Source organism: Phytohabitans sp. LZ39, from assembly GCF_059359075.1.
The window spans coordinates 1-179,927 of the sequence record NZ_JCADBM010000024.1; the positions used below are offsets into that span (position 1 = coordinate 1).

172 protein-coding genes, 2 pseudogenes and 3 riboswitches are annotated in these 179,927 nt (G+C 72.2%); of the genes and pseudogenes, 66 read left to right on the forward strand and 108 right to left on the reverse strand.

Going from position 1 to position 179,927, the window contains the following annotated elements; genetic code table 11:
* Nucleotides 1-201: 201 nt before the first annotated feature.
* From AC5L36_RS35385 to efp, 4 genes are all read right to left on the reverse strand, one after another.
* Complete coding sequence (locus tag AC5L36_RS35385; RefSeq protein WP_441223149.1) at nt 202-1,014, reverse strand: hypothetical protein; 813 nt, start codon at nt 1,012-1,014, stop codon at nt 202-204.
* A 2-nt stretch (nt 1,015-1,016) separates the two neighbouring features.
* Entirely contained in the window at nt 1,017-1,337 is a 321-nt protein-coding gene (locus AC5L36_RS35390; RefSeq protein ID WP_441223150.1) for a hypothetical protein, read from the reverse strand.
* 61 nt (nt 1,338-1,398) lie between these two features.
* Nucleotides 1,399-1,809: a transcription antitermination factor NusB gene (gene nusB, locus AC5L36_RS35395; RefSeq protein WP_441223304.1), complete on the reverse strand. Its 411-nt coding sequence runs from the start codon at nt 1,807-1,809 to the stop codon at nt 1,399-1,401.
* A gap of 54 nt (nt 1,810-1,863) precedes the next feature.
* A complete protein-coding gene (gene efp, locus AC5L36_RS35400) occupies nt 1,864-2,421 on the reverse strand; it encodes an elongation factor P (RefSeq protein ID WP_377250163.1) in 558 nt (185 codons plus the stop codon).
* 149 nt (nt 2,422-2,570) lie between these two features.
* Between efp and mptB the strand changes: the two genes are divergently transcribed.
* Both mptB and AC5L36_RS35410 read left to right on the forward strand, forming a co-directional pair.
* Nucleotides 2,571-3,947 (forward strand): polyprenol phosphomannose-dependent alpha 1,6 mannosyltransferase MptB, encoded by a 1,377-nt coding sequence (gene mptB, locus AC5L36_RS35405; protein ID WP_441223151.1) that lies wholly within the window; start codon nt 2,571-2,573, stop codon nt 3,945-3,947.
* Nucleotides 3,944-5,080 (forward strand): annotated as a pseudogene (locus AC5L36_RS35410) (glycosyltransferase 87 family protein); the annotation flags it as partial. The gene mptB and the pseudogene AC5L36_RS35410, both read left to right, overlap by 4 nt.
* Here AC5L36_RS35410 and aroQ read toward each other — a convergent pair.
* The 3 genes from aroQ to AC5L36_RS35425 form a co-directional block, all read right to left on the reverse strand.
* Nucleotides 5,006-5,443, reverse strand: a complete 438-nt coding sequence (gene aroQ / locus AC5L36_RS35415; RefSeq protein WP_441223152.1) for a type II 3-dehydroquinate dehydratase — start codon at nt 5,441-5,443, stop codon at nt 5,006-5,008. The pseudogene AC5L36_RS35410 and the gene aroQ overlap by 75 nt on opposite strands.
* Complete coding sequence (gene aroB / locus AC5L36_RS35420; RefSeq protein ID WP_441223153.1) at nt 5,440-6,501, reverse strand: 3-dehydroquinate synthase; 1,062 nt, start codon at nt 6,499-6,501, stop codon at nt 5,440-5,442. The genes aroQ and aroB overlap by 4 nt, the downstream gene beginning before the upstream one ends.
* Before the next feature lie 214 nt (nt 6,502-6,715).
* Nucleotides 6,716-7,696: a helix-turn-helix transcriptional regulator gene (locus AC5L36_RS35425; RefSeq protein WP_441223154.1), complete on the reverse strand. Its 981-nt coding sequence runs from the start codon at nt 7,694-7,696 to the stop codon at nt 6,716-6,718.
* 57 nt (nt 7,697-7,753) lie between these two features.
* Here AC5L36_RS35425 and AC5L36_RS35430 point away from each other — a divergent pair, with 57 nt between their 5' ends.
* Complete coding sequence (locus tag AC5L36_RS35430; RefSeq protein ID WP_441223155.1) at nt 7,754-8,479, forward strand: alpha/beta fold hydrolase; 726 nt, start codon at nt 7,754-7,756, stop codon at nt 8,477-8,479.
* Here AC5L36_RS35430 and AC5L36_RS35435 read toward each other — a convergent pair.
* The 12 genes from AC5L36_RS35435 to AC5L36_RS35490 all read right to left on the reverse strand — a co-directional run bounded on the left by AC5L36_RS35435 (nt 8,476) and on the right by AC5L36_RS35490 (nt 23,261).
* Nucleotides 8,476-8,952: a shikimate kinase gene (locus AC5L36_RS35435; protein WP_441223305.1), complete on the reverse strand. Its 477-nt coding sequence runs from the start codon at nt 8,950-8,952 to the stop codon at nt 8,476-8,478. The genes AC5L36_RS35430 and AC5L36_RS35435 overlap by 4 nt on opposite strands.
* Before the next feature lie 29 nt (nt 8,953-8,981).
* Complete coding sequence (aroC, locus tag AC5L36_RS35440) at nt 8,982-10,160, reverse strand: chorismate synthase (protein ID WP_441223156.1); 1,179 nt, start codon at nt 10,158-10,160, stop codon at nt 8,982-8,984.
* A 51-nt stretch (nt 10,161-10,211) separates the two neighbouring features.
* Nucleotides 10,212-11,033 (reverse strand): shikimate dehydrogenase, encoded by an 822-nt coding sequence (locus AC5L36_RS35445; protein ID WP_441223157.1) that lies wholly within the window; start codon nt 11,031-11,033, stop codon nt 10,212-10,214.
* The gene (mltG, locus tag AC5L36_RS35450; protein ID WP_441223306.1) at nt 11,030-12,217 is read right to left on the reverse strand and encodes an endolytic transglycosylase MltG; all 1,188 of its coding nucleotides are present in this window, start codon (nt 12,215-12,217) and stop codon (nt 11,030-11,032) included. Before mltG ends, AC5L36_RS35445 begins: the two co-directional genes overlap by 4 nt.
* Entirely contained in the window at nt 12,217-12,675 is a 459-nt protein-coding gene (gene ruvX, locus AC5L36_RS35455; RefSeq protein WP_441223307.1) for a Holliday junction resolvase RuvX, read from the reverse strand. The genes mltG and ruvX overlap by 1 nt, the downstream gene beginning before the upstream one ends.
* A gap of 309 nt (nt 12,676-12,984) precedes the next feature.
* Nucleotides 12,985-15,672 carry an alanine--tRNA ligase gene (gene alaS, locus AC5L36_RS35460; RefSeq protein WP_441223158.1) on the reverse strand — a complete coding sequence of 896 codons (2,688 nt, stop codon included), beginning with the start codon at nt 15,670-15,672 and terminating at the stop codon, nt 12,985-12,987.
* Entirely contained in the window at nt 15,669-15,950 is a 282-nt protein-coding gene (locus tag AC5L36_RS35465) for a hypothetical protein (RefSeq protein WP_441223159.1), read from the reverse strand. Before AC5L36_RS35465 ends, alaS begins: the two co-directional genes overlap by 4 nt.
* An 87-nt stretch (nt 15,951-16,037) precedes the next feature.
* Complete coding sequence (locus AC5L36_RS35470; protein WP_441223160.1) at nt 16,038-16,517, reverse strand: DUF948 domain-containing protein; 480 nt, start codon at nt 16,515-16,517, stop codon at nt 16,038-16,040.
* 75 nt (nt 16,518-16,592) lie between these two features.
* Nucleotides 16,593-17,243: a hypothetical protein gene (locus AC5L36_RS35475; RefSeq protein WP_441223308.1), complete on the reverse strand. Its 651-nt coding sequence runs from the start codon at nt 17,241-17,243 to the stop codon at nt 16,593-16,595.
* Nucleotides 17,244-20,098: 2,855 nt separating this feature from the next.
* Nucleotides 20,099-20,452: a hypothetical protein gene (locus tag AC5L36_RS35480; RefSeq protein ID WP_494909504.1), complete on the reverse strand. Its 354-nt coding sequence runs from the start codon at nt 20,450-20,452 to the stop codon at nt 20,099-20,101.
* Nucleotides 20,453-21,639: 1,187 nt separating this feature from the next.
* Nucleotides 21,640-23,019 (reverse strand): replication-associated recombination protein A, encoded by a 1,380-nt coding sequence (locus AC5L36_RS35485; protein WP_441223309.1) that lies wholly within the window; start codon nt 23,017-23,019, stop codon nt 21,640-21,642.
* A gap of 26 nt (nt 23,020-23,045) precedes the next feature.
* Complete coding sequence (locus tag AC5L36_RS35490; protein ID WP_441223162.1) at nt 23,046-23,261, reverse strand: hypothetical protein; 216 nt, start codon at nt 23,259-23,261, stop codon at nt 23,046-23,048.
* A gap of 102 nt (nt 23,262-23,363) precedes the next feature.
* Here AC5L36_RS35490 and AC5L36_RS35495 point away from each other — a divergent pair, with 102 nt between their 5' ends.
* Nucleotides 23,364-23,636 carry a hypothetical protein gene (locus AC5L36_RS35495; RefSeq protein ID WP_441223163.1) on the forward strand — a complete coding sequence of 91 codons (273 nt, stop codon included), beginning with the start codon at nt 23,364-23,366 and terminating at the stop codon, nt 23,634-23,636.
* A gap of 274 nt (nt 23,637-23,910) precedes the next feature.
* On the opposite strand, the gene aspS is transcribed toward AC5L36_RS35495, so the two are convergent.
* Entirely contained in the window at nt 23,911-25,719 is a 1,809-nt protein-coding gene (gene aspS, locus AC5L36_RS35500) for an aspartate--tRNA ligase (protein ID WP_441223164.1), read from the reverse strand.
* A 168-nt stretch (nt 25,720-25,887) separates the two neighbouring features.
* Between aspS and AC5L36_RS35505 the strand changes: the two genes are divergently transcribed.
* The 12 genes from AC5L36_RS35505 (at nt 25,888) to AC5L36_RS35560 (ending at nt 36,701) form a co-directional block, all read left to right on the forward strand.
* Nucleotides 25,888-26,190, forward strand: coding sequence for an urease subunit gamma (locus tag AC5L36_RS35505; protein WP_441223165.1), 303 nt, complete (start codon nt 25,888-25,890; stop codon nt 26,188-26,190).
* Nucleotides 26,187-26,489, forward strand: a complete 303-nt coding sequence (locus AC5L36_RS35510) for an urease subunit beta (RefSeq protein WP_441223166.1) — start codon at nt 26,187-26,189, stop codon at nt 26,487-26,489. The genes AC5L36_RS35505 and AC5L36_RS35510 overlap by 4 nt, the downstream gene beginning before the upstream one ends.
* A complete protein-coding gene (locus AC5L36_RS35515) occupies nt 26,482-28,182 on the forward strand; it encodes an urease subunit alpha (RefSeq protein ID WP_441223167.1) in 1,701 nt (566 codons plus the stop codon). Before AC5L36_RS35510 ends, AC5L36_RS35515 begins: the two co-directional genes overlap by 8 nt.
* On the forward strand, nt 28,182-28,808 hold the full coding sequence (locus AC5L36_RS35520) for an urease accessory protein UreF (protein ID WP_441223168.1): 627 nt from the start codon (nt 28,182-28,184) through the stop codon (nt 28,806-28,808). Before AC5L36_RS35515 ends, AC5L36_RS35520 begins: the two co-directional genes overlap by 1 nt.
* Nucleotides 28,798-29,454 (forward strand): urease accessory protein UreG, encoded by a 657-nt coding sequence (ureG, locus tag AC5L36_RS35525; RefSeq protein WP_441223169.1) that lies wholly within the window; start codon nt 28,798-28,800, stop codon nt 29,452-29,454. Before AC5L36_RS35520 ends, ureG begins: the two co-directional genes overlap by 11 nt.
* The gene (locus AC5L36_RS35530; protein ID WP_441223170.1) at nt 29,451-30,188 is read left to right on the forward strand and encodes an urease accessory protein UreD; all 738 of its coding nucleotides are present in this window, start codon (nt 29,451-29,453) and stop codon (nt 30,186-30,188) included. The genes ureG and AC5L36_RS35530 overlap by 4 nt, the downstream gene beginning before the upstream one ends.
* A 33-nt stretch (nt 30,189-30,221) precedes the next feature.
* Entirely contained in the window at nt 30,222-30,617 is a 396-nt protein-coding gene (locus tag AC5L36_RS35535) for an SSI family serine proteinase inhibitor (protein ID WP_441223171.1), read from the forward strand.
* Nucleotides 30,618-30,768: 151 nt separating this feature from the next.
* Nucleotides 30,769-30,890, forward strand: a riboswitch (guanidine-I (ykkC/yxkD leader).
* A gap of 50 nt (nt 30,891-30,940) precedes the next feature.
* Nucleotides 30,941-32,056, forward strand: a complete 1,116-nt coding sequence (locus AC5L36_RS35540; protein WP_441223172.1) for an agmatinase family protein — start codon at nt 30,941-30,943, stop codon at nt 32,054-32,056.
* Nucleotides 32,053-33,036 (forward strand): ABC transporter substrate-binding protein, encoded by a 984-nt coding sequence (locus AC5L36_RS35545; protein WP_441223173.1) that lies wholly within the window; start codon nt 32,053-32,055, stop codon nt 33,034-33,036. The genes AC5L36_RS35540 and AC5L36_RS35545 overlap by 4 nt, the downstream gene beginning before the upstream one ends.
* 151 nt (nt 33,037-33,187) lie before the next feature.
* Nucleotides 33,188-34,021 (forward strand): ABC transporter permease, encoded by an 834-nt coding sequence (locus tag AC5L36_RS35550; RefSeq protein ID WP_441223310.1) that lies wholly within the window; start codon nt 33,188-33,190, stop codon nt 34,019-34,021.
* Entirely contained in the window at nt 34,021-34,806 is a 786-nt protein-coding gene (locus AC5L36_RS35555) for an ABC transporter ATP-binding protein (protein ID WP_441223174.1), read from the forward strand. Before AC5L36_RS35550 ends, AC5L36_RS35555 begins: the two co-directional genes overlap by 1 nt.
* Nucleotides 34,807-34,916: 110 nt before the next feature.
* On the forward strand, nt 34,917-36,701 hold the full coding sequence (locus AC5L36_RS35560) for a serine/threonine-protein kinase (protein ID WP_441223175.1): 1,785 nt from the start codon (nt 34,917-34,919) through the stop codon (nt 36,699-36,701).
* 394 nt (nt 36,702-37,095) lie between these two features.
* On the opposite strand, the gene AC5L36_RS35565 is transcribed toward AC5L36_RS35560, so the two are convergent.
* Nucleotides 37,096-37,917 (reverse strand): peptidylprolyl isomerase, encoded by an 822-nt coding sequence (locus AC5L36_RS35565; protein ID WP_441223176.1) that lies wholly within the window; start codon nt 37,915-37,917, stop codon nt 37,096-37,098.
* Between the two features lie 39 nt (nt 37,918-37,956).
* Entirely contained in the window at nt 37,957-38,862 is a 906-nt protein-coding gene (locus AC5L36_RS35570) for a peptidylprolyl isomerase (protein WP_441223177.1), read from the reverse strand.
* A gap of 182 nt (nt 38,863-39,044) precedes the next feature.
* Between AC5L36_RS35570 and AC5L36_RS35575 the strand changes: the two genes are divergently transcribed.
* Both AC5L36_RS35575 and hisS read left to right on the forward strand, forming a co-directional pair.
* Entirely contained in the window at nt 39,045-39,728 is a 684-nt protein-coding gene (locus tag AC5L36_RS35575; protein ID WP_441223178.1) for an MBL fold metallo-hydrolase, read from the forward strand.
* Complete coding sequence (hisS, locus tag AC5L36_RS35580) at nt 39,725-41,047, forward strand: histidine--tRNA ligase (protein ID WP_441223179.1); 1,323 nt, start codon at nt 39,725-39,727, stop codon at nt 41,045-41,047. Before AC5L36_RS35575 ends, hisS begins: the two co-directional genes overlap by 4 nt.
* Nucleotides 41,048-41,145: 98 nt before the next feature.
* Here hisS and AC5L36_RS35585 read toward each other — a convergent pair whose 3' ends face one another.
* The gene (locus tag AC5L36_RS35585) at nt 41,146-41,670 is read right to left on the reverse strand and encodes a PaaI family thioesterase (protein WP_441223180.1); all 525 of its coding nucleotides are present in this window, start codon (nt 41,668-41,670) and stop codon (nt 41,146-41,148) included.
* 56 nt (nt 41,671-41,726) lie between these two features.
* On the opposite strand from AC5L36_RS35585, the gene AC5L36_RS35590 reads away from it, so the two are divergent.
* Complete coding sequence (locus tag AC5L36_RS35590; protein WP_441223181.1) at nt 41,727-42,197, forward strand: winged helix-turn-helix transcriptional regulator; 471 nt, start codon at nt 41,727-41,729, stop codon at nt 42,195-42,197.
* A 62-nt stretch (nt 42,198-42,259) separates the two neighbouring features.
* Here AC5L36_RS35590 and AC5L36_RS35595 read toward each other — a convergent pair whose 3' ends face one another.
* The 11 genes from AC5L36_RS35595 to AC5L36_RS35645 form a co-directional block, all read right to left on the reverse strand.
* Nucleotides 42,260-44,716 carry a RelA/SpoT family protein gene (locus AC5L36_RS35595; RefSeq protein ID WP_441223311.1) on the reverse strand — a complete coding sequence of 819 codons (2,457 nt, stop codon included), beginning with the start codon at nt 44,714-44,716 and terminating at the stop codon, nt 42,260-42,262.
* A gap of 159 nt (nt 44,717-44,875) precedes the next feature.
* A complete protein-coding gene (locus AC5L36_RS35600; protein WP_441223182.1) occupies nt 44,876-45,403 on the reverse strand; it encodes an adenine phosphoribosyltransferase in 528 nt (175 codons plus the stop codon).
* 70 nt (nt 45,404-45,473) lie between these two features.
* Complete coding sequence (gene secF / locus AC5L36_RS35605) at nt 45,474-46,661, reverse strand: protein translocase subunit SecF (protein WP_441223183.1); 1,188 nt, start codon at nt 46,659-46,661, stop codon at nt 45,474-45,476.
* Between the two features lie 4 nt (nt 46,662-46,665).
* Complete coding sequence (gene secD / locus AC5L36_RS35610) at nt 46,666-48,543, reverse strand: protein translocase subunit SecD (RefSeq protein WP_441223184.1); 1,878 nt, start codon at nt 48,541-48,543, stop codon at nt 46,666-46,668.
* A 101-nt stretch (nt 48,544-48,644) separates the two neighbouring features.
* Nucleotides 48,645-48,956, reverse strand: coding sequence for a preprotein translocase subunit YajC (gene yajC / locus AC5L36_RS35615; RefSeq protein ID WP_441223312.1), 312 nt, complete (start codon nt 48,954-48,956; stop codon nt 48,645-48,647).
* A 200-nt stretch (nt 48,957-49,156) separates the two neighbouring features.
* Nucleotides 49,157-50,212 (reverse strand): Holliday junction branch migration DNA helicase RuvB, encoded by a 1,056-nt coding sequence (gene ruvB / locus AC5L36_RS35620; protein WP_441223185.1) that lies wholly within the window; start codon nt 50,210-50,212, stop codon nt 49,157-49,159.
* Complete coding sequence (ruvA, locus tag AC5L36_RS35625) at nt 50,209-50,811, reverse strand: Holliday junction branch migration protein RuvA (protein WP_441223186.1); 603 nt, start codon at nt 50,809-50,811, stop codon at nt 50,209-50,211. Before ruvA ends, ruvB begins: the two co-directional genes overlap by 4 nt.
* Nucleotides 50,812-50,849: 38 nt before the next feature.
* On the reverse strand, nt 50,850-51,398 hold the full coding sequence (gene ruvC / locus AC5L36_RS35630) for a crossover junction endodeoxyribonuclease RuvC (protein ID WP_441223187.1): 549 nt from the start codon (nt 51,396-51,398) through the stop codon (nt 50,850-50,852).
* A 61-nt stretch (nt 51,399-51,459) separates the two neighbouring features.
* Nucleotides 51,460-52,080 (reverse strand): TetR/AcrR family transcriptional regulator, encoded by a 621-nt coding sequence (locus AC5L36_RS35635; RefSeq protein WP_441223188.1) that lies wholly within the window; start codon nt 52,078-52,080, stop codon nt 51,460-51,462.
* 11 nt (nt 52,081-52,091) lie between these two features.
* Nucleotides 52,092-53,663, reverse strand: a complete 1,572-nt coding sequence (locus AC5L36_RS35640; protein WP_441223189.1) for an MFS transporter — start codon at nt 53,661-53,663, stop codon at nt 52,092-52,094.
* A 105-nt stretch (nt 53,664-53,768) separates the two neighbouring features.
* Nucleotides 53,769-54,803 (reverse strand): aminotransferase class V-fold PLP-dependent enzyme, encoded by a 1,035-nt coding sequence (locus AC5L36_RS35645; RefSeq protein ID WP_441223190.1) that lies wholly within the window; start codon nt 54,801-54,803, stop codon nt 53,769-53,771.
* A gap of 148 nt (nt 54,804-54,951) precedes the next feature.
* Between AC5L36_RS35645 and AC5L36_RS35650 the strand changes: the two genes are divergently transcribed.
* On the forward strand, nt 54,952-55,635 hold the full coding sequence (locus tag AC5L36_RS35650; protein WP_441223191.1) for a GH12 family glycosyl hydrolase domain-containing protein: 684 nt from the start codon (nt 54,952-54,954) through the stop codon (nt 55,633-55,635).
* Between the two features lie 5 nt (nt 55,636-55,640).
* Here the strand turns inward: AC5L36_RS35650 and AC5L36_RS35655 are convergent, their stop codons facing one another.
* Together AC5L36_RS35655 and AC5L36_RS35660 are read right to left on the reverse strand one after the other, a co-directional pair.
* The gene (locus AC5L36_RS35655; protein ID WP_441223192.1) at nt 55,641-56,843 is read right to left on the reverse strand and encodes an esterase-like activity of phytase family protein; all 1,203 of its coding nucleotides are present in this window, start codon (nt 56,841-56,843) and stop codon (nt 55,641-55,643) included.
* Between the two features lie 142 nt (nt 56,844-56,985).
* Nucleotides 56,986-58,359, reverse strand: a complete 1,374-nt coding sequence (locus tag AC5L36_RS35660) for a cation:dicarboxylate symporter family transporter (RefSeq protein WP_441223193.1) — start codon at nt 58,357-58,359, stop codon at nt 56,986-56,988.
* Nucleotides 58,360-58,444: 85 nt separating this feature from the next.
* On the opposite strand from AC5L36_RS35660, the gene AC5L36_RS35665 reads away from it, so the two are divergent.
* Together AC5L36_RS35665 and AC5L36_RS35670 are read left to right on the forward strand one after the other, a co-directional pair.
* Nucleotides 58,445-60,001 carry a sensor histidine kinase gene (locus AC5L36_RS35665; RefSeq protein ID WP_441223194.1) on the forward strand — a complete coding sequence of 519 codons (1,557 nt, stop codon included), beginning with the start codon at nt 58,445-58,447 and terminating at the stop codon, nt 59,999-60,001.
* Entirely contained in the window at nt 59,998-60,672 is a 675-nt protein-coding gene (locus AC5L36_RS35670; RefSeq protein WP_441223195.1) for a response regulator, read from the forward strand. Before AC5L36_RS35665 ends, AC5L36_RS35670 begins: the two co-directional genes overlap by 4 nt.
* A gap of 36 nt (nt 60,673-60,708) precedes the next feature.
* On the opposite strand, the gene AC5L36_RS35675 is transcribed toward AC5L36_RS35670, so the two are convergent.
* The 10 genes from AC5L36_RS35675 to pgsA form a co-directional block, all read right to left on the reverse strand.
* Nucleotides 60,709-61,866, reverse strand: coding sequence for a YncE family protein (locus AC5L36_RS35675; protein WP_441223196.1), 1,158 nt, complete (start codon nt 61,864-61,866; stop codon nt 60,709-60,711).
* A gap of 57 nt (nt 61,867-61,923) precedes the next feature.
* Nucleotides 61,924-62,607, reverse strand: coding sequence for a fibronectin type III domain-containing protein (locus tag AC5L36_RS35680; RefSeq protein WP_441223197.1), 684 nt, complete (start codon nt 62,605-62,607; stop codon nt 61,924-61,926).
* Between the two features lie 59 nt (nt 62,608-62,666).
* Nucleotides 62,667-64,565, reverse strand: a complete 1,899-nt coding sequence (locus AC5L36_RS35685) for a hypothetical protein (protein WP_441223198.1) — start codon at nt 64,563-64,565, stop codon at nt 62,667-62,669.
* Between the two features lie 101 nt (nt 64,566-64,666).
* Nucleotides 64,667-65,422: a YebC/PmpR family DNA-binding transcriptional regulator gene (locus tag AC5L36_RS35690; RefSeq protein WP_441223199.1), complete on the reverse strand. Its 756-nt coding sequence runs from the start codon at nt 65,420-65,422 to the stop codon at nt 64,667-64,669.
* Nucleotides 65,422-66,054, reverse strand: coding sequence for a pyridoxal 5'-phosphate synthase glutaminase subunit PdxT (gene pdxT / locus AC5L36_RS35695; RefSeq protein WP_441223200.1), 633 nt, complete (start codon nt 66,052-66,054; stop codon nt 65,422-65,424). The genes AC5L36_RS35690 and pdxT overlap by 1 nt, the downstream gene beginning before the upstream one ends.
* Complete coding sequence (gene pdxS / locus AC5L36_RS35700; protein ID WP_441223201.1) at nt 66,051-66,962, reverse strand: pyridoxal 5'-phosphate synthase lyase subunit PdxS; 912 nt, start codon at nt 66,960-66,962, stop codon at nt 66,051-66,053. The genes pdxT and pdxS overlap by 4 nt, the downstream gene beginning before the upstream one ends.
* Before the next feature lie 170 nt (nt 66,963-67,132).
* A complete protein-coding gene (locus AC5L36_RS35705) occupies nt 67,133-67,621 on the reverse strand; it encodes a hypothetical protein (protein ID WP_441223202.1) in 489 nt (162 codons plus the stop codon).
* A gap of 18 nt (nt 67,622-67,639) precedes the next feature.
* The gene (locus AC5L36_RS35710; RefSeq protein ID WP_441223203.1) at nt 67,640-68,776 is read right to left on the reverse strand and encodes a glycosyltransferase family 4 protein; all 1,137 of its coding nucleotides are present in this window, start codon (nt 68,774-68,776) and stop codon (nt 67,640-67,642) included.
* A 16-nt stretch (nt 68,777-68,792) separates the two neighbouring features.
* On the reverse strand, nt 68,793-69,680 hold the full coding sequence (locus AC5L36_RS35715; RefSeq protein ID WP_441223204.1) for a phosphatidylinositol mannoside acyltransferase: 888 nt from the start codon (nt 69,678-69,680) through the stop codon (nt 68,793-68,795).
* The gene (pgsA, locus tag AC5L36_RS35720) at nt 69,677-70,297 is read right to left on the reverse strand and encodes a phosphatidylinositol phosphate synthase (RefSeq protein ID WP_441223205.1); all 621 of its coding nucleotides are present in this window, start codon (nt 70,295-70,297) and stop codon (nt 69,677-69,679) included. Before pgsA ends, AC5L36_RS35715 begins: the two co-directional genes overlap by 4 nt.
* A gap of 148 nt (nt 70,298-70,445) precedes the next feature.
* Here pgsA and AC5L36_RS35725 point away from each other — a divergent pair, with 148 nt between their 5' ends.
* The gene (locus AC5L36_RS35725; protein WP_441223206.1) at nt 70,446-72,605 is read left to right on the forward strand and encodes an elongation factor G-like protein EF-G2; all 2,160 of its coding nucleotides are present in this window, start codon (nt 70,446-70,448) and stop codon (nt 72,603-72,605) included.
* A 107-nt stretch (nt 72,606-72,712) separates the two neighbouring features.
* On the opposite strand, the gene AC5L36_RS35730 is transcribed toward AC5L36_RS35725, so the two are convergent.
* From AC5L36_RS35730 to thrS, 3 genes are read right to left on the reverse strand one after another with little or no spacing between them, the layout of a single operon-like run.
* Nucleotides 72,713-73,690 carry an aldo/keto reductase gene (locus AC5L36_RS35730; RefSeq protein ID WP_441223207.1) on the reverse strand — a complete coding sequence of 326 codons (978 nt, stop codon included), beginning with the start codon at nt 73,688-73,690 and terminating at the stop codon, nt 72,713-72,715.
* Nucleotides 73,691-73,717: 27 nt separating this feature from the next.
* Entirely contained in the window at nt 73,718-74,170 is a 453-nt protein-coding gene (locus tag AC5L36_RS35735; RefSeq protein WP_441223313.1) for an HIT family protein, read from the reverse strand.
* 49 nt (nt 74,171-74,219) lie between these two features.
* Complete coding sequence (gene thrS, locus AC5L36_RS35740; RefSeq protein ID WP_441223208.1) at nt 74,220-76,217, reverse strand: threonine--tRNA ligase; 1,998 nt, start codon at nt 76,215-76,217, stop codon at nt 74,220-74,222.
* Between the two features lie 87 nt (nt 76,218-76,304).
* Between thrS and AC5L36_RS35745 the strand changes: the two genes are divergently transcribed.
* A complete protein-coding gene (locus AC5L36_RS35745) occupies nt 76,305-77,462 on the forward strand; it encodes a class I SAM-dependent methyltransferase (protein ID WP_441223209.1) in 1,158 nt (385 codons plus the stop codon).
* A 206-nt stretch (nt 77,463-77,668) separates the two neighbouring features.
* On the opposite strand, the gene AC5L36_RS35750 is transcribed toward AC5L36_RS35745, so the two are convergent.
* Nucleotides 77,669-79,024, reverse strand: coding sequence for an MGH1-like glycoside hydrolase domain-containing protein (locus AC5L36_RS35750; RefSeq protein WP_441223210.1), 1,356 nt, complete (start codon nt 79,022-79,024; stop codon nt 77,669-77,671).
* A 127-nt stretch (nt 79,025-79,151) separates the two neighbouring features.
* On the opposite strand from AC5L36_RS35750, the gene AC5L36_RS35755 reads away from it, so the two are divergent.
* The 3 genes from AC5L36_RS35755 to AC5L36_RS35765 all read left to right on the forward strand — a co-directional run bounded on the left by AC5L36_RS35755 (nt 79,152) and on the right by AC5L36_RS35765 (nt 81,677).
* Nucleotides 79,152-79,841, forward strand: a complete 690-nt coding sequence (locus AC5L36_RS35755) for a response regulator transcription factor (RefSeq protein ID WP_345512377.1) — start codon at nt 79,152-79,154, stop codon at nt 79,839-79,841.
* 56 nt (nt 79,842-79,897) lie between these two features.
* Nucleotides 79,898-81,250 (forward strand): sensor histidine kinase, encoded by a 1,353-nt coding sequence (locus AC5L36_RS35760; protein ID WP_441223211.1) that lies wholly within the window; start codon nt 79,898-79,900, stop codon nt 81,248-81,250.
* A gap of 304 nt (nt 81,251-81,554) precedes the next feature.
* Complete coding sequence (locus AC5L36_RS35765; RefSeq protein ID WP_494909505.1) at nt 81,555-81,677, forward strand: hypothetical protein; 123 nt, start codon at nt 81,555-81,557, stop codon at nt 81,675-81,677.
* Between the two features lie 127 nt (nt 81,678-81,804).
* Here AC5L36_RS35765 and AC5L36_RS35770 read toward each other — a convergent pair whose 3' ends face one another.
* Both AC5L36_RS35770 and AC5L36_RS35775 read right to left on the reverse strand, forming a co-directional pair.
* Complete coding sequence (locus AC5L36_RS35770) at nt 81,805-82,827, reverse strand: adenosine deaminase (RefSeq protein ID WP_441223213.1); 1,023 nt, start codon at nt 82,825-82,827, stop codon at nt 81,805-81,807.
* Complete coding sequence (locus AC5L36_RS35775; RefSeq protein ID WP_441223214.1) at nt 82,827-83,594, reverse strand: trans-aconitate 2-methyltransferase; 768 nt, start codon at nt 83,592-83,594, stop codon at nt 82,827-82,829. The genes AC5L36_RS35770 and AC5L36_RS35775 overlap by 1 nt, the downstream gene beginning before the upstream one ends.
* A 55-nt stretch (nt 83,595-83,649) precedes the next feature.
* On the opposite strand from AC5L36_RS35775, the gene AC5L36_RS35780 reads away from it, so the two are divergent.
* Both AC5L36_RS35780 and AC5L36_RS35785 read left to right on the forward strand, forming a co-directional pair.
* Entirely contained in the window at nt 83,650-84,738 is a 1,089-nt protein-coding gene (locus AC5L36_RS35780) for an aldo/keto reductase (RefSeq protein WP_441223215.1), read from the forward strand.
* A 43-nt stretch (nt 84,739-84,781) separates the two neighbouring features.
* A complete protein-coding gene (locus AC5L36_RS35785) occupies nt 84,782-84,964 on the forward strand; it encodes a hypothetical protein (protein WP_441223314.1) in 183 nt (60 codons plus the stop codon).
* Between the two features lie 54 nt (nt 84,965-85,018).
* On the opposite strand, the gene AC5L36_RS35790 is transcribed toward AC5L36_RS35785, so the two are convergent.
* The 8 genes from AC5L36_RS35790 to AC5L36_RS35825 all read right to left on the reverse strand — a co-directional run bounded on the left by AC5L36_RS35790 (nt 85,019) and on the right by AC5L36_RS35825 (nt 90,628).
* Entirely contained in the window at nt 85,019-85,222 is a 204-nt protein-coding gene (locus tag AC5L36_RS35790) for a cold-shock protein (RefSeq protein WP_173033499.1), read from the reverse strand.
* A 219-nt stretch (nt 85,223-85,441) separates the two neighbouring features.
* Complete coding sequence (locus tag AC5L36_RS35795; RefSeq protein ID WP_441223315.1) at nt 85,442-85,702, reverse strand: DUF4235 domain-containing protein; 261 nt, start codon at nt 85,700-85,702, stop codon at nt 85,442-85,444.
* Nucleotides 85,703-85,745: 43 nt separating this feature from the next.
* Nucleotides 85,746-86,018: a DUF3618 domain-containing protein gene (locus tag AC5L36_RS35800; RefSeq protein ID WP_441223316.1), complete on the reverse strand. Its 273-nt coding sequence runs from the start codon at nt 86,016-86,018 to the stop codon at nt 85,746-85,748.
* Complete coding sequence (locus AC5L36_RS35805) at nt 86,018-86,467, reverse strand: phage holin family protein (protein WP_441223216.1); 450 nt, start codon at nt 86,465-86,467, stop codon at nt 86,018-86,020. Before AC5L36_RS35805 ends, AC5L36_RS35800 begins: the two co-directional genes overlap by 1 nt.
* A gap of 137 nt (nt 86,468-86,604) precedes the next feature.
* On the reverse strand, nt 86,605-87,918 hold the full coding sequence (locus tag AC5L36_RS35810; RefSeq protein ID WP_441223217.1) for a mechanosensitive ion channel family protein: 1,314 nt from the start codon (nt 87,916-87,918) through the stop codon (nt 86,605-86,607).
* Between the two features lie 63 nt (nt 87,919-87,981).
* A complete protein-coding gene (locus AC5L36_RS35815; protein ID WP_441223218.1) occupies nt 87,982-88,308 on the reverse strand; it encodes a hypothetical protein in 327 nt (108 codons plus the stop codon).
* 21 nt (nt 88,309-88,329) lie between these two features.
* Complete coding sequence (locus AC5L36_RS35820; RefSeq protein ID WP_441223219.1) at nt 88,330-89,094, reverse strand: DUF6042 family protein; 765 nt, start codon at nt 89,092-89,094, stop codon at nt 88,330-88,332.
* A 40-nt stretch (nt 89,095-89,134) separates the two neighbouring features.
* Complete coding sequence (locus AC5L36_RS35825; protein ID WP_441223220.1) at nt 89,135-90,628, reverse strand: glycoside hydrolase family 3 protein; 1,494 nt, start codon at nt 90,626-90,628, stop codon at nt 89,135-89,137.
* 166 nt (nt 90,629-90,794) lie between these two features.
* Here AC5L36_RS35825 and AC5L36_RS35830 point away from each other — a divergent pair, with 166 nt between their 5' ends.
* From AC5L36_RS35830 to AC5L36_RS35870, 9 genes are all read left to right on the forward strand, one after another.
* Nucleotides 90,795-90,938 carry a hypothetical protein gene (locus tag AC5L36_RS35830; protein ID WP_441223221.1) on the forward strand — a complete coding sequence of 48 codons (144 nt, stop codon included), beginning with the start codon at nt 90,795-90,797 and terminating at the stop codon, nt 90,936-90,938.
* A gap of 137 nt (nt 90,939-91,075) precedes the next feature.
* Nucleotides 91,076-91,690 (forward strand): MarR family winged helix-turn-helix transcriptional regulator, encoded by a 615-nt coding sequence (locus AC5L36_RS35835; protein ID WP_441223222.1) that lies wholly within the window; start codon nt 91,076-91,078, stop codon nt 91,688-91,690.
* 346 nt (nt 91,691-92,036) lie between these two features.
* Nucleotides 92,037-93,665 carry a RecQ family ATP-dependent DNA helicase gene (locus AC5L36_RS35840; protein ID WP_441223223.1) on the forward strand — a complete coding sequence of 543 codons (1,629 nt, stop codon included), beginning with the start codon at nt 92,037-92,039 and terminating at the stop codon, nt 93,663-93,665.
* Nucleotides 93,666-93,676: 11 nt separating this feature from the next.
* Nucleotides 93,677-94,180 carry a hypothetical protein gene (locus AC5L36_RS35845; RefSeq protein WP_441223224.1) on the forward strand — a complete coding sequence of 168 codons (504 nt, stop codon included), beginning with the start codon at nt 93,677-93,679 and terminating at the stop codon, nt 94,178-94,180.
* Between the two features lie 206 nt (nt 94,181-94,386).
* Nucleotides 94,387-94,761 carry a PPOX class F420-dependent oxidoreductase gene (locus tag AC5L36_RS35850; RefSeq protein WP_441223225.1) on the forward strand — a complete coding sequence of 125 codons (375 nt, stop codon included), beginning with the start codon at nt 94,387-94,389 and terminating at the stop codon, nt 94,759-94,761.
* A complete protein-coding gene (gene cbiE / locus AC5L36_RS35855; protein ID WP_441223226.1) occupies nt 94,754-95,938 on the forward strand; it encodes a precorrin-6y C5,15-methyltransferase (decarboxylating) subunit CbiE in 1,185 nt (394 codons plus the stop codon). The genes AC5L36_RS35850 and cbiE overlap by 8 nt, the downstream gene beginning before the upstream one ends.
* Nucleotides 95,938-96,678: a precorrin-4 C(11)-methyltransferase gene (gene cobM / locus AC5L36_RS35860; RefSeq protein ID WP_441223227.1), complete on the forward strand. Its 741-nt coding sequence runs from the start codon at nt 95,938-95,940 to the stop codon at nt 96,676-96,678. The genes cbiE and cobM overlap by 1 nt, the downstream gene beginning before the upstream one ends.
* Nucleotides 96,679-96,905: 227 nt before the next feature.
* The gene (locus tag AC5L36_RS35865; protein ID WP_441223228.1) at nt 96,906-97,502 is read left to right on the forward strand and encodes a G5 domain-containing protein; all 597 of its coding nucleotides are present in this window, start codon (nt 96,906-96,908) and stop codon (nt 97,500-97,502) included.
* Nucleotides 97,503-97,543: 41 nt separating this feature from the next.
* The gene (locus tag AC5L36_RS35870; protein WP_441223229.1) at nt 97,544-97,909 is read left to right on the forward strand and encodes a VOC family protein; all 366 of its coding nucleotides are present in this window, start codon (nt 97,544-97,546) and stop codon (nt 97,907-97,909) included.
* Between the two features lie 51 nt (nt 97,910-97,960).
* Here AC5L36_RS35870 and AC5L36_RS35875 read toward each other — a convergent pair whose 3' ends face one another.
* The gene (locus AC5L36_RS35875) at nt 97,961-99,028 is read right to left on the reverse strand and encodes a cobalt-precorrin-5B (C(1))-methyltransferase (protein ID WP_441223230.1); all 1,068 of its coding nucleotides are present in this window, start codon (nt 99,026-99,028) and stop codon (nt 97,961-97,963) included.
* 25 nt (nt 99,029-99,053) lie between these two features.
* Here AC5L36_RS35875 and AC5L36_RS35880 point away from each other — a divergent pair, with 25 nt between their 5' ends.
* Nucleotides 99,054-99,788: a cobalt-precorrin-6A reductase gene (locus AC5L36_RS35880; RefSeq protein WP_441223231.1), complete on the forward strand. Its 735-nt coding sequence runs from the start codon at nt 99,054-99,056 to the stop codon at nt 99,786-99,788.
* Here the strand turns inward: AC5L36_RS35880 and AC5L36_RS35885 are convergent.
* The 3 genes from AC5L36_RS35885 to cobG are packed head-to-tail and all read right to left on the reverse strand — an operon-like array spanning nt 99,766 to nt 102,994.
* Complete coding sequence (locus tag AC5L36_RS35885; RefSeq protein WP_441223232.1) at nt 99,766-101,256, reverse strand: precorrin-2 C(20)-methyltransferase; 1,491 nt, start codon at nt 101,254-101,256, stop codon at nt 99,766-99,768. The genes AC5L36_RS35880 and AC5L36_RS35885 overlap by 23 nt on opposite strands.
* The gene (locus AC5L36_RS35890) at nt 101,256-101,876 is read right to left on the reverse strand and encodes a precorrin-8X methylmutase (protein ID WP_441223233.1); all 621 of its coding nucleotides are present in this window, start codon (nt 101,874-101,876) and stop codon (nt 101,256-101,258) included. The genes AC5L36_RS35885 and AC5L36_RS35890 overlap by 1 nt, the downstream gene beginning before the upstream one ends.
* Nucleotides 101,873-102,994: a precorrin-3B synthase gene (gene cobG, locus AC5L36_RS35895; protein WP_441223234.1), complete on the reverse strand. Its 1,122-nt coding sequence runs from the start codon at nt 102,992-102,994 to the stop codon at nt 101,873-101,875. Before cobG ends, AC5L36_RS35890 begins: the two co-directional genes overlap by 4 nt.
* 54 nt (nt 102,995-103,048) lie before the next feature.
* Nucleotides 103,049-103,132: riboswitch (cobalamin riboswitch) on the forward strand.
* 46 nt (nt 103,133-103,178) lie between these two features.
* Between cobG and AC5L36_RS35900 the strand changes: the two genes are divergently transcribed.
* On the forward strand, nt 103,179-106,697 hold the full coding sequence (locus AC5L36_RS35900; RefSeq protein ID WP_441223235.1) for a cobaltochelatase subunit CobN: 3,519 nt from the start codon (nt 103,179-103,181) through the stop codon (nt 106,695-106,697).
* Here the strand turns inward: AC5L36_RS35900 and AC5L36_RS35905 are convergent.
* Together AC5L36_RS35905 and AC5L36_RS35910 are read right to left on the reverse strand one after the other, a co-directional pair.
* Nucleotides 106,694-106,864 (reverse strand): hypothetical protein, encoded by a 171-nt coding sequence (locus tag AC5L36_RS35905; protein WP_441223236.1) that lies wholly within the window; start codon nt 106,862-106,864, stop codon nt 106,694-106,696. The genes AC5L36_RS35900 and AC5L36_RS35905 overlap by 4 nt on opposite strands.
* A 78-nt stretch (nt 106,865-106,942) precedes the next feature.
* Nucleotides 106,943-107,401, reverse strand: coding sequence for a phosphoribosyltransferase (locus AC5L36_RS35910; protein ID WP_441223237.1), 459 nt, complete (start codon nt 107,399-107,401; stop codon nt 106,943-106,945).
* Nucleotides 107,402-107,444: 43 nt separating this feature from the next.
* Here AC5L36_RS35910 and AC5L36_RS35915 point away from each other — a divergent pair, with 43 nt between their 5' ends.
* The gene (locus AC5L36_RS35915; protein WP_441223238.1) at nt 107,445-108,269 is read left to right on the forward strand and encodes an NAD(P)H-binding protein; all 825 of its coding nucleotides are present in this window, start codon (nt 107,445-107,447) and stop codon (nt 108,267-108,269) included.
* Nucleotides 108,270-108,898: 629 nt separating this feature from the next.
* Here the strand turns inward: AC5L36_RS35915 and AC5L36_RS35920 are convergent.
* The 3 genes from AC5L36_RS35920 to AC5L36_RS35930 are packed head-to-tail and all read right to left on the reverse strand — an operon-like array spanning nt 108,899 to nt 112,666.
* Nucleotides 108,899-110,233, reverse strand: coding sequence for a cobyrinic acid a,c-diamide synthase CobB (locus AC5L36_RS35920; protein WP_441223239.1), 1,335 nt, complete (start codon nt 110,231-110,233; stop codon nt 108,899-108,901).
* Nucleotides 110,234-110,243: 10 nt separating this feature from the next.
* Nucleotides 110,244-110,846, reverse strand: coding sequence for a cob(I)yrinic acid a,c-diamide adenosyltransferase (gene cobO, locus AC5L36_RS35925; RefSeq protein ID WP_441223240.1), 603 nt, complete (start codon nt 110,844-110,846; stop codon nt 110,244-110,246).
* Nucleotides 110,846-112,666 (reverse strand): magnesium chelatase subunit D family protein, encoded by a 1,821-nt coding sequence (locus tag AC5L36_RS35930; RefSeq protein ID WP_441223241.1) that lies wholly within the window; start codon nt 112,664-112,666, stop codon nt 110,846-110,848. Before AC5L36_RS35930 ends, cobO begins: the two co-directional genes overlap by 1 nt.
* 51 nt (nt 112,667-112,717) lie before the next feature.
* Nucleotides 112,718-112,890: riboswitch (cobalamin riboswitch) on the forward strand.
* 34 nt (nt 112,891-112,924) lie between these two features.
* On the opposite strand from AC5L36_RS35930, the gene AC5L36_RS35935 reads away from it, so the two are divergent.
* The 4 genes from AC5L36_RS35935 to AC5L36_RS35950 are packed head-to-tail and all read left to right on the forward strand — an operon-like array spanning nt 112,925 to nt 114,584.
* Nucleotides 112,925-113,095, forward strand: a complete 171-nt coding sequence (locus tag AC5L36_RS35935) for a CbtB domain-containing protein (RefSeq protein WP_441223242.1) — start codon at nt 112,925-112,927, stop codon at nt 113,093-113,095.
* A 4-nt stretch (nt 113,096-113,099) separates the two neighbouring features.
* Complete coding sequence (locus tag AC5L36_RS35940) at nt 113,100-113,825, forward strand: CbtA family protein (RefSeq protein WP_441223243.1); 726 nt, start codon at nt 113,100-113,102, stop codon at nt 113,823-113,825.
* Complete coding sequence (locus AC5L36_RS35945; protein ID WP_441223244.1) at nt 113,822-114,178, forward strand: hypothetical protein; 357 nt, start codon at nt 113,822-113,824, stop codon at nt 114,176-114,178. The genes AC5L36_RS35940 and AC5L36_RS35945 overlap by 4 nt, the downstream gene beginning before the upstream one ends.
* Nucleotides 114,179-114,182: 4 nt before the next feature.
* Nucleotides 114,183-114,584 (forward strand): VOC family protein, encoded by a 402-nt coding sequence (locus AC5L36_RS35950; RefSeq protein WP_441223245.1) that lies wholly within the window; start codon nt 114,183-114,185, stop codon nt 114,582-114,584.
* On the opposite strand, the gene AC5L36_RS35955 is transcribed toward AC5L36_RS35950, so the two are convergent.
* Nucleotides 114,573-114,920: an MmcQ/YjbR family DNA-binding protein gene (locus AC5L36_RS35955; protein ID WP_441223246.1), complete on the reverse strand. Its 348-nt coding sequence runs from the start codon at nt 114,918-114,920 to the stop codon at nt 114,573-114,575. The genes AC5L36_RS35950 and AC5L36_RS35955 overlap by 12 nt on opposite strands.
* Nucleotides 114,921-114,980: 60 nt before the next feature.
* On the opposite strand from AC5L36_RS35955, the gene AC5L36_RS35960 reads away from it, so the two are divergent.
* Genes AC5L36_RS35960 through AC5L36_RS35970 form a run of 3 tightly spaced genes read left to right on the forward strand, consistent with a single transcriptional unit; the run spans nt 114,981 to nt 116,187 of the window.
* The gene (locus AC5L36_RS35960; RefSeq protein WP_441223247.1) at nt 114,981-115,403 is read left to right on the forward strand and encodes a hypothetical protein; all 423 of its coding nucleotides are present in this window, start codon (nt 114,981-114,983) and stop codon (nt 115,401-115,403) included.
* Between the two features lie 5 nt (nt 115,404-115,408).
* Nucleotides 115,409-115,753: an MmcQ/YjbR family DNA-binding protein gene (locus AC5L36_RS35965; RefSeq protein WP_441223248.1), complete on the forward strand. Its 345-nt coding sequence runs from the start codon at nt 115,409-115,411 to the stop codon at nt 115,751-115,753.
* 35 nt (nt 115,754-115,788) lie between these two features.
* Complete coding sequence (locus AC5L36_RS35970) at nt 115,789-116,187, forward strand: DUF3224 domain-containing protein (RefSeq protein ID WP_441223249.1); 399 nt, start codon at nt 115,789-115,791, stop codon at nt 116,185-116,187.
* Nucleotides 116,188-116,891: 704 nt separating this feature from the next.
* Here the strand turns inward: AC5L36_RS35970 and AC5L36_RS35975 are convergent.
* From AC5L36_RS35975 to AC5L36_RS36000, 6 genes are all read right to left on the reverse strand, one after another.
* On the reverse strand, nt 116,892-117,512 hold the full coding sequence (locus AC5L36_RS35975) for an SRPBCC family protein (protein WP_441223250.1): 621 nt from the start codon (nt 117,510-117,512) through the stop codon (nt 116,892-116,894).
* Nucleotides 117,509-118,366, reverse strand: coding sequence for an FAD binding domain-containing protein (locus tag AC5L36_RS35980; protein WP_441223251.1), 858 nt, complete (start codon nt 118,364-118,366; stop codon nt 117,509-117,511). Before AC5L36_RS35980 ends, AC5L36_RS35975 begins: the two co-directional genes overlap by 4 nt.
* Nucleotides 118,363-120,750, reverse strand: coding sequence for a xanthine dehydrogenase family protein molybdopterin-binding subunit (locus AC5L36_RS35985; RefSeq protein WP_441223252.1), 2,388 nt, complete (start codon nt 120,748-120,750; stop codon nt 118,363-118,365). Before AC5L36_RS35985 ends, AC5L36_RS35980 begins: the two co-directional genes overlap by 4 nt.
* An 11-nt stretch (nt 120,751-120,761) precedes the next feature.
* On the reverse strand, nt 120,762-121,355 hold the full coding sequence (locus AC5L36_RS35990; RefSeq protein ID WP_441223253.1) for a (2Fe-2S)-binding protein: 594 nt from the start codon (nt 121,353-121,355) through the stop codon (nt 120,762-120,764).
* A 91-nt stretch (nt 121,356-121,446) separates the two neighbouring features.
* Nucleotides 121,447-122,625: a vWA domain-containing protein gene (locus tag AC5L36_RS35995; RefSeq protein WP_441223254.1), complete on the reverse strand. Its 1,179-nt coding sequence runs from the start codon at nt 122,623-122,625 to the stop codon at nt 121,447-121,449.
* A 28-nt stretch (nt 122,626-122,653) separates the two neighbouring features.
* On the reverse strand, nt 122,654-123,532 hold the full coding sequence (locus AC5L36_RS36000) for an AAA family ATPase (protein WP_441223255.1): 879 nt from the start codon (nt 123,530-123,532) through the stop codon (nt 122,654-122,656).
* A 96-nt stretch (nt 123,533-123,628) separates the two neighbouring features.
* Between AC5L36_RS36000 and AC5L36_RS36005 the strand changes: the two genes are divergently transcribed.
* Nucleotides 123,629-123,814 (forward strand): hypothetical protein, encoded by a 186-nt coding sequence (locus AC5L36_RS36005; protein ID WP_441223256.1) that lies wholly within the window; start codon nt 123,629-123,631, stop codon nt 123,812-123,814.
* 45 nt (nt 123,815-123,859) lie between these two features.
* Here AC5L36_RS36005 and AC5L36_RS36010 read toward each other — a convergent pair whose 3' ends face one another.
* Complete coding sequence (locus tag AC5L36_RS36010; protein WP_441223257.1) at nt 123,860-125,404, reverse strand: LPXTG cell wall anchor domain-containing protein; 1,545 nt, start codon at nt 125,402-125,404, stop codon at nt 123,860-123,862.
* Nucleotides 125,405-125,569: 165 nt separating this feature from the next.
* Nucleotides 125,570-125,722: a hypothetical protein gene (locus AC5L36_RS36015; protein ID WP_441223258.1), complete on the reverse strand. Its 153-nt coding sequence runs from the start codon at nt 125,720-125,722 to the stop codon at nt 125,570-125,572.
* A 148-nt stretch (nt 125,723-125,870) separates the two neighbouring features.
* Here AC5L36_RS36015 and AC5L36_RS36020 point away from each other — a divergent pair, with 148 nt between their 5' ends.
* Both AC5L36_RS36020 and AC5L36_RS36025 read left to right on the forward strand, forming a co-directional pair.
* Nucleotides 125,871-129,293: an ATP-binding protein gene (locus tag AC5L36_RS36020; protein WP_441223259.1), complete on the forward strand. Its 3,423-nt coding sequence runs from the start codon at nt 125,871-125,873 to the stop codon at nt 129,291-129,293.
* 73 nt (nt 129,294-129,366) lie between these two features.
* On the forward strand, nt 129,367-129,723 hold the full coding sequence (locus AC5L36_RS36025; RefSeq protein WP_441223260.1) for a hypothetical protein: 357 nt from the start codon (nt 129,367-129,369) through the stop codon (nt 129,721-129,723).
* 425 nt (nt 129,724-130,148) lie between these two features.
* Here the strand turns inward: AC5L36_RS36025 and AC5L36_RS36030 are convergent, their stop codons facing one another.
* Genes AC5L36_RS36030 through AC5L36_RS36080 form a run of 11 tightly spaced genes read right to left on the reverse strand, consistent with a single transcriptional unit; the run spans nt 130,149 to nt 140,951 of the window.
* Nucleotides 130,149-130,892, reverse strand: coding sequence for a GntR family transcriptional regulator (locus AC5L36_RS36030; protein WP_441223261.1), 744 nt, complete (start codon nt 130,890-130,892; stop codon nt 130,149-130,151).
* Nucleotides 130,889-131,896, reverse strand: coding sequence for a Gfo/Idh/MocA family oxidoreductase (locus tag AC5L36_RS36035; RefSeq protein ID WP_441223262.1), 1,008 nt, complete (start codon nt 131,894-131,896; stop codon nt 130,889-130,891). The genes AC5L36_RS36030 and AC5L36_RS36035 overlap by 4 nt, the downstream gene beginning before the upstream one ends.
* 11 nt (nt 131,897-131,907) lie before the next feature.
* Complete coding sequence (locus tag AC5L36_RS36040) at nt 131,908-132,678, reverse strand: ATP-binding cassette domain-containing protein (protein ID WP_441223263.1); 771 nt, start codon at nt 132,676-132,678, stop codon at nt 131,908-131,910.
* A 2-nt stretch (nt 132,679-132,680) separates the two neighbouring features.
* Nucleotides 132,681-133,697, reverse strand: coding sequence for an ABC transporter permease (locus tag AC5L36_RS36045; RefSeq protein ID WP_441223264.1), 1,017 nt, complete (start codon nt 133,695-133,697; stop codon nt 132,681-132,683).
* On the reverse strand, nt 133,694-134,698 hold the full coding sequence (locus AC5L36_RS36050) for a sugar ABC transporter substrate-binding protein (RefSeq protein WP_441223265.1): 1,005 nt from the start codon (nt 134,696-134,698) through the stop codon (nt 133,694-133,696). The genes AC5L36_RS36045 and AC5L36_RS36050 overlap by 4 nt, the downstream gene beginning before the upstream one ends.
* Nucleotides 134,699-134,710: 12 nt before the next feature.
* Nucleotides 134,711-136,591: a 3D-(3,5/4)-trihydroxycyclohexane-1,2-dione acylhydrolase (decyclizing) gene (gene iolD / locus AC5L36_RS36055; protein ID WP_441223266.1), complete on the reverse strand. Its 1,881-nt coding sequence runs from the start codon at nt 136,589-136,591 to the stop codon at nt 134,711-134,713.
* 4 nt (nt 136,592-136,595) lie between these two features.
* Entirely contained in the window at nt 136,596-137,366 is a 771-nt protein-coding gene (gene iolB / locus AC5L36_RS36060; RefSeq protein WP_441223267.1) for a 5-deoxy-glucuronate isomerase, read from the reverse strand.
* A gap of 59 nt (nt 137,367-137,425) precedes the next feature.
* Nucleotides 137,426-138,289: a Cgl0159 family (beta/alpha)8-fold protein gene (locus tag AC5L36_RS36065; protein ID WP_441223268.1), complete on the reverse strand. Its 864-nt coding sequence runs from the start codon at nt 138,287-138,289 to the stop codon at nt 137,426-137,428.
* The gene (iolC, locus tag AC5L36_RS36070; RefSeq protein ID WP_441223269.1) at nt 138,279-139,274 is read right to left on the reverse strand and encodes a 5-dehydro-2-deoxygluconokinase; all 996 of its coding nucleotides are present in this window, start codon (nt 139,272-139,274) and stop codon (nt 138,279-138,281) included. The genes AC5L36_RS36065 and iolC overlap by 11 nt, the downstream gene beginning before the upstream one ends.
* On the reverse strand, nt 139,274-140,119 hold the full coding sequence (locus tag AC5L36_RS36075; protein ID WP_441223270.1) for a TIM barrel protein: 846 nt from the start codon (nt 140,117-140,119) through the stop codon (nt 139,274-139,276). The genes iolC and AC5L36_RS36075 overlap by 1 nt, the downstream gene beginning before the upstream one ends.
* Before the next feature lie 58 nt (nt 140,120-140,177).
* Nucleotides 140,178-140,951 (reverse strand): phosphatase PAP2 family protein, encoded by a 774-nt coding sequence (locus tag AC5L36_RS36080; RefSeq protein ID WP_441223271.1) that lies wholly within the window; start codon nt 140,949-140,951, stop codon nt 140,178-140,180.
* A 120-nt stretch (nt 140,952-141,071) separates the two neighbouring features.
* Here AC5L36_RS36080 and AC5L36_RS36085 point away from each other — a divergent pair, with 120 nt between their 5' ends.
* Nucleotides 141,072-142,259: a GNAT family N-acetyltransferase gene (locus tag AC5L36_RS36085; protein WP_441223272.1), complete on the forward strand. Its 1,188-nt coding sequence runs from the start codon at nt 141,072-141,074 to the stop codon at nt 142,257-142,259.
* Here AC5L36_RS36085 and AC5L36_RS36090 read toward each other — a convergent pair.
* Both AC5L36_RS36090 and AC5L36_RS36095 read right to left on the reverse strand, forming a co-directional pair.
* Nucleotides 142,167-143,087: a cytochrome c biogenesis CcdA family protein gene (locus tag AC5L36_RS36090; RefSeq protein WP_441223273.1), complete on the reverse strand. Its 921-nt coding sequence runs from the start codon at nt 143,085-143,087 to the stop codon at nt 142,167-142,169. The genes AC5L36_RS36085 and AC5L36_RS36090 overlap by 93 nt on opposite strands.
* 3 nt (nt 143,088-143,090) lie before the next feature.
* Entirely contained in the window at nt 143,091-143,648 is a 558-nt protein-coding gene (locus AC5L36_RS36095; protein WP_441223274.1) for a redoxin family protein, read from the reverse strand.
* An 85-nt stretch (nt 143,649-143,733) separates the two neighbouring features.
* Here AC5L36_RS36095 and AC5L36_RS36100 point away from each other — a divergent pair, with 85 nt between their 5' ends.
* Both AC5L36_RS36100 and AC5L36_RS36105 read left to right on the forward strand, forming a co-directional pair.
* A complete protein-coding gene (locus tag AC5L36_RS36100; protein ID WP_441223275.1) occupies nt 143,734-144,642 on the forward strand; it encodes an aminoglycoside phosphotransferase family protein in 909 nt (302 codons plus the stop codon).
* Nucleotides 144,643-144,669: 27 nt separating this feature from the next.
* The gene (locus tag AC5L36_RS36105) at nt 144,670-145,473 is read left to right on the forward strand and encodes a class I SAM-dependent methyltransferase (RefSeq protein ID WP_441223276.1); all 804 of its coding nucleotides are present in this window, start codon (nt 144,670-144,672) and stop codon (nt 145,471-145,473) included.
* Between the two features lie 1,096 nt (nt 145,474-146,569).
* On the opposite strand, the gene gsmA is transcribed toward AC5L36_RS36105, so the two are convergent.
* The 3 genes from gsmA to AC5L36_RS36120 form a co-directional block, all read right to left on the reverse strand.
* Nucleotides 146,570-147,640 (reverse strand): sporangiospore maturation cell wall hydrolase GsmA, encoded by a 1,071-nt coding sequence (gsmA, locus tag AC5L36_RS36110; RefSeq protein WP_441223277.1) that lies wholly within the window; start codon nt 147,638-147,640, stop codon nt 146,570-146,572.
* A gap of 56 nt (nt 147,641-147,696) precedes the next feature.
* Complete coding sequence (locus tag AC5L36_RS36115; protein ID WP_441223278.1) at nt 147,697-148,479, reverse strand: lytic transglycosylase domain-containing protein; 783 nt, start codon at nt 148,477-148,479, stop codon at nt 147,697-147,699.
* A gap of 153 nt (nt 148,480-148,632) precedes the next feature.
* On the reverse strand, nt 148,633-150,000 hold the full coding sequence (locus AC5L36_RS36120) for a DedA family protein (RefSeq protein ID WP_441223279.1): 1,368 nt from the start codon (nt 149,998-150,000) through the stop codon (nt 148,633-148,635).
* Nucleotides 150,001-150,144: 144 nt separating this feature from the next.
* Here AC5L36_RS36120 and typA point away from each other — a divergent pair, with 144 nt between their 5' ends.
* From typA to AC5L36_RS36140, 4 genes are read left to right on the forward strand one after another with little or no spacing between them, the layout of a single operon-like run.
* A complete protein-coding gene (gene typA / locus AC5L36_RS36125) occupies nt 150,145-152,004 on the forward strand; it encodes a translational GTPase TypA (protein WP_441223280.1) in 1,860 nt (619 codons plus the stop codon).
* Complete coding sequence (locus AC5L36_RS36130; RefSeq protein WP_441223281.1) at nt 151,994-152,752, forward strand: serine hydrolase; 759 nt, start codon at nt 151,994-151,996, stop codon at nt 152,750-152,752. The genes typA and AC5L36_RS36130 overlap by 11 nt, the downstream gene beginning before the upstream one ends.
* Nucleotides 152,749-153,831: a mandelate racemase/muconate lactonizing enzyme family protein gene (locus tag AC5L36_RS36135; protein ID WP_441223282.1), complete on the forward strand. Its 1,083-nt coding sequence runs from the start codon at nt 152,749-152,751 to the stop codon at nt 153,829-153,831. Before AC5L36_RS36130 ends, AC5L36_RS36135 begins: the two co-directional genes overlap by 4 nt.
* On the forward strand, nt 153,821-154,723 hold the full coding sequence (locus AC5L36_RS36140; protein WP_441223283.1) for a C40 family peptidase: 903 nt from the start codon (nt 153,821-153,823) through the stop codon (nt 154,721-154,723). Before AC5L36_RS36135 ends, AC5L36_RS36140 begins: the two co-directional genes overlap by 11 nt.
* Here the strand turns inward: AC5L36_RS36140 and AC5L36_RS36145 are convergent.
* Nucleotides 154,707-155,708 carry a TerC family protein gene (locus AC5L36_RS36145; RefSeq protein ID WP_441223284.1) on the reverse strand — a complete coding sequence of 334 codons (1,002 nt, stop codon included), beginning with the start codon at nt 155,706-155,708 and terminating at the stop codon, nt 154,707-154,709. The two genes, AC5L36_RS36140 and AC5L36_RS36145, sit on opposite strands and share 17 nt — an antisense overlap.
* A 304-nt stretch (nt 155,709-156,012) precedes the next feature.
* Here AC5L36_RS36145 and AC5L36_RS36150 point away from each other — a divergent pair, with 304 nt between their 5' ends.
* The gene (locus AC5L36_RS36150) at nt 156,013-156,306 is read left to right on the forward strand and encodes an antibiotic biosynthesis monooxygenase family protein (protein ID WP_441223285.1); all 294 of its coding nucleotides are present in this window, start codon (nt 156,013-156,015) and stop codon (nt 156,304-156,306) included.
* An 83-nt stretch (nt 156,307-156,389) separates the two neighbouring features.
* Here the strand turns inward: AC5L36_RS36150 and AC5L36_RS36155 are convergent, their stop codons facing one another.
* Nucleotides 156,390-156,836 carry an SRPBCC family protein gene (locus tag AC5L36_RS36155; protein ID WP_441223286.1) on the reverse strand — a complete coding sequence of 149 codons (447 nt, stop codon included), beginning with the start codon at nt 156,834-156,836 and terminating at the stop codon, nt 156,390-156,392.
* A gap of 14 nt (nt 156,837-156,850) precedes the next feature.
* Here AC5L36_RS36155 and AC5L36_RS36160 point away from each other — a divergent pair, with 14 nt between their 5' ends.
* On the forward strand, nt 156,851-157,570 hold the full coding sequence (locus tag AC5L36_RS36160) for a TetR/AcrR family transcriptional regulator (protein ID WP_441223287.1): 720 nt from the start codon (nt 156,851-156,853) through the stop codon (nt 157,568-157,570).
* On the opposite strand, the gene AC5L36_RS36165 is transcribed toward AC5L36_RS36160, so the two are convergent.
* The gene (locus AC5L36_RS36165) at nt 157,533-158,402 is read right to left on the reverse strand and encodes a GNAT family N-acetyltransferase (protein WP_441223288.1); all 870 of its coding nucleotides are present in this window, start codon (nt 158,400-158,402) and stop codon (nt 157,533-157,535) included. The two genes, AC5L36_RS36160 and AC5L36_RS36165, sit on opposite strands and share 38 nt — an antisense overlap.
* Nucleotides 158,403-158,468: 66 nt before the next feature.
* Nucleotides 158,469-160,598 carry an excinuclease ABC subunit UvrB gene (uvrB, locus tag AC5L36_RS36170; protein ID WP_441223289.1) on the reverse strand — a complete coding sequence of 710 codons (2,130 nt, stop codon included), beginning with the start codon at nt 160,596-160,598 and terminating at the stop codon, nt 158,469-158,471.
* Between the two features lie 206 nt (nt 160,599-160,804).
* Between uvrB and AC5L36_RS36175 the strand changes: the two genes are divergently transcribed.
* Nucleotides 160,805-162,415 (forward strand): hypothetical protein, encoded by a 1,611-nt coding sequence (locus tag AC5L36_RS36175; protein ID WP_441223290.1) that lies wholly within the window; start codon nt 160,805-160,807, stop codon nt 162,413-162,415.
* Nucleotides 162,416-162,422: 7 nt separating this feature from the next.
* Here AC5L36_RS36175 and coaE read toward each other — a convergent pair.
* Together coaE and rpsA are read right to left on the reverse strand one after the other, a co-directional pair.
* A pseudogene (gene coaE / locus AC5L36_RS36180) lies at nt 162,423-163,241 on the reverse strand (dephospho-CoA kinase); the annotation flags it as partial.
* A gap of 467 nt (nt 163,242-163,708) precedes the next feature.
* Complete coding sequence (gene rpsA / locus AC5L36_RS36185; RefSeq protein WP_441223291.1) at nt 163,709-165,286, reverse strand: 30S ribosomal protein S1; 1,578 nt, start codon at nt 165,284-165,286, stop codon at nt 163,709-163,711.
* A 264-nt stretch (nt 165,287-165,550) separates the two neighbouring features.
* Between rpsA and AC5L36_RS36190 the strand changes: the two genes are divergently transcribed.
* The 3 genes from AC5L36_RS36190 (at nt 165,551) to AC5L36_RS36200 (ending at nt 167,577) form a co-directional block, all read left to right on the forward strand.
* Complete coding sequence (locus tag AC5L36_RS36190) at nt 165,551-166,639, forward strand: sigma-70 family RNA polymerase sigma factor (RefSeq protein WP_441223292.1); 1,089 nt, start codon at nt 165,551-165,553, stop codon at nt 166,637-166,639.
* 64 nt (nt 166,640-166,703) lie between these two features.
* Complete coding sequence (locus AC5L36_RS36195; protein WP_441223293.1) at nt 166,704-167,393, forward strand: methyltransferase; 690 nt, start codon at nt 166,704-166,706, stop codon at nt 167,391-167,393.
* Nucleotides 167,377-167,577 carry a CDGSH iron-sulfur domain-containing protein gene (locus AC5L36_RS36200; RefSeq protein WP_441223294.1) on the forward strand — a complete coding sequence of 67 codons (201 nt, stop codon included), beginning with the start codon at nt 167,377-167,379 and terminating at the stop codon, nt 167,575-167,577. The genes AC5L36_RS36195 and AC5L36_RS36200 overlap by 17 nt, the downstream gene beginning before the upstream one ends.
* Here AC5L36_RS36200 and AC5L36_RS36205 read toward each other — a convergent pair.
* Together AC5L36_RS36205 and AC5L36_RS36210 are read right to left on the reverse strand one after the other, a co-directional pair.
* Nucleotides 167,569-168,393, reverse strand: coding sequence for an iron-containing redox enzyme family protein (locus AC5L36_RS36205; RefSeq protein WP_441223295.1), 825 nt, complete (start codon nt 168,391-168,393; stop codon nt 167,569-167,571). The genes AC5L36_RS36200 and AC5L36_RS36205 overlap by 9 nt on opposite strands.
* A gap of 227 nt (nt 168,394-168,620) precedes the next feature.
* Nucleotides 168,621-169,712: a carboxylate-amine ligase gene (locus tag AC5L36_RS36210; RefSeq protein ID WP_441223296.1), complete on the reverse strand. Its 1,092-nt coding sequence runs from the start codon at nt 169,710-169,712 to the stop codon at nt 168,621-168,623.
* An 87-nt stretch (nt 169,713-169,799) separates the two neighbouring features.
* Here AC5L36_RS36210 and AC5L36_RS36215 point away from each other — a divergent pair, with 87 nt between their 5' ends.
* The gene (locus AC5L36_RS36215; protein WP_441223297.1) at nt 169,800-170,579 is read left to right on the forward strand and encodes a class I SAM-dependent methyltransferase; all 780 of its coding nucleotides are present in this window, start codon (nt 169,800-169,802) and stop codon (nt 170,577-170,579) included.
* Nucleotides 170,580-170,789: 210 nt separating this feature from the next.
* On the opposite strand, the gene AC5L36_RS36220 is transcribed toward AC5L36_RS36215, so the two are convergent.
* Both AC5L36_RS36220 and polA read right to left on the reverse strand, forming a co-directional pair.
* Nucleotides 170,790-171,374, reverse strand: coding sequence for a DUF7144 family membrane protein (locus AC5L36_RS36220; protein ID WP_441223298.1), 585 nt, complete (start codon nt 171,372-171,374; stop codon nt 170,790-170,792).
* A 534-nt stretch (nt 171,375-171,908) separates the two neighbouring features.
* Nucleotides 171,909-174,596 (reverse strand): DNA polymerase I, encoded by a 2,688-nt coding sequence (polA, locus tag AC5L36_RS36225; RefSeq protein WP_441223299.1) that lies wholly within the window; start codon nt 174,594-174,596, stop codon nt 171,909-171,911.
* A 111-nt stretch (nt 174,597-174,707) separates the two neighbouring features.
* Between polA and AC5L36_RS36230 the strand changes: the two genes are divergently transcribed.
* Complete coding sequence (locus AC5L36_RS36230; protein WP_441223300.1) at nt 174,708-175,499, forward strand: SAM-dependent methyltransferase; 792 nt, start codon at nt 174,708-174,710, stop codon at nt 175,497-175,499.
* 592 nt (nt 175,500-176,091) lie between these two features.
* On the opposite strand, the gene AC5L36_RS36235 is transcribed toward AC5L36_RS36230, so the two are convergent.
* From AC5L36_RS36235 to AC5L36_RS36250, 4 genes are read right to left on the reverse strand one after another with little or no spacing between them, the layout of a single operon-like run.
* A complete protein-coding gene (locus AC5L36_RS36235) occupies nt 176,092-176,802 on the reverse strand; it encodes an ABC transporter ATP-binding protein (RefSeq protein WP_441223301.1) in 711 nt (236 codons plus the stop codon).
* Nucleotides 176,792-177,607 carry an ABC transporter ATP-binding protein gene (locus AC5L36_RS36240; protein WP_441223302.1) on the reverse strand — a complete coding sequence of 272 codons (816 nt, stop codon included), beginning with the start codon at nt 177,605-177,607 and terminating at the stop codon, nt 176,792-176,794. Before AC5L36_RS36240 ends, AC5L36_RS36235 begins: the two co-directional genes overlap by 11 nt.
* Nucleotides 177,604-178,698 (reverse strand): branched-chain amino acid ABC transporter permease, encoded by a 1,095-nt coding sequence (locus AC5L36_RS36245; RefSeq protein ID WP_441223317.1) that lies wholly within the window; start codon nt 178,696-178,698, stop codon nt 177,604-177,606. The genes AC5L36_RS36240 and AC5L36_RS36245 overlap by 4 nt, the downstream gene beginning before the upstream one ends.
* Before the next feature lie 38 nt (nt 178,699-178,736).
* Complete coding sequence (locus tag AC5L36_RS36250; RefSeq protein WP_441223303.1) at nt 178,737-179,708, reverse strand: branched-chain amino acid ABC transporter permease; 972 nt, start codon at nt 179,706-179,708, stop codon at nt 178,737-178,739.
* Nucleotides 179,709-179,927: the final 219 nt, after the last annotated feature.

The window sequence follows — 179,927 nt, forward strand, 5'->3', positions numbered from 1 at the left end:
AAGACCCGAAGTCAGTCCGTCGTAGGGTCAGACCCCCGACGGGAGGTGCTCACAAACATCATCTCTGTCCGTCGTGGTCCAGACCGCCGCTCCCGCGGCCTCACCCATCCGCTGTTGGTCGCGCCCACCCCGCCGGCTGCGCCGGCCCGGCCCGCGCCCCCATCCGGGCGGACGGGGGCAAATATGCCTGAAGATCTTTGGCTAGCGCTCCAGCGTCCAGCCGGACGGGGTGCCGTCGGTCAGTGAGCCGTCGTTGAAGCGTCGCGTCGCCGGCGCGGGCCAGGCGCGGTCCGGGAAGGCCTCGTGGTCGAGCAGGCGGTGGCGGATGGTGGTGATGGCGTCGCTGACCCACTCGACCAGGGCGGCCAGCGCGGCCGCCCCGCCCGCCACCGCGGCGCAGGCCGTCGCCACGCTCGTCGTGGCCAGGACGAGGCCGGCGGGGGTGCCGACGCCGGTGGCGGTGGCGATCGCGGCGCCGACGAGCTGGATCACGGCGGAGCAGAGGGCGGCCGCGATCGCCGCCCACAGGCCGCAGATGCCGATCGCCAGGCGGGCCAGGGCGGTGTCCACCTCGGTGCCGATGGCCTGGAGCGCGCTGAGCGCGCCGCGCTGGCGGGCGGCGGCGTCGAGGTAGGCGTCGGCGGCGCGGCCCTCCCACTCGTAGCCGGCGGCGAGGTGGTCGGGGTCGACCTTGCCGACCTTTTCGCTGAGCGGGCCGCCGAAGTCGTGCACCCAGCGGCGGCCGGTCTCCCACACGCGGACCGGGTTGCCATACGGCGCGAGCAGGTCGCCGACCAGGTCGAGCAGCCGGCGGACGATCGCCACGAACTCGTCGAGCAGCCGGACCACCTGCCCGGCGAGAAACGAGGGCAGCCCGCGCGCGACGCGCAGCGCGCCCTCGATGATGCGGTCGGCGGTGTCGCCGACCCGGTCGAGCAGGCGGAGCACGCGCGCGATCAGGGCATCGAAGCCGGCGGCGTCGATCGGCAGGGGCAGGGGCAGCGGGGCCGTCACGGCTACCACACCCCGCGCAGGCGGTGGACCGCGTCGCGCTCGTCGCGCTCGTAGCCGTCGGCGGCCTCGGCCAGCGCGTCGGCCACCTCGGCGAAGCGCAGCGAGCCCTGCACGGCCAGCATGTGGGCGTGGTGCCGGAGCGTGGCATACGCCTCCGGGAGGCCGACCACCGCGCTCAGCGCGCACATGTCGCTGACCGAGAGGCCCAGCTCGTCGACCACAGTGGAGGCTCGGGCCAGCGTGCCGGCCCACTCGCGCCAGTCGTCGGCGTCGGAACGGAGAGCCGCTATCGCGACCCGGATCTCCTCATCGGTAGGCGGCACGCGACGACGCTACAAACCAACCCCGAACCCGGCAACCCCATCGACGCCGATCAAGGAATGGTCAGTGTGTCGTGAACTCCGCGATCCGCGCCAGCATGCCGTTGAGGAAGCGGGGCGAGTCGTCCGTGGACATCTGCCGGGCCAGCTCGACCGCCTCCGTGATGGCCACCGCGTCGTCGATCTCGTCGACGTAGAGCAGCTCGTAGACGGCGATGCGGGCCAGGTTGCGGTCGACCACCGGCATGCGGTCGAGGGTCCAGCCCTCGGCGTAGCTGGCGATCAGCTCGTCGATCCGGTCGAGGTGGGCGTTTACCCCCTCGATCAGGCCGATCGCGTAACCGAGGTGCTCGGGGCGCGGCTGCTCGAGCCGCTTGATGTACGCCTGGAGCACCTCGTCGACCGGCAGGTCGCGCAGGTCGGCCTCGAAGAGCACGTCGAGCGCCCGCTTACGCGCCTTGCGGCGCGCGGGCATCTGCGACTTGGGCGCCTCAGCCATGCCCGTGCGCCCCACAAGCGGAAAGGGACATCACGCGCGGCCGAGGTAACGGCCGTCGCGCGTGTCGACCTTGATCTTTTCGCCGGTGGTGATGAAGAGCGGCACCTGCACCGTCGCGCCGGTCTCCACCGTCGCCGGCTTGTTGCCGCCCGTGGAGCGGTCGCCCTGAAGGCCCGGCTCCGTGTAGGTCACCTCGAGCACCACGCTGGTCGGCAGCTCGATGTACAGCGGGACACCCTCGTGCGTCGCCACCGTCGCCTCGGCCTCGGGGAGCAGGTAGTTGGCCGCTTCGCCCACCGTGCCGCCGGCGACGTGGATCTGGTCGTAGGTGTCCAGATCCATGAAGACGTAGTCTTCGCCATCCGCGTAGAGGTATTGCATCGTGCGCTTGTCGACGGTCGCGGTGTCGACCTTGGTGCCCGCGTTGAACGTCTTGTCGACCACCTTGCCGGAGAGCACGTTCTTCAGCGTGGTGCGCACGAACGCGCCGCCCTTGCCGGGCTTGACGTGCTGGAACTCCACGACGGACCACAGCTCGCCGTCGAGGTTGAGCACCAGTCCGTTCTTCAGGTCGTTCGTGGTGGCCATGTCCTGCCTTGATCTTCATCCGAATGATTGACCCACCAAGTCTACTGGTACGCCCGGCGCGCGGCAGAGCACGCCCTGGGGCTGGAGACGTAACGAAGACGTCAACCGATGTCTGTTTCCAGGACACCAATCGCTGACACCCTGCACCCGTGTTGACCAACTGCCGCGCACTGGGACTGGGGGGCTCGGTTCTCCTCGCGGCGGGCGGCCTGGCCGCCGGCGCGCTGCCGGCGCAGGACCCGTTCGGGCTGGCGATCCTGCGACGCCACCCGGGGTGGGGAGTCGTCGTCGCGTACGCCGGACTGGTCCTGCTCATCGCGGCCTGGTGGCGCCTCGGGCACGTGGTGCGCGCCGCCGACGACAAGCCGAGCCCGCGGCAGCTCATGATCACGCTCGCCATCTGGTCGGCCCCGCTGCTCCTCGCTCCCCCGCTCTTCAGCCGCGACGTGTACAGCTACCTCGCGCAGGGCGCGATGGTCGGCTCCGGCCTCGACGTCTACGAGCACGGGCCGGCCTACTACGGTGGGCCGGTGGCCGCGGAGGTGCCGGCGATCTGGCAGCACACCCCTACGCCGTACGGGCCGTTCTTCCTGCTGGTCGCCACCGGCGTGACCGCGGCCGCGGGGGCGCACCTGGCCGCCGGGGTGCTCGGCATGCGGCTCGTCGCGGTGCTCGGCGTGGTGCTGCTGACCGCCGCCCTGCCCGGACTCGCGCGCAGCTGCGGCGTCGACCCGGCCGCCGCCCTGTGGCTCGGCGCGCTCAACCCGCTGGTCCTCGCCCACCTCGTCGCCGGCGCGCACAACGACGCGATCATGGTGGGCCTGCTGGTCGCCGGCCTGGCCGCCTCGGTCGCCCGCCACCCGGCCGCGGGCGCCGCGCTCGTCGCGCTCGCCGCGCTGGTCAAGGCGCCGGCGGCGGTCGCGCTCCTCTTCGTGGCGTCCATCTGGGCGGAACAGTCCACCGGGCGCTGGCGCCGCGCCCGCACCATGCTCTACGCGGCCGCCGTCGCCGCGGCCACCACCGTCGTGGTCACGGCCGTCGCCGGCACCGGGTACGGGTGGGTGCGCGCCCTCGACACCCCCGTCTCCACCGGCAACTGGTCACCGATGAGCGTGCTCGGCCGCCTCACGGGCGCGATCCTGGGCACCGCGCACGCTGTTCCGATGTGGCGGTGGATCGGCCTCGCGGCGGCCATGGCCGTCGGGGTGGTGCTGTGGCTGCGCCGCACGCACATCGGCCCGGTGTACGCGGTCGGCCTCGGCCTCAGCGCGATCGTCCTCTTCGGACCGGCGCTGCGCCCGTGGTACCTGCTGTGGGGCCTGGTCCCCCTCGCCGCCGCGGCGACCGACGGGCGGGTGCGGCGCGTGGCGGCCGTGTCCTGCGCGGCGCTCGCGGTGGTGGTGCTGCCGAGCGGCTTCGCCTTCGGCGCCGAGCAGGTGGCGCAGGCGGTCTTCGGGTGCGTGCTCGCCGCCGGCCTCGCCGCCGCGCTCCTCACGCCCAGCCAGGCGCCGGTGGTCGCACGGTGAAGGACCTGGACCGCCGGTGGTACATCATCGCCGGGCTGGCCGTCGCCACGGCCGTCTTCCTCGCGTACGTGCCGGCCCACCGCGGCTTCTTCGACGTCGGTGTCTACCACGGTGCCGTGCACTACTGGCTGCGCGACGGCGGCCAGCTGTACGACTTCCTGCGCCCGCCGACGAACTACGGCTTCACCTACCCGCCGTTCGCCGCGCTGGTGCTCAGCCCGCTCGCGCTGCTGCCGTGGCACCCCGCGATCGCGCTCAGCCTCGTGATCAACACGGCCGCCGGCGCCGCGCTGCTCGGCCTGCTGATCGACCCGATCGCGAAGCGGCAGGGCTGGCACCGCGGCCTCACATTCGGGCTGGCGGCGTGCGCGGTGGCGGTGTTCGAGCCGGTGCGCGACACGTTCAGCTTCGGGCAGGTCAACCTCGTGCTGCTCCTGCTCGTCGTGGCCGACACCCGGCTGCTGCGGCAGACCCGGTGGTCCGGCGTGGGCATCGGGCTGGCCACCGCGATCAAGCTGACGCCGGGCATCTTCATCGTGTACCTGCTGGTCACCGGCCAGCGCCGGGCCGCCGCGGTGGCGGGCGGCACGGCCGGCGCGGCGACGCTGGTGGGGCTGGCGATCGCGCCGGACGCCTCGCGCACGTTCTGGACCGAGGCGCTGTGGGACACCAACCGGATCGGCAACCTCGCCTACGTGTCCAACCAGTCGCTCCAGGGCGTCGTCGCCCGCCTCGACCCGACCGAGCCGAGCAAGCTGGGGTGGCTGCTGCTGGTAGTCGCCGCGCTGGCCGTGTGGGTCTACCGGATCCGCCGCGTCGACCCGCTCACCGGCGCCGCGCTCACCGGCGTGGTCGGCTGCCTGGTCAGCCCGATCACCTGGGTGCACCACCTCGTGTGGGTGCTGCCCGCGCTGGTGCTGCTCGCCGACTCGCGCCACCGCCGCTACGCGGCCGCCGCCTACGTGGTGCTGTGCAGCAGCTTCGTGTGGCTGTGGTGGGACGGGCGGGCACCGGGCGAGTTCGTCGGCGCCAACGCCTACGTGTGGATCTGCGTCGCGCTATTGGTCGGCCTGCCGGCGCGCCAGATGGTGGAGGGCGAGCCGGTAGCCGTCGACGCCGAGGCCGCAGATGACTCCGGTCGCTACGGCGGACACGACCGAGTGGTGACGAAACTCCTCGCGCGCGTGGATATTCGAGATGTGGACCTCGACCAGCGGCGCGCGGAGGAGCGCGCAGGCGTCGCGCACCGCGTACGAGTAATGTGACCACCCCGCGGGGTTGAGCACCACGGCCGCCTGCTCGTCGGCGGCCGCGTGGATCCAGCCCAGCATCTCGTGCTCGGCGTCGGTCTGCCGCACCTCGACGTCGAGGCCGAGCTCCTTGCCGGTCGCCTCGCAGAGCTCGACAAGCCCCGCGTACGACGTCAGCCCGTAGACGTCGACCTGGCGGGTGCCGAGCCGGCCGAGGTTGGGTCCATTGAGGACGTACACCTTCATGCCTCGACCTCCTCGTAGGCGGCGCGCAACAGCTCGTCACTCGGGCCGTCCAGGATGGACGGTTTGGCGAGCCCGTCGAGCACCACGAAGCGCAGCCGCGAGCCGCGCGCCTTCTTGTCGACCCGCATCGTGGCGAGAAGATCCGGCCAGGCCTTCCTGGCGTATGCGGTGGGCAACCCGAGCGCGTCGAGCACGTCGCGGTGCCGCTTCGCCGTCGCCTCGTCGAGCCGCCCGGCGAGCCGCCCGAGCGCCGCCGCGTAGACCAGGCCGACGGAGACCGCGTGGCCGTGGCGCCACGTGTATCCCTCGACCTTTTCGATCGCGTGGGCGAGCGTGTGCCCGTAGTTGAGCACCTCGCGCACCCCACCCTCGCGCAGGTCGGCGCCGACGACGTCGGCCTTGACCCGCACCGCCCGCTCGACGAGCTCGCGCAGGCTGCCCTCGTCGGCGCCCTTGGCCTCGATGAGGTCGAGGATCGCGGGGTCGGCGATGAACCCGCACTTGACCACCTCGGCCAGCCCGGCCACGAGGTCGACGGGCGGCAGCGTGTCGAGCAGCGCCAGGTCGCAGAGCACGCCGGCCGGCGGGTGGAACGCGCCGACAAGGTTCTTACCCGCGGCCGTGTTGACGCCGGTCTTGCCGCCCACGGCCGCGTCGACCATGCCGAGCAGGCTCGTCGACACCGGCACCCACCGCACACCGCGCAGCCAGCACGCCGCGACGAAGCCGGCCAGGTCGGTCACCGCACCACCGCCGACCCCGACCACCGCGTCGGTACGCGTGAAGCCCGCCGCCCCCAACTGGTCCCAGCAGTGCGCGGCCACGTCGATGCTCTTGCCCGCCTCCGCGTCCGGCACGTCGACGGCGAGCGGCTCGACGCCCACGTCCGCGAGGGCGGCGGCGATCGCGTCGGCGTGCGGCTTGAGCGGTGGCGCGTAGAGGACCGCGGCACGCGCGGCCCCGTCGATCAGGCGCGGGAGGTGGCCGAGAAGGTCTCGCCCCACGAGCACGTCGTAGGGACGCTCACCCCCGACCGCAATGGTGGTCACATCGTCCATCGCCGAGCAGCCTAGCCCCGCACCCCACCCGCCCTGCCGCGCCCCTCGCCCGCATCCCACGCCGATTTGGCGTCCGTGGCGAAATGTTGCCCCCATAGGGGCGCGTTCTCGCCACGGACACTCGTGCCCGGTACGGCAGCGCGGTGACCGCGACAAGCAGCGGGCCACGCGGCCTCGGCGGCGAGGCGTCGGGTCCAGCGTGCCCGCCGGTGGGTCAGGCGGAGGTGTGGGCCGGGTGGCGGGTGGCCATCTCGGCGAGGTGCTTCGCGTAGTCGCCGACCGCGTCGCGGAGGTCGTCGGGGCGGAGGACGGTGAAGGGCCAGCCCAGGCCGGCCAGCATGTGGGCCATGCCGTCGAGGCGGTTGGCGCGGCAGCGCAGCAGCACCCCGTCGGCGGTCTCGGTCAGCTCGGCCACGCTCGGGGGGATGCGGCGGCGGGCCTGGTCGAGGTCGGTCTCGAGGAGGACCTCGACCTCCCAGGTGTACGGCACGCCGGCCAGCGAGCGGGTCACGTGGCCGACCGCGTCGAAGCCCTCCGGCACCGCGAAGGTCTCCGTGCCGGCCTCCACCGCGCTGATCCGGTCGAGCCGGAAGGTCCGCACCTCGCCGCGGCGGTGGTCGTGGCCGGTCAGGTACCAGCGGCCGGCGTGGAAGACCAGGCCGTACGGGTCGACCTGGCGCAGCGATACACCGCCCCGCCACGAGCGGTAGGTGAGGCTGACCCGGCGGCGGGAACGGGTGGCGGCGCCGAGCGCCAGCAGCGTGGCGGTGGCGGGGCGGGCGGTGCCCTCCTGGCGGGGGCGGAGCGTGAAGCCGAGCGACTCGCGCACCGCGCCCAGCCGCTCGGCCAGCGCGCGTGGGAGTACCCGCTCGATCTTCGCCAGCGCGACGCCGGTGGCCGGCGCCTCGGTGGTGAGGCCGAGCTGCTCGGCGGCGAGGAGGCCGAGCACGACGGCGGCCGCCTCGTCGTCGGTGAGCATGAGCGGGGGCAGCTTGTAGCCGGGGCTCAGCCGGTAGCCGCCGTACCGCCCGCGGTTGGCGGTGACCGGGATGCCCAGGTCGGCGAGGGTGCCCGCGTACCGCCGCACGGTGCGCTCGTCCACGCCCAGCCGCGCGCCGAGGTCGGCGCCGGTGAGGCGGTGGTGGGTCTGGAGAAGCTCCAGCATGCCCAGTACGCGTGAGGCAGGATGTGACACAGGTCACGCTCCTTAATCGGGCGGTATGCGTCCGGATTCGATCCTAACGTTGCTCGCATGACGACATTTGTGCTGGTACCCGGGTTTTGGATCGGTGGCTGGGCGTGGGACGGGGTGGCCGCCCCGCTGCGCGCCGCCGGACACCAGGTCCACTCGATCACTTTGACCGGTGTTGCGGAGAAGGCGCACCTCGCCACGCCCGAGACCAACCTCGACACCCACACGGACGACATCGTGCGGCTGATCGAAGACGAGGACCTGCGCGACGTGGTGCTGGTCGGCCACTCCGGTGGCGGCATGCCGGTCACCCAGGCGGCCGACCGCGTGCCGGAGCGGATCAAGCGCGTCGTGTACGTCGAGAGCGGCCCGCTACCCGAGGGCGTCTCGCAGTTCGACACCAACGAGCCGGCGGAGCAGGAGCGACTGCGCGCGGAGATCGGCGACGGCCACCTGCTGCCCGCCCGCGACTGGGACGCGGCCGCCGACCCGGTGCTGCTCGCCGGCCTCGACGAGGCGACGCTGGCGATGCTGCGCGAGCGTTCGACGCCGCACCCGCTGGGCGCGGCCACCCAGCCGGTCCGGCGCACCGGTGCCGGTGACGCGCTGCCGGTCGCGCTCGTCGCGTGCGTGTTTCCGCTCGATCAGGTGAAGGCGATGGTGGCCGAGGGCCACCCGTTCTTCGCGGCCTTCCAGGGCGGCGAGATCCGCGGCCTGCCGACCGGCCACTGGCCGATGCTGAGCGAGCCCAAGCGCCTGGCCGAGATCCTCGCCGAGCTGGGCTAGGCCGGCTTCAACAACCCGGCGATCTCCTCGACGATCTGCTCGGGCTCGCGGCCGTCGGTCGCGACGGTGAAGGTCGCGACCTCCTCGTACAGCGGGCGGCGCTGGTCCATCAGGTGCTTCAGCGTCGCCCGCGGGTTTATCGCCAGCAGCGGCCGGCCGGCGCCGAGCCCCACCCGGCTCACCGCGTCGGCCAGGCCGACCGACAGGAAGACCACCGCGTGCCCGGCCAACTCCGCGCGGGTGCGCTCGGAGAGGATCGCGCCGCCGCCGAGGGCGAGCACCCCGTCGAAGGCAGCCAGCGCCGCTTTCACCGCCGCCTCCTCCAGGGAACGGAAGTGCGGCTCGCCCTCGTCGATGAAGATCTCGGAGATGGGCTTGCCCGCGGCGGCCTCGATGTCGGCGTCGGTGTCCCGGAACGTGACGCCCAGCCGCGCGGCGAGCAGCTCGCCCACGGTCGTCTTGCCGGCGCCCATCACGCCCACGAGGACGCAGGCCGGGCGGGTCACCTGATGACCAGGTGTTCGAGGTAGCCGGCGAGGTTGCGGCGGATCTCCGCCACCGAGTCGCCGCCGAACTTCTCGGTCGCCGCCTCCGCCAGTACCAGCGCGACCATGGCCTCGGCCACGACGGCGGCCGCGGGGACCGCGCAGACGTCGGAACGCTGGTTGATCGCGGTGGCCGCCTCGCCGGTGCTCACGTCGACGGTGGAGAGCGCGCGGTTGAGCGAGGAGATGGGCTTCATCGCGGCCTTGACCCGCAGCGGCTCGCCGGTGGTGATGCCGCCCTCCAGGCCGCCGGCGCGGTCGGTCACCCGCCGCACGCCGCTCGCGGTGGGGATGATCTCGTCGTGGGCCACCGAGCCGCGCGAACGGGCCTGTAGCCACGCGTCGCCCATCTCCACGCCCTTGATGGCCTGGATCGACATGAGCGCGGTGGCGAGGCGGGCGTCGAGCTTGCGGTCCCACTGCACGTGGCTGCCGAGGCCCGGCGGCACACCGTAGGCGAGCACCTCGACGATGCCGCCGAGCGTGTCGGCGTCCTTCTTGGCGGCGTCGACCTCGGCGACCATGCGCGCGCTCGCCTCCGGATCGAGGCAGCGCAGCGGGTCGGCGTCGACCCGCTCGGCGTCTTCGGGCCGGGGAGCGAGGCCGGGCTTGGCGGCCACCGAGCCGAGCTCCACCACGTGCGAGACGATCTCGATGCCGAGCGCCTGCTTGACCAGCGCCTTGGCGACCGTGCCGACGGCCACCCGGGCGGCGGTCTCCCGCGCGCTGGCCCGCTCGAGGATCGGGCGGGCGTCGGTGTGCCCGTACTTCTGCATGCCGGCGAGATCCGCGTGGCCGGGCCGCGGGCGGGTCAGCGGCGCGTTGCGGGCCTGCGCGGCGAGCAACTCGGGATCGACCGGGTCGGCGGCCATGACCGTCTCCCACTTGGGCCACTCGGAGTTGCCCACGCGGATGGCCACCGGACTGCCGAGCGTGACGCCGTGGCGGATGCCGCCGATCACCTCGATGACGTCCTGCTCGAACGCCATCCGGGCGCCCCGCCCGTAGCCGAGCCGCCGCCGGGCCAGCTCCCGCCCGATTTCGGCACTCGTCACCTCTACCCCGGCGGGCACGCCCTCCAGGAGAGCGACGAGCGCGGGGCCATGCGACTCACCGGCAGTCAACCAACGCAACACGCTGGAAAGTCTGCCACGAGCCCCGCGGCGGGCTTGCCGCCAGGTCCCTGGTCAACCGCGGGCGGCGGCCAGGGCGGCGCGCATCGCCTCCCGTGGGGCAGGCGCGACGCCCGTGAACTGCTCCCACTGGCCGATCGCCTGGGCGAGCAGGAGGTCGAGGCCGGAGACCACGTGGCAGCCGGCCGCGCTGGCCGACGCCGCGAGCGGGGTGGGCCACGGGTCGTAGAGCGCGTCGAAGAGCACAGTGGACGGTCGCCACGCCACCTCGGCGGCCAGCGGGTCGGCCACGCCCTTCGGCACGGTCGAGATCACCACGTCGGCGGCCGCCACCCACGCCGCCGCGTCGGCCCAACCCGCTCCCTCGAAGGGCACGCCGACCGCCTCGGCGACCGGGCGCAGCTCGGCCACCGCCTCCGGGCGCCGCGCCACCACCGTCACCGCCGCGCCGCCCGCCTGGGCCGCCGCCGCGATCGCCGCGCGCGCCGTGCCGCCCGCACCCAGCACCGTGAACGTCGCGCCGGTGGGCACGCCGCCCAGCGCGTCGACCATCCCCGGGATATCGGTGTTGTCCGCGTGCCAGCCGCCCGCAGCCCGTACCAAAGTGTTGGCGGCACCCACCGCGGCCGCGACCGGGGAGACGTGGGTGGCCACCGACAAGGCCACTTCTTTCAAGGGCATCGTGAGCGACAGGCCGGCCCACTCCGGACCGAGGCCGGCCACGATGCCGGCGAGCTCGGACTCGGCGCACTCGATGGCGGTGTAGGACCACCCGGTCAGGCCGGCCGCGGCGTAGCCGGCGTTGTGGATGACCGGGGAGAGCGAGTGGGCGACCGGCTTACCCAGCACGGCCGCCCGGTGAATCGTGTCGGTCAAAGGACGCCGTTTTCGCGTGCGGTCTGCTGGTTTTTCTGATGCTGGCTGAAATCGTTGGTGAAAGCCGACTTGCCCGACTTGTCGATCGCCACGAAATAGAGCCAGTTGCCCTGCGGCGGCGCCATCGCGCCCTCGAGCGCCTGCTTTCCCGGGTTGTTGATCGGCGTGGGGATGATGCCCTTGAGCTTGCGGTTGTACGGGTTTTTCGGGTCGTCCAGCTCCGACACCGTCATGTCCTTGGACGGCTTGATGGGCAGGCCCTTCAGCTCGCGCCAGTAGTTGACGGTCACGTCCATCTCGAGGCAGCCGCACGGGAAGTCGCCGTAGAGCCGGTTGTAGGCGACCCGGGACACCTTGCCCAGATCCTCCTTGATGCCCGCCTCCGCCTGGGAGAGCGAGGCGACGATCAGGACGTCGTACGGCGCGAGGTTGAGCGCCTGCGCCTTCTCGTCGAACTTCAGCTCGCCGGTCACCGTCAGGAAGCGGTCGACCATCGTGCGCACGATTTCCTTCGCCGTCCACTTAGGATCGATCTCGTACGTGTCCGGGAAAAGGAAGCCCTCGATCGTCGGCGTCTTGACCTGCTTGCCGTCGCTCCGCTTGAACCACCAGTCGGGGATGCCCAGCTCGATCGGGTCCTTGGCCGCCGCTTCGAAGTCCTTCACCGGGATCTTCGTCTTCTCCGACAGGAGCTTGAACGTCGCCTTCGCCGACAGCCCCTCGCGGACCAGCACGCCGTTGACGACCTTGTTCTTCAGGTCGAGCAACGCGGTGAGCGCCGCGGCGCCGCTCATCTGGAGCCGCAGCTTGTACGTGCCCGGCTGGATGTTCTGGCTGCGCGAGTTTTCCTTCGCCGCCTCGGTGAACGCCTTGGCGCTCTTCACCACGTCGGCCGTCACCAGCGCGTTCGCGATGTCTGTCGCGGTGTCGCCCTGCTTGATCTGGATGTTTACCGTGCCCTGGCCGGCGCCCTCGTAGTCGGGGGTGGTGAAGAAGCCCTGCACGCGGTCGTAGCCGTACCACACGCCGGCGCCGAGGCCGCCGAGCAACAGCACCACCACCAGCAACGCGACGACGCTCTTACCAGCGCCGCCACGCTTCTTCTGGCCCCGCTTACGCCCCCGACGATGTCGCCACCGTTCGACGGGTTCGTCGTCGAACGCAAGCTCCAGCTCGTCGATCATCACGCTCGCCTCCGCTGCGCGTCTAGCCAGCCCTGTAGGATCTCCACCGCGGCCGCCTGGTCGACCACCGCACGTTGGCGCTTTCCCCGCACGCCACGTTCGGCCAGCCTACGGGTTGCCGCGACGGTGGACATCCTCTCGTCGGCCAGCCGCACCGGCACCGGTGCGATCGCCCTGCTCAGGCGCTCGGCATATGCCCTGGCCTGCACTGCCGCGGGTCCTTCTTTCCCGGCGAGTGTCACCGGCAACCCGACCACAACCTCTACGGTTTGATACGCATCTACGAGTCGCGCAAGTTCAAAGATATCGGAAGGAATAGCATCAACTTCCGCATTCAGGTCGCGACTCAGGGTGGCCAATGGGGTCGCGAGAATGCCATCGGGGTCGCTCAACGCGACACCCACACGCACCTGCCCCACATCGACACCGAGGCGGGTGCCGCGTACAAACTCGCCCATATGCTCCCTTTGCTCGCGCACGCCTGATCTACTCATCGTCGCGTATGAAGAGGGTGCTCGTGGGGCGGGGGCATGCGTATTTTTCGAGCTACCGCGATGTTCGTCGTGGTTGCTCTCCGTTGCTCCCGCGGCCTTACCCGTCCGCTGTGGGTTGCGGTTACTTCGGCGCCTCCGGCGGGGCCTCGGGCTCCGGCCGGGCCGTCCCCGGCTAGTGCGCTGTTGGTGGGGTGGTTGCGGTGGGAGCGCAGCGTCACCAGCCCCGGGGTAGAGCTTTGAGATCTAGGAGGTTTAGGGCTGAAGCCGAAAGCCCTACGACTCCGTCGCCAATGCCTGCTCCACCGACGCCAGCAGGCGAGGGGCCTCCGTCGCCGGCAGGCCGCCGCCCTGGGCGAGATCGGGACTGCCGCCGCCGCGGCCGGAGAGGGCGCCCTTCACCAGGTCGGAGGCGGACACACCGCGGCCGCGCGCGGCCTGGTTGACCGCGACCACAAGGGACGCCTTGCCGCCGGCGCGGGCGGCTACCGCGACCACCGCGGGGCGGGCCGGGTCGATTTTGCCGCGGATTTCCTGGGCCAGGGTGCGCACGTCGTTGCCGCCGGCGCCCTCCGGGGCCTCGGTGCCCACGTAGGCGATGCCGCCCACCTCGCGGGCCGACGACGCCAGCGACGCCGCGCCGCCGAGCACGAGCTGGGCGCGGAGCTTCTCCAGCTCCTTCTCCGCGTCGCGTAGCTGGGTCACGGTCTGCTCGACGCGCTCGGCGACCTGGTCGTTGGGGACGCGGTAGAGCTCGGCCAGGCGGGACACGAGCAGGTGCTCGCGCGCCAGGTAGCCGAACGCGTCGATGCCGACCAGCGCCTCGACCCGGCGTACGCCCGAGCCGATCGACGCCTCGGACAGGATCTTGACCAGGCCCAGCTGGCCGGAGCGGGACACGTGGGTGCCGCCGCACAGCTCGCGGGCGTAGTCGCCGACCTCGACGACGCGTACCTCGTCGCCATACTTTTCGCCGAACAGTGCCATCGCGCCCAGGCGCCGCGCCTCCTCCTGGGAGGTGATGAACGCGTGCACCTCCAGGTCGCCGAGCAGCACCTCGTTGACCTGTTGCTCGACGTCGTGCAGCACGCTGGGCGGCACCGCGCCGGGCGTGTTGAAGTCGAAGCGGAGCCGGCCCGGCGCGTTGAGCGAGCCCGCCTGGGTCGCCGACTCGCCGAGGAAGTTGCGCATCGTCTGGTGTACCAGGTGGGTCGCGGTGTGTGACCGGGAGATGGCCTTGCGGCGGGTGACGTCGATCTCCGCGTACCCGGTGTCGCCCGGACGGACCTCGCCGCGCACGACGCGGGCCTTGTGGACGATCAGGCCGGGCAGCGGCTGCTGGACGTCGAGCACCTCGACCTGGCCGCCCCCGACGGTGATCAGGCCCTGGTCGGCCTGCTGGCCGCCGCCTTCGGCGTAGAACGGGGTGGCGTCGAGCACCAGCTCGATCGTCTCGCCCTCGCCCGCCGCGGGCAGCGCCACGCCGCCCGAGCTGAGCACGGAGCGCACCCGCGACTCGCGCGTCACCTCGTGGTACCCGGTGAACTCGACCGGGCCGCCGGAGTCGAACGCCGCGCGGTACGACGAGAGGTCGGCGTGGCCGGTCTTGCGCGCCTGCGCGTCCGCCTTCGCCCGCGCCCGCTGGTCGGCCATCAGCCGGCGGAAGCCCTCCTGGTCGACCGAGAGGCCCTGCTCCGCCGCGATCTCGAGAGTGAGGTCGATCGGGAAGCCGTACGTGTCGTGGAGCTGGAAAGCCTTGTCTCCGGAGAGGGACGCCTGACCGGCGCCGCGCGCGTCCGAGATGGCCGTGTCCAGGATCGTCGTGCCCGCCCGCAACGTCGACAGGAACGCGTCCTCCTCCGCGTACGCGTACTGCGAGATGCGGTCGAAGTCGGTCGCCAGCTCGGGGTAGGACGGCGCCATGCAGTCGCGCGCCACCGGCAGCAGCAGCGGCAGCGCCGGCTCCTGCCACCCGAGCAGCCGCATCGCCCGGATCGCGCGGCGCATGATGCGACGCAGCACGTAGCCACGGCCCTCGTTGGAGGGGGTCACGCCGTCGCCGATCAGCATCAGCGCGGTGCGCACGTGGTCGGCGATCACGCGCAGCCGCACGTCGTCGGGGTGCGACTCGCCCGCCACGTGGCCGGACTTCGCGCCGTACTGCCGGCCGGTCAGCTCCGCCGCGAGCGAGAGGATCGGGCGTACCTCGTCGATCTCGTAGAGGTTGTCGACGCCCTGGAGGATCGACGCGATCCGCTCCAGGCCCATGCCGGTGTCGATGTTTTTGCTCGGCAGCTCGCGGACCACCCGGAAGTCTTCCTTGCTGCGTACGTCCGCGATCTCGTACTGCATGAAGACGAGGTTCCAGAACTCGAGGAACCGGTCTTCGTCGACGTCCGGGCCGCCCTCGGGGCCGTAGTCGGAACCGCGGTCGTAGTAGAGCTCCGAGCACGGGCCCGCCGGCCCGGGGATCCCCATCGACCAGTAGTTGTCCTTCTTGCCGCGGCGCACGATGCGGTCGAGCGGGAGGCCGACCGTCTTATGCCAGATCTCGATCGCCTCGTCGTCGTCGAGGTAGACGGTCGCCCAGATCTTGTCGCCGTCGAGGCCGAAGCCGCCCTCGGACACCGGCTTGGTCGACAGCTCCCACGCCAGCGGGATGGCCCCCGCCTTGAAGTAGTCGCCGAACGAGAAGTTGCCGTTCATCTGGAAGAACGTGCCGTGCCTGCTGGTTTTCCCGACCTCGTCGATGTCGGGCGTGCGGATGCACTTCTGCACGCTGGCCGCGCGGTCGTAGGGTGGGGTGCGCTGGCCGAGGAAGTACGGCACGAACTGCACCATGCCCGCGTTGATGAACAGCAGGTTGGGGTCTTCGATGGCGGGCAGCGGAGCGGAGGGCACGACCGTGTGCCCGTTGGCCGCGAAATGGGCCAGGAACCGCCGCTTGATCTCCGCCGTCTTCATCGATTGCCTTCCCGTGTCATGAACTCGTCGCCGGTGAGCTCGTCGTCCTCGAAGTGGACGCCCGCCTCGATCGCCTCGTGGATCTGCTGCTCGCGCTCGGCCATGCCTTCACGGACGTCGTCCACGAAGCTACGCACGGACTCCACGAGCCCGCCAGCGGATTCCGAGAGCGAGGCGGCGATGCCGCCCGGTGTGTACGACTGGGCTTTCTGCGAGACCTTGCGCACGACGAGCGCGCCGACCGCCAGTCCGATACCCAACCAGAGCAACCGCCTCATGGCCTTCATCCTTCCCGTTCCGCCAACCGCGCCCGCGCCCGGGGTCTGTGCCGGCTGGCTCGCTCCGCTCGCCTCGAACCCGGGGGGTCAACCGGTGGCCTGTCCTGCCTTGCGGGCCGCGCGGGCCGCCTTGCGCCGCTGCTTGAGGGTGGTGCGCACCTCGCGCTCCTCGTCCGCGTGGCGGCGGGCGGAGGCGGCGCGACGCACCCCGTATCCGAACGCGGCCACCTTGACGAGCGGGTTGGCCGCGGCGGCGGCCACGACCGTGGCGAGGTTGGCCACGTTGGCCGTGACGCTCTGCGCGTGGCCGGTGATGGTGTCCACCTTGGCCAGTTGGAGGTTTACACCGTCCAACGTGGTGTGCACCTGCCCCAGCGCCGTGTTGACTTCCTCGATCGTGGTGTTGACGTTGCCCAGCAGGGGCGCGGTGCGGTCGTTGATGTCGTTGATGGCGCGGGTCGCCGCGTCCACTGTGTGCCGCAGGCGCAGGATCGGCACCGCCAGCACCAGCACGAGCATCAGAAACGCACCGGCCGCCACCAGCGCCGCGATCTCTCCACCCGACACGCCGTCCTCCTCCGCCCGGAGTCACCCAATCCGCCAACGTGCAGACCCTACCGTCAGTGACGGGTGGCCGCCGGGTCAGGAGGGTGTCGGCGTCGGTTCGTCCAGGAGCGGATCGTCGGTGTACACCGGATCGGGGTCCTCACCGGTCAGCGACGGGTCGGTGCTCGGCCCGGACCGGACCCGGTCGTCGTCGATGGCGTTGCGCACCTTCACCGACACCACCGAGCCTTCACACGTCCCACCCGGCGCGGCCGGCGGCGGCGTGGCACCCTCGGTCTGCTGCTGGTTGGCGCACGAGGGCGGCCGCACCCACAGGTCGAGCGTGAGCTCGTCGCGCGTCCAGCACGTGTAGTGGCCGGCCACCGGCTGCTCGGGGCACAGCTTCGCGGCCTCCCACCGCCGCCAGCCCGCCTCGACGAGCGCCGCCTCGTACACCGACGTGGTCTGCTCGGGCCCCTGCCGCGACTGCGCGGTCCGCTCCCGGAAACGGCAGTCCACAAGGCACCACCGGCTGCCGCTGACCGCGTCCTGGGCGTTCTCCTGGGCCCAGCCCGGGACGTTGAGGGCGTTCAGCGAGTTGAGGACCGGGTCGCGGGTGGCGGTGCGGATGCCGAAGTACAGCGGCAGCGCCCCCAACACGATCAAGCTCGCGACCACAAGAGCGACAAGCCGCCACGTCCGCTGCTCCCGAGCCTCCGCCGGCCCGGCACCACCGTCGTGGTCCAGCTTCTCCTCTGGTACGGAATCAGGTCCGTCCCCGGCCTGGCTGAGCGGCGCCGCCGGCCGCGTCGCCCGCACACCCGGCTCGGGCGGGGGCGCCACCGAGGCGCGCGCGACAGCGACCGGCTCGGGGTCGCCCGCCACCGGACTTCCGGTCGGCGCGACGGGACTGCCAGGCGGCACGACCCGCCCACCGGGTGGCGCGGCACGACCGGCGCGCGCTCCCGCGCCAGGCACAGCCGGCCCCCCGCCCGGCAGCGGAACACCAGCCCGCCCCGGCACGGCGGCGGCTCCAGCCACGCCGGCGGCCCCCGCCGCCACTCCGGGCGGAACGACAGGTGCGGCCGCGGCGGCCCGCACCGGCTGCGCGGCTCCGCGCGCACCGTCGGTGGCTTGGCTCGACCCCGGTGGGCCCCCGGCGGTACCCCGCGCACGTGGCCCTCCGGACCCGCGCGGGCCCGGTCCGTCGAGCCCGCGCCCGTTGACGCCGGGTCCGCCACGCCCGTCAGGCCCTGGTCCCCCGCGGACGTCCTGCCCTGGCGCGCCGCGGACGTCCTGTCCTGGCCCGCCGCGCACATCCGGCCCTGGACCGCGCACGTCCGGGCCTGGACCGCGCACGTCCGGGCCTGGACCGCGCACGTCCGGGCCTGGTCCGCGCATGTCCGGGCCTGGTCCGCTGTGGGGGTCTAGGCCTGGTCCGCCGGGGCCGCCTCTTCCGTCTGGGCCTGGTACGCCGGGGCGGCCGCGTCCGTCCGGCCCGGGGCCTGTCGGGCCGCGTCCGCCGGGGCCGCGTCCCGGTCCACCGGGGCCGGGGACGCTCGCCATCCCGGCGCCGTCCGGTCCAGGGCGATCCGCTGCCGGCCCACGCGGGCCGGCCGGCCGGTTGGCGCCGCCGCCGGGCACCCGCGCCCCGCCCGCGACGCCGGGTCCGCTCGCGACGCCCGGTCCGCCAGGGACGCCGGGTCCGCCGGGAACGGCTGGGCTACCGGGCATTCCGGGCCCGCCGGGCACTCCCGCCGCGCCTGCCACCGCACGGCCGCCGGGCCTACCATCTGCTGGGCCGCCCGATCCGGCCGGAGCTTCACCACCCGATCGGGGCCCGCCCGGCCGTCCCGGTCCGCCCATCGGCGGGCCGTCGGGCATGCCCGGCCGGCCTTGCGGGGCGTCGGATCCGAGCGGTCCCCGGGGCCCTGGCGGGACATCCGGCCCGAAAGGCGGGCGCGACCCGGACTGCCCCTCCGGCCCGAAGCGGGCTCCGGGGCCGGCCTGGTCCATCGGCGGGCGTCCACCACCCGGACGGCCGCCGCCACGGCCGCGTGCGCCACCCGGCGGTGTCGCTCCCTGCCGGCCCGGGACCACGGGTGGCGCGACGGGCGCGGCGCGACCCGCCGGTGCGCCCGGCCCGCCGTCCGAAACGGGGGCGACGCCCGGCCCGCGAGCACCACGCGGGCCAGGTCCGAGATCTGGCCCCGCCTGGCCCATGGGCGCACGGGGCCGGCCTACCCCACGGCTGCCGCGCGGGCGGCCGCCAGGTCCGGCGAAGCCTTCCAGGTCGTCGTCATCCGCCGGCGCCCGCTGGCCACCCCGCCTGCGCCCACCGTCGGGGTCGGCGATGTCGCCGGTGTCGTGGCCACGTGTCCTGCGGCGGCCACCGTCGGGGCCCGCTACATCGCCGGTGTCGTAGCCGGCCGCGCCCCGACGCCCGGCGCCCGGGTCGGCGACGTCGCCCGTGTCGTAGCCCGCGGCACCGCGACGCGGGGCGGCCGGGTCGGCGATGTCGCCGGTGTCGTGGCCGCGCGTCCGGCGGTGACCGCTGTCGTGGCCGGCCACGTCGCCGGTGTCGTAGCCGGCGGGTCCGCCCTGGGCACGGCGGCGGCCGCCTTCCGGGCCGTCGACGAACGCTGGTGGCGGCGAGTCGGGCATCGGCGGGCGCGCGACCGGTGGGCCCGACTGCGCCGCGCGTGCCGGGCCGCGGGTGTCTGGCTCGGCCCAGCCGTTCGTGTCGGCTGGCTGGTCGGGCAGGCGCTGGCCGCCGGTGGCTTCCTGGTCGACCCAGCGCGAGCGGGCGCCTCCGCCCGCTCGGTCGCCGCGCGGGACCGTGCGCTGCCCGCCGCCGCGGGTACGGCCGCGCGGCGGCATGACCGGCTCGGTGGGGGCGTCCTGGACCGGGCCGGCCGGGGGCGCGGCCTGGTTGTCGGCGTGGCGGGACGCGCGGGTGCCCGGCAGCGGCACCTGGGGGCCGTCGATGCGGCCGCCGCCGTCGCGCGGTGGCTCGGTGATGCCGTCGCGGCGGCCGGGTGTGCCGCCACGCGGGAGGTCGGTGGTCTCGCGGGCGGACGGTGGAACGTCGGGCGCGTTGCCGGACTCAGGGACCAGAGTCTCCGCCGGCCGCCCGTGGTCGGAGGCAGCCGGCCGGGCCGCCGCCGCGGCGCCCATCGCCTGGAAGCCGCCGGTGTTGGGCTCACCGTGTGGCGACGGGCCGGAACCCTGCCGGACCGGGACCGGCTCGCCGTGCCGCGGCCCGTCCGCAAAGCGCCCCGGTGCCACCTCGTCGAAGCGACCCGGTGGCACCGGCTCGCCACGGCGGCCCGGCACGGCGGCGGTGCCGTGACGGGGTGGTGCCGCGTCACCGTAAAGCGGCGGGGAGCCGTCGCCGTGGCGTGCTGGGGGCGCTTCGCCAGGGTGGGCGCCACGAGGTGGGGGTGCTTCGCCCGGCCGGGTGGCTTCGTCGTAGCGGGGCGGGACGCTGTCGCCGTGGCGGCCGGGGCCATCGAAGCGGCCGCGCGCGCCGTCGGGGCGTCGCGTCTCGGGCTCGCCCGGGCGGGCGACGGGCGGGACGGCCGCGAAGCCGCCGGTGTCGCTCAGCCGCCCCGGACCGGGACCGCCGCCGTGACGACCGCCGCCCGCGATGTCGCCAGTGGCGCCATGACGACCGCCACCGGTGATGTCACCCGTGCCGCCGTGACGACCACCGCCCATGACGTCACCCGTGCCACCGTGACGACCACCGCCCATGACGTCACCCGTGCCACCGTGACGACCACCGCCCATGACGTCACCCGTGCCACCGTGACGACCACCGCCCATGACGTCACCCGTGCCACCGTGACGACCACCGCCCATGACGTCACCCGTGCCACCGTGACGACCACCGCCCATGACGTCACCCGTGCCACCGTGACGACCACCGCCCATGACGTCACCCGTGCCGCCATGACGGCCACCGCCTGTGACGTCACCGGTGCCGCCGTGACGGGCGCCGCCCATGACGTCACCGGTGCCGCCATGACGGCCGCCGCCGGTGATGTCGCCCGTGTCGCCGTGACGGCCAGGGCCGCCGCGGCTGCCGGAGCTGGTGATGTCGCCTGTGTCGCCACGCCGGCCGGCGGCGGCTACGTCACCCGTGTCGCCGTGGCGGCCTGGGCCGCCGGCGCCGTCGGGGCCGGGCGCGGGCAGGACCTGATGGAAGCCGCCGGAGTCGCCGTGTCGGGGTGGGCCGGCGGTGCGGGCGCCGGTGGCGGGTTCGTCGAAGCGGCCGCGGGCGCCGCCCTCGCCCCGGCGGCCTACCGGCTCGTCGTAGCGGGCCGGATCGCCGTGACGGGCGGGCGGGGGCGGATCACCGTATCCGCCGGGCGGCATCGGGTCGGCGTGACGGGAGCGGGGCGGCTCACCGCCGGGCATCGGGCCGGCCACGACCGGAGGGCCGGCCGGCGGCGGAACCTCGCGGCCACCCGGACCGCTCCCCCGCCGCACGGTGGACCGGTCGGCGGCACGCGGTGGGACGCCCGCGCCCGGCACGCCAGGACCGGGACCCCCATGACCCCGGCCGCCCGGACCGCCCTGGCCGGGACCCGGACCGCCCTGGCCGGGACCCGGACCGCCCTGGCCGGGACCCGGACCACCTTGGCCGGGCATGCCGGGGCCTGCACCGCCTGGGCCGGGCATGCCAGGACCGGAGCCACCTCGGCCGGGAACGCCAGGGCCCGAGCCACCGTGGCCGGGCGTGCCGGGACCCGGACGGCCGGGACCGGCCATGCCAGGACCTGGGCCGCCTGGGCCACCCGGGCCGGGTGTGCCAGGACCGGAGCTGCCGGGACCAGGACCCGGACCAGGTCCCCCGGGGCCAGCGGGGCCGAAGGGGGCACGTTGGGCGCTGGGCAGCGGCACCGCGGGGCCGGCCGGCTCGTCGGGGCGGCGGGGTGGGTGCGGAGGCCAGCCGTCCTCGTCGGCTTCGTCTTCGTCGCCGGTCGGGAGCTTCGCGTACGCCGACGCGCCGGCCGCGCCTGGGCCGATCGCGGCGCCCTCCTGCTTGGCCGTGCGCAGGTCGTCGAGCCAGCCGGTCTCCTCGCCGCTGACCGGCTCGTCGACGGGCTCCTCGCCCTTTCCGCGGCCCCAGCGCCCCCTAGGCATCCTCACCTCGCACGATCCGGCGCAGCGCGGGCAGGCGGGCCGCCACCGCACGCTCCGAGCCGTGGTCGCTCGGTCGGTAGTAGTCGGTGCCCGCCAGGTCGTCCGGGGCGTACTGCTGGGTGGCCACGCCGCGCGGGTCGTCGTGCGGGTACTTGTAGCCGATGCCGTGGCCCAGCCCCCGCGAGCCCTGGTAGTGGGCGTCGCGCAGGTGCTTGGGGACGGCGCCGCCGCGCCCGGCGCGTACGTCGGCCATCGCCTTGCCGATCGCGACCGTGGCGGAGTTGGACTTTGGGGCGGTGGCCAGGTGGATGACGGCGTGGGCGAGGTTGAGCTGCACCTCGGGAAGCCCCACGTACTCGACCGCGTGGGCGGCCGCCGTCGCCACCGACAGCGCGGTCGGGTCGGCCATGCCCACGTCTTCGCTGGCGAAGATGACCATGCGGCGGGCGATGAAGCGCGCGTCTTCCCCGGCGACCAGCATGCGGGCCAGCCAGTGCAGGGCGGCGTCGACGTCGGAGCCGCGCATGCTCTTGATGAACGCGCTGGTCACGTCGTAGTGCGCGTCGCCGTCGCGGTCGTAGCGGACCGCGGCCACGTCGACCGCCTGCTCGGCCGTGGCCAGGTCGATCGTCGCCGAGCCACGGGCCGACGCGGACGACGCGGCCGCCTCCAGGGCGGTCAGGGCCTTGCGCACGTCGCCGCCCGCGAGCCGTACCAGATGGTCCTCGGCCTCTTGATCAAGGGTGACGGCCCCGCCCAGCCCGCGCTCGTCGGTGGTCGCGCGGCGGATGAGCCCGCGCACCGCGTCGTCGTCGAGGGGCTGGAGGGTGAGCAGCACACACCGGGACAGGAGCGGGGAGATCACGGAAAAATACGGGTTTTCCGTCGTGGCGGCGAGAAGCGTGACAGTGCGGTCTTCGACGGCCGCGAGCAGCGAATCCTGCTGAGTCTTGCTGAAGCGGTGCACCTCGTCGATGAAGAGCACGGTGGGCGGCCCGCCGGCGCGCCGCTCGCGCCGGGCCGTGTCGATCACCGCGCGCACGTCCTTGACGCCGGCCGAGAGAGCCGACATCGCCACGAACCGCCGATCGGTGGCCGCCGCCACCAGGTGCGCGATCGTGGTCTTGCCGCTGCCCGGCGGCCCCCACAGGATCACCGACATCGGCGTCGAGCCGCCGACCAGCTGCCGCAGGGGCGCGCCGGGCGCCAGCAGGTGATCCTGACCGACCAGCTCGTCGAGCGACGCGGGGCGCATCCGCACGGGCAGCGGGGAGTCGGCCCCGGGCGGGGTGAACCCACCCGTGGCGCCACTCCCGGCGGGCGGCGTGCGCACGCCGGTGGCCGCGAGGGGGAACAGGCCGTCGGTCTCCATCACCCACAGACAGTACCGGCCGATCGTCAACCGCGGCCCGGACGCCGACCGCGGTACCACCGTCCGCCGCCGCCGCCACCGGCCGGGCCGCGGCCGATACCGGCGAAGTACAAGGCCAGCAGGAACAGGCCGATGAGGACAAGGGTGTTCCAGTTGAAGAGATCCGGTGCACCCAGATCGGAGTCGAGCAGGTCGAGAAGCAGGGCGAAGCCGAACACCGCGGCAGCAGCGATGGCGAACATGAATCCTCCTTGAGGGGGGTTTTGTGCACGCCTCATGTACCCCGCGCCACAACCGGCCAAGCGTCCACCGTGGACATTTCTCGGCCCGCCTAGGCTGCGCGCATGGAGATGATCACGGGCCGTGAGGCGGTGCTGGCCGCGACCGGTGACTCGCCGTACGCGCGTCTGAACACCCACGGTCAGGTGACCGGGTACCTCCTGCCCGGTACCACGGCATGGGTGGATCGTGGATCGACGGTCCTGATGGCCTGCGCGATGGGTGACCCCGCGCGGGCGGTGGAGATCTTGGCCGGCGCCGGTGCGGAGTGGCTGCACCTTCCCCGCGCCACCGCCGCCGACCTGGGCCCGCTGAGGGTCGCCCACCAGGACGACTAGGAGTTTCTGTGGACCGCCGCCGCCCCGCCGCCGCAGCCCGGCGAGGAGAGCGTGACGCACCTCACGCCCGCCGACTCACCCTGATCGGTTGGTCGCGGTAGCACAACGGGTCGCGGCCCAGCATCTGGGCCGACCATGATCGTTAGCCCTACAGCCGTGTGACACGCCGGGAAGAATGCGGATTTCGGGCTAACGATCATCGCGGCACAGTGCGCGCCCGGCGCCCGCCGAAAGGCGGGGGTCGGGGTTTGGTCGTGAAGCGCGGCGGGCGAGGCTAGTTGCCGTGCTCGACCGGAGCGGCGACGCCGGCGGTGCCGGGCTTGTCTCCAGGGGCCTTGGGCTTGGCGTCGACGCCGGCCTCGGTGCGCTGCTGGGGCGTGATCGGGGTGGGCGCGCCGGTCAGCGGGTCGTAGCCGCCCCGCGTCTTCGGGAAGGCGATCACCTCGCGGATCGAGTCGGCGCCGGCCAGCAGCATGCAGACCCGGTCCCAGCCGAACGCGATCCCGGCGTGCGGCGGCGGGCCGTACTTGAACGCCTCCAGCAGGAAGCCGAACTTGTCGTTGGCCTCCTCCGGCGTGATGCCGAGCAGGTCGAAGACGCGGCGCTGCACGTCGGCCCGGTGGATACGGACGGAGCCGCCGCCGATCTCGTTGCCGTTGCACACGATGTCGTACGCGTACGCCAGCGCGCGGTCGGGCGCCTCCTCGAAACGGTCCATCCAGGTGGAGTTGGGCGAGGTGAAGGGGTGGTGCACGGCCGTCCACCCGCCTTCCTCGGTCGGCTCGAACATCGGGGCGTCGACCACCCAGCAGAACGCCCACGCGTCCTCGTCGACGAGCCCGGAGCGGCGGGCGATCTCGATGCGCGCGGCGCCGAGCAGCTCCTGCGCCTCGCGGCGGTCGGCGGCGGCCGCGAAGAAGATCGCGTCGCCGGGCTTGGCGCCCACGGCGTCGGCCAGGCCGGCCAGGTGGGCCTCGCTCAGGTTCTTCGCGACCGGGCCGCGGGGCTCGCCGGTCTCCGCGTCGAGCACCACGTACGCCAGGCCGCGGGCGCCGCGCGCCTTGGCCCAGTCCTGCCAGCCGTCGAGCTCCTTGCGGGTCTGCGCGGCGCCACCCGGCATGACGACCGCGCCCACGTACCCGCCCGCGTCGATCGCGCCGGCGAACACCCGGAACTCGGTGCCGCGCAGGTAGTCGGTCAGCTCGGTCAGCTCGACGCCGTAGCGCAGGTCGGGCTTGTCCGAGCCGTACCGCGCCATCGCGTCGTGCCAGGTGATCCGCGGGATCGGCGCGGTGATCTCGTGGCCGGCCAGCTCACGCCAGAGCGCGCCGACGATCGTCTCGCCCAGGTCGATCACGTCGTCCTGCGTCACGAAGGACATCTCGATGTCGAGCTGCGTGAACTCCGGCTGCCGGTCGGCCCGGAAGTCTTCGTCGCGGTAGCAGCGGGCGATCTGGTAGTAGCGCTCCATCCCGCCGACCATCAGCAGCTGCTTGAAGAGCTGGGGCGACTGCGGCAACGCGTACCAGGTGCCGGGCTGAAGGCGCACCGGCACCAGGAAGTCGCGCGCGCCCTCGGGCGTGGAACGGGTCAGCGTCGGCGTCTCGATCTCCACGAACTCGCGGTCGTGCAGCACCGTGCGGGCGATCTGGTTGGCCCGCGAACGCAGCCGGATCGCCCGCGCCGGCCCGCCGCGGCGCAGGTCGATGTAGCGGTACTTGAGCCGGATGTCGTCGCCCGCGTCCACGTTGTCGTCGACCGGCAGCGGCAGCGGTGCCGCCTCGGAGAGGATCTCCAGCGCCGAGACGTTGACCTCGATCTCACCGGTGGGCAGCTCCGGGTTGTCGTTGCCCTCGGGGCGGCGCTCGACCGCGCCGGTCACCTTCACGCAGAACTCGTTGCGCAGCGCGTGCGCGAGCTCCATCTCCTCCCGGAACACCACCTGCACCACGCCCGACGCGTCGCGCAGGTCGACGAAGATGACACCCCCGTGGTCGCGCCGGCGGGCCACCCAGCCAGCGAGCGTCACCGTCGTGCCGGCGTCCGCGGCGCGCAGGCTGCCGGCGTCATGGGTACGGATCACGGGTGCATCTCCTTCGCAATGGGTATCCGCGGACATTCTGTCAGGGATACCCGGAGTGACCCGGAGGCACCCGCCCGTCAGCGCGGCTTATCCCAGGCGGCCGCCTTGATCGTCACCGCCCCGCACAACTGAAACGTGCTGGAAACGTTGAGGTGTCAGTGTGACGCTGTGTTTCTGACCCGGCACGAGCAGGACCGGCTGCTGATCCACGTGGCGGCCGACGTGGCCTGGCGGCGGCGCGAGCGCGGCCTCCGGCTCAACCACCCGGAGGCGACCGCGATCATCACCGCTTTCCTGCTGGAGGCGGCCCGGGACGGCCGCACCGTCGGCGAGCTGATGGAGGCGGGCCGACAGGTGCTCACCCGGGAAGACGTGCTCGACGGCGTGCCGGAGATGCTGCCGGAGGTGCAGGTCGAGGCGACGTTCCCGGACGGCACGAAGCTCGTCACCGTCCACGAACCGATCCCATGATCCCCGGGGAGGTCATTCCCGGCGACGGGGATGTGGAGATCAATGTCGGGCGGCCCGTGCTGTCGCTCGCGGTGACCAACACCGGCGATCGCCCGATCCAGGTGGGCTCGCACTACCACTTCGCCGACGCCAACCCGGCACTCGACTTCGACCGCGCGGCCGCACGGGGTCACCGGCTCGCGGTGCCGGCGGGCACGAGCGTCCGCTTCGAGCCCGGCGTGCCGCGCGACGTCGACCTCGTGCCACTCGCCGGCCGCCGGATCGTGCCCGGCCTCCGCGGCGGAGGCCCGCATGAATAGGCAGCGCTACATCTCCCTCTACGGGCCCACCACCGGCGACCGCATCCGGCTCGCCGACACCAACCTGCTGATCGAGGTCGAAGAGGACCGCTGCGCCGGCGGCGACGAGGTGGTCTTCGGCGGCGGCAAGGTGATCCGCGAGTCGATGGGCCAGTCCCGGGCGACCCGCGCCGAGGGCACCCCGGACACCGTGATCACCGGCGCGGTCGTGCTCGACCACTGGGGCGTGGTGAAGGCCGACGTCGGCATCCGCGACGGGCGGATCGTCGCGCTGGGCAAGGCCGGCAACCCGGACACCATGGACGGCGTCCACCCCGACCTGGTGATCGGGCCGGGCACCGAGGTGATCTCCGGCAACGGCAAGATCCTCACGGCCGGCGCGATCGACTCGCACGTCCACTTCATCTGCCCGCAGATCCTCGAAGAGGCCCTCGCCAGCGGCATCACCACGGTGATCGGCGGCGGCACCGGGCCGGCCGAGGGCACCAAGGCCACCACCGTCACGCCGAACTCCTGGCACCTGGCCCGCATGTTCGAGGCGATCGACCCGTGGCCGGTCAACGTGCTGCTGCTCGGCAAGGGCAACACGGTCAGCGCCGAGTCGATGTGGGAGCAGCTGCGCGGCGGGGCGGGCGGCTTCAAGCTGCACGAAGACTGGGGCACCACGCCGGCCGCGATCGACGCCTGCCTCACCGTCGCCGACGCGGCCGGGGTGCAGGTCAACATCCACACCGACACGCTGAACGAGGCCGGCTTCGTCGAGGACACGCTGCGGGCGATCGGCGGGCGCGCCATCCACGCGTACCACACGGAGGGTGCCGGCGGCGGCCACGCGCCCGACATCATCACGGTCGCGTCGCACCCCAACGTGCTGCCGTCCTCGACCAACCCGACCCGGCCGTACACGCGCAACACGCTCGACGAGCACCTCGACATGCTGATGGTCTGCCACCACCTCAACCCGTCGGTGCCGGAAGACCTGGCGTTCGCGGAAAGTCGCATCCGGCCGAGCACGATGGCGGCCGAAGACGTGTTGCACGACCTCGGCGCGATCTCGATGATCGGCTCCGACTCGCAGGCGATGGGTCGGGTCGGCGAGGTCGTGCTGCGCACCTGGCAGACCGCGCACGTGATGAAGGACCGCCGGGGCGCGCTGCCCGGCGACGGCGCGGCCGACAACCACCGCGCCCGCCGCTACGTCGCCAAGTACACGATCTGCCCCGCCGTCGCGCACGGCATCGAGGGCGAGGTGGGCAGCGTCGAGGCGGGCAAGCTGGCCGACCTCGTGCTGTGGGACCCGGTGTTCTTCGGCGTGCGGCCCCACCTGGTGATCAAGGGCGGCATGATCGCGTGGGCGCAGATGGGTGACGCGAACGCCTCGATACCCACGCCCCAGCCGGTGCTCCCCCGCCCGATGTTCGGCGCGTACGGCCGCGTGCCGGCCGCGACGAGCCTCGCGTTCGTGGCGCCGGCCGCGGTCGAAGACGGCCTGGCGTCCCGGCTCGCCGTGGCGCGCGAGCTCAAACCGGTCGCGGACGTGCGCGCCCGCGGCAAGGCCGACCTCCCGCTCAACGACGCCACCCCGCGCATCGAGGTGGAGGCGGACACGTTCACGGTGCGGATCGACGGCGAGGTGGTCGAGCCCCAGCCGGTGACCGAGCTGCCGATGGCCCAGCGCTACTTCCTGTTCTGATGAGCGGCGCGACCCTGCTCCTGCTCGCCGACGGGCGCTTCCCCGCCGGCGGTCACGCCCACTCGGGCGGCCTGGAGGCGGCGGTCACGGCGGGCCGGGTGCGCGACCTGGAGACGCTGGCCGCCTTCCTGAGGGGGCGCCTCGCGACCGCGGGAGTGGTGAGCGCGGCGTTCGCCACGGCCGCCTGCCGCGGCGACGGCCTGCACACGCTCGAAGAGGAGCTCGACGCCCGCACCCCGTCTCCCGCGCTGCGCAAGGCGTCGCGGGCGCAGGGGCGGGCGCTGCTGCGCGCCGGCCGTACACTGTGGACTCTCTCCACAGTGGAGCGCGAGCTGCACCACCCGGTCGCGCTCGGCGTGGTGGCCGCCGCCGCGGGGCTCACGCCCGCCGAGGCCGCGCTCACCGCCGCGTACGGCACGGTCACCGGCCCGGCCGGCGCGGCCGTGCGCCTGCTGGGGCTCGACCCGTACGCGACACACGCGCTCGTCGCCCGGCTCGCGCCCGCGTGCGACGCCGTCGCCGCGCGAGCCACCACAGTGGACGACCTGCCCGCGTGTTCGGCACCGCTGCTGGACATCGGGGCAGAGGCACACGCCACCTGGGAGGTGCGTCTCTTTGCATCCTGAAGCCCACACCCATCCCGATCCGCACGCACCGCGAAACGCCGGCGGCGGGCGGGCGCTGCGGATCGGCATCGGCGGCCCGGTCGGCTCGGGCAAGACCGCGCTGGTCGCCGCGCTGTGCCGTACGCTCGCCGCCGACCTGCGGCTCGCCGTCGTCACCAACGACATCTACACCACCGAGGACGCCGACTTCCTGCTCCGCAACGGGGTGCTGCCGGCCGACCGCATCCGCGCCGTGGAGACCGGCTGCTGCCCGCACACGGCGATCCGCGACGACATCTCCGCCAACCTCGACGCCTGCGAAGACCTGGAGGCCGACCTCGGCCCGCTCGACCTGGTGCTCCTGGAGAGCGGCGGCGACAACCTGACCGCCACGTTCAGCAAAGGGCTCGTCGACCGGCAGATCTTCGTGGTCGACGTGGCCGGCGGCGACAAGGTGCCGCGCAAGGGTGGCCCCGGCGTCACCACCGCCGACCTGCTGGTCGTCAACAAGACCGACCTTGCCCCGCTGGTCGGCGCCGACCTGTCCGTCATGGCCCGCGACGCCGGCGCCCGCCGCGGCGACCTGCCGACCGTCTTCCTCTCGCTGGTGGAGGACCCCGCCGCGACACCGGTGGCCGACTGGGTGCGCGGCCTCGTCAAGGGATGAAGGCCACCGCCCGCATCACCGCGGTCGCGGACGGCCGGCGCACGCGCCTGGTCGCCCTCCGCTCGGAGCCACCGATTCTGGTACGGAGGACAAGTCCACGCCACGCGGACGGTGAGGTCGAGGTGCACCTGGTCGGCGGGGCCGCCGGCCCGCTCGGCGGCGACCGGCTGCGCATCGAGGTGGCTGTCGGGCCCGGCGCCCAGCTGTGCGTGCGCGCGGTCGCGGCCTCGCTCGCCCTGCCCGGCCCGGACGGCGCGCGGTCCACGCTGGACATCCACGCGTCCGTGGCGGCCGGCGGCTCGCTGCGCTGGCTGCCCGAGCCGCTCATCGCCGCCGGGAGCTGCGACCACCTTTCACGATCCCTTGTGGACCTGGAGCCGGACGCCGCCCTCACCTGGCGGGAGGAGCTGGTCTGCGGGCGCCACGCCGAAGAGCCCGGAGACGCCTCGCTGGAGTGCACCGTGCGCCTCGCCGGCCGTACCCTCCTGCGCCAGGACCTGGCGGTCGGACCGCGCGCGGCGGGATGGGCCGGCTCCGCGGTGCTGGGTGGCGGCCGGGCGACCGGCACGCTGCTCGTCGTGGATCCTCTGTGGACGGAAAAGCCGCCGGAGGCGGCGGTGCTCGGGCCGGGCGCGGCGCGGATGCCGCTCGCCGGCGGGCCGGCCGCGCTCGCCCAGGCGGTGGGCCGCGACCTGCGCGAGGTGCGGGAGGCACTCGACCGCGCCTTTGCATAGATGAACATGGATGAGCAGGGCTACACTCTCCGCATGAATCCCGCACGCATGCCCGCGAGGGCCCGGCGCGCTCTCGGCGCGCTGACGCTGGCCGGCGCGCTCCTGCTCGTCGGCACACCGGCCGCGACGGCGAGCGCCGCCGGCGACACCGAGTTCGAGATCTACAGCGTGTCCGGCACGGTGACGATCACCTGTGACCCGGTCGGCGGCACCCACCCGCACGCCAAGGAGGCCTGCGCCGAGATCGACGCGGCCGGCGGCGACATCGCGGCCGTGCCCCGGTACCCCGGCGTCGGCTGCGTCGACGAGTGGGACCCGGTGCTGATCGGCGTGACCGGCACGTGGCGCGGCAAGGAGGTGCTGTACAGCTCCTTCGAGTCCAACCGCTGCTACGGCGCGATCCGCCACGGCCACATCTTCTGGTACTGACACTGCCTGAAACCATTTCGAGTCCGGTTGGGATCGCGGGGTCGGCGGCGACTTATACTGATGCCCGACGATCTATGAAGACACACGTTCGCAACAACCGGGCAAAACGCGGGCAACGGTCGGCGGTTCTACTGCCTCTGACTCACCACCGGTGAGGCGCGCCTAGGGTTCCGCCGCCCGTTCGCGTGGGCGGGGCTGGTCCGAGAGACGCAGGCGCGTGCGTCGCGACACCGCGGCGCGCGCGTTCCACGGCGGGACAAAAGCCCGGGAGACAGCCGGTCCTGGCTGTGCTCCAGCCAGGCCTCCCTCGCCTGGAGGTGCCCGTGGCCCACATCCATGACAACTACGGTCCCGAAGCGCGCTACGCCGTGGAACGCGAGGCGGAGCTGCCCACGACCAAGTGGGACGAGGAGGTCGCGCGCGGCCTCGAGCTCGGCCTGCCCGGCGCGGACTCCATCGTGGACCGTCGCATCCCCACGTTCAGCCGCGGCGAGCTGCCGCACTTCGCCGGCATCAACACGTTCCTGAAGGCGCCCTACCTGGAAGACGTGCGCCGCTGCGGGGAGTACGACGTGGCGGTGCTCGGCGCGCCCTTCGACGGCGGCACGACGTACCGCTCGGGCACCCGCTTCGGGCCGCAGGGCATCCGCAAGATCTCGGCGCTCTACGGGCCGTACTCGTTCGAGCTCGGCGTCGACCTGCGCGAGTCGATCACGATCGCCGACCTCGGCGACGTCTTCACGATCCCGGCCAACATCGAGAAGACGTTCGACCAGATCTCCAAGGCGGTCGGCCACGTCTACGCCTCGGGCGCCTTCCCGGTCGTGCTCGGCGGCGACCACTCGATCGGCTACCCCACGGTGCGGGGCGTGGCCGAGCACCTCGACGGCAACCTCGGCATCATCCACTTCGACCGCCACGTCGACACCCAGGAGACCGACCTCGACGAGCGGATGCACACCACGCCCTGGTTTCACGCCACCGACATCCCCAACGTGCCGCCGAAAAACCTCGTGCAGATCGGCATCGGCGGCTGGCAGGCGCCCCGCCCCGGCGTCAAGGTGGGTCGGGAGCGGGGCACCACCATCATGACGGTCACCGACTGCGTCGAGATGGGCATCGAGGCGGCCGCCGCGAAGGCGCTGGAAGTGGCCTGGGACGGCGCCGACGCGGTGTGGCTGTCGTTCGACGTCGACTGCCTGGACGCCGCGTTCGTACCGGGCACCGGCTGGCCCGAGCCGGGCGGCTTCCTCCCCCGCGAGGTGCTCAAGTTCATCCAGCTCGTCGCCGAGCGGCCGCTCGCCGGCATCGAGGTCGTGGAGTGCTCCCCGCCGTACGACAACGCCGAGATCACCTCCCTCATCGCCACCCGGGTCATCTGCGACACGCTCGGCTGCCTCGTGCGGGCCGGTCACCTTCCCCAGAGGAGCAAGCCATGAGAAGGGCCATCGCCGCGCTCGCCGCACTCATCCTGCTCGCCGCGTGTGGATCCACGGAGGAGGACCCGGCGGCACCCACCACCGTCCGCATCGGCTTCAGCGCGTGGCCGGGCTGGTTTCCCTGGCAGGTCGCGCAGGAGCAGGGCCTCTTCGCCAAAAACGGCGTGACCGTCGAGCTCACCTACTTCGACAGCTACACCGACAGCCTCACCGCGCTCTCCACCGGCAACCTCGACGCCAACAGCCAGACGCTCAACGACACGCTCTCCTCGGTCAGCGGCGGGGCGCGGCAGACGATCGTGCTGGTCAACGACAACTCCACCGGCAACGACCAGATCATCGCCCGCCCCGGCATCGCGAGCGTGGCCGACCTCAAGGGCAAGACGGTGGCGGTCGAGCAGGGCACGGTCGACCACTACCTGCTGCTGCTCGCGCTCCGGAAGGCCGGACTGTCCGAAGGGGACATCACGGTCAAGCCGCTGCTGACCGACGCCGCCGCGGCGGCGTTCGTGGCCGGGCAGGTCGACGCGGTGGGCGCGTTCGCCCCGTTCACCACGACCGCGCTGGGGCTCGCCGGCAGCAAGGCGATCGCCACCTCGGCCGACTTTCCCGGCGCGATCCCCGACCACCTGGTCTTCGAAGCCGACTTCGTGAAGGAACACCCGAAGGAGGTGCAGGCGATGGTGGACACCTGGTTCGACACGCTCGCGTGGATCGAAGACAACAAGGACGCGGCCATCGCCATCATGGCCAAGAAGGGCGGCGTCAGCGACGCCGACTACAAGACCTACGACGCGGGTACCACGATCTTCTCCCACGAGCAGAACATCGCCGCCTTCACGCCCGGCGAGACGCCCGCAAACCTCGACTTCCAGGCCCGGTCGATCGCCGCGTTCCTGGTCGAGGCGAAGCTCGTCGACGAGGCGCCTCCGCTCGACGGGCTCTTCGACCCGACGTTCGTCAAAGCGGTGACACCGTGAGCGAGCGAGTTGGCGCGGCGGGGGGTCTGGACGGACCCGCCCACCTCCCCAAGCCGCAGGCGACCGCCGACGAAGTCGGGGTTTCGGGGCGGCGGAGGAAGACGTCGCCTTTGGCGCCGCACGAGCGAGCGAACCAGGAGACACCGTGACGATGGTGGCTGACCCGGCTCCGCCCCGCTCGCTCCCCCGCCGCCGGCCGGCGCGGGCGGGCGGCCTGTGGGGCATCCGCACGCCGCTGCCCCGCGGCGCGCGGTGGACGTTGATGGCGCTGTCGGTGCTCGTCCCGCTGGTCGCGTGGCAGGCGTTCAGCATGGTCGTCGACGGGCGGCCCGACTACCTGCCGGGGCCCTACGAGGCGGTCGGCGCGGGCGTCGAGATGGCGCGGTCCGGGATGCTCTTCACCGACGCGTGGGCGACGGTCGCGCGGGTGCTCCAGGGTTTCGGGCTGGCGGTGCTGGTGTCGGTGCCGCTGGGCATCGTGATGGGCAGCTTCCCGGCCGGGCAGGCGCTGCTGGAGCCGCTCGTCGGCCTGCTGCGCTACCTGCCGGCGAGCGCGTTCATCCCGCTGCTGATCATCTGGCTCGGGCTGGGCGAGCCGTCCAAAGTGGCGCTGCTCTTCCTGGCCGCGTTCTTCTTCAACACGCTGATGACCGCCGACGCCGTACGGCAGGTGCCGCTCAGCCTCATCGACGTGTCGTACACGCTCGGCGCCCGCCGGGGCGAGGTGCTGCGCAAGGTGATCGTCCCCTACGCGCTGCCGGGCATGCTCGACTCGATCCGGGTAAACGCGGCCGCCTCCTGGAGCTTCGTCGTGGTCGCCGAGCTGATCGCCTCCGAGTCGGGGCTGGGCTACCGCATCGTGCGGGCCCAGCGCTTCAACCAGATCGACCGCATCTTCGCGGCCCTCGTGGTGATCGCTCTCATCGGCCTGGCGATCGACCTGCTGCTGCGGCTGGCACGCGACCGGGTGGGGAGGTGGGTCTGATGTCTCTCCTCGTCCTCTCGGGCGTCGGCAAGTCCTTCCCCCGGCGGGGTGGCGCTGTCCGGGCGCTCGACGGCGTCGACCTGTCGGTGCCGCGTGGCCAGTTCTTGTGCGTGGTCGGCGCGAGCGGCTCGGGCAAGTCGACGCTGCTGTCGCTGATCGCCGGCCTGGTCCGCCCCACCGCCGGCGAGGTGCGCCTCGACGGGCACCCGGTCACCGGCCCCGGGCCCGACCGGGGGCTCGTCTTCCAGCAGGGCGCGATCTACCCGTGGCGCACCGTCGAGCGCAACGTCGCGTTCGGACTGGAGCTGCTCCCCCTGGGGCGGGCCGAGCGGGACCGGCGGGTCGCCTGGTACCTCGCCGAGACCGGCCTCACCGCCCTCCGCCACGTGCTGCCCAAACAGCTGTCCGGCGGGCAGCGCCAGCGGGTGGCCATCGCCCGCGCCCTGGCCTGCGAGCCGGAGGTGCTGCTGCTGGACGAGCCGTTCGGTGCGCTCGACGTGCAGACCAAGGAGGACATGCAGCTGTTCATCCGGCGGGTGTGGCAGGACACCGGCACCACCGTCGTGATGGTCACCCACGACGTGGAGGAGGCCGTCTTCCTGGGCCAGCGGGTGGTGGTGCTCGCCAGTGACCCCGGCCGGGTCGCCGCCGACCTGCCCGTCAACCTCCCGGCCGAACGTGAACTGTCGGCAAAACGACTCCCCGAATTCCTCTCAATACGTGCGCGGGTGGAGGACCTCGTCCGCGCGTACCACCGCCGTCACCAGGAAAAACAAGCCGTCTGAACCGCGGTAATCGGAGCATCGGCCGATGCCAGGCCGTACGGATCTGCGATGGCTCGCCTCCCTAACTAGTGCTGGAGTATCCATGCTGCGGTAGCACGGGAGGATCAGGCGTGGCGTCGTCGGGGCACGTCGTTGGGGGACGGTACCGGCTAGATTCGGTGCTGGGTTCTGGCGGGATGGGTGTGGTGTGGCGCGCGTTCGATGAGCGCCTCGCCCGCTGGGTGGCGGTCAAAGAGATCCGCTTCACCCAGCCCATGTCGCCGGAAGAACGTGAAGAGGTCAAGTATCGGGCGATGGTGGAGGCGCTGAGCGCCGGCCGCCTCGTCCATCCGAACGTCGTCGCGATCTACGACGCGGTGGACGACGCCGACCAGCCATGGGTGATCATGCGGCTGGTCGAGGGTCGTTCGCTGCGCGAGATGGTGGCGCAAGAAGGGCCGCTCGACAGCGTCAAAGCCGCCCAGCTGGGGCTGGGGCTGCTCGACGCGCTGGACGCGGCGCACGGTGCCGGGGTGGTGCACCGCGACGTCAAGCCGTCCAACGTGCTGATCGCCAACGGCCGCCCGCTGCTCACCGACTTCTCCATCGCCACGGTGGCCGGTGCGCCGGTGCCGCTGCGCGGCGCGGCGGTGATGGGCAGCCCCGGATACGTGGCGCCGGAGCGGCTGCACGGCGAAGAGGGCGGGATGCCGGCCGACCTGTTCGGCCTCGGCGCGACGCTCTTCTACGCCGCGGAGGGTTACGGCCCGTTCGCCCGCGAGGACGCGATGGCCTGCCTCATCGCCACCGTCTGCGACCCACACCCCCGCCCGGTGCGGGGCATGGCGCTCGCCGCGGTGATCGACGGCCTGCTGGCCAAGGACGTGGCCGACCGCATGGACTCGGCCGCCGCCCGCACCGCCCTGCTCGCCGCCGCCCGCCCGCGCACCCGCTCGGTGTACCGGGTGCCGCTGACCTCGCGGCGGGCGTACACCGGGCACCACAGCGTGGCGGTCCTGCCCAGCAGCCCGCCGCCCGCTTCTTCGGCCGCGCCCGTCCCGGCGGCCAAGCGGGCCCGCCCGCCACGCCGGCGGCGGGTCACCATCCTCACCGCGGGCGCCGCGCTGCTCGTGCCGGTGGTGGCCACCCTGGCCAGCGCCGCCGGCGGCCCCAACACCCCCGGCCTGGCCGGCCGCGCCGACGCGGCGGTGCGGCCGGCACCTCCCGGCGTCGACCCCTCGGCCGCCCCAGCGGGCGACGCGCGGGCGCTCGGCATGCCCAGGGTGCTGTTCTCGCCCTCGGCGGGCGGCCCGCTCTCCACGGGCGGCCCCGTCCAGCCACCCATCGGCGGCGGCCTGGCCACCGACCCGGTCTCCGGCACCACCGACCCCGGCAACGGCCCGGCGACCGAGCCCAGCGGCGGTGGCGGCGGCGAGACCGGCGGCTCCACCACGCCACCACCCCCGCCGGCCACGGTCACCGGCCTGACGGTCGCCGTCACGGTCGACCCGAACGCGTGCACCTACTCGGCGTCCGCGCTGGTCACGGTCTCCGCACCGACCACGGTCACCTACCGCGTGACCTGGTCGGACGGCGCAAACGGCACGGCGAGCGCCGACTTCGCGGCGGCCGGCGGCGGCACGCTGCACGCGCCGTCCGGCGTGTCGCACGGCGCCGGGCCGGTGTGGGTGCAGGTCGAGGTGCTCACGCCGACGGCGGTCACCCAGCGCGGCGAGGGTGAGCTGCCGGCGTCCTGCACGCCGACGACCACCCCGCCCCCGGAGCCGGACCCCTCGCCGATGACGTCGCCGTCGTCCCCCAACCCGGCGGCGCCCGCCGACAACGGGTCGCCGGCCGGCAACACCGAGCCGACACTCAGCCAGCCCGCCGTCGAGCCGGCCTCGGCCGCGCCGTAGATCGCTCACCCTTCGTCGCGGGTCGCGCTTTCGCCCGCCTGGTGCCGCCAATGTCGCTCGCTGGCGTCGTCGGCCCGGGGCCTTCGTCGCCCTGAGTAACCGCTGCCGCCGCCGCGCGGCGCGAGATTCGAGATCTAGGACGGTTTGGGCGCCATATCAACCCTAACCGTCCTAGATCTCGAAGTTCTCAGCTGATCCGCTGACGCCGCGTCACAGACGGTGGCCGGCGAGGCCCGCGCCACAGGCACCCGGACCGTGACCAACGGCGGACGGGTGAGGCCGCGGGAGCAACGGCATAGACCACGACGGACATCGCGGTAGCCCAAGAATTGGAGATCTTCAAAAGGTCGTGGCGGGTGCCGGTCGGCACCCGCCACGCTATGCCGAGCTGGCGTCAGGCGACGGTCAGCGTCTTGATGTCGATGTCGTTCTTGGGGTGGCCGCCACCCGGCTGGGGGTCGAAGGCGCCGTCGTGGCCCTTCGCGGTGGCCTTCTTGATGACCTCGAGGCCGGCCTCGTCGACCTTGCCGATGATGGTGTAGTCGGGCTGGAGCTCGACGTCCTGGTAGATGAAGAAGAACTGGCTGCCGTTGGAGTCGGGGCCGCTGTTGGCCAGCGCGACCACGCCCGCCGGATAGGCCGGGCGCTCGTTGGCCGGCAGGTACTCGTTGGCGTAGCGGTACGAGGGGCCGCCGGTGCCGTCGGACTCGCGGTAGCCCTTGCCCTTGGCGCTCGGGTCGCCGCACTGGAGCATGCCGGGGAACATGCGGTGGCACTTGGTGCCGTCGAAGAACTTCTTGCTGGCCAGGAACGAGAAGCTCTCGGCCGCGCAGGGGGACTTCGACAGGTCCATGTTGATGTTGACCTTGCCGAAGTTGGTGTCGACGGTCATCGTCTTGTTGCCGGTGTTGGGCGGTGTGGTGGTCGGCGGGAGGCCCACGTCCTTGGTGGTCTTGGTGCGCTCCGCCTTGGGCACCTCATTCCACACGCAGCTCGCCGGGCCGGCCGAGGCGTCGGCGGCGGTGCCGGTGGAGTCGTCGTCGCCGGCGATGTTGACGAGCAGCACCACGCCGACGGCGAGCACGAGCACCGCGACCCCCGCGCCGATGCTCACCTGCCACTGGCGGCGCTTTCTGGCCGTCGCGGCGCGCTCGGCCATCTCCCTTTCGAGCCGGGCCCGCGCCGCGGCGCGCTGCCGCTCCCTTGTGGACGTCACGCTCTTCCTCCTGGGGTGTGGTGCTCCTACCTAAGCTTCTCAGGACTGGCTGGGCGTCGCCGCGGGGGTCGGCGACTGGGTGGCGGACGGTGCGCCGGTGGTCGGGGTGGACGGCTCGGGTGACACCGGGTCCATCTCGCCGACCGTGAGGCTCTGGATCGTGATGTCCTTATCCGGCTTGACGTTGGCGCCCGAGCCGTTGTCGACCGTCTTGATCTTGCCGATCTTCTCCACCACGTCGAGGCCGCTGGTCACGCGCCCGACGATCGGGTACGCCGGGGCGTCGGTCGGGCTGAAGTCCTTGAAGAAGATCAGGAACTGGCTGCCATTGCTGCCCGGCGGGTTGCCGACCAACGCCACGGTGCCCTTCGGGTATAGCGCCGGCTGGCCGGCGGCGGGGCTCGGCGACGGGGAGGGGGCCGAGGGCACGTTTTCGTTGTAGAACGTATACGTGGGGCCGCCCGTGCCGGTGCCGCCCGGGTCGCCGCAGCGCAGCGCGCCGTCCGCGGTGATCTCGGTGCACTTGGTGTTGTCGTAGAAGCCGTTGGACGCCAGGTGGGCGAGGCTCGCGCTCGCGCACGGCGCGCTGGCCACGTCGAGCGAGACCGTGATCGGGGCACCCTGGTCGGTGGTGATGGTCATCGGCCGCGTGCCGGTGGTCGGCAGGTCTTTGGTGGCCGGCTTGCCGACGTCTTTGAGGTTGGGGTTGTTGGCGGCGTCCGCGGCGGTCCAGGCGCAGATGTCGGCCGCGGCCTCGTCCTTCGGGTCGGAGTCGAAGCCGCCCAGCACCCACACGGTGCCGACCACGATCAGCGCGAGTGCGACGGCCGCGCCGACGCCGGCCTGGACGCGCCGCTTGCGGCGGGTCTGCGCCGCCTTGCGCGCCATCTGCCGGTCGTACTTGGCCCGGGCCAGCTTGCGCTGCCGAGTCCTGCTGGAAGCCACCCGCGCTCCCCTTCCTCAATCCGCCGACGCCACGAAACCGCAGCGCACGGTGCGCGACACCCGAAACTGTGTAGCGCACGCCACACAACGCCCGCCAGAGTGTACGGGTATCACCTGGGAAAGTGTTGCGTGAGGTCGCCCGTTCTCAATCGGCCGACATCAACACCGATAGGCTTGTGCGCATGTTGGTGAAGGGGTTCCCGGCTGACGTGTTCGGCACCAACTGTTACGTGGTGGCGACCGGGCCGGGCGAGCAGTGTGTCGTCGTCGATCCCGGCATCGGGGTGATCGACCGGCTCAACGCGTTGATCGAGGAGCACCGGCTGCATCCGGCGGCCGTGCTGCTGACCCACGGCCACCTCGACCACACGTTCTCGGTGACGCCGGTGTGCGGCGCGCGGGGTGTGACGGCGTACATCCATCCCGACGACCGTGAGCTGCTCAAGGACCCGAGCAAGGCGATCAACTCGATCGACCCGCGCACGCTGCTGGGCGGCCTGGAGTGGAGCGAGCCCGACGACGTCGCGGAGCTCACCGACGGCGCGGTGGTGAGCCTCGCGGGGCTGGAGTTCACGATCGACCACGCGCCGGGCCACACGCGCGGCTCCGTGCTCATCCGGGTGCCCGGGCCCGACTCGGTCGAGGTCTGCCTCTCCGGCGACGTGCTATTCGCCGGCTCGGTCGGCCGCGTCGACCTGCCCGGCGGCAGCATGGACGCCATGGTCGCGAGCCTGCGCGACAAGATCCTGCCGCTCGCCGACGAGACCGTCGTGCTGCCCGGCCACGGACCGGCGACGACGATCGGGCGCGAGCGCGCCACCAACCCGTACCTTCTACAAGTCGCCGAGGCTGGAACAGTTTTATGAGCAAGCCGACGCCGATCTCCGGCTTTCCCGAGTGGCTCCCGCCGCAGCGGATGATCGAGCAGTACGTCATCGACCACATCCGCCGCACCTTCGAGCTTTACGGCTTCGCACCACTGGAGACCCGTGCCGTCGAGCCGCTCGACCAGCTGCTGCGCAAGGGCGAGACCTCGAAAGAGGTGTACGTGCTGCGCCGGCTCCAGGCCGCCGAGGGCGAACGCGACGACGAGCTGGGGCTGCACTTCGACCTGACCGTCCCGTTCGCCCGATTTATCCTTGAAAACGCCGGCAAGCTCACCTTCCCCTTCCGGCGTTACCAGATCCAGAAGGTGTGGCGGGGCGAGCGGCCGCAGGAGGGGCGCTACCGCGAGTTTCTCCAGGCCGACATCGACATCGTCGACCGCGACACGCTGCCGCCGCACTACGAGGCCGAGATCCCGCTGGTGATCGGCGACGCGCTCGGCTCGCTGCCGATTCCCAAGATCCGCATCCAGGTCAACAACCGCAAGGTGTGCGAGGGCTTCTACCGCGGCCTCGGGCTGACCGACCCGGACGCGGCGCTGCGCGCGATCGACAGGCTCGACCGGATCGGCCCGGACAAGGTGGCCGACCTGCTGATCGAGACCGCCGGCGCCGACGAAAAGCAGGCCGCCGCCTGCCTGAGCCTCGCCGAGATCTCCGCGCCGGACGGGTCGTTCGCCGACCGGGTCCGTGCCCTCGGCGTCACCCACCCGCAGCTCGACGAGGGCCTCGACGAGCTGCTGCGCGTGGTCGAGGCGGCCGCCGAGCACGCGCCCGGCCTCTGCGTCGCCGACCTGCGGATCGCCCGCGGCCTCGACTACTACACCGGCACCGTCTACGAGACCCAGATGATCGGGTACGAGAAGTTCGGCTCGATCTGCTCCGGCGGCCGATACGACAACCTCGCCACCGCGGGCAACGACCGCTTCCCCGGCGTGGGCATCTCGATCGGGGTGTCCCGCCTGCTCGGCCTCCTCTTCGGGGCGGACGCGCTCACGGTCAGCCGCGCGGTGCCGACGGCGGTGCTTGTCGCGCTGCCGACCGAAGAGCGGCGCGGCGAGTGCGACCGGATCGCCGCCACGCTGCGCCGGCGCGGCATCGCCACGGAGGTGGCGCCGAGCGCCGCCAAGTACGGCAAGCAGATCCGCTTCGCCGAGCGGCGCGGCATCCCGTTCGTGTGGTTTCCGGGCGCCGAGGGCGAGGCCGACACGGTCAAGGACATCCGCTCCGGCGAGCAGGTCGAAGCCGACGCCGCGGCCTGGACCCCACCGGATGCCGACCTGCGGCCGAGCGTGCGCTAATGCGGCGGCCACAAGCCTTCACCGGGTGAGCCGGCCAACGTTTGGGCGGGCACGGCGGCGCGGCGGCCCCTAACTGCTACGCCGCCGTGCCCGCGGCTTCACTGGATCTCGAATAGCAGGCAGGACGACGTGGCGTGCGCGACGAGCCGGCCGGACCCGTCGGTGAGCCGTGCCTCGGCCAGGGCGGTCCGCCGGCCCTGGGAGATCACCGTGCCCTCGCACCGCAGCAGGCCGGAGGCGATGGTCACCGGCCGGAGAAACTTCACGTTGAGGTCGAGCGTGGTGTAGCCGACCCCGGCCGGGAGCGTCGAGTGCACCGCGCAGCCGGCCGCCGTGTCCAGCAGCGTCGAGAGCACACCGCCGTGCACCGAGCCCAGCGGGTTGTAGTGGAACTCCTGGGGCTCCATCTCGACGATCACGCGCCCCTCGTCGGGCACGAAGCGGGACATCCCGAGCAGGTGCATCACCGGCGGGGCGGGCAGCTCGCCCGCGGCCATCGCCCGCAGCAGATCCAGCCCGGAACGCCGCCCGACCAGCGCCGCGTTGCCAGCGGGGTCGGACCACTCGAACGTCCGGCTCCGCACGCCGGTGTCCTCGCCGGGCGCTGCCTGAGTCTGCGTCATGGACGCAGCCTGTCACTCATTTGCTGGGTCTGTCAATGAGACTTAGGCTCGGCGTTGTGAGACCTCAGGCACTCGACTGGTCGGTGGAAAACTGCACGATCGCCCGCGCGATGACCATCTTGGGCGAAAAGTGGACGTTCGTCGTGCTCCGCGACATCTTCGCCGGCATCCGCCGCTTCGACGACATGCGCCACCGCACCGGCATCCCCCGCCAGGTGCTGACCAACCGCCTGGCCATGCTCGTCGACAACGGCGTGCTGCGCCGCGTGCCCTACCGCGAGCCGGGTGCCCGCCCCCGCCACGAGTACCGCCTGACGGAGAAGGGCTTCGACCTCTATCCGGTGCTGGTCGCCATCGCCGAGTGGGGCAACCGCTACCTCGCCGACCCGGAAGGCCCACCGGTGGCCATCGTCCACCGCGACTGCGGCGAGGAGGTCCACTCGGTGATGCGCTGCGCCGGCGGCCACGAGGCACTCAAGCCCCGCGAGGTGGTCACCGCCCCGGGCAAGGGCGCCCACCGTCGCTGACCCGCGCTTTTTAGCGCGATTTCCAGACGCCCGCGGTAGCTCAAATGACGAAGCCGGTCGGCTTACGCTCCCGACGTGACGCGGTATGCGTCGAAGACGCCGTCGACCTTGCGGACCGCGGCCAGCAGATGACCAAGGTGCTTCGGGTCGGCCATCTCGAAGGAGAAGCGGCTTACCGCCACGCGGTCGCGGGTCGTGGTGACCGTGGCGGACAGGATGTTGACGCGCTCGTCGGACAGGACGCGGGTGACGTCGGCCAGCAGCTTGTGCCGATCCAACGCCTCGACCTGGATCGCCACCAGGAACGTGGACGCCGAGGTCGGCTTCCAGGTCACCTCGACGATGCGGTCGGTCTGTGCCTTGAGGTCTTCGGCGTTGGCGCAGTCGTCGCGGTGGACGCTGATGCCGCCCGAGCGGGTGACGAAGCCGAACACCGCGTCGCCCGGCACCGGCGTGCAGCAGCGCGCCAGCTTGATCCAGACGTCGCTCACGCCGCGGACGACCACGCCCGGGTCCTGCACCGACTGGCGGGCCCTCGGCGGGCGGGTGGCGACGGCGGTCTCGGCGATGTCTTCGACCGCGCCCTCCTCGCCGCCGTAGCCCTGGACGAGCCGCTGGACCACCGACTGGGCGGAGACCTGGTTTTCGCCGACCGCCGCGTACAGGGACGCCACGTCGGCCAGGTGCAGGTCGCGGGCGATCGCCATCAGCGCTTCGGTGGTGAGCATGCGGGTCAGCGGCAGGCCCTGGCGGCGCATCGCCTTGACGATCGACTCCTTGCCGGCCTCGATCGCCTCCTCGCGGCGCTCCTTGTTGAAGTACTGCCGGATCTTCGTGCGGGCGCGGGGGCTCTTGACGAAGCCGAGCCAGTCTTGCGAGGGGCCGGCCGTCTCCGACTTGGACGTGAAGATCTCGATCACGTCGCCGTTGGACAGCGTCGACTCCAGCGGCACGAGCTTGCCGTTGACCCGCGCGCCGATGCACTTGTGTCCGACCTCGGTGTGCACCGCGTACGCGAAGTCGACCGGCGTGGAGCCCGTCGGCAGCGGGATCACGTCGCCCTTGGGCGTGAAGACGTAGACCTCCTGGCTGGAGAGGTCGAACCGGAGCGCGTCGAGGAACTCGCTCGGGTCGCTCGCCTCCCGCTGCCAGTCGAGCAGCTGCCGCAGCCACGTCATCTCGTCGATGTGGGCCGGCGGCCCGACGATCGTGGCGCCCTTCTGCTCTTTGTACTTCCAGTGGGCGGCGATGCCGAACTCCGCCGTGCGGTGCATGCCCAGCGTGCGGATCTGCATCTCCACTGGCTTGCCGGTCGGGCCGATCACGGTGGTGTGCAGCGACTGGTACATGTTGAACTTCGGCATCGCGATGTAGTCCTTGAACCGGCCCGGCACCGGCTGCCAGTTGGCGTGGATGACACCCAACGCCGCGTAGCAGTCGCGCACCGTGTCGACAAGGATCCGGACGCCGATCAGGTCGTAGATGTCGTTGAAGTCGCGGCCCCGCACGATCATCTTCTGGTAGATCGAATACAGGTGCTTGGGGCGGCCGGTCGTCTCCGCCTTGATCTTGGCGGCCTTGAGATCCATCTGGACCTTCTGCGTCACCTGGCGCAGCAGCGTGTCACGCTGCGGCTGGTGCTCGCCGATCAGCCTGTTGATCTCCTCGAACCGCTTGGGAAACAGCGTGCCGAACGCGAGGTCTTCGAGCTCCCACTTGATGGTGTTCATGCCCAGGCGATGGGCCAGCGGGGCGAGGATCTCCAGCGTCTCCTTGGCCTTCTGCTCCTGCTTGGGGCGCGGGAGGAAGGTCAGCGTGCGCATGTTGTGCAGGCGGTCGGCGAGCTTGATGACGAGCACGCGCGGGTCTTTGGCCATCGCGACGACCATCTTGCGGATGGTCTCGGCCTTGGCCGCGTCGCCCAGCTTGACCTTGTCGAGCTTGGTCACGCCGTCGACCAGCAGGGCCACCTCGCCGCCGAACTCGGTGCGCATCTCGTCGAGCCCGTACTCGGTGTCTTCGATCGTGTCGTGCAGCAGCGCCGCCACCAGCGTGGTGGTGTCCATGCCCAGGTTGGCCAGGATGGTGGCCACGGCCAGCGGATGCGTGATGTACGGATCGCCGGACTTGCGGTATTGCCCCGAGTGCCACTGGGCGGCGACGTCGAAGGCACGCTGCAACAGCCGCGCGTCGGCCTTGGGATGGCACGCGCGGTGGGTAGCGATCAGCGGCTCGAGCACCTCGCTGACCTGCGGGGTCTGCCAGGGCGCGTTGAACCGGGCCAGCCGCGCCCGCACCCGGCGCCCGGTCGGCGCGACGGCCCAACCGGACGCGGTGGCCGCCTCGGCCGACTCGTCGTCGTGGTCGTCATGGTTGGCAGACTCAGCCGGGAACGGCACGACCACACCGGCGCCCTCCGCGCCGCTGTCGACGGCCTCGGCGGGTGCGTTGCTAGCGGCGGTCGCCACCTCTTGCTGACCGGGCTGCGCCTCGCCAGTCGGATGCACGCTGCCCTCCACTGAATGGGCGACGTCCTGCTGAGACACCGGCCTCCTCACCCTCGCCGGGGAATGACACCGACCGTATCCGGCCAGCACCACCCTCCGCTACCCACGCCCGTACCGATCCTGGCCGGCCGCGGAACGCAATCCTACCCGTCGGCCCAGGCCAGAGCCGCTTTAGACGGTCAGGAGGGCATGAACCTCACGGGGTGCCAGCCTCTCCCGCCCGGGCAGGAACGACAACTCCAGCAACACGGTGAACCCGACGACTGTTCCCCCGGCGCGCTCCACCAGCTCCAGTGTGGTGGCGGCGGTGCCGCCGGTGGCCAGCACGTCGTCGACCACCAGCACCCGCTCGCCCGGCCGGAAGGCGTCCTGGTGTACCTCCAGCGTGGCCTCGCCGTACTCCAGCTCGTACGACCCGCGGTGGGTGGCGCGGGGCAGCTTGCCGGCCTTGCGCACCGGCACCACACCGACCCCGGTGGCGTACGCGATGCCGGCGGCGATCAGGAAGCCACGCGCCTCGATGCCGGCCACCACGTCGAACGAGCCGGCCCCGTAGTGCGCCGCGATCCCGTCGACGACCTCGCGAAAGACCGGCCCGTTCGCGAACAGCGGGGTCAGGTCCTTGAAGAGGATGCCCGGCTTGGGAAAGTCGGGCACGTCCACGGTGTTGCTCGCCACGATCTCCGCGAGGTCAGCCACGCGAAACTCCTTCGCTCATGGTCAGGGCGCCCCTCGACCTACTCGAAGGACGCCCTGATCGCGGATGAACTCAGTGTCGCTTGCCGCCCCGCGGCCGGCTGCCGGAGCGGCCGCCCCGGTTGCCGGACGGGCGCTTGGCGGTCGGCCGGGCGCCCACCTTCGGCGCGGCGCCGGCCAGCGCCGCCACCTCGGCGTCGTCGTGCTGCTCGGCCGGCTTCGACTGCTTCGGCGAGCGGCTCGTCTTCGGCGCCACCTCGCCACGGGCGATCGCCGAGCGGCGGGCCAGCACGCGCTGGGTGTGCGCCTGGTACTTCGGCTCGAAGCTCTTGAGCGTGGTCAGCACCGGAGTCGCGAAGAAGATCGACGAGTACACCGCGATGCCCATACCCACGAAGAGCACGAGGCCGAGGTCGCGGAGGGTACCCGCGCCAAGGAGGCCGGCCCCGATGAACAGGAGGCCACCGACGGGCAGCAGCGCGACGAGGCCGGTGTTGATCGACCGCATCAGCGTCTGGTTGACCGCGAGGTTGGCCGCCTCGGCGTACGTCTGTGTGCTGCTCGCCGTGATGCCGCGGGTATTTTCCTGCACCTTGTCGAACACCACCACGACGTCGTACAGCGCGAAGCCGAGGATGGTGAGGAAACCGATGATCGTCGACGGGGTGATCTCGAAGCCGACGATCGAGTAGATGCCGGCGGTGAGCACAAGGTTGAACAGCAGCGAGGAGACCGCGGCGACGGACATCCGCCACTCGAACCGGACGATCAGGTAGAGCATCACGACCGCGATGAAGATGACCAGGCCGAGCAGCGCCCGCTCGGTCACCTGGGCGCCCCACGCGCCGCTCACCCGGCTGTTGCTGATCTCGCCCGCCGGGATGCCGAACGCCTGGACGAGGTGCTCCTTGACCGCCTCGGACTGCTCCGGCTCCATCTCCGAGGTGCGGATCAGGTAGGTGCCGTCGCCGCCGCCGACCTGCTGGGTGGAGGCCACACGCAGCGGGTCGCCGTCGGGGTTGGGCACGCTGGCGAGCGCCTCCTCGACCGTGCTCTCCGCGTGCTGAAGCGTGCCCACCGAGGCCGGCACCTGGAACTCGTTGCCACCGGAGAACTCGATACCCAGCGTGAAGCCGCGCGCGAAGAAGCTGATCACGGCGATCAGCACGGCCACCGCGGCGACGGTGAACCAGATCCTGCGCTTGCCGACGATGTTGAGGTCGGCGTCGCCCTTGTAGAGCCTGGTAGCGAGACCACTCATGGGGTCACGCCTCCTTCACGCGCGTGCGGGGTTTCGCCGGCTGGTCGGCGGGTTCCTTTTCGAGGACCCGGCCGAGGCCGCTGACCCGCGGCGAGAGGAACGCGCGGGTCCGCGCGAACATCGCCATGATCGGATGACGGAAGAGGAACACGACCACCAGGTCGAGCACGGTGGCGAGGCCGAGGGCGAACGCGAAGCCCTTCACCGTGCCGACGGACACGATGTAGAGGACCACGGCCGCCATGATCGTGATCGCGTTGGCCGAGATGATCGTGCGGCGGGCCCGGGCCCACGCGCGCGGGACGGCGCTGCGCGGACTTCGACCCTCGCGTATCTCGTCTTTGAGTCGCTCGAAGTAGATGACGAACGAGTCCGCCGCCACACCTAGCGACACGATGAAGCCCGCGATGCCGGCGAGGTTGAGCGTGTAGCCGATCTGCCGGCCGAGCACGATCAGCGCGCCGAAGACCAGCAGGCCGGACAGGATCAGGCTCAGGAAGATCACGGTGCCGAGCAGGCGGTAGTAGAAGAACGAGTAGATGATGACCAGCAGCATGCCGATGCCCGCGGCCAGCAGACCGGCCTTCAGGTGCTCGGTGCCGAGCGTCGCGGAGACGTTCTGCACCTCCTGCTGGGTGAAGGTCAGCGGCAGCGCGCCGTAGCGGAGCTTGCCGGCGAGCTCGTTGGCCGACTTGGAGCTGAAGCTGCCGGTGATCTGCGAGTCGCCGGTCAGCACGCCCTGGATCTCCGGCGAAGAGATCACCTGGTTGTCGAGCACCACCGCGACGCGGCACTTGCCCTGGTCGCCGAGCGCGGACGCGTCGCAGCCGCCGCCGGTGTTTTCGAACGCCTCGCGGGTCAGCGCGGTCCACTTCTTCTGGCCGTCGCCGGTGAAGTCGAGCGAGACGACCCAGTCGCCGCCCTGCTGGTCGAGCACGCCGCTGGCGTCGGAGACGTCGGTGCCGAGCACCTTCGCCACGTCGAGGAACATCTTCTGCGACGCCTCGCACGAGACCGCCTGCTTGGCCGGGTCCTGGATCGAACCCGGCGGGCGGCTGTCGAGCTGGGCGCAGCCGATGGTCGGCACGTTGAACTGCATCTTGGGGTCGAGGACCGACACCTCCGGCCCGTCGAGCTTGGTGAACGCCTCGAACGACTTCGCCGCCGTCGGGTCGGTGCTCAGGTCCGGCGGGGCCTCCAGCGCGCTGGCCGCGGCCCACGCGGCGTCGCCGACCTTGCGCTTGGCGTCGGCCAGCAGCTGCTCGGGCGTCCGGGTGCCGCTCTGGTCCTCCTCGGTCGCGGCGGTGCCGGTCGCGCTCGGCGTGGGCGTCGGCGTCGCCGACGGAGACCCGGACGGTGCCGGTGCGCCGCCACCCTGGCCGCCGCTCGCCGACGCGCTCGGCGTCGGCGTCGCGCCGGTGGCCGAGGGCGTGGGCGTCGCGGTGCCGGACGGGGTCGCGCTCGGCGCCACCGCCGCCGCGGACGCGTCACCCGTGACCTTGAGGACCTTGCGGAACCGCAGCTCCGCCGCCTGGCCGAGGTTGGCCAGCGCGTCATCGCTCTCGCCGGCCAGCGAGACCACGATGTTTCGGTCGCCCTCGGTCACCACCTCGGCCTCGGAGACGCCGTACGCGTTTGCCCGGCTCTCGATGATCTGGCGGGCCTCTTCGAGCTGGTCTGCCTGGGGCGCCTGGCCGTTCGACGTGGTGGCCGTGTAGGTCACCCGGCTGCCGCCGATGAGGTCGAGGCCGAGCTTGGGCTCCAGCCGATCCGTGATGCTGCCGCTACCGCCGAGGAAGACCAGCAGGTAGAGGACGACGAAGATCAGGCCGAGCACGGCCAGCTGCCGCCCTGGGCGCATCTGTCCCTGAGGTGGTGCCACGGCTGTCGGGTCTCCTGTGCGGTATAGATGTGGGCCGGCCGGCGAGCCGGCGGCTGGGCAGGGTCGAACGGGTGGTGTGGGGACGCCGCCCGCTCAGCGGATCAGTCTTTGTTGGCGTCGGCCTCGTCGACGACCTTTTCGGCCGCGGGGGCCTCCTGCGGCGTCGCGCCGCTGACGACGCGGGCGATGGCGGGGCGGGCGTAGCGGTTTTGCACGCCGGGCGCGACCTCGAGCGTGACGGTGTCGTCGTCGACGCTCACCACGTGACCGTAGAGGCCGCCGATCGTCACCACCTCGGCGCCGGGGCCGAGCGTCGCCTGCATCTGCTCCGCCTCGCGACGGCGCTTCTGCTGCGGGCGGATCATCATGAAGTACATGACGCCGAACAGCAGGACGATCATGAGAATCGGCATGAAGCTACCGGCGCCGCCGGAGTTTGCTGCCAAAGGCACGATAGATGACCTTCCAATTTTGACCCACACCCGGCGCGGGGGCACCGGAGCGCAGGCGTGATCTCACGTCCTGTACGGACCGCGGCGAAGTCTAATCCCTGTCGCTGTGAACACCGAACTTGGCACAGATCACGTTCAGATCACGGGATATCCAGGGACGACTATGGCTCGGCCGAAAACAGGTCGGGCGCCGGGCCGGCACCCGTGCCGAACGTACCATTTGGTGGGGTTCGTCCAAGATGGTGCCAGGCCGCTTCGGTGGCGACCCGGCCCCGCGGGGTGCGTGCCAGCAGCCCCGCACGCACCAGGAACGGCTCGCACACCTCCTCCACCGTGTCGGGCTGCTCCCCCACCGCGACCGCCAGCGTCGAGAGCCCCACCGGCCCGCCTCGAAACGAGTCGACCAGCGCGACGAGCACCGCCCGGTCGAGCCGGTCCAGGCCGAGGCCGTCCACGTCGTACACCTGGAGGGCGGCCCGAGCCGTCTCCAGGCTGACGATGCCGTCGGCCCGCACCTCCGCGAAGTCGCGCACCCGGCGCAGCAGCCGGTTGGCGATGCGCGGCGTGCCCCGCGACCGCCCGGCGATCTCCACGGCGCCCTCTTCGGTGATCGGCACGCCGAGGATGCGCGCCGACCGGTGCAGCAGCGTGCGCAGGTCGTCCGCGGAGTAGAAGTCGAGGTGCGCGACGAACCCGAACCTGTCGCGCATCGGCCCGGTCAGCAGCCCCGACCGCGTGGTGGCGCCGACCAGCGTGAACGGCTCCACGTCGAGCGGGATCGCGGTCGCGCCCGGCCCCTTGCCGACCACCACGTCGACCCGGAAGTCTTCCATCGCGCTGTACAGCAGCTCCTCCGCCGGCTTCGCGATGCGGTGGATCTCGTCGATGAAGAGCACGTCTCCCTCGGCGAGGCTGGTCACGATCGCGGCCAGGTCGCCGGAGCGCTCGATCGCCGGCCCGCTCGTCACCCGGATGCCGACGCCGAGCTCCGCCGCCACGATGTTCGCCAGCGTGGTCTTCCCCAACCCGGGCGGGCCGGACAAAAGGATGTGGTCGGGTGGGGTGCCGCGGCCCATCGCGCCGCGCAGGAGCAGGTCGAGCTGGTCGCGTACCCGATGCTGGGCGATGAAGTCGGCCAGGCGCTTCGGGCGGACGCTGACCTCGGCGTCGCGCTCCGCTTCGGAGGCCAGCGCGGAGACGATCCCCGGATCGGTCATCGGGTCTTACCGAGCAGGCGGATCGCCTGCTTGAGCAGGACCGGCACCGGCGGCGTGGTGCCGTCGACGGTCTCGGCCACCGCGGCGACCGCCTGATCGGCCTGCGACGCGGTCCAGCCGAGCCCGACCAGGCCCTGCCGCACCTGCTCCTGCCACGCGCCGACCAGCACGCCGGCGCTCTCGTCGGTGCCCACCGCGACCGGACCGATGCGGTCGCGCAGCTCCAGGACCAGCCGCTCGGCGCCCTTCTTGCCGATGCCCGGCACCCGGGTCAGCGTCGCGGTGTCGCCGGTGGCGATCGCCTTGCGCACCGTGTCGGGCGAGTGCACGGCCAGCACCGCCTGGGCCAGCCGCGGGCCGACGCCGCTCGCGGTCTGGAGCAGCTCGAAGAGCATCTTCTCCTCGTCGTCGGCGAAGCCGTACAGCGTCAGCGAGTCTTCCCGCACGACGAGGCTCGTGGCGAGCCGGGCCTCGGCGCCCTGCCGCAGCCCGGCGAGGGTGCCGGGTGCGCAGTGCACGGCGAGGCCCACCCCGCCCACCTCGATGACGGCGCCGTCGGGCGACACCGCCGCGACCCTCCCCCGCACGCTGGCGATCATCTACTACCCCTCCGTCTCATGGCTCGCCCCCGCGGTCGCTAGCGCGCCCGGCGATGCTCACTCGCTGTCGCCGAGCGTTGGTGCCTCGACGCGGCGGCCGCCAGCTTGGAGCGTGTGCCGCCGCGCCAGATGTGACAGATGGCCAGGGCGAGGGCGTCGGCGGCGTCCGCCGGCTTGGGTGGCGCGTCAAGCTTGAGCAGGCGGGTCACCATCGACGTGACCTGCGCCTTGTCCGCCTGGCCCGACCCGGTGATGGCCGCTTTGACCTCGCTCGGCGTGTACGTGCTGACCGGCAGCCCGGCCCGGGCACCGGCGAGCACCGCGACGGCGCTGGCCTGGGCGGTGCCCATCACGGTGCGCACGTTGTGCTGGCTGAACACCCGCTCGACCGCCACGCTGCGTGGCTGGTGCTCGGCGACGAGGTCGGTGAGCGAGCGGTCGAGGTGAAGCAGGCGGAGCGAGAGGTCGTCGGCCGGGTCGGTGTAGACCACGTAGTAGGCCACCAGCGTGCACGGCCGGCCGGGCACGCCCTCCACGACGCCGACCCCGCACCGGGTCAGCCCCGGGTCGACGCCGAGCACGCGCATGCGACGACCCCTCCCGCTACACACCACGTACGTGTGTTCGACACACTAGCGGGTGGCCGCCTCAGCGCCGCGCAATGCCCGCCAGCAGCGTGTCGACCACCCGCTCGGGCAGGTTGTCACTGTCGAGGTCGGGGTCCCAGGTGAAGACCTTCTGCATCACCACCGGACCGGTGAGCATGACCATGGCCAGCTCGACGTCGAGGTCGGCGCGGAGCTCCCCGGTCGCTATGCCGCGGCGCAGCACCTCGCGGGTCAGCTCCCGCCGGGGCTGCACGATCTCCTGATATATCGCGTACTGCTCCGGGCTGCGGTGCAGCTCCGGCACGAGACACGGCATGATCTTGGCGGCGCGGGGGTCGGCGTTGCGCCCGACGCCGCTCATCAGCAGCACCAGGTCTTCGCGGACCGAGTCGCCCTTGGGCTTGGCCGGCTGCCCCTTGAGCGTGCGGAGAGCGTCGACGAGCAGCGCCTGCTTGCCCGACCAGCGCCGGTAGATGGTGGCCTTGCCGACGCCGGCCCTGGCCGCGATCGCCTCGATGGACAGCGACTCGATCGTGCTGCCCTCGGCGAGCAGGTCGAGCACCGCCTCGATGATCGCCTCATCCACGCGGGCGCTCCGCGGTCGCCCAGGCGACCGCGGAGCACTCTCGACACCCTCACTCACCGTAGTCACGGTATGCATTGTCGCCGATCCTAAGAGGCCGCTGCCAGTTCCGGCCGCTCCGCTGGCGCGTCGACCGGCTGCGGCTCCGGCGCCGGCTTGCCCGGCATCCAGCGCAGCACCATGAGCACGCCCAGCGCCGCGAGGATCGCACCGATCGCCGCGGTCCAGTGCATGGCCGTGACGAACGCGTGGTTCGCCGCGTCGATCACCGCGCCGCCGGCCGGGCCGAGCCGGTCGGCCACGCCGTAGGCACCCGAGATCGACTCCTCCGCCGCCTCCCGTGCCGGGCCGGGCAGCGCCTGGGCGGCGCCGTCGACCTGGCCGCGGTACACGCTGGCCAGCACCGAGCCGAGCACGGCCACGCCGAGCGCGCCGCCGACCTGGCGGACGGTGTTGGCCACCGCCGAGCCCACGCCGGCCCGCTCACGCGGCAGCGCGGACATGATCGACTCCATCGCCGGCGGCATGAGGTTGGCCATCCCGACGCCCTGGATGAAGAAGAGCACCCCGACCACCCAGATCGGCGTGTCCACACCGAGGAAGGCGAAGCCGGCGATGCCGACCGTGGCCAGCGTCAGGCCGACCGCGGAGACGGCCTTCGCGCCGTACCGCTTGACCATGACCGCACTGCGCGGCGCGAACGCCATCTGCGCCGCCGCGAACGGCAGGAGCAGCAGGCCGGTCTCCAGCGGGCTGTAGCCGCGCACCAGCTGGAGGTAGAAGGAGCTGAAGAAGAACACGCCGAGCGCCGCGAAGAAGAGCAGGCCGATCAACGCCACCGGAACCGCGAACCGCGGCACCTTGAACAGGCGCACGTCCAGCGACGGGAACTCGACGCGCCGCTCGTACGCGACGAAGGCCACGAGGACCGCGAGGCCGCCGACGATCGACGCCCAGACGACCGGCCGGCCGAAGCCGTGCTCACCGCCGTCGATGATGCCGTACGAGAGGGCGACGAGGCCCACGACGGACAGCAGCACGCCGACGATGTCGATCTTGCCGGGGCGCGGGTCGCGCGACTCGGGCACCATGATCGCCACCGCGACGAGGCCAGCCAGGATCACCGGCACGTTGATCAGGAAGACCGAGCCCCACCAGAAGGTCTCCAGCAGCGCGCCGCCGAGGATCGGGCCGATCGCGATGCCGAGACCGACCGAGCCGGACCAGATCGCGATGGCGCGGGCGCGCTCGCGCGGGTCGAAGACGTTCGAGATGATCGACAGCGTCACCGGCATGATGAACGCGCCGCCGAGACCCATCAACGCGCGGGCCCAGATCAGCTGGGTGGGCGTCTGGGCGTAGGCGGACAGCAGCGACGCCAGCCCGAAGAGCACCAGGCCGATGGTGAGGAAGCGCTTTCGGCCGTAGCGGTCGCCGAGGATGCCGGCCGTGAAGAGCAGGCCGGCGAAGACCAGCGTGTACGAGTTGATGGACCACTCCAGCTCACCCTGGCTGGCCCCCAGACCGTGCTGCGGGTCTGCGAGCGTACGCAGTGCCACGTTGAGCACGGTGTTGTCGAGGACCACCACGAGGAGGCTGACGACGAGGACGCCCAGGATGGCCCAGCGCCTTGGGTGTCCGGTGTTGACTTGCGGTTGCACTAGACGTGCTCCCCCCGATACGGAACGGTCTCGTATTACTCCGCGAGCGACGCTACGCCGACAGGAAGCGATACGGAACCGTCTCGTATCTAAAAGTGGGGGCCGTCACACCAGCGCGTTCAGCGCCATGTCGACGTCGGCTTCCGTGGAGTACACGTGGAAGGACGCCCGCACGCGACCGGCCCGCACGGCCGCGCGGACGCCGGCCTTCGCCAGGCGCTCCTCGGCACCCGGCACGTCGACGGCGACGATGGCGCTGTCGCTCGGCGGGCGGCCGAGCCCGGCGAGAAAGCGGTTGGCCATCGCCACGTTGTGCGCGCCGATCTCCGCCAGGCCGATGCGCTCGATCAGCTCCAGCGAGGGCACCGCGCCCACGCAGCTGAACCACGCCGGCGAGAGGTCGAACCGCCGCGCGTCCGGGGCGAGCCGCAGCGGCGGGCCGTAGTAGGAGTCGTGCACGTCCTCCCCCGCGAACCACCCGGCCGCCGAGGGTGTGAGCCGCTCCCGCAACCCCGGCGCCAGGTAGGCGAAGGCGAGCCCGCGCGGCCCCATCAGCCACTTGTAGGTGGTGACGGCCACCGCGTCCGCGAGCCCCGCGTCGAAGGGCAGCCACCCGCACGCCTGCGACGCGTCCACCACGACAAGGGCACCGTGCGCGCGGGCGGCGGCCACGATCTCCCGGTACGCGGCGACCGCGCCGTCCGCGGACTGCACGAGGCTGAACGCCACGAGGTCGGTGCCCGCGTCGATCGCCTCGACCAGCTTGCCGGCGGGCACGGTGCGGACGCGCACGCCGCGCGCCTCCTGGGCCAGCCAGGGGAAGAGGTTGGAGGTGAACTCGACCTCCGGCACCACCACCCGCGCCCCGGCCGGCAGCGCGGCGGCGACGGGCGCGAGCATCTGCGACACCGTCGCGCCCGTGGCCACGTCGGCGGCGGGCACGGCCATGATGCGGGCGGCGGCTTCGCGGGCCAGGCCGGTCGCCGCGCCCCAGCCCTCCCACGAGGTACGCCCGACGCGCCAGTCCGCGAGCGCCCCTTGCAACGCCTCCCACGCGGGCCGGGGCGGGAGTCCGTAGCTCGCCGTGTTGAGCCAGCCGGGCTCCGCGTCCCAGAGCCCTTGCGCCTCCGCAAGATCCATACCGTCCAGGCTAGGCCGCTCCAGAGCTGTTGCATTCATGATTTTCGACTTCTACCCTGTCCGTACCGCGCGCATTTCTACCCATAGATGTCGAAACCGTCGATCGAAGCGCTTCGAAGCCGTTTTCGACAGTGAGGAGGGCACCCTCATGCGCAGAGCCTCGTTCACCGCACTACTCGTCGCGATCGTCCTCGGCCTCTCGGCGGCGCCCGCACAGGCGGCCGCCTGGTCCTCGAGCGACCGCTGGGGCACGTGGAACAACGGCGGCTACACCCTCTACAACAACATCTGGGGCAGCGGCTACGGGCCACAGACGATCTGGGCGAACTCGTACAGCAACTGGGGCGTCTGGGCCAACCACCCCAACACCGGCGGGATCAAGTCCTACCCCAACTCCACCCGCGCCGTGAACCGCCGGCTCAGCTCGCTGGGCAGCGCGACGAGCAGCTTCAACGTGACCGTGCCGAACGCGGGCGCCTACACCAGCGCGTACGACATCTGGGCCGACGGCCACACCTACGAGATCATGCTGTGGATGAACAAGGTCGGCCCGGTGGGTCCGCTCGGCTCGTTCCAGACCAACGTGTCGGTCGGCGGCCACAGCTGGGCGGTGTACCGCGGGTCGAACGGCTCCAACCAGGTCTTCTCGTTCATCCGCTCGTCGAACACGAACTCGGGCTCGGTCGACATCCGCGCCATCATGAACTGGATCCGCGGCCGAGGCTGGTTCGGCGACGTCACGCTGAGCACCGTCCAGTTCGGCTACGAGATCACCAGCTCGAGCGGCGGCATGGACTTCCGCACGAACAGCTTCTCGGTGGCCTACAGCTGAGGCCGTCAGCGCAACGCGCGCGGGTCGGGGTGGAGGGACTCGGGCAGGCGTACACGGATGAACTCGTTGTCGTCGGCGAGGCCCGGCCTGCGCGTCGCGTTCGAGGGGTAGTTGTTGTCGTTGAGCACGCCGATCGTCCGGGCGTCCAGCAGGATCAGGCCCTCGATCGTGAAGAACGGAAACCGGAACACCGGGCCGAACCCGCCCAGCCCGTCCGGGTTGGCGATGTCGAGCAGGTCCGCGACCAGCGTCTTGTCCAGCTTGCCGTCGCCGTTCCGGTCGCGGCGGTCGGCCAGGTACACCTTCTTGAACACCGCGGCGTCACCGGACGTGCCGTCCCGCTCGAGGACCAGGAAGCGGTTTGCGTCCACGGTCACGACGTCCGCGGCCGCGTGGGTCGGCGACTCCAGCGCGTAGGTCCACCGCTTGTCCGTGTACGCCCCCGCCTTCAGGTCGAACTCGTACATCCGCAGCTCGCCCGCCGGGTCGCCGGTCACCGTGCCCTCGAGCACCGGGTAGAGGTAACGGCCGTCCGGCGAGATCGCGAGGCTCTCGTATCCGCGGCTACCGCCGAGGTTCGGGGTGCCACCGCCGAGGTCGGGGTTCTCCGGTGCGAAGACGCCGGGCGTCGGGATCGGCGCGGAGAGCAGGCGGCCGGTGCGGTCGACGTGGAGCAGGAAGGGCCCGAACTCGTCGCCCAGCCAGTACGTGCCGTCCACCGCCCGCACGATCGACTCCACGTCGAAGTCGGCACCGGTGAGCACCCGGTCCGGGCGGGTCAGGGCGAAGGGCACCTTGCCGTCCGGGTCGGTGAGGTGGAAGCCGCCCAGCACGTCGATCGCGCCGGTGCCGAAGACCGGGGCGATCCGCTGTACCCGCAGCGCGAAGTCGGCGCTGTTCGCCTTGGTGCCGTACCCGTTGTCGGAAAGCACCTCGAAGGTCCCGCCACCGCCGCGGACGATGCCGGAGAAGCCCTGCACCGGCTGGTCCGCGAACGGCGGCCGCACCCCGTTGACGGGTGCGGTGCCGAGCGCCGCGCCGGAGGGTTCGCTGGCCGGCACGTACGTCTGGGCCGGCAGGGCCGCGAAACCCGTGAGCGTGGGCACGTCGACGTCGCCGTCGTGTGCTCGGGTGGGGGCGGAGACGAGGCCGAGGACGAGTGCGGCGGCCCCCGCGGCGGCCGCCGTCCGGCGGGCATTCGATCGCATGGCCGCTCACGATAGCGCTGACCTCTTTCACAAACCTTTCACCGATGCGGCCGGGCCAACCAACCCGCACACCGACGCCGCTTCCGAGGTTGGGTCCCGGGGCCGGCCGCGGCGCAGAGCGGCGGCCCCGGGGGTCGGTGGGTCAGGCCCGCGACGCGGCTGGCACCGCCGGGGCGGGCGAGACCGGTGCCGGGGTGGCGGGCTCGTCGTCGTCGAGCATCGTTGTCTCGTCGAAGGGGTCGTCGCCGGCCAGGACCGCGCGGGCGCGGTCGCGGTCGAACTCGCCGGTCCAGGTTCCGATGAGGACGGTCGCGACGGCGTTGCCGGCGAAGTTGGTCAGGGCTCGCGCCTCGGACATGAAGCGGTCGATGCCGACGATCAGGCCGACGCCGTCGACCAGGTCGGGGCGGTGGCTCTGTAGGCCGCCGGCCAGCGTGGCCAGGCCCGCTCCGGTGATGCCGGCCGCGCCTTTGGACGCGATGATCATGAACAGCAGCAGGGAGATCTGCTCGCCGACCGACAGCGGGTCGCCCATGGCCTCCGCGACGAACAGTGACGCCATCGTCAGGTAGATGGCCGTGCCGTCGAGGTTGAAGGAGTAGCCGGTCGGCACCGTGATGCCGACGACCGGCTTGCTGACGCCGAAGTGCTCCATCTTCGCGATCAAGCGCGGCAGCGCCGACTCGGACGAGGACGTGGAGAGGATCAGCAGGAACTCGCGGCCCAGGTAGCGCAGCAGCGCGAAGATGTTGATCCGCGCGACCACCCACAGCAGGGTCGAAAGGATCACGAAGACGAAGATGGCGCAGGTGGCGTAGAAGCCGAACATGATCTGGGCGAGGCTCTTGAGCGCGTCCACGCCGGTGGCGCCGACCACGGCGGCCATCGCACCGAAGGCGCCGATCGGTGCCAGCCACATGATCATGGTGAGGATGCGAAACACCAGCCGCTGGATCACGCCGACGGCGCGCAGCACCGGCTCGCCGCGGGTACCCATCGCCTGCACGGCGAAGCCGACCAGCAGGGCCACGAGCAGCGTCTGGAGCACCTCGCCCTCGGTCAGCGCGGAGACGAGCGAGGTCGGGATGATGCCGAGTACGAAGTCGGCCAGGCCTTCGTCGGGCGCGTTGCCGGCCTGCTCCCGCCCGGCCTCGGCGGCGGTGCCGGTCAGGTCCAGGCCCGAGCCGGGGTGGATGAGGTTGCCGACGACCAGGCCGATCGCCAGCGCCACGGTGGACATGGCCAGGAAGTAGCCGAGCGCGAGCCCGCCGACGCGGCCGACCTTGGCCGCCTGGCGCACCGAGCCGACGCCGAGCACGATCGTGCAGAAGATGACCGGGCTGATCATCATCTTGATCAGCGCGACGAAGCCAGTGCCGAGCGGCTTGAGCTCCTTGGCCACGTCCGGCACCAGCAGGCCGAGGGTCACGCCGGCGACGACGGCGACGACCACGGCTATGTAGAGGAAGTGCGTGCGGTCCCGCCGGACCCGGGGGACGGGGGTCTGGGTGTCCATGCCGCAGACTGTGGTCTGGGTCTCACCGGAAAGCACCGTTACGTTCATTCTGTTCACCGGCGGTACCCGGATCGGAAACAGCTCGATGACACGCAGATGGAGCATCGCGGGGCAGCTCTTCGCCCTCCAGGTGCTGGTCGTGACGCTCCTCGTGGCGGGCGGCACGGCCGCCGCCGTGCTGCTCGCGCGCGACGACGCCCGCGACGCCGCGGCCGACGAGGTGACCGCTGTGGCGGAGACGGTGGCACACGCGCCCTTCGTCGCCGAGGCGCTCGCCTCCCCCGACCCGACGCGCCGCCTCCAGCCGTACGCGGAGGCCACCCGGCTCGCGACCGAGACCGACTTCGTCGTGGTGATGGCGCCCGACCGCACCCGCTACACGCATCCCAACCGCGACCTGATCGGCAAGCCGTTCATCGGCACGATCGACGCGGCGCTGGCCGGCGACCAGATCGTCGAGGAGTACACCGGCACGCTGGGCCCGTCGGTACGCGCCGTCGTCCCGGTGCGCGGCGACGGCGGCGCCGTCGTGGGGCTCGTCTCCGTCGGCATCACCACCGAGGCGATCAACCGCGAGCTGCTGCGCCAGGCGCCCGCGGTCGGCACGGCCACCGCGGCCGCGCTCGCCCTCGCCGGGGTCGGGGCGTGGCTGCTCAGCCGCCGCCTCCGCCGCCAGACGCACGGGCTCGGACCGGCCGAGATGACGAGGATGTACGAGTACTACGACGCCGTACTCCACTCCGTGCGCGAAGGCCTCGTGGTCGTGGACCGGGGCGGGCGGGTGGCCCTGGTCAACGACGAGGGGCGGCGCCTGCTCGGCCTGCCCGAGGCGGTGGCCGACCGCCGCGTCGAGGAGCTCGACCTGCCGCCCGCGGTCGGCGACCTGCTCGCCTCCGGCCGGCCCGCCGCCGACGAGCCGCTGCTGGCCGGCCACCGGGTGCTTGTCGCCAACCAGCAGGTGACCCGATTCGAGGGGCGGCCGCTCGGCACGGTCCTCACGCTGCGCGACCATACCGAGCTGCGCGCGCTGACCGGCGAGCTCGACTCGGTACGCGGGCTGACCGAGGCGCTGCGCGCCCAGGCGCACGAGGCGGCCAACCGGCTGCACACCGTGCTCACGCTGGTCGAGCTGGGACGCACGGACGACGCGGTGCGGCTGGCGACCGAGGAGCTGGCCCTCGCCCAGCAGCTCACCGACCGGGTGGTGGGCGCGGTGACCGAGCCGGCGCTGGCCGCGCTGCTGCTCGGCAAGTCGTCGCAGGCCAGCGAACGCGGCGTGGAGCTGGTCGTCGACGAGGAGTCGCGGCTGGACGGCGAGCCGCTACCCACCCGCGACCTGCTGACCGTCGTCGGCAACCTCGTCGACAACGCCCTGGAGGCGGTGACCGGCACCGACCCGCCGCGCCGCGTCACCGTGCTCGTGCGGGGCACCGCCGAGCAGGTGCTCGTGCGGGTCACCGACACCGGGCCGGGGGTGCCGGCGGACCAGGTGGCGGACGCGTTCCGGCGGGGTTGGTCGACCAAACGCGAGGGCCGCGGCCTCGGGCTCGCACTGGTGGGGCAGGTGATCCAGCGGTACGGCGGCACCTACGAGGTGTCGGCCGCGCCGACGGTCTTCACGGTGCGGCTTCCGGTGCCATGACGATTCGGGTTCTCGTCGTGGAGGACGAGCCGCTGATCGCGGACGCGCATCGGGAGTACACCGAGCGGGTCGCCGGGTTCGCGGTCGTGGGCGTCGCGCACTCGGCCCGCGACGCGCTCGCCGTGCTGCGGGCCGAGCCCGTCGACCTCGTACTCCTGGATCTCAACCTGCCGGACCGGCACGGCCTGGAGGTGTGCCGGGCGCTGCGGGCGGCCGGGAGCGCCACCGACGTGCTGGCGGTGACGTCCGCACGCGACATCGCGATGGTGCGGGCGGCGGTGGCACTGGGGGTGACGCACTACCTGCTCAAGCCGTTCACGTTCGCGGCGTTCCACGACAAGCTGCTGGCGTACGCGCGCTACCGCGCCCAGGTGCAGGCGGCCGGTGAGGTGGCGGCGCAGCACGAGGTGGACCGGGTCTTCGCCGCGTTGCGTGGCGGCGCGGCGGCGTCGCTGCCGAAAGGGCTCGACGCGGGCACGCTCGACCGGGTGCTGGCCGCGCTGCGGGCGTCGGTGACGCCGCTGTCCGCGGCCGAGGTGGCGGCGCTCACCGGCACGTCGCGGGTCACCGCGCGCCGATACCTGGAGCACCTCGCGGAGACCGGCCGGGTGGAACGCTCCTCGCGGTACGGCGGCCCGGGGCGGCCCGAGGTGGAGTACGTGATCGCGTAGCGCTTCAGCCGGTGGCCGCGCTCGCGGCCAGCGGCTTCAGCGGATGTTGCCCGTGTGCCCCAGCGAGTAGCGGCCCGGCTGCGGCCAGATCGTGAGGCCGTGCGGGCCGGCGCCGACCGGGATGCGCGCGAGGAGCCGACCGTCCTTTGTGCTCATCGCGTAGACCTCGCCGTCGTACCGCCCGGAAAGCCACAACACCGTGCCATCGGCGGAGACGCCACCCATATCCGGACTGCCTCCGCCCGGAATCCGCCACTTGGTGACCGGCTTGAGCGTGGCCGTGTCGAGCACCGTGACCGAGCCCTCGCCCCGGTTCGAGACGAACGCCCGACCGCCGTCCCGGCTGAAGTAGATGCCGTGCGTCCCCTTGCCGGTGCGGATGAAGCCGGTGCGCCTGGTGGCGGCGCCGTCGAAGACGTACACCCCGTCGGCGTGCATGTCGGCGACCAGAAAGTGCCGCCCGTCCGGCGTGAGCCGGGTGTCCTGCGGCATCCCGTGCGCCGCCACGTCGAGGTCGAACTGGCGCAACTTCTTGTGCGACACCCCGTCGAGCACGATCATGCGGTTGGCGAACTCGCAGCTCACCAGCATCGTCGTGAGGTCGGCCGAGTAGTCGAGGTGGTTGATGCCGGCACACTCCGGAAAGCTCAGCGACTTGGTGCGCCGCCATGTGGCGGGGTCGTAGAAGTCCAGCCGCTTGTACGCCTCGGCGACCACGATCGCCCGCTTGCCGTCGGGTGTGAAGTACAGGTTGTACACGTCCTGCACGTTGATCAGCTTGCCGGAGCGCCCGGTCTTCGGGTCGATCGGCACCAGCCCACCGGTCGGCACCCGGCTGGAGGCGACGTAGAGCGTGCCCATGTCGTAGGCCGGCACCACGTGCTGCGGCTCGGGACCGCCGTAGAAGCGATCCACCACCTTGTACGTCTTGGGGTCGATCACGGTCACGTCGTCGCTGTTGGTGTTGGGCACGTAGACGAGCTCGCGGTGACCGCGCACGGCCTCGCTGAGCATGCCGGGCCCGGCGGCGGCGTAGACGTTGGTGCCGGTCGCGGCGGCGGCCGTGGCGGTGGCGCTCGGGCTGGCCGCGACGGTCGGGGCGGGAGCGGCCGCGCCCCGGTCGCCGTTCTCGCCGCAGCCGGCGAGAACGGCGAGCACGAGACATCCGGCCACCGCCGGCCTGATCGTCGACACGACCCGACCCTAACTAAAATGCCGGGTTTGTCCCTGGGGAACGGGAAACGTCGCGGGTCAGCGGATGGGGATGGTGACGGTCAGGGGTGCGCTGCGGTCCGAGAAGTCGCCGTCGGCGCTCAACGCCCGCACGGTCAGGGTGTACGTGCCACCCGGCTCGACCGCGCAGTCGACGTGCACGAGCTGGAAAACGCTGACGCTGGTGGTGGAGACGCTCGACAGCACCGTCTCGCCGGACAGCAGCAGGTACGAGACGGGCGTGCCGTGCGGGGACGCGTCCCACGCGATCCGGTCGAGCACGCCGCCCACGTGCACGCCGCGCAGGTTGGTGGGCGTCGTCGGTGGCGGCAGCGTGCGGGCCGGCGTGCTGGCCTGGACGGAGACCGCCGCGGAGGCGTTGCCGGCCAGGTCGACCGCCCGCACCGACGCGGTGTACGTGGTGCCCGGGGTGAGCCCGCCGAAGCCCTGAGTCGGGGTGAACGCGCGCTGCTGGAGCGGGCCGCCCGCCGCCTGGAGGGTCGCGTCGTAGAGCACGGTCCCGGAGTTGTCGGTGGACGGGTTCCACGCCAGCGACACCCAGGTGAATCCCACGCTGTGCACGCGCAGGTCAGTCGGCACGGTGGGCGGCACGCGGTCCGGCGGCCCGGCCACGGCGGCTGTGGCGGGCATGACCAGGACGGCGCAGGCGGCGAGCGCCAGCCCGATCACGGTCGAGCGGGTACGTCGGTGCGGGATGGACATGCGGACCCCTTTCGTGACGGCCGTACACCCGGTAGTCGTTCCAATCCGTTCCACGGGTGTCAGCCGGCCGGCCGGTACCAGCACCGCATTCCACTGTGTACACCCGCGCGCAGGTGCGCGCCGATGACCGGGTCGGCACGGTCGATCCGGGCCACCGCGCGCCGGATGGCCCGGCCGACCGCGAGCCGCGCGCGCTCGCCGTCGTCGGCGAAGGAGCGGCGCCGTCCGGCCAGGCCCGTACCGGCGCCGAGCTGTGCCTGTACCCAGTCCCGCTCCCGCTCCATCGCGGTGACCGCCGCGGCGTCGCCGCGGCGCCCAGCCGCCTCGATGGCCTCGGCAAGCTCGGCCGCCCGCTGCCGGTAGCTGCGCGCGGCCGCCTCGTCGAGCAGCGCCTGGGCGGATCTGGCGTCGGTGGCGGCGGCCCGGCCGAGCGCCTCCACACCCGCCACCAGCTCGATCGACGGGATCTCGACGCCGGGGTTGGCGGTGAGCACGGCCAGGTGCAGCATGCCGACCATGTGGGCGACGACCACCGATCGCGTCCCCAGCTCGACCCGCCACCCGCGGCCCTGACGCACGCAGACCACCATCGCGGCGGATGTCCGCCGCGGCGCGAACCGCCCTGCGACGGCGCGCTGTGCCGCGGCCGCCGCGCCGTCACCTGGGCCCCCACGGCGTTCCAGGGCCTCGGCGAACCGGAGACGCGAGGCCCGCACCGCCGGCCAGTGCCCGAGCGCCAGGTTGCGATGCACCGCCTCACGCAGATGCCCGACCGCCCGCCCGGCATCACCCATCGTCAGGGCGGCCACACCAAGGGCGTGCTCGACGGAACCGAAACACGACATGCCGAGACTGGCCACCATCGGCAGATGCGCGAACGGCAGCAGCAGCTCGTGGACCCGTGCCGCCGCCGCCCGGTTGTCCAGCAGGTACGCCGCCTCGACGATGCCGTACATCGTCACCAGCCAGCTGGAGGACCGCGGCAGGCGGTCGAGGCCGGCCCCGCGCAGCGACGCCAGCGCGTTTTCCGCCGTCCGGCGGTCGCCGGCCAGGGCCGCGGCGACCGCGACGGCGCTGAGCAGCGAGTTGTCGACCGCACTCAGCGTGGGCGCGTGAGCCGCCGCGCCGAGCGTCGGCAGCAGCTCCGGCAGCCGGCCCTGGTACCAGCGGATCGTCACGAGCTGGGCCGCGTACCAGCCATCGGCGTCCGCGTCGCCGGCCTTGGTGCCCAGCTCGTAGCAGTGCTGTGCCCGCTGCTCCGCCGCCTCCAGCCGGCCGGCGCGGACGGCGAGCATGACCTCGACGGCGCTGACCACGAAGTCGACGGCCAGGTACGGCCCATCGGCGAGCGCCGCACGCAGCTCCGCCAGCCGCCGCCCGGCGTGCGGGTCGCCGGCGAGCAGCAGGTCGACGACCTGCCAGAGCAGGCTCATCAGGATGGGGCCGCGCCGACCCGCGCGGGCCGCCTCCCGCCTCAGCTCGTCGGCCAGGCGGCGACGCACGGGCCCGTGCTCCGGGCCGAGGACGCACTGGTGGGCGATGCTTAGCGCCTCGATGCGGGCGACCGGATCCGTACCGGCTCGCGCCTCGTCGAGCAATGCCAGGATCGTCTCCGACCGGCCCGCGCGGTAGTCGGCCTCACCGGCGGCCCGCACCCGCAGGCGAACCGCTAGGTCGCGATACCTGTCCGGCTCGGCGGCGACCAGCGCCCGCACGTGCGCGAGCCGGGCCTCGAAGAGTCCCGCGGCGACGGCGGTGCGGTGCTCGTGCACCCACAGCCCCCCGTACCCGACCAAGGCACGCGCCATGACCGCCACGTCGCCCGCGCGCTCGGCCTCCACGTAGGCGGCCTCGAACCAGCGCCGCGCACCCCCCAGGTCACCCTCGTGCTCCAGAGCGTGGTCACCGCACTCGCACAACGACCCGGCGGACTCGCACCGTGGCGAATCCCCTCTCACCGACACATCCAGTCCCCCATACCGGTCACACGGATCGATCCGTTCCCCGGCTTATTGAGGGCGCAACCACCCCGCGTCGTACACGGCGGGCGCCGAAAGTGTCAGCCGACGGCGGCCATCACCTCGTCGGAGACGTCGAAGTTGGCGTACACGTTTTGCACGTCGTCGCAGTCTTCGAGCACGTCGATCAGCTTGAAGACCTTGCGGGCGCCGTCTTCGTCCAGCGGCACGTTGACCGACGGCACGAAGGACGACTCGGCCGACTCGTACTCGATGCCGGCGTCCTGCAAGGCCGTGCGGACCGCGAGCAGGTCGGTCGGCTCGCTGACCACCTCGAAGGCCTCGCCCAGGTCGTTGACCTCCTCGGCGCCCGCGTCGAGCACCGCGGTCAGCACGTCGTCCTCGCTCGGGCCGCCCGTGGCCTTCGGGACGATGACCACGCCCTTGCGGCTGAACATGTACGCCACCGAGCCGGCGTCGGCCAGCGAGCCGCCGTTGCGGGTCAGGGCGGTGCGCACCTCGGTCGCGGCGCGGTTGCGGTTGTCCGTCAGGCACTCGATGAGGATGGCGACGCCGTTCGGGCCGTACCCCTCGTACATGACCGTCTGCCAGTCGGCGCCGCCGGCCTCGAGGCCGGAGCCGCGTTTGACGGCGCGGTCGATGTTGTCGTTGGGGACGGAGTTCTTCTTCGCCTTCTGGATGGCGTCGAAAAGCGTCGGGTTTCCGGCCGGGTCGCCGCCGCCGGTGCGGGCCGCCACCTCGACGTTTTTGATGAGGCGGGCGAAGAGCTTGCCGCGCTTGGCGTCGATGACAGCTTTCTTGTGCTTGGTCGTCGCCCACTTTGAGTGGCCGGACATTACCCCTCCGTCACGTTAAGCCCCGCGCGCACCATTTCCACGAAGTGGCGGTGGACCCTGAGGTCGCCGGTCAGCTCCGGGTGGAAGGCGGTGGCGAGCAGACTGCCCTGCCGAACCGCGACAATCCTACCGGCGGCACGCCCCAGCACCTCCACCCCCTCGCCGACGCTCTCGACCCAGGGTGCGCGGATGAAGACCGCGTGGAAGGGCTCCTCGAACGGGCTGAGCGTGACCGGCCCCTCGAACGAGTCGACCTGCCGCCCGAAGGCGTTGCGCCGCACGGTCATGTCGATGCCGCCGAACTGCTCCTGGTCGGGGCGGCCGTCGAGCACGCGCTCGGCCAGCATGATCATGCCGGCGCAGGAGCCGTAGACGGGCATGCCGCCGGCGATGCGCTTGCGGATCGGCTCGAGCAGGCCGAACTCGATCGACAGCTTGCTCATCGTCGTCGACTCGCCGCCCGGGACCACCAGGCCGTCGACGGAGTCCAGCTCGGAGGGGCGGCGCACGGCAACACCGGAGGCGCCACACGAATCGAGCGCACGGAGATGCTCGCGCACGTCGCCCTGGAGGGCGAAGACGCCGATCCGCGCCGGACCCGCCCCGACCGCGGGAGAGCCGGACGCGCTCACCAACCGCGCTCCGCCAACCGGTGCGGCTGCGGGATGTCGTCGACGTTGATGCCCACCATCGCCTCGCCGAGCCCGCGCGAGACCTTCGCGATCACGTCGGGGTCGTCGTGGAACGTGGTGGCCTTGACGATCGCGGCCGCGCGCCGTGCCGGGTTGCCGGACTTGAAGATGCCCGACCCGACGAAGACGCCCTCGGCGCCGAGCTGCATCATCATCGCCGCGTCGGCCGGGGTGGCGATGCCGCCCGCGGTGAAGAGCACGACCGGCAGCTTGCCGGCCTGGGCGACCTCGCGGACCAGCTCGTACGGCGCCTGGAGCTCCTTGGCCGCCACGTACAGCTCGTCTTCGGGCAGCGACGTGAGCCGCTTGATCTCGCCCCGGATCTGGCGCATGTGCGTGGTCGCGTTGGAGACGTCGCCGGTGCCCGCCTCGCCCTTGGAGCGGATCATCGCGGCGCCCTCGGTGATCCGGCGCAGCGCCTCGCCAAGGTTGGTGGCGCCGCACACGAACGGCACCGTGAACGCCCACTTGTCGATGTGGTTGGCGTAGTCGGCGGGCGTGAGCACCTCGGACTCGTCGACGTAGTCGACGCCGAGCGCCTGGAGCACCCGCGCCTCGACGAAGTGCCCGATGCGGGCCTTGGCCATCACCGGGATGGAGACGGCGCTGATGATGCCGTCGATCATGTCGGGGTCGCTCATCCGCGAGACGCCACCCTGGGCACGGATGTCGGCGGGCACCCGCTCCAACGCCATGACCGCGACCGCGCCGGCGTCCTCCGCGATCTTGGCCTGCTCGGGGGTGACCACGTCCATGATGACGCCGCCCTTGAGCATCTCGGCCATGCCCCGCTTGACGCGGGCGGTGCCGGTGGCGGGCGCGCTTGACTCAGCAGTGATCTCGGCCATGACCTGGAGTTTAGTGGCGATTGGACCGGGCTCCCACGGCCAATCGACCCCCAGGTGGCCTGCTTACCCCACCCATGATCAAGGGATTTTGAGCTACCGCGACGTCCGCGGTGGTCCGGGCCGTCGCTCCCGCGGCCTCACCCGTCCGCCGCTGGTCGCGCTCACCCCTTTTACGGGAGCGGCGTCGGCACGGGCGCGGGCGCGAGGACCGGGTCGTCGATGTCGAAGTACGCGGGCGGGGGGTGCCGGCGCGTCATCCGCAACACCCGCACCACCGGTCGCCGCCGGGCCGACAGCGCGTCGCGTACCAGGTCGGTGTGCACCTGGCGGGCGACCGCGAGCCGCCGGCTCGCCGCGACCAGCGACTCGGCGTCCGCGTCCAGTGGCACGGCCCGCAGCTGGCGGGTGAGGTCGTTTTCCGCGGCCTCGCGCTCCTCCGGGGCGGCGTCCAGCGCGATCCGGGCCGCCGCGTACAGCTCCATTGCCCCGCGCTCCTCGGCGAGCACCGCCGCCGCGGCCGCCCGGCGCAGCAAATGCGCGTCGAGCCCCTTGGCCGCGGCCGCCGCGCGGGCGTGCAGGCGGTCGACCCGGCTGGCGGTCCAGGTCAGGTATGTCGACACGAGCACCACCACGGTGACGACGCCGACCACCCACCACATGACCGCATGGTAGAGGGGCTACACCGGCTCGTCGTCGATCACCCTTCCGTCGGTGGCCTCGATCGCTGTCGCGTACACCTCCAGGACACGCTCCGCGACCACCGGCCAGTCGAACTCGATGACCACCTGCCGGGCCGCCTCGGCCAGCGCGGACCGCCGCGCCGGGTTGTCGAGCAGCTCGCCCGCGCAGGCCGCCAGCGCGGCGACGTCGCCGACGGGGAAGAGGGCACCGGCCCGACCGCCGTCCAGCACGCGGCGGAACGCGTCGAGGTCGCTGGCCAGGATCGCGGTGCCGGCGGCCATCGCCTCGGTCAGGATCATGCCGAACGACTCGCCGCCGGTGTTCGGCGCCACGTACACGTCGACGCTGCGCAGCATCCGCGCCTTGTCCTCTTCGGACACCTTGCCGAGGTACGTGACCCGCTCGTGCAGGTCGGCCGGCAGCCCCTCCAGCAGCTCGTCACGCTCTCCCGGCCCGGCCACCAGCAGGCGCAGCCCGGGGCGGGCGGCGGCCAGGTCGGCGAACGCGGCGCGCAGCAGCCCGAAACCCTTGCGCGGCTCGGTGAACCGCCCCAGGAACCCGATCGCCCCGCCCTCGCCGGGCCACCCGGGCAGCGGCTCAGCCGTCTCGAACCGCGCCACCGCCACCCCGTTCGGGATCTCCACCGCGCCGCCGCCGACGTGCTCGACCTGCACCTTGCGGGCCAGCGCGCTGACCGCGATGCGGGCGGTGATGCGTTCCAGGACGAGCTGGAGCAGGCCCTGCGCGGCGGCCATCGCCCGCGACCGGGTCATGGCCGTGTGGAAGGTGGCCACCACGGGCCCGCGCGCCGACAGCACCGCGAGCATCGACAGGCTGAGCGAGAACGGCTCGTGCACGTGCAGCACGTCGAAGTCGCCCCGGGCCAGCCACCGCCGTACCCGCGCGGTCGACACCGGGCCGAAGCTGATCCGGGCCACCGAGCCGTTGTACGGGAACGGGACCGAGCGGCCGGCCGGCACCACGTACGGCGGGAGCGGCACGTCGTCGTCGGCCGGTGCCAGCACGCTCACCTCGTGTCCGAGGGCGATCAGCGCCTCGGCGAGGTCCATGACGTGGTTTTGCACGCCGCCGGGTACGTCGAAGGAGTACGGGCTCACGATGCCGACGCGCATGCGGCCCCTTCCCCGGTCACACCCGTTGCGCGGTCGCCGGGCTGTCCAGCCACAGGCGCTGAAGCATGTGCCAGTCTTCCGGATGCTTGGCGATACCCGCGGCGAGGCCGTCGGCGACTTTCTGGGTGAGCTCGCGTACCCGCTGGTCGAGCGGCCCCTCGGTGGGCACCTCCAGCGGCTGGGAGAGCGCGCAGCGGGCTCGCTCCGGCTCGTACCACATGGTGACCGTGTAGAGCGGCGCGCCGGTGCGGAGGGCGAGCAGCGCGGGGCCGGCGGGCATCCGCGCGCGGCCGCCGAAAAACGTCACCTCGATGCCGCGCGGGGAGAGGTCGCGGTCGGCGAGCAGCGGGACCAGGTAACCCCGCTGGAGGCGGTCGACGAGCTGGTCGAAGGGAGCCTCGTCGGTGGGGATGATCTCCATGCCCAATCCCCGCCGGTACGCGAGGAAGCGCTGGTAGACGGCCTCCGGCTTGAGCCGCTCGGCGACGGTGGCGATCGGCCAGCCCATGGCCGCGACCCACGCGCCGGCCGCGTCCCAGTTGCCGGCGTGCGGCAGCGCGACGACCGCGCCCCGCCCGGAGGCCACGTCGGCGCGGAGCCGGTCTTCGCCGTCGAGGGCGAAGTCGGTCAGCAGCTGCCGCTTCGAGCGGGACGGCAGCCGGAACGCCTCCATCCAGTACCGCGCGTACGAGCGCAGCCCCCGGCGTACCAGGTCGTCGAGATCGGCCGGCGACATGTCGGGGCCGACGACGCGGCGCAAGTTGTCGGCCAGGCGGGTGGCGCCCTTTCCCCGCTTGCGTGCCGCCCAGTCGGCGCCGGCCCGGAAGGCCGCCGCCGCGACCGGCCGGGGCGTCGCCCGGACCAGCCGCCAGCCGGCCGCGTATCCGAGGTCGGCCGCGTTCATACGTTGGTCGGCGCTTGCGCTTGCTTGTATACGTGTGCGATGCGCTGGCCCACGGTGATCACCGAGAGGCCGGCCAGGATCCACAGCGCGGCCGGCAGCGCCCACTCCAGCCCGATGATCGTGAGCAGCCCGCCCACGCCGATGCTGAGCAGCCGCTCGGGCCGCTCGGCGATGCCGACGTTGCAGGTCATGCCGAGCCCTTCGGCGCGCGCCTTCACGTACGACACGATCTGCCCCACGCCCAGGCACAGCAGCGCGGCGACCATGCCCCACCGGTCGTCTTGCGTGGCCAGGTAGTACGCGACCGAGCCGAAGATGCCGGCGTCGGCGACCCGGTCCATCGACGAGTCGAGGAACGCGCCGAAGCGGGTCGACCCGCCCTTCATGCGCGCCATCGTGCCGTCGAGGAAGTCGGTGAGCGCGAAGACCACCACCAGCACGAGTGCGATCAGCAGATGGCCGCGCGCGGCGAAGCCGACGGCGCCGACGAGCACGCCGACGGTGCCGGCGACCGTCACGGTGTTCGGCGAGATGCCCATCCGGAGAAGGGCGCGGGCGATGGGCTCGACGACGGAACCGAGGGCCGTCCGAGCGGATACACGGAAGATCTTCGCCATGGCGGCTCTCACGATACGGCGTTCTCGGTCCATGCCGGCTTCGGGCCGCGCCGGGTTACTTCGCGCGTCGGGGTTGTGTACGGCGTGTTGCGGGTGTGGGATCGAAGGGCGAACGTGACATGGCTCACGGGTTTAGGGAGGTCTCGCCATGGCGCAGAAGGGTCAGGAGAAGGGAGTCACCGGCCCCGCGCCGGTGGTGGACGCACCCGGCAGGGTACGCAACGTGGTGCTGGTCGGTCATTCCGGCGCCGGGAAGACGACTCTGGTCGAGGCGTTGCTCGCCGCGACCGGCACGATCCCCCGGGCGGGTGTGGTGACCGAGGGCACCACGGTCTGCGACCACGACCCGGCCGCGGTCAAACAGCAGCGGTCGGTGAGCCTGGCCTGCGCGCCGCTGATGCACGAGGGCATCAAGGTCAACCTGCTCGACTCCCCCGGCTACGCGGACTTCGTGGGCGAGCTGCGCGCCGGGCTCCGCGCGGCCGACGCCGCCCTCTTCGTGGTCTCCTCGGTCGACGGCATGGACGCCGCCACCGCCACCCTGTGGGAGGAGTGCGCCTCCGTCGGCATGCCCCGCGCGGTGGCCGTGACCCGCCTCGACCACCAGCGGGCCGACTTCGACGAGACGGTGGCGCTGTGCCAGCGGGTGTTCGGCGACAACGTGCTGCCGCTCTACCTGCCGATGCTCGGCGACGACGGCGAGTCGACCGTGGGCCTGATGGGCCTGATCACCAAGCGGGTCTTCGACTACACGGACGGCTACCCGCCGGCGGTGCGCGACCCCGACCCCGAGCACCTGCCCGCCATCGAGGAGGCGCGCAACGAGCTGATCGAGGGCATCATCGCCGAGAGCGAAGACGAGACGCTGATGGACCGCTACCTCGGTGGCGAGGACATCGAGGTCGAGGTGCTGATCGCCGACCTGGAGAAGGCGGTCGCGCGCGGCCACTTCTACCCCGTCGTGCCGGTCTGCGCGGAGACCAAGGTCGGCCTCGACGCGCTGCTGGAGCTGCTCACCGCCGCGTTCCCGACGCCCGAGGAGCACGACCTGCCCGCGGTCACCCACATCGACGGCTCGCCGCAGCCGCCCCTGACCTGCGACCCCAACGGCCCGCTGGTCGCCGAGGTGGTCAAGACCACCATCGACCGCCACGTCGGGCGCGTCTCCCTGGTACGCGTCTTCTCCGGCACCCTCCGCCCGGAAGCGGTGGTACACGTGTCGGGCCACGGCATGGAGGAGCGCGGCCACCCCGACCACGACGCCGACGAGCGGATCGCGCACATCTACTCGCCGCTCGGCGCCACCCTGCGCGAGGTGCCCGCCGCGATCGCCGGCGACATCTGCGCGATCACCAAGTCGGGCAGCGCGGAGACCGGCGACACGATCTCCGCCAAGGAGCAGCCGCTGCTGGTCGAGCCCTGGGAGATGCCCGAGCCGCTGCTGCCGGTGGCGATCGTGGCGAAGAGCCGCGCCGACGAGGACGCCATGGCCAAAAACCTCGCCCGGCTCGTCGCCGGCGACCCCACCATGCGCCTCGAACGCAACCCCGAAACACACCAGCTCGTGCTCTGGTGCATGGGCGAGGCGCACGCCGACGTGGTGCTCGACCGGCTGCGGGCCGGCGGCGTCGAGCTGGAGACCGAGCCGGTGCGGGTGGCGCTGCGCGAGACGTTCGGCACCGAGTCGTCCGGGCACGGGCGGCACGTCAAGCAGTCCGGCGGCCACGGCCAGTACGCGGTCTGCGACATCAAGGTCGAGCCACTGCCCCGCGGCAGCGGCTTCGAGTTCGTCGACAAGATCGTGGGCGGCGTCGTCCCGCACAACTACATCCCGTCCGTGGAAAAGGGCGTACGAGCCCAGATGGAACGCGGCATCGTGGCCGGCTACCCCGTGGTCGACCTGCGGATCACCCTCTTCGACGGCAAGGCACACAGCGTCGACTCCTCCGACGCGGCGTTCCAGACGGCGGGCTCGATGGCGCTCAAGGACGCCGCCGAAAAGGGCCAGCTGACTCTCCTGGAGCCGGTCGACGAGATCGTGATCCGCGTGCCCGACTCCTTCGTCGGCGCGGTCATGAGCGACATGTCCGGCCGCCGCGGCCGCGTGCTCGGCACCGAGCCCGACCAGAGCGGCGGCGAACGCACCCTGGTCCGCGCCGAGGTCCCAGCGACCGAGCTGGTCCGCTACGCGGTCGAGCTGCGCTCCATGACCAGCGGCTCCGGCACCTTCACCCGCACCTTCGCACGGCACGAGCCCATGCCCAGCCACCTCGCCGAGCAGGTCAAGAAAGAGCACGCCTCCAGCTAGCCCGCGGTTGACCAGGGAGTTCGTCGCGCGTCGCGCTACGAACTCCCTGATCCATTTCCTAGATCTCGAAGTTCTCACCTGAGCCCGCCTTATGACGGGCGAACGTCTCACCTCGTCAGGAGGGCCGTGACCAGCGCGGCGGCGTCCGCCGGCAGCGGGCCCTTGGCGAGCGCGCCCGCGTTCTCCTCGACCTGGGCGACCGTGCGGCAGCCGGGGATCGGGATCGTGCGGTCGCTGCGGGCCCACAGCCAGCCGAGCGCGCCCTGCGCCAGCGTGCGGCCGTCCGAGGTGAGCGCGTCGCGGACGGCGGCCACCCGGTCGAGCCACTCCGGCGCCGGCCGGCCGTCCTGGAAGAACGCGAGCCACTCCGGTGAGATGCCGCGCACGTCGTCCGCGCCGAGAGTCGACGAGCGGGTGTACTTGCCGGTCAGCAGGCCCATCGCGAGCGGGCCGCGGTTGATGCTCGCCAGCTCGTGCTTCTCGACCACCGCGAGCACCTCCGGCGAGTCCTCCAGCACCGACATCGCGTGCTGGATGGCCGCCACGTGCGAGCCGACGCTCGCGATCGCCGAAGCACGCTCGGCGAAGTCGGTGCTCCAGCCGTACGAGCGGATCTTCCCGGCGGCGACAAGGTCCTCCAGCGTCTCGACGAGACCGAGCGCGTCCTCGATCGGCAGGTCGTTGAGGTGCAGCTGGTACAGGTCGATGCGGTCCGTGCCCAGCCGCCGCAGCGAGCCCTCGACCGCCGCGCGGAGGTACTCCGGGGTCGCGTCGCGGCCGGTGAGCTGGCGGGTGGCCTCGTCGAACGTGTTGCCCCACTTGGTGGCGATCACGACCTCGTCGCGGTGCCCGGCGAACGCCCGCCCCAGGATCCGCTCGCTGTGGCCGGCGCCGTACACGTCGGCGGTGTCGAAGAACGTCACGCCCAGCTCCAGCGCGCGGCGCAGCGCCCGGATCGACTCGTCGTCGTCGACCTCACCCCACCCGAGGGGCTGCGCGCCCTGCCAGAGCAGCCCGCCGATCGCCCAGCAGCCCACGCCCAGGGCGGAGACTTCGATGCCGCTGTTTCCCAGAGTTCGTCTCATGGGGCCAACGGTGCCAATTAGAGCGCGCTATAAGTCAACCCACGCCGACGCGAGCAGCTCACGCGTGTCGGTGAGCAGCTGCGGCAGCACCTTGGTCTGCCCGACCACCGGCATGAAGTTGCTGTCGCCGCCCCACCGCGGCACCACGTGCTGGTGCAGGTGGGCGGCGATGCCGGCGCCGGCGATCGCGCCCTGGTTCATCCCGATGTTGAACCCGTGCGCGCCGCTCACCTGCCGCACCACCCGCATCGCCGTCTGCGTGAAGGCGGCCAGCTCGGCGGTCTCGTCCGCGTCGATCTCGGTGTAGTCGGCCACGTGCCGGTAGGGGCAGACGAGCAGGTGTCCCGGGTTGTACGGGTACAGGTTGAGCACCGCGTACACGAGCTTGCCCCGCGCGACGACGAGGCTCCCCTCCTCCATGCCGGGAGCCACGCAGAATGGGCAACCGGGCGGCTGGTCCTTGCCTGCGATGTACGTCATCCGGTGCGGCGTCCACAGCCGCTCCAAGCCGTCGGTCACGTAAGCAATCCTAGGCGGCCGAGGGACCCGCATTGGTGCGCGATTTGACCACCTCGACCACGTGCGCGACCGCCTCGGCGAGCGGCACGCCGTTGCGCTGCGACCCGTCCCGGTACCGGAAGGAGACCGTGCCCGCCTCGACGTCCGCGTCGCCGGCGATGGCCATGAACGGGATCTTCTGCTGCTGCGCCGTACGGATCTTCTTCTGCATGCGGTCGTCGGAGGTGTCGACCTCGGCCCGGATCCCCTGCTCACGCAGCAGCGCCACGAAGGAGTCGAGGTACGCGGCGTGGTCGTCGCGGATCGGGATGCCGACCACCTGCACCGGCGCCAGCCAGGCCGGGAACGCGCCCGCGTAGTGCTCGGTCAGGATGCCGAAGAACCGCTCGATCGACCCGAAGAGCGCCCGATGGATCATGATCGGCTGCTGGCGGGTGCCGTCGGCGGCCTGGTACTCCAGCTCGAAGCGCTTCGGCTGGTTGAAGTCGAGCTGGATCGTCGACATCTGCCAGGTGCGGCCGATCGCGTCGCGCGCCTGCACCGAGATCTTCGGACCGTAGAAGGCCGCCCCGCCCGGATCCGGCACGAGCTCCAGCCCGGAGTCTTCGGCCGCCCGGCGCAGGATCTCGGTCGCCTCGGCCCACTCCTCGTCGGAGCCGATGAACTTCTCCGAGTCGCCCCGCGTCGACAGCTCCAGGTAGAAGTCGTCGAGCCCGTAGTCGCCGAGCAGGTCGAGCACGAACTTCAGCAGCGCGGCCAGCTCGCCCGGCATCTGCTCGCGGGTGCAGTAGATGTGCGAGTCGTCCATGGTCAGGCCGCGCACCCGGGTGAGCCCGTGCACCACGCCCGACTTCTCGTACCGGTACACCGAGCCGAACTCGAACAGCCGCAGCGGCAGCTCCCGGTAGGACCGCCCGCGCGCCCGGAAGATCAGGTTGTGCATCGGGCAGTTCATGGCCTTCAGGTAGTACTGCGCGCCTTCCAGCTCCATGGGCGGAAACATGGTCTCCGCGTAGTACGGCAGGTGGCCCGAGGTCTCGAAGAGGTGCGCCTTGGTGATGTGCGGCGTGTTGACGAACTCGTAGCCCGACTCCTCGTGCCGCCGCCGCGAGTAGGCCTCCATCTCGCGGCGGATGATCCCGCCCTTCGGGTGGAAGACCGGAAGACCCGAGCCGATCTCGTCGGGGAACGAGAAGAGGTCGAGCTCCGCGCCGAGCTTGCGGTGGTCGCGGCGTGCGGCCTCTTCCAACAGCCGCAGGTACGCCTTGAGCGCGTCGCGGGTCGGCCACGCGGTGCCGTAGACGCGCTGGAGCTGGGGGTTCTTCTCCGAGCCGCGCCAGTACGCCGCGGCGCTGCGCATCAGCTTGAACGCGCCGATCAGCCGGGTGTTGGGCAGGTGCGGCCCGCGGCACAGGTCGGACCAGCACACCTTTTCGGACGCGGCGTCCACGTTGTCGTAGATGGTCAGCTCGCCGCCGCCGACCTCCATGACCTCGTCGGTGTCGACGTCGCTTTTGAGATCGACGAGCTCCAGCTTGAACGGCTCGTCGGCCAGCTCCGCGCGCGCCTCGTCGAGGCTGTCGAAGCGCCGCCGGCGGAAGCGCTGCCCCGACTTGACGATCTCCTGCATGCGCTTTTCGAGCTTGTCCAGGTCGTCCGGCTGAAACGGCTTCGGCACCGCGAAGTCGTAGTAGAAGCCGTTGTCGATCGGCGGCCCGATGCCGAGCTTCGCCTCCGGGTAGAGGTCCTGCACCGCCTGGGCGAGCACGTGCGCGGTGGAGTGGCGCAGCACGTTGAGCCCGTCCGGCTCGTCGAGCGCCACCGGCGTCACCGTCTCGTCCGCCTCCGGCACCCAGTCGAGGTCGCGGAGGCGGCCCGCGCCGTCGCGTACCACGACGATGGCCTTGGGCCCCGCGGCCGGAAGGCCGGCGGCGGAGACCGCGTCGGCCGCCGTCGTCCCGGCCGGGACGACGAGGTCGGCCACAGCGGGGGTACGGGGTGCGGACACGGCGATCTCCTCAAGGTGGGCTAGGCGGTAACCGGTGCCATGCTATAGAGCCGAGCCGTCGGCGCCGCGCAGCGGTAGATTGCCGGTGTGGCAGTCTCGGATCTGATCAACGCGCTCCAGCGCAGGTACCAGGAGTTTTTCGCATCGCGGACGCCCGTGCCGTTCGCGGTGGCGGCCGCCGGCGGGCCCGCCCACCGGTTCGGCGCGGGTGACCCCGTTTTCACCATCACCGTGAAGGACGAGCGCGGTGCCAAGGCACTCGCCGGCCTCGACCAGTTCGGCGTCGCCGTCGCCTATCTCAAGGGCTGGCTCGACGTCGACGGCGACCTCGCCGAGGCGCTCAAGATGCGCGCCTTCTTCAAGGACTTCCACCCGATCGCGTTCCTCTCCCGCTTCACCCCGGCCGCCATCTGGCGGGGCCGCAAGGAGGACGACCGGCGGGCGATCTCGCACCACTACGACGAAGACCCCGAGTTCTTCCTCAGCTTCCTCGACGGGCGGCACCGCTGCTACACCGAGGGCGTCTTCGCGGCCGACGACGAGCCGCTCGAAGACGCGATGACCCGCAAGATGGACCTCGCGATCGACGCGCTCGGTGTCAAACCCGGCGACCGCGTGCTGGAGGTCGGCGGCGGCTGGGGCGCGTTCTCCGAGCACGCCGCCCGCCGCGGCATCGACGTCACCACCACCACGCTCTCCAAGGAGTCCGAGCGCTACCTGCTCGAGCTCTTCGAGCGCGAAAAGCTCCCGGTCACGGTCGTCCGCCAGCACATCTTCGGCTACAAAAACCCCGACCGCTTCGACGCGATCGTCAACATGGGCGTCACCGAGCACCTGCCTGACTACCGCACCACGCTGGCCAAGTACGCCGAGCTGCTCCGCCCCGGCGGCCGCGTCTACCTCGACGCGCTGGCCATGCGCCGCAAGCACATGGTCTCTACGTTCATGAAGCGGTACGTCTACCCCGGCAACTCCGCGCCGCTGCTGCTCCACCAGTACCTGCGGCACGTGGCCAAGTCACCGTTCGAGCTGCTCAGCGTCACCGACGACCGCCACAACTACTTCCTCACCTGCCGCGAGTGGGCCAAGCGCCTGGACGCCGCCCGCGAGGAGGTGGTGGCCCGCTGGGGCGAGCCGCTGTACCGCCGCTTCCGCCTCTTCCTGTGGGGCTCGGCGGCCGGCTTCGACACCGGCCTGGTCCAGGCGTACCGCTGGGTGCTCCAACTCCCCGCCCGCCCCGCCTGACGCCCTCGGAGCGTTGGTCAGGGACTTCGCACCCTGATCAACGCTCCGGCACGGGCCCTGGCCGATTCATCAAACAAATTTTGAGCTACCGCGACGCCCGTCGTGGTCCCGACCGTCGCTCCCGCGGCGAGCCCCAGGTTCGGTCCGAAATATCCCGTGATGGGTTGGCGCAAGCCTGGTGACGCTGCGTGTCGGCCGCGCGGGGTCTACGGCGTGGCGGCCATCAGGTCCAGGGCGAGCGCCGCCGTCCAGCTGAAGGCCGCCGCCCCGATGCCCGCGCCGTTGATCGGGTCGAAGTACTCGTAGCATCCACTCCGCCGGATCACCCCGAGCATCGCCGCGCGCAGGCCGGCGGCCTCCCGGTCGTGGCCGTACGCCCGCAGGCCCTGCCACAGCATCCAGTTCACGTTGATCCAGATGGGGCCGCGCCAGTAGCGGAGCCGGTCGAAGTCGGCGGCCGTGCGGTCGTACGACGGGAGCGGGAGCTCACCGCCCAGGCCGAACGCCTCCGACCCGGCGACCGCCAGCAGCGACGAGCGGTGTGCCTCGGGCAGGCCGGGCAGGATCAGCGGGATCAGGCCGCTCACGCAACGGGCCGGGCTCAGCTCGCCGGTGCGGACGTCGCGGACGTGGAACATCCCCGTCGACGGGTTGAACAGGCGGTCCACCAGCACCTTCGTGATGTGCTCGGCCCGGTCGCGGTGGGGTGCGGGGTCGGCGCCGACCGCCTCGGCGATGTCCGCCAGGGCGAGCTCGGCCGCGGCCAGGATGGAGTTGAAAGACGGGCACTCCACCAGAAAAGGGTGCCGCTCCAGCAGGCCCTGGTCGAGGTAGCCGCCGTCGCGGTAGGCGGCCGCGATCGCGATGTACCGCGCGTAGTCGGTGTCGGTGGGGCGATGCGAGTGGACCGCCACCTGCGTGTCCTGGCGGCGGTGGCTGCGCAGCAGCGAAAGGTCGACCGGCACGGCGGCGAGCGCGTCGTCCCAGGCCGGGCTGTTGTCGAGGCCGGACTCCCAGGGGTGGACGATGCTGGCCAGCCCGTCGCCGCCGGCGTCGCGCCCCTCGAAAAGGTAGGTCTGCTGCTTGACCAGCCGCGGGTAGAGCCACTCCAGCTCGCGCCGGGCGGCGTCGCGGTCGGGGCAGCGCAGGTAGATGTCGCGGGCGGCGACCGCGTGCACCGGCGGCTGCACGATGCCGGTGGTGAGCCCGCCGAGGCGGCCCGGCGAGGCGGGCGCGTCCCAAAAAGCGGGACCTGGGAAGTAGTCGCGCTCGGACACGTCCGGGTCGAAGACGATGTGCGGCACGCGCCCGTCGTACCACTGGGCGGCGAACAGGCTGCGCAGGTCGCGCCACGCCCGCTCCGGCCGGTGGTGGGCGAGGCCGACCGCGATGAACGCGGCGTCCCAACTCCACTGGTGCGGGTACAGCGCCCGTGATGGCACCGTGTGGTCCCGTTCCCAGTTGGCGTCCAGGACCTCGACGGCCTGCTGGCGCAACGCTTCCTCGGTCATGACGGCGCCGGCCTCGTGGGCCGGCGCGAGGTGGGTGTCCGTGGCGCTCACGAAGCCCATTTTTGCAGCTCACTGCTCGTGTCGCAGGGCGTCGCGGATTGTGTCCCGATTATCGGAACGAACCGAGATCACATATCCGGGATCGTCCACTGCTTGCCAGGGGCAGTACCGTCTTCGCATGGCCACCGTGCTCCTGGTCGAAGACGACCACGTCGTGCGCAGCGCGATGCTGCGTTCGCTGGCGGATCGGGGTCACGCCGTCCACGCTGTCGGCACCGCGCTCGACGCGCTGCGCCGGGTCGCCTCCGAGACCCCCGATCTTGTGGTCCTCGACCTCGGCCTGCCCGACCTCGACGGTGCCGACGCGCTGCGCATGCTGCGCGGCATCACCGACATCCCGATCATCATCGCGACGGCCCGCGACGACGAGCAGGCGATCGTGCGGCTGCTCCGGGCGGGCGCCGACGACTACATGGTCAAGCCTTTCACGGGTGCCCACCTCGACGCGCGCATCACCAGCGTGCTGCGCCGCGCCGGGCGGGCGAGCCGCACCGTGCAGCCGGCCGTGCACGAGGTCGGCGGCCTCAAGGTCGACGTCGGCGAGCGGAGCGCCCATCTCGACGGGGTGCCGCTGGCACTGACCCGCAAGGAGTTCGACCTGCTGGCATACCTGGCGGCGCGTCCCGGCCGCGTGGTGTCCCGCCGGGAGCTGTTGGAGGAGGTATGGCGGCAACCGTCGGTCGGCGAGGACCAGACCATCGACGTTCATCTGTATTGGCTACGCCGCAAGCTGGGCGAGTCCGCGGCGAAGCCCCGCTACCTGCGCACCGTGCGGGGGGTCGGATTCCGGTTGGTGGCACCGGACTGAGGCGGGCGTTCGCCTACGTCACCGCAGCACTCACCACCATCGCCGCCCTGGCCTTCATGATCCCGCTCGGCCTCGAGCAGCGGGCCGACGCCCACGACTCGGCGGTGGCGGAAGCGCAGCGGCGCACGGCCGCCGTGGCCGGCGCGCTCACCGTCGCCGCCAACGACGACCAGGTGCGGCGCGCCACGCTCGCCGCCGGCGAGGGTGAACCCGCGGTGGTACACGGCCTCAAAACACCCGCCGAGGGCGCCCGTGCCAAGCCCGAGGACGTCACCCGCGCCACCCGCGGCACCCAGCCGATCCTGGCGGACGCCGAGGGCGGCAAGGTCTACCTCCAGCCGGTACCCATGGAAGGTGCCACCGCCGTCGTGGAGGTATTCGTGCCCGACGGCGCGTTGGGCGGCGCCAACTGGTGGCTTTTGATCGGTCTCACCTTCGGCCTGGTCGCGGCCTCGGTCGTGGTGGTCGACCGCCTCGCCACCGTCGCGGTCGGCTCGGCGCGTTCGCTGGTCGAGGCCGCGAAGGCGGTCGGCGCCGGCGACCTGGCCGTCCGTGTCCAGCCCAGCGGCCCGCGCGAGCTGGCCGAGGCGGGCTACGCGTTCAACCTCATGGCCGACAAGCTCGTCGCCTCCCGCAGCAACGAACGCGAGCTGGTCGCCGACCTGTCCCACCGCCTGCGTACGCCACTCACGGTGCTGCGCCTGGACGCGGACGCGCTCGACTCCGACGACACGAGCGTGGGCCAGTTCAGCGCGGCGGAGCTCGACCGCCGGCGCACGATCCGCCGCATCCGCCAGGCGATCGTGACACTGGAGGGCGAAGTCGATGTGCTCATCAAGACCAGCCGCAAGGTGGTCGAGCAGGCCGAGGTGCCCGAGGAGAGCATCTGCGACGCCGCCGAGGTGGTCCGCGACCGCATGGTCTTCTGGTCCGCGCTCGCCAGCGACCAGCAGCGCGCCAACCAGGTCATCGGCGCGCACACCCGCATCCCGGTGCCACTGCCCCGCGCCGAGCTCGCGGCAGCGCTGGACGCGGTGCTGGGCAACGTCTTCCGGTACACCCCCCAGGGCACCGCCTTCGAGGTCGCCATCTCCCGCCGGGACGGCTACGTGGCGGTACGCGTCGACGACGCCGGCCCCGGCATCGCCAACCCCGACCGCGCCCTGCGCCGCGGCGCCAGCGACCGTGGCTCGACCGGCCTCGGCCTCGACATCGCCCGGCGTGCCGCCCAGCAGGCCCGCGGCTCGGTGAGCATCGACCGCGCCCGCCTCGGCGGCGCCAGCGTGGTCATGCTGCTGGCCGACGCGGAGGCGGTTCCCAAGCAGGTGAGCCGCTTCGGCCTAGTCGGCCGCCTGGCCCGCGAGCCCGGCGCCCGCCGCTGGCCCCGCCAACGCTCCAATGGCGAATGAGGCCCAGCGCTAGTTCTCCTTACGTCTGGGTTAATCGGACGGTCCACACCGGAGCCGGATGGCAGCATCGATCGCGATCCCATCCTGGTTCCACCGGACCACCACCCGCAGTTTGTCCACCCACCCGGTCCGGTGGGACCACTTTGCGCGCGCGGCGGGAAATGGTCCCCCAACCCTGATCCCGCCGCGCGCCCACCTACGAGGAGGGCACGTGACGGAACGCAGCCGCGCGGCAACGCCCTCACCCTGGCGCCGGCCGGGCCCCTCGGTCCAGCTCCCACCACCGCCGCCCCCGGCAGCCACGATGGATATCGAGCCCGAAGAGCGGCGGCGCGGCTCCCGCCGGCTCATCCGCTGGTTCGCGGTCGTGGTCGGCATCATCCTGGCCGTCCTGGCCTGCTGGCAGGACCCCCTCTACGCCCTTTAGAAGATCTATTTGCCCACGTCCGCGTCAGCTGTGGACCGCATGCTCCCGCGGGCCGCCGGGTCCGCGGTGCAAGCCCAAGACGGCAAAGGACAATGTGGACGCGGAGGCCGCCCCGACCGCGGAGGCGTTACGGCGCGCGGTGAGCGGCCAAGTAGGCGTCGATCTCGGCGGAGATTCGGGCTTTGTCGGCCGCGGGCATGAAGGACGCGGCGACCGCGTCGCGCGCCAGGTCCGCTACCCCGGCCTCGTCCAGGTCGAGCAGGCGGGCCGCGACCGCGTACTCGTCGTTGAGCGTCGTGCCGAACATCGGGGGGTCGTCGGAGTTGACCGTGACCGGCACGCCGGCCGCGCGCAGGACAGGCAGCGGGTGCTCGTCCAGGGAGGCGACCGCCCGGGTGCGCACATTGGACGTCGGGCAGACCTCCAGCGGGATGCGGTGCTCGGCCAGGTAGGCCATCAGCCGCTCGTCCTTGGCCGCCGCGATGCCGTGGCCGATCCGCTCGGCGCCCAGCTCGCGCACCGCGTCCCAGATCGTCTCCGGGCCGGTGGTCTCGCCCGCGTGTGGCACCGAGCGCAGGCCTGCCGCGCGGGCCTTGTCGAAGTAGGGCTTGAACTGGGGGCGCGGCACGCCGACCTCGGGCCCGCCCAGCCCGAAGCTGACGAGCCCGTCCGGCCGGTGGTCGAGCGCGATGGCCAGCGTCTCCTCGGCCGAGGGCAGGCCGGCCTCGCCGGGGATGTCGAAGCACCAGCGCAGCACGATGCCCAGCTCGGCCTCGGCCCGCACCCGCGCGTCTTCGATCGCCGCGCAGAACTCGGCCGCGGGGATGCCGCGCGAGACGTGCGAGTAAGGCGTGACGGTCAGCTCGGCGTAGCGCACCTGCTGGCGGGCGAGCTCACGGCCCACCTCGTAGGTCAGGATGCGCACGTCCTCGGGCTCGCGGATGAGGTCGACGACGCTCAGGTAGATCTCGATGAAGTGGGCGAAGTCGCGGAACTCGAAATAGCGAGCCACCGCCTGCGGGTCGGCCGGCACCGGCGTGCGGCCCTCGTGGCGGGCGGCGAGCTCGGCCACGATCCGGGGCGCCGCCGAGCCGACGTGGTGGACGTGCAGCTCCACCTTGGGCAACCCGGCGATGAACGACTCCAGCATCAGTCCCCCTGCGTACGTGCCACGAAGAAGATCCGTCGGAACGGGAAGGAGACGACGTTACCGCGCGCCGGGTAGGCCGACGCGAGGCGTCTGGCGAGCGTGTCGCGGAACACTGCCCAGCCGTCCGGGCTGAGCGCCGCGCGTACCGGTCGCAGCGCGGTGCCCTCCATCCAGGTCAGCACCGGGTGGTCGGCGCCGGGCACGACGGGCAGCCGGTGCAGGTAGGTGGTCTCCCACGCGTCGACCGCGCACCCGGCGCCGGCAAGCACGTCGGCGTAGCCGGCCGGGTCGAGCACGGGGGCGTCGCGCGCGAGGTCGCCCAGGCCGGCCTCGACGGTCAGCGCGCGCAGCGCGACGTGGGAGGGGGCGTCGAAGTTGCCGGGCACCTGCACGGCCAGCCACGCCCCGGCCGGCAGCGCCGCCACCCAGCGGGGCAGCAGCTCCTCGTGGCCGGGCACCCACTGGAGCGCGGCGTTGGAGACGACCACGTCGTGGTCGGCCTCCGGGGTCCACTCGCGCAGGTCGCCCACCTCGAAATCCACCGGGTACCGCTCGGCGCGCGCCTTTTCGATCATCTCGGCCGACGAGTCGACGCCGCGCAGGCGGGCGCCTGGCCAGCGTGCGGCGAGCGTGGCCGTGAGGTTGCCCGGGCCGCAGCCGAGGTCGACGACCGCGCGCGGCTCGGCGGCGCCGACGCGGGCCATCAGGTCGAAGAACGGCCGTGAGCGCTCGTCACCGAACCGCAGGTAGGTAGCCGGATCCCACACGTCAAACCCCCAAACCGTACGTACGTCTTGCTTAGACTACCGCTACTGTGTCCGCGTGGAGAAGCGCAACTTCGGGCGGCTCGGCCGCGACGCGGGAGTGATCGGACTCGGTGCCTGGCAGCTCGGGGCGGACTGGGGCGAGGTGAGCGAGGAGGCCGCCTTCGCCACCCTGGCGGCCGCGGTCGACGCCGGCGTCACGTTCCTGGACACCGCCGACGTCTACGGCGACGGGCGCAGCGAGCAGATCATCGGCCGTTTCCTGCGCCAGCACAAGGCCGCGGGGTCGGCAACGTCCGACCCGAGGAGCGCAGCGACGAGGGCGGACGGCGCCGGCCGCCCGGGGCCGTCAGCGAGCGAAGCGAGCGCCAACCAACAGCGCGGGCCGGGCCTGACCGTGGCCACCAAGATGGGCCGGCGCGTGCCGCAGGAGCTGTCCGCGTACAACCTCGACGCCTTCCGGGCCTGGAACGACCGCTCCCGCGCCAACCTCGGCGTCGACACCCTCGACCTGGTGCAGCTGCACTGCCCGCCCACGCCGGTGTACTCGACGGACGCCGTCTTCGACGCGCTCGACACGCTGGTGCAGGAGAAGCGGATCGCGGCGTACGGGGTGAGCGTCGAGCGGGTCGACGAGGCGCTCACCGCCATCGCCCGCCCCGGTGTGGCGAGCGTCCAGATCATCCTCAACGCCCTGCGCCACAAGCCCCTCGAGGCGGTGCTGCCCGCCGCGGCCGCCGCCGGCGTGGGCATCATCGCCCGGGTGCCGCTCGCCAGCGGGCTGCTCTCCGGGCGGTACGACGAGCACACCACGTTCGGCGCCGACGACCACCGCAACTACAACCGGCACGGCGAGTCGTTCGACGTGGGTGAGACGTTCTCCGGCGTGCCGTACGAGGTGGGCCTGGAAGCCGTGCGCCGGCTGAAGCCGCTGGTCCCGCCGGGTGCCACGATGGCCCAGTGGGCGCTGCGGTGGATCGTCGACCAGCCGGGCGTGACCGTGGTGATCCCCGGTGCCCGCGGCCCGGAGCAGGCAAGGGCCAACGCGGCGGCCGCCGACCTGGCACCCTTGACCCCTGAGGCGCACGCCGCCGTCGCCGAGGTGTACGACAGTCTGATCCGCCCCCTAATCCACGACCGCTGGTAAGGGAGGCAAGGCCGTGAAGGCGTGGTTGCCACTCGCGCTCGGCATGCTCGCCATCGTGGTGGGCGCCGTCTGGACGTTGCAGGGGCTGGGCTACCTGTCCGGCAGCGTGATGACCGACGATCGCACCTGGGCGGTCATCGGCCCGATCGTGGCCCTGGCCGGGCTGACGCTGGTCGGGATCGGCCTGCGCATCCGGCGGCGCCAGATCCCGCCGGAGAGTCGATAGCATCGAGCCCCCACGACCGGCTGGCCGTGGGGGCTCGATGCGGTCGAGGCTCGATCAGATGGGGCGGACCTGCTCGGCCTGCGGGCCCTTCTGGCCCTGGGCGATCTCGAACTCCACCCGCTGGTTTTCCTCCAGCGTCCGGTAACCGCTGGTCTGGATCGCCGAGAAGTGGACGAAGACGTCGGAACCCCCGCCGTCAACGGTGATGAAGCCGAAGCCCTTGTCTGCGTTGAACCACTTCACGGTTCCCTGCGCCATGCTGTATCTCCTTCTGAAACTGGCGGCCGAGCACACCGTGCGGCGGCCGGTTGGCCGTTTTCGAGCACTGGCGCCGAGAAGGAGTCTTCCCAACCACGCCGTGTCTAGAACAGCGTGGAACAGCAAACCACGTACGCAAAAACTTCGCACAGTCTACCGGAGGAAATTCTCCGACATGTGACCTGATCCGCCGTTAACAAGGGGAAACCCGAGACAGTTTCAGGCCGGCCATCGACCGGTCAGACGGCGCACGCCGCTCGCCCCGCCCCGGTCCACAGCGGCCTTGACCACGGCGAATATCGCTCCCTGGAGGGCCGCGGCGGCCAGGATCTCGCCCCAGCCGCGCTCCTCGTCGGTCGCGTCCGGTGCCTCGTCGTCGCCCGCCGCGATTTTCCAGATCTGCTTGAAGATCGCCCCGGCCACGATGCCGGCACCGATGCCCAGCAGCATCCCCACCGGCTTGTACGCCACCTTGCTCACCTTGGCCACCGGGTCCTCCCCCTCCTGACTGGACTGCTCGCTCTCAGCGCGAGCGCTTACGCACCACCATGAGCACCACGATCGCGGCCAGCACACCTGTCACGGCCGTCGCGGCCGCCACGAGCTGGGCGCGGTTTTCCCGGGCCCGCTCGGCGGTGTGCGCCACCGAGCCGCGTACCCGGGCCTTGACGTCGGCCTTCGCGGCCAGGGCCTGGACCGTCTCGCCCAGCTCCGCCCGCGTCTGCCGGATCTCCGCCCGCAAGGCCTCGGTGTCCACCTTGCCGTTGGTGGAGACCTTGCCGTTCGTCGAAACCATCACGCCCCCTCGCCATGGCCGTTGGCCCGCGTCCGCACGGCCTCCTTGACCGTGTCGACGTCGGCCTTCAGCCCGGACGCGGCCGCCTCGGGTACGGGCGGCACGGCCCGGCTCACCTGCCGCTTGCCGACGAAAGCCATTATCCCAGCGCAGAGGAAGAGCGCGACGGTCACGATCAGCGCGGCGAGCCACGCCGGCATGACGAGCGCGAGCAGGAGGATGCCGGTGGCGATCAGCGCACCGACGCCGTAGAAGGCGAACGCGCCCGCGCCGCCGAAGAGGCCGATGCCGATCCCGGCGTGCTTGCCCTTCTCGGCGAGCTCGGCCTTGGCGAGCGCCAGCTCGTCGCGGACCAGCAAAGAGATCTGTTCGCTGGCACGTTGCACCAGCTCGGCGGTGGACTGCTCACTCAACGGGCGGGCCGGACCGCGTTCGAGAACATCAGCCATGGCGTCCTCCTTCACCCTCCGTGGTGCTATGAACCTTTTTGAACCTCAACTTACGGTTCGTGCGCGACGCGGGCGCCGCGCCGTTCGGGTTCAAAAAAGTTCAATGCCCAGCTTAGGAGGCCTCCAACCACGCTGGCTCAGGTTCGCGACTCGTCCGCGTCCGACCGTTCGGGCGGGCCCGAGTTGGCTGCGCTCGCTCCGCTCGCTGTGGGGTCGGGCTGCCGAGTCCCGCCGTCCTCGTCGCCGCGCTCGTCGGAGCGGCGGTCGTCGGCCACCGGCCCCTCGAAGTCGGCCGCCCGCGCCTCCGCCTCGGGGCTGCCGCCGAAGACCCTGGCGTCGTCGTCCGGCTCGGTCGGTAGGCCGCGCCGGCTGGGGCGGACGTCGTGCGCGGTCGACGGGCGCACCCACTGCCAGGCCAGCCGGTTGGCGCCGTCGCCGACCTCGGCCCGCACCCGGGGCAGCGAGGTGGGCTGGCGGTCGCGGATCCAGCCGACGAAGTGCTCGCGGACCAGGCAGCGCAGGTCCCAGAGCGTGGGCGCGTCGTTGGCGCTCACCAGCGCGCGTACCCGGATCATGCCGCCGACCGCGTCGGTCACCTGGAGCACGCACACCCGGCCGTCCCACAGCTGGCTGCCCTCCAGCAGCGTGCGCAGCTCCTCGCGCATGTCCTGCACCGGGACGGCCCAGTCCAGGTCGAACTCGGCCGTGCCGAGGACCGCCGAGCCGGTACGCGTCCAGTTCTGGAACGGCCGCGTGGTGAAGTACGTGGTCGGCATGATCAGCCGCCGGTCGTCCCAGATCTGCACGACGACGGTCGTCAGCGTGAGCTCCTCGATCCGCCCCCACTCGTCTTCGACCACCACCACGTCGTCGAGGCGCAGCGCGTCGCTGAACGTGAGCTGGAGCCCGGCGAAGATGTTGCCGAGGGTGCTCTGCGCGGCCAGGGCGGCCACCACGCCGATGATGCCGGCCGAGGCGAGCAGGCTGGCGCCCACCGCGCGCACGTGCGGGAAGGTCATCAGCATCACGCCGAACGTGATCACCACTACCGCCGCCACCGTCACCCGGCGCAGCAGCCGCACCTGCGTCTGGAGCTTGCGGGCGCGCAGGTTGTCCGGCACGTCGGTGCGTACCCGGGACAGGGCGACGTCCTCGACCACCAGCGCCAGCGCGCCGAGCAGCCAGGCGAAACCGGCGATCGTGGCGAGGACGAGCAGGTGCACCACGACGGAGCGGCCGGCGAAGTCGCCGCCGGTGGCGCGCACCCCGGCCTCTACGGCGAGGGCGGTCATCGCCACCTGGAACGGGCGGTGGGCGTGGTCGGAAAGCTCGCGCAGGAGGACCGAACGCCGCCCGAGCCGCCGCACGACCCGGTGGACCACCTCCACCGCCGCCAGGGCGAGCGCGGCGGCGCCGAGCGTCGCCAGGACCGCCCACAGCAGGGTATCCACGTCCCATCCCCTTCGAATCAGGCCAGGAAGCTACGATGCCCGATCAAACAGGGACCAACCAGCCTAAGGTCGGGCGATCTTCACCACTACGTTGCTGTCGGTCACGCTCTCCAGCGTGACGTTGAGGCCGGCCACCTCCGTGCCGCCCTGGCCGGTGGTCAGCGTGAGCTGCTCTCCGGCCACCTCGAGGGTCACCTTGTCGCCCTCCGCGTTGACCAGCTTGGCGTCCACACCCAGCACACTGGCCTGGGCGTCCACCCCTCTGTCGAACGTCACCGTGCACTGGTCGAGGCCACAGTCGGTGTCGGCACCCTCGGAACTACACCCGGCCAGAACGGCGGCGGCGAGTGCCAGGCCGATCGCCACGCGGGCGGTCAGTCGCTTCGTCACGCCGCCAAGGGTACGGGGCGATCAAACCGCGTGCTCTGGCGCCGGTAGATCGTCGAAGGGAAAGCGGCGGGCGAACGACGGCCAGGCCACCGTGATCCGCACCCGATCGCGCGCCACGTCGGGCGGCGGCTCGACTTGGAGGCCGGCGAGCTCACTGAGCTGGGCGAGCGCCCGCCGCACCTCGGCCTCCGGCATGCGCAGCGCCCTCGCGAACGCCCGCAGGTCGGCGGCCACCTGCCGGCGCCGCCACCGCGGGCGGCTCCGCTCGGCCAGCTCGCGAAGGGTGATCGCGACGAGCACGGTGCGGTCGTCGCGCTGGGCCCGCTCCTCGTCGACGATCTCCTCGCCGGCGAGCGGCAGCACCTCGATCGGGTTTCGCTCCAGGCGCGGCGTCAGCCACTCACCGTCCATCTCGAACAGTCCGAACCCGACGAGGCAGGAGAGCAGCTCCTCCAGCGTGTACGGCACCGGGAGGCCGCGGCGGCGGCACATCTCGGCGAACAGCTCGACCCGCGCGGCGCGCACCCGCACCACCCGGTCGTAGTGCTCGCGCGCCTGAAGCTCGGCGTGGTCGGCCTCGCGGCGGGGGTGGTGGCGCTGGGCCTGCGCGACCCACTCGTCGACCGAGCCGGGGTCGCACCAGACCGCCTTGTCCCACGGCAGCATCGACCAGGCCTTGCGGGAGAAACGGTGCTGGTCGGGCACGACCGTGAGGTAGGCGAACGAGCAAGGCAGCCAACGGATCCACGACGGCACCATGACCGCGCGCTGCCATTCGGTGGCCACGGGAAGGACGATAGCGCCACAGCGCGTATCCGTGGGGGCACTATCCGCTGTGGACGAAGCTGCCCGCCAGCACCTCCGCCGCCGCCTCGGCGTTGGCCCGGGTGGCGCCGAAGGTGGCCAGGTGGGTCGCGCCCAGCACCGACGCCGGCACCCCCATCTCCACGACCACCGCGTCCGGCCGGGCGGCCAGCGCGGTGGTCACGGCGCGCGCCATCCACTCGTACCGGTGGACGTCGCGGACGACGAGCACCAGCGGCCGTCCGCGTGCGGCGGTGAGGAAGTCGGCGCCGGCCTCGTCGGCGGAGAGCCGCGCCGCGGTCGTGCCGGGCAGCAGCGCCGCGAGCGGCACGGCCACGCCCCACGGGGTCTCCGGGCCGATCGCGAAGTTGCGCGGCGGCTCGAACTCCACCACGTGCGGCGCCTCGGCCAGCGGCAGGGCGGGCGCGGCACCGGAGACGCGGACCGCGCGGCGCGCGCCGGCGAGGCCGACCGGGATCCCGTCCGGCCGGTCGGGCACGGCGGTGGCCCGCGCCTGCGCGGTCCAGGCGGCCAGCTGCTCGACCCGCTTGGCCGCCTCGGCCAGCCGCTCCTCGGGCAACTCGCCCGCGGTGACCGCGGCGACGATCGCGTCCCGCAGCCGGGTGGCGGTCGCCTCGTCGGCGTGGTCGCCGCCCACACAGATCGCGTCGACGCCGGCGGCGAGGGCCTGGACGGCCGCGCCCTCCAGCCCGTACCGCGACCGCAGCGCCCGCATCTCGATGCCGTCGGTGATCACCGTGCCGGCGAAGCCCAGCTCGTCGCGGAGCAGGTCGGTGAGGACCAGGCGGCTCAGCGTCGCCGGCCGGTCCGGGTCGACGGCCGGGACGAGCAGGTGGCCGGTCATGATCGCCTGTACGCCCGCCGCGATCGCCGCCCGGAACGGCGGCAGCTCCCGCTCGTCCAGCTCGGCCCGCGAGGACCCGATCCGCGGCACGTCCACATGCGAGTCGACGCTCGTGTCGCCGTGCCCGGGGAAGTGCTTGGCGCAGGCCGCGACCCCGGCCGACTGGAGCCCGGTGATCCAGGCGGCGGTGTGCCGCGCGACGAGGTCCGGGTCGGCGCCGAAGGCCCGCACGCCGATGACCGGGTTGTCCGGGTTGTTGTTGACGTCGGCGTCCGGCGCGTAGTCGAGCGTGATCCCGGCGGCGGCGAGGTCGTGGCCCAGGTCGCGGGCGACCGCCTCGGTCAGCACCACGTCGTCGACCGCGCCGAGCGCCAGGTTGCCGGGCCGCGAGCTGCCCTGCCACGTCTCGAAGCGGGTGACGTCGCCGGCCTCCTCGTCGACCGCGACGATCACGTCCGGCCGCTCGGCGCGGAGCGCGGCGGTGAGCTCGGCGACCTGGGCGGGGCTGGCGAAGTTGCGGCCGAAGAGGGCCACGCCGCCCAGGCCCTCGCCCAGCCAGCGGCACACCCAGGGCGGAGGGAGCGTTCCCTCGAACCCCGGCTGCAACACGGCACCGGCGAGGCGAAGCAGGTCCCGGCTGGTCTCCGACATGTGGCCCCCGTACTCCATAGTGGACAGACACCGCCGCTCCGGCGGGTAGATGCCATGGTCACACCGGATCCAGGAAATAGTCAATAAACCTTTCTATTAAGTCTCACCGGCCGGGCCAGCCTTTGTGGTGATATGCCCTCTTGCCCCGCCATGAGAGAGTCCGAGGATGGACGCGTTGCTCTCGGCCGTCACGATCGCCGCCGAGGACCGGAGCTGGTTCGACATCCCGGCCGTCCGCGTCGTCGGGTCGATCCTCGGCGCGCTCCTGCTGCTGGCCGCGATCCGGTCGATGTTCGGCAAGGGCAAATGACCCGGTTAAGGATCCGCTGAGAAACCCGCCGCGCATCTGTGACTGTCTCGCCACGTTCCGCCGGAGTAACGTGACGGCCGGTACGGGTGGCGCGTACCCCCTCCCCCATGTGTCGCCAACCCCAGGGATAGATAGGCGTGGACCTGGAAAACTCTGCCCGCCAGCTGGCCACGGGCCTGACCCGAGTGGCGGTAGCCGTCCAGGCCGCCGAACGCCCGGCCGAGCTGGAGCGCACCATCGCACAGCAGCAGGTGCTGCTGCTGTTGAGCCGCCGCAGTGAGGTCTACCCGCTGTCCGAGCTCTCGGCCGACGTCGGCCTGACCACCCACGCGACGATGTCGGCGATCGCGACACTGGCCCGCGAGGGCCTCGTCTCGGTCGACCCCTCCCCGTCGTACGCCCCGCACGCGGTGCGCATCGCACTGACCGAAAAGGGCCGCGCGCAGGCACCGGAGCTGCTCAACTGGGCCGCCGACCTGCTCGCCGAGCTGCACAACCTCGACCACGAGGGCCAGCACCAGCTGCTCGGCGTGGTCGCCGGCCATATCCGCCGGATGCAGCGCGAAGGCCAGATCCCGGTCACCAAGATGTGCGTCACCTGCCGCTTCTTCGACGGATACGCCCATCCCGGCACCGACGAGCCACACCACTGTTGGCTGATCGACAAGCCCTTCGGCCACCAGTACCTGCGCCTCCGCTGTCCCGAAGGCCAGCCCGGCGAAGGCCCCGTCCGCCCCGACAACGCCGCCTAGACAAAGATCCGAGCTACCGCGACGCCCGTCGTGGTCCCGACCGCCGCGCGGGGTCCCCGGGAAACGGTTACTCAGGGCGACGACGCCCCGTTTTTGATCTCCCACCGCCCATTCGGCAACGGGCATTGTGGACAAACACCGCTCCACCGCGTGGCGCGGGCCGCGCACCCGCCGGAGGCAAAGGGGCGACCGCGACCAGCAGCGGACGGGTGAGGCCGCGGGAGCGACGGTCTGGACCACGGCGGACATCGCGGTAGCTCGGATCCTGCTCTTGATCCTGTTTGGGTCGGGTGGCATCGACCCCGGCCGTTTGCGGGTGGCATCGCCGGGGCACGATGGGCCCGCCATGAGACTTCCTCTCCCCCTCTCCCGGCGGCTACGCCGTGCCGCCCGCACCCACTTCGGCTGGCGGCGCCTGCGCCCGGGCCAGCTCGCCCCCATGCGCGCGGTGCTGCGCGGCCGGGACGCGCTGGTCGTGTTGCCGACCGGCGGCGGCAAGTCCGCCGTCTATCAGGTCCCGGCCATGATGCTGTCCGGGCCGACCGTGGTGATCTCGCCGCTGCTGGCCCTCCAGCAGGACCAGATCAACGCGCTCAACGACCGCCCCGGCATGGCCGCGGTCCGGGTCAGCTCCGCGGAGACGCCCGGCCAGCGGTCGGCGGCCCTGGAGGCGGTGCGCAAGGGGCTCGCCCGGTTTCTGTTCATCACGCCGGAGCAGCTCACCGACCCGGCGCGGCTGGCCGAGGTGAAGGCGCTCCGGCCCGCGCTGGTGGCGGTCGACGAGGCGCACTGCATCTCCGCGTGGGGGTACGACTTCCGCCCCGACTACCTCGCGCTCGGCCACCTCATCGAGGGCATCGGCCGGCCGCCGGTCGTGGCGTTGACCGCCACCGCCTCGCCGCCGGTGCGCGACGACATCGTCGAGCGGCTCCGGCTGCGCGACCCGCTCGTGGGGGTTTCCGGGCTCGACCGGCCCAACCTGTTCCTCGAGGTGGCGCACTGCCCGGACGAGGAGTACCGGTGGCGCCGCCTGCTCGCCCTCCTGCGCGAGGACACCGGCACCGGCATCGTCTACGTGCCGACCCGCCGCACCGCCGAGGAGCTGGGTGAGCGGCTGTCGGCGGCCGGGTTCGCCGCGGAGGCATACCACGGTGGCATGGCCGCGGGTGTGCGCGAGCGGCGGCACGAGGACTTCCTGGCCGGGCGGGTGCCCGTGATGGTCGCGACCTCGGCGTTCGGCATGGGCATCGACAAGCCGGACATCCGGTGGGTGGCGCACGTGGCGCTCCCCGACTCGCCGGACAGCTACCAGCAGGAGATCGGCCGCGCCGGGCGGGACGGCGCGCCGGCTCGCGCGCTGCTGCTGTGGCGGGCCGAGGACATGGCGCTCCAGCGGTTCTTCACCGGTGGCGCGCCGGACCAGACCGAGCTGCGCGACCTGGCCGCGGTGCTGCGTACCGACAAGCTCACCCGCACCGCCCTGCGCGAGCGCACCGGGCTCGGCACCCGCAAGCTGGGCCAGCTGCTCGGCCTGCTGGAGCAGGTGGGCGCGGCGACCACCGTGGGTCAGAAGCTGACCGCGCCGCGCTACGCCCCCGAGCCGGTCGACGCCGCCCGCGCCGCGCTGGCCGAGGCGGAGCGGCAGCAGGCGGTACAGCGGTCGCGCACCGACATGATGCGTGCGTTCGCGGAGAGCGGGTCGTGTCGCGGGCAGGCGCTGCTGGCGTACTTCGGCGAGCACCTCCCCCGCCCGTGCGGCCACTGCGACAACTGCGCCGCGGGCCCGGCCAGGCAGCCCAGGGTCCGCGGCCCGTTTCCCCTGCACAGCACCGTGCGACACGCCGAGTGGGGGGTGGGTATGGTGCTCGCGTACGAGTCGGACAAGATGACGGTTCTGTTCGACGACGTCGGGTACAAGACTCTGTCGGTGCCGGTCGTCCGTGACCAAGGGCTGCTGGTGGCAGAGACAGGATGAAAGGCGCTCCCGTGACCGAACAACCGGTGTACTCGTCCCTCGGCTTCTCCGACGAGGAGTGGGGCCTGCTCACCGGCCTCCCGCTCGCGGTGCTGACCGCCGCGAGCGCGGCCGAGTCCGACGGCACCCGCCGCACGCTCGCCGAGAGCGCGGCCGGCCTGGAGGCGGTGGCCGGCGGCCGCGAGGGCGCCAGCCCGCTCGTCGCCGCCGTGGCGCAGGAGGTCGTGACGCGGGCGGGTGACCCGGAGGCCGGCGAAGAGCTGCCCGTGCTCAGCCCGCAGGACCCGGAGGCGTACATCGCGGACGTGCTCGACCGGGCCGCCGCGGCCGCGGCGCTGCTGCGCGGCAAGGTCGACGAGGGCGAGGCCGGCGCCTACGCGCACTGGCTCGTCAGCGTGGCCGAGCAGGTGGTCACCGCGGCGCCCTCGGGCGGCATGCTGGGCATCGGCGGCGACATCGTCACCGAGCCCGAGCGCCGGTTCCGCGACGCCCTCGCCAAGGTCTTCAACGACTAATCGACGCTCTTAGATGTAAGATGACCCGGTGCGCCGTGCAGCGCATCTCGTCCGGCCGCGCCTTCCACGTCCGCCGCGAGGGGCACGTGGCGCAAGACCGAGATCCCGGTGGCGTTGGGGGCTTTCGGGCGCTCGCGGATCGTGCTTGACGCGGCCGGCGATGGCCGTGCGGGTGGTGGACTTCCGCCTCGGCTAGTCTCCTGCTGGTGTTGGCGGGCGAGTCTTTCCTGAGCTTCTGGCGTGAGCGGCACCTCGGCACGCTCACCACCCTCCGCCCGGACGGCTCGCCACACGTGACCCCGGTCGGCGTGACGCTCGACCCGGAGGCCGGCATCGCCCGCGTCATCACCTCCCGCGACTCCCGCAAGGCCCGCAACGCCGCCGCCACCGGACGGGTCGCCGTCTGCCAACTGGACGGCCGCCGCTGGTCGACGCTGGAGGGCCGCGCGGTGGTCCGCGACGACCCGGCCGCCGTCGCCGAGGCCGAACGCCGCTACGCCGAGCGCTACCGCGTCCCCCGCGCCAATCCCAAGCGCGTCGTCATCGAGATCACGGTGACGCGGGTGCTCGGCAATGCCTGAGGTCTGCGTGGTCGGCATCGGCGCGGACGGCTGGCCCGGCCTGTCGCCGGCCGCCCATTCCCTTCTCCGCGAAGCGGATGCCCTGATGGGAAGTCGCCGCCAGCTCGACCTGCTCCCCGAGCTCGTGCCCGGCGAGCGGGTCGCGTGGCCCTCGCCGCTGATGCCCGCCCTACCGGGGCTGTTGGCGGCACACCGCGGCCGGCGGGTGTGCGTCCTGGCCAGCGGCGACCCCATGCACCACGGCATCGGCGCCGCCGTCCTGCGCATCCTCGGCCCCGGCAACGTCACCGTGCTCCCGGCCGCGTCGTCCATCTCCCTCGCCTGCGCCCGCCTGGGCTGGGCCATGGAGGAGGTCGAGGTGGTCGGTCTGGTCGGCCGCCCGGTCGAGCTCCTCAACCCACACATCACCCCCGGCCGCCGCATCCTGATCCTGGGGGCGGCCGCCACCTCCGTCGGGGTCCTTCTTTCCAGCCGGGGGTACGAAGCGAGTAGGTTGACGGTTCTGGAACAGCTGGGCGGCCCGGGTGAGCGGGTGACGCGGGGCACGCCACTGTCCATATGGGACGCTCTCGATCCGCTGACCATCGTGGCGGTGGAGTGCGTCGGCGACGCCTTCCTGCCGCCCGTGCCCGGTCTGCCCGACGACGCCTACGTCCACGATGGACAGCTGACCAAGCGCGAGGTCCGCGCTGTCACGCTGGCCCGCTTGGCACCGGCCCCCGGCCAGCTTCTGTGGGACGTCGGCGCCGGCGCGGGAAGCGTCGCCATCGAGTGGATGCGCACCCACCCCTCCTGCCGCGCGGTGGCCGTCGAGGCCGAGCCGTCCCGCGCCGCCCGGATCCGCGAAAACTCGTTGTCCCTGGGCGTTCCCACGCTGTCCATCGTGGAAGGTCAGGCACCGGCCGCGCTTGCCGGCCTGCCGCCTCCGGACGCCGTCTTCATCGGCGGCGGCGTCACCGAGCCCGGCATGGTCGAAGCCTGCTGGGCCGCCCTCTCCCCCGGCGCCCGCCTGGTCGCCAACGCGGTGACGCTCGAATCCGAGGCGGTGCTGGCCACGTGGCACGCCAAGGTCGGCGGCGACCTGACCCGGATCGAGGTGAGCCGCGCCGGCGCGGTGGGCGGCTTCACCGCGTGGCGCCCCGCGCTGCCGGTCGTGCAATGGTCGGCGGTGCGCTGATGACCGTCCACTTCATCGGCGCCGGCCCCGGCGCCGCGGATCTCATCACGGTGCGCGGCCGCGACCTCGTCGCCGCCAGCCCGGTCTGCCTCTACGCCGGCAGCCTGGTCCCGGCCGCCCTGCTGGACGTCTGCCCACCCGGCGCCCGCAAGGTGGACACGGCGAGGCTGACGCTCGACGAGATCGTCGCCGAGCTGGTCGCCGCCCACGCGGCCGGCCACGACGTCGCCCGCCTCCACTCCGGCGACCCGTCCATCTACAGCGCGATGGCCGAGCAGATGCGCCGCCTGGACGCCGCCGGCATCCCCTACGACGTCACGCCGGGCGTGCCCGCCTTCGCCGCGGCCGCCGCTTCTCTCGGCCGCGAGCTCACCGTGCCCGGCGTCGGCCAGACCGTGATCCTCACAAGGGTGACCGGGCAGGCTACCCCCATGCCCCCCGGCGAAGACCTCGCCACGCTGGCGGCGAGCCGCGCGGTGCTGGTGCTCCACCTGGCCGTCCAGCGCGTCGACGAGGTGGTGGCGACGCTGACGCCCTTCTACGGCCCCGACTGCCCGGCGGCCGTGGTCGCCTACGCCTCCCGCGACGACGAGATGATCCTCCGCGGCCCACTGTCCACGATGGCCGAACAGGTGGCCGCCGCGGGCGTCAAGCGCACGGCGGTCATCGTGGTCGGCCGCACGCTGACGGCCGCCGACTTCCCCGACAGCCACCTCTACTCCGCCGCCCGCGCACGCTGAGCGGCCGCGCGAGCCGGAATCAGTGGGCTGTCCGGCCCGCGAAGGCCTTGATCGGCGGACGGCTGGATGGGCGGTGTCGCGGCGAGTAGTTCCGGTTGGCCGCCGCGAGCGGACCTTCGCTTCGGTAAGCGCCGCCATCCGCGCCCGCGAACAGGATCAATGACCGACGGTGATCAACGCGTATGCGCATTACCGTACGTGCCCTGACATCTACGGAGGGTCTAAACATGAGGGTACGAAAGGTCCTGCTCCGGGTCGCCGCCGTCGCCTGTGTCGCCGGTGCGTCGATAGCGTGCGCGCCTTCCGAGCCGGAGCGAACACAGGTCGCCGAGTCGTCCGCCATCCCCGTGGAGGAGACACCCAGCGCGGAACCGACGCCCAGCGCGGAACCGACGCCACCGCCCACGCCGGCCGTCGAGGTCAAGACGGTGACGGTAACGGAGAAGATCCCGTTCAAGCGCACGACCGTCAAGGACTCGTCCCTCACCGAGGGCACCCGCAAGGTACGGACCAAGGGCGTCACCGGCGTCAAGACGCTGACCTACGAGGTGACGTACACCGGTGGACAGGAGACGGCGCGCAAGCTGCTCCGGCAGGTCGTCACCAAGCAGCCGGTCACCGAGGTGACCGCCGTCGGCACGAAGAAGAACGCGCCGACGCGGCAGTGCGACCCCAACTACAGCGGCTGCGTGCCGATCGCCAGCGACGTCGACTGCGCGGGCGGCAGCGGCAACGGCCCGGCCTACGTCAGCGGACCGATCGAGGTGATCGGCGACGACATCTACGATCTCGACCGGGACAACGACGGGACCGCGTGCGAATAACCTGACAGGAGGTGTCAGCCATCACCGGCAGGATGGCAGGCATGACAGGAATCGCCAGCCTCATCATGGTCAACGTTGACAGCCCCGACCCGGCCGCGCTCGCCGAGTTCTACCGCCAGGTGCTGGGCTGGGAGGTGACCCACAGCCAGGCCGAGTACGCGATGATCAGCGACGGGACCACGTCGGTCGGTTTCGGGCTGGTCGACGACTACCAGGCGCCGGCGTGGCCCAACCCGGGCGGCACCAAGCAGTTCCACTTCGACCTCCGCGTCGACGACCTCGACAAGGCCGAGGAGCTGTGCCTGGCCGCCGGCGCCACCAAGCCCGACTTCCAGCCGGGCGGCGAGCGGTGGCGTGTCTTCATCGACCCGGCCGGCCACCCCTTCTGCCTCTGCCCGCGCGGCTGAAGAAGCCCGGCCGACGACGCCGCCTCCGCGGCCGAGAAGCACGACCGACAGCTAGGAAGCGCGGCCGACGACCGTACCGGCGCGGTCGATCACCACGACGTCGACGGTGACGGGCGCCTCGCGGAGCACCTCGACGGCGGTCCGCCGGGCCTTCTCCGCGATCAGGTCGCCCAGTGGCAGCCCGGCGGCCTGGCAGTGGCCGAGCGCCTCGAGCGCGGTGTTGGCGGCGGCGACGCGGGCGACGAGCTCGGGGTCGCCGCCCGCCGCGCGCACCGTCTCGGCCATCGCCGCCGGGTCCACCTGGGAACGTCCAGAGTGGAGGTCGAGATGCCCCTCGGCCAGTTTGGACAGTTTGCCGATGCCGCCGGCGATCGTCAGGCGGGGCACCGGGTGGCGGCGCAGGTACTTGAGCACCGCGCCGGCGAAGTCGCCCATGTCGAGCAGCGCGTCCTCGGGCAGCCCGTACAGCTCGGCGGCCACCCGCTCGGACGTGCTGCCCGTGCACCCGGCCACGTGCGGGCGGCCGGCCGCGCGGGCCACGTCGATGCCGCGCCGGATGCTGTCGATCCAGGCCGAGCAGGAGTACGGCACCACGATCCCGGTCGTGCCCAGGATGGAGAGGCCGCCGAGGATGCCGAGGCGCGGGTTCCAGGTCTTCTTGGCCAGCTCCTCGCCGTTGTCGACGGAGATCTCCACCAGCGCGTCGCCGGTGCCGCCGTGGCGGGCGGCGACCTCCGCGACCGCCTCGCGCATCATGCGGCGGGGCACCGGGTTGATGGCCGGCTCGCCCATCGCGAGCGGGAGGCCGGGCTTGGTGACCGTGCCGACGCCGCGCCCGGCCCGAAATAGCACGCCGCTGCCCGCCGGGGCCGGCGTCACCGTGCTGCGGATGAGCGCACCGTGCGTGACGTCCGGGTCGTCGCCCGCGTCCTTCACGACGCCCGCCGTCGCGCTGCCGCCCGAGAGCGACTCGACCGCGAGCGCGAAGGATGGGCGCTGGCCCTTGGGGAGCACGATCTCCACCGGGTCCGGGAAGGCCCCGGTGAGCAGCGCCGTGTACGCGGCCGTGGTGGCCGCCGTCGCGCACGCCCCGGTGGTCCAGCCGTAGCGCAAAGTCACCGCCACAGCATGCCAGACTGGCCCCGTGCGAACCCTGCTCATCCTCGGTGGCACGGGCGAGGCCCGCGCGCTGGCGGCCCGCGCGGCCGGCTGGCGGGTGGTCACGTCGCTCGCCGGCCGGGTGCGCGACCCGCGCCTCCCCGAGGGCGAGGTCCGGGTCGGTGGCTTCGGCGGGCCGGAAGGGCTTGCCGGGTGGCTGCTGGCGGAGGGCGTCGGGGCGGTGGTCGACGCCACGCACCCGTTCGCGAGCCGGATCAGCGCCTCGGCGGTCGCCGCCGCGCGGGCGGCCGGTGTGCCGCTGCTGGCGCTACACCGTCCCGGCTGGACGGAGGGGCCGGGCGACGACTGGCGGCGCGTGCCGAGCGTCGAGGCGGCCGCCGGGGCGCTCCCGGCGCTGGGTGAGCGCATCATGCTCACCACGGGGCGCCAGAGCCTGGACGCCTTCGCCGACCTGGGGTTGTTCTTCCTGATCCGCACGGTCGACCCGCCGTCGACGCGGCTCCCGGAGCGCCATCGGCTGGTGCTCGACCGCGGACCGTACACGGTGGAGGGTGAGGCGGCGCTGATGCGGGAGCACACGATCGACGTGCTCGTCACGAAGGACAGTGGCGGCGCGATGACGGCGGCCAAGCTCGTCGCCGCTCGCCGGCGGGAAATCCCCGTCGTGATGGTCGACCGTCCACCGATGCCCGACGGCGTTCCGGCGGTGTCCACAGTAGACGACGCGGAAGGCTGGCTCAGGGGTATCGGCGCGGGGTGAACACCGCGCCGCCGCTCCCCCGCCGCGTGGTGGACGAGCCGACGATCAGCATGCACCGCATGTCCACACCGGACGGGTCGAGGTCGGCGAGGCGCACCACCCGCACGTCCTCGGCCGGTCCGCCCACATCCCGCCCGACGACCACGGGAGTGTCCGGCGCGCGGTGTTCGAGCAGCAGGTCGCGGGCCTTCTCCACCTGCCAGGTGCGGGTCCGCGACGCCGGGTTGTAGATGGCGATGACCAGGTCGGTGCGGGCGGCCGCGGTGAGCCGATCGGCGATGACGTCCCAGGACTTGAGCCGGTCCGAAAGGGACAGCACGCAGTAGTCGTGCCCGAGCGGCGCGCCGGCGCGGCTCGCCACGGCCTGCGCGGCGGTGAGCCCCGGCACGACGCGGACCGGCACCTCCGCGTACCGGGGCTGCGCCGCCACCTCCAGCACCGCGCTCGCCATCGCGAACACCCCCGGGTCGCCCGACGAGACCACCGCCACGCGCGAGCCGGCTGCGGCGAGGTCGAGCGCGTAGGCCGCCCGCGCCCCCTCCTCGGTGTTGCCGGAGGGGTGCCGGGTCTGGCGCGGGTTGGGCGGCACCCGGTCGAGGTACGGCCCGTAGCCGACGAGGTCGTCCGCCTCCGCCAGCACCGCCTGCGCCTCCGGTGTCGTCCACTCCCGGCCGGCGGGGCCCAGCCCGACGACGGAAAGCTCCCCGCGGCCGGACCGGGCCGGAGCCACCGTGGGCGGTGGCACGGCGGCGACCCGGCTGGGCAGCATCGCGAGCGAGAAGTACGGCACCGTCGCCGGATCCACATCGGACAGTGGCGCGACTCGCTCGCGGTCGGTGGTGGCCCGCTCGACGTACCACGCCTCGTCGAGCCGACCCGCCGCGGCCAGCGCCTCGCGCACGGCGCCGAACGTCCGGCCCAGCTTGAGGATCGCCGCCGGACCCTCGCCTTCGAGCCGGCGCGCCAGCTCGTCCGGCGGCAGCGTACCGGGCAGCACGGTGAGCACCTCGTCACGCTCCACGAGCGGGCGGCCGAGCACGGCCGACGCCCCGCTGACCGACGTGACGCCGGGCACCACCTCCGTGGTGTACCGCGGCGACAGTCGCTTGTGGATGTGCATGTACGACCCGTAGAAGAACGGGTCTCCCTCGCACAGCACCACCACGTCACGGCCCGCGTCGAGGTGAGCGGCGAGGCGCGCGGCGCACTCCGCGTAGAACTCGTCGAGGGCCCCGCGGTAGCCGTCCCGGTGGGCGGTCGTCTCCGTCGTCACCGGGTAGACCAACGCCTCCTCGATCTGGCCCGCGCGCAGGTACGGCTCGGCGACCGCCCGCGCGATGCTGCGGCCGTGCCGGGCGCTGTGGTAGGCCACGACGTCCGCCGACTGCACGAGCCGGGCGGCCTTGACGGTCATCAGCTCCGGGTCGCCGGGCCCGAGCCCCACACCGAAAAGCCGCCCCGTGCCCATCACTCCTCCTCGCTGGCGATGGCGTTGATGGCCGCCGCCGTCATCGCGCTGCCGCCGCGGCGGCCGTGCACCACAAGGTGTTCCAGGTCGGTGGCGGCGAGCGCCATTTTGGACTCGGCCGCGCCGATGAAGCCCACCGGGATGCCGAGCACCGCCGCCGGCCGGCCCGCGCCTTCGGCGACCAGCTCCAGCAGGCGGAAGAGGGCGGTCGGCGCGTTGCCCACCGCGACGAGGGCGCCGCCGAGCCGGTCGCGCCACAGCTCCAGCGCGGCGGCGCTGCGGGTGGTGCCGAGCCGGGCGGCGAGCTCCGGCACGCGCGGGTCGCCGAGCGTGCAGACCACCTCGTTGCCCGCGGGCAGCCGGCGACGGGTCACCCCGGCGGCCACCATCGCGGCGTCGCAGAGGATGGGCGCGCCCGCCCGAAGCGCCGCCCGACCGGCCGCGATCGCGCCCGCCGACCACGCCAGGTCCGTGACGAGGTCGACCATCCCGCAGGAGTGGATCATGCGAACGGCCACCCGCGCCACGTCGTCCGGCAGCCCCGACAGGTCCGCCTCGGCGCGGATCGTCGCGAACGACCGCCGGTAGATCTCGGCGCCGTCCTTGATGTACTCGCTCACAGCGTCACGTATCCCTCCGGCGTGGCTTCCAGCCGCAGGTGTTCGCCGGCAGGGCTCCCGCAGGCCCGCTCGCAGCCGACCCAGTGCACCGGCAGCCCGTGCGACGGGTGTCCACTGTGGTGGGTGATGGCGTCCGCCCGTACGTCGGCGTGCGCGCGGGCGCATCCCGGTGAGCCGACGCAGGCGGTCACCCCCACCCACGGCGAGTCGGGGTCGGTGGCGAAGCCGGCCTCGCCGAGCGTGGCGAGGAAGCCTTCGTCGGGCAGGTCCGGCACCACAACACCGCGCCACGGCGTGACGACGACGCTCGGCGCTCCACAGAGGACCCGCGCCTGCGCGGGAGAAAGCCGACCCAACGGCGGCGCCGCCGCGACCGCCACCCGGCCGTCCACCTGCGGCGTGGCGCCGATCGGGCCCCACGAAACGGGTCGCGCGGCCGGCAGCCCGGGCGGGATCGCGCCGAGCCGCGCCGCGATCCGCGCCACACCATCGTCCAGTTCGGACAGTCGCCAGTGTCCGTCCCGCTCGGCCAGAAACGCGTGCGCGGCCGCCACCAGCGCCGCCACGGCATCGCCGGGCCTCACCCGTAGCCCGCTGTCACGGCCGGCGAGCAGCACGGTCGACCCGCGCAGGCCCACGTCGGCGCCGAGCCCGGCCACGTCGCCCCGCCCGTCGTCGAGCCCGAAGAGGAAGCGCCCGGGCAGATCCGCCAGCGCGGCGTCGGCACACAGCGCGGCGTCGAGGTCGGCGACGAGCGGGCGCACGTCGAGCACGCCCCGACCGTCCCGCCCGCTGAGCGGCGAGGCGACGATGTTCCGTACCCGATCATGGGTGACCGACGGCAGCAGACCGGCCGCCGACAGTCGCTCGGCGAGCGGCACCTCCGCGCCGGCCGCCAGGCCGCGGATCTGGATGTTGCCCCGCGAGGTCAGCTCCAGCCCGCCGGCCCCGAGATCCGCCGACGCCTCCGCGACCGCCTGCCACTGGTCGCCGGTGAGGACGCCGCCGGGCACCCGGACCCGGGCCAGCCCGCCGTCGCGCGCCGGGTGCACCTGGATCGCACCCGGGCAGGAGTCCGGCCCGGAGCGGCCGGGTGCGGGTGAGGGCTGGTCGGGCACGCGCCGGATACTACGGGCAGCTAGGCTGGTCTCCGCAACCCGCGGCGACAAGCGGAGGAAGCCGGTGCGAGTCCGGCGCGGTCCCGCCACTGTCACTGGGCACGTGTCGAAAAGGCGCTGCTCAGGAGCCAGACACTCCCGTCGCCGCGACCCCTGAGTCGGGACGCGGATCCCGAGGGAGGCTGTGGCCGTGTTCGTGCTTCTGTCGACGTCCGACACCGACCTGTTGAGCGCGCGGGCGAGCGGCGCGCCGTTCCGGCTGGCAAACCCGGCGCGCACCGCGGCGGCCGACCTCCCCGACCTGCTGGAGGGCGCCGACCTCGTGGTCGTCCGCCTCCTGGGCGGCCGCCGCGCGTGGGAGGAAGGGCTGGACGCGCTGCTCGCCGGCCCCCGCCCGGTCGTGGTGCTCGGCGGCGAGCAGGCTCCCGACGCCGAGCTGATGCGGCTCTCGACCGTGCCGAGCGGGGTCGCGGCGGAGGCGCACGCCTACCTCGCGCACGGCGGGCCGGACAACCTCGCCCACCTGCACAATTTCCTCTCCGACACCGTCCTGCTGACCGGGCACGGCTTCGCGCCGCCCGAGCCGGCACCGGTGTGGGGCGCCGGCGACCTGCCGGACGGCGACGGACCGGTGGTCGCCGTGCTCTACTACCGGGCGCACCACATGGCCGGCAACACGGCGTTCGTCGAGGTGCTCCGCGACGCGATCACCGCCGCCGGCGGGCGGCCGCTGCCCGTCTACTGCGCGTCGCTGCGCACCCCCGACCCCGACTTGCTGGCCGCGCTCGGCCGGGCCGACGCGCTGGTGGTCACGGTGCTCGCGGCCGGCGGCACCCGCCCCGCGGAGGTGAGCGCGGGCGGCGACGACGAGGCCTGGGACGTGGGCGCGCTTGCCGCGCTCGACGTGCCGATCCTGCAAGGGCTCTGCCTCACCGGGGGCCGCGAGGCATGGGCCGCCGGCGACGACGGACTGTCCCCGTTGGACGCCGCGACGCAGGTGGCGATCCCCGAGTTCGACGGGCGCATCATCACGGTGCCGTTCTCGTTCAAGGAGATCGACCCGGACGGCCTGACCGTGTACGTGGCCGATCCCGAGCGCGCCGCCCGGGTCGCCGGGATCGCCGTGGCGCACGCCCGCCTCCGCCACGTGCCGGCGGCGGAAAAGCGGGTGGCGCTGATGCTGTCGGCATACCCGACCAAGCACTCCCGGATCGGCAACGCGGTGGGCCTCGACACCCCGGCGAGCACGGTGCGGCTGCTGGACGCCTTGCGCGAGCGCGGATACGAGGTCGGCGACCTGCCGGACGACGGCGACGCGCTGATGCACGCGCTCATCGCCGCCGGCGGGCAGGACCCCGACTGGCTGACCGAAGACCAGATCGAGGGCAACCCGGTGCGCATCCCGGCCGCCGACTACCTCGCGTACTACGCGACGCTCCCCGCCGAGCTGCGCGCGGAGATCGAGCGGCACTGGGGGCCGCCGCCCGGCGAGCTCTACGTCGACGCCAACGGTGACATCGTGCTGGCGGCCCTTCGCGCCGGCAACGTGGTCGTGATGGTGCAGCCGCCGCGCGGCTTCGGCGCCAACCCGATCGCCATCTACCACGACCCCGACCTGCCGCCGAGCCATCACTACCTCGCCGCGTACCGCTGGGTGGCCAGCGGCTTCGGCGCGCACGCGATCGTCCACATCGGAAAGCACGGCAACCTCGAGTGGCTGCCCGGCAAGACGGTCGGCATGTCCGCGTCGTGCGGGCCGGACGCCGCGCTGGGCGACCTCCCGCTCGTGTATCCCTTCCTGGTCAACGACCCGGGCGAGGGTACGCAGGCCAAGCGCCGCGCGCACGCCACGCTCGTCGACCATCTCGTGCCGCCGATGGCGCGCGCCGAGACGTACGGCGACATCGCCCGCCTGGAGCAGCTGCTCGACGAGCACGCCACCATCGCCGCGCTCGACCCGGCAAAGCTGCCGGCGATCCGGGCCCAAATCTGGACGCTCATCCAGGCCGCCCGGCTCGACCACGACCTGGGCCTGGAAGACCGGCCACACGACGCCGAGTTCGACGAGTTCATCCTGCACGTCGACGGCTGGCTGTGCGAGGTGAAGGACGCGCAGATCCGCGACGGCCTGCACGTGCTCGGCGTGCCGCCGGTCGGCGAGGCCCGGGTCAACCTCGTGCTCGCGATACTGCGGGCACGGCAGATGTGGGGCGGCAAGGTGGCCGCGCTGCCGGGGCTGCGCGAGGCGTTGGGCATGGGCGACGGGCTCAAGGAGGTCGACCGCGTCGAGGCGGAGGCACGCGAGCTGGTGGCCGCGATGGAGGCCGCCGCGTGGGACGTGACGAAAGTCCCCGACGGGCCCGCCGCCGAAGTGCTGCGCTTCGCCGCCACCGAGATCGTGCCGCGACTCGCCCGCACCACCGACGAGCTCACCAACGTGCTCCGCGCGCTCGACGGCCGCTACATCCCCGCCGGGCCGAGCGGCTCGCCGCTGCGCGGGCTCGTCAACGTGCTTCCCACCGGCCGCAACTTCTACTCCGTCGACCCCAAGGCCGTGCCGAGCCGCCTGGCGTGGGAGACCGGGCAGGCGATGGCCGACTCGCTGCTGGACCGCTACCGTGCGGACACCGGCGAATGGCCCCGCTCGGTGGGGCTGTCGGTGTGGGGCACGAGCGCGATGCGCACGGCCGGCGACGACGTGGCCGAGGTGCTCGCGCTGCTCGGCGTCCGTCCACAGTGGGACGAGGCGTCCCGCCGCGTCAACGGCATCGCGGCCATCCCCCTCGACGAGCTCGGCCGGCCCCGCATCGACGTGACGGTGCGGATCAGCGGCTTCTTCCGCGACGCGTTCCCCCATGTGGTGGTGATGCTCGACGACGCCGTGCGGTTGGTCGCGGGCCTGGACGAGCCTTCGGATGTCAACTTCGTCCGCGCCCACGTCCAGCAGGACCTCGCCGACCACGGCGACGAGCGGCGGGCCACCGCGCGGGTGTTCGGCTCCAAGCCCGGGGCGTACGGCGCCGGCCTGCTCCCCCTCATCGACAGCCGAAACTGGCGCGACGACGCCGACCTCGCCGAGGTGTACGCCGCGTGGGGCGGCTTCGCCTACGGTCGCGACCTCGACGGCGTGCCGGCTCGCGCCGACATGGAAACCGCCTACCGCCGGATCGCGGTCGCCGCGAAGAACGTGGACACCCGCGAGCACGACATCGCCGACTCCGACGACTACTTCCAGTACCACGGCGGCATGATCGCCACGGTGCGCGCGCTCACCGGCAGCGCGCCCGCCGCGTACATCGGCGACAGCACGCAGCCCGAGGCGGTGCGCACCCGCAGCCTGCACGAGGAGACCGCGCGCGTGTTTCGGGCCCGCGTAGTCAACCCGCGGTGGCTGGAGGCGATGCGCCGCCACGGATACAAGGGCGCCTTCGAGCTGGCCGCCACTGTGGACTACCTGTTCGGCTACGACGCGACGGCCGGCGTAGTCGCCGACTGGATGTACGACAAGCTCGGCGAGGCATACGTGCTCGACCCGGAAAACCGCGCCTTCCTGGAGCGCGCCAACCCGTGGGCCCTACACGCCATCGCCGAACGCCTGCTGGAGGCGGCCGACCGCAAGATGTGGGAGTATCCGGACCCCACCGTGCTGGAGGGCCTCCGCGAGGCCTACCTCAGCACCGAGGGCGACCTGGAGGGCCGCTAGCCCTCCTCCAGGTCCAGGTACTGGATGCCGGCTTCGAGCGCCGCGCGGGCCAGCTCGTCGCACTGCTCGTGGGTCAGGGTGAGACCAAGCTCGTGGGCACGCCGCGCCACCGCGACCGCACCCACCGAGATGGCGACGTCAGAAAGTTCGTTGGCAGGATCGTTCACGGAGTTGTCCCCCTCGCTGAACGGGCTTTGGCAATACTGCCAACGAGGGTTCAGTTGGTACAAGGACACCAATTCGCGTCAGTCGGCAGACCACGGAAAGTTGATCCAGCGGTCGGTGTGCTTCCAGACGTACTCGCAACGCACGCTCGTGTGCGGCTTCTCGTAGAGCACAGCACAGCGCACCTCGGCCACGTGGTCGCCGCAGAAGTCGTGCACGAGCTTGAGCGTGGCGCCCGTGTCGGCGACGTCGTCGGCGATCAGCACGCGGGCGCCGGCCAGGTCGACCACCTGCGGCACCGGCGGCAGCATCACCGGCATCTCCAGGCGCTCGTCGACGCCGGTGTAGAACTCCACGTTCATCGTGTGCAGGTTTTTGACCTCGAGCGCGTAGCCCAGCGCGCCGGCGACGAAGAGGCCGCCACGGGCGATGCCCAGGATCAGGTCGGGGCGGTATCCGTCGTCCGACACCCGGCGGGCCAGCTCGCGGCTGGCGGTGCCGAACGTGGCCCAGTCGAGCACCTCGCGCTCCTCCGTCATGCCGCCCACCCTAAATGTCGTACCTGCCTGTTTGGCTGCGGTCATGAGTGACGAACTGATTCTCGTGCTCGGCGCCACCGGCACCACCGGCCGCCGCCTGACCCGGCGGCTCCGCGCCGCCGGCGTGGCGGTGCGGGCGGCTTCCCGGCACGGCGAGGCAAGGTTCGACTGGTCCGACCCCACCACCTGGGATGCGGCGGTGACCGGCGTCACACGGATCTACCTGATGGCGCCACACGAGGTGCCGATCGACCCGCTGTTCGTGCGCCGCGCGGTCGAGCACGGCGTGCGACACATCACGCTGCTCTCCAGCCGCGGCATCGAGGCGATGGGCGACGAGCGGCTGATGGCCGCCGAGCGCACGGTGCGCGAGTCCGGCGTCGACTGGACCATCCTGCGGCCAGACTGGTTCGACCAAAACTTCGACGAGGGCTTCCTCCAGCCCGCGGTGATGGCCGGCGGGTTCGCGCTGCCGGTCGGCGAGACAGGCTTCGCCTTCGTCGACGCCGACGACATCGCCGCGGTCGCCGCCGCGGTGCTCACCACCGACGGCCACGCCGGGCAGAGCTACGAGCTGACCGGCCCCGACTCACTGCCGTTCGCCGAGGCTGTGCGGATCATCAGCGAGACGTCCGGGCGCCCGGTCCGCTTCGGCGGCACCGACGACGACTACCTGGCGCAGCAGGCGCAGCTCGGCGAGCCCGAGGAGCAGGCCCGGCAGGCGCTGGCCGCCTTCACCGCCCTACGCGAGCTGGGCGACCAGCCACCCACCGACGCGGTCCACCGGATCGCGGGACATCCGCCGAAGGCCTTCCGCGCCTACGCCGAGGAGGCAGCGGCCCGCGGCGCCTGGGACACGGCTCATTGATCGAGCTACCGCGACGTCCAGGGCGAGGCCGGCATCCTGCCGTCCGCCGTGGTCGCCGCCCGTGGTGCGTCTCCCTTATTTAGACAGAGATTTGAGCTACCGCGACGTCCGTCGTGGTCCAGACCGTTGCTCCCGCGGCCTCACCCGTCCGCCGCTGGTCGCGATCACCCCTGCGCGCGACCGGCCGGGGGGAAAGGGAGGCGGGGTGACGGAGCTCGCGCCACCGCTCCCGGCGGTCTTCGCCGGGCCTACCTCCGCCATCCTGACGCAGCGTCACCAGCCAAGGGGCGAGACTTCGAGATCTAGGAGACTTAGGGTTGAAATAGCGCCCCAACTCTCCTAGATCTGGAATCTCGCGCCGCTCATACCGCCGCGGCGGTTACCCGCGGCGACGAAACCCCTGTTGCTTTCCCAGAGCGCCGATCCGGGGATAGGCATTGTGGACAAACAGCGACCGTCGCGGCGGCCCAACGGGGTGAGCGCGGCCAGCGGCGGACGGTGAGGCCGCGGGAGCAGCGGTCTGGACCACGACGGACATCGCGGTAGCTCAAATCTCTGTCCTAAAAGGAACTCAGCGCCCCGCCACCTCGACTCCGAAAAGGCTCCAGAGGAGAGGGACTAAGGACGCTCTAGGCGGAGGCGGCCGCGACGAGGCGGATGGCGATCTCGGGGTGGCCGGCCCAGTGCAGGTGGAGGTAGGAGGCGTGCACGCCGCCCGCCACGAAGCCCTCCGGCTCGGCACCGCGCCAGGCCCAGGCGGGCGCGGCGCCGGCGCGGGGCGTTACCGCCGTGCGGTGAAACTCGTGCCCGGTGACCCGGGTGCCGGCCGGCGCGACTGAGCTGTCGGTCAGGGCGACCGCGTCGCGGTAGCCGAGCGTCAGGCGGTCGGTCATCGTGGCGTCGGCGTCGAGCACGCCGCACATCTCGGCGCCGTCGAGCGTGCGGCACAGCCAGAGCAGGCCGGCGCATTCGGCCGCGATGGGGGCGCCGCTCGCCGCGAGGGCGGCCACCGCGGCGCGGAGTGGGGCGTTGGCGGCGAGCCGGTCGGCGTACACCTCGGGAAAGCCGCCACCCACGACAAGCGCCCGCGTCCCCGCGGGCAGTGCCTCGTCGCGGAGCGGGTCCACTGTGGACACGGTCGCACCGGCCGCCCGCAGGAGCTCGGCCGTCTCCGGGTAGCCGAAGCTGAAGGCCGGGCCGCCGGCGACGGCGACGACCGGACCACGCTCGGCCGAAAAGGCCGGCGCCCAGGGCGTAGTGGCGAGCGGCGGCGCGGTCCGGGCCACCGCCAGCACCGCGTCCAGGTCGACGCCGCCCGCCACCAGTGCGGCGAGCGCGGCCACCGACTCCGCCGCCTCCGCCGAACGCTCGACCACCGGCACCAGGCCGAGGTGCCGCGACGGCGTTGCCACGGCTGAGTGGCGGCGCAGCACACCGAGTACGGGCGCGCCCACCTCCTCGCACGCGTCCCGCAGCAGCGCCTCGTGGCGGTCGGAGCCGACCCGGTTGAGGATGACACCGGCCAGCCGCACGCTGCCGAACGACCGGAACCCGTGCACCAGCGCCGCCACCGACCGGCCCTGCGCGGACGCGTCGACCACGAGCACGACCGGCGCGGCGAGCAGCGCGGCCACGTGGGCGGTGGAACCGAAGTCGCCGGCGCCCACGCGGCCGTCGTAGAGGCCCATCACGCCCTCGACCACGGCCAGGTCGGCGCCCGCGCTCCCGTGCGCGAAGAGCGGGCCGATCAGCTCCTCCCCCACCAGCACCGGGTCGAGGTTGCGGCCGGGGCGGCCGGCGGCGAGCGCGTGGTAGCCCGGGTCGATGTAGTCCGGCCCCACCTTGAAGCCGGCGACCCGCGTGCCCCGCGCGGCGAACGCGGCCAGCAGACCCGTCGCGACCGTCGTCTTGCCGTGCCCCGACGCGGGCGCGGCGATGACCAGCCTAGGAATATCGGTTACCACGCCGAGCCTGTCACCATTCCAACCCCTGCTGCCCCTTGCGCCCCGCGTCCATCGGATGCTTGACCTTCGTCATGTCGGTGACCAGATCGGCGGCCGCGAGCAGCTCGGTGTGTGCGTCCCGCCCGGTGACGACGACGTGTTGGGAGCCGGGCCGCTCGCGCAGCGTCGCGACGACGTCCGCGACGTCGACCCAGCCCCACTTCATCGGATACGTGAACTCGTCGAGCACGTAGAACCGGTAGGCTTCCGCGGCCAGGTCGCGTTTGATCTGCGCCCAGCCCTCGGCGGCCTCGGCGGCGTGGTCGCGTTCGGTGCCGGGGCGCTGGATCCACGACCAGCCCTCGCCCATCTTGTGCCAGGTGACCGCGCCGCCCTTGCCGGTCTCGCCGAGCGCGCGGAGGGCCGCCTCCTCGCCCACCTTCCACTTCGGACTCTTCACGAACTGGTACACCACGATGGGCCACCCGGCGTTCCACGCGCGCAGCGCCATCCCGAAGGCCGCCGTCGACTTGCCCTTGCCCTGTCCGGTGTGGACGGCGAGCACAGGCTGGCGCCGCCGCTCGCGGGTGGTGAGCCCGTCGTCCGGGACGGCCTCCGGCTTTCCCTGTGGCATCAGGCCGCCCTCCCCAGCGCGGCGAGCGGCACGCACGACGCGTCGAGCGCGGTGGCCAGCCGGCGGGCCAGCCCCAGCCGCACCGGGCCGGCCTCGCAGTCGACCACGACCGCGGCCGTGCCGGCCAGCGACGGCACCACGGTGAGTGGGTCGGCGCCCGCCGTGTTGCGACCGTCGGTGACGAGCACGAGCAGCGGACGGCGGCGGGGATCGCGGCGGCGCTCGGCCCGGAGCGTGCGGGCCGCCGCCTCCAGCCCGGCCGCGAGCGGGGTGCGGCCACCGGTGCCCAGGCGGGCCAGCCGCTGCACGCCCACCTCGTGGCTGGACGTCGGCGGGAGCACCTCGTCGGCGCCGGCGCCGCGGAATGTGATCATGCCCACCCGGTCACGCCGCTGGTACGCGTCGCGCAGCAGTGACAGCACCGCCGCCTTCACGGTGGTCATCCGCTGCCGGGCCGCCATCGAGCCGGAGGCGTCGACGACGAACAGCACGAGGTTTGCCTCCCGCCCGACGTGCACCGCCTCGCGCAGGTCGGCCGGTGCGACCGTGCGGCTCCCCCGCGCGGCTGCGGCCCGGAGCGTGGCGGGCAGGTGTGGCGCGCCGGCTCCCTGTGGCAGGCGGGCGCCGACCACCCGACCCCGCCGGGCGTACGCGAGCGACCGGCGCCCGGCGTGGGCCCGCTCCCCCGTCTTCGGCAGGGTGAGGACGCGTGGCCGGTAAGGCTGTCCCGGTGCGGCCGGCGGCTGGGTCTCACCGTCCTCGGAAGGACCCGGTGGCACACCCCCGCCATCCGGTGGCTCCGGATCGGGATCCTCATTGGACAGTGTCTCCTCCAGCCGCTCCTCGTCCGTGCCGGGCGGGTCGAGCGGGTCGCGCCGGCGCCGGTGCGGCAACGCCAGCCGGGCCGCGTCCTTCACGTCCTCGACCGTTACCACGCCTCGCCCGTGCCACGCCGCCAGCGTGAGCGCCGCCCGCGCCACGACGATGTCGGCGCGCAGCCCGTCCACCCCGTACGCCAGGCAGATGCGCGCGATCCGGTCCAGCTCCCCGTCCGGAAGCTCCACGGTGGACAGACGCTCCCGCGCACCCGTGATCTGGCGCGCCAGCAATGCGTCCTCGGCTGCCCACCGGGCCGCGAATCCGTCCGGGTCGGCGTCGTAGGCGAGGCGGCGCCGCACCACCTCGGCCCGAGGCGCGGGCTCGTCCGGCGACGACACGGACACGACCAGCCCGAAGCGGTCGACGAGCTGCGGCCGAGGCTCACCCTCCTCCGGGTTCATCGTGCCGACGAGCAGGAAGCGCGCCGCGTGTTTGACCGACACCCCGTCCCGCTCCACGTGCGCCCGGCCCATCGCGGCCGCGTCGAGCAGCAGGTCGACGAGGTGGTCGGGGAGCAGGTTGACCTCGTCCACATAGAGCAGTCCACGGTGGGCGGTGGCCAGAAGCCCCGGCTCGTAAGCCTTTACGCCCTCGGCCAGCGCCCGCTGGATGTCGAGCGTGCCCACCACCCGGTCCTCGGTCGCGCCCACCGGAAGCTCCACAAGGGACGATCGTCGATGGATCACCGCCGCACCGCGGGTGTGCGGGCCGTCGGGACACTCCGGGTCGGGAGCCGCCGGGTCACAGGCGAAGCGGCACCCGCCGACGGCGTCGAGCTCGGGCAGCAGGGCGGCGAGCGCACGCACGACCGTCGATTTCGCCGTGCCCTTCTCACCCCGCACGAGTACGCCGCCGATCGCCGGGTTGACGGCTGTGAGCAGGAGCGCGAGCCGCAGATCGGCGAGGCCGACGACGGCGGAGAACGGATAGGGCGCGGGCATGCGGGCCATGCTGACCCAGCCGGAGGGCTGGCGTCAAACACCAGTCCGGCGCTAGGCTCCTAACGCCACGGTGCTCGGGAAGCCGGTGAGATTCCGGCGTGGTCCTCGCCACTGTGACCGGGGAGTGCTCCCCCGCTGCACCACTGGGCCGGCGACGGTCTGGGAAGGTCGAGGGAGCGTGTCGATCCGGGAGCCAGGAGACCGGCCGTGGCAGTTCGACCGTATCGCCACGAGGCATGGACGAGAGAGGACCGCGCTGTGGAAGCGTCCGTCAAACAAATCCGTGTGCCCGCCGTCGCCTGGCTGCTCGCCGCCGCGGCGCTGGTCGCGGTCTTTGTGCTGCTCCAGCTCAATGGCACGGCCTTCGCGGAGCAGATCCACGAGTTCACCCACGACGGGCGGCACGCGCTCGGCGTTCCCTGCCACTAGCGCGATGACTCCGCTCACGCTCGGCGCGGTGCTGCGCCGGGCGGCGCTGGCTGGCGTCTTCGCCGGGCTGGCCGCCGCCATCGTCGCACTACTCGTCGTCGAGCCGCAGATCGACAAGGCGCTCCTCGTCGAAGAAGCACGCTCCACTTCGGACGACGAGCCGATTTTCGGCCGCCCGACACAGGTTTTCGGCGGCATGGTCGCGGCCGTCGCCGTCGCCGTCTGCCTCGCGCTCGTCGTGGGTGTGGTCTTCGCGCGCGTACGCCACCGGCTCCCGGGTGCCACCGACTTCGGCCGCGCGGTGGTCCTCGCGTCGCTCGGGTTCGCGACCGTGGCGCTGCTGCCCGCGCTCAAATACCCCGCCAGCCCGCCCGGCGTCGGCGATCCGGACACCGTGACCGAGCGCACCGTGCAGTACCTGACACTCATCGCCGCCGCGATCGCGGTGACCTGGCTGACGTTCCTCGTGCACGACCGGCTGGCCGCCCGCCCGTGGCCGCCGGCATACCGCGCGGCGATCGCCGCCGGGGTCGTGTTCGTCGGATACACCGCGCTGCTGACGACCTGGCCGGCCACCCCCGACAGCGTGCCCGCGGACATCCCGGCCGCGCTGCTGTGGGACTTCCGGCTGGCGTCACTGGCCGAGCTGGCGACACTGTGGACAGTGCTCGGGCTGGGCTTCGGCCTGCTGCTGACACCGCGCCGGGTCGCCACGGCCACGGTGGTGTGAGCACCGTCACGGTCACGGTGTGCCGCGGCTGCTGCTGCGGCACCGCCCGCAAGCACCCCGGCGTCGACCACGAAGGCCAGGTGGGTCGCCTCCGCACCGCGGCCGGCCACCAGCACCGGGTGCGGGTGAGCGGATGCCTCAACGTCTGCGGCGAGTCCAATGTGGTCGTCGTGCAGCCGACACCCGACGCCCGGCGCGGTGGCGCCCGCCCGGTGTGGCTGGGCAGCGTCCTCGACGGCGACGTCGAGGCGCGCATAGCCGCCTGGGTGACGGCGGGCGGTCCCGGCGTGGCCCCGATCCCGGCGACACTTCAGGCACACGCCTTCCCCGCGCCCCGGTGGAAGGCACACTGAGGCCATGACAGTTCGACAGCTGCGCCTCGCCGTGACCGCCGACGACTACGAGACCGCGCTCCGCTTCTACCGCGACGTGCTGGGCCTGACCGAGCAGGCGACCTACTACCGGCCCGACGGCACCGGCCGGGTGACGATCCTGGAGGCCGGGCGCGCCACGTTCGAGCTGATCGAGCCCTCCTACGCGGAGTACATCGACGAGGTCGAGGTGGGCCGCCGGGTGGCCGGGCACATCCGGGTGGCGTTCGAGGTGGACGACTCGGCGGCAGCGACCGCACGAGCGGCCGAGGCGGGCCTGGAGGTCGTGGCCGAGCCGCGCCGCACGCCGTGGGACTCGCTCAACGCCCGCGTCGAGGGCCCGGCCCACCTTCAGCTGACGATCTTCCAGGAGCTGTCAGCCGAGTGACGCCTCGTACTCCGCGATGACCTTCTTGGGCACGCACATCCGCCACGCGTCGACGACGAGCTCGCGCATCTCTTCCTCGTCGATCTTCGCCAGCCACACCTGCACCCAGTTGTAGCGCTCGTCCGACTTGCTCGGCATGAAGAACTTGTCGGGCTCGGCGGCGATTAGCGCGGCCCGCCCGTCCTTCGGATAGCCGAAGCCCATCGTCGTCTCGTCGCGGGAGAGCGCCACGAACACGATCTGGCCGACCCGAAACTTGACCCGGTCGCGCACGAGGGCCTCGTAGGCGCGCGGGAGGGAGAGCGCCACCCGGCGGATGTGGTCCGCGGTCACCATCGGCCTACCGTACCCCCGGCGTGCGTGCTATGGTCGGCCCGTAACTAGACACTGACTAGATTGCGGGAAACGACCATGGTGCTGAGCGACGAGAGCCGGTACGTCGCCGGCGTGATGCTGCTGACCATCGTGACGATCGAGTTCGGCGGCTGGTTCATGACGAAGATCGTGCGCGGCCAGGTGCCGATGACCGACTTCCAGAAGGCGTTCGCGCGGGCCGGCCACGCCCACGCCGGCGTGCTGGTCACGCTCGGCCTGGTCTGCCAGCTGCTGGCCGACGCCACCACCCTCACCGGCGTGGCCGACTGGGTGGCGCGGCTCGGCGTGCCCGCGGCCGCGATCCTCATGTCCGGCGGCTTCTTCGCGTCGTCCGCCGGCCGCGGCCTGGCCCAGCCCAACCGCTTCTTCTGGGTACTCTGGCTCGGCGCGGCCGCCCTTGCCGCCGGGACGCTCACACTCGGGGTCGGTCTTCTCATAGCCTGATGGTCATGACGTGGGATGAGCTGCTGGCATACTGCCTGGCAAAGCCCGGCGCGTGGCAGGACGAGCCCTGGGAGGGCGACGTCGTGGTGAAGGTCGGTAGCAAGATCTTCGCGTTCCTCGGCTCCGAGGGCCCCGGCGTCGGCCTGAAATGCGGCCCCAACCGCGAGGCCGCCGACGAGTGGCTGGCCCGCTACCCCGAAGACGCGTCGGTGATGCCCTACATAGGACGCTCCGGCTGGAACACCCTCCGCGTCGCCGGCAAAATCCCCGACGACGAGGTCCGCGAGGCGGTGGACGCCTCCTACGACGCGGTCGTCGCCAAGCTCCCCAAGCGCGAGCGCCCTACCTGACACGGGTTGTCAGCCTCGTGCGGCAAGCTGTGCTCATGACCGAGTACGCCAAGGGCACGTTCGCCATCGACGGCTGGGACCAGGAGACCTTCGACGAGGCGGAGGGCGCGACGCTGGCGCAGGCGAAGGTGACGAAGACCTTCACCGGTGACCTCACCGGCACCAGCGCCACCCGCATCCTCATCTGCACGACGCGGGTCGAGACCTCCGCGGCATACGTGGGCTTCGAGCGCTTCAGCGGCACCGTCGGCGGCCGGCCCGGCACGTTCGTGCTGCACCACAGCGCCACCGCCGACGCCGACGCGGGCCAGGCACTCCACTGGGCCATCGTGCCCGACTCCGGCACCGGCGAGCTGCGCACGATCCGCGGCACCGGCCAGATCACCGTCGACGCCGACGGCGGCCACACCTACACCCTGGAGTACACGATCTAACTCATCGCCCGGGTCCGCGTCACCTGCGGACCGCCGCTCCCGCCGGAGACCGCGCAGGCCGGCGGCTCGCTGACGCGAGCCGAAATCCCCGGCCTCCGCTGCCAGCTCCGCGGCGCAAGCCCACGGGCAAGACCTTGACCGGCGCTGACCCGGCGGGGCTTGTTTGTGGTTGCGGTTACTGCGCCTCCGGCGGGGCCTCGGGCTCCGGCCGGGCCGTCCCCGCCTTGCTTCACGTTGTTGGTGGGTGGTTGCGGTACTCGCCGTGCCGTATGCCGTCGTCCAGGCTGAGCCGAGGCTCGCCGGCCCCTCTTTCCCAGTGGTTAGGGATGTGGCTCGGCATGTGGGCGGCGTCATGATCGTTCGCCCGATATGGCTGTGACACGCCGATGACCACGCCCCTGTTGGGCTGACAATCATGGAAGCTTGCCGCCGCAGCCCTGCATCTCCCACGTGACGAGACAATCGGGTCAGGATTTGGAAGGCGTGGTGATCGTTAGCCCGGAAACCGGACGACACGCCGGAGATACTCCGGGTGTTGGGCTAACGATCATTGAAGCGCGGTGGGCGAGGCCGCGGGAGCGACGGTCTGGACCACGACGGGCCGCGGTAGCCCATCTCTATCTTCGATCGGGGATTTGACCGTGGACGGGCGGGCGAGGGCTCTGGACCTCCTGGACCGGATGGATCTCGAGGGATCCGTTGCGTCAGCGGCGGAGGGCGCGGATCACCAGCCAGGTGAGGACGGCGGCGCCGGCGCTAACGGCGATCAGCCCCGCGTAGCGGGCGGCGGCCGTGCCCACCGACAGCTTGAGCACGTCGATCGGCTCGACCTCGGCCTCCGGCTGGGTCTGCGGGGCCGGCGACACTTCCTCCACGGGTGGTGGCGTGGCCAGCTCGGCCGCCAGGCAGTCGGCGAACTGACCGATCAGTCGGCCGCCCACATCGGACAGCATGCCCCGGCCGAACTGTGCCGGCTTGCCGGTCACCGTCAGGTCGGTCGTCACCTCCACCCTCGTGGCGTCGCCCTCGGGCTCGAGCGTGGCGGTGACGGTCGCGGCAGCGGTGCCCGACGCGCGGGTGTCGCGGCCGGAGGCCTCCACCACCACGCGGCGGGCCGCCTCGTCGCGCTCGACGAAGCGGCCCTTTCCGGTGTAGGTCAGCACGATCGGCCCGACCTTCACCTTGACCGTGCCCGTGAACGCCTCGCCGTCGAAGTCGGTGAGCGTGGCGCCCGGCATGCACGGCGCGACCCGTGGCACGTCGAGCAGCACCCTCCACGCCTCGTCGACGGGGACCGGCACGGTGAAGGAGTGGTCCAGCTTCACGAAATACCTCCGGCGGCGAGCACCGCTCGCTTGGTCAGCACCGTCACCAGGTGCCGGCGGTAGTCGGCGGAGGCGAAGGCGTCGGACGGTGGATCCGTGCCCTCGCCGGCCCGCCCAGCCGCCGACGCCACCGCGTCCACTGTGGCCGGTCCGCCGGCAAGCGCCGCTTCGACCGCGCCGGCCCGCAGTGGGGTGTTGCCCATGTTGGTGAGCGCCACCCGGGCCTCGGCGATACCGCCGTTTTCCCGGCGCACCACCGCGGCGACCCCGGCGATCGCCCACGCCTGCGCCACCCGGACGAACTTCTCGTAGTGCGCCGTCCACCCCGGCAGCTTCGGCACGCGCACCGACACCAGCACCTCGTCCGGCGCCAGCGCAGTGGTGAGGAAGTCGACGAAGAACTCCGACGCGCTCACCGTGCGGCGGCCGCCCGGACCGGCGATCTCGAACGACGCGTCCAGCGCCAGCGCCGCGCCGGGCAGGTCGCCGGCGGGGTCGGCGTGCGAGAGCGAACCGCCGATCGTGCCCAGGTGACGCACCTGGCGGTCGCCGACCTTCGCGGCCGCCTGGGCCAGCAGCGGCGCGTGCTCGGCGACGAGCGGGTCGCGCAACAGGTCGGCGTGGCGGGTGGTGGCGCCGATGACCAGCGCGTCGCCGTCGTCGCGTACGCCACGCAGCTCGCCCACGCCGCCCACGTCGACCAGCACGGTCGGCGCGGCCATGCGCAGCCGCAGCACGGGGATCAGGCTCTGCCCGCCGGCGAGCACCTTGGCGTCCTCGCCGCCGTCGGCGAGCGCGCGCACCGCTTCGTCCACGGTGGACGGTCTGGTGTAGTCGAACGCGGCCGGGATCACGACCGGTCACCCCCTTGGATGGCCCGCCACACGCGCTCCGGCGTGCAGGGCATGCGGATGTCGCTCACCCCGTAGGGCCGCAGCGCGTCGACGATCGCGTTGACCACGGCCGGCGTGGAGGCGATCGTGCCGGCCTCGCCGACACCCTTGACGCCGAGCGGGTGGTCCGGCGCGGGCGTCTCGGTGCGGTCGGTCACGATGTCCGGCAGGTCGGCCGAGCTCGGCGGCGTGTAGTCGACGAACGTGCCGGTGAGCAGGTTGCCCTCCTCGTCGTACACGGCCTCCTCGAAGAGCGCCTGCGCGATGCCCTGCACCACGCCGCCGTGCACCTGGCCCTCGACGATCAGCGGGTTGATCACCTTGCCGACGTCGTCGACGGCCACATAGGACCGGATCGTCACCTGCCCGGTCTCGGTGTCCACTTCGGTCGCGCAGAGGTGGGTGCCGTGCGGGAACGAGAAGTCCGTCGGGTCGTACGTCGCCTCGGAGTCGAGCGTGGGCTCGGTGCCGCCGGGCATGTCGTGTGCCGCGAAGACCGCGAACGCGCAGTCGGCGAGCCCCTTGCCCTCGGCGTCGGACGGCGCACCCCGTACCCGGAAGCGGCCGCCGGTGAACTCGAGGTCGGCGACGTCGCACTCCAGCAGGTGCGCGGCGATCGGCTTGGCTTTCTCGACGACCTTCTGGCAGGCGTTGACGAGGGCGATGCCGCCCACCGCGAGCGACCGCGAGCCGTAGGTGTCGAGTCCTTTGTGGGAGGTGCGGGTGTCGCCGTGCAGCACCTCCACGTCTTCGAACGGCACGCCGAGCTGGTCGGCGGCGATCTGGCTCCAGGCCGTCTCGTGCCCCTGCCCGTGCGGCGACGTGCCGGTGAGCACCTCGACCTTGCCGGTGGGCAGCATGCGCACGCTCGCCGACTCCCAACCGCCGGCCGCGTAGCCGAGCGAACCCAGCCACCGGCTCGGCGCCAGGCCGCACATCTCGGTGTACGTGGAGACGCCGATCCCCAGCTGCACCGGGTCGCCGGACGAACGCCGGGCGGCCTGCTCGCGGCGCAGCTCGTCGTATCCGAGCAGGCTCATCGCCTTGTCGGTCGCGGCCTCGTAGTTGCCTGAGTCGTAGGTCAGCCCCGCCACGGTGTCGAACGGGAACTCGCCGTGCCCGATCCAGTTGCGCCGGCGCAGCTCGATCGGGTCCATGTCGAGCTCGGCGGCCAGGTCGTCCATCGCCCGCTCGATCGCGTAGGTCGCCTCGGGCCGCCCGGCGCCGCGGTAGGCGTCGGTGGGCGTGGTGTTGGTGAACACGCCCGTGCACTCGAACCGGTACGCGGGGAGCTTGTAGATGCCGTTGTACATGTAGCGACCGAGCAGCGGGATCGCCGGTGTGATCAGCGACAGGTAGGCGCCCATGTTGGCGATCAGCCGCACCCGCAGGCCGAGCAGCGTGCCGTCGCGGCGGGCGGCCAGCTCGACGTCCTGGTACATGTCGCGGCCGTGGTGCGCGGCGGCGAGGCTCTCCGACCGGGTCTCGGTGTACTTGACCGGCTTGCCGACCCGCCGGGCGGTCATGAACGCGAGCAGCTCCTCCGCGGTGAACGCCAGCTTGCCACCGAAACCGCCGCCGACGTCGGGCGCGATCACCCGGATCTTGTGCTCCGGCACACCGGTGATCAGCGTGAGGAAGATGCGCACGAAGTGCGGCACCTGCGTCGACGACCAGACGGTGATCTGGTCGGCGGTCGGGTCGACCACGACGCTGCGCGGCTCCATGAACGCGGGGATCAGGCGCTGCTGCACGTATCGCCGCTTGAGGACGACCTCGGCCCCCGCGAACGCGGGGTCGATCGGCTGCCCGGTGCCCGCCTCGGCGGAGTCGTAGACCCAGGTGTACGACTTGTTGGTGCCCTTGTCCGCGTGGACGAGCGCGGCGCCCTCTCCGAGCGCCTCGTCCATCTCCATCACCACCGGCAGCGGCTCGTAGTCGACGTCGATCGCGGCGAGGGCGTCGGCCGCGCTCGCCGCGTCACGGGCCACCACGACGGCGACCGGCTCGCCCACGTGCCGCACCTCGTCGACGGCGAGCGGCGGGCGGTCGGGGTGCACCATGTCCTCGGTGACGGTCCAGGCGCACGGGAGGGTGCCCTGGGTGTCGGCGACGTCTCGCCCGCTGAAGGCGGCCACCACACCCGGCTGCGACAGCGCCGGTGCGGTGTCGACACGGGTGATCCGGGCGTGTGCCATCGGGCTGCGGAGGATCGCTATGTGCAGCATGCCCGGGAGCACCAGGTTGTCCGTCCACATCGTCCGGCCGGTGATCAGCCGGGCGTCTTCCTTGCGCTTTCGCGGGGCGCCGATCTCGGCGGCCGGTCGCTCGTCCACAGTGGTCATCGATGCACCTCCTACGGGACCGGCCGCGGCACGGCGTCGGCGGGCAGGGACTCGGGCTCGGACGGCACGGCCGGCGGCGCCTGGGGCGTGCCGGGCATCGCCTCGTCGGCGACCGGCGACGGCTCGGGTGTCCCGGAGCCGCGGATGGCGCCGGCCGCGTCGTGCACGGCCCGGACGATGTTCTGGTAACCCGTGCAGCGGCACAGGTTTCCCTCCAGCCCCTCCCGTATCTCCTCGTCGGTGGGGTCCGGGTTTTCGGCGAGCAGGTCGACCGCCGCCATGATCATGCCGGGTGTGCAGAAGCCGCACTGGAGCGCGTGGCGGTCGTGGAAGGCCTGCTGCACCGGGTGCAGCTGCCCGTCCGAGCCGGCCAGGCCCTCGACCGTGGTGACCTCGAGGCCGTCGGCCTGTACCGCCAGCACGGTGCAGCTCTTCACGGACTCGCCGGCCATGAGCACGGTGCATGAGCCGCAGTTGCTCGTGTCGCAGCCGACCACGGTGCCCACCTTGCCTAGCCGCTCGCGCAGGTGGTGGACGAGCAGGGTGCGGGGTTGGACGTCGTCGTCGTAGCGGACGCCATCGACGGTAATGCTGATACGGGTCATCATCCCTCCCGTGCAGGAGCGGGAACCTCCCCCCAAGACAAGTCCTCCGCGCGCCCCGCCGCAAGAGGTTCGGCGTAACACGCCAGAAACATCATGATCGGCTGTGCCTACCGCGCTCCGCCGCTCGGCGCTCGTCCGCCGTCGTGGTGGCTGCCCGCAGCCTCACGGCTCCGCTTATGACGCGGACCAGATCCTCCAGGGCGGCGAGGCTGTGCCCCGCCACGAAGTCGTCCAGGTAGGGCAGGGCGGCCGCCATCCCGGCGACCAGCGGCTCGTACCCCGGCTTGCCGCGGTGCGGGTTGACCCAGACCACCCGGTGCGCCAGCCGCGCGAGGCGGGCCATCTGCGCGGCGAGCAGGGCCGGGTCGCCCCGCTCCCAGCCGTCGCTGAAGAGCACCACCACCGCACCGCGGGCGGTGCCCCGCTGGCCCCACCGGTCCAGGAACGCCTTGAGCGAGTCGGCCAGCCGGGTGCCGCCGTGCCAGTCCGGGATCGCCTCGCCGGCCGCGCGCAGGGCGCCGTCCGGGTCGCGGTGGCGCAGCGCCCGGGTCACCCGGGTCAGCCGGGTGCCGAGCGTGAACGCCTCGGTCCGCGTCGGCCGCCGCCGCACCGCCGCGTGCGCGAAGCGCAGGAGCGAGTCCGCGTACGGCGCCATCGAGCCGGACACGTCCAGCAGCAGCACCAGCCGGCGCGGCTTGTGCCGCCGCTCCCGCAGGGCCAGCCGGGCCGGCTCGCCGAGGTGGCGGAGCATCCGCCGGACGGTGCGGGGCGGGTCGACGGCGCCGCCCCGAGCCGGGCGGTGCCGGCGGCTGGGCCGGGCGGCGGTGGCCGGGGCCAGCAGCGCCACGAGGCGGCGTACCTCCTCCCGCTCGGCGGCGGAAAGCAGAGCGAGGTCGCGGCGGCGCAGGACCTCCGCGGTGCTGGCCGCGACCGCCAGGTCGTCGACTCCCGGCTCACCGCCGCGACCGTCGGGGTCGTCCCGCGCGAAGAGCGCCACCCCGCGCCGTTTCGCCGGTACCGACACGGGCGCCCGCGCGGGGTTGCGGCCACCGAAGTACGCGGCGAACGCGGCGTCGTAGACGGGCAGGTCGTCGGGCTCGCCGCAGAGCGTGAGGCGGCCCGCCCAGTAGGCGTCCTCGGGCCGGGTCACGTCGAGCGCGTCGACGGCCGCGACCATCGCCTCGACCCGCTCCCCCGTCGCCTGCACACCCGCGTTGCGCAGCGTGCGGGCGAAGCCGACCAGGACGCCGACGAGGTCGCCGGAAGTCATCCGCGGCGGCCGCCGGACAGCGGCCGGGTCAGGAGCGCCATGGCGCCGCCGCCTTGACCCGCTCCGCGTCCTCGCGGTACTTGAGCACCGCGCCGAGGGTGGCGGCGGCCAGGTCGGGGTCGAGCTCGCGGGCGCCGAGGGCGGCGAGCGCGCTGGTCCAGTCGAGCGCCTCGGCCACACCGGGCGACTTGATCAGGTCGAGCTCGCGCATCCGCTGCACCGCGCCGGCCACGTCCGCGGCCAGCCGGTCGGTCACCTCCGGCAGCCGCGACCGGATGATCGCCACCTCCCGGGCGAAGCTGGGGTGCTCGACCCAGTGGTACAGGCAGCGGCGCTTGAGCGCGTCGTGCACCTCGCGGGTGCGGTTGCTGGTCAGCACGGTCAACGGCGGTGTCTCGGCGGCGATCCGGCCGAGCTCGGGGATCGTGATCGCGGCGTCGGCGAGGATCTCCAGCAGGAACGCCTCGAACTCGTCGTCGGCCCGGTCGATCTCGTCGACGAGCAGCACGCACGGGCTCAGCTCCAGCGCCTGGAGCAACGGGCGGGCGACCAGGAAACGACGGTCGTACAGACTCGCCTCGAGCGCCGCGGTATCCGGTTTGTCCCCCGCTGCGGCAGCGGCCGCCTCCACCGTGCGCAGGTGCAGGATCTGCCGCGGGAAGTCCCAGTCGTAGAGCGCCTGCGCCGCGTCGAGCCCCTCGTAGCACTGCAACCGCACGAAGTGCGCTCCGGTCGCCGACGCCAGGGCCTGCGCGAACGCGGTCTTACCCACCCCCGCGTCGCCCTCCAGGAAGAGCGGACGGCCCAGCTTGAGCGCCAGGTGACCGGCGGTGGCGAGGCCGTCGTCGGCCAGGTAACCCACACCGGCGAGCGCCTCGGCCAGCGCGGCGGGAGTGGCGGGGATCACCTGGTCAACTATGCCACCGCCGCGGTGAGGGGTATCACGCCCGGTTGTAACTCCCTCGTAGCGAACACGCAGTGTCATGGGGGGTGGAGGTACCAGATGCTTTACGACTGCCCGGAGTGCGGGTTACCCGCGGAGGTGACCACGGTCGGTGACGCGCACGGGACGGACGGCCCGGTCGCCGTCGTGCGGGTGCGGTGCGCGGCCGCGCACTGGTTTCTCGGGCCGGACGAGACCCTGCGGCGGCTGCTGCCCGACCCACGATCGAGCAGCAGCCACCGCTGAGGTGCGGGCGCCGTCCGTTCGGGTCGAACGGCGCCCTTCGCCGGATCAAGCCACGAAGCGCATCCGGCGGCGCCGGGCGATCACGAAGCCGGCGGCGCCCGCGGCCAGCAGGAGCGCACCGGCGCCCGCGACAAGGCCGGTGGAGGCGCCGGTGACCGGCAGCCCGCCGCCGCCCCCGCCAGCGCCGTTGACCAGGATCTTCGCGACGTCGTTCGACTTGTCGAGGTCGTGCGGGAAGGTCGGGCACTGGCACGGGGCGTTGACCGTGATGGCGCCGGCGGCGTTCGCGATCACCTCGTCGATCCGGAACGCGAACGGGTACCTGAGCTTGTCGCCCGGTGCGAGGAAGAGTCCGGCGCCGCACAGATACGCACGGGCACCCGGCTTGCCGGGCTGGTCCCAGTCGGTGTCGTCCCCACTGGTCGGGAAGCAGTTTTCGGGCACCTCGACGGCGGTGGTGCCCGGCGGCACGTCGACCTTGATCCGGGTGATCTCCTCGCCGCTCCGGCCGCTGCTGAGCACCGCCGGGCCGTTGTTGACCACAGCGAGCTCGGCGTCATGGGTGCTGCCGGCGGCTCCGTCGAAGGTCGCGCCGACCGCCTCGAGGTCGACCCCGTTCGTGCCGGTGACCTTCACCTCCACGTGGCTCCAGTTGTTGAACGGGTCGGTGTCGGCCTGCGCGCCGCGCGCGGTGGCGCCGCCCATCTCGTTCAGCGCCAGCACCGCGCCGGTGCCCGGCTGCCCGAGCGAGAACCCGTTGTCCTTCAGGTATTTCGTGAAGTCCTCGAACTCAGCCGGCGTCATCCACGCGATCTCGGCGACCTCGACGCCCGGCGCGTACGTTGCCGGGTCGAGACGACTGGGGACCGACGCGCCGTACATGTCGCCCGGTGCCAGCTCGCGCGCGAACGTGCAGGCGTTGACGGCGTCACCGTCGTAGAGGCAGTTGCTGAAGCGCTCGGTGCCGGCCCGGATGCCGTAGTCGGTGAAGAACAGCGCGACCGCGCCCTTGGCGACGGTCTCGCCCGCGTTCCGCACCCGGGCGGGCGTGACGAAGGTGGCGCCGGGGGCCGCGGAGGCCGTCGCGTCCGGTCCGGCGGCGAGGTCGACGCCCTCGCCGACGCGCACTCGGGCCTGCGTGGTGGCGGAGTCGAATCCGGGCGCGCTCAGCGTGATCTTCAGGGTGCCCTCGGCGTCGACGTCCGCGCCCTGCGCCGCCGTCAGCTCGATGTCGAACGGGCCGTTCAGGCCGCCCTCGTCGATCCCGATCTCGTACGGCTTGTGGCAGACCAGGACCTGCTCGGACTCGGGCGTGCAGTCGTTGATTCCCTGGTCCTCGGCGATCGTGGCGACGTCCGCGAGGCCGGTCGCGTCGAACCTCATCGTCGCTTCCGGAAGGACGACCGGCTCCGACGCGTGCATGATCACGGCGTCGGTCTTGCCGGGACCGTCCGCGGCGATCGTGATGTCGCCGAAGTAGATGCTGAGCTCCGCGGCCGCGCGGGCGGCGGCCGGTATGGCGGTCGTGGCGACGAGCGCGCCGGCGACGCCGAGCCCCGCGACCAGGCGCAGAGCACTCTTGGCGTGCATGTGAGGGAAGCCCTCCCCGTGAGGATGCTGGCAAAAACCAGCGGAGGCTAGGACTGCCCCATGCCTGTGCGCGACCCCGTCCTGCGATAAGTCCGGGTTGCCCCAAACATTCGTACGCATGGGCGGGGATCCATACCTCTCGGCGTGGATCCCCGCCCGTACGCGCTACTCGTTGTCGTCGGCGGGCGGGGCGCTGACGCCCTTGCCCTTGCTCGGCGCGCTCACGCCCTTGCCCTCGGTGGTCGAGCTGACGCCCTTGCCGTGCGGGTCGGAGCTGACGCCCTTGCCCTGCGTGCCGGTCTCCGCCGGATCGGTCATGATGATCCCCCCTTGTGGACGAGAAACAGCTCTTCGCACCTTAGTGTCCAAAGTCGTTACTGGGCTGTCTCCCTTTGGACAGGCAAGGCTACCGTGTGACTGAATCCCCCTTGGCCCAATGGGCCGGAGCTGCGAGGATGGTCGCGGGATGGTCGACGTACCGGAGCGGCGCGGCACACAGCGAGTGTGTCTGAAGTGTGACGCCCCGGCCCACCCCGACCACCACTTCTGCGGCCGGTGCGGTGCGCCGCTGCACATCCGTTGCGGTTCCTGCCTCTCGCTCGTCGCGCCCGAGTTCACGTTCTGCACCAGCTGCGGCAGCCCGCTCACCCGCGACCTGCCGAGCGCGAGCGCACCGCGGGAGGAGCGGCGCACGGTCAACGTGCTCTTCGTGGATCTCAAGGGCTTCACGGCGATGGCCGAGCGGCTCGACCCGGAAGACCTGCGCCGCCTCCAGATGGACTACTTCAACACCGCGCGCGAGGTGATTCGGCGGTACGGCGGGGTGGTGGAGAAGTTCATCGGCGACGCGGTGATGGCCGTCTTCGGGGTCCCGGTGGAGACCGAGCACGACGGCTACCGGGCGGTGCTCGCCGGCCTCGACATGCAGCGGGCGCTCGACGGCAAGGCGCTCGCCGGGCGCTACACCATGCGGGCGCGGGTGGGCATCGCCACCGGCGAGGCGCTGGTCGACCTGGCCGCCTCCCGCAACGGCGGTGAGGCGCTGCTCTCCGGCGACGTGGTGGCCACCGCCTCGCGGCTACAGACGCACGCGCCGCCGGGCGGCGTGCTCGTCTCGGCCGCCACCCACCGCGCCACCGCCGGCTCCATCCGCTACGCGGACGAGCCCCTCCAGCTCGACCTCGCCGGCAAGTCACGGTCCGTCGAGGCCTGGCTGGCCCAGGCGTCGGTACGGCGTCCGCCGGTCGTCGACGACGAAGGCACCCCGCTGGTCGGGCGGGCCGCCGAGCTCGACCTGCTGATGGCGGCGGTACGGCGGTGCGTGTCCGAGCGGCGGGCCCACCTGGTGTCGGTGGTCGGCGCGCACGGCATGGGCAAGAGCCGCGTCATGCGCGAACTGTCCCGCCGCATCCGCGACGACGGCGACCTGTTGGTGCGGTGGCGGGTCGGCCGCTGCCTGCCGTACGGCGCGGGCGGCACCTACGACGCGCTCGCCGAGATCGTCAAGGCCGAGGCGGACGTGCTCGACACCGACGACCCGGCCAGCACCCGCGAGCGGCTCACCGTCGCGCTCGCCGAGGTGCTGCCCGCGCCGGAGGTGTACCGCCTGGCGGGCCTGCTGGGGCCGCTCGCCGGCCTGCCCGGGCGCCCGGTGCGCCCCGGCGAGATCGAGGCCGCCTGGCGCGACGCGCTGCTCGCGCTGGCCCGTCACATCCCCACCGTGCTGGTGATCGAGGATCTGCACTTCGCCGACCCGGCCATGCTCCGCTTCCTGGCCGACCTCGTCGAGGCCGGCGGCGACGTGCCGCTGCTGGTGCTCTGCACCTACCGCCCGGAGCTGCTCGACGAGCAGCCCACCTGGCCCTCCGCGCTGCCCGGCATGCTCACCGTCTCGCTGGCCCGGCTGCGCGGCGCGGAGATGCGCGGGCTGCTGTCCACACTCCTTGCCCGGCAGCACATGTCCACCGACCACACCGACCGCCTCACCCGGCTCACCGGCGGCAACCCGATGTACGCCGTGGAGTACGTACGCATGCTCGCCGAGCGCGGCGGCGCGGCGCTGGAGGCGGAGGGCGACGTCGACGTGCCGGAGAGCGTGCATGGCGTGATCGCCAACCGCATCGACCTGCTCGACAACGCCGAGCGCACCGTCCTCAACGCCGCCGCCGTCCTCGGCGACCGCCTCTGGCCCGGCGCGATCGCCGACATGCTCGCGCTCGACACGATCGGCGTGGCCGGCGTGCTGCGCCGCCTCCAGCGCCGCGACCTCCTCGTCGCCGGCACGGTGTCCACTGTGGCTGGTGAAGCGGAGCTGGCGTTCCAGCACCAGCTGGTACGCGACGTGGCATACCGCAGACTGCCCAGGGCGACCCGCGCGGCGCTGCACCGGCGCGCGGCGACCTGGCTGCTGCGCGTCTCCATCGACGGCCGCAACGACCTCGCCACCGCCGTCGCCCGCCACCGCATCCAGGCCCTCACCCTCGCCGAGAGCCTCGGCGAGGACACCGCCACCGACGCCGAGGCCGCGCGCACCGCACTGCTCAGCGCGGCAGAGGCCGCCTTCGCCGTGTACGCCGTGGACTCCGCGCTCGGCTACACGGAGGGCGCGCTCAACGCCTGGCCGGCCGACCACGAGCCGGACGCGCGGCGGCGTACCGAGCTCTTCCACCACCGGCTCCAGTTCCTGGCCGACGCCGACGGCTTCTACCGCGACGGAGTCAAGCAGGTGGGCCGCCTCGCCGACCGCATGCGCGAGGCCGGCGACCGCACCGGCGAGGCCCGCGCCGAGACGCTGCTCGGGCTCACCGAGCTGATGCGCGCCGAGCGCGACAAGGCCCGCGAACACCTCGACCGCGCCATCGCCCTCTTCGCCGACCTGCCCGACGACGCGGCCAAGGTCGAGGCGTACGCCGAGCTGGCCCGCCTGCACCTGCTGGAGTTCCAGACCGGGCCGGCCCTGCCCGCCGCCCGCGCCGCCCGCGACCTGGCCCACCGCCTGGGCCTCGCCGACGCCGAGGTGCACGCGCTGGTCACCGAGCACGCCACGCGGTACGTCGCCGGCGACCCCAGCGCCCTCGACGACCTGGAACACGTCATCGAGACCTGCCGTGCACAGGGCCTGCCCACGCTGCGGCGCGCACTGCACAACCTGGCCACCTTCCGCCAGGAGGAGGGCGACCTGGCCGGCGCCGCCGACCTCGAGCGGGAGAGCCGCGGCGTCCACGGTGGACAGGTCAGCCTCGTGCTCAGCCACTCGGAGGAGGCGGAGCTGGCCTACTTCAGCGGCGACTGGGTGGCCCTGCTGCGCGCGGCCGACGAGTACCTCGACCACGAGGGCGCCGACACCACCGACTGGGACCTCCAGCTACGCGGCCGCCGCGCCTGGATCGGCGCCCTCTGCGGCCGCCCCGCCGGTGAGGACATCGCCCGCGGCCTCGACGTCGCCCACCGCTCCGGCTTCGTGCGCCTGCGCTACAACGCCTACGCACACGGCGCCCTCGCCCACGCCCTCGACGGCGATGTGGACGGTGCCGCGTCCCTGCTGGCCGACCTGGCCGCCCTGTGGCGCGAGGCCCCGACCGCACTGACCCTGGAGTGGCTGTCCGCCGCCGCCCACGCCACCGTCCTCACACCACCGGCCGCCCCCGCGATGGCCGAGGTGATCCGCACCAGCCTGCGCCGCACCCGCTGGGTCGAAGCGGCCGACGCCCTGATCGGCGGCGACCCGGCGGCGGCGGTCACCCTCTACGACGAGATCGGGTGCGCCAGCGACGCCGCACTCGCCGCGGTCTGGGCCGCCCGCACCGACCCCGCCCACCTCGACCGCGTCCGCACCTTCGCCACCCGCAACCAGGCCGAGCCGCTCGTCCAACTCGCCCTGACTCGCTGACAGGCGCGAAACGCTACCCAACGCCGGAAGTTGCGGCATGTGAGTCCCATTTGCGAGATCACCGCTTGGCAACGTGACGCCAAACCAGCGCGACGTTCCGCCAAATGCATCGCACCTGCTCAAACATACGACCACCAAGATCTTTATTGGCAATAGCCGAGCTGGAATGCGCCTACCAATGCGTTTCGGGATAGCGCACCAACACTTTGGCGGCACTACCCCAACCACTGAAAACGACCGCACCAAGCATCCGACGGTCGACATCTCAAGCGACCAGCACGAGGAGCCGGAGGTCCGGGCCGCACGGATCACCGCCAAGGCAACCGTCGCGGCAGCGGTCCTGGGAGTCGTGATCGCGATCCTGGCGGCGTTGGCCACCCTGGTAGGGGCCGTCGCGACTATCGCAGAGGCCTGGTTGGCCACCCGATGACGGCGGGTCAGGCACAGTGGATCTAGACGACTTCGGCTTACCCCGACCTTCGCTGCCGCCTCCGCGCCGCAATCCCACAGCTGTTACCGGACGCGAGTGTCCGTGGCGAAAACATGCCCCTCCAGGGGCCAGAAATCGCCACGGACGCGCAGAGGGTCAAATCCGAGGCAGATCCCCCCGGGTGAGTTCGCGGACAGCCTCGGCGTGGGCGTCGGCCGGCCGCAACAGACCGTGGTTGCCTACTGTCCCGATAGGGGCAGCTAAATACCACGATCGTCAGGCTGATCCGTCGGGTTGGGCTTGTCGCGCGGACGCGGTAGTGGAGGTCGGGGATTTCGGCGAGTGCTAGCGAGCCGCCGACCGGAGCGGTGCCCGCGGGAGCATACGGTCCGCAGGTGACGCGGACCGGGGCGTATCCAACAGCGTCAGCGGGCGACCAGGGTGAGCTCGAAGGAGTAGAGGGACGCGCGGTAGGCGTGTTGGCCGTACTCGACGGCGCGGCCGGCGTCGTCGTAGGCGGTGCGGGCCATCGTCAGCAGTGGCGCGCCGCGCGGCTCGCCGAGCGTCTTGGCTTCGGCGGCGGTGGCGCGGCGGGCGCCGATGGTCTGGTCGGCGAGGCGGAGGTTGACGCCGGCGGCGCGCATCAGCTGGTAGAGGCCGCGGCCGCGCAGGTCTTCGGCGGTGACGCGGAGCAGGCCGGCGGGCAGGTAGTTGCGCATGAGCGCGAGTGGCTCGCCCTGGGCGTAGCGGAGCCGCTCGATGGCGAGCACCGCGGCGCCGGCGGGCAGGGCCAGTGCGACCGCCACCTCGTCCGGCGCGGTCGCCGGCGCCAGCGACAGCACGTCGGTGCGGGGCTGCTGGTGTGTCCGGTCGAGGTCCTCGTACAGGCTGGTCAGCTCGACGGTGCGGCGAACCCGCGCGTGCACGACCTGCGTGCCCACCCCGCGCTTGCGCACCAGCAGGCCCTTGTCGACCAGGTACTGGATGGCTTGCCGCATGGTGGGGCGGGAGAGGCCGAGCTGGTCGGCGAGGGCGACCTCGTTTTCCAGGCGGGTGCCGGGCACCAGCTGGCCGGTCGCGATCAGCTCCTCCAGCCCTTGCGCCACCTGGAAGTAGAGCGGCACGGGGCTGGAGCGGTCTATCTTGATCAGCTCGCTCACCGGGTTCACGGGGACGATTGTCCTTCGTAGAGGGATGGCCGTTCGGCCAGGTCCACCCTCATCCGAGTGCCGCGCGACGCCACGGCGGCCTCGGTGACGGCGGTGGCGGCGTAGCCGTCCCAGGCGCTCGGGCCCTCCGCGGTGCCGCGGCGGACCGCGTCGGCCCAGGCTTGCAGTTCGTCCACATAGGCCTGTGCGAAGCGGGCCTGCCAGTCCATCGCCAGCGCCTGCACCCGCCCGCCGTCCAGGGCGACCGCGCCGGTGCTGGGTGCGTCGAGCGCGACGGTGCCGGTGGTGCCGACGACCTCGCACCGTACGTCGTAGCCGTAGCGGGCGTTGACGAAGACCTCCGCGTCGACGACGATCCCGCGCTCGGTCTCCAGCAGCACCAGCCGCGGGTCGCGCAGCTCCGGGCTGGCGAGAGGGCTGTGCGGCACGTCGACGACGGTGGCGGCGACGATCTCCTGGCCGAGCAGCCAGCGGCAGGCGTCGACCTCGTGCACGAGCGAGTCGGTCAGCGACATGTCGCCGGTGAAGGTGGGCGGCACGCTCACGTTGCGGTGTACACAGTGGACGAGGAGCGGGTCGCCGATCCGCCCGCCCGCGAGCGCCGCCTTGACCTGGCGGTAGCCGCCGTCGTAGCGGCGCATGAAGCCCACCTGCACGAGCCGGCGCCCGTAGGTGACCTCGGCTTCGACCACCTTGAGCGCGGCGCCGGACGTGGTGGCGAGCGGCTTTTCGCACAGCACCGGCTTGCCAGCCGCGACGCAGGCCAGCGCGAGGTCGGCGTGCGTGTCGCCGGGTGACGCGATGACCACGGCGTCGACGGCCGGATCGTCGACGACGTCGTGTGCCTCGCGGTGGACGGTGGCGCCGGCGATGGCGCCCACGGTGACGGCGCGCGTGGTGTCCACATCGAACACGGCGGTGACCCGCGCGCCCGCCACCCGGCTCGTCAACCGGCGGACGTGCTCGGTGCCGATCATGCCGGTGCCGATGACCCCAACGTTCATCAGGTGCTCCCTCAGGTCCGCTGCATTTCGTGCGTGAGCGCGGTCAGCTCGTCTCCCCCGGCCATCTCGCGGGTCAGGTCGTCGAGGCTGATCTCGTCGCGCTTGCGGTCCAGCCGCATCCGGCCCCGGTTGAGCAGGATGAAGTGGTCGCCGACCAGGTACGCGTGGTGAGGGTTGTGCGTGATGAAGACGACGCCGAGGCCGGCGTCACGCGCGGCGGCGACGTACTTCAGCACGACCCCCGACTGCTTCACGCCGAGCGCGGCGGTCGGCTCGTCGAGGATGAGCACCCGGGCGCCGAAGTAGATGGCCCGCGCGATGGCCACGCACTGCCGTTCGCCGCCGGAGAGCTGGCCGATGGGCTGCTCCACGTCGTTGAGGTGGATGCCCATCTTGGCCAGTTCTTCCTGGGTGGTGCGGCGCATCGCGTCGGCGTCGAGCACCCGCAGCGGGCCGAATCCCTTCGTGCGCTCCGAGCCGAGGAAGAAGTTGCGCCACACCGGCATCAGGGCCACGACCGCCAGATCCTGGTACACGGTGGCGATGCCCCGGTCGAGCGCGGCGCGCGGCGAGCCGAAGCGGGTCGGCTCGCCGTCGACGAGCAGCTCACCCTCGTCGTGCTGGTGCAGCCCGGACATTATCTTGATGAGCGTCGACTTGCCGGCGCCGTTGTCGCCGAGCACGCACGTGATCTCGCCGGCGTTGACCCGCAGCGACACGTCGTGCAGCGCCACGATCGTGCCGTACCGCTTGCCCACGCCGGTCATCTCGATGAGCGACATCGTCACCTCCGTACGGCCAGCCGCCGGACCCACATGTTGAGGACCGTGGCGAGGAGCAGCATCACGCCGAGGAAGAACTTGAACCAGTCGGCGTTCCAACCGGCGTAGACGATGCCCTGGTTGGTCATGCCGAAGATGAGCGCCCCGAACGCGGCGCCGATCGCCGACCCGTAGCCGCCGGTGAGCAGGCACCCGCCGATGACGGCCGCGATGATGTAGATGAACTCGTTGCCGACGCCCTCGCCCGACTGCACGGTGCTGAACGCGAACAGCCGGTGCATGCCGACGAACCAGGCGCAGAAGCCGACGCCCATGAAGAGCGCGATCTTCGTCTGCCGCACGGGCACGCCGACCGCGCGGGCACTGTCCACATTGCCGCCCACCGCGAAGATCCAGTTGCCGGCGCGGGTACGCAGCAGGATCCAGGTGCCGATCGCGACGAAGAGCAGCCACCACAGCACGGTGACCCGGATCGTCACGCTCCCCACGTCGAACGAGGACGCGAAGATCGCCTTCGCCGCGCCGAAGCCGTCCATGTCGGAGATGTTGTCGGTCGCCACCTGGCCGCTCACGTGCTTGGTGACCGCGATGTTGGCACCTTGGAGCATGAGGAACGTGCCGAGCGTGACGAGGAAGCTCGGGATCCGCGTGGTCATCACGAGGAACCCGTTGAGGAAGCCCACGCCCAACGCGAAGACGAGCGACACGACCACGCCGACCCACACGTTGAGGCTGAGCTGGTAGCTGAGCATCGACGCGGTAAGCGCGGACGCGGTCACGCTCACCCCGGCCGAGAGGTCGAACTCACCGCCGATCATCAGCAGCGCCACGGGCACGGCCATGATGCCGATCGTGGAGCTGACGTAGAGCACCGTGCCCATCGACGTCGCCTGGCGGAACGGGTCGGCGACGGCGAAGAAGAACACGAAGATGGCGACCATGCCCACCACCGAGCCGAGCTCCGGCCGCGCGAGCAGCCGGCGCCCGGTGGTGGGCCTGGTCGCCACTTCAGTGGTCATCGGGTGCCCTTCTCCGCGTACTGGGCGATGCTCTCGATGTTCTTCTGGTCCACGAAGGACGGTCCGGTGAGGACGGTCTGGCCGCCGCCGATGATGTTGCCGTTGCTCAGGTACAGCCACAGCGAGTCGATGGCCAGGTAGCCCTGGAGGTATGGCTGCTGGTCGACGGCCCACTGCACGTCACCGGACTTGATCGAGGTGACCAGCTCCTTGTTGGTGTCGAACGTGACGACCTTCGCCGAACTGCCCGCCTCCTTGACCGAGTCGACGGCGGTGATGGCGATCGGCGCACCCAGCCCGACGACCCGGTCGACGCTCTTGTCCTGCTGGAGCTTCGCGGTGAGGGTGGACTTCACCGACGGCATGTCCTTGCTGTTGACGTTGACGTTCTCGACCGTCGCGGCGCCGCCGAGGCCCTTCTTGACGCCGGCGCAGCGCGCCTCCAGCGAGACGTTGCCCTGTTCGTGGATGACGCAGAGCACCTTCTTGGCGCCCTCCTGGGCCAGACGCTGCCCGACCGCCTCGCCGGTGACCCCTTCGTCCTGGCCGAAGTACTCGAGCACGCCCATGCTCTTCCACTGCTCGATGCCGGAGTTGAGTGCCACCACGGGGATGCCGGCGGCGGTCGCCTTCTGCACGGCGCCCCGCATCGCGTCCGGCTTGGCGAGCGTGACGGCGATGCCGTTCACCTTGCTGTCGATGGCGGTCTGCACGAGGTTGGCCTGCTCCGGCCCGTCGGCGTTGTTGGAGTACTTGAGGTCGATGTTGTCCTTCTTGGCGGCGGCCTCGGCACCCTTGCGCACCAGGTCCCAGAACGTGTCGCCCTGCACCTCGTGCGTGATCATCGCGATCGTGTAGCGGGGCGTGTCGGCGACGCCGGTGTTGCCCGAGTTGCTCTGCTCCTCTTCCTGCTTTCCGCCCTCGCTGCTGCAACCGGCCGCGGCCAGGGTCAGGACGGCGGCGGCGGCGAGCAACCTGCTGGCGGTGCGGTGCGTGATCACGATGTGCCCTCCTCAGCGCTGGGGTGGGGGTGTGAGATACGGCCGCTGGTTCACCTTCGCGGCCTCGTACGACTTGCGGGCCTGGCGCGTGGCGTCCATGGTGGACACTTCGGCGACGGGCACGTCCCACCAGGCTCCGCCGTCCGGCGCGGGCACGAGCGGGTCGGTCTCGACGTGCACGAGGATGGGCCCGTCGTGCGCCTTCGCGTCCTGAAGTGCGGCGCGCAGCTCCTGGACGGTCCTGGCCCGCAGCACGGGCACGCCGAGGCTCGCCGCGTTGGCGGCGAGGTCGACGGGGAGCACGTCGCCGTCGAGCCGGCCGGTGTCCGCGTCGCGGTATCGGTAGCGGGTGCCGAAGCGGGGCGCGCCCACGGTCTCGGAGAGCGCGCCGATCGAGGCGAAGCCGTGGTTCTGCACCAGGACGACGATGAGCTTGACGCCCTCCTGCACGGCGGTCACCAGCTCCGACGACATCATCAGGTAGGAGCCGTCGCCGACCATCACGAACACGTCCCGATCCGGCGCGGCCATCTTCGCTCCCAGGCCGCCGGCGATCTCGTAGCCCATGCAGGAGTACCCGTACTCGACGTGGTAGCCCTTCGGGTCGCGGGTGCGCCACAGCTTGTGCAGCTCGCCGGGCATCGAGCCGGCCGCGCACACGACCACGTCGCGCGGGTCGGAGACGTCGTTGACCGCGCCGATCACCTCGGACTGGGCCGGCAGCGGGCCGTGGCCGAGGTGGTACGCCCGCTCCACCGTCTCGTCCCACTCGGCGGCGAGCCGGCGGGCCTCCTCCCGGTACCCGTCGCCGACTGACCAGCCGGTCAGCGCCTCGGCCAGCGCGCCGAGCCCTTCCCGGGCGTCCGCGACGACCGAGACGCCGGCGTGCTTGGCCGCGTCGAAGGCGGCCACGTTGAGGTTGACGAACACCGCGTCGCCGAACGCGCTGCGCGAGGCGGTGGTGAAGTCGCTGTACCGGGTGCCGACACCGATCACCACGTCGGCCTCGCGGCACATGTGGACGGCGGCGCTGGTGCCGGTCGCGCCGGTGGCGCCGAGGGCGAGCGGGTGGTCGTACGGCAGGGATCCCTTGCCCGCCTGCGTCTCGGCGACCGGGATGCCGGTCGCCTCGGCCAGGCGCCGCAGCGCCTCGGTGGCCTCGGAGTAGATGACCCCGCCACCGGCCACCAGCACCGGCCGCCGGGCACCGCGGATCGCGGCGACCGCGCGGGCCAGCGCCGCCGGCTCCGGCACCGGCCGTGGCACGTGCCAGACCCGGTGGGCGAAGAGCTCCTCCGGCCAGTCGAACGCCTCGGCCTGCACGTCCTGCGGCAGCGCGACCGTGACCGCGCCGGTCTCCGCCGGGTCGGTCAGCACCCGCATCGCGCCGAGCAGCGCGGAGGGCAGCTGCTCGGGCCGCCACACCCGGTCGAAGAAGCGGGACACCGGCCGGAACGCGTCGTTGACCGACACGTCGGCCGCGCGCGGGTCCTCCAGCTGCTGGAGCACCGGGTCGGCGACCCGGGTGGCGAAGACGTCGCCGGGCAGCAGCAGCACGGGCAGCCGGTTGACGGTGGCGAGCGCGGCGCCGGTCACCATGTTGGTGGCACCCGGGCCGATCGACGACGTGCAGGCGAGCGTGCTGAGCCTGTTGCGCATGCGCGCGAACGCGGCCGCCGCGTGCACCATCGCCTGCTCGTTGCGGGACTGGTGGTACGGCAGCGCGCCGGGCTCGCGCAGCTCGGCCTCGTAGAGCGCCTGCCCGATCCCGGCGACGTTGCCGTGGCCGAAGATGCCGAAGCAGCCGGCGAAGAGCTTGTGCTCCACTCCGTCCCGCTCGCTGTGCTGTGCGGCGAGGAACCGGACGAGCGCCTGCGCGACGGTGAGTCTCATGTGGTCACTCCTTCCCGAACGGCAGTCGCGGGTCGAGCTCCTGCGTGGCCCAGGTCTCCCGGATCCAGGCGTGCGCGGGGTCGTCACAGATCTCCCAGGCGCGGCGCGGGCCAGCCATCACGTTGAGGTAGTACAGGTCGTAGCCGGGCGCGGCCATCGACGGCCCGTGCCAGCCCCGCGGGATCAGCACGACGTCGCCGCCGCGCACCTCGGCGAGCACGTCGATGTCCGGCCCGTAGACCCGCTGGTACGCCATCCCGCCGTCACCGCGCACCTCGAAGTAGTAGATCTCCTCCAGCACCGACTCGCCGGGCCGGTCCTCGTCGTGTTTGTGCGGCGGGTAGGACGACCAGTTGCCGCCCGGCGTCAGCACCTCGCAGGCGATGAGCCGGTCCGCCTCGAAGACGCCGGGCGTGCAGAAGTTGTTGACCTGGCGGGAGCAGCTGCCGGCGCCGCGCAGCTCGACGGGCACCTGCGACGCCGGGCCGTAGCGGGGCTCCAGCCGCCGGGAGGCCCGCGCCGTGGGGATCGCGAAGCGGCCCTCTCCGGTAACCGTGACGGTGGCGTCGCGCGGCGCGTACGCGAAGTCGGTCACGCCCGCGAAGACGTCCTCGCGACCTACCAAGGTAAAGGTGGAACCGTCGCACTCCACAGTGCACGATCCGGCGAGCGGCAGCACCAGCACCTCGTCGTCGCCCGTGTCGAAGGAAGAAACACCGTCGAGGTCCAGCACGCGCAGGCCGGAAAACCGCCAGCCGGCCGACGATGGGGTCACGTGCGTCGCGGGGCCCCCGGGGAATCGTGGAGCGCAGCGGAGCGATTTTTTGGGGTGCATCACAGCAGGCTCACCGCCGTGTCCACCGCGCCGGCCACGTCGTCGTCGGCCGGGTAGAGCAGCGAGCGGCCCGCCACGATTCCCTTCACGGTGGGCAGTCGCAGCGCCTTCTGCCAGCCCTCGAAGGCGGCGTCGCGGTCGGCCGGCACCTCGCCGCCGAGCAGCAGCGCGGGCAGCGTCGAGGCGGCCATCACCCGCTCCATGTCCGGCACGACCGGCACCTTCAGCCACGTGTACGCCGACGTGCCGCCGAGCCCGGACGCGACCGAGATGGCCCGGACCATCGCGTCGGCCGTCAGCTCGTTGCGCACCCGCCCGTCGACGCGGTGGCTGATGAACGGCTCCACCATCGCCATGAGCCGCCGCCCGGCGAGCGCGTCGACCGCCCGCGCGCAGCCCTCCATCGTGGACACCGTGGCCAGGTCGTCGGGGTCGATGCGCAGCAGCATCTTGCCGCCGTCGAAGCCCATCGCGGCGACCGCTTCCGCGCCGTACCCGGTGAACCGGTCGTCGATCTCGAACGCGGTGCCGGCGAGGCCGCCCCGGTTCATCGAGCCGATCACGACCTTGCCGTCGAGCGCGCCGAGCAGCAGCAGGTCTTCCAGCACGTCGGCGGTGCCGAGGACGCCGTGGACGCCGGGCCGGGCGAGCGCGGCGCAGAGCCGCTCGAGCAGCTCGCCGCGGTCGGCCATGGCCGTCGGGCGGGAGCCGGCGGCGAGCGCCCCGCGGGCCGGGTGGTCGGCGGCGACGAGGAAGAGCCGGTCGCCGATCGCGCCGCGCGGCCGCGACCGCGCCAGCTCCACGATGGACTGTGGCCGGCGCACGCGCGCGTCGGTGACGACGGCGAGCCGCTCAGCGAACATAGGCTTGGACCTCTTCCAGCGTGGGCATCGCGTCGGAGCAGGCCAGCCGCCCGGCGACGATCGCACCGGCCGCGTTGGCGAAGCGCATGACGCGGGCGGTCTCCCAGCCGGCGAGCAGCCCGTGGCAGAGCGCCCCACCGAACGCGTCGCCCGCGCCCAGCCCGTTGACCACCTGTACCGGCACCGGCGGCACCTCGACGGCGCCGGAGGCGTCGACGGCGAGCACCCCGCGCGGGCCCTGCTTGACCACCGCGAGGTCGGCGCCCCGGTCGCGGAGCGCCTTGGCGGCGGCGGCCGGATCCCGCTCGGCGACGGCGGTGTAGCACTCGTCGAGGTTGCCGACCGCCACGGTGGCGTAGGGCAGGGCCTCCTGGACCCAGCGCCGCGCCTCCTCGCGGGACGGCCAGAACATCTCCCGGTAGTCGAGGTCGAGCACGGTGATGCCGGCGCGATCGCGCACGCGGAGCGCGGCGAGCGTGGCGGAGCGGCTGGGCTCCTCGCACAGCCCGGTGCCGGTCACCCAGAGGACGCCCGCGGACCGGATCGCCTCGACGTCCAGGTCTTCCGCCCTGATCTGGAGGTCGGGCGCCGTGGGATAGCGGTAGAAGTAGAGCGGGAAGTCGTCCGGCGGGAAGATCTCGCAGAACGTCACCGGTGTCGGCAGGTGCTCCACCGCCGTCACGTACCGGTCGTCGACCCCGTAGCCGCGCAGCGCGCTGTGGACGAAGTCGCCGAACGGGTCGGCACCGGTGCGGGTGACGACCGCGACCCGGCGGCCGTAGCGGGCGGCGGCGACCGCGACGTTGGTCGGGCTGCCGCCCAGGTACTTGCCGAACGTCTCCACCTCGGCCAGCCCGACGCCCACCTGGAGCGGGTAGATGTCCACACCGACCCGGCCCATGGTGAGCACGTCGAAGTTTTCTGGGCGCTGCTCGTGGCTTCGCGGGCCCGCGAAGCCACGAGCAGCGCTGGGAGGGCTGGCCATCAGAGGCTCCGCAGGTAGTCGACGCTCGCCGCCACGTCGGGCAGCGGGTCGGCGCCCGGGCCGGTGAGCATGACGTCCTGCTCCAGCACGTACCACCCGGTGTAGCCGGCCGCGTCGAGCGTGCGCACGATGCCGGCGATGTCGACGTCGCCCTTGCCGAGCGGGCGGAACATGCCCGCGCGCACCGCCTCCGCGTACGTCACGTCGCGGCCCCGCACGCGCGCGGCGAGCCCGGCGTCGACGTCCTTGAGGTGCACGTGCGCGACGCGGCCGGGGTGCTCGGCGGCGATGCGGGCCGGGTCGGCGCCGCCCACCGCCAGGTGGCCGGTGTCGAGGCAGAGCGGGACCGTGCTGCCGGCGAGCACGCGGTCGACGTCGTCAGCGGTCTCCACCATCGTGCCCACGTGCGGGTGCAGCGTGGGCGTCAGGCCGGCCGCGGCGACCGCGGCAGCGGCACCGTCCAGATTGGACAGCAGGGTGGCCCAGCCGGCCGCGTCGAGCTCGGGACGCGCGTCGTATCCGTGCCCTCCGGTGTCGGCGGCGAGCACGACCGTGCCGGCGCCGGCGGCGGCGTAGCGCGCGGCGACGGCCCCCACCTCCGGCCGCGGGTCGCGGCCGGGCTCGTGCAGGACCGCCGGGACGAAGCCGCCGACCGCGCGCAGACCGTGGGCCGCGAGCACGCCGGCGGGGTCGTCGGGAAGGTATCCCACCGGCCCGAACTCGGTGGCCGCGAGGCCCAGCGAGCGCATCTCGCCGAGCACCCGGTCGGCCGGCAACTGGAAGCCCCAGCCGGGGACCTCACACACTCCCCACGAGATGGGCGCTCCCGCGATCCGCACGTCCATGCCGTCCCTCCCAGGGCTACCTTCCGCCCCGGTTCAGGACTTTGTCAATACATTCTGACTAAGTGGTCGCGACCTGGAGGCGTAGCTCGCGCCGCCTCGCCCACCAGCGGACCGCGAACCAGCAACTCGTGGTGAGCGCGGCGCCGGCGATCGCGTCGACGATGTAGTGGTTGGCCGTGAGCACGACCGCGATCGTCATCGCGATCGGCATCAGCACCCCGATCACCTTGACCCACAGCCGCCGGGCGGCGATCGCGATCGCGATGCCCATCAGCAGGTCCCAGCCCACGTGCAGGCTCGGCACCGCGGCGTACTGGTTGGTGAACATGGGTGGCTGGAGCACCCGGTACGCGTGCGAGCTGACCGTCACCGTGTCGACCATGTCCAGGTGCGCGAGCCGGGGCGGCGCCACCGGAAAGGTCGCGAAGATCACCATGCCGATCGCGCCGGACATGATCATCGCGTTGCGCGTGCGCAGGTAGATGACCTGGTGCTTGCGGGCCAGCCAGATCAGCGTGACCGCGATGACCGGCCAGTGGCCCCAGATGTAGATCCAGTTGAATACCGTGCTGACCCGGGACGAGCTGGCGAAGGTGTCCTGTAGCCACTGCTCGTGGTGCAGCCCGAGCGCCCTCTCCAGGTCGACCACCCGCGCGGCGTTCGCGACCGCCGAGCTGACTGAACCCTCCGTCAGATGGCGTACGCCGAAGTAGATGACGATGGCACCGAGCAGGATGAAGATCTGCTGCCCGAGCCGCACTGACTGCATGGTCTTGATGGCCGGCGTGCCGCTGCCCTGCCGGACGTGCCCAGTCCCCGTTATGACCGCCATAAGCACAGCCTCCAACCTGATCTTCACACTTCCATCCGGGCCGGGCACCGACTTCTCCCTGATTCCCGGATCGGACCGGAGGGTGAGAACGCCCTAGGGGTCGCATGGTTTGCTGTGCGGATGGAGATCCGGCGGATCAGCTCAGAGGAGCGGCTCACGCACGCGTTCCCCCTTCAGGCGTACGCCTTCGAGGCGAGCCCGGCTCCCCTTGAGGAGGCAGAAAAGCTCCGCGAGTACCTCCCCTTCCAGGAGGACAACCTCACCCTCGTGGCGGAGGAGGGCGGCACCTCGCTCGCCGCCGTCTCCGCCGTGCCGATGCGGCAGAACGTGCGCGGTGTGCTACACCCGATGGCCGGCGTCGCGGGAGTGGCGGTGCACCCGCTCGCCCGCCGCCGTGGCCACGTCCGCACGTTGCTTACCCGCCTGCTGGGCGACATGCGTGACGATGGCCACCCGGTCAGCGCGCTGTACCCGTTCCGGGCCTCGTTCTACGAGCGCTTCGGCTACGTGGGGCTGCCCAAGCGGCGCCACGTCACGTTCGCCCCCGCCGACCTCGGCCACCTCGTCCGCGCCGACCTGCCCGGCGAGCTCATCTGGGAGCGGAGCGGATCCGGGTACGACGCGTACCGCGCGTTCACGCTGCGGCTGGCCGCCGAGCGGCACGGCTTCGCGGTCTTCCCCGACTACCGGGCCGAGCGGCTGCGCGCCGACGACGCCCGCTGGATCGTCACCGCCCGGGTGGGCGGCGAGGTGGCGGCGGCGGCCGCGTACCGCCTCAGCGGCTACGGCGCCGAGCTGGTGGTGGACGACCTGCTCACCACCACGCCGCTGAGCCGCGCGCTGCTGCTCCAGTTCTTCGCCCGGCACGTCGACCAGGTCGAGCGCGTGGTCGCCGGCATCGCGGCGGACGAGCTTCCCGAGCTGTGGGCCACCGACCTGGGCACCGTCACCGAGTCGCGCACCCGCGTCCCCAACGCGAACGCGCCGATGGCCCGCGTGCTCGCGGTGCCGGCGCTGGCCGGCGCGCGGGTCGGACCGGGCCGGGCGGTGGTGGAGGTGGTCGACGACCCGTTCATCGCCGGCACGTACCTGCTGGACGGGCGCGGCGGCCAGCTGGAGGTGGGTGGCGACGAGCCGGGCGTACCCCGGGCGACGCTGAACGCGGCCGGCTTCTCCGCGCTCGTGTACGGCGTGCTGGACCCGGACGACCTGCCCCTACGCGGGTTCGGTGCCGTGCCCGCCGACGCCGGCGCTCAGCTGCGGACGCTCTTCCCCCGCGCCGTCCCGTACCTGTTCGCGGACTTCTGAGCGACCGGTCAGGCGCCGGGCGAGGAGCGCGGCGGCGAGCAGCACCGCGAACACCGCCGCCACCACCTCGACACCCGCGGAGCTGAGCGCGGCGGAGAGCGAGTGCTGGATCTGGCCGGCGGCGGCCACGACCGGATCGTCCACGGCCGACCGGTCGGCGCTGAGCCGGATCTCGTACCAGCCGTAGTACGCCACGTAGGCGCCGGCGAGCAGCAGCAGCGCCCCACCCAGCCGGGAGATCGCCGAGCCGGCCCGGCGCACCGCGCGGATCAGCGAGGTGCGCAGCAGCCCCACGGCGAGGGCGGCGGCGCCGACGGCGAGGCCCATGCCGGCGGCGTACGCGAGGAAGAGCCCGACCCCGGCGCCGGTGGAGCCGGCCCGCATGCTCGCCACGACGATGGCCAGGAAGGGCCCGATGGTGCAGCTGAGCGACGCGGCGGCGTAGGCGGCGCCGAAGAGGGCCATCGACGGGAGCGTGCGGCGCAGCTCCGGTGCCCGCGGGCCGCGCCAGGGTGCGGGCAGTGACCGGCCGGCGGCGAGCCACCCGCCCACGGCGATCAGCAGCACGCCGAGACCGACGGTCACCCACGGCAACCGCTCCTGGATCCAGCCGGCGGCCGGCGCCACCGCGAGCCCGAACGCGCCGAACACCGCGACGAACCCCGCGGTCATGGCCGCCGTCGAGGCCAGGGCCCGCCGGACGGTGTCGCCCGTGGACTCACCGGCGACGAGCAGGGACAGGTACGCGGGCAGCAGCGCGAAGCCGCACGGGTTGACCGCCGCGAGCATGCCCGCGGTCAGCGCCAGCACCAGCGTGGTCTGTGTCATCGCTCAGCCGGCCAGCTCGGCGACCTTGCCCTCGAACGTGACGCTGTCCATCCACCCCTGGCTCAGGACCTTGCCGTCGCGGTCGAGGAAGACGTACGTGCTCTGCTCGGTGATCTTGAACTTCTTCCACACCGCGCCGGCCTGGTCGTTGAGGTGGGTGACGTCCCCGACCTCCCCGTCGGTGACGAACTCCTTCATCTCGCCGGCGTCACCGAGGCCGGCGACGCCCAGCAGGTTGACCTTCGTGCCGAACTCGTCCTGCATGTCCGATACCGAGGCGGCCTGCCCGAAGCAGGTGGCGCACCACGGCGCCCAGAACCACAGCACCGTCGGCCGCCCCGCGAGCCTTGCCGCGTCGAACGCCTTGCCGTCGAGCGTGGTGCCGGTGAACGTGAGCGTGGCCGGCACCGGTGCCTGCTTCTTGTCGCCGGCGGGCTGGGCGTCGGCGGCGGCCGGCTGCTGGCCCGCGTTCCAGTCCGCGCCCGGTGTCGTCCCTCCGGCGCAGCCGCCGGCCACCAGCGTTGTGGCGAGCAGGGCTGCCGCGACCAGCCGGACACGCATGCGGGACCTCCAAGGTGTGGCGCTGCGCCCCTGAGTACGGCACGCGGACGCCCGCGGTTCAACGCTCGCGTGGCACCCTTGGTCGATGTCGACCACCGCGCTGACCCGCAACGTCCTGGGCGTCTGGGGTGCGGACGGCGCGCGCTGGCTGGCCGGCCTACCCGCAACTCGGGCCGAGGTGGCGCGCGCCTGGGACCTGCGCCTGGGCGATCCCTACCCGCTCAGCTACCACTGGGTGGAGGCGGTGACCCGGGCGGACGGCACGCCGGCCGTGCTCAAGCTCGGCGTGCCCGGCGCCGACCACCTGCCGGTCGAGGCGGCCACGCTGGAGTGCTGGGCCGGCGCGGGCGCCGTGCGGCTGCTCGCCTACGAGCCGGCGTGGGGCGCGCTGCTGCTGGAGCGGGCGGAGCCGGGCACGCTGGCGCGGACGCTGGTCCCGGCGCGGGACACCGAGGCGACCGCGGCGATCCTGGCCGTGATGCGGCGGCTGCACGCGGCGCCGGTACCCGATGGGGTCCTGCCCGACCTGGAGTCGCAGGGTGCGGCCTTCGCCGCGCACCTGCGGGCCTATCCCGGCGACGACCCGCTCCCCCGCGACCTGGTCGAGCGCGCGGGCCGGCTCTTCGACGAGCTGTGCGCGTCCGCGCCGGCGCGGGTGGTGCTACACGGCGACCTGCACCACGACAACGTGCTGCGCGCGGAGCGCGAGCCGTGGCTGGCGATCGACCCGCACGGCGTGGTCGGCGACCCCGGCTACGAGGCCGGCTCGCTGGTCCACAACCCCGACCCGGAACGCCACGACGACGCGCTGCTCGCGCTGGTGCCGGCCCGGATCGAGCAGCTCGCCGACGGGATGGGGCAGCCGGTGGAACGCGTCCTCGCGTGGGCGTTCGTCAAGTCGGTGCTCTCCGAGGTGTGGACCGCCGAGGGCGACGGCAGCGAGGTCGGCGGCCGCGCGCTCGACGTCGCGCTCGCGTTATTGCCGCGACTGTGACGTGGCCGGCCGCTATGGTCGGGCGTCATGGGCGAGGAGTGGCTCAGCACCAACCAGGCCTACTGGGACGAGCGCGCACCGCTACACACCACGAGCGACTTCTACGACGTGCCGAAGTTCAAGGCCGGCGCCACGTCGCTGCGGCCGTTCGAGATCGCCGAGATGGGCGACGTGACCGGGAAACGGCTGCTGCACCTGCAATGCCACTTCGGCCAGGACACGCTCTCCTGGGCCCGGCTCGGCGCCCGCGTCACCGGCCTGGATTTCGCGGAGTCGGCCATCGAGGCGGCCCGCACGCTGGCCACTGAGATCGGCGTGCGCGGCGCCCGCTTCGTCCAGTCCAATGTGTACGACGCGCCGGCCGCCCTCGGCGAGCGCTTCGACATCGTCTACACCGGGCTCGGCGCGCTCGGCTGGCTGCCCGACATGGCGGCGTGGGCCCGGGTGGTCGCCGACCTGCTGGAGCCGGGTGGGGTCTTCTACCTGGCGGAGTTCCACCCGTTCGCCGGCGTGCTCGACGCCGAGACCGGCACCACGGTCACAAACGACTACTTCCCGGCCGCCCCGACGACGTTCGACGAGCCCGGCAGCTACGTCGACTGGGCCCTGCCGACCGTCCACAATCGAGCGACGCTCTGGCGGCACCAGATGGGCACCATCGTGAGCGCGATCTGCGCGGCGGGGCTGCGGCTAGAGTTCCTGCACGAGCACGACTGGACGCTCTTCGACAACTTCTACAACCTGGTCCGCCACGACGACGGCACCTTCCACCGCCCGGACGGCTCCCCCAGCCTCCCGATGATGTACTCCCTCCGCGCCACCAGGTCCTGAAGGACGACGGTGGGCCGGCGATCCGCGGGCACCGCTCCCGGCCGGCGGCTCGCCAGGGCGAGCCGAAATCCCCGGCCGTCCACTGCCGGCTCCGCGGGACAAGCCCCGGTCTGGTGACCGTCGCCTCGGCACAGGGCATTGTGGACAAACGAACCACGCGCTGGGTGAGCGTGATCAGCGGCGGACGGGTGCGGCCGCGGGAGCAGCGGTCTGGACCACGACGGACATCGCGGTAGCTCAAATCTGCTTGAATCGAGCCCGAGACCGCGGCGACCCTGATCCCGAAAGGTCTCTAGAGACCTTTCGGATTCGGGGTGTTTCCCCTTCGTGAGCTTCTGGAGATAGATTTGCCCACGTCTGTCAGCTGTAGACCGTTTGGTGGTTGCGGTGAGAGCCGTGCCGGGGCTTGGCACGCCGGCTGCGGCTTCCGGGGGTCGGCCAGACCGCGAAACACGATGATCAACGGATCGCCGGGGCACCTTTGCACTGCTCGGGAGAATCTGCTCAGCCATGGGGCGGCGTCATGATCGTTAGCCCGAAAAGGCTGTGACACGCCGTTATCGGGGCTAACGATCATGCGGAGCGGCCGCGGTGGTCCCGCATCTCCCACGTGACGGGACGATCGGGTCGGGATCTGGCAGGCGCCGTGATCGTTAGCCCGGAACCCGCGTGACACGCGGGCGAGAACGCGGGATCCGGGCTAACGATCATCGAAACGCGGTGAGCGCCCAGGGCCGCGGAGCCCTTGCTCGGCCCCGCCACAAGCGGCCAAGATCGCGAAAGTCGACTGGCCCACGTCCCAGCAGCGGACGGGTGAGGCTGCGGCAGCAGCGGTCCGGACCACGACGAACATCGCGGGAGTCCAAATCCTCGTCCCAACAGGGATTCAGCGGCCAAACACCTCCATCTGTGACGCAGCGTCAGGCTGGCTCAGCTGAAACTCGAGCGACGAAGCCCTGCTTTTGATCTCCCACCGCCCTGGTCGGCAACAGGCATTGTGGACAAACACCGCCGCACCGCGTGGCGCGGGCCGCGCATCCGGACCAGACCACGACAAATATCGCGGTAGCTCAAAACCCAGTCCTAAGTGGCTCTGTTACTTGTCGTACTTGTAGAGGTTGTACTTCTTCATCAGGTTGATGAGGCTCTGCGCGTACGTGGGCGACGTGGCGTAACCCGCCTTGTGGATCTCGATGGCGAAGCGGTTGGGGTCGCGGCTGTACGCGAACGCCTTCTTGTACCTGGGGTTGACCGTCAGGAAGCGCCCGTGGTCGGCGAATGAGCCGGTCGCGTTGCGGTACGCGCGGAACGACGCCGTGGTGCGGTAGCACTTCTTGCCGTCGCACTCGGTCGTGGCGTACGTACGGCAGCCCACCGCGATCCCACCCGGGCTGCCGAAGCACTTGATGCCGAAGTAGCTGTGGTCGCGGCGGGTCAGCCAGCTGCCGCCCCATCCGGACTCCAGGATCGCCTGCGCGATGGTGACCGAGGCGGGCACCTTGTACTGCCGGAAGCCCGCCCGCGCGGGGCCGGCGGTCCGGGTGACGAACTGGCCCGCGTTGGCCGGCGGCACGGTGGGCGCCATCTGGCCGCACCACGGGAGCGTGGGCGGGTTGCCGCGCCAGTCCACGTTGGAGTCCGCGACGAAGCGGCTGCCGGGCAGCTTGTTCCAGGCGGCGGTGCGGCGCATCTTGCCGCTGACGAGCTCACCCCAGACCTGGCACTCGACGTGCAGTACGGTCCCCTCGGCCAGACCCCCGACGCGGCCGAAGCGGGTGCTCGGGCCACGGCGCACGTTGACCGGGCCGGTGCCGGTGCGCACGGTGGGCAGCGCGGCGCCTTTCGGGCCGCACCAGTGCACCCAGGGGCGCCGGGGGCTCCAGCGCACGTAGGCGTCGGAGATGTAGCGGCCGTTGGACAGGCGGTCCCAGCCCGGGGTACGGCGCTGGGTTCCGGCGATGAACTGCCCGTACACCTGGCACACCACCGCCACGCGGCTGCCTTCGGCGATGCGGCCGACGTGGGCGTCCGCGGTGGAGGGGCCGGCGCGCAGGTTGAGGCCGGTGCCACCGGAACGCACGGTGGCGGTGGGACCGCCGGCGGCGGCCGCCGCGGGGCTCGGCACGAGGAGGGACACGACCACGAACGCTTCAAGGGCGTACCTCATGCACTACACGGTATTTGCCCGAATTGCGACTGAAGAGGAAATTGTGAAAAAAGTCCTCAGAACGAGAGACACTCGCACTCGGTCATCAGCGCCCGCACGTTCCGCACGTACCTCGGATTGGGGATGACGAGCCCGTTCGGGGTGTCGACGGCGCCGAAACCGAAGTTGTACGACGCGATCACCGCGTTGAGGAGGCAGAGCTCCGTGACGCCGCACGCGGTGAGCGTGTAGTCGCCCTCGAAGTACACGTCGCCGAAGTACTTGACAAGCCAGGCCAGGTAGTTGGCGCCGAGCGTCGCGTTGTCCTTGTGGTCGCGGACGTCGTACGACTGGCCGAAGCGCTGGTTGACGAACGTGGCCGTGTCCGGCATCACCTGCATGAGCCCGATGCCGCCGTCACACGCGATGATGTTCGACTGCCAGCCGCTCTCCTGCCAGGCGGTCGCCTTGACGAGGTTGAGCGGCACCTTGATGCTCGGCGCCGACGTCGGCCAGTAGGTGCGGCCGGCTGCCGCGGTCAGCGCCTCCTTCACCTGCGCGCGGGTGGCCGCGGTGCCCTCACGCTTGGCCACGCAGCCCTCCGGCGCCGGCTTCGGCGGCGCCGGCGGCAGCTGGGTCTCCACCGGCGGCTTGCGCTTCGGCTTCGGCTTCGGCTTGGCCGGCGGGCGCGTGGTGGGCGACTTCTTCGGCGTGGGCTTCGGGGTGGCGCTCGGCGTCGCCGCGGCACCCCACTCCTGCGCCAGCGGCTCGACCTCCGGAGTCTCGTCGGCCACGACGGCGGAATCCGACGGCGGCTCGTCACGCGTCCGCTCCAGACACCCCGTCAAGCCGAACAACATAACGACCGCCAAAACCCCCGCGCGCACCTTCACCGTGCCTGCCTTTCGTTTGCGACCGCGGGGCTCGCATGTCACCACAGCGTCGGCCCGTCCAGGCCGCGGGAGCTCACTCCTCGCGCTTCACGGTGCGCACCATAACAGCTCGTCAACGGCCTATCGGGGGGCTGAACCCGACATGTCTGGCACATCCGGCGACGGGTTTTGGATCCGCGCCCGGGTCGCCCACGCCACCATGAAGACCGCCGTCCACATCACGCCGAGCAGCACCGACGTGACGAGCTGGCTCGCGGTGTTCCACCCGACGTAGAGACGGGCCCCGCTCACCGTCACCACGCCCACGACCGCCACGGTCCACACAGCCACGCCGGCCATCCACGGGGTACGCCGCGCGATGAGCCACGCGAGCGTGCAGAGGCTGGCGGTGACGACCGCGTGCTGGGTCAGGATAAAGCGCTCCGACACCAGCGCGCGCTCCGCCACGGCCAGCAGCACCAGCGGCAGGAACGCACCCGCGGTGGCCACGAGCGTGACGAGGTCGCGGCGCCACGCCCGGCTGCGCCACCCGAGCACGACCGCGGCCAGCGCGACGACGACCACGAGGCTCTTGGGCCCCATGACGTCGACGACCACGTCGGCCGCGTGGGCGAAGCCCTCCGTGCGCCGGGCGGCGAACCAGTCCGCGATGACGTCGTCCACCACCGACAGTCCACTGTGGCGCACGACGAAGTTGACCACGAACGCCATCGCGAGCGCGAAGAGCAGCAGCAGCCCGAGCCCGAAGACGAGGTTGGCCACGAACGCCCACGCCGGCCCGAAGCGCATGGAGAGCAGGAAGAACAGCAGCCCGTACCGCTGGTGGACCCACCGCAGCGGCGGGAGCGCCGCCGCCCGCCGGGCCAGCGCGAGCGCGGGGTCGGGGTTGCGGCCCAGCCACCGTCCAAGAAGGACGATCGCGATGACCGCGATGAGCAGGACCAGCACGGCGCCGGTGGCCTTGCCGAGGTAGCGGGAGACCGTCTCGTACGACTCGCCGGCCAGGTAGCCGACGAGGACGGAGGCGCCGACCCAGGTGACCACGCCCAGCGCGTTCCACGGGGCGAAGCGGCGGTAGGGCATGCCGGCGCCACCGGCCAGCCGCGGCGCGAGCGTGCGCACGAAGGCTAGCCACCGGGCGCCGAACATCGCCCGGCCACCCAGCCGGTCGAGCATGGCATCGGCCTTCTGCCAGCGCTCGTAACCGATCCGCGCGCCCCACCGCCCGGACCGCAGGCGGGGACCGTAGCGGCGGCCGCTGCGGAACGCGAGCGTGTCACCGACCAGCGCGGCGGCGATCATCACGATCACGGCCGGGGTCAGGCGGAGCGTGCCGAGGTAGGCGAGGAAGCCGACGGTGAGCAGCGTCGCCTCGGCCGGCACGACCAGCCCCACGATGACGGCCGTCTCGCCCGCGACGAGGATCGCCGCCACCGCGTAGACCAGCAGCGGCGGCAGGTCCGTCAGGAGATTCACCAGGTCTTGCACGCCCGCCCCCACACGTACGACAGCATGCCAGGCCAATGTGACAGGCCCTAGGGCCTGTCTTGATCTCGGCCCGTTCGGAGATGTGCGCGACAGGCCCTTGCCCCGGCGCTGGCCGATGATCACAGGTTCGGGACAATGGACGGCATGCAGACCCGCTCGGACCTCCGCAACGTCGCGATCATCGCCCACGTCGACCACGGCAAGACGACCCTGGTCGACGCCATGCTGCGGCAGGCCGGCGCCCTCCATCGCGGCGACGTCGCCGACCGGATCATGGACTCGATGGATCTGGAGCGGGAAAAGGGCATCACGATCCTGGCCAAGAACACCGCTGTCCGCTACGTCCCCGCGGCCGGCGAGCCGGTCACCATCAACATCATCGACACCCCTGGTCACGCCGACTTCGGTGGCGAGGTGGAGCGTGGGCTCACCATGGTCGACGGCGTGCTGCTGCTCGTCGACGCGAGCGAGGGGCCGCTGCCCCAGACCCGGTTCGTGCTGCGCAAGGCGCTCAAGGCCCGCCTGCCGATCATCCTGGTGATCAACAAGGTCGACCGCCCCGACGCGCGGATCAAGGAGGTCGTCGACGACACCTACGAGCTCTTCCTCGACCTCGACGCCGACGAGAGCCAGATCGACTTCCCCATCGTGTACGCGTGCGCCCGCGACGGCCTCGCCTCGCTCGCCCAGCCGGCCGACGGCGGGATGCCCGACTCGCCCGACCTCCAGCCGCTCTTCCAGACGCTGCTCGACACGATCCCCGCCCCGTCGTACGACGAGGGGGCGCCGCTCCAGGCACACGTCACCAACCTCGACGCCTCTCCGTTCCTGGGCCGGCTCGCGCTCTGCCGGGTCCGGCAGGGCACGATCCGCAAGGGGCAGACGGTGGTCTGGTGCCGCGAGAGCGGTGCCGAGGAGCGGGTGCGCATCTCCGAGCTGCTGATGACCGACGGGCTGGAGCGCAAGCCGGCCGACGCGGCCGGGCCGGGCGACATCATCGCGGTCGCCGGCATCCCCGAGATCATGATCGGCGACACGCTCGCCGACGCGGAAAACCCGATCGCGCTGCCCCGCATCACCGTCGACGAGCCGGCCATCTCGATGACGATCGGCACCAACACCTCGCCGCTCGTCGGCCGCGTCAAGGGCGCCAAGGTCACCGCCCGCATGGTCAAGGACCGCCTCGAGCGCGAGCTGGTCGGCAACGTCTCGCTCCGCGTCCTGCCCACCGAGCGGCCGGACACCTGGGAGGTGCAGGGCCGCGGCGAGCTCGCCCTCGCCATCCTGGTCGAGCAGATGCGCCGCGAGCAGTACGAGCTGACCGTCGGCAAGCCGCAGGTGGTGACCCGGGTGGTCGACGGCAAGATCTACGAGCCGATGGAGCGCCTCACGATCGACGCGCCCGACGAGTACCTCGGCGCGATCACCCAGCTCCTCGCCACCCGCAAGGGCCGCATGGAGCAGCTGGTCAACCACGGCACCGGCTGGATCCGGATGGAGTGGCTGGTGCCGGCGCGCGGGCTGATCGGCTTCCGCACCGAGTTCCTCACCGACACCCGGGGCACCGGCATCCTGCACCACGTCTTCGAGTCGTACGAGCCGTGGGCGGGCGAGCTGCGCACCCGCAACACCGGTTCGCTGGTGGCCGACCGCACCGGCGCGGTCACCGCGTTCGCGATGCTCAACCTCCAGGAGCGGGGCACGCTCTTCGTCGAGCCGTCCACCGAGGTGTACGAGGGCATGATCGTCGGGGAAAACTCCCGCTCCGACGACATGGACGTCAACATCACCAAGGAGAAGAAGCTCACCAACATGCGCGCCTCCACCTCCGAGGAGACGGAGAAGGTGATCCCGCCGCGCAAGCTCTCGCTGGAGCAGGCGCTGGAGTTCTGCCGCGAAGACGAGTGCGTGGAGGTGACGCCGGCCGCCGTGCGCCTGCGCAAGGTGACGCTCGACGCCACCCAGCGCGCCCGCGACACCGCCCGGCGCAAGCATGCTGGATGACCTGCCTCCGGGCGTGTCCGTCTACATCGGACCGCTGGACGGGCCGGCGCGCCACACCCGCCTGCCGGAGCAGACCCACTACGCCGCCAGCACGATGAAGGTCGCCGTGCTGGCGGCGCTGCACCGCTCCGGCGCCGACCTCGACGCCGAGGTGCCGGTGCACAACGTCTTCGCCTCGGCGGCCGGCGGGATGTTCGGCTGCACCCGCGACTACGACAGCGACAGGGGCGTGTGGGAGCGGCTGGGCGGCACGGTCCCGCTGGGCTGGCTGGCCGAACGCATGATCACCAAGTCGAGCAACCTGGCCACCAACATCGTGCTCGGCCACGTGGGGCTCGACGCGGTCGCCGAGGTGTGGGCCCTCGCCGGCGCGCGACACAGCGTGACCCGGCGCGGCATCGAAGACTACGCCGCCCGCGACGCCGGCCTCGACAGCCTGGTCACGGCCGCCGACCTGGCCGCGCTCTTCACCGCGATCGTCACCGGGCGGCTCGGCCCGCCGGACGCCATGGTGGCGACGCTCCTGCGCCAGGAACGCACCGAGGACCTCGCCGCCGGACTCCCGGAGGGCACCCGCGTCGCGCACAAGAACGGCTGGGTCGACGGCGTGCGCCACGGGGCCGGCGTGGTCTTCCCGGACGACGCGCCGCCGTACGCGATCGCCGTCTGCACCACCACGGACCTGGCCGACGCCGACGCGTGCGGGCTGATCGCGCGCGTGTCGGCGGCCGCTTGGGAGCGACGATGATCAGCCAGATCCACACCCACCGCGTGTCCGCGCCGCTGCACACGCCGTTCGTGACCGCGCTGCGCCGGGCCACCACCGTCGAGACGCTGGTCGTGGAGATCGTCGATAGCGACGGGCGCTCCGGCTTCGGCGAGGCGCCGCAGGTGTGGCAGGTGACCGGCGCCTCCGTGGCCGGCAGCGAGGCCTGCGTCCGCGAGATCCTCGCGCCGCTGCTCACCGGCCGCGACCCCGACGACCTGCACGCACGGCTGGCCGAGACGCGGCGCGCGGTCGCCGGCAACGAGGCCGCCAAGGCCGCCGTCGACACCGCGCTGCACGACCTTGCCGCGCGCCGGCTCGGCGTACCCCTGGCGCGCCTCCTGGGTGGGACGGCGTCGCGGGTTCCCACGGACGTCACGCTCTCCGCCGGCGCGGCCGGCGCCCTGGCCGCGGCGGCCCAGGACCGGGTGGCGGAGGGTTTCGCGGTGCTCAAGCTCAAGGTGGCGCTCGATGCCGCGGGTGACATCTCCCGGGTACGCGAGGTGCGCGCGGCGGTCGGCGACGGGCCCCGCATCCGGCTGGACGCCAACCAGGGCTGGACGCCGCGCGAAGCGGTGCGGGTGATCCGGGGCATCGAGGACGCGGGGCTCGACGTCGAGCTCGTTGAGCAGCCGGTGCCGGCGTGGGACCTCGACGGGCTGGCCTGGGTGAGCGAGCGGGTGTCGCTGCCGATCTTGGCCGACGAGGCCGTCTACGGCGTACGCGACCTCGTCGAGGTGATCCGCCGGCGGGCCGCCGACATGGTCAACGTCAAGCTCGCCAAGTGCGGCGGCCTCGGCCCGGCGCGCACGCTGCTGGAGCTCGCCGCCGCGCACGGGATGGGCACCGTGGTCGGCTCGATGATGGAGACCCAGGTCGGCATCGGCGCCGCGGCGAGCCTCGTCGCCGCCTACGGCACGACGGCGGTCTGCGACCTCGACGCCGCCTGGTGGCTCGCGTCGTCTCCGGTCGAGGGCGGCATCCGGTACGCGGAGGCGCACGTCGTGCTGCCGGACGACCCCGGGCTCGGCGTGAAGATAATATCCAAGGATGGCGACTGAGCCGGCAGTTGGTTTCGTAGCGACCCCGGTGGCGACGCTGTGGTCCGACCCGGCGGCGGTCCGCCCCGTCGACGCGCCCGCACTCGCCCCCCGCGCCGACATCGCGGCCTGGGTGTCCAGGATGGACCACGACCAGCGGGTTGGTGAGTGCGTCGTCAGTCAGCTGCTGCTCGGCGAGCGGGTGCTCGTCGACGAGCTGCGTCCGGACGGCTGGGCCCGGGTCGTGGCCGTGGAGCAGCCGGCGGCGCGGCTGGACCCGCGGGGGTACCCGGGCTGGATGCCGGCGGCCCAGCTCGCCTTCACCGCCGGCCCGGAGCCCTCGCTGGTGGTGGACGCGGTCACGACGGGCCTGCGCGACCGCCCCGGCGGGCGGGTCGTGCTGCCCGGCGTGGTCCTCGGCACCCGGCTCGCGCCGGCCGGCCCGCCGGTCGACGGCTTCCAGCCGGTACACGTGCCGGGGCTCGAGCGTCCGCTGTGGGCGTCAGGCGGAGCGGTGGCGCCGTGGCCGTCGCCGGCGACCGGCGTGCTCGCCCTGGCCCGCCGGCTCGTCGACCGCGTGTACGTGTGGGGCGGCATGTCCGGCGACGGCATCGACTGCTCCGGGCTCGTACACCTGGCGTGGCGGCGCCTCGGCGTACGGCTCCCCCGCGACGCGAGCGACCAGGCGGACGCCACCGCACCGCTCCCGCCCGGCGAGGAGCGCCCTGGCGACCTGTACTTTTTCGCCCGTCCCGGGCGCCCCGTCCACCATGTGGGCTTCGTGTCCGACCGGGGCCCGGGTCACCTGCTGCACGCCTGTTACCGGCAGCGGCTCGTGGTCGAGGAGCCGATGCCCGCGGAGCGCGCCGCCACGTTGGTGGCGGCGCACCGCGTCGTCAGTGGTCCGCGCTGACTAATTCCTTCTTGCTGTCGCGGGACGACTTGATGAGGCTCGCCACGGTGGCGACGATCAGCGTGCCGATGATGACGGTCAGCGACAGCCAGATCGGGATGTGCGGCGCCCAGCCGACGTGCTCGCCGCCGTTGATGAACGGCACATTGTTGTCCGCGAGCGCCTCGAGCACCAGCTTGACCCCGATGAAGCCGAGGATGACCGACAGGCCGAGCGACAGGTAGACGAGCCGCTCCAGCAGGCCGCCGAGCAGGAAGTAGAGCTGGCGCAGGCCCATCAGCGCGAACACGTTGGCGGTGAAGACGAGGTAGGGCTCGTCGGTGATGCCGAAGATCGCCGGGATCGAGTCGAGCGCGAAGATGAGGTCGGTCGTGCCGATCGCGATCATCACGATCAGCAGCGGCGTGAACATGCGCCGGCCCTTGGTGTCGACCGTCGTGAAGCGCCCGTTGCCGTAGTCGTTGGAGACCCGCAGGGCGCGCCGCGCGTACCGGATGACGACGTTTTCCTTGTAGTCCTCGGCGTCCATTTCGCCCTGGCGGGCGAGGTTGATCGCCGTGTAGATCAGGAACGCGCCGAAGATGTAGAACACCCAGGCGAACTGGGAGATCAGCGCCGCACCCGCCGCGATGAAGCCGCCCCGCATCACCAGCGCCAGGATGATGCCGATGAGCAGCACCTCCTGCTGAAACTTACGGGGCACCGCGAAGCGGCTCATGATGATCACGAAGACGAAGAGGTTGTCGACCGACAGGCTGTACTCCGTGAGCCAGCCGGCGTAGAACTCACCCGCGATCGTGCCACCGCTCGTGACCCAGACGCCGACACCGAAGACCAGCGCGAGGGCGATGTAGAAGCTCACCCAGAGACTGGACTCTTTGATGCTCGGCTCGTGGGGGCGCCGGCCGATGATCAGCAAGTCGACGGCGAGCACCGCGATGAGAACGACGAGGGTGACGACCCACACCCCTGTGGACACGTCCAATGAAACCTCCGGCAGACACGCGACATCGCCCCGTCATGGACGAAGCGATGTGGACTCTGTCGGAGGTCTCTTCCGCCGCCCTCGGACCGTGCCTCGTGGGACTGGCGACCGACGATGCCGGGTCGACGACCAAACGAGCTGGTGACGACCGTGTTGACGACAACGTCGCGGGGGAATACTCCCCTCCTACGTCCACCATCATCCACCATCGGCACCCGTTTTGGCACATCCGCGGACTGTGTAATGCGACTCCTAGCACAGTCACTCAATCTTCCTAGGAGGCTAGGCACGGTAAGCTGCCGGCATGGTGCTCGAAGTCGCGCTGATCGACGTCAATCCAGGTCAGGAGGACGACTTCGCGGCCGCGTACGCGAAGGGTCACCCCGTCCTGGTCACCACTCCGGGCTGCCGCTCGGTCCGCATGACCCGCGGCATCGAGTCGCCGTCGCGCTTCGTGCTCCTCGTGGAGTGGGACTCGGTCGAGGCCCACGTGCGAAACTTCCGCGACAGCGAGCGCTTCACGACGTGGCGCTCCCACATCGGCCCCTACTTCGCGGCGCCCCCGCGGGTCGAGCACTTCACGGATGTCCCCGCCTGACGCTCCCGCGCCTTCGGGCCACGGCGGGTCCTTCGCCCCGGCCCGCCTTCAGGCCGCGGCCTGGTCCTTCGCCGCGCCCGCCGTCAGGCCGCGGCCTGGTCCTTCGCCGCCGCTTTCGCCAGGCCCTCGGCGCATTCCTTGATGAAGCGACCGAGAAACCAGCGGTAGAACCCACCCATCCACGGGCGCTTCGCCGTGAACGTGGAGTGCCACCGGATCAGCGTGCCCCCGCCGTCCGGGGTGAGGTCGACGTCGGCGCGGTAGCCGTCGAGCGCCATGCCCGACACGAGCCGGTAGCTGAACCGGCGGCCCGGCACCGCCTCGACGATCTCCTCGTGGGTGGTGAACGGCCAGGTCCGGAAGATCCGGATGGCCCCGACGCCCTCGCCACCGGCCGGGCTCTCCCGCTCCAGCTCGAACGAGCCCAGCCCCGACCAGGTGGGCCAGGTCGCGCCGTCTACGAGCAGGCGGTAGACCGCATCGGCGTCCGCCCGCGAGCGCGCCGTCACATCGATGTCCTGCACACGCATGTACCATATGGTACATGCCCGATCCCCGGCAGCGCCTCCTCGACGCCGCCATCGACCACCTCGCCGCGCACGGCCTCAGCGACCTGAGCCTGCGCCAGCTCGCGGCCGCGCTCGGCACGAGTCACCGCATGCTCATCTACCACTTCGGCTCCAAGGAGGGGCTGCTCGTCGAGGTGATCCGGGCGGTCGAGCGGCGCCAGCGGGAGGCCTTCGCCGATCTGGGACTCGACGACGCGGTCACGCCGGGCGACGCGATCCGCCGGATGTGGCGGCGCTTCGCCGACCCGGCGCTGGCCCCGCACGAGCGGCTGTTCTTCGAGGTCTACGGGCAGGCGCTCCAGGGCCGCGCCCACGCGCTCCCCCTGCTCGACGGCATCGTGGAGTCGTGGCTGGCGCCGGCGGTGGAGTTCGCCCGCGCCCGCGGCGTGCCGGAGGACGTGGCCCGCGCCGACGCGCGACTGGGCGTGGCCGTGATGCGCGGGCTGCTGCTCGACCTGCTGGCGACGGGCGACCGCACCGCGGTCGACGCCGCCGCCGAACGCTTCGCCGCCGCCTACGAGGCCCTGACGGCGCAGCCCACACCCGGCGGCCCGCCGCCCACGCGGCCCACACCCGGCGGCCCGCCGCCCACGCGGCCCACACCCGGCGGCCCGCCACCCACGGAGCCCGCGGCCAGCGGCCCGCGGCCCGGCGCGGTCAGGGCTGAAACTTCGCGCGGCGGCCCAGCTTCGTAAACCCGAGCCGCGTGTAGAGGCGGGCGGCGGGGTTGTCCACGTTGACGTCGAGGAGGACCTGCTCGGCGCCCTCCTCCCGCATCCGCCGGAGCGACTCGGTCACCAGCGCGCCGCCGACACCCCGGCCGCGCCACGCGGGCACCACGCCGACCTGGATGACCCAGCCCTCCGCGCACGTGATGAAGCCGGCGTCGCCCGCGCCGTCCGGGCCGGCCGCCAGCAGTGACCACTGTGGACGAAACTCCTCGTCGCCGGCGGTCCACGCCACCCACCGCTCGGCGGGCCAGCCGGGAAAGCCGGGCCGGTCGCGGAAGGCGGCGTCGTACGCGGCGAAGAACCGGGCGGCCAGGTCAGGCGTCCACTCGCGCAGGGTAAGGCCGGGCGGGAGCGGCACGGCCGGCGGCTCGGCGGCCGCGAGGTCGAAGCGCATCACGTCTTCGGCGAACACCTGCCGCAGCCCCCGGCTGGCGAACAGCCGCTCGCTCGCCTCGGTCAGCGCCTCGGTCTCCACGGTCACCGCGGGATCGACGCTGGTCGCGACCGCCAGCCCCCGGTCGAGCAGCACGCCGCCGATGCCGCGACCGCGGTGGGCCGGGTCGACGAGTCCGATGACCGCCGCGCCCGGCGAGAGGCGGCGGACCGCCGCCGCCGCGACGAGCTCGCCCGCCGCCGTGCGGGCGCCGGTCGTGATCACGCCGTCGGCCCCGAAGCGGCTGACGGTGACCTCCGTCATGCCGCCGTCTGTCGCATGGCACCGCGCGGCCAGGGCGGCCACCGCCTCCTGGTCGCGCTCACCGTCGAGCGGGCTCCAGGTCAACTCCCCGTCACGCACCCCACGACCCTAAGGCCCATCGATCGATAGCGCTCCCGCGTTTTTCCGCAACAGGGCGGCGACGCGCTACTTCACGCCGGCCGCGTCCATGCCGCGCAGCTCCTTCTTGAGCTCGTGGACCTCGTCGCGGATGCGGGCCGCCAGCTCGAACTGAAGCTCGCGCGCCGCGGCCAGCATCTGGTCGTTGAGATCCTGGATGAGCTGGGCCAGGTCGGCGCGGGCCATGCCCTCGCGGGACGGGGTCGCCGCCTTGCCCCGCGAACGGGTCTGCGGCACCGGCGCCTTGCCCCGCGACATCTGCCGGCCCGAGCCGCCGATCACGTGCCCGCCCGGGCCGTGGCCGCCCAGCGCGCCCTCGGTGTCGTCGGCCTCGCGGTAGATGTCGTCGAGGATGTCGTGGATCTTCTTGCGGAGCGGCTCGGGCGAGATGCCGTTGGCCTCGTTGTACGCCACCTGCTTGGCCCGCCGCCGGTTGGTCTCGTCGATCGCCGTGGCCATCGACGGCGTGATCTTGTCGGCGTACATGTGGACCTGACCGGACACGTTTCGCGCGGCGCGGCCGATGGTCTGGATCAGCGAGGTGCCGCTGCGCAGGAAGCCCTCCTTGTCGGCGTCGAGGATCGCCACCAGCGACACCTCGGGCAGATCGAGGCCCTCGCGCAGCAGGTTGATGCCGACGAGCACGTCGTAGTCGCCCTTGCGCAGCTCGCGCAGCAGCTCGATCCGGCGCAGCGTGTCCACTTCGGAATGCAGGTAGCGCACGCGGATGCCGTGCTCCAGCAGGTAGTCGGTGAGGTCTTCGGCCATCTTCTTGGTGAGCGTGGTGACCAGCACCCGCTCGTCGCGCTCGGTGCGCAGCTGGATCTCGTGCATGAGGTCGTCGATCTGGCCCTTGGTCGGCTTGATCATCACCTCGGGGTCGACCAGGCCGGTCGGCCGGATGACCTGCTCGACGAACTCGCCACCGGAGTGCTGGAGCTCCCACGGCCCCGGCGTCGCGGACAGGAACACCATCTGCCCCACCCGCTCCAGGAACTCGTCGAACCGCAGCGGCCTGTTGTCAGCCGCGCTGGGCAGCCGGAAGCCGTGCTCGATCAGCAGCCGCTTGCGCGAGGCGTCCCCCTCGTACATGGCGCCGATCTGCGGGATCGTCTGGTGTGACTCGTCGATCACCGTCATGAAGTCGTCGGGGAAGTAGTCGAGCAGGCAGTGCGGCGGGTCGCCGTGGCTCCGGCCGTCGATATGCATCGAGTAGTTTTCGATGCCGTTGCAGAAGCCGACCTGGCGCATCATCTCGATGTCGTAGGTGGTGCGCATGCGCAGCCGCTGCGCCTCCAGCAGCTTGTTTTGCCGCTCCAGCTCGGCCAGCCGCTCGCCGAGCTCGGCCTCGATGCCGCGCAGCGCCCGCTCCATCCGCTCCGGCCCGGCCGCGTAGTGGGTGGCCGGGAAGATGAGCAGCTGGTCGACCTCCTTGACCACGTCGCCGGTGAGCGGGTGGAGGTAGTAGAGCTTTTCCACCTCGTCGCCGAACAGCTCGACGCGGACGGCCAGCTCCTCGTATGCCGGGATGATCTCGAGGGTGTCGCCGCGCACCCGGAACGTGCCGCGGCTGAACGACATGTCGTTGCGCGTGTACTGGATCTCGACGAGGCGGCGCAGCAGCTTGTCACGGTCGATCTCCTCGCCGACGCGGACGCGCACGGACCGGTCGAGGTATTCCGACGGGGTGCCCAGGCCGTAGATCGCGGACACGGTGGCCACCACGATCACGTCGCGCCGGGTCAGCAGCGACATCGTGGCGGAGTGGCGCAGCCGCTCGACCTCCTCGTTGACCGAGGAGTCCTTTTCGATGTACGTGTCCGTCTGCGGGATATACGCCTCGGGCTGGTAGTAGTCGTAGTACGAGACGAAGTACTCCACCGCGTTGTTGGGCATCAGCTCCCGAAACTCCTTGGCGAGCTGCGCACACAGCGTCTTGTTGTGAGCGAGCACCAACGTGGGGCGCTGCATCCGCTCGACCAGCCAGGCGGTGGTCGCGCTCTTGCCCGTGCCGGTGGCGCCCATGAGCACCGTGTGGCGATCGCCACGGCGCACTCGACGCTCAAGGTCGTCGATGGCTGCCGGCTGGTCGCCGGAAGGCTTGTAGTCGCTGACGACCTGGAAGCGACCGTCGAGCCGCGGGATGTCGAGACCCATGCGCTAAACCGTACGCCGCGGGTGTGACAACCCGCTCCGGACTCGGTTCCACCTGCGATCAACTTCGATATTGGCGTTGTGTGCGAAAGATCACCGCACTACCCTCTTAGGAGTAGGCCGCTCGCGGCGGCCGACCGGAGACACGATCGGGCCTCCACACCGGCCGGTCTGTCCCGGCGCAGGGTCGCAGCCCCGGCAGCTCGCCGGTGAGCGCACCCGACGCGGTCGCGCAGGACGCGCTGACCGGCCGCCGCGAGCGCCCCATCTTTTCCCGGCCTGCCCGCGACCCATCCGACCCGCAGCGCGTTCAACCTCGCGTGAAGGCAAGCTTCGAACGGCGACGGATCATCGCACTCGCCGCCCTGGTCTGCGTGGCGGCCGGCTCGGCCGCCGGGCTCACCACCGGTCTCGTCTCGTGTACGCCCGCCGACAAGCCGGTGGAGGCGAGGCCGCTCTCTTCGACCGAGGCGCAGCGGCTGGCCGGCATGCGCGCCCGAAACTTCAAGGACGGGCGGGTCGGCGTGCGGGCCACGCTGGGCAAGCCGGGCGCCGAGATCAAGCTGGCGGGCTGGATCGACTGGCGGCGCCAGCTCACCTACCTCGCGGCCACCGCGCCGGCGCCCGGGCCGGACGACGGACTGCTCCAGGCGGTACCCGGAATCATCGCGACCCGGCCGGGACGCGCGGACGGCGGCCTGCCCCCGGCGACGCCGCCGGCGAAGGACTGGCGGGTGCGGCCCTCGACCGCGACCAGCGCGCACCCGGCGCCGATCGACTCGTTCGTGGCGCTGCTGTTCGCGATCGCCAGCGACAAGCCGGACCAGGCCGACCTGCTGGCGCGCAGCGACTCCCGCTGGCTCGGCACCGACCGGATCGCCGACAAGACGGTGGACGTGCTGCTCGGCCCGGCCGTACCGCCGCAGCCCAAGCCGACCGTGACAGCCAGCCCCAGCCCCAGCGCCTCACCGACCAAGCCCGGCGCGGCCGGGCCGGCCTCCCCCACGCCCGCCCCGAACTCGCTGGCCGCGATGGGCGGCGCGGTGCGGTACTGGCTGGACGGTGACGCGCGGCTGCACCGGTTCGAGGCGCTGCTGAGCAAGGACCTGCCGGTCAAGGTCGACCTCACCCGCGAGGAGCGGCCGGAGCTGGTGGCGATCGACGCGCTCGGCGGGCGCACCGGCAAGCCGCGCCAGGTGACCGCCGAGGAGGCGCGGGCGCTCGCCCTCATGCGGCAGCGCAACCGCGCGGCGGGCGGCGGCAGGATCACGCTGACCGTGCCGATGCTGCCCGCCGGCATGCTGCTCGCGACCGGGTGGCTGGACTGGCGCGAGACGGTGGCGTACCTGGGCGCGTACGACATGGACAAGAAGGACGAACGCGTCCTCATGCGGGCCACCCGCACCGGCGTGACCGTGCGAAACGACGGCTTCACCGCCGGGAAGCCGCCGCCGCTCCCCCCACCTGCCGGCGAATGGCGGACGATCCCGTGGGCGGCCCGCGGCGACGCGCTCGGCGGGCTCGACCTCGACCTGCTGCTCAACGAGGCGCTCGCGGTGAGCGGCACCGGCAAGGACGACGCGGCGGCGCTCCGCGACGTGGCACTGTGGCTGCGCAAGGACACGCTCGCCGGCGGCCCGGTCAACGTGTACGAGATCGCCAAGGGCGCCGACCTCGGCGGCGCGCGGGGCGCGGCCCGCATCCGCTACTGGATGGACCGCACCGGGGTGCTGCGCCGGCTGGAGCTGCGCACCCGCACCGGGGCGTTCGCCCAGCTCGACATCACCCCGGAGAAGGTGCCGACGCTCAGCCGGCCGTGACGCGCGCCGGCCGCCCAGGGTCGGCGCTCCCCCACCCGCGGCCCTCGGGCAGCGGCGGGAAGCCGGCCGGGCCGAGCGCGTCCAGCCGGTCGCTCTCCACATGCACTACGCCGCCGTCGAGGGCCACCTTGTCGGTGTCGAGCACGTGGCTCAGCCGCGCCGCGATCCGCGGGTAGTCCTCCACCGACGTCGACGCGCCCGGGCAGGGGACGCGCTGGTGGCGGACGTTTTCCTCGTAGGGCACGAGCCGCTCGTGCCACAGCGCGTCGACCCGGGCGTGCAGGTCGTCCAGGTCGGCGTCGTTGCGCAGCAGCGAGTCGGCGGCGGCCCGCCGCTCGGCCGCGCCGGCCTGCGCGCGGATGCGGGCGTGCGCCTGCTCGGGCGCCATCCCCCGGTCGCGCACGAGGCGCTCCACGCGGGTGGCCTCGTCCGCGTCGACCACGATCACGAGGTGGTACGTCGGCGCGAGCCCCACCTCGACGAGTAGCGGCACGTCGTTGACGACGACCGCGTCGGGTGCGGCGGAGGCGACGAGCTCGGCTGTGCGGCGGCGCACCCGCGGGTGGATGATCGCCTCCAGCCGCCGGCGGGCCACGTCGTCGCCGAACACCCGGGCGCCGAGCGCGGGCCGGTCGAGCGCGCCGTCCGCCCCGAGCACACCCTCACCGAACTCCGCGACGACCTCCGCCAGCCCCTCGGTGCCCGGCGCGACGACCTCCCGAGCCAGCCGGTCGGAGTCGACGACGGTGGCCCCTCGCGCGGCCAGGCGCGCGGCGACGGCGCTCTTGCCCGCCCCGATCCCCCCGGTCAACCCGATCAGCAGCACAGCCCCAGTCTTCCACCCCGCCCCGCGCGGCCTCGAAACCCTCGAGCGCAAGAGATTTGATATCTGGGCTACCGCGATGTCCGCCGTGGTCCAGACCGCTGCGCGGGCCCCCCGGGGAAACGTGGAACGCGGCGGAGCGTTTTCTTGGGGTGCATTTCCCGCGGCCTCACCCGTCCGCCGCTGGTCACGGTCACCCGGCGCTTCGCTCCCGGCCGCTCCCGACCGGCTTTCCGAACGCCGACGCCGCCGGCCGCGGAGTGCGACGCCCCAGCGGGATCGGGCTTGTCGCGCGGAGGTGGCAGCGGGGGTCGGAGGTCTCGGCGAGCGCTGCGAGCCGCCGGCCGCCGCGGTCTCCGGCGGGAGCGGCGGTCCGCAGCTGACGCGGACCCGGGAAATCTGCTCGAAAGCAAGCAAAGACAAGGCCCCGCCGCGCTCGCGCGCGACGGGGCCTGTCTACCGGTCGATCCTTACTTGCCGCCGGCCAGCTTTTCGCGCAGCGCGGCGAGCGCCTCGTCGGTGGCCAGGGTGCCCGCGGGCTCCTCGGCCTGGCGGGCCGGCGCGGCCGAAGCCTGCGGGGCACCGCCACCGCTCGCGCCACCCGCCGAAGGGGGTGCCGCGGCGGCCTCGACGTCGGCGGCACGCGCCGTCTGGACCTGCTTGGTGTGGGCCTCCCAGCGCTGGCGGGCCTCGGCGTACTGCCGCTCCCACTCCTCACGCTGCTTGTCGAAGCCCTCGAGCCACTCGCCCGTCTCCGGGTCGAAGCCCTCGGGGTAGATGTAGTTGCCCTCGGTGTCGTACGTCGCGGCCATGCCGTACTGCGTCGGGTCGAAGTGCTCCTCGCCCTCGACGAAGCCCTCGTTGGCCTGCTTGAGCGACAGCGAGATCCGGCGACGCTCGAGGTCGATGTCAATGACCTTGACCATCACGTCGGAGCCGACCTGCACCACCTGCTCCGGGATCTCCACGTGGCGCTCGGCCAGCTCGGAGATGTGGACCAGGCCCTCGATGCCGTCGTCGACCCGCACGAACGCGCCGAACGGCACCAGCTTGGTCACCTTGCCCGGCACGATCTGCTGGATCGCGTGGGTGCGGGCGAACTGCCGCCACGGGTCCTCCTGCGTCGCCTTCAGCGACAGCGAGACCCGCTCGCGGTCGAGGTCGACGTCGAGGACCTCGACCTCCACCTCCTGGCCCACCTCGACGACCTCGGACGGGTGGTCGATGTGCTTCCAGGACAGCTCGGAGACGTGCACCAGGCCGTCGACGCCACCAAGGTCGACAAACGCGCCGAAGTTGACGATCGAGGACACGACGCCCTTGCGGACCTGGCCCTTCTGAAGCTTGTTGAGGAACTCGGTGCGCACCTCGGACTGGGTCTGCTCCAGCCACGCCCGGCGGGACAGAACCACGTTGTTACGGTTTTTGTCCAGCTCGATGATCTTCGCCTCGAGCTCGCGACCCACATACGGCTGGAGGTCGCGCACGCGCCGCATCTCCACCAGCGAGGCGGGCAGGAAGCCGCGCAGCCCGATGTCGAGGATCAGACCGCCCTTGACCACTTCGATGACGGAGCCACGCACGACACCGTCCTCGTCCTTGATCTTCTCGATCGTGCCCCAGGCGCGCTCGTACTGCGCCCGCTTCTTCGAGAGGATCAGGCGGCCCTCCTTGTCCTCCTTCTGGAGAACCAGGGCCTCGATGTGATCACCGACCGACACCACCTCAGCGGGGTCCACGTCATGCTTGATCGACAACTCGCGCGAGGGGATGACGCCCTCGGTCTTGTAGCCGATGTCGAGCAGGACCTCGTCCCGATCGACCTTGACGACGGTGCCTTCGACAATGTCGCCGTCGTTGAAGTACTTGATGGTCTCGTCGATGGCGGCGAGGAACGCCTCCTCGGACCCGAGGTCGTCGACGGTGACCTTGTTGGCGCTCGAGGTGGCCTCGATGCTGCTCGTCATGTGGACTGTTGCTCCGAACGGATGGTGTCGCGGGGACCTGCTGCGCCCACGGACCCGCCGCCGGGCACAACTCAGCGTCATTGGTGATCAGCGCGATGTGTCCGTCGACCGCGGACCTGCTCCCTGCCGAGGTCACGATCCGCGAGTGCATCGACTAGCTTACCGTGCGCATTACCACAGCGTGCAAGCCCTACCGGGGCGAGATGTGCGCGTGTCGCCAATCGCCCGAAATGTCCCACTCGCGGGAACGACCAGTCGCGGCCGGAACCCCCCGATGCCGCAGGCGTGGCCGGCTCGACAGGTGGGTAGAAGGTAGCCGCCAATCGGATCCACGAGGAGGCGGTGTTGCGTACGGACGTGGCCGATGCCCGGCTCGACCTCGACCGTGAGGCGCAGCTGTACGCCACACGCGCGGAGGCTGATCCGTCCGCGCGGGCCGAGTTCGTCGAAGCCTGCCTGCCGCTCGCCCGCCGGCTCGCACAGCGCTACGTCGGCCGGGGAGAGCCGTTCGACGACCTGGAACAGGCCGCCCGGCTCGGCCTCGTCAACGCGGTGGACCGGTACGACCCCGGGCGCGGCTCGTTCACCGCCTTCGCGGTCATCACCATGCTGGGCGAGCTGCGAAAACACTTCCGCGACCGCACCTGGGGCGTGCGCGCGCCGCGGCGCCTCCAGGACCTGCTGCTCCAGATCCGGCACACCGACGCCGACCTCTCCAACGCCGGCGACCGCGCCGAGCTGGCCGACCGCCTGGACACCTCCGTCGACGAGGTCGACCGGGCCGTGCTGTCCGCCGCCGGGTACACGCCGCGGTCGTTGAACGCACCGATCACCGGCGGCGACTCCGGCGACGCCGCCGAGTACGGCGACCTGATCGGCGAGATCGACGCCGACCTCGCGGCGGTCGACGACCGGCTGACCCTGCTCACCTTGCTGGAACGGCTCCCCGAGCGCGAACGCCAGATCCTGGTCCTGCGGTTCTACGGCGATCTCACCCAGGTGCAGATCGCGGAACGCTGCGGCATCTCGCAGATGCACGTCTCCCGGCTGCTGTCCCGGACGTTGACCTGGCTGCGCCACGCCATGCTCTCGGACACCACGCCACCGTGGGGTGCCGAGAGCCCGATGGACCAGCCCCGGCTGGCGCTGACCACCACCCGCGCCCGCGGCGGCGTCGTGACCGTCGCCGTCGGCGGGGAGGTCGACCGGGACAGCGCCGACCAGCTGCGCCGGGCGGTCCTGGACGCCGTCGCCAGCCACGCCGCCGAGGTGCGCGTCGACCTGTCCGGTGTGCCGTTCGTCGACGCCGCCGGCGTGGCCGCGCTGGTCGCCTGCTATCAGGAGGCCACCCGCGCCGCGGTCGAGCTGCGGGTGCGCGGCGCCCAGCCGTACGTACGGCGCGTGCTGTCGCTGTCCCGGTTCCACCGGCTGTAGCCGGTTTGCCCCTGGATTACCGGGGAATCAACGCGGCTCACCTCGTCCGGTCTTTGGGGGGTACATGACGGCGACGGCTGCCGCCTACGCGAGCGTGGGTGCGATCGACTTCCCGGTGTTTCGGCTGCCCGGCGTGTACCCGCCGCAGGCCGACACGGCGCTTCTGGCCGAGGCGGCCGCCTCCGCGCCCATCCCGCGCGGCGCCCGGGTGCTCGACGCGTACACCGGCAGCGGCGTGCTCGCGGTGACGGCCGCCCGGCTCGGCGCGGGTGACGTCACCGCCGTCGACGTCTCCCGCCGGGCCGTGCTCTGCGCCCGCCTCAACGCCTGGGGCCGTGGGCTGCCGGTGCGCGCGTGGCGCGGTTCGCTGGCGGAGGTCGCCGGCGGGTACGACGTCGTGCTGGCCAACCCGCCGTACGTGCCGTGCCCGTCGCCGGCCGTGCCCGCCGGGCGGGAGCGGGCCTGGGACGCCGGGCCGGACGGTCGGGCGGTCCTCGACCCGCTCTGCGCGACCGCGCCGGACCTGTTGAACGACAAGGGCTTCCTGCTGCTCGTCCACTCTCATGTGTCCGATGTGGACCAGTCGCTGGCGGCGCTGCGGGCGGCAGGGCTGAGCGTCACGGTGGTCGCCCGGCGGCGCGTGCCGTTCGGCCCGGTCATGCGGGCCCGGGCCGCCTACCTGGAGGCCGCCGGGCTGGTGCGGCGCGGGCAGCGCCACGAGGACCTGGTGGTGATCCGTGCCGACCGCGGGTGAGGCGCGCCGGGTCGTCGTGGAGCCGGGCGGGCCGGTGCTCGTCGAGGGACCGGTCGAGCTCGTGCTGCCCGACGGCACGACGGTCCGCTCGGAACGGTTTATGGTCGCGGTCTGCGCCTGCCGCCGCAGCAAGCGGTACCCCTTCTGCGACACCAGCCACCGCCGCCGGGTCCGCTCAGAGTAGCGCCGACCGGCCCGACCGCCAGCTGCCCAGCAGGTGTGCGCCCAGGCGCTCCTCCAGCACGTCGGTGGCCTGGATGCCGAAGACCACGTCCGCGGCCAGGCCGGGATCCCGGTCGAGCAGGTCGGCGACGACGTCGTGCCGCATGACCTGCTCGTGTACCGCGTCAGCCTCGATGTGCTCGGTGTAGAAGAGCCGGCACGCGGCGGGCGCGCCGAGCCGGGTGAGCGCATCGTCCATCCGCTGGGCGCTCGGTCCGGTGCTGATCTCGGCGGCGGCGAAATGGCCGACGAGCGCGCCCCGCCACCGCCGGTGCAGCCCGAACAGCGACATCATGTTGACCGTGGCGAGGGCGCATGCCGGGGCCCGGTCCAGGTAGTGCAGGTAGTCGGGCGACATGTCGGCGGCCGCCAGCAGGTCGGCGAAGAGGCGGGAGTGCATCCGCTCGGCCCGGCCGCCGCCGAACTCGTCGTACTCCACCGCGACGAGGGCGGCCTTGGCCCGGCCCTCCAGCCGGGGGATCACCCAGGCGTGCGGCTCGGCCTCCTTCAGGTGGTAGATCGAGCGCACCGCGAAGTAGTCCCGCATCTGCCACCACTCACCGTCGTCGCGCAGGAAGTGGCTGACCCCGGTGCCCGGCACCGGCTCGACGAGCAGCGCCTCGAGCGCGGCGGCGGCGTCGGACCCGCCGTCGACCCGCTGCTCCAGCGCGGCGAGGAAAGCCGCCTCCAGCTCCGCGCGCAGCCGCAGCAGGTCGGCGTCCCACTCCCACTCCGGATCCACGCCGGCGAACCCGCGGTAGTGCAGCTCGTAGCACACGTGCAGGGCGAGCTGGACGTCGTCGCCGAGGGATCCGCGCCGTCGAGGGCGACCCGCGGCGCCGTCCCACCCGTGAGGCGGTCGACGACCGACGCGGAGATCGGGCCGCGGCTGGCCGGGAGGGTGGCCGTTGTGCTGGACATGAGACCCGTGATACCCGCCGCTCGCCCCTTCACTCCCGGAGGGTGAGCGCCGCCGTCACCCCGGGCAACCCCCGGCTCGTTTCTTCACTCCCGGAGGGTGAGTGCCGCCGTCACCCCCGGCAGCCCGCCGGTCGCGGCCGCCTGGCGCTGGCGGTCGGCGCCGGTGCCGCCGGACCGCAGGCGGTCGAGCAGGGCGCCGACCTCCGTCAGGTCGCCGCTCTCGGTGAGCGCCGCGCGCACGTGGGCGAGCAGCGCGGCCACAAGGTCGGCGGCGGGCACCCGCCGGGACAGTCCGAGGTGGACGCCGGGCCCGGCGAGCCCGTAGCGCGCGGCCGTCCACACACCCGCGGCGGCCACCTGCGCGGGTACCGGCGCCGCCTCCCGCCCGCGCGCGAGGTCGGCGAGCGCGGTGCGGACCAGCGCCCGGCCCAGCAGCGCCTGCAACACGGCATCGTCCACCGTGGACGCCACGTCGGCGACCCGCAGCTCCACCGTGGGCAGGCGCGGCGACGGCCGGGCGAACCAGAACGTCTGCGCCTCGTCGGCCACCACTCCACAATCGACCAACCGGGCCACTTCCGCGCGAAACGCGGCGTGGTCGCGGCAGTACGGCGCCAGCCCGGAGCCGGGAAACCGCGACTGCTGCACGATCCGCCAGCTGCCGTACCCGGTGTCCCGCCCGTGGTGGAACGGCGAGTTGACCGACAGCGCCAGGAGCGTCGGCAGCCACGGGCCGACGTGGTTGACCACGGCGACGGCGGTGTCCCGGTCCGCGACGCCGACGTGCACGTGGCAGCCGCACGCCTCGTAGTCGCGGGTCACCTCGCCGTAGAGCTCGTCGATGGCGGCGAAACGCGGCAGGCTCGACGGCACCGCACCGCCCGAGCCACCCGGCGGCGAACCACTCGCCACCGCCACGGCGCCGTGGTCGCGGGCGGCGGCGGCCACCACGCGGCGGCCCGCGGTGAGATGCGCGCGGAGGTCGGCCGCGGTCGTGCAGATGCCGGTCGCCGCCTCCACCTGGGTGTCGCGCAGCTCCCGCTGCACGGAGGCGCCCACCGGCAGCCGCGCCGCGGCCGCACCGGCGACCACCTTCTCCGCGAGCGGGACGGTCGCCCCGGAGGCCGGGTCGACCAGCAGGAACTCCTCCTCGACCCCCATGGTCTCGCCGCTCATGCCGCCGCCTGTACCCGCCGCGCGGGGACATGAACCACCGCGTGGCCTGCCACCGGAGCCCTCGGGCCGACCGGTAAGAATGATCCGGTGCCAGACCAACACGTACCCGACACCGCGGGCGCCGTCCGGCGCTGGTGGGACAACGAGGCGGACGCCTACCAGGCCGAGCACGGCGAGTTCCTCGGCGACGCCCGCTTCGTCTGGGGACCCGAGGGGCTCGACGAAGCCGACGCGCACCTCTTGGGCGAGGTGGCCGGCAAGCGGATCTTGGAGATCGGCTGCGGCGCCGGACAGTGCGGACGCTGGCTCCTCACCCAGGGCGCCCAGGTGGTCGGCATCGACCTGGCCCACGGGCAGCTCCAGCACTCCCTCAAACTCGACGTCAAGACCGGCCTCGCGCTGCCGGTAGCCGAGGCGGACGTGCTGCGGCTGCCGTTCCGGGACGGATCGGTCGACCTGGCGTGCGCCGCCTACGGGGCGATGCCGTTCGTGGCCGACGCGACCGGAGCGCTGCGCGAGGTGGCCCGGGTGCTGCGGCCGGGAGGCCGCTTCGTCTTCTCCACGACCCACCCGTTCCGCTGGACGTTCCTCGACGAACCGGGCGAGGAAGGCCTCATGGCGGTCAACTCCTACTTCGACCGCCGCCCGTACCTGGAGTACGACAGGGCCGGCGAGCCCAGCTACGCCGAGTACCACCGCACGATGGGCGACTGGGTACGCGCCGTCGACGCCGCCGGCCTGCGGCTGGCCGGCCTCGTCGAGCCCGAGTGGCCGGACCACCACGACAAGACGTGGGGCGGCTGGAGCCGCCTGCGCGGCAAGCTCTTCCCCGGCACAGCGATATTCACCTGCGCGAAGGCCGCCTGACGGCCCGCGCCGCCGCACAGCGCGGGTCCGCCGGACGGCTCACCTCCTAGGCCCTGTTTCAACAGATTTGTCGAGGCGAGCCGGGATCCAGGCGGCGATCCGGCAAGTCGGGCGCAAGGTCGCATACCGGTGCTGTATGCGGCCTTACGCCCGACGCCGCCGGTCGTCGTCTGGGCCCGGCGCAGCCCGGCAAGGATTTTGAAACAGGGCCTAGCCCCGGCCCAGTGGCGGGCGGTCGGCGACCTGCTCGACGCCGTTGGCCGGCGTGCTGTTCGCGGCGGGCTCGTCACTGCGGTGCTGGCCGGCCGACGGGCGGTTGGTGGGCCACCGGTCCGGCGCCGGCCGGGGCTCGCCGCCCGCGTCGCTGTAGTAGCCGGACCGCTCGCCCACACCCGGGTCGAGGAGGCGGTCGGTGCGCGCGGTCGCCATGGCCCAGATGACGAACACCGCGAGCGCGATCATCGCCAGCGACCAGAGCGGGTAGTACGGCAGGAAGATGAAGTTGTTGATCGCGACCAGCGCCGCGAGGGCGATGCCGACCGCGCGGGCCCAGGTGGCGCCGGTGAACAGGAAGAATCCCGCCACGACGGCCAGCACGCCGAGGGCGAGGTGGATCCAGCCCCAGGTGGTGGTGTCGATGTCGTACGTGTAGTTGGGCCCCACGACGAAGAACCGGTCGTTGGCGATCGCGGCGATGCCGACGAAGACCTCCCAGATCCCCAACAGGATCATCATGGTGGCGGCGAAGACCAGCCCGCCAACCGCCCAGGTGCGGGACGCGCTTGATGTGGCCATGATTTCCTCGCTTCCTCCTTAGATCCCCTCACCATAGATACGCAGACCGGGGTAATAAGGGCGAAAGAAGATTCGCCCCGGTCCGCGTCAGCCGCGGACCGCATGCGCGGGGCCCCCGGGGAACGTGGAGCGCAGCGGAGCGGGTGCTTTCCCGCGGGCACCGCTCCCGGCCGGCGGCTCGCGGACCGAGCCGAAATCCCCGGCCGTCCACTCCCTGGTCCGCGAGACAAGCCCCCGTCGGCGACCTGACGCAGCGTCACCAGCCCTGGGCCGGGACTTCCGGATCTAGGAGACTTACGGTCGATATGGCGGGCTAAGTCTCCTAGATCCGCTGCTCACGTGCCTCGCAGCTCATCGCAGACAAACCCTCACCCCCAAGGGGGTAGCTAACCGTCCCAGATCTCGAATCTTGGGCCGCGCGCACGGCGGCGGCGATTACCGGGCGACGGCGCCACCGGCCGCGACGAATCAGGACGTCAAACGCCCTGATTGCTGGCGCGCTCTCCACCCACTGCGGCTGGGGCAGCGGAGCCGTCAGTGGTCGGCGCTATTCCAGTCTGTGCCGACGCCGACCGAGACCTCCAGCGGCACCGAAAGCTGGTGCGCGTTGCCCATCTCGCGGCGGACCAGCGTCTCCATCGCCTCGCGCTCGCCCTCGGCGACCTCGAAGACCAGCTCGTCGTGGACCTGGAGCAGCATGCGCGACCGCAGGCCCTCCTCGCGGATCGCGCGGTCGACGTGGAGCATGGCGACCTTGATGATGTCGGCGGCCGAGCCCTGGATCGGGGCGTTGAGGGCCATGCGCTCGGCCATCTCGCGGCGCTGGCGGTTGTCGCTGACCAGGTCGGGCAGGTAGCGCCGGCGGCCGAGGATGGTCTGCGTGTAGCCGTCCTTCGTCGCCTGCGTGACCACCGCCTGGAGGTAGTCGCGCACGCCGCCGAAGCGCTCGAAGTACTCGTCCATGAGCGCGCGCGCCTCGTCGGTCGGGATGTTGAGCTGCTGGGACAGCCCGTAGACCGACAGGCCGTAGGCAAGGCCGTAGTTCATCGCCTTGATCTTGCGGCGGTGGTCGGCCGTGGTCTCCTCGATCGGGATGCGGAACACCGAGGAGGCGGTCGCCGCGTGGAAGTCGGCGCCGGAGTTGAACGCCTGGATCAGCGCCTCGTCCTTGGACATGTCGGCCATGATGCGCATCTCGATCTGGCTGTAGTCGGCGCTCATCAGGCACTCGAACCCCGAGCCCACCACGAACGCCCGCCGGATGCGCCGGCCCTCCTCGGTGCGGATCGGGATGTTTTGCAGGTTGGGGTCGGTGGACGAGAGGCGCCCGGTGGCCGCGACCGTCTGGAAGTAGGTCGTGTGGATGCGGCCGTCGTCGGACACCGACTTGAGCAGGCCGTCCACCGTGGACTTGAGCTTGGCCACGTCGCGGTGGCGCAGCAGGTGCTCCAGCAGCGGGTGGCCGGTCTGGGCGAAGAGCCCTTGAAGCGCGTCGGCGTCGGTGGTGTAGCCGCTCTTGATGCGCTTGGTCTTGGGCAGGTCGAGCTCGCCGAAGAGGATCTCCTGGAGCTGCTTGGGCGAGCCGAGGTTGAACTCGCGACCCACCACCGCGTATGCCGCCTGGGCCGCCTCCTTGACACCGGCGGCGAAGTTGCTTTCGAGGTCGGAGAGGTACTCGGTGTCGGCGGTGATGCCGGTGCGCTCCATCTCGGCGAGCACCTCGACCAGCGGCAGCTCGACGTCGGCCATCAGCCGCGCGGAGAGCTCGCCGTCGCGGGACAGCTCGGCGTCGATCGCGTCGGCGAGGTCGAGGGTGGCGCGGGCGCGGAGCATCAGGTTTTGCTCGACCGCCTCGCTGTCGCCGAGCCCGTCGAGGGTGAGCTGGCCGTTTTCCGGCGCGTCGACCTTGAGCTCGCGGTGCAGGTAACGCAGGGCCAGGTCGGTCAGGTCGTAGGTGCGCTGGTCGGGGCGGGCCAGGTAGGCGGCGATCGCGGTGTCGCGGGTGACGCCGGCGAGCTCCCAGCCGCGGGCGCGGAAGGCGAGCAGCGCCGGCTTGCTGTCGTGGATGACCTTGGGGCGCTTGGCGTCGGCCAGCCAGGCACCGACCGCGGCCTCGTCGCCCGCGTCGAGCTCGGCGGGGTCGAACCACGCGGCCGGCCGGTCGGCGGTGGCCAGCGCGACGCCGGTCAGCTCGCCCGTGCCCCGGCCGAACCGCCCGGAAACCGCGACGCCGATCGGGGTGCCCACCGGCGCGTACGACTCCAGCCAGCCGGCCACCTCGCCGCCGCCCAGCACCGAACCGTCGAGCTCGAACCCGGACTCGGCCTCCGGCTCGACGGCCTCGAGGTACTGGTAGAGGCGCTCGCGCAGCACCCGGAACTCCAGCGCGTCGAAGACCTGGTGCACCGCCTCGCGATCCCACCCGGGCCAGCGGGCGTCTTCGGGCCGGAGGGGCAGCTCGAGGTCGCACACGAGCTTGTTCATCTCGTAGTTGCGCATGACGTCGGCGAGGTGGGCACGGAGGTTGTCGCCGGCCTTGCCCTTGATCTTGTCGGCGTTGGCGATGACGCCCTCGAGGCCGCCGTACTCCTTGATCCACTTGGCGGCGGTCTTGTCGCCCACGCCCGGCACGCCGGACAGGTTGTCGCTCGTCTCGCCGACCAGCGCCGCCTTGTCGCGGTATTGCGACGGGGGGACGAAGTATTTCGCCTCGACCGCGGCCGGGTCCATCCGCCAGACCTCGGAGACGCCGCGCACCGGGTAGAGCACGGTCACGTGCTCGTCGACAAGCTGGAACGCGTCGCGGTCGCCGGTGCTGATCACCACCTCCATGCCGGCCGCGCGCGCCTGCTGGGTCAGCGTGCCGATCACGTCGTCGGCCTCGTAGCCCGGCTTTTCCACCACGGGGATCCGCAGCGCGTCGAGCACCTCCTTGACCAGGCTCACCTGGCCCTGGAACGGCGCCGGCGTCTCGGAGCGACCCGCCTTGTACTCCGAGTAGATCTGCGTCCGGAACGACTGCCGTGACACGTCGAACGACACGATGATGTGCGTCGGCCGCTCGTCGCGCAGCATGTTGATCAGCATCGACGTGAAGCCGAAGACCGCGTTGGTCGGCTGCCCGGTGACCGTCGAGAAGTTTTCCACGGGCAGGGCGAAGTAGGCCCGGTATGCGAGGGAATGCCCGTCGAGCAGGAGCAGGCGCGGCGTTGACTCTGTCACAGAAAGCGACTCTAGTCCGCACCCCCGACACTCCCGTCACGGGCACGCGCGGCGACGTGCCGACCCCGTAAGGTGGGGCCGCGAAATAGAGACAGTCGAGGAGGCGGAGAGATGGATCGGCCGGCTTGGGCGCCACCGGAGGTCGACCTCGAGCGGCCGAGCACCGCTCGGATCTACGACTACATGCTCGGCGGCCTGCACAATTTCGCCATCGACCGCCAGATGGCCGAGCAGGTGCTCGCCGTCGGCCCGCAGATCCGCCTCGCCGCCCACGCCAATAGGGGCTTCCTGCGCCGCGCGGTGGAGTACCTCGCGGGTGCGGGCATCCGCCAGTTTCTCGACCTCGGCTCCGGCATCCCCACCGTGGGTAACGTGCACGAGGCCGCGCACCGCGTCGCACCAGACGCCAAGGTGGTCTACGTCGACGTCGACCCGGTGGCGGTGGCACACAGCGAGGCCATCGTCGAAGGCGACGAGCGCGTGACCGTCGTGCAGGCCGACATCCGCGACCCCGACACGCTCCTCAAGGACCCCCGGGTCACCGCCGCCCTCGACTTCACCCAGCCGGTCGCGGTGCTGATCGTGGCGGTGCTCCACTTCGTGGCGGACGCCGACGACCCCGCCCGCATCGTGGCCCGCCTGCGCGACGCGATCGCGCCGGGCAGCTACATCGGGATCTCACAGGTGGCCACCATCCCGCACGTGACGCCCGAGCAGCAGGCCGTCGCCGACCGCTACACGAAGGCAAACGCGGTGACACTGCGTGACCGCGACCAGATCGCCACCTTCTTCGACGGGCTGGAGATGGTCGAGCCGGGCCTCGTCGACCCGGCCAAGTGGCGCGCCGACGGCGACGTCACCGAGATGGTCCCCTCCTTCGCCGGCGTCGGCCGCAAACCCTAAAGATCAAGATCCGAGCTACCGCGACGTCCACTGTGGTCCCGCGACCTCATCCATCCGCCGTTGGTCGCGGTCACCCCTGACGCCGGGTAACCAGCCAAAGGGGCGAGACTTTTCGGGGTCAGGGCCGCCTCGTCGTGGCATCAATTCGAGGCAGATTTGCCCACGTCCGCGTCAGCTGCGGACCGTATGCTCCCGCGGGCACCGCTCCCGGCCGGCGGCTCGCAGCGCTCGCCGAAACCCCCGGCCGTCCACTGCCGGCTCCGCGGTGCAAGCCCCAAGCCCTACCTCCGTCGCCCTGACGCAGTGTAACCAGCCCCAGGGTCAGGACTTCGAGGCGACGAAACCCTGTTGCTCGCTGGATCGCCGATCCGGCAACAGACGTTGTGGACAAACGTCAACCACCGCCTGGCGCGAGCTCAAGCCGCTCCCCGCCGGTTGCGCGCAGGGGTGAGCGCGACCAACGGCGGACGGGTGAGGCCGCGGGAGCAACGGTCTGGACCACGACGGACATCGCGGTAGCTCGGATCTGGTTTGGATCTGACGGATCCAGGGCCCATACCAGGACAAACCTGTTACAGGCCCTGGGAAACCGTCAGGCGACGCCCAGGTAGGCCTCTTTGACCGCCGGGTCGTGGAGGAGCTCCTGGCCGGTGCCCTCCTTCACGATCGACCCGGTCTCCAGCACGTAGCCGCGGTGGGCGCGGGACAGTGCCTGCTGCGCGTTTTGCTCCACCAGCAGGACCGTGGTGCCCTGCTCGTTGATCCTCGTGATGATCTCGAAGATCTGCTGGATCAGCATCGGCGCCAGCCCCATCGAGGGCTCGTCGAGCAGCAGCAGCTTGGGCCGGGTCATCATCGCCCGCCCGACCGCCAGCATCTGCTGCTCGCCGCCGGAGAGGGTGCCGCCGGCCTGGCGCTGCCGCTCCTTGAGGCGCGGGAAAAGGTCGAAGACCATCGCCAGGTCCTGCCTGATGCCGGCCCCGTCGCGCCGGGTGTAGGCGCCCATCTCCAGGTTTTCCTGCACCGTCATGCCGGGGAACACACCGCGGCCCTCGGGCGCCTGGCCGATGCCGCGGATCACCCGCAGGTCGGCCCGCACCTTGGTGACGTCCTGGCCGGCGAAGATGATTTTGCCGCTCGCCACCGGGCGGAGGCCGGAGATGGCCCGCATGGTGGTGGTCTTGCCGGCGCCGTTGGCCCCGATGAGGGCCACGACCTCGCCCTCGTTGACGTGCAGGCTGATCCCGTGCAGGGCCTGGATGCGCCCGTACAGCAGGGTCAGGTTTTCGATCTCAAGCAGCATCGGTCGGCACTCCCAGGTACGCGGCGATGACGGCCGGGTTGTCCCGTACCTCGGCGGGCAGGCCCTCGGCGATCTTCTTGCCGAACTCCAGCACCACGATCCGGTCGGTGACGCCCATGACCAGCCGCATGTCGTGCTCGATCAGCAGCACCGTGACGCCGGTGTCGCGGATCTTGCGGATGAGCTTGAGCAGCGAGTCCTTCTCCGCCGGGTTGAAGCCGGCGGCCGGCTCGTCGAGGCAGAGCAGCGTCGGGCTCGTCGCCAGCGCACGAGCGATCTCCAGCCGGCGCTGCTCGCCGTACGACAGGTTGCGGGCCAGCTCGCCGGGGCGTTCGATGCCCACGAAGCGGAGCAGGTCGTGCGCCCGGTCGCGCCCGCTCCGCTCCTCCTTCCAGAACCGCGGCAGCCGGAACAGCGCCGAGATCACGCTGGCCTTGTGGTGCGCGTCGGCACCGACCATCACGTTTTCGAGGGCGCTCATCTCCGGGAAGAGCCGGATGTTCTGGAACGTGCGGGCGATGCCCATCTGCGTGATCTTGTGGCGGGCCCGGCCGCTGACCCGCTGACCCTTGAACCGGATCTCCCCCTGCGTGGGGGCGTAGACGCCGGTCATCGCGTTGAAGCAGGTGGTCTTGCCGGCACCGTTGGGACCGATCAAACCCAGGATCTCGCCTTTGTACAGCGTGAAGTCGACGTCGTTGAGGGCGACCACGCCGCCGAAGCGGAGCGTGACGTGGTCGACCTCGAGCAGCGCCTCCCGCTGTGCGGTGGTGGTGGTGGTGGTGTCGGGGGCAGTGTCGGTCATGTGCTCGCCTCCGTCGGTGCGGCCGCCTCACGCCGGTCGGCGAACTCCGCCGCTCGTCGTCTACTCGGCAGGATGCCCTGCGGCCGGAAGATCATCATGACGATCAGCACCGCCCCGAAGATCAGGATCCGGTACTCCGCGACGTTGATCTCCAGGCCCACCGCGCCGCCGATGCCGCGCACCCACTCCGGCAGGTACCAGGTGATGAACGCCCCGATGACCGCGCCGTAGATGTTGCCCGCGCCGCCGAGGATGACGGCGGCCAGCACCAGGATCGAGTTGGTGAGCTGGAAGCTGTCGGAGTTGATGAAGCTCTGCTTTCCGGCGAAGAGCGCGCCGGACAGGCCGCCCACCGCCGCGCCGATCGCGAACGCCCAGAGCTTGTACTTGAACGTGGGCACGCCCATGATCTGCGCCGCGTCCTCGTCTTCCCGGATCGCCACCCAGGCCCGGCCGACCCGGCTGCGGGTGAGGTTACGCACGCCCAGGATCACGAAGATGATGATCGTGAGCGTGAGCCAGTAGTACGGCCGCGCGTCGACCACCCCGAACCACGGCTGCCCGTCCGAGCCCTTGACCTCGGGCACCGGGTGCGGGATCTGCGGGATGCCCCGCTGACCGTTCGCGATGCCCTCGTTGCGGGCGGCGTACAGGCGGATCATCTCGGCGAAGCCGAGCGTCACGATCGCGAGATAGTCACCGCGCAGTCGCAGCGTCGGACCGCCCAGGATGACACCTGAGATCATCGTGACCGCGATGGCCACCGGCACCGCCGCCAGCCACGGCCACCCGACGTCGAACCGGCTCTCCGGCGACGTGAGGATCGCCACCGTGTACGCGCCGACCGCGAAGAAGCCGAAATAGCCCAGGTCGAGCAGGCCGGCGAAGCCGACCACGACGTTCAGGCCGACCGCCAGGAGCACGAAGAACGAGGTTTCGAACAGGACCGTGGCCATGTCCGATTCCATCGTCCGGAAGTACCAGAGGTTGATGTAGAACCAGCGGTTGGGCAGCAGGTAGAGGAAGACGATCAGGGCGGCCAGCGCGACCCAGCGCACCTGGGGTGGCATGTTCTGCCACCGGGCCCGCATCGAGGAGCCGCGGGACCTGACCTTTTCGACGTGTGCGTTCATGCCCGAGCCCTCCCGAGCGACTCGCCCAACAGGCCCGTGGGCCGGAACATCAGCAGCACGATCAGCACGACGAAGCCGGTGAAGTCCTTCCACTCGCCGCCGAACAATCCGGAAGCGTAGTTTTCCACCACGCCGAGGAGCAGGCCACCGACCAGCGCGCCGCGCAGGTTGCCGATGCCGCCCAGGACCGCCGCCGAGAACGCCTTCAGGCCGATGAGGAAGCCGACGTCGAAACGGCTGAAGGCGTAGGTGACGTTCCACAGCAGGGCCGCCACGCCGGCCATGATGCCGCCGAGCACGAACACGAGCAGGATCACGCGGTCCTTGTTGACGCCCATCAGCGCGGCGGTGTCCGGATCCTGCGCCACCGCGCGGATGCCGCGGCCCATGCGGCTGCGGTTGACGAAGAGGTCGAGGGCAAGGAGCATGCCCAGGGCCGAGAGCACGACCAGCACCTGGGTGTTGGTGACGCTCCAGCCGCCGATGCTGAACAGCTCGGCCGGCTTGAACGGACGGACCATGCCGAACGGTCCGCGCTCGCCGCCGATGCCGATGTTGTCGCTGAAGAGGCCGACCGCCTCGAAGAGGACGAACGACGCGCCGATCGCGGTGATCAGGAACGCCAGGGGTGGGGCGTTGCGGCGGCGCAGCGGCCGGTAGGCCACCCGTTCGACCGCGACCGCCGTCAACGTGGAGGCCGCCACGGCGGCCGCCAGGCCGACGAGGAGCAGGAGCAGGGTGAGCCCGACCCCGTTGATCGATGAGTTTTGGTTGTAGCCGATCGCCTGCCAGGTCCCCAGAGCGGCAACCGTGCCGATCATGAAGACCTCGGAGTGGGCGAAGTTGATGAGGCGCAGGACACCGTACACCAGCGTGTAACCCAGGGCGACGAGCGCGTAGATGGCGCCCTGCTCCAGGCCGGTAGTGGTCAGGTCGGGGAAGTCCCGCAGCAAGCCGTCGAAGTCCAAGTAGTGCTCCAGGGGAAAGTCGTATGCATAGTCAGGTGCGGCCGGGAGCGCCTGCTCCCGGCCGCACCCACGTGACTCGGTGATCCGAAATGGCCGTCAGGCCTTCGGGATCTCCACGTCCGGAACAACCTTCCCGGCCTGCACCTTGAACGCCCAGACGATGACCTGGGTGGGGTCAAGCTCGCCGTTGCCCTCGAACTTGTACGTCACACCCGTTGC

Coding starts and splice junctions, on each gene's coding strand:
- hisS (WP_441223179.1), top strand. CDS start 39,725: ATGAGCAAGCCGACGCCGATCTCCGGCTTTCCCGAGTGGCTCCCGCCG.
- AC5L36_RS36100 (WP_441223275.1), top strand. CDS start 143,734: ATGTCGACCACCGCGCTGACCCGCAACGTCCTGGGCGTCTGGGGTGCG.
- secF (WP_441223183.1), bottom strand. CDS start 46,661: ATGAGTGGTCTCGCTACCAGGCTCTACAAGGGCGACGCCGACCTCAAC.
- AC5L36_RS36035 (WP_441223262.1), bottom strand. CDS start 131,896: ATGAACGTTGGGGTCATCGGCACCGGCATGATCGGCACCGAGCACGTC.
- AC5L36_RS35550 (WP_441223310.1), top strand. CDS start 33,188: ATGGTGGCTGACCCGGCTCCGCCCCGCTCGCTCCCCCGCCGCCGGCCG.
- iolC (WP_441223269.1), bottom strand. CDS start 139,274: ATGGCCAGCCCTCCCAGCGCTGCTCGTGGCTTCGCGGGCCCGCGAAGC.
- AC5L36_RS35655 (WP_441223192.1), bottom strand. CDS start 56,843: ATGCGATCGAATGCCCGCCGGACGGCGGCCGCCGCGGGGGCCGCCGCA.
- AC5L36_RS35755 (WP_345512377.1), top strand. CDS start 79,152: ATGGCCACCGTGCTCCTGGTCGAAGACGACCACGTCGTGCGCAGCGCG.
- rpsA (WP_441223291.1), bottom strand. CDS start 165,286: ATGACGCTGAGTTGTGCCCGGCGGCGGGTCCGTGGGCGCAGCAGGTCC.
- AC5L36_RS35840 (WP_441223223.1), top strand. CDS start 92,037: ATGAGACTTCCTCTCCCCCTCTCCCGGCGGCTACGCCGTGCCGCCCGC.
- AC5L36_RS36150 (WP_441223285.1), top strand. CDS start 156,013: ATGGTGCTCGAAGTCGCGCTGATCGACGTCAATCCAGGTCAGGAGGAC.
- AC5L36_RS35910 (WP_441223237.1), bottom strand. CDS start 107,401: ATGACGGAGGAGCGCGAGGTGCTCGACTGGGCCACGTTCGGCACCGCC.
- AC5L36_RS35800 (WP_441223316.1), bottom strand. CDS start 86,018: ATGGTTTCGACGAACGGCAAGGTCTCCACCAACGGCAAGGTGGACACC.
- AC5L36_RS36220 (WP_441223298.1), bottom strand. CDS start 171,374: ATGGCCACATCAAGCGCGTCCCGCACCTGGGCGGTTGGCGGGCTGGTC.
- AC5L36_RS36080 (WP_441223271.1), bottom strand. CDS start 140,951: ATGGCGGTCATAACGGGGACTGGGCACGTCCGGCAGGGCAGCGGCACG.
- AC5L36_RS35585 (WP_441223180.1), bottom strand. CDS start 41,670: ATGACGCAGACTCAGGCAGCGCCCGGCGAGGACACCGGCGTGCGGAGC.
- AC5L36_RS35760 (WP_441223211.1), top strand. CDS start 79,898: ATGATCCCGCTCGGCCTCGAGCAGCGGGCCGACGCCCACGACTCGGCG.
- ruvB (WP_441223185.1), bottom strand. CDS start 50,212: ATGACCGATCCGGGGATCGTCTCCGCGCTGGCCTCCGAAGCGGAGCGC.
- AC5L36_RS35430 (WP_441223155.1), top strand. CDS start 7,754: ATGACGACATTTGTGCTGGTACCCGGGTTTTGGATCGGTGGCTGGGCG.
- AC5L36_RS35465 (WP_441223159.1), bottom strand. CDS start 15,950: ATGAGGCGGTTGCTCTGGTTGGGTATCGGACTGGCGGTCGGCGCGCTC.
- AC5L36_RS36235 (WP_441223301.1), bottom strand. CDS start 176,802: ATGCTGCTTGAGATCGAAAACCTGACCCTGCTGTACGGGCGCATCCAG.
- AC5L36_RS35665 (WP_441223194.1), top strand. CDS start 58,445: ATGACACGCAGATGGAGCATCGCGGGGCAGCTCTTCGCCCTCCAGGTG.
- ruvA (WP_441223186.1), bottom strand. CDS start 50,811: ATGATCGCCAGCGTGCGGGGGAGGGTCGCGGCGGTGTCGCCCGACGGC.
- AC5L36_RS35885 (WP_441223232.1), bottom strand. CDS start 101,256: ATGGGCACGGGGCGGCTTTTCGGTGTGGGGCTCGGGCCCGGCGACCCG.
- AC5L36_RS35575 (WP_441223178.1), top strand. CDS start 39,045: ATGTTGGTGAAGGGGTTCCCGGCTGACGTGTTCGGCACCAACTGTTAC.
- AC5L36_RS36135 (WP_441223282.1), top strand. CDS start 152,749: ATGATCAGCCAGATCCACACCCACCGCGTGTCCGCGCCGCTGCACACG.
- aroQ (WP_441223152.1), bottom strand. CDS start 5,443: ATGAAGGTGTACGTCCTCAATGGACCCAACCTCGGCCGGCTCGGCACC.
- AC5L36_RS35950 (WP_441223245.1), top strand. CDS start 114,183: ATGACAGTTCGACAGCTGCGCCTCGCCGTGACCGCCGACGACTACGAG.
- gsmA (WP_441223277.1), bottom strand. CDS start 147,640: ATGAGGTACGCCCTTGAAGCGTTCGTGGTCGTGTCCCTCCTCGTGCCG.
- AC5L36_RS36140 (WP_441223283.1), top strand. CDS start 153,821: ATGGCGACTGAGCCGGCAGTTGGTTTCGTAGCGACCCCGGTGGCGACG.
- AC5L36_RS35495 (WP_441223163.1), top strand. CDS start 23,364: ATGGAGATGATCACGGGCCGTGAGGCGGTGCTGGCCGCGACCGGTGAC.
- AC5L36_RS35530 (WP_441223170.1), top strand. CDS start 29,451: ATGAAGGCCACCGCCCGCATCACCGCGGTCGCGGACGGCCGGCGCACG.
- AC5L36_RS36105 (WP_441223276.1), top strand. CDS start 144,670: ATGGGCGAGGAGTGGCTCAGCACCAACCAGGCCTACTGGGACGAGCGC.
- AC5L36_RS36245 (WP_441223317.1), bottom strand. CDS start 178,698: ATGCGGGCCCGGTGGCAGAACATGCCACCCCAGGTGCGCTGGGTCGCG.
- AC5L36_RS35955 (WP_441223246.1), bottom strand. CDS start 114,920: ATGGTGACCGCGGACCACATCCGCCGGGTGGCGCTCTCCCTCCCGCGC.
- AC5L36_RS35480 (WP_494909504.1), bottom strand. CDS start 20,452: ATGGCGGCACGGGTGACGTCATGGGCGGTGGTCGTCACGGTGGCACGG.
- AC5L36_RS35990 (WP_441223253.1), bottom strand. CDS start 121,355: ATGACCCGTATCAGCATTACCGTCGATGGCGTCCGCTACGACGACGAC.
- AC5L36_RS35705 (WP_441223202.1), bottom strand. CDS start 67,621: ATGTGGTGGGTGGTCGGCGTCGTCACCGTGGTGGTGCTCGTGTCGACA.
- AC5L36_RS35785 (WP_441223314.1), top strand. CDS start 84,782: ATGCTCGCCATCGTGGTGGGCGCCGTCTGGACGTTGCAGGGGCTGGGC.
- AC5L36_RS35645 (WP_441223190.1), bottom strand. CDS start 54,803: ATGGATCTTGCGGAGGCGCAAGGGCTCTGGGACGCGGAGCCCGGCTGG.
- AC5L36_RS35730 (WP_441223207.1), bottom strand. CDS start 73,690: ATGAGACGAACTCTGGGAAACAGCGGCATCGAAGTCTCCGCCCTGGGC.
- AC5L36_RS36195 (WP_441223293.1), top strand. CDS start 166,704: ATGACGGCGACGGCTGCCGCCTACGCGAGCGTGGGTGCGATCGACTTC.
- AC5L36_RS36005 (WP_441223256.1), top strand. CDS start 123,629: ATGCTTTACGACTGCCCGGAGTGCGGGTTACCCGCGGAGGTGACCACG.
- AC5L36_RS35535 (WP_441223171.1), top strand. CDS start 30,222: ATGAATCCCGCACGCATGCCCGCGAGGGCCCGGCGCGCTCTCGGCGCG.
- AC5L36_RS36210 (WP_441223296.1), bottom strand. CDS start 169,712: ATGAGCGGCGAGACCATGGGGGTCGAGGAGGAGTTCCTGCTGGTCGAC.
- AC5L36_RS35830 (WP_441223221.1), top strand. CDS start 90,795: ATGGACGCGTTGCTCTCGGCCGTCACGATCGCCGCCGAGGACCGGAGC.
- AC5L36_RS36015 (WP_441223258.1), bottom strand. CDS start 125,722: ATGACCGATCCGGCGGAGACCGGCACGCAGGGCAAGGGCGTCAGCTCC.
- pgsA (WP_441223205.1), bottom strand. CDS start 70,297: ATGGCGAAGATCTTCCGTGTATCCGCTCGGACGGCCCTCGGTTCCGTC.
- yajC (WP_441223312.1), bottom strand. CDS start 48,956: ATGCCGATTCTCATGATCGTCCTGCTGTTCGGCGTCATGTACTTCATG.
- AC5L36_RS35690 (WP_441223199.1), bottom strand. CDS start 65,422: ATGTCCGGCCACTCAAAGTGGGCGACGACCAAGCACAAGAAAGCTGTC.
- nusB (WP_441223304.1), bottom strand. CDS start 1,809: ATGCCCGCGCGCCGCAAGGCGCGTAAGCGGGCGCTCGACGTGCTCTTC.
- AC5L36_RS35680 (WP_441223197.1), bottom strand. CDS start 62,607: ATGTCCATCCCGCACCGACGTACCCGCTCGACCGTGATCGGGCTGGCG.
- AC5L36_RS36085 (WP_441223272.1), top strand. CDS start 141,072: ATGGAGATCCGGCGGATCAGCTCAGAGGAGCGGCTCACGCACGCGTTC.
- aroB (WP_441223153.1), bottom strand. CDS start 6,501: ATGGACGATGTGACCACCATTGCGGTCGGGGGTGAGCGTCCCTACGAC.
- AC5L36_RS35930 (WP_441223241.1), bottom strand. CDS start 112,666: ATGCCCGCGCCCTATCCGTTCTCCGCCGTCGTCGGCCTCGCCGATCTG.
- AC5L36_RS35825 (WP_441223220.1), bottom strand. CDS start 90,628: ATGTCGGAGACCAGCCGGGACCTGCTTCGCCTCGCCGGTGCCGTGTTG.
- AC5L36_RS35790 (WP_173033499.1), bottom strand. CDS start 85,222: ATGGCGCAGGGAACCGTGAAGTGGTTCAACGCAGACAAGGGCTTCGGC.
- AC5L36_RS35670 (WP_441223195.1), top strand. CDS start 59,998: ATGACGATTCGGGTTCTCGTCGTGGAGGACGAGCCGCTGATCGCGGAC.
- AC5L36_RS36130 (WP_441223281.1), top strand. CDS start 151,994: ATGCTGGATGACCTGCCTCCGGGCGTGTCCGTCTACATCGGACCGCTG.
- AC5L36_RS35735 (WP_441223313.1), bottom strand. CDS start 74,170: ATGACGTACATCGCAGGCAAGGACCAGCCGCCCGGTTGCCCATTCTGC.
- efp (WP_377250163.1), bottom strand. CDS start 2,421: ATGGCCACCACGAACGACCTGAAGAACGGACTGGTGCTCAACCTCGAC.
- AC5L36_RS36095 (WP_441223274.1), bottom strand. CDS start 143,648: ATGCGTGTCCGGCTGGTCGCGGCAGCCCTGCTCGCCACAACGCTGGTG.
- AC5L36_RS35515 (WP_441223167.1), top strand. CDS start 26,482: ATGAATAGGCAGCGCTACATCTCCCTCTACGGGCCCACCACCGGCGAC.
- AC5L36_RS35985 (WP_441223252.1), bottom strand. CDS start 120,750: ATGACCACTGTGGACGAGCGACCGGCCGCCGAGATCGGCGCCCCGCGA.
- AC5L36_RS35485 (WP_441223309.1), bottom strand. CDS start 23,019: ATGGAGACCGACGGCCTGTTCCCCCTCGCGGCCACCGGCGTGCGCACG.
- AC5L36_RS36075 (WP_441223270.1), bottom strand. CDS start 140,119: ATGGACGTGCGGATCGCGGGAGCGCCCATCTCGTGGGGAGTGTGTGAG.
- AC5L36_RS35650 (WP_441223191.1), top strand. CDS start 54,952: ATGCGCAGAGCCTCGTTCACCGCACTACTCGTCGCGATCGTCCTCGGC.
- AC5L36_RS35510 (WP_441223166.1), top strand. CDS start 26,187: ATGATCCCCGGGGAGGTCATTCCCGGCGACGGGGATGTGGAGATCAAT.
- iolD (WP_441223266.1), bottom strand. CDS start 136,591: ATGAGACTCACCGTCGCGCAGGCGCTCGTCCGGTTCCTCGCCGCACAG.
- AC5L36_RS35970 (WP_441223249.1), top strand. CDS start 115,789: ATGACCGAGTACGCCAAGGGCACGTTCGCCATCGACGGCTGGGACCAG.
- AC5L36_RS36115 (WP_441223278.1), bottom strand. CDS start 148,479: ATGTTGTTCGGCTTGACGGGGTGTCTGGAGCGGACGCGTGACGAGCCG.
- AC5L36_RS36155 (WP_441223286.1), bottom strand. CDS start 156,836: ATGCGTGTGCAGGACATCGATGTGACGGCGCGCTCGCGGGCGGACGCC.
- AC5L36_RS35555 (WP_441223174.1), top strand. CDS start 34,021: ATGTCTCTCCTCGTCCTCTCGGGCGTCGGCAAGTCCTTCCCCCGGCGG.
- AC5L36_RS36040 (WP_441223263.1), bottom strand. CDS start 132,678: ATGTCGCTCATCGAGATGACCGGCGTGGGCAAGCGGTACGGCACGATC.
- AC5L36_RS35635 (WP_441223188.1), bottom strand. CDS start 52,080: ATGCATACCGTGACTACGGTGAGTGAGGGTGTCGAGAGTGCTCCGCGG.
- AC5L36_RS35965 (WP_441223248.1), top strand. CDS start 115,409: ATGACGTGGGATGAGCTGCTGGCATACTGCCTGGCAAAGCCCGGCGCG.
- AC5L36_RS35915 (WP_441223238.1), top strand. CDS start 107,445: ATGAGTGACGAACTGATTCTCGTGCTCGGCGCCACCGGCACCACCGGC.
- AC5L36_RS35435 (WP_441223305.1), bottom strand. CDS start 8,952: ATGGGCGCCGGCAAGACGACCGTGGGCGAGCTGCTCGCCGCGCGGCTG.
- AC5L36_RS35865 (WP_441223228.1), top strand. CDS start 96,906: ATGAGGGTACGAAAGGTCCTGCTCCGGGTCGCCGCCGTCGCCTGTGTC.
- AC5L36_RS36020 (WP_441223259.1), top strand. CDS start 125,871: ATGGTCGACGTACCGGAGCGGCGCGGCACACAGCGAGTGTGTCTGAAG.
- AC5L36_RS35490 (WP_441223162.1), bottom strand. CDS start 23,261: ATGTTCGCCATCGCTGCTGCCGCGGTGTTCGGCTTCGCCCTGCTTCTC.
- ruvC (WP_441223187.1), bottom strand. CDS start 51,398: ATGCGCGTGCTCGGCGTCGACCCGGGGCTGACCCGGTGCGGGGTCGGC.
- cbiE (WP_441223226.1), top strand. CDS start 94,754: ATGCCTGAGGTCTGCGTGGTCGGCATCGGCGCGGACGGCTGGCCCGGC.
- mltG (WP_441223306.1), bottom strand. CDS start 12,217: ATGATCGACGAGCTGGAGCTTGCGTTCGACGACGAACCCGTCGAACGG.
- AC5L36_RS36065 (WP_441223268.1), bottom strand. CDS start 138,289: ATGTTCGCTGAGCGGCTCGCCGTCGTCACCGACGCGCGCGTGCGCCGG.
- AC5L36_RS36090 (WP_441223273.1), bottom strand. CDS start 143,087: ATGACACAGACCACGCTGGTGCTGGCGCTGACCGCGGGCATGCTCGCG.
- cobO (WP_441223240.1), bottom strand. CDS start 110,846: ATGCCACAGGGAAAGCCGGAGGCCGTCCCGGACGACGGGCTCACCACC.
- AC5L36_RS36160 (WP_441223287.1), top strand. CDS start 156,851: ATGCCCGATCCCCGGCAGCGCCTCCTCGACGCCGCCATCGACCACCTC.
- AC5L36_RS35520 (WP_441223168.1), top strand. CDS start 28,182: ATGAGCGGCGCGACCCTGCTCCTGCTCGCCGACGGGCGCTTCCCCGCC.
- AC5L36_RS35995 (WP_441223254.1), bottom strand. CDS start 122,625: ATGACTTCCGGCGACCTCGTCGGCGTCCTGGTCGGCTTCGCCCGCACG.
- AC5L36_RS36240 (WP_441223302.1), bottom strand. CDS start 177,607: ATGACCGACACTGCCCCCGACACCACCACCACCACCACCGCACAGCGG.
- cobM (WP_441223227.1), top strand. CDS start 95,938: ATGACCGTCCACTTCATCGGCGCCGGCCCCGGCGCCGCGGATCTCATC.
- AC5L36_RS35770 (WP_441223213.1), bottom strand. CDS start 82,827: ATGCTGGAGTCGTTCATCGCCGGGTTGCCCAAGGTGGAGCTGCACGTC.
- AC5L36_RS36010 (WP_441223257.1), bottom strand. CDS start 125,404: ATGCACGCCAAGAGTGCTCTGCGCCTGGTCGCGGGGCTCGGCGTCGCC.
- ruvX (WP_441223307.1), bottom strand. CDS start 12,675: ATGGGCGAGTTTGTACGCGGCACCCGCCTCGGTGTCGATGTGGGGCAG.
- AC5L36_RS35805 (WP_441223216.1), bottom strand. CDS start 86,467: ATGGCTGATGTTCTCGAACGCGGTCCGGCCCGCCCGTTGAGTGAGCAG.
- AC5L36_RS35725 (WP_441223206.1), top strand. CDS start 70,446: ATGGCGCAGAAGGGTCAGGAGAAGGGAGTCACCGGCCCCGCGCCGGTG.
- AC5L36_RS35660 (WP_441223193.1), bottom strand. CDS start 58,359: ATGGACACCCAGACCCCCGTCCCCCGGGTCCGGCGGGACCGCACGCAC.
- alaS (WP_441223158.1), bottom strand. CDS start 15,672: ATGAAGACGGCGGAGATCAAGCGGCGGTTCCTGGCCCATTTCGCGGCC.
- pdxS (WP_441223201.1), bottom strand. CDS start 66,962: ATGGCCGAGATCACTGCTGAGTCAAGCGCGCCCGCCACCGGCACCGCC.
- AC5L36_RS35940 (WP_441223243.1), top strand. CDS start 113,100: ATGACTCCGCTCACGCTCGGCGCGGTGCTGCGCCGGGCGGCGCTGGCT.
- typA (WP_441223280.1), top strand. CDS start 150,145: ATGCAGACCCGCTCGGACCTCCGCAACGTCGCGATCATCGCCCACGTC.
- AC5L36_RS35870 (WP_441223229.1), top strand. CDS start 97,544: ATGACAGGAATCGCCAGCCTCATCATGGTCAACGTTGACAGCCCCGAC.
- AC5L36_RS35710 (WP_441223203.1), bottom strand. CDS start 68,776: ATGCGCGTCGGCATCGTGAGCCCGTACTCCTTCGACGTACCCGGCGGC.
- AC5L36_RS36045 (WP_441223264.1), bottom strand. CDS start 133,697: ATGACCACTGAAGTGGCGACCAGGCCCACCACCGGGCGCCGGCTGCTC.
- AC5L36_RS36230 (WP_441223300.1), top strand. CDS start 174,708: ATGGATCGGCCGGCTTGGGCGCCACCGGAGGTCGACCTCGAGCGGCCG.
- uvrB (WP_441223289.1), bottom strand. CDS start 160,598: ATGGGTCTCGACATCCCGCGGCTCGACGGTCGCTTCCAGGTCGTCAGC.
- AC5L36_RS35765 (WP_494909505.1), top strand. CDS start 81,555: ATGGATATCGAGCCCGAAGAGCGGCGGCGCGGCTCCCGCCGGCTCATC.
- AC5L36_RS35545 (WP_441223173.1), top strand. CDS start 32,053: ATGAGAAGGGCCATCGCCGCGCTCGCCGCACTCATCCTGCTCGCCGCG.
- AC5L36_RS35715 (WP_441223204.1), bottom strand. CDS start 69,680: ATGAACGCGGCCGACCTCGGATACGCGGCCGGCTGGCGGCTGGTCCGG.